Annotated in this window: 204 protein-coding genes, 2 tRNA genes, 3 rRNA genes and 1 pseudogene (2 of these 210 cut by a window edge); 128 read left to right on the top strand and 82 right to left on the bottom strand. The window is 63.7% G+C overall.

Going from position 1 to position 226,848, the window contains the following annotated elements:
- A protein-coding gene (locus LDZ23_RS20835) for an AI-2E family transporter (protein WP_008354253.1) crosses the window boundary here: on the top strand, positions 1 to 454 show its final stretch. Its footprint begins 1,535 nt before the window's first position; 454 of the gene's 1,989 nt are visible here — the last part of the coding sequence; its start codon lies beyond the left edge, outside the window; the stop codon is at positions 452 to 454.
- Here LDZ23_RS20835 and LDZ23_RS20830 read toward each other — a convergent pair.
- The 4 genes from LDZ23_RS20830 to LDZ23_RS20815 form a co-directional block, all read right to left on the bottom strand.
- A complete protein-coding gene (locus LDZ23_RS20830; RefSeq protein WP_008354254.1) occupies positions 451 to 684 on the bottom strand; it encodes a hypothetical protein in 234 nt (77 codons plus the stop codon). The two genes, LDZ23_RS20835 and LDZ23_RS20830, sit on opposite strands and share 4 nt — an antisense overlap.
- Before the next feature lie 44 nt (positions 685 to 728).
- The gene (locus LDZ23_RS20825; RefSeq protein WP_008354255.1) at positions 729 to 2,288 is read right to left on the bottom strand and encodes a methyl-accepting chemotaxis protein; all 1,560 of its coding nucleotides are present in this window, start codon (positions 2,286 to 2,288) and stop codon (positions 729 to 731) included.
- 153 nt (positions 2,289 to 2,441) lie between these two features.
- Complete coding sequence (locus tag LDZ23_RS20820; RefSeq protein ID WP_008354256.1) at positions 2,442 to 3,236, bottom strand: 3-hydroxybutyrate dehydrogenase; 795 nt, start codon at positions 3,234 to 3,236, stop codon at positions 2,442 to 2,444.
- 745 nt (positions 3,237 to 3,981) lie between these two features.
- Positions 3,982 to 5,382 carry a GntP family permease gene (locus LDZ23_RS20815; RefSeq protein WP_008354257.1) on the bottom strand — a complete coding sequence of 467 codons (1,401 nt, stop codon included), beginning with the start codon at positions 5,380 to 5,382 and terminating at the stop codon, positions 3,982 to 3,984.
- 307 nt (positions 5,383 to 5,689) lie between these two features.
- Here LDZ23_RS20815 and LDZ23_RS20810 point away from each other — a divergent pair, with 307 nt between their 5' ends.
- Both LDZ23_RS20810 and LDZ23_RS20805 read left to right on the top strand, forming a co-directional pair.
- Positions 5,690 to 7,144: a sigma-54 interaction domain-containing protein gene (locus tag LDZ23_RS20810; RefSeq protein WP_008354258.1), complete on the top strand. Its 1,455-nt coding sequence runs from the start codon at positions 5,690 to 5,692 to the stop codon at positions 7,142 to 7,144.
- A gap of 93 nt (positions 7,145 to 7,237) precedes the next feature.
- Entirely contained in the window at positions 7,238 to 7,504 is a 267-nt protein-coding gene (locus LDZ23_RS20805) for a hypothetical protein (protein WP_008354259.1), read from the top strand.
- A 4-nt stretch (positions 7,505 to 7,508) separates the two neighbouring features.
- On the opposite strand, the gene LDZ23_RS20800 is transcribed toward LDZ23_RS20805, so the two are convergent.
- Entirely contained in the window at positions 7,509 to 8,078 is a 570-nt protein-coding gene (locus LDZ23_RS20800; RefSeq protein ID WP_008354260.1) for a lipocalin family protein, read from the bottom strand.
- Between the two features lie 648 nt (positions 8,079 to 8,726).
- A complete protein-coding gene (locus LDZ23_RS20795) occupies positions 8,727 to 8,966 on the bottom strand; it encodes a DUF4148 domain-containing protein (RefSeq protein ID WP_008354261.1) in 240 nt (79 codons plus the stop codon).
- A gap of 499 nt (positions 8,967 to 9,465) precedes the next feature.
- Here LDZ23_RS20795 and LDZ23_RS20790 point away from each other — a divergent pair, with 499 nt between their 5' ends.
- The gene (locus LDZ23_RS20790; RefSeq protein ID WP_008354262.1) at positions 9,466 to 10,017 is read left to right on the top strand and encodes an NADPH-dependent FMN reductase; all 552 of its coding nucleotides are present in this window, start codon (positions 9,466 to 9,468) and stop codon (positions 10,015 to 10,017) included.
- A gap of 65 nt (positions 10,018 to 10,082) precedes the next feature.
- Here the strand turns inward: LDZ23_RS20790 and LDZ23_RS20785 are convergent, their stop codons facing one another.
- Together LDZ23_RS20785 and LDZ23_RS20780 are read right to left on the bottom strand one after the other, a co-directional pair.
- Positions 10,083 to 11,456 (bottom strand): hypothetical protein, encoded by a 1,374-nt coding sequence (locus LDZ23_RS20785; protein WP_034472278.1) that lies wholly within the window; start codon positions 11,454 to 11,456, stop codon positions 10,083 to 10,085.
- Between the two features lie 178 nt (positions 11,457 to 11,634).
- Positions 11,635 to 13,893: a hybrid sensor histidine kinase/response regulator family protein gene (locus tag LDZ23_RS20780; protein ID WP_034472255.1), complete on the bottom strand. Its 2,259-nt coding sequence runs from the start codon at positions 13,891 to 13,893 to the stop codon at positions 11,635 to 11,637.
- 785 nt (positions 13,894 to 14,678) lie between these two features.
- On the opposite strand from LDZ23_RS20780, the gene LDZ23_RS20775 reads away from it, so the two are divergent.
- The 8 genes from LDZ23_RS20775 (at position 14,679) to LDZ23_RS20740 (ending at position 22,243) form a co-directional block, all read left to right on the top strand.
- Positions 14,679 to 15,047, top strand: a complete 369-nt coding sequence (locus LDZ23_RS20775) for a response regulator (protein ID WP_008354266.1) — start codon at positions 14,679 to 14,681, stop codon at positions 15,045 to 15,047.
- Complete coding sequence (locus LDZ23_RS20770; protein WP_008354267.1) at positions 15,040 to 15,663, top strand: chemotaxis protein CheC; 624 nt, start codon at positions 15,040 to 15,042, stop codon at positions 15,661 to 15,663. The genes LDZ23_RS20775 and LDZ23_RS20770 overlap by 8 nt, the downstream gene beginning before the upstream one ends.
- Positions 15,664 to 15,666: 3 nt before the next feature.
- Positions 15,667 to 16,608 carry a sensor domain-containing diguanylate cyclase gene (locus tag LDZ23_RS20765; RefSeq protein WP_008354268.1) on the top strand — a complete coding sequence of 314 codons (942 nt, stop codon included), beginning with the start codon at positions 15,667 to 15,669 and terminating at the stop codon, positions 16,606 to 16,608.
- 248 nt (positions 16,609 to 16,856) lie between these two features.
- On the top strand, positions 16,857 to 17,705 hold the full coding sequence (gene hpnD, locus LDZ23_RS20760) for a presqualene diphosphate synthase HpnD (RefSeq protein WP_008354269.1): 849 nt from the start codon (positions 16,857 to 16,859) through the stop codon (positions 17,703 to 17,705).
- Entirely contained in the window at positions 17,705 to 18,979 is a 1,275-nt protein-coding gene (hpnE, locus tag LDZ23_RS20755) for a hydroxysqualene dehydroxylase HpnE (RefSeq protein WP_008354270.1), read from the top strand. The genes hpnD and hpnE overlap by 1 nt, the downstream gene beginning before the upstream one ends.
- Entirely contained in the window at positions 18,979 to 20,958 is a 1,980-nt protein-coding gene (shc, locus tag LDZ23_RS20750; protein WP_008354271.1) for a squalene--hopene cyclase, read from the top strand. The genes hpnE and shc overlap by 1 nt, the downstream gene beginning before the upstream one ends.
- Positions 20,959 to 20,984: 26 nt before the next feature.
- Positions 20,985 to 21,641: a phosphorylase gene (locus LDZ23_RS20745; protein WP_051079095.1), complete on the top strand. Its 657-nt coding sequence runs from the start codon at positions 20,985 to 20,987 to the stop codon at positions 21,639 to 21,641.
- A gap of 128 nt (positions 21,642 to 21,769) precedes the next feature.
- Positions 21,770 to 22,243 (top strand): acyl-CoA thioesterase, encoded by a 474-nt coding sequence (locus LDZ23_RS20740; protein ID WP_008354273.1) that lies wholly within the window; start codon positions 21,770 to 21,772, stop codon positions 22,241 to 22,243.
- Between the two features lie 44 nt (positions 22,244 to 22,287).
- Here LDZ23_RS20740 and LDZ23_RS20735 read toward each other — a convergent pair whose 3' ends face one another.
- Together LDZ23_RS20735 and hpnN are read right to left on the bottom strand one after the other, a co-directional pair.
- Complete coding sequence (locus LDZ23_RS20735; protein ID WP_008354274.1) at positions 22,288 to 23,262, bottom strand: MlaA family lipoprotein; 975 nt, start codon at positions 23,260 to 23,262, stop codon at positions 22,288 to 22,290.
- Entirely contained in the window at positions 23,259 to 25,919 is a 2,661-nt protein-coding gene (gene hpnN / locus LDZ23_RS20730; RefSeq protein ID WP_008354275.1) for a hopanoid transporter HpnN, read from the bottom strand. The genes LDZ23_RS20735 and hpnN overlap by 4 nt, the downstream gene beginning before the upstream one ends.
- 213 nt (positions 25,920 to 26,132) lie before the next feature.
- Here hpnN and LDZ23_RS20725 point away from each other — a divergent pair, with 213 nt between their 5' ends.
- Positions 26,133 to 26,750, top strand: a complete 618-nt coding sequence (locus LDZ23_RS20725) for an MlaC/ttg2D family ABC transporter substrate-binding protein (RefSeq protein WP_244808171.1) — start codon at positions 26,133 to 26,135, stop codon at positions 26,748 to 26,750.
- 27 nt (positions 26,751 to 26,777) lie between these two features.
- On the opposite strand, the gene LDZ23_RS20720 is transcribed toward LDZ23_RS20725, so the two are convergent.
- Both LDZ23_RS20720 and LDZ23_RS20715 read right to left on the bottom strand, forming a co-directional pair.
- A complete protein-coding gene (locus LDZ23_RS20720; RefSeq protein WP_008354278.1) occupies positions 26,778 to 27,416 on the bottom strand; it encodes a response regulator in 639 nt (212 codons plus the stop codon).
- The gene (locus LDZ23_RS20715; RefSeq protein ID WP_008354279.1) at positions 27,406 to 28,833 is read right to left on the bottom strand and encodes a cache domain-containing protein; all 1,428 of its coding nucleotides are present in this window, start codon (positions 28,831 to 28,833) and stop codon (positions 27,406 to 27,408) included. The genes LDZ23_RS20720 and LDZ23_RS20715 overlap by 11 nt, the downstream gene beginning before the upstream one ends.
- Positions 28,834 to 29,028: 195 nt before the next feature.
- Here LDZ23_RS20715 and LDZ23_RS20710 point away from each other — a divergent pair, with 195 nt between their 5' ends.
- The 3 genes and pseudogenes from LDZ23_RS20710 to LDZ23_RS20700 form a co-directional block, all read left to right on the top strand.
- Positions 29,029 to 31,113, top strand: coding sequence for a carbon starvation CstA family protein (locus LDZ23_RS20710; RefSeq protein ID WP_008354280.1), 2,085 nt, complete (start codon positions 29,029 to 29,031; stop codon positions 31,111 to 31,113).
- 11 nt (positions 31,114 to 31,124) lie between these two features.
- Positions 31,125 to 31,319, top strand: a complete 195-nt coding sequence (locus LDZ23_RS20705; protein ID WP_008354281.1) for a YbdD/YjiX family protein — start codon at positions 31,125 to 31,127, stop codon at positions 31,317 to 31,319.
- A 79-nt stretch (positions 31,320 to 31,398) separates the two neighbouring features.
- Positions 31,399 to 31,506 (top strand): annotated as a pseudogene (locus LDZ23_RS20700) (PIN domain-containing protein); the annotation flags it as partial.
- A gap of 66 nt (positions 31,507 to 31,572) precedes the next feature.
- Here LDZ23_RS20700 and hpnH read toward each other — a convergent pair.
- The 3 genes from hpnH to LDZ23_RS20685 all read right to left on the bottom strand — a co-directional run bounded on the left by hpnH (position 31,573) and on the right by LDZ23_RS20685 (position 34,118).
- Positions 31,573 to 32,727, bottom strand: a complete 1,155-nt coding sequence (gene hpnH, locus LDZ23_RS20695) for an adenosyl-hopene transferase HpnH (RefSeq protein ID WP_008354282.1) — start codon at positions 32,725 to 32,727, stop codon at positions 31,573 to 31,575.
- 13 nt (positions 32,728 to 32,740) lie between these two features.
- A complete protein-coding gene (ispH, locus tag LDZ23_RS20690) occupies positions 32,741 to 33,703 on the bottom strand; it encodes a 4-hydroxy-3-methylbut-2-enyl diphosphate reductase (protein ID WP_008354283.1) in 963 nt (320 codons plus the stop codon).
- 94 nt (positions 33,704 to 33,797) lie between these two features.
- Positions 33,798 to 34,118 (bottom strand): hypothetical protein, encoded by a 321-nt coding sequence (locus LDZ23_RS20685; RefSeq protein WP_152563215.1) that lies wholly within the window; start codon positions 34,116 to 34,118, stop codon positions 33,798 to 33,800.
- Positions 34,119 to 34,133: 15 nt separating this feature from the next.
- On the opposite strand from LDZ23_RS20685, the gene LDZ23_RS20680 reads away from it, so the two are divergent.
- Positions 34,134 to 35,336, top strand: coding sequence for a glycosyltransferase (locus tag LDZ23_RS20680; RefSeq protein ID WP_008354285.1), 1,203 nt, complete (start codon positions 34,134 to 34,136; stop codon positions 35,334 to 35,336).
- A 10-nt stretch (positions 35,337 to 35,346) separates the two neighbouring features.
- Here LDZ23_RS20680 and LDZ23_RS20675 read toward each other — a convergent pair whose 3' ends face one another.
- From LDZ23_RS20675 to hpnA, 4 genes are all read right to left on the bottom strand, one after another.
- Positions 35,347 to 35,865 (bottom strand): hypothetical protein, encoded by a 519-nt coding sequence (locus tag LDZ23_RS20675; protein WP_008354286.1) that lies wholly within the window; start codon positions 35,863 to 35,865, stop codon positions 35,347 to 35,349.
- A 104-nt stretch (positions 35,866 to 35,969) separates the two neighbouring features.
- Entirely contained in the window at positions 35,970 to 37,481 is a 1,512-nt protein-coding gene (locus LDZ23_RS20670; protein WP_008354287.1) for a tetratricopeptide repeat-containing glycosyltransferase family protein, read from the bottom strand.
- Between the two features lie 150 nt (positions 37,482 to 37,631).
- Positions 37,632 to 39,878 carry an NADP-dependent isocitrate dehydrogenase gene (locus LDZ23_RS20665; RefSeq protein WP_008354288.1) on the bottom strand — a complete coding sequence of 749 codons (2,247 nt, stop codon included), beginning with the start codon at positions 39,876 to 39,878 and terminating at the stop codon, positions 37,632 to 37,634.
- A gap of 244 nt (positions 39,879 to 40,122) precedes the next feature.
- Entirely contained in the window at positions 40,123 to 41,133 is a 1,011-nt protein-coding gene (hpnA, locus tag LDZ23_RS20660; RefSeq protein WP_008354289.1) for a hopanoid-associated sugar epimerase, read from the bottom strand.
- A 161-nt stretch (positions 41,134 to 41,294) separates the two neighbouring features.
- Between hpnA and LDZ23_RS20655 the strand changes: the two genes are divergently transcribed.
- Genes LDZ23_RS20655 through LDZ23_RS20635 form a run of 5 tightly spaced genes read left to right on the top strand, consistent with a single transcriptional unit; the run spans position 41,295 to position 47,389 of the window.
- Positions 41,295 to 44,441 (top strand): response regulator, encoded by a 3,147-nt coding sequence (locus tag LDZ23_RS20655; protein WP_244808170.1) that lies wholly within the window; start codon positions 41,295 to 41,297, stop codon positions 44,439 to 44,441.
- Positions 44,438 to 45,283, top strand: a complete 846-nt coding sequence (locus LDZ23_RS20650) for a CheR family methyltransferase (protein ID WP_244808169.1) — start codon at positions 44,438 to 44,440, stop codon at positions 45,281 to 45,283. The genes LDZ23_RS20655 and LDZ23_RS20650 overlap by 4 nt, the downstream gene beginning before the upstream one ends.
- A gap of 2 nt (positions 45,284 to 45,285) precedes the next feature.
- The gene (locus tag LDZ23_RS20645) at positions 45,286 to 45,882 is read left to right on the top strand and encodes a chemotaxis protein CheB (RefSeq protein WP_008354293.1); all 597 of its coding nucleotides are present in this window, start codon (positions 45,286 to 45,288) and stop codon (positions 45,880 to 45,882) included.
- Positions 45,883 to 45,904: 22 nt separating this feature from the next.
- Positions 45,905 to 47,044: a hybrid sensor histidine kinase/response regulator gene (locus LDZ23_RS20640; protein WP_008354294.1), complete on the top strand. Its 1,140-nt coding sequence runs from the start codon at positions 45,905 to 45,907 to the stop codon at positions 47,042 to 47,044.
- Positions 47,045 to 47,092: 48 nt separating this feature from the next.
- A complete protein-coding gene (locus LDZ23_RS20635; RefSeq protein WP_008354295.1) occupies positions 47,093 to 47,389 on the top strand; it encodes an acylphosphatase in 297 nt (98 codons plus the stop codon).
- Here the strand turns inward: LDZ23_RS20635 and egtD are convergent.
- Positions 47,386 to 48,354, bottom strand: a complete 969-nt coding sequence (gene egtD, locus LDZ23_RS20630) for an L-histidine N(alpha)-methyltransferase (protein WP_033535963.1) — start codon at positions 48,352 to 48,354, stop codon at positions 47,386 to 47,388. The genes LDZ23_RS20635 and egtD overlap by 4 nt on opposite strands.
- Before the next feature lie 374 nt (positions 48,355 to 48,728).
- Between egtD and rarD the strand changes: the two genes are divergently transcribed.
- Positions 48,729 to 49,706 carry an EamA family transporter RarD gene (rarD, locus tag LDZ23_RS20625; protein ID WP_008354297.1) on the top strand — a complete coding sequence of 326 codons (978 nt, stop codon included), beginning with the start codon at positions 48,729 to 48,731 and terminating at the stop codon, positions 49,704 to 49,706.
- 205 nt (positions 49,707 to 49,911) lie between these two features.
- Here the strand turns inward: rarD and LDZ23_RS20620 are convergent, their stop codons facing one another.
- Positions 49,912 to 50,619, bottom strand: coding sequence for a hypothetical protein (locus tag LDZ23_RS20620; RefSeq protein ID WP_235366177.1), 708 nt, complete (start codon positions 50,617 to 50,619; stop codon positions 49,912 to 49,914).
- Between the two features lie 151 nt (positions 50,620 to 50,770).
- On the opposite strand from LDZ23_RS20620, the gene LDZ23_RS20615 reads away from it, so the two are divergent.
- Both LDZ23_RS20615 and LDZ23_RS20610 read left to right on the top strand, forming a co-directional pair.
- Entirely contained in the window at positions 50,771 to 51,088 is a 318-nt protein-coding gene (locus LDZ23_RS20615) for a hypothetical protein (RefSeq protein WP_033535970.1), read from the top strand.
- A gap of 111 nt (positions 51,089 to 51,199) precedes the next feature.
- Positions 51,200 to 51,550: a hypothetical protein gene (locus LDZ23_RS20610; RefSeq protein WP_008354301.1), complete on the top strand. Its 351-nt coding sequence runs from the start codon at positions 51,200 to 51,202 to the stop codon at positions 51,548 to 51,550.
- A 91-nt stretch (positions 51,551 to 51,641) separates the two neighbouring features.
- Here LDZ23_RS20610 and LDZ23_RS20605 read toward each other — a convergent pair whose 3' ends face one another.
- The 3 genes from LDZ23_RS20605 to LDZ23_RS20595 form a co-directional block, all read right to left on the bottom strand.
- Positions 51,642 to 52,217: a transglycosylase SLT domain-containing protein gene (locus LDZ23_RS20605; RefSeq protein ID WP_008354302.1), complete on the bottom strand. Its 576-nt coding sequence runs from the start codon at positions 52,215 to 52,217 to the stop codon at positions 51,642 to 51,644.
- A gap of 105 nt (positions 52,218 to 52,322) precedes the next feature.
- Positions 52,323 to 53,732, bottom strand: coding sequence for a DHA2 family efflux MFS transporter permease subunit (locus tag LDZ23_RS20600; RefSeq protein WP_033535971.1), 1,410 nt, complete (start codon positions 53,730 to 53,732; stop codon positions 52,323 to 52,325).
- 117 nt (positions 53,733 to 53,849) lie between these two features.
- A complete protein-coding gene (locus LDZ23_RS20595) occupies positions 53,850 to 54,398 on the bottom strand; it encodes a phosphonate degradation HD-domain oxygenase (protein WP_008354304.1) in 549 nt (182 codons plus the stop codon).
- A gap of 104 nt (positions 54,399 to 54,502) precedes the next feature.
- On the opposite strand from LDZ23_RS20595, the gene LDZ23_RS20590 reads away from it, so the two are divergent.
- Positions 54,503 to 54,823, top strand: coding sequence for a hypothetical protein (locus LDZ23_RS20590; RefSeq protein WP_174447733.1), 321 nt, complete (start codon positions 54,503 to 54,505; stop codon positions 54,821 to 54,823).
- 88 nt (positions 54,824 to 54,911) lie between these two features.
- Positions 54,912 to 55,505 carry a J domain-containing protein gene (locus tag LDZ23_RS20585; protein ID WP_008354306.1) on the top strand — a complete coding sequence of 198 codons (594 nt, stop codon included), beginning with the start codon at positions 54,912 to 54,914 and terminating at the stop codon, positions 55,503 to 55,505.
- 6 nt (positions 55,506 to 55,511) lie between these two features.
- Here LDZ23_RS20585 and LDZ23_RS20580 read toward each other — a convergent pair whose 3' ends face one another.
- The 3 genes from LDZ23_RS20580 to LDZ23_RS20570 all read right to left on the bottom strand — a co-directional run bounded on the left by LDZ23_RS20580 (position 55,512) and on the right by LDZ23_RS20570 (position 56,808).
- Positions 55,512 to 55,760, bottom strand: a complete 249-nt coding sequence (locus tag LDZ23_RS20580; RefSeq protein WP_008354307.1) for a hypothetical protein — start codon at positions 55,758 to 55,760, stop codon at positions 55,512 to 55,514.
- A gap of 341 nt (positions 55,761 to 56,101) precedes the next feature.
- Positions 56,102 to 56,473 carry a VOC family protein gene (locus LDZ23_RS20575; RefSeq protein WP_033535972.1) on the bottom strand — a complete coding sequence of 124 codons (372 nt, stop codon included), beginning with the start codon at positions 56,471 to 56,473 and terminating at the stop codon, positions 56,102 to 56,104.
- Positions 56,474 to 56,484: 11 nt separating this feature from the next.
- Positions 56,485 to 56,808 carry a hypothetical protein gene (locus tag LDZ23_RS20570; RefSeq protein WP_008354310.1) on the bottom strand — a complete coding sequence of 108 codons (324 nt, stop codon included), beginning with the start codon at positions 56,806 to 56,808 and terminating at the stop codon, positions 56,485 to 56,487.
- A gap of 245 nt (positions 56,809 to 57,053) precedes the next feature.
- Here LDZ23_RS20570 and LDZ23_RS20565 point away from each other — a divergent pair, with 245 nt between their 5' ends.
- The 3 genes from LDZ23_RS20565 (at position 57,054) to LDZ23_RS20555 (ending at position 61,073) form a co-directional block, all read left to right on the top strand.
- The gene (locus LDZ23_RS20565; RefSeq protein WP_008354311.1) at positions 57,054 to 59,249 is read left to right on the top strand and encodes a SulP family inorganic anion transporter; all 2,196 of its coding nucleotides are present in this window, start codon (positions 57,054 to 57,056) and stop codon (positions 59,247 to 59,249) included.
- A 53-nt stretch (positions 59,250 to 59,302) separates the two neighbouring features.
- Positions 59,303 to 59,830 (top strand): DUF3280 domain-containing protein, encoded by a 528-nt coding sequence (locus LDZ23_RS20560; protein ID WP_235366178.1) that lies wholly within the window; start codon positions 59,303 to 59,305, stop codon positions 59,828 to 59,830.
- Between the two features lie 172 nt (positions 59,831 to 60,002).
- Positions 60,003 to 61,073, top strand: coding sequence for a beta-propeller fold lactonase family protein (locus tag LDZ23_RS20555; protein ID WP_033535973.1), 1,071 nt, complete (start codon positions 60,003 to 60,005; stop codon positions 61,071 to 61,073).
- A 236-nt stretch (positions 61,074 to 61,309) separates the two neighbouring features.
- On the opposite strand, the gene LDZ23_RS20550 is transcribed toward LDZ23_RS20555, so the two are convergent.
- Positions 61,310 to 63,613, bottom strand: coding sequence for a TonB-dependent receptor (locus tag LDZ23_RS20550; RefSeq protein ID WP_244808206.1), 2,304 nt, complete (start codon positions 63,611 to 63,613; stop codon positions 61,310 to 61,312).
- Positions 63,614 to 63,789: 176 nt separating this feature from the next.
- Here LDZ23_RS20550 and LDZ23_RS20545 point away from each other — a divergent pair, with 176 nt between their 5' ends.
- Positions 63,790 to 64,794, top strand: coding sequence for an ATP-binding protein (locus LDZ23_RS20545; protein ID WP_244808168.1), 1,005 nt, complete (start codon positions 63,790 to 63,792; stop codon positions 64,792 to 64,794).
- Here the strand turns inward: LDZ23_RS20545 and LDZ23_RS20540 are convergent.
- Genes LDZ23_RS20540 through LDZ23_RS20495 form a run of 10 tightly spaced genes read right to left on the bottom strand, consistent with a single transcriptional unit; the run spans position 64,740 to position 73,938 of the window.
- Entirely contained in the window at positions 64,740 to 65,414 is a 675-nt protein-coding gene (locus tag LDZ23_RS20540) for a response regulator (protein WP_244808167.1), read from the bottom strand. The genes LDZ23_RS20545 and LDZ23_RS20540 overlap by 55 nt on opposite strands.
- Positions 65,411 to 66,607 carry a pyrroloquinoline quinone biosynthesis protein PqqE gene (gene pqqE / locus LDZ23_RS20535; protein ID WP_008354318.1) on the bottom strand — a complete coding sequence of 399 codons (1,197 nt, stop codon included), beginning with the start codon at positions 66,605 to 66,607 and terminating at the stop codon, positions 65,411 to 65,413. Before pqqE ends, LDZ23_RS20540 begins: the two co-directional genes overlap by 4 nt.
- A 4-nt stretch (positions 66,608 to 66,611) precedes the next feature.
- Entirely contained in the window at positions 66,612 to 66,920 is a 309-nt protein-coding gene (gene pqqD / locus LDZ23_RS20530) for a pyrroloquinoline quinone biosynthesis peptide chaperone PqqD (protein ID WP_008354319.1), read from the bottom strand.
- Positions 66,917 to 67,663 carry a pyrroloquinoline-quinone synthase PqqC gene (gene pqqC, locus LDZ23_RS20525; protein WP_008354320.1) on the bottom strand — a complete coding sequence of 249 codons (747 nt, stop codon included), beginning with the start codon at positions 67,661 to 67,663 and terminating at the stop codon, positions 66,917 to 66,919. The genes pqqD and pqqC overlap by 4 nt, the downstream gene beginning before the upstream one ends.
- A 22-nt stretch (positions 67,664 to 67,685) precedes the next feature.
- Positions 67,686 to 68,606 carry a pyrroloquinoline quinone biosynthesis protein PqqB gene (gene pqqB / locus LDZ23_RS20520; protein ID WP_008354321.1) on the bottom strand — a complete coding sequence of 307 codons (921 nt, stop codon included), beginning with the start codon at positions 68,604 to 68,606 and terminating at the stop codon, positions 67,686 to 67,688.
- Entirely contained in the window at positions 68,603 to 69,175 is a 573-nt protein-coding gene (locus LDZ23_RS20515; protein ID WP_008354322.1) for a cytochrome b, read from the bottom strand. Before LDZ23_RS20515 ends, pqqB begins: the two co-directional genes overlap by 4 nt.
- A gap of 46 nt (positions 69,176 to 69,221) precedes the next feature.
- A complete protein-coding gene (locus tag LDZ23_RS20510; RefSeq protein ID WP_008354323.1) occupies positions 69,222 to 70,043 on the bottom strand; it encodes a formylmethanofuran dehydrogenase subunit C in 822 nt (273 codons plus the stop codon).
- On the bottom strand, positions 70,040 to 70,981 hold the full coding sequence (gene fhcD, locus LDZ23_RS20505) for a formylmethanofuran--tetrahydromethanopterin N-formyltransferase (RefSeq protein ID WP_008354324.1): 942 nt from the start codon (positions 70,979 to 70,981) through the stop codon (positions 70,040 to 70,042). The genes LDZ23_RS20510 and fhcD overlap by 4 nt, the downstream gene beginning before the upstream one ends.
- A 3-nt stretch (positions 70,982 to 70,984) precedes the next feature.
- Positions 70,985 to 72,679: a formylmethanofuran dehydrogenase subunit A gene (locus LDZ23_RS20500; protein WP_008354326.1), complete on the bottom strand. Its 1,695-nt coding sequence runs from the start codon at positions 72,677 to 72,679 to the stop codon at positions 70,985 to 70,987.
- Entirely contained in the window at positions 72,676 to 73,938 is a 1,263-nt protein-coding gene (locus LDZ23_RS20495) for a molybdopterin-binding domain-containing protein (protein WP_008354327.1), read from the bottom strand. Before LDZ23_RS20495 ends, LDZ23_RS20500 begins: the two co-directional genes overlap by 4 nt.
- On the opposite strand from LDZ23_RS20495, the gene LDZ23_RS20490 reads away from it, so the two are divergent.
- Positions 73,937 to 74,161, top strand: coding sequence for a hypothetical protein (locus tag LDZ23_RS20490; RefSeq protein ID WP_075583515.1), 225 nt, complete (start codon positions 73,937 to 73,939; stop codon positions 74,159 to 74,161). The genes LDZ23_RS20495 and LDZ23_RS20490 overlap by 2 nt on opposite strands.
- A 726-nt stretch (positions 74,162 to 74,887) precedes the next feature.
- Here LDZ23_RS20490 and LDZ23_RS20485 read toward each other — a convergent pair.
- Positions 74,888 to 75,619, bottom strand: coding sequence for a HisA/HisF-related TIM barrel protein (locus LDZ23_RS20485; RefSeq protein ID WP_008354328.1), 732 nt, complete (start codon positions 75,617 to 75,619; stop codon positions 74,888 to 74,890).
- Between the two features lie 13 nt (positions 75,620 to 75,632).
- Between LDZ23_RS20485 and LDZ23_RS20480 the strand changes: the two genes are divergently transcribed.
- From LDZ23_RS20480 to LDZ23_RS20470, 3 genes are all read left to right on the top strand, one after another.
- On the top strand, positions 75,633 to 76,673 hold the full coding sequence (locus LDZ23_RS20480) for an ATP-grasp domain-containing protein (protein WP_244808166.1): 1,041 nt from the start codon (positions 75,633 to 75,635) through the stop codon (positions 76,671 to 76,673).
- Positions 76,670 to 77,800, top strand: a complete 1,131-nt coding sequence (locus tag LDZ23_RS20475) for a hydantoinase/oxoprolinase family protein (RefSeq protein ID WP_008354330.1) — start codon at positions 76,670 to 76,672, stop codon at positions 77,798 to 77,800. The genes LDZ23_RS20480 and LDZ23_RS20475 overlap by 4 nt, the downstream gene beginning before the upstream one ends.
- A gap of 68 nt (positions 77,801 to 77,868) precedes the next feature.
- Positions 77,869 to 78,456, top strand: a complete 588-nt coding sequence (locus tag LDZ23_RS20470; protein WP_008354331.1) for an amino acid kinase family protein — start codon at positions 77,869 to 77,871, stop codon at positions 78,454 to 78,456.
- A gap of 699 nt (positions 78,457 to 79,155) precedes the next feature.
- Here LDZ23_RS20470 and LDZ23_RS20465 read toward each other — a convergent pair.
- From LDZ23_RS20465 to pqqA, 3 genes are all read right to left on the bottom strand, one after another.
- On the bottom strand, positions 79,156 to 79,845 hold the full coding sequence (locus tag LDZ23_RS20465; protein ID WP_033536730.1) for a (5-formylfuran-3-yl)methyl phosphate synthase: 690 nt from the start codon (positions 79,843 to 79,845) through the stop codon (positions 79,156 to 79,158).
- Positions 79,846 to 79,881: 36 nt separating this feature from the next.
- The gene (locus LDZ23_RS20460; protein ID WP_008354334.1) at positions 79,882 to 80,448 is read right to left on the bottom strand and encodes a DUF447 domain-containing protein; all 567 of its coding nucleotides are present in this window, start codon (positions 80,446 to 80,448) and stop codon (positions 79,882 to 79,884) included.
- An 80-nt stretch (positions 80,449 to 80,528) separates the two neighbouring features.
- Positions 80,529 to 80,603, bottom strand: a complete 75-nt coding sequence (pqqA, locus tag LDZ23_RS20455; protein ID WP_008354335.1) for a pyrroloquinoline quinone precursor peptide PqqA — start codon at positions 80,601 to 80,603, stop codon at positions 80,529 to 80,531.
- Positions 80,604 to 80,995: 392 nt separating this feature from the next.
- Between pqqA and LDZ23_RS20450 the strand changes: the two genes are divergently transcribed.
- The 7 genes from LDZ23_RS20450 to fba all read left to right on the top strand — a co-directional run bounded on the left by LDZ23_RS20450 (position 80,996) and on the right by fba (position 89,705).
- Complete coding sequence (locus LDZ23_RS20450; RefSeq protein WP_008354336.1) at positions 80,996 to 82,489, top strand: form I ribulose bisphosphate carboxylase large subunit; 1,494 nt, start codon at positions 80,996 to 80,998, stop codon at positions 82,487 to 82,489.
- A gap of 686 nt (positions 82,490 to 83,175) precedes the next feature.
- Positions 83,176 to 83,592, top strand: a complete 417-nt coding sequence (locus LDZ23_RS20445; protein WP_008354337.1) for a ribulose bisphosphate carboxylase small subunit — start codon at positions 83,176 to 83,178, stop codon at positions 83,590 to 83,592.
- A gap of 15 nt (positions 83,593 to 83,607) precedes the next feature.
- Positions 83,608 to 84,528, top strand: a complete 921-nt coding sequence (gene cbbX, locus LDZ23_RS20440; RefSeq protein ID WP_008354338.1) for a CbbX protein — start codon at positions 83,608 to 83,610, stop codon at positions 84,526 to 84,528.
- A gap of 16 nt (positions 84,529 to 84,544) precedes the next feature.
- The gene (locus LDZ23_RS20435) at positions 84,545 to 85,639 is read left to right on the top strand and encodes a class 1 fructose-bisphosphatase (RefSeq protein WP_008354339.1); all 1,095 of its coding nucleotides are present in this window, start codon (positions 84,545 to 84,547) and stop codon (positions 85,637 to 85,639) included.
- Positions 85,640 to 85,688: 49 nt separating this feature from the next.
- The gene (locus LDZ23_RS20430; protein ID WP_008354340.1) at positions 85,689 to 86,561 is read left to right on the top strand and encodes a phosphoribulokinase; all 873 of its coding nucleotides are present in this window, start codon (positions 85,689 to 85,691) and stop codon (positions 86,559 to 86,561) included.
- Between the two features lie 35 nt (positions 86,562 to 86,596).
- Entirely contained in the window at positions 86,597 to 88,639 is a 2,043-nt protein-coding gene (tkt, locus tag LDZ23_RS20425; RefSeq protein WP_008354341.1) for a transketolase, read from the top strand.
- 28 nt (positions 88,640 to 88,667) lie between these two features.
- A complete protein-coding gene (fba, locus tag LDZ23_RS20420; RefSeq protein ID WP_008354342.1) occupies positions 88,668 to 89,705 on the top strand; it encodes a class II fructose-bisphosphate aldolase in 1,038 nt (345 codons plus the stop codon).
- Positions 89,706 to 89,869: 164 nt separating this feature from the next.
- Here fba and LDZ23_RS20415 read toward each other — a convergent pair whose 3' ends face one another.
- The gene (locus LDZ23_RS20415) at positions 89,870 to 91,246 is read right to left on the bottom strand and encodes a glycosyltransferase family protein (RefSeq protein ID WP_008354343.1); all 1,377 of its coding nucleotides are present in this window, start codon (positions 91,244 to 91,246) and stop codon (positions 89,870 to 89,872) included.
- A gap of 192 nt (positions 91,247 to 91,438) precedes the next feature.
- Here LDZ23_RS20415 and LDZ23_RS20410 point away from each other — a divergent pair, with 192 nt between their 5' ends.
- Positions 91,439 to 91,987 (top strand): thioredoxin family protein, encoded by a 549-nt coding sequence (locus LDZ23_RS20410; protein ID WP_008354344.1) that lies wholly within the window; start codon positions 91,439 to 91,441, stop codon positions 91,985 to 91,987.
- On the opposite strand, the gene LDZ23_RS20405 is transcribed toward LDZ23_RS20410, so the two are convergent.
- Genes LDZ23_RS20405 through LDZ23_RS20395 form a run of 3 tightly spaced genes read right to left on the bottom strand, consistent with a single transcriptional unit; the run spans position 91,984 to position 96,016 of the window.
- Positions 91,984 to 93,384 (bottom strand): DUF6513 domain-containing protein, encoded by a 1,401-nt coding sequence (locus tag LDZ23_RS20405; RefSeq protein ID WP_008354345.1) that lies wholly within the window; start codon positions 93,382 to 93,384, stop codon positions 91,984 to 91,986. The two genes, LDZ23_RS20410 and LDZ23_RS20405, sit on opposite strands and share 4 nt — an antisense overlap.
- Complete coding sequence (locus tag LDZ23_RS20400) at positions 93,363 to 93,962, bottom strand: flavoprotein (protein ID WP_008354346.1); 600 nt, start codon at positions 93,960 to 93,962, stop codon at positions 93,363 to 93,365. Before LDZ23_RS20400 ends, LDZ23_RS20405 begins: the two co-directional genes overlap by 22 nt.
- Positions 93,959 to 96,016 carry a sigma-54-dependent Fis family transcriptional regulator gene (locus tag LDZ23_RS20395; protein ID WP_008354347.1) on the bottom strand — a complete coding sequence of 686 codons (2,058 nt, stop codon included), beginning with the start codon at positions 96,014 to 96,016 and terminating at the stop codon, positions 93,959 to 93,961. Before LDZ23_RS20395 ends, LDZ23_RS20400 begins: the two co-directional genes overlap by 4 nt.
- Positions 96,017 to 96,343: 327 nt before the next feature.
- Here LDZ23_RS20395 and LDZ23_RS20390 point away from each other — a divergent pair, with 327 nt between their 5' ends.
- Positions 96,344 to 96,835 carry a dihydroneopterin aldolase gene (locus LDZ23_RS20390; protein WP_075583615.1) on the top strand — a complete coding sequence of 164 codons (492 nt, stop codon included), beginning with the start codon at positions 96,344 to 96,346 and terminating at the stop codon, positions 96,833 to 96,835.
- Positions 96,836 to 96,935: 100 nt separating this feature from the next.
- Here LDZ23_RS20390 and LDZ23_RS20385 read toward each other — a convergent pair whose 3' ends face one another.
- The 9 genes from LDZ23_RS20385 to LDZ23_RS20345 form a co-directional block, all read right to left on the bottom strand.
- Positions 96,936 to 97,337: a hypothetical protein gene (locus LDZ23_RS20385; RefSeq protein WP_008354350.1), complete on the bottom strand. Its 402-nt coding sequence runs from the start codon at positions 97,335 to 97,337 to the stop codon at positions 96,936 to 96,938.
- Positions 97,338 to 97,422: 85 nt separating this feature from the next.
- Positions 97,423 to 97,932 (bottom strand): formaldehyde-activating enzyme, encoded by a 510-nt coding sequence (gene fae / locus LDZ23_RS20380; protein WP_008354351.1) that lies wholly within the window; start codon positions 97,930 to 97,932, stop codon positions 97,423 to 97,425.
- 172 nt (positions 97,933 to 98,104) lie between these two features.
- The gene (locus LDZ23_RS20375) at positions 98,105 to 98,962 is read right to left on the bottom strand and encodes a triphosphoribosyl-dephospho-CoA synthase (RefSeq protein ID WP_033536662.1); all 858 of its coding nucleotides are present in this window, start codon (positions 98,960 to 98,962) and stop codon (positions 98,105 to 98,107) included.
- Entirely contained in the window at positions 98,949 to 99,878 is a 930-nt protein-coding gene (locus LDZ23_RS20370; protein ID WP_008354353.1) for an ATP-grasp domain-containing protein, read from the bottom strand. Before LDZ23_RS20370 ends, LDZ23_RS20375 begins: the two co-directional genes overlap by 14 nt.
- Positions 99,875 to 100,873 carry a methenyltetrahydromethanopterin cyclohydrolase gene (mch, locus tag LDZ23_RS20365; RefSeq protein ID WP_008354354.1) on the bottom strand — a complete coding sequence of 333 codons (999 nt, stop codon included), beginning with the start codon at positions 100,871 to 100,873 and terminating at the stop codon, positions 99,875 to 99,877. The genes LDZ23_RS20370 and mch overlap by 4 nt, the downstream gene beginning before the upstream one ends.
- Positions 100,870 to 102,045 carry an ATP-grasp domain-containing protein gene (locus tag LDZ23_RS20360; RefSeq protein WP_244808165.1) on the bottom strand — a complete coding sequence of 392 codons (1,176 nt, stop codon included), beginning with the start codon at positions 102,043 to 102,045 and terminating at the stop codon, positions 100,870 to 100,872. Before LDZ23_RS20360 ends, mch begins: the two co-directional genes overlap by 4 nt.
- The gene (locus LDZ23_RS20355; RefSeq protein ID WP_008354357.1) at positions 102,042 to 102,971 is read right to left on the bottom strand and encodes an NAD(P)-dependent methylenetetrahydromethanopterin dehydrogenase; all 930 of its coding nucleotides are present in this window, start codon (positions 102,969 to 102,971) and stop codon (positions 102,042 to 102,044) included. Before LDZ23_RS20355 ends, LDZ23_RS20360 begins: the two co-directional genes overlap by 4 nt.
- Before the next feature lie 49 nt (positions 102,972 to 103,020).
- Positions 103,021 to 104,073, bottom strand: coding sequence for a beta-ribofuranosylaminobenzene 5'-phosphate synthase family protein (locus LDZ23_RS20350; protein WP_008354358.1), 1,053 nt, complete (start codon positions 104,071 to 104,073; stop codon positions 103,021 to 103,023).
- Between the two features lie 921 nt (positions 104,074 to 104,994).
- Positions 104,995 to 105,375: a 4a-hydroxytetrahydrobiopterin dehydratase gene (locus LDZ23_RS20345; RefSeq protein ID WP_008354359.1), complete on the bottom strand. Its 381-nt coding sequence runs from the start codon at positions 105,373 to 105,375 to the stop codon at positions 104,995 to 104,997.
- Between the two features lie 345 nt (positions 105,376 to 105,720).
- On the opposite strand from LDZ23_RS20345, the gene LDZ23_RS20340 reads away from it, so the two are divergent.
- From LDZ23_RS20340 to LDZ23_RS20290, 11 genes are all read left to right on the top strand, one after another.
- Positions 105,721 to 107,532, top strand: a complete 1,812-nt coding sequence (locus tag LDZ23_RS20340) for a methanol/ethanol family PQQ-dependent dehydrogenase (RefSeq protein ID WP_008354360.1) — start codon at positions 105,721 to 105,723, stop codon at positions 107,530 to 107,532.
- Between the two features lie 112 nt (positions 107,533 to 107,644).
- Positions 107,645 to 108,067: a c-type cytochrome gene (locus LDZ23_RS20335; RefSeq protein ID WP_008354361.1), complete on the top strand. Its 423-nt coding sequence runs from the start codon at positions 107,645 to 107,647 to the stop codon at positions 108,065 to 108,067.
- A gap of 62 nt (positions 108,068 to 108,129) precedes the next feature.
- Complete coding sequence (locus LDZ23_RS20330) at positions 108,130 to 109,041, top strand: substrate-binding domain-containing protein (protein WP_008354362.1); 912 nt, start codon at positions 108,130 to 108,132, stop codon at positions 109,039 to 109,041.
- Positions 109,038 to 109,787 carry a hypothetical protein gene (locus tag LDZ23_RS20325; RefSeq protein WP_008354364.1) on the top strand — a complete coding sequence of 250 codons (750 nt, stop codon included), beginning with the start codon at positions 109,038 to 109,040 and terminating at the stop codon, positions 109,785 to 109,787. Before LDZ23_RS20330 ends, LDZ23_RS20325 begins: the two co-directional genes overlap by 4 nt.
- A gap of 684 nt (positions 109,788 to 110,471) precedes the next feature.
- On the top strand, positions 110,472 to 111,446 hold the full coding sequence (locus LDZ23_RS20320; protein ID WP_033536897.1) for a LysR family transcriptional regulator: 975 nt from the start codon (positions 110,472 to 110,474) through the stop codon (positions 111,444 to 111,446).
- Positions 111,443 to 112,375 (top strand): quinoprotein relay system zinc metallohydrolase 2, encoded by a 933-nt coding sequence (locus tag LDZ23_RS20315; RefSeq protein ID WP_034473493.1) that lies wholly within the window; start codon positions 111,443 to 111,445, stop codon positions 112,373 to 112,375. The genes LDZ23_RS20320 and LDZ23_RS20315 overlap by 4 nt, the downstream gene beginning before the upstream one ends.
- Positions 112,376 to 112,395: 20 nt before the next feature.
- The gene (locus tag LDZ23_RS20310) at positions 112,396 to 113,262 is read left to right on the top strand and encodes a quinoprotein dehydrogenase-associated SoxYZ-like carrier (protein WP_244808164.1); all 867 of its coding nucleotides are present in this window, start codon (positions 112,396 to 112,398) and stop codon (positions 113,260 to 113,262) included.
- Complete coding sequence (locus tag LDZ23_RS20305) at positions 113,259 to 114,191, top strand: MBL fold metallo-hydrolase (protein ID WP_008354368.1); 933 nt, start codon at positions 113,259 to 113,261, stop codon at positions 114,189 to 114,191. The genes LDZ23_RS20310 and LDZ23_RS20305 overlap by 4 nt, the downstream gene beginning before the upstream one ends.
- A gap of 53 nt (positions 114,192 to 114,244) precedes the next feature.
- Positions 114,245 to 114,553, top strand: coding sequence for an EthD family reductase (locus tag LDZ23_RS20300; protein ID WP_008354369.1), 309 nt, complete (start codon positions 114,245 to 114,247; stop codon positions 114,551 to 114,553).
- Between the two features lie 186 nt (positions 114,554 to 114,739).
- Positions 114,740 to 115,354 (top strand): TetR/AcrR family transcriptional regulator, encoded by a 615-nt coding sequence (locus LDZ23_RS20295; RefSeq protein WP_008354370.1) that lies wholly within the window; start codon positions 114,740 to 114,742, stop codon positions 115,352 to 115,354.
- A gap of 69 nt (positions 115,355 to 115,423) precedes the next feature.
- Positions 115,424 to 116,647 (top strand): YbfB/YjiJ family MFS transporter, encoded by a 1,224-nt coding sequence (locus LDZ23_RS20290; RefSeq protein WP_008354371.1) that lies wholly within the window; start codon positions 115,424 to 115,426, stop codon positions 116,645 to 116,647.
- Here the strand turns inward: LDZ23_RS20290 and LDZ23_RS20285 are convergent.
- Both LDZ23_RS20285 and LDZ23_RS20280 read right to left on the bottom strand, forming a co-directional pair.
- A complete protein-coding gene (locus LDZ23_RS20285) occupies positions 116,644 to 117,387 on the bottom strand; it encodes a Pr6Pr family membrane protein (RefSeq protein ID WP_033536899.1) in 744 nt (247 codons plus the stop codon). The genes LDZ23_RS20290 and LDZ23_RS20285 overlap by 4 nt on opposite strands.
- A 278-nt stretch (positions 117,388 to 117,665) precedes the next feature.
- Entirely contained in the window at positions 117,666 to 119,054 is a 1,389-nt protein-coding gene (locus LDZ23_RS20280) for a dihydrolipoyl dehydrogenase (protein WP_008354374.1), read from the bottom strand.
- A 228-nt stretch (positions 119,055 to 119,282) separates the two neighbouring features.
- Here LDZ23_RS20280 and phnC point away from each other — a divergent pair, with 228 nt between their 5' ends.
- The 3 genes from phnC (at position 119,283) to phnE (ending at position 121,897) form a co-directional block, all read left to right on the top strand.
- Positions 119,283 to 120,119 (top strand): phosphonate ABC transporter ATP-binding protein, encoded by an 837-nt coding sequence (phnC, locus tag LDZ23_RS20275; protein ID WP_008354375.1) that lies wholly within the window; start codon positions 119,283 to 119,285, stop codon positions 120,117 to 120,119.
- Entirely contained in the window at positions 120,116 to 121,078 is a 963-nt protein-coding gene (gene phnD, locus LDZ23_RS20270) for a phosphonate ABC transporter substrate-binding protein (protein WP_008354376.1), read from the top strand. Before phnC ends, phnD begins: the two co-directional genes overlap by 4 nt.
- Positions 121,079 to 121,162: 84 nt before the next feature.
- The gene (phnE, locus tag LDZ23_RS20265) at positions 121,163 to 121,897 is read left to right on the top strand and encodes a phosphonate ABC transporter, permease protein PhnE (RefSeq protein WP_235366313.1); all 735 of its coding nucleotides are present in this window, start codon (positions 121,163 to 121,165) and stop codon (positions 121,895 to 121,897) included.
- A gap of 52 nt (positions 121,898 to 121,949) precedes the next feature.
- Here the strand turns inward: phnE and phnN are convergent, their stop codons facing one another.
- Genes phnN through phnF form a run of 3 tightly spaced genes read right to left on the bottom strand, consistent with a single transcriptional unit; the run spans position 121,950 to position 123,954 of the window.
- Positions 121,950 to 122,510: a phosphonate metabolism protein/1,5-bisphosphokinase (PRPP-forming) PhnN gene (gene phnN, locus LDZ23_RS20260; RefSeq protein WP_008354378.1), complete on the bottom strand. Its 561-nt coding sequence runs from the start codon at positions 122,508 to 122,510 to the stop codon at positions 121,950 to 121,952.
- Positions 122,507 to 123,199: a DUF1045 domain-containing protein gene (locus tag LDZ23_RS20255; RefSeq protein WP_008354379.1), complete on the bottom strand. Its 693-nt coding sequence runs from the start codon at positions 123,197 to 123,199 to the stop codon at positions 122,507 to 122,509. The genes phnN and LDZ23_RS20255 overlap by 4 nt, the downstream gene beginning before the upstream one ends.
- Positions 123,196 to 123,954, bottom strand: coding sequence for a phosphonate metabolism transcriptional regulator PhnF (phnF, locus tag LDZ23_RS20250; RefSeq protein ID WP_034473492.1), 759 nt, complete (start codon positions 123,952 to 123,954; stop codon positions 123,196 to 123,198). The genes LDZ23_RS20255 and phnF overlap by 4 nt, the downstream gene beginning before the upstream one ends.
- Positions 123,955 to 124,117: 163 nt before the next feature.
- Here phnF and phnG point away from each other — a divergent pair, with 163 nt between their 5' ends.
- The 10 genes from phnG to LDZ23_RS20195 all read left to right on the top strand — a co-directional run bounded on the left by phnG (position 124,118) and on the right by LDZ23_RS20195 (position 133,688).
- Positions 124,118 to 124,600, top strand: coding sequence for a phosphonate C-P lyase system protein PhnG (gene phnG, locus LDZ23_RS20245; RefSeq protein WP_034473491.1), 483 nt, complete (start codon positions 124,118 to 124,120; stop codon positions 124,598 to 124,600).
- On the top strand, positions 124,597 to 125,220 hold the full coding sequence (phnH, locus tag LDZ23_RS20240) for a phosphonate C-P lyase system protein PhnH (RefSeq protein WP_244808163.1): 624 nt from the start codon (positions 124,597 to 124,599) through the stop codon (positions 125,218 to 125,220). Before phnG ends, phnH begins: the two co-directional genes overlap by 4 nt.
- Positions 125,220 to 126,320, top strand: coding sequence for a carbon-phosphorus lyase complex subunit (locus tag LDZ23_RS20235; RefSeq protein ID WP_008354383.1), 1,101 nt, complete (start codon positions 125,220 to 125,222; stop codon positions 126,318 to 126,320). Before phnH ends, LDZ23_RS20235 begins: the two co-directional genes overlap by 1 nt.
- Positions 126,317 to 127,171, top strand: a complete 855-nt coding sequence (locus LDZ23_RS20230) for an alpha-D-ribose 1-methylphosphonate 5-phosphate C-P-lyase PhnJ (RefSeq protein ID WP_008354384.1) — start codon at positions 126,317 to 126,319, stop codon at positions 127,169 to 127,171. Before LDZ23_RS20235 ends, LDZ23_RS20230 begins: the two co-directional genes overlap by 4 nt.
- Positions 127,168 to 127,938 carry a phosphonate C-P lyase system protein PhnK gene (phnK, locus tag LDZ23_RS20225; protein WP_008354386.1) on the top strand — a complete coding sequence of 257 codons (771 nt, stop codon included), beginning with the start codon at positions 127,168 to 127,170 and terminating at the stop codon, positions 127,936 to 127,938. Before LDZ23_RS20230 ends, phnK begins: the two co-directional genes overlap by 4 nt.
- 10 nt (positions 127,939 to 127,948) lie before the next feature.
- On the top strand, positions 127,949 to 128,716 hold the full coding sequence (gene phnL, locus LDZ23_RS20220) for a phosphonate C-P lyase system protein PhnL (RefSeq protein ID WP_008354388.1): 768 nt from the start codon (positions 127,949 to 127,951) through the stop codon (positions 128,714 to 128,716).
- Positions 128,710 to 129,843, top strand: a complete 1,134-nt coding sequence (locus LDZ23_RS20215) for an alpha-D-ribose 1-methylphosphonate 5-triphosphate diphosphatase (RefSeq protein WP_008354389.1) — start codon at positions 128,710 to 128,712, stop codon at positions 129,841 to 129,843. Before phnL ends, LDZ23_RS20215 begins: the two co-directional genes overlap by 7 nt.
- A 275-nt stretch (positions 129,844 to 130,118) precedes the next feature.
- Positions 130,119 to 131,483, top strand: a complete 1,365-nt coding sequence (locus LDZ23_RS20210) for an MFS transporter (RefSeq protein WP_008354390.1) — start codon at positions 130,119 to 130,121, stop codon at positions 131,481 to 131,483.
- A 226-nt stretch (positions 131,484 to 131,709) separates the two neighbouring features.
- Positions 131,710 to 133,248: a methyl-accepting chemotaxis protein gene (locus tag LDZ23_RS34860; protein ID WP_008354391.1), complete on the top strand. Its 1,539-nt coding sequence runs from the start codon at positions 131,710 to 131,712 to the stop codon at positions 133,246 to 133,248.
- 155 nt (positions 133,249 to 133,403) lie between these two features.
- Positions 133,404 to 133,688 (top strand): hypothetical protein, encoded by a 285-nt coding sequence (locus tag LDZ23_RS20195; RefSeq protein ID WP_008354392.1) that lies wholly within the window; start codon positions 133,404 to 133,406, stop codon positions 133,686 to 133,688.
- Between the two features lie 45 nt (positions 133,689 to 133,733).
- Here LDZ23_RS20195 and LDZ23_RS20190 read toward each other — a convergent pair whose 3' ends face one another.
- On the bottom strand, positions 133,734 to 134,168 hold the full coding sequence (locus LDZ23_RS20190; RefSeq protein WP_008354393.1) for a VOC family protein: 435 nt from the start codon (positions 134,166 to 134,168) through the stop codon (positions 133,734 to 133,736).
- 117 nt (positions 134,169 to 134,285) lie between these two features.
- Between LDZ23_RS20190 and LDZ23_RS20185 the strand changes: the two genes are divergently transcribed.
- On the top strand, positions 134,286 to 135,212 hold the full coding sequence (locus LDZ23_RS20185; RefSeq protein WP_008354394.1) for a LysR family transcriptional regulator: 927 nt from the start codon (positions 134,286 to 134,288) through the stop codon (positions 135,210 to 135,212).
- 35 nt (positions 135,213 to 135,247) lie between these two features.
- Entirely contained in the window at positions 135,248 to 136,378 is a 1,131-nt protein-coding gene (locus tag LDZ23_RS20180) for an FUSC family protein (protein WP_008354395.1), read from the top strand.
- Between the two features lie 6 nt (positions 136,379 to 136,384).
- On the opposite strand, the gene LDZ23_RS20175 is transcribed toward LDZ23_RS20180, so the two are convergent.
- Positions 136,385 to 138,268: a PAS domain-containing hybrid sensor histidine kinase/response regulator gene (locus tag LDZ23_RS20175; RefSeq protein WP_008354396.1), complete on the bottom strand. Its 1,884-nt coding sequence runs from the start codon at positions 138,266 to 138,268 to the stop codon at positions 136,385 to 136,387.
- A 357-nt stretch (positions 138,269 to 138,625) separates the two neighbouring features.
- On the opposite strand from LDZ23_RS20175, the gene LDZ23_RS20170 reads away from it, so the two are divergent.
- Entirely contained in the window at positions 138,626 to 138,853 is a 228-nt protein-coding gene (locus LDZ23_RS20170) for a hypothetical protein (RefSeq protein ID WP_008354398.1), read from the top strand.
- 55 nt (positions 138,854 to 138,908) lie between these two features.
- Here LDZ23_RS20170 and LDZ23_RS20165 read toward each other — a convergent pair whose 3' ends face one another.
- On the bottom strand, positions 138,909 to 140,426 hold the full coding sequence (locus LDZ23_RS20165) for an MDR family MFS transporter (RefSeq protein WP_008354399.1): 1,518 nt from the start codon (positions 140,424 to 140,426) through the stop codon (positions 138,909 to 138,911).
- Positions 140,427 to 140,881: 455 nt separating this feature from the next.
- Between LDZ23_RS20165 and LDZ23_RS20160 the strand changes: the two genes are divergently transcribed.
- The gene (locus LDZ23_RS20160) at positions 140,882 to 142,231 is read left to right on the top strand and encodes a sensor histidine kinase (RefSeq protein ID WP_008354400.1); all 1,350 of its coding nucleotides are present in this window, start codon (positions 140,882 to 140,884) and stop codon (positions 142,229 to 142,231) included.
- A 177-nt stretch (positions 142,232 to 142,408) separates the two neighbouring features.
- Complete coding sequence (locus tag LDZ23_RS20155) at positions 142,409 to 143,092, top strand: response regulator transcription factor (RefSeq protein ID WP_033536934.1); 684 nt, start codon at positions 142,409 to 142,411, stop codon at positions 143,090 to 143,092.
- A 24-nt stretch (positions 143,093 to 143,116) separates the two neighbouring features.
- On the opposite strand, the gene LDZ23_RS20150 is transcribed toward LDZ23_RS20155, so the two are convergent.
- Positions 143,117 to 143,311 carry a DUF3563 family protein gene (locus LDZ23_RS20150; protein ID WP_008354402.1) on the bottom strand — a complete coding sequence of 65 codons (195 nt, stop codon included), beginning with the start codon at positions 143,309 to 143,311 and terminating at the stop codon, positions 143,117 to 143,119.
- Positions 143,312 to 143,590: 279 nt separating this feature from the next.
- Between LDZ23_RS20150 and LDZ23_RS20145 the strand changes: the two genes are divergently transcribed.
- The 6 genes from LDZ23_RS20145 to LDZ23_RS20120 all read left to right on the top strand — a co-directional run bounded on the left by LDZ23_RS20145 (position 143,591) and on the right by LDZ23_RS20120 (position 149,078).
- Positions 143,591 to 143,956, top strand: coding sequence for a hypothetical protein (locus LDZ23_RS20145; protein WP_008354403.1), 366 nt, complete (start codon positions 143,591 to 143,593; stop codon positions 143,954 to 143,956).
- Between the two features lie 82 nt (positions 143,957 to 144,038).
- Positions 144,039 to 145,217: a DNA polymerase IV gene (dinB, locus tag LDZ23_RS20140; protein WP_008354404.1), complete on the top strand. Its 1,179-nt coding sequence runs from the start codon at positions 144,039 to 144,041 to the stop codon at positions 145,215 to 145,217.
- A 113-nt stretch (positions 145,218 to 145,330) separates the two neighbouring features.
- Positions 145,331 to 146,227 carry a TauD/TfdA dioxygenase family protein gene (locus tag LDZ23_RS20135; RefSeq protein WP_008354406.1) on the top strand — a complete coding sequence of 299 codons (897 nt, stop codon included), beginning with the start codon at positions 145,331 to 145,333 and terminating at the stop codon, positions 146,225 to 146,227.
- Positions 146,228 to 146,256: 29 nt separating this feature from the next.
- A complete protein-coding gene (locus tag LDZ23_RS20130; RefSeq protein ID WP_008354407.1) occupies positions 146,257 to 147,279 on the top strand; it encodes an ABC transporter substrate-binding protein in 1,023 nt (340 codons plus the stop codon).
- Between the two features lie 99 nt (positions 147,280 to 147,378).
- Positions 147,379 to 148,203 (top strand): ABC transporter ATP-binding protein, encoded by an 825-nt coding sequence (locus LDZ23_RS20125; RefSeq protein WP_244808162.1) that lies wholly within the window; start codon positions 147,379 to 147,381, stop codon positions 148,201 to 148,203.
- Positions 148,200 to 149,078: an ABC transporter permease gene (locus LDZ23_RS20120; RefSeq protein WP_008354409.1), complete on the top strand. Its 879-nt coding sequence runs from the start codon at positions 148,200 to 148,202 to the stop codon at positions 149,076 to 149,078. Before LDZ23_RS20125 ends, LDZ23_RS20120 begins: the two co-directional genes overlap by 4 nt.
- 6 nt (positions 149,079 to 149,084) lie before the next feature.
- On the opposite strand, the gene LDZ23_RS20115 is transcribed toward LDZ23_RS20120, so the two are convergent.
- Complete coding sequence (locus tag LDZ23_RS20115; RefSeq protein WP_008354410.1) at positions 149,085 to 149,978, bottom strand: LysR family transcriptional regulator; 894 nt, start codon at positions 149,976 to 149,978, stop codon at positions 149,085 to 149,087.
- A 108-nt stretch (positions 149,979 to 150,086) separates the two neighbouring features.
- On the opposite strand from LDZ23_RS20115, the gene LDZ23_RS20110 reads away from it, so the two are divergent.
- Together LDZ23_RS20110 and LDZ23_RS20105 are read left to right on the top strand one after the other, a co-directional pair.
- Complete coding sequence (locus LDZ23_RS20110) at positions 150,087 to 151,091, top strand: aldo/keto reductase (protein WP_008354411.1); 1,005 nt, start codon at positions 150,087 to 150,089, stop codon at positions 151,089 to 151,091.
- Between the two features lie 68 nt (positions 151,092 to 151,159).
- A complete protein-coding gene (locus LDZ23_RS20105; RefSeq protein ID WP_033536902.1) occupies positions 151,160 to 151,972 on the top strand; it encodes an exodeoxyribonuclease III in 813 nt (270 codons plus the stop codon).
- Here the strand turns inward: LDZ23_RS20105 and LDZ23_RS20100 are convergent.
- Both LDZ23_RS20100 and LDZ23_RS20095 read right to left on the bottom strand, forming a co-directional pair.
- Positions 151,969 to 152,793, bottom strand: a complete 825-nt coding sequence (locus LDZ23_RS20100; RefSeq protein WP_008354414.1) for an alpha/beta hydrolase — start codon at positions 152,791 to 152,793, stop codon at positions 151,969 to 151,971. The genes LDZ23_RS20105 and LDZ23_RS20100 overlap by 4 nt on opposite strands.
- Positions 152,794 to 153,331: 538 nt before the next feature.
- Positions 153,332 to 154,702, bottom strand: a complete 1,371-nt coding sequence (locus LDZ23_RS20095; protein ID WP_008354415.1) for a nucleobase:cation symporter-2 family protein — start codon at positions 154,700 to 154,702, stop codon at positions 153,332 to 153,334.
- A 383-nt stretch (positions 154,703 to 155,085) separates the two neighbouring features.
- On the opposite strand from LDZ23_RS20095, the gene LDZ23_RS20090 reads away from it, so the two are divergent.
- From LDZ23_RS20090 to LDZ23_RS20010, 17 genes are all read left to right on the top strand, one after another.
- A complete protein-coding gene (locus LDZ23_RS20090; protein ID WP_008354416.1) occupies positions 155,086 to 156,003 on the top strand; it encodes an STAS domain-containing protein in 918 nt (305 codons plus the stop codon).
- A gap of 62 nt (positions 156,004 to 156,065) precedes the next feature.
- Complete coding sequence (locus LDZ23_RS20085; protein ID WP_008354417.1) at positions 156,066 to 156,425, top strand: STAS domain-containing protein; 360 nt, start codon at positions 156,066 to 156,068, stop codon at positions 156,423 to 156,425.
- 21 nt (positions 156,426 to 156,446) lie between these two features.
- Positions 156,447 to 156,887: an anti-sigma regulatory factor gene (locus tag LDZ23_RS20080; protein WP_008354418.1), complete on the top strand. Its 441-nt coding sequence runs from the start codon at positions 156,447 to 156,449 to the stop codon at positions 156,885 to 156,887.
- Positions 156,872 to 157,939, top strand: coding sequence for an ATP-binding SpoIIE family protein phosphatase (locus LDZ23_RS20075; protein WP_008354419.1), 1,068 nt, complete (start codon positions 156,872 to 156,874; stop codon positions 157,937 to 157,939). The genes LDZ23_RS20080 and LDZ23_RS20075 overlap by 16 nt, the downstream gene beginning before the upstream one ends.
- On the top strand, positions 157,936 to 159,660 hold the full coding sequence (locus LDZ23_RS20070) for an ATP-binding response regulator (RefSeq protein ID WP_008354420.1): 1,725 nt from the start codon (positions 157,936 to 157,938) through the stop codon (positions 159,658 to 159,660). Before LDZ23_RS20075 ends, LDZ23_RS20070 begins: the two co-directional genes overlap by 4 nt.
- Positions 159,657 to 161,576, top strand: a complete 1,920-nt coding sequence (locus tag LDZ23_RS20065) for a hybrid sensor histidine kinase/response regulator (RefSeq protein WP_008354421.1) — start codon at positions 159,657 to 159,659, stop codon at positions 161,574 to 161,576. Before LDZ23_RS20070 ends, LDZ23_RS20065 begins: the two co-directional genes overlap by 4 nt.
- A gap of 101 nt (positions 161,577 to 161,677) precedes the next feature.
- Complete coding sequence (locus LDZ23_RS20060; RefSeq protein ID WP_008354422.1) at positions 161,678 to 162,694, top strand: glycosyltransferase family 2 protein; 1,017 nt, start codon at positions 161,678 to 161,680, stop codon at positions 162,692 to 162,694.
- Positions 162,695 to 162,892: 198 nt separating this feature from the next.
- Positions 162,893 to 163,546 carry a GntR family transcriptional regulator gene (locus LDZ23_RS20055; RefSeq protein WP_008354423.1) on the top strand — a complete coding sequence of 218 codons (654 nt, stop codon included), beginning with the start codon at positions 162,893 to 162,895 and terminating at the stop codon, positions 163,544 to 163,546.
- A gap of 26 nt (positions 163,547 to 163,572) precedes the next feature.
- Positions 163,573 to 164,379, top strand: coding sequence for an SDR family oxidoreductase (locus LDZ23_RS20050; RefSeq protein WP_008354424.1), 807 nt, complete (start codon positions 163,573 to 163,575; stop codon positions 164,377 to 164,379).
- Between the two features lie 15 nt (positions 164,380 to 164,394).
- Positions 164,395 to 165,327, top strand: coding sequence for a 3,5-dioxohexanoate:acetyl-CoA acetone transferase (kce, locus tag LDZ23_RS20045; protein ID WP_008354425.1), 933 nt, complete (start codon positions 164,395 to 164,397; stop codon positions 165,325 to 165,327).
- A 14-nt stretch (positions 165,328 to 165,341) separates the two neighbouring features.
- Positions 165,342 to 166,115, top strand: a complete 774-nt coding sequence (locus tag LDZ23_RS20040; RefSeq protein ID WP_008354426.1) for an N-acyl homoserine lactonase family protein — start codon at positions 165,342 to 165,344, stop codon at positions 166,113 to 166,115.
- A 40-nt stretch (positions 166,116 to 166,155) separates the two neighbouring features.
- Positions 166,156 to 167,283 carry a sugar ABC transporter substrate-binding protein gene (locus tag LDZ23_RS20035; protein WP_008354427.1) on the top strand — a complete coding sequence of 376 codons (1,128 nt, stop codon included), beginning with the start codon at positions 166,156 to 166,158 and terminating at the stop codon, positions 167,281 to 167,283.
- A 9-nt stretch (positions 167,284 to 167,292) separates the two neighbouring features.
- Positions 167,293 to 168,804, top strand: coding sequence for a sugar ABC transporter ATP-binding protein (locus LDZ23_RS20030; RefSeq protein WP_008354429.1), 1,512 nt, complete (start codon positions 167,293 to 167,295; stop codon positions 168,802 to 168,804).
- Positions 168,805 to 168,814: 10 nt separating this feature from the next.
- Positions 168,815 to 170,914 (top strand): ABC transporter permease subunit, encoded by a 2,100-nt coding sequence (locus LDZ23_RS20025; protein WP_008354431.1) that lies wholly within the window; start codon positions 168,815 to 168,817, stop codon positions 170,912 to 170,914.
- A gap of 27 nt (positions 170,915 to 170,941) precedes the next feature.
- Positions 170,942 to 171,886 (top strand): 3-hydroxyacyl-CoA dehydrogenase, encoded by a 945-nt coding sequence (locus tag LDZ23_RS20020; RefSeq protein WP_033536935.1) that lies wholly within the window; start codon positions 170,942 to 170,944, stop codon positions 171,884 to 171,886.
- A gap of 15 nt (positions 171,887 to 171,901) precedes the next feature.
- Entirely contained in the window at positions 171,902 to 172,804 is a 903-nt protein-coding gene (locus tag LDZ23_RS20015) for an SMP-30/gluconolactonase/LRE family protein (RefSeq protein ID WP_008354435.1), read from the top strand.
- A 52-nt stretch (positions 172,805 to 172,856) separates the two neighbouring features.
- Positions 172,857 to 174,386, top strand: a complete 1,530-nt coding sequence (locus LDZ23_RS20010; protein ID WP_008354437.1) for a class I adenylate-forming enzyme family protein — start codon at positions 172,857 to 172,859, stop codon at positions 174,384 to 174,386.
- Here LDZ23_RS20010 and LDZ23_RS20005 read toward each other — a convergent pair.
- From LDZ23_RS20005 to LDZ23_RS19990, 4 genes are read right to left on the bottom strand one after another with little or no spacing between them, the layout of a single operon-like run.
- Positions 174,379 to 175,818, bottom strand: coding sequence for an efflux transporter outer membrane subunit (locus LDZ23_RS20005; RefSeq protein ID WP_008354439.1), 1,440 nt, complete (start codon positions 175,816 to 175,818; stop codon positions 174,379 to 174,381). The genes LDZ23_RS20010 and LDZ23_RS20005 overlap by 8 nt on opposite strands.
- Before the next feature lie 10 nt (positions 175,819 to 175,828).
- On the bottom strand, positions 175,829 to 176,989 hold the full coding sequence (locus tag LDZ23_RS20000) for an ABC transporter permease (protein WP_008354441.1): 1,161 nt from the start codon (positions 176,987 to 176,989) through the stop codon (positions 175,829 to 175,831).
- Positions 176,986 to 177,924: an ABC transporter ATP-binding protein gene (locus LDZ23_RS19995; RefSeq protein ID WP_008354443.1), complete on the bottom strand. Its 939-nt coding sequence runs from the start codon at positions 177,922 to 177,924 to the stop codon at positions 176,986 to 176,988. Before LDZ23_RS19995 ends, LDZ23_RS20000 begins: the two co-directional genes overlap by 4 nt.
- A gap of 11 nt (positions 177,925 to 177,935) precedes the next feature.
- Complete coding sequence (locus tag LDZ23_RS19990) at positions 177,936 to 178,892, bottom strand: HlyD family secretion protein (protein ID WP_008354444.1); 957 nt, start codon at positions 178,890 to 178,892, stop codon at positions 177,936 to 177,938.
- Positions 178,893 to 179,140: 248 nt separating this feature from the next.
- Between LDZ23_RS19990 and LDZ23_RS19985 the strand changes: the two genes are divergently transcribed.
- The 12 genes from LDZ23_RS19985 (at position 179,141) to xylB (ending at position 192,782) form a co-directional block, all read left to right on the top strand.
- Positions 179,141 to 179,311 (top strand): hypothetical protein, encoded by a 171-nt coding sequence (locus LDZ23_RS19985; RefSeq protein WP_008354446.1) that lies wholly within the window; start codon positions 179,141 to 179,143, stop codon positions 179,309 to 179,311.
- Between the two features lie 169 nt (positions 179,312 to 179,480).
- Entirely contained in the window at positions 179,481 to 181,904 is a 2,424-nt protein-coding gene (locus LDZ23_RS19980; protein ID WP_008354448.1) for a penicillin acylase family protein, read from the top strand.
- Positions 181,905 to 182,213: 309 nt separating this feature from the next.
- Positions 182,214 to 182,594 (top strand): DUF4148 domain-containing protein, encoded by a 381-nt coding sequence (locus tag LDZ23_RS19975; RefSeq protein ID WP_051996662.1) that lies wholly within the window; start codon positions 182,214 to 182,216, stop codon positions 182,592 to 182,594.
- Positions 182,595 to 183,009: 415 nt separating this feature from the next.
- A 16S ribosomal RNA gene (locus tag LDZ23_RS19970) occupies positions 183,010 to 184,541 on the top strand.
- A gap of 63 nt (positions 184,542 to 184,604) precedes the next feature.
- A tRNA-Ile gene (locus tag LDZ23_RS19965) sits at positions 184,605 to 184,681 on the top strand.
- A gap of 47 nt (positions 184,682 to 184,728) precedes the next feature.
- Positions 184,729 to 184,804, top strand: a tRNA-Ala gene (locus LDZ23_RS19960).
- Positions 184,805 to 185,089: 285 nt separating this feature from the next.
- Positions 185,090 to 187,972: ribosomal RNA gene (locus tag LDZ23_RS19955) — 23S ribosomal RNA — on the top strand.
- 156 nt (positions 187,973 to 188,128) lie between these two features.
- Positions 188,129 to 188,241: ribosomal RNA gene (gene rrf, locus LDZ23_RS19950) — 5S ribosomal RNA — on the top strand.
- The 16S, 23S and 5S rRNA genes sit together here with 2 tRNA genes alongside, the layout of an rRNA operon.
- A gap of 175 nt (positions 188,242 to 188,416) precedes the next feature.
- A complete protein-coding gene (locus LDZ23_RS19945) occupies positions 188,417 to 189,061 on the top strand; it encodes an SEN1982 family lipoprotein (RefSeq protein ID WP_008352775.1) in 645 nt (214 codons plus the stop codon).
- 13 nt (positions 189,062 to 189,074) lie between these two features.
- On the top strand, positions 189,075 to 190,115 hold the full coding sequence (locus LDZ23_RS19940; protein WP_008352776.1) for a LacI family DNA-binding transcriptional regulator: 1,041 nt from the start codon (positions 189,075 to 189,077) through the stop codon (positions 190,113 to 190,115).
- A 104-nt stretch (positions 190,116 to 190,219) separates the two neighbouring features.
- Positions 190,220 to 192,004 carry an IlvD/Edd family dehydratase gene (locus LDZ23_RS19935; RefSeq protein WP_244808161.1) on the top strand — a complete coding sequence of 595 codons (1,785 nt, stop codon included), beginning with the start codon at positions 190,220 to 190,222 and terminating at the stop codon, positions 192,002 to 192,004.
- 10 nt (positions 192,005 to 192,014) lie between these two features.
- Complete coding sequence (xylB, locus tag LDZ23_RS19930; protein ID WP_008352779.1) at positions 192,015 to 192,782, top strand: D-xylose 1-dehydrogenase; 768 nt, start codon at positions 192,015 to 192,017, stop codon at positions 192,780 to 192,782.
- Positions 192,783 to 192,809: 27 nt separating this feature from the next.
- On the opposite strand, the gene LDZ23_RS19925 is transcribed toward xylB, so the two are convergent.
- On the bottom strand, positions 192,810 to 193,079 hold the full coding sequence (locus LDZ23_RS19925) for a hypothetical protein (protein ID WP_008352782.1): 270 nt from the start codon (positions 193,077 to 193,079) through the stop codon (positions 192,810 to 192,812).
- 330 nt (positions 193,080 to 193,409) lie between these two features.
- Between LDZ23_RS19925 and LDZ23_RS19920 the strand changes: the two genes are divergently transcribed.
- From LDZ23_RS19920 to LDZ23_RS19885, 8 genes are all read left to right on the top strand, one after another.
- Complete coding sequence (locus LDZ23_RS19920) at positions 193,410 to 194,585, top strand: MBL fold metallo-hydrolase (RefSeq protein ID WP_241484923.1); 1,176 nt, start codon at positions 193,410 to 193,412, stop codon at positions 194,583 to 194,585.
- 170 nt (positions 194,586 to 194,755) lie between these two features.
- The gene (locus LDZ23_RS19915) at positions 194,756 to 196,321 is read left to right on the top strand and encodes a methyl-accepting chemotaxis protein (protein ID WP_249798694.1); all 1,566 of its coding nucleotides are present in this window, start codon (positions 194,756 to 194,758) and stop codon (positions 196,319 to 196,321) included.
- Positions 196,322 to 196,333: 12 nt separating this feature from the next.
- Positions 196,334 to 196,804 (top strand): chemotaxis protein CheW, encoded by a 471-nt coding sequence (locus tag LDZ23_RS19910; protein ID WP_008352785.1) that lies wholly within the window; start codon positions 196,334 to 196,336, stop codon positions 196,802 to 196,804.
- A complete protein-coding gene (locus LDZ23_RS19905; protein ID WP_008352788.1) occupies positions 196,801 to 198,093 on the top strand; it encodes a CheR family methyltransferase in 1,293 nt (430 codons plus the stop codon). Before LDZ23_RS19910 ends, LDZ23_RS19905 begins: the two co-directional genes overlap by 4 nt.
- On the top strand, positions 198,090 to 198,785 hold the full coding sequence (locus tag LDZ23_RS19900) for a chemotaxis protein CheW (protein WP_008352789.1): 696 nt from the start codon (positions 198,090 to 198,092) through the stop codon (positions 198,783 to 198,785). The genes LDZ23_RS19905 and LDZ23_RS19900 overlap by 4 nt, the downstream gene beginning before the upstream one ends.
- Entirely contained in the window at positions 198,782 to 201,007 is a 2,226-nt protein-coding gene (locus LDZ23_RS19895; RefSeq protein WP_034474163.1) for a hybrid sensor histidine kinase/response regulator, read from the top strand. Before LDZ23_RS19900 ends, LDZ23_RS19895 begins: the two co-directional genes overlap by 4 nt.
- The gene (gene cheB, locus LDZ23_RS19890; RefSeq protein WP_008352791.1) at positions 201,004 to 201,987 is read left to right on the top strand and encodes a chemotaxis response regulator protein-glutamate methylesterase; all 984 of its coding nucleotides are present in this window, start codon (positions 201,004 to 201,006) and stop codon (positions 201,985 to 201,987) included. The genes LDZ23_RS19895 and cheB overlap by 4 nt, the downstream gene beginning before the upstream one ends.
- A 36-nt stretch (positions 201,988 to 202,023) precedes the next feature.
- Positions 202,024 to 203,142 carry a diguanylate cyclase gene (locus LDZ23_RS19885; RefSeq protein WP_008352792.1) on the top strand — a complete coding sequence of 373 codons (1,119 nt, stop codon included), beginning with the start codon at positions 202,024 to 202,026 and terminating at the stop codon, positions 203,140 to 203,142.
- Positions 203,143 to 203,210: 68 nt separating this feature from the next.
- Here the strand turns inward: LDZ23_RS19885 and LDZ23_RS19880 are convergent, their stop codons facing one another.
- The 5 genes from LDZ23_RS19880 to clcA form a co-directional block, all read right to left on the bottom strand.
- The gene (locus tag LDZ23_RS19880; protein ID WP_008352793.1) at positions 203,211 to 203,372 is read right to left on the bottom strand and encodes a DUF1328 family protein; all 162 of its coding nucleotides are present in this window, start codon (positions 203,370 to 203,372) and stop codon (positions 203,211 to 203,213) included.
- 220 nt (positions 203,373 to 203,592) lie between these two features.
- Complete coding sequence (locus LDZ23_RS19875) at positions 203,593 to 203,760, bottom strand: hypothetical protein (RefSeq protein ID WP_160172929.1); 168 nt, start codon at positions 203,758 to 203,760, stop codon at positions 203,593 to 203,595.
- A 284-nt stretch (positions 203,761 to 204,044) separates the two neighbouring features.
- Positions 204,045 to 204,659: a LysE family translocator gene (locus LDZ23_RS19870; protein ID WP_033536710.1), complete on the bottom strand. Its 615-nt coding sequence runs from the start codon at positions 204,657 to 204,659 to the stop codon at positions 204,045 to 204,047.
- A gap of 134 nt (positions 204,660 to 204,793) precedes the next feature.
- Positions 204,794 to 205,822, bottom strand: coding sequence for an aldo/keto reductase (locus LDZ23_RS19865; RefSeq protein ID WP_008352795.1), 1,029 nt, complete (start codon positions 205,820 to 205,822; stop codon positions 204,794 to 204,796).
- A 68-nt stretch (positions 205,823 to 205,890) separates the two neighbouring features.
- On the bottom strand, positions 205,891 to 207,216 hold the full coding sequence (gene clcA / locus LDZ23_RS19860) for a H(+)/Cl(-) exchange transporter ClcA (protein WP_008352796.1): 1,326 nt from the start codon (positions 207,214 to 207,216) through the stop codon (positions 205,891 to 205,893).
- A gap of 134 nt (positions 207,217 to 207,350) precedes the next feature.
- Here clcA and LDZ23_RS19855 point away from each other — a divergent pair, with 134 nt between their 5' ends.
- The 3 genes from LDZ23_RS19855 (at position 207,351) to LDZ23_RS19845 (ending at position 211,060) form a co-directional block, all read left to right on the top strand.
- A complete protein-coding gene (locus tag LDZ23_RS19855; RefSeq protein WP_244808160.1) occupies positions 207,351 to 209,636 on the top strand; it encodes a VTT domain-containing protein in 2,286 nt (761 codons plus the stop codon).
- Positions 209,633 to 210,400 carry an endonuclease/exonuclease/phosphatase family protein gene (locus LDZ23_RS19850; RefSeq protein WP_008352800.1) on the top strand — a complete coding sequence of 256 codons (768 nt, stop codon included), beginning with the start codon at positions 209,633 to 209,635 and terminating at the stop codon, positions 210,398 to 210,400. Before LDZ23_RS19855 ends, LDZ23_RS19850 begins: the two co-directional genes overlap by 4 nt.
- Positions 210,401 to 210,598: 198 nt before the next feature.
- Complete coding sequence (locus LDZ23_RS19845) at positions 210,599 to 211,060, top strand: HU family DNA-binding protein (protein WP_008352802.1); 462 nt, start codon at positions 210,599 to 210,601, stop codon at positions 211,058 to 211,060.
- A gap of 141 nt (positions 211,061 to 211,201) precedes the next feature.
- On the opposite strand, the gene LDZ23_RS19840 is transcribed toward LDZ23_RS19845, so the two are convergent.
- A complete protein-coding gene (locus LDZ23_RS19840; protein WP_033536698.1) occupies positions 211,202 to 212,104 on the bottom strand; it encodes a LysR family transcriptional regulator in 903 nt (300 codons plus the stop codon).
- 121 nt (positions 212,105 to 212,225) lie between these two features.
- Between LDZ23_RS19840 and LDZ23_RS19835 the strand changes: the two genes are divergently transcribed.
- Complete coding sequence (locus LDZ23_RS19835) at positions 212,226 to 212,969, top strand: SDR family oxidoreductase (RefSeq protein ID WP_008352806.1); 744 nt, start codon at positions 212,226 to 212,228, stop codon at positions 212,967 to 212,969.
- Here LDZ23_RS19835 and LDZ23_RS19830 read toward each other — a convergent pair.
- A complete protein-coding gene (locus LDZ23_RS19830) occupies positions 212,966 to 214,540 on the bottom strand; it encodes a 3'-5' exonuclease family protein (RefSeq protein WP_033536711.1) in 1,575 nt (524 codons plus the stop codon). The two genes, LDZ23_RS19835 and LDZ23_RS19830, sit on opposite strands and share 4 nt — an antisense overlap.
- Positions 214,541 to 214,679: 139 nt before the next feature.
- Between LDZ23_RS19830 and LDZ23_RS19825 the strand changes: the two genes are divergently transcribed.
- From LDZ23_RS19825 to LDZ23_RS19810, 4 genes are all read left to right on the top strand, one after another.
- A complete protein-coding gene (locus LDZ23_RS19825) occupies positions 214,680 to 216,086 on the top strand; it encodes a circularly permuted type 2 ATP-grasp protein (protein WP_033536712.1) in 1,407 nt (468 codons plus the stop codon).
- Between the two features lies 1 nt (position 216,087).
- Positions 216,088 to 217,041 carry an alpha-E domain-containing protein gene (locus LDZ23_RS19820; protein ID WP_008352812.1) on the top strand — a complete coding sequence of 318 codons (954 nt, stop codon included), beginning with the start codon at positions 216,088 to 216,090 and terminating at the stop codon, positions 217,039 to 217,041.
- Positions 217,042 to 217,044: 3 nt separating this feature from the next.
- Positions 217,045 to 217,824, top strand: a complete 780-nt coding sequence (locus LDZ23_RS19815; RefSeq protein WP_008352814.1) for a transglutaminase family protein — start codon at positions 217,045 to 217,047, stop codon at positions 217,822 to 217,824.
- Between the two features lie 67 nt (positions 217,825 to 217,891).
- Positions 217,892 to 218,758, top strand: a complete 867-nt coding sequence (locus LDZ23_RS19810; protein ID WP_008352816.1) for a proteasome-type protease — start codon at positions 217,892 to 217,894, stop codon at positions 218,756 to 218,758.
- A 6-nt stretch (positions 218,759 to 218,764) separates the two neighbouring features.
- Here LDZ23_RS19810 and LDZ23_RS19805 read toward each other — a convergent pair whose 3' ends face one another.
- The 3 genes from LDZ23_RS19805 to LDZ23_RS19795 all read right to left on the bottom strand — a co-directional run bounded on the left by LDZ23_RS19805 (position 218,765) and on the right by LDZ23_RS19795 (position 222,761).
- Positions 218,765 to 219,697 (bottom strand): glycerophosphodiester phosphodiesterase family protein, encoded by a 933-nt coding sequence (locus LDZ23_RS19805; RefSeq protein WP_008352817.1) that lies wholly within the window; start codon positions 219,695 to 219,697, stop codon positions 218,765 to 218,767.
- A gap of 240 nt (positions 219,698 to 219,937) precedes the next feature.
- Positions 219,938 to 221,101, bottom strand: a complete 1,164-nt coding sequence (locus LDZ23_RS19800) for a porin (RefSeq protein ID WP_008352819.1) — start codon at positions 221,099 to 221,101, stop codon at positions 219,938 to 219,940.
- Positions 221,102 to 221,426: 325 nt separating this feature from the next.
- Complete coding sequence (locus tag LDZ23_RS19795; RefSeq protein ID WP_008352820.1) at positions 221,427 to 222,761, bottom strand: YihY/virulence factor BrkB family protein; 1,335 nt, start codon at positions 222,759 to 222,761, stop codon at positions 221,427 to 221,429.
- Between the two features lie 354 nt (positions 222,762 to 223,115).
- Here LDZ23_RS19795 and fdnG point away from each other — a divergent pair, with 354 nt between their 5' ends.
- A complete protein-coding gene (fdnG, locus tag LDZ23_RS19790) occupies positions 223,116 to 226,184 on the top strand; it encodes a formate dehydrogenase-N subunit alpha (RefSeq protein ID WP_144403755.1) in 3,069 nt (1,022 codons plus the stop codon).
- Between the two features lie 10 nt (positions 226,185 to 226,194).
- Positions 226,195 to 226,848, top strand: partial view of a formate dehydrogenase subunit beta gene (fdxH, locus tag LDZ23_RS19785; protein ID WP_008352823.1) — the 5' portion only. Its footprint extends 291 nt past the window's final position; only the first 654 of its 945 coding nucleotides appear in the window; it begins with the start codon at positions 226,195 to 226,197; its stop codon lies off the right edge, out of view.

Raw genomic sequence — 226,848 nt, 5'->3', positions numbered from 1 at the left:
GCTCTGCATCGCGGGGAGAAGCGAGCTCGACGATCTCGCGGCGACCATCGCCGTGCAGCTGTTTCGCAAGCACGGCCTGTACGCGGACCTCGCGGGCTACGAGCGCTTTTCGCGCGGACGCTTCGGCGAGGTCGATCTCGCCGGCGTGACGATCATCTGCGTCGTGTCGTTCGATGCCGCCGAGTCGCCGCCGTATCTGCGCAACCTGCTGCGGCGTCTGCATCAGCGCGCGCCGTCGGCGGAACTGATCGTCGGCTTGATCTTCCCCGAAAGTTCGCTGCAAGGCGAAGTGCTCGTGCGTACGAGTTCGGCGGCGGTGTCGTTCAGGGAGCTGGTCGAAGCGTGCGTGGCCGCCGCGCGCCGCCAGTCCGCCGACGGCGTGCCGTGGGCGGGCCTCAACGACGCCGGCGATGAAACCGCGCTGAACGGCCCGCGCGAGAACGTGGCGATTTAGCGGTTGCCGTCGAACAGATCGTTGAGCATGGTGTCGAAGGCGGCTTGCGCGTCTTCGAGTTCCTGAAGCGCGGCGTCGAAGGTCTGCAGCGCCATCTGCGAAGGCCGGCCGTCGCCTTCGGGCGGAAACTGCTTTTGCAGCGCCAGGAAAGCGGACTGAACCTGGCGCGTCGCGTTGACGATACGTTCCATCGCTCGCGCTTCTTCCGTGCGATTGTTCTCAGCGGTCATCGGAGACACTCCTCGTGGGCAATGTCCGATAGTACCAAGCGATCCTAAGCCTTCGCCACGGTAAAGAGGCGCACGGCTTCGTCGAGCACGACCGCGCGTTCCGCGAGGCGCTGCGCGGTGGCCGCCGCCTGCTCGACGAGCGCGGCGTTCTGCTGGGTCGAATCGTCGAGATGCGCGACCGCCTGATTCACCTGCGCGATGCCCTCGGCCTGCTCGCCGCTCGCCTTCGCGACTTCCATGATGATCGCCGATACGCGGTTCACCGCTTCGTCGATGGCGCGCATCTGGCTCGTCGTGCGCGCGACGAGGCTCGTGCCTTCCGCGATCTGCGCGACGCTCGTCGCGACGACGCCTTCGATTTCCTTCGCCGATGCCGCGCAGCGCTGCGCCAGATTGCGCACTTCGGTCGCGACGACCGCGAACGAGCGGCCCGCTTCGCCCGCGCGCGCCGCCTCGACGGCCGCGTTGAGCGCGAGGATGTTGGTCTGGAACGCGATGCCGTCGATGACATCGGTGATGTCCGCGATGCGCCGCGACGCCGCCGTGATGCCCGCCATCGTCTGCTCGACCTGGCTCGCGATGCGCCCGCCGTCGTCCGCCGCGGCCTGCGCTTCCTTGACGACTTCCAGCGCGCGCACGGTGGCGTCGGCGTTGCCTTGCACGGTCGTCGTGAGCTGATCCATCGTCGCGGCCGTCTGTTCGAGCGATGCCGCCTGCATCTCCGTGCGGCGCGACAAGTCCGTGTTGCCGCTCGAAATCTCGTTGGCGGCCTCGAGCATGCCGCCGATCTGGCCGCGCACGTCGAAGACGATCGCCGCGAGATTCGCCTTCAACTGCCCGAGCGCGCGCTGCACGTCGCCGAGATCGTCGTGACGCGCATCGGGCATGTCGGCGGTCAGATCGCCCGCGGCCATGCGCGCCGCGAAACCGGACATCGTGCGGACGGGCGCATCGACCTGACGCGAAAGCGCGAGCCAGCCCACGAAGCTCGCAACGGAACTCACGCCGAGCGCGATCCAGAAGGGCAGCGGCGGCACGCCGCGCCATCCTGCCAGCGCCGCGACCAGCATGCTGACGGGCACGGCGGCGAAAGCCGTGGCGAGACGCGAACTCACCGGCAGGTTCGCGAGCGCCGCGAGCTTGCCCGCGATGCCGTTCTTCACGAGCGCGCCGCGCACGAGGCGTCGCGACGCGTTGCCGGCCTTGATCTGCGCGTAGAGCGCGGTGGCGTCGCGGATTTCATCGCGCGTCGGCTTCACGCGCACGGAGAGATAGCCGACGACCTTGCCGTGGTCCATCACCGGCGTGACGTTCGCGCGCACCCAGTAGTGATCGCCGTTCTTGCGGCGATTCTTGACGAGCGCGGTCCACGAGCGGCCGGCGCGCACGGTCGACCAGAGATCGGCGAACGCTTCGCGCGGCATGTCGGGATGCCGGATGAGGTTGTGCGGCTGGCCGATCAGCTCGTCGCGCGAGAAGCCCGACACCGACACGAAAGCCGGATTGCAGTACTGGATGTTGCCGGAAAGGTCGGTGGCGGAGACGAGCATCGCCGAGGCGGGGAATTCGAACTCTTGCTGGGTTACGGGCTGATTATTGCGCATGGTGTCCTTGATTCTTCTTCGCGTCGCGCGCCGATTTTCGAAGGCGGCGCGCGTCTTATTACAAGGACATAACGGCGATTGGCCCCACAATCTTTAGGGGAATCCGACTGAAACGCTCAAGTGTGGCGATTTGTCGCCGATAGGGCGCGTTAGTTACTGCGCGCTCCATCCGCCGTCGATTTGCAGCGCCGAGCCGCGCATTTCGCTGGCGGCATCGGAGCAGAGGAACACGGCCATATCGCCGATCTGCTGCGCCGTCACGAATTGCGCGGACGGCTGTTTGTCGCCGAGCAGCTTGGCGCGGGCCGCGTCCGGCGTGAGCGAGTCGCGGGCGGCGAGATCGTCGATCTGTTTCTGCACGAGCGGCGTGAGCACGAAGCCTGGGCAGATTGCGTTGACGGTCACGCCGGTGCGGGCGTTTTCGAGCGCGGCGACTTTGGTCAGGCCGAGAATGCCGTGTTTCGCGGCGACGTACGCCGATTTGCCCGCCGAGCCGACGAGCCCGTGCACCGACGCGATATTGATGACGCGGCCCCAGTTGCGCGCGCGCATTTGCGGCAGCGCGACGCGCATCGTGTGGAACGCCGAGCTCAGATTGATCGCGATGATCGCGTCCCAGCGATCGACCGGGAATTCGTCGATGGTCGCGACGTGCTGGATGCCGGCGTTGTTGACGAGGACATCGACGGCGCCGAATTGCTCGTTTGCGAAGGCGATCATCGCTTCGATTTCTTCGGGCTTCGTCATGTCGGCGGGATGGTGGACCGCTTTCACGCCGGTGGCTTCGATCTGCTTCAGCGCGCCTTCGATATCGCCGAAACCGTTGAGCACGAGATTCGCGCCTGCCTGTGCGAGTGCCGTCGCGATGCCGAGGCCGATGCCGCTCGTCGAGCCGGTGACCAATGCCGTCTTGCCGGCGAGCGCTTTGTTCAATGCGGTTTGGGTCATATGCGGGTTTTTTCCTTCTTTCCGGAGTTTTGATCGGGTTCTGCGGAGTTTGGTGTGTTGGCTTGCTGTGCGTAAATTAGGGTTTTTTCTTTTTTTTCGCCGGATCCCGTGATCGTGTCGGTCTATTAGCACTGCCCCTGTGCGGGGCGGCACTCACTTTCTTTGCTGCTGCAAAGAAAGTAAGCAAAGAAAGCAGCTACTGATACGCCCGCGGTCACACGCAATTTGGGTAGTCCTCTCGTCCATCGTGGGCTGCCTAAAGAGTGCCCTCAAACACCTAATCGGGCTTGGCTCGCGCACGGTCTGTAACATCGCACCACATAACAAACTGGTTCAGCACGAAATAGCTCCAGCCCGCTTCGCGGCCGACCGGTCAAGCGGGGATGCATGCGCTTCTTCACTAACGCCTCCATCTCACTGCACTTGCCTCACGTTGGTTTCCCTTGCGGACCCGGCGGCAGCGCGTAGCGCTGTGCCGAAGCCATTTCGTGCTGAACCAGCGTTCTCAACGGTTTCGGGCGGCAGACCGTGCGCGAGCCAAGCCCGGTTAGTCCTTCGAGGGCACTCTTTAGGCGAGTGCCGCCTAGGACGAGAGGACTACCCAAATTGCGTGTGACCGCGGGCTTGAAAAGCTGCTTTCTTTGCCTACTTTCTTTGCAGCAGCAAAGAAAGTAGGTGCCGCCCCGCACAGGGGCAACGCTAATAGACCACTAAGAAAACGGGATCCGGCGTAAACCGAAAAAAATCAAACAATTCCGGTCGCGTAATAAACTGCGATAACAAAGAACACAGCCAAAGTCTTGATGATGGTCACAGCGAAAATATCGCGATAAGACTCGCGATGCGTGAGCCCGGTCACGGCCAGAAGAGTAATAACAGCACCGTTATGCGGCAGCGTATCCATACCACCGGAGGCCATAGCCACAACGCGATGCAGCACTTCCAAAGGAATATGTGCAGCTTGAGCGCCAGCGATAAACGTATCCGACATGGCAGCAAGCGCGATACTCATCCCGCCGGAAGCAGACCCCGTAATCCCCGCGAGTGACGAAACGGAGATAGCCGCATTGACGAGCGGATTGGGAATGCTCTTGAGCGCATCGCTGACCACGAGAAACCCTGGCAAAGCCGCGATCACACCACCGAAGCCATATTCGGAAGCCGTGTTCATCGCCGCGAGGAGCGCCCCCGCAACGGCCGCCCGCGTCCCCACCGCGAACCGCTCCTTCACGCGCGAAAACGCGGTCAGCAGAACGAGCACGATGCCAAGCAGCAACGCACCTTCCACCGCCCAGATCGCGACGACGGTTTTGACAGCCGTCGTGACAGGCGCATGCACGCCCGGCAGCACTTCCGGCGGCACGGTATAGCTCGCGCCATACCACGTCGGAATCCACTTCGTCAGCGCGAAGTTGGCAACGCCGACGAGAATCAGCGGCGCGATCGCGAGCATCGGATTCGGCAGCGACGTCGATTCCACACGCTCCGGCTCATTCACGAGCGACGTGCCGTAGCCTTCGCCCTTGGCCATCGCCGAGCGCCGGCGCCATTCGAGAAACGCCAGGCCGACGACGATAATGAACAGCGAACCGATCACGCCCAGCCACGGCGCGGCCCAGCCAGTCGTCTTGAAGAACGTCGTCGGGATGATGTTCTGAATCTGCGGCGTGCCCGGCAGCGAATCCATCGTGAACGAGAACGCGCCCAGCGCAATCGCGCCCGGCATCAGACGCTTCGGAATATTGCTCTGCCGATACATCTCAGCCGCGAACGGATACACCGCGAACACGACGACGAACAGCGACACGCCGCCATAGGTGAGCAACGCGCACACCGCGACGATCACCGCATTCACGCGCGACTTGCCGATGTATCGAATGGCTGCGGCGACGATCGACTCCGAGAATCCCGACAGCTCGATGACCTTGCCGAACACCGCGCCGAGCAGAAACACAGGAAAGTAGAGCTTCACGAAGCCGACCATCTTCTCCATGAAGATGCCGGAGAAAACGGGCGCGACGGCAGCGGGATCGGTGAGGAGGACGGCCGCGAGCGCGGCGATCGGCGCAAAAAGAATGACGCTGTAGCCGCGATAGGCGGCGAGCATCAGGAACGCCAGGGCGGCGAGCACGATGATGAACGACATTGAGTCTCCGTGATGGTTGTTCTTTGAAACTGTCAGCGCGCCTCTTCTGGAAGCGCTGCCGGCGCATGGATAACGCACCGCGCGTGCAAAATGCACTTTCCGTGCCAGTGTGCTGAAACTCAGGCGCGACAGGCATCGGGGGAAGATGACATCGCAAGGTTTCAGGAAAATGTCTCCGAACGGAGACATCCTCGTCTATCGAAACAGCTGCATACAGCATTGAGAACTAGTGCAGATGCGGATAGCGGGCGCGTCTCCGGATTGAGATAGTCGTCTCGATATGGAGAAAACGGAGACTTTGGGCGCCATGCGCAACGACTGGATCAACGTGCCGGCGGACTACAGCGACGTGATGCGCCGCGCGATGGAGTCGCTTTTCAAGACCTTCGAGAATCTGAGCGAAGGCACCTTCATCGTCGACGCGGACGCGCGCGTCGTGTGGATCAACAAGCGCTACGCGGCGCGCTTCGGCTTCGACGATCCGCTCGACGCGATCGGACTCGACTGCGAAGCGGTGATTCCGAACAGCCTGATGCGCGAGGTCGTCGCGACCGGCAAGCCGATTCTGCTCGACGTGCTGGAAACGGATCGCGAGCCGCTCGTCGTCACGCGTCTGCCGCTAAAGGACGACTCCGGCGCGACGGTCGGCGCGATCGGCTTCGCGCTCTTCGACGAGATGAAGGCGCTCACGCCGCTGTTCGCGCATTACTCGCGCGTGCAGCAGGAACTGATCGCGACGCGCCAGTCGCTCGCGCAGGCGCGGCGCGCGAAGTATACGTTTTCGAGCTTCGTCGGCACGAGCCCGGTCAGTCTCGAAGTGAAACGTCAGGCGCGGCGCGCGGCGCTCGTCGATTCGCCCGTGCTTCTGCTCGGCGAAACCGGCACCGGCAAGGAACTGCTCGCGCATTCGATCCACGGCGCGTCGACGCGCGCGGGTAAGCCGCTCGTGACCGTCAACGTCGCGGCGATCCCCGACACGCTGCTCGAAGTCGAGTTCTTCGGCGCGGCGGCGGGCGCGTACACGGGCGCGGAGCGGAAAGGGCGCGTCGGCAAGTTCGAACTCGCCGATGGCGGCACGCTTTTCCTCGACGAAATCGGCGATATGCCGCTGCCGCTTCAGGGCAAGCTGCTGCGCGTGCTGCAGGACAAGGAGTTCGAGCCGCTCGGCTCGAATCGCATCGTGCGCGCGGATGTCCGCATCATCGCGGCGACCTCCGCCGATCTGCCCGCGCTCGTCGCGGCGGGACGCTTTCGCGCGGACCTGTTCTATCGGCTGAACGTGCTGACGATCCACGCGCCGCCGTTGCGCGACCGGCTCGCCGATATCGAAGCGCTCGCTTACGCGATCCTCGAAGACCTGTCCGCCGATACGCGGCCGGGGCACGTCGGCCATTTCGTGCTGCATAAAGATGGCCTGCAACTGCTCGAGGCGTATTCCTGGCCCGGCAATGTCCGCGAACTGCGCAACACGCTCGAACGCGCGTTGATGCTGTCCGAAACCGAGCACATCGACGCCCGCGCGCTCTCCGCGTTCATCGATGCGGGGCGAGTGGCGATCGCGGCGCAGGCCGAACCCGTCGCCCAGGAAGGCGACGAGCCGCCGAACGTGTCGTACGCCGACGCGATGGCCGATTTCGAGCGGCGCTTTCTCTCGGATGCGTTGCGCGCGAGCGGCGGTCGGGTCGCGGATGCGGCGGAGAAAATCGGCATCGGACGGGCGACGTTGTACAAGAAGATCGCGGCGCTCGGCATCGCCGTCTGACGCACTTTTGCGAACAGGCGAATTGTCGCGAAAGCTTCGCGTGGCATACTCCCGAAATCGAAAAATAACGACCAAGAATCAAAGGGGTAGCGGATGAAAAGCGCGACGGAACTCGGCAGAAAACTCGGCCTTTCGATCATGCTGGCGGGCAGCGCGTGGGCCCTCGCCGGATGCAGCAGCGCGCCGCCGCTTTTCTCCGCCGACGGACGTCCGACGCAACAGATTCAATGCCCCGCCTACGGCGGATGGCGCAATTGCACGGACAACGCGAAGGCGCTCTGTCCGAACGGCTACGACGTGCTTGGCCAGTCGACCGAGAACAATCAGAACTCGCTGCTCGTCGCTTGCAAGGCAAGCTGAGAAGTCAGCCTTGCTGCGTTTCGCGCAGCATCGTGACGTCGTAACCGAGCGCGCGCGTGCGCTCGATCAGCGTGCGACGCAACTCCGCCGAAGGCTTCGCCTCGCGCGTCAAAATCCACAGATAACGCCCGGTCGGTTCGCCGACGATGGACCACGTGTAATCGTCGGCGTGATCGAGAATCCAGTAGTCGCCGACATAGAACGGACCGAAGAACGACACCTTCAGCTTCGTCCCATTCGATCCGGGGACGATCTTCGCGCGTCCTTCCGCCGACCGGTACGGACCGCTCAGCCCGCCTTGCCTGCACGCGTTGACGACGGATACGAGCCCGTCCTCGCGACGCGCGTAGTTCGCCGTGACGGCTTCGCAATTGCGCTCGAAGCGATTTTCGTAACGCGCGAACTCGTGCCAGTGACCGAGATAGCGATCGATGTCGACGGCCTTCGACGGTTCGGGCACGTTGTCGTTGCCGCTTGGGCGCGCCCCGTTCGACGCGCATGCAGCCAGCGTCGCGACGCCGCCGATCAGAGCCAGCGCCGCAGCGCCGTATGCCCAAGGTCTTTTGATGGTCATGTTGCCGGGGTGGGTGAGAAGTACGAGGGCTGACAGAGCAGCAAGTGCCGTTCCGTCCGCCGAGTGGCTCCCGAATTTCCTCACCTCAAGGCGTATCCATGACGCGGGTAAATAACCGCGGGAAGCGCAAGTAGCTGTGCCGACTGGGTTTTATTCCTGGGCCGCGGCCTGGCGACAAGGCCTTTTCCTGACTCCCGAATCTGCTCACCTTTAGCGGAGCGCGTCGCGTAGCCGAAGCCGGCGCGTTTCGAAACGATGACCGGGCGGCTCGAAGTACATGCCGCGCCGCATCGTGGTCAAGCAAGTCGAATGCGTTAAAGAACAACGGCTTGGGTGGTCCACTTAAGAATGTGACTGAGCTGCCGAAATTGCTTCGCGATCCCGATGATCCGGCTATAAGTGAGGCGCGGCTGTATCGGCTGGCTCACCGTGGGGAGGCTCCCGAAACGTCTCACCTTTTTCCCTCGGAGCTCACCATCATGCTGCCGGTCTTCGGTCTCAGCATCGCGGGCTACGCGTACTGAACGCGGCTTTGCTCTGACCGCGAAAAAAAGCCCGGCGCGGGGGCACCGGGCGAACCACCTTCATTCCGACGGTGGAGGAGGGCCAGTTCAGACTGCTTCCTCTGATTATCGAAATCGCTGCTGTTCAGTGCGCGCTGGAACCGTCGCGCACGCCGGCCTGAAGCTGTGCGTGCCGTTCCTGATAAGGACGCAATTGCGGATAGCTCAGCGCGTTGACCGCATCCAGATCGCCCGCGCGACGCGCGCTCTGTAGCTCCGCTTTCACTTCGGCGCGGGTCTTGCCCACAGGCGTCGATTGCGCAAAAGCGGGCGCGGTGGCGAGAAGCGCCGACAAAACGAGACCGCCGATCAATGAGCTTTTCATTTGAATCTCCTGGATGCGTGTGCGTCGGGGCCGACGCTTGAGAGGCAGTCTAGGAGGATTCCTATTGGACAAAAATACTGATTGAGCCAACACATTGTTGTTCAGAGTGGATGAATGCGGGCCCGCGATGGCAAGTAATCGCTCACTTAATGCGGAGATTTTTACGCGATCAGCAAGGATGCGTTCCGATTCGTACGACCTTTTTGCGCGACTTGGGGCGCTTTGTTTCGTGGTTGAATCAGAAAATTATCGGAATGAAAGTTACTCTCGACTTATCCACAGAAACTGTGGATAACCATGGGGATAGCTCATTGTGAACCGCGTAGTGGCGCGGCGCGAGGTACATTGCTCGATTCATCGCAAAAATAGTCCCGATTGACTGCGCGCATGAAGACGGCCGACCCGCGATGCGCCTATCATGTGCACGCGCGCCGTCGCGAGGACGGCGTTGTCTGGAACGCTTCATCCGCCTTTTCATACCTTTGACGGGGAAGATCTCATGGCCTTAAAGATCGCGGTGGTCGTCGGCAGTCTGCGACAGGGTTCGTTCAACAAGCAGCTCGCGCATGCGCTCGTGTCGCTCGCGCCGGGCGATTTCTCGTTCGAGTTTCTCGACATCGGCAGCCTGCCGCTGTACAGCCAGGACTACGACAGCGACTTTCCCGAAGCCGCGCGCACGTTCAAGCAGAAGATCGCCGAAGCAAACGGCCTCTTGATCGTCACGCCGGAATACAACCGCTCGATTCCCGGTGTGCTGAAGAACGCGCTCGACTGGGGCTCGCGTCCGTGGGGACAAAGCGCGTGGGGCGGCAAGCCGGGCGCGATCATCGGGACGTCGGTCGGGGCGATCGGCACGGCGATCGCGCAGTCGCATCTGCGCGGCGTGTGCGCGTACCTCGACATCGTGCTGATGAATCAGCCGGAGATGTACATCAAGCACGACGAAAAGCGCATCGACGAAAACGGCAATATCGTGAGCGAAGACACGCGCAAATATCTGCAGACGTTCATGGACAAGTACGTCGCATGGGTGCGGGATCGGGCGGCCTGAGCGCTCACCGTTCACACGAAAAGACGGCCCGCGCAAGCGGGCCGTTGTCGTGAGCGGCTCGGAACTCAGACGTGATGATGTCCCGTCACACGATCCCAGCCGTGACGAATCGCCGCCTTGAAGCGTTCCCACGTATCGCCTTCGGGGTGCTTGCTCTCCCAGTCGCGGCGCGTTTCGTATTCCATCTGATCGTCCCAGGTGCGGCTGCGGAATCGATCGTCGTTGCCGAGCGTCGCGCCGTAGCGATACGCGCCCTGATAGTCCTCGTAAGGCTCGCCCGTCGCCGAATACTTCGATGCGTAATCGGCGCGGAAGTCGTCTTCGTACTCCATGAATTCATTGGGCACGTTTTGCGGATTTCCGATGGGTCCGACCGGACCGCCCGCCTGCGTTCCCGCCGAAGCGACAACCGGATCGGGCGACGATCCCGCCGCGCGCGCCGCGCCCGCCTGAGACGGCGTCGCGGGTTCGTCGAGCGGGCTCAACGGTTCGACGGAGCGCCATTCGGACGCCGTGTCGGTACGCACGCCGGGCAACGGAGCGCGCTCGGGCGGCACCGCGCCGGTCGTGCGCAGCGGATCGCGGCCCGCGATGGCGTCGCGCTCCGATAGCGAATCGCCCGCGAGTTCGGTGCGCGCCGCGAGCGGATCGGCGGGCGTCCCGGCGAGCGGATCGGCGAGCGGATCGGCGAGCGGATCGGCGCCGGTCGTCGCGTACGGATCCCGGCCCGTGACCGGGTCGCGACCGGCGAGCGGATCGCGGGCGGTGCGTTCGGCGTCGCTCGTCATCGACTGGGATTGGGACTGCGATTGCGACATGCCGCCGCGCGGCATCAGCGGATCGTCGGCGGGATCGCTGACGTAATCGCGCGGCGTCAGCGCGGCCGGATCGCCGACATCAGCGTGCGGATAAGCCCGCGCACGCGACGGCGTCTGGTCGGGATCGTTCACCGGCTCGCGTCCCGGCACCGCGCTGCCGCGTCCGAGGCCCAGTTCGTCGAGCACCGAATGATCGCGGTCATCGGCGGCCGCCGCGGACGTGCCGTGTTCGAGCGTCGTCCAGCTTGCCGCGCGTTCATCGATATCGATCGCGCCCTGATCGGACAGCGTCGCGCGCGCGATGTCGGCCTGCTCCACGCTCGGCGTTTCGACGGCGACGAGGATCGCACCGCGCCGCACGGCCTCGGAATAGTGCGCGACTTCCGGCGGCTGATCGCGTCCGCCGAAGAGCATGCTGAAGAAGCGCTCGATGTTGGCGAGCACGCCCGGCTCCTGATGCGTGACGGCATCGGGCATGTCGGACGGCGCGGCTGCATCGTCGCGCTTGGGATTGGCCTGCAGTTCGATATCCGCGCGCAGGAAGCCGGCGGCGATCAGGGCCGAGCGCGCGTCCTCGGCCTGCGCATAGGTGTCGAAAACTCCGATGACGGTGTGTCGCATGTACGCCTCCTGCGGATGGGCGAATTCCGAAAATCGGCGACGTCGGTCGCCGCGCATGTCGGCATTCACGCAACTCGCGTGCCGGATGCGCGTGAACCGGCGCGAGCGGCACGGCGCGGGCAAAGAAGCCGGCGCTTTTACAAACGCGCGTGCAAAAGTCGATTGCAGCGCGGGCGGTTCAGCGATCGACCGAACGCGCCGCGCGCAGATCGGAAGGCGTCGCGCCGTCGCGGATCGCGCGCAGGAGCGCGTCGAGCAGCGCGATGTCGAACGGCTTGGACAGCACGCGCGCGCCGACCTGCCGCGCGCGGTCGAGCTCTTCCGCGTAACCCGTGACGAGGATCACCGGAATGCGCGGGTGAAAGCGCTGCATCATTTCGGCGAGATCGATGCCGTTCATCTGCCCCGGCATGTGAATGTCGGAGAGCACGACATCGAACGGAAAACCGGCCGATGCGTCGGCGCGCGCGGCTTCGAGCATCGTCGCGGCGGCATCGGCGTTGAAGAGGTAGGTGACGTGGTGGCCCATCATCGTGAGCAGCGCTTCGGTGCCGGCGGCGACTTCCTCGTTGTCCTCGACGAGCAGCACGCGCAAGCCGTCCGCTTCCTGCGACGCCGCCTGTTCGTGCTTCGCGGCCGCGCCGGGCGCCGCCGCCGTCGCGCGCGGCAGGTACAGACGCACGGCGGTGCCCGCGCCGATCGCGCTGTCGATGGTCGCGAGCCCGCCCGCGCGCTCGCAGAACGCGAACACCTGCGGCAGGCCGAGGCCCGTGCCCATGCCTTTCGGCTTGGTCGTGAAAAGCGGTTCGAACGCGCGCCCGAGCACTTCGGCGCTCATGCCGAAGCCGTTGTCTTCGAGCGTGATCTGCACGAATTCGCCGGTGATCGGAAAGCCGTCCTCGTGGCGAAAGCGCACGTTGCCGGCGCGCACGGTGAAGGTGCCGCCGTTGGGCATCGCGTCGCGCGCGTTCACCGCGACGTTGATGAGCGCGAGCTCCAGTTCCGCCGGATCGACGCGGATCGCCCACACCTCCGGCGCGACTTCGACGCTGAGCGCCACCTTCGCGCCGAGCGATGCGCGCAGCAACTCGCGCCCCGCCGGCACCCATTTGCCGATCGCGATGATCTCGCTGCGCAACGGCTGCTTGCGCGCGACGCCGAGCAGTTGCCGCGTGAGCGACTGGCCGCTTTTCAGCGCGCGTTCCATCGCCGTGAGTTCGCGATCGAGGCCGGGCGCGCCGCGCCGCCGCGCGATCTGCACGTTGGTCGAGACGATCATCAGCAGATTGTTGAAGTCGTGCGCGACGCTGCCGACGAGATTGCCGAGCGCCTCCATCTTGCGCGCCTGCCGATACGCCGATTCGATCGAGCGGCGCATCGACGCTTCGGCCTGCCAGCGCTCCCACGCTTCCTCTTCGGTCGCGAGGCGCCGCAACGACTGCGCGATTACGCCCCACAGCACGACGCACGGCGCGAAGATCGAGAGCGCGAGCACGCTCAGATGCTTCCACCATGCCGACCAGATCGTCGCGATCGGATAGCCGCTCGATACATAGGCCGGATACCCGCCGACGCGCCGGAACGCGACGATCTTCAGCTGATCGTCCAGCCCCGAAACCATCCTGACGACGCCGCTTCGGCCGCCCGCGCGGTACGCCTCGCGCAGCGGCGAGCTGGCCGCGAGCGCCATGCGATCGGCCGGGCGCGGCGGATACCACGCGAGCACTTCGCCGTCCGCGCGCGTCAGACCGAGCGACACGCTCGGGTTATCGCCGATCAGCTCGCGATAGAACGCGCTGAAATACGATGGGCGCAGCGCGATCGTCACCATGCCGTCGAACGCGCCCGCCGGCGTGCGCCGCGCGATCGCCGTGTTGAACACCTGCTCGCCGGCGACGCGGCCGACCATCACGCGCGAAATCCGCTGGCTCTGGCCGGCGCGCAGGCCGCCGAAATCGTCGCGCTCGGCAACGGAGATGTCGGGCGTCGGCCAGATGCGGCTCGTCGCGAGCAGCTTGCCGTCGGCGCCGAACACGGATGCCGCCGCAACTTGCTGATAGGAGCCGCTGATCGCCTTGAGGCGCTGATGGATCGTGGCGCTTTCGCGGCGGATCGCGCCGGCGTCGAGGCCGTCGAGCAGATCGACGATGCGCTCGTTGAGCGTCACGTTCAGATCGAAGACTTTCAGCGCGTGTTCTTCCGCGACGCGGGCGTTGCGCGCGACCAGATCGGAGGCGTCGGCGACGCGCGCGTGGTAATCGGTGTATGCGGTGATGGCGACGTACACGCACGGCAGCACGACCGCCGCGACCAGCAACGCATAGAGCGTCAGGCGCTGCGCGGCGAAGTTGCGCTCGGGCACCACCGGAAAAGGCGGTTCCTCCTGCCACGACTGCGCGGCGGGAACGGCGTCGGACTCCTCACGTTGCAGCGTCATTTTTGGCAGCGAATTGGAAAACTTACTCATGGCCCGTACCTTTCGTACGCGGTAGCGGGCGTGGACGGTGCAACCGCAACTAGGACGCACGAAGCATGCCGGATCGGCGCGACTCAGCCTTCCCGGCCGTCGAACGAAGCTTGCACGCGGCGCGCAGTTAGCGAGATTCTTGGAAGCGCAAACGTACACAAAAGCATGGACTGACAGCGCATCGGAACACATCGAGCAGAATTCACCCGTATCGAACCTTATTTCATCATATTAATTCTCGCTTGGCGCCTCATCGAGTTGCTTTGACATTCTGATAATCAGACAATGCAATCCTCCGATCCGAAACGCCGCTGAGAGCGTCGGCCGGGGAATACAAGCAGCCTCCCGGCGCGCGTCGGGGCGAAGTACCGCTTGCCCGGCAGATGCGGGCAGGCAGCGCGACCGAGCGAGGAGAAAAAGGCCAAGGTCCGGAATCTCCGGATCACGCACGGGGCAGGCAACATGACGCCGATCGAGAGCCAGCATCCATCGCGCACTGGGCGCGCGCTGATTACACAGCGCCCGCCCGCCGCGTGGCGCGCCGACGTCGACAGGCGACGCGCCTGGCTCATCGCCGCCGACCTGCATCTCCGACAGCGCCCGCATTCCCGCCGGGCCCAAGGGCTCACGCCGGTTCTTCCGTGAACATCGCTATAAAGATCGCTGCGCGGATGCCGTAATCCATACGAGAGCCCGCCGTGTCCGTCGACACGACCGTTCTCCGCCCGAAAACAGCCTAAAAGATCCTGCCGACCATGCCGTTGCCGATTGTCATTGCCGATGATTCACTGCTCGCGCGCAAGGTGCTGACGCGCGCGCTGCCCCCGGACTGGGACGTCGAGATCTCCTACGCGACCAACGGGCGCGAGGCGCTCGAGCACTATCGGGCCGGCCGCGCCTCGGTGATGTTCCTCGATCTGACGATGCCCGACATGACGGGCTATCAGGTTCTCGACGCCTTGCAGCACGAAGATCTGAATACGTTCGTGATCGTCGTATCCGCCGATGTGCAGCCGATGGCCCAGGAACGCGTACGCGCGCTCGGCGCGATCGCCTTCCTGCCGAAGCCGGTGACGCCCGAAGCGCTGCGCCCCGTATTGAAGGAGTACGGTCTCCATGCTTGAAACCGCCCTCAACGAAGATCAGCGCGACGCGCTGCAGGAAGTGGCCAACATGGCGATGGGCCAGGCCGCGACGCGTCTTTCGAAGCTGCTCGGCACGTTCATCGAGCTGTCGGTGCCGCGCGTGCGCGTCGTGAGCGTGGCGGAGGCATCCGCGGCGCTTTCGGAGATGACCGGCATCACCGATACCGTCACCGCCGTGCGCCAGGGCTTCCGCTCGGACATCAAGGGCGAGGCGATCGTGCTCTGCAAGAGCGGCAGCGTCGATCAGCTGTGCGCGCTCGTCGACGATCCCTACACGAAGTCCACGTACACGACGACGACGCGCACCGAGCTCGTCTTCGATATCGCGACGGTGCTGATGGGCGCGTGCGTGTCGTGCATTCTCGACCGCCTTGGCCGTTCGCCGATTTTTTCGCCGCCCGGCATGCTCGGCTCGGACATCGGGCTCGACGAGGTCTTTCAGCCCGCGATGCTCGCGTGGAAGACGGCGCTCCTGCTCGAAGTGAATTTCGCGCTCGAAGACCACAGTTTTCGCGCGCATCTCGTGATGCTGATGGCCGAGGACGCGATCGCGCATCTGAGCGAAGCGCTCGATGCGCTGCTGTCGAGCCTCTGACGAATGGAAGACCTGCGCCATCTGCTGAGCGAGCTGGTGATCGAGCGTGTCGGATTCGGCATCTTCGTGCTCGATCGCGACCTCAACGTGCTGATGTGGAACCGCTTCATGCAGGACCACAGCGGCAAGACGGCCGAGCAAGTGATCGGCAAATCGATTTTCGCAAGCTTTCCGGAACTGCCGCGCGTGTGGTTCACGCGCAAGGTCGAAAGCGTGTTCCAGCTCGGCAGCTTCGCGTTCAGTTCGTGGGAGCAGCGCCCGTATCTCTTCAAGTTCGACCACGACCGGCCGATCACCGGCGGCGTCGATTACATGCAGCAGGACTGCACGTTCATGCCGCTCACGCTGGAGGGCGACGTGCGCGCCGTCTGCGTGACGATTTCCGACGTGACGCACGCGAGCATGATGCAGCGCGCCCGCGACGAAGCCGTCGCGAAACTGCAGGAATTCGCGGACCGCGACGGCTTGACCGGCATCGCGAACCGGCGCTATTTCGAGCTGCGATTGCGCGACGAATTCCAGCGCTGGCATCGCTACGGCGGCGAACTGTCGATGCTGCTCTTCGATCTCGACCATTTCAAACGCATCAACGACGATCGCGGCCACCTCGTCGGCGATACGGTCCTGCGCGTGATGGCCGAGCGCGTCGCCAAGGCCGTGCGCGTGCAGGACGTGTTCGGGCGTTTTGGCGGCGAGGAATTCGCGCTGCTCTTGCCCTGCACGAATTTCGACGACGCGATGATCGTCGCGGAGAAAGTGCGGAGGGAGATCGGCGAGACGCCCGTCGACGTGCAGAACGCGCGCGTGCCCGTGACGGCGAGCGTCGGCGTGGCGCGTGCGCGTACCGGCGTGACGTCGTCGTACGAAGCGCTCATCAACGAGGCGGATGCGGCGCTTTACACGGCCAAGCGCGAAGGGCGCAATCGCTCGGTGGGATTTGCCTGAAAACGCGCCTGAAACCGCCCCTGAAATTGCGCCCGATGCGCCGCGCCATGTCCCGCGCGGCTCCGGCGCAATCGGGCAAAGTATTGATATACTCTTTGCCGCTTCCGGCGCAGTCGCAGCCGGCTCGCGCCGGCTTTCTTCCTTGATCGTCCCGCTCAGCGCCAGGTGGTTCCGCGCGCGCCGGGCCGCGTCGGGTCCGGCGCCCGATCTCTTAATTTGCCCGTGGGGGCGCCACAGCGGAGTTCGTCTTGGCCGTTTCCAACATCATCGCTGACGATCCTGCCCCCGACGCCGCGAAAACGTCGTCGGGAAGCTCGTTTTATCTCGCGATGCGTATCCTTCCGGCTGCGCAGCGCGACGCGATGTACCAGATTTACGCGTTCTGCCGCGCGGTCGACGACATCGCCGACGAAGGCACGCTGCCGCGCCGCGAGCGCGCGCTCGCGCTCGACCAGTGGCGCGAGGACATCGATGCGTGCTACGCCGGCGCGCCGAAGAAATCGCTCGAAGCGCTCACGCAGCACATCCAGGCTTTCCGGCTTTCCCGCGACGACTTCCACGCCGTGATCGACGGCATGGCGATGGACGCCGCCGGCGATATCGTCGCACCCGACGAAGCCACGCTCGACCTCTATTGCGACCGCGTGGCGAGCGCCGTCGGCCGGCTGTCGGTGAGGATCTTCGGGATGCACGAGGACGCCGGCCGGCGGCTCGCGCATCATCTCGGGCGCGCGCTGCAACTCACCAACATCCTGCGCGACATCGACGAAGACGCCGAAATCGGCCGCGTGTATCTGCCGCGCGAGTTGCTCGCGCGCGAAGGCATTTCGACGAGCGATCCGGCGAGCATCGTCGGCGACGCACGCCTGCCGCGCGTGTGCGCCGTGCTGGCCGAGCGCGCGAGGGGCCACTACGCGCAGTCCGACGCGATCATGGCGGCTTCGCCGCGATCGCAGGTGCGCGCGCCGCGCATCATGTCGGCGGCGTATCGCACCGTGCTCGACGCCAATCTCAAACGCGGTTTCGACCTGCCGCGCACGCGCGTGCGGACGCCGCGCTCGCGCCTGCTGTGGATCGTGGCGCGCAATCTGATCTGATGTCCCGGCGGGTTTTCGTCGTCGGAGCGGGCATCGCCGGTCTTGCCGCCGCGGTCGAGGCGCAACGGCGCGGCGCGCGCGTCGTGCTGCTCGACGCCGCGCCTCACGCGGGCGGACGCTGCCGCTCTTTCTTCGATACGAAGCTCGGCGTCACGCTCGACAACGGCAATCATCTGCTGCTTTCGGGCTACCAATCGACGATGGCGTACCTGCGCGCGATCGGCGCAACCGATACGCTGATCGGCCCGACGCAGCCCGACTATCCTTTTTTCGATGTCGCGAGCGGCGACGCGTGGACGATCCGCATGTCGTCCGGACGCCTGCCGCGCTGGATCTTCGATGCCGACGCGCGCGTGCCCGGCACGCAGCCGGCCGACTACCTGCCGTTTCTGCCGCTCCTGTGGGCGAAACCGGGCCGCACGGTCGAAGAATGCGTGCGGCGCAAGGATCGCGTATGGAACCTGCTCGCGCGCCCGCTCTTGCGCGCGATGCTCAACGCCGATCCGTCCGAGGCGAGCGCGGAACTCGCGGCCGGCCTGCTGCGCGAAACCGTCGCGCAAGGCGGCCAGGCGTGCCGTCCGCTCATCGCGAGAAGCGGGTTGTCGCACGCGTTCGTCGAGCCCGCGCTGCGGCTCTTGCAGTACGGCGGCGCGGAGATCCGGCTCGGCTCGCGCGTCGCGGCCGTCGGGGTATCCGGCACGGATTCGACGGAGCGTGTAAGCTCGCTCGCTTTCGACGGCGCAGACCCGCTGACGCTCGCGCCCGGCGACGGCGTGGTGCTCGCCGTGCCGCCCGATGCGGCCCGGCGCCTCGTGCCGGGGTTGAGCGCGCCGGACGCATCGCGCGCGATCGTCACCGTGCATTTTGCCGTCGATGCACCCGTGGGCTTCGAGCCGCTGACGTGTCTCGTCAACGGCATGTCGGACCGGCTTTTCGCGGCCGACGGACGGCTCTCGGTCACGCTGTCGAGCGCCGGCCAATGGCTCGCGACGCCGCACGAAGAGCTCGCGCAGGCGGTCTGGCGCGAAGCGGCGAAGGCCGTGCGGATGCCCGCCGTGCCGACGCCGCCCTGGCAAGTCGTCGTCGATGAACATGCGACGTTTGCCGCCGTGCCGGCGCAGGAAGGCTTGCGGGCCGCCACGCGCACCCGCTGGCGCAATTTCACGCTCGCGGGCGACTGGACGGCGACCGGCCTGCCCGCGACGATCGAAGGCGCGATCCGCTCCGGCCAGAAGGCCGCGGATGCGCTGTTGAATCAATCGATGGAACGCTGATGAACGATTTATCCCTTTCGGCCGTGGGCGCGCAGGTTTCGGGCGCGCCGCTCGACGCCGCCGTCAACCACGCCACCGATGCGCTGCTCGCGGCGCAACATCCGGAAGGCTACTGGCTCTACGAACTCGAAGCGGACGCAACGATTCCCGCCGAATACGTGCTGCTCGTCCACTATCTCGGCGAGACCGCCGACGAAAAGCTCGAAGCGAAGATCGGCCGCTATCTGCGCCGCATTCAGCGCGAGGACGGCGGCTGGCCGCTTTTCACCGACGGCGCGATGGATGTCTCCGCGACCGTGAAGGCGTATTTCGCGCTGAAGATGATCGGCGATTCGCCCGACGCACCGCACATGGAGCGCGCCCGCGCAGCAATCCTCGCCGCGGGCGGCGCGGAGAAAGTGAACGTGTTCACGCGTATCCTGCTCGCGCTGTTCGGCGTCGTGTCGTGGCGCGCGGTGCCGATGATGCCCGTCGAGATCATGCGTCTGCCGATGTGGTTCCCGTTCCATCTGTCGAAGGTGTCGTACTGGGCGCGCACGGTGATCGTGCCGATGCTCGTGCTCAACGCCAAGCGCCCGCGCGCCCGCAATCCGCGCGGCGTGCGTATCGACGAAGTGTTCACGAACCCGCCGGTCAATACCGGGATGCCGTCGCGCGCCGGGCACCAGAGCCGCGGCTGGTTCGCCTTTTTCCGCGTGGTCGATTCGATTCTGCGCGTCGCCGATCCGCTTCTGCCGAAAGCCGGCCGCGAACGCGCGATCGATGAAGCCGTGCGTTTCGTCGACGAGCGGCTGAACGGCGAGGACGGCCTCGGCGCGATTTTCCCGGCGATGGCCAACTCGGTGATGATGTACGACGTGCTCGGCTATCCGCCCGAGCATCCGAACCGCGCGATCGCGCGCAAGTCGCTCGACAAGCTGCTCGTCATCGACCCGGCCGACGACGGCGAAGCGTATTGCCAGCCGTGTCTGTCGCCGGTGTGGGACACGTCGCTCGCGGCGCACGCGCTGCTCGAAACCGGCGTGCCGAAGGCGCGCGCGGCGGTCCGGCGCGGCCTCGACTGGCTGGTGCCGCTGCAGATTCTCGACGTGCGCGGCGACTGGGTTTCGCGCCGCCCGGACGTGCGGCCCGGCGGCTGGGCGTTCCAGTTCGCGAACCCGCACTATCCGGATGTCGACGACACCGCCGTCGTCGCGATGGCGATGGAACGCGCCGATCGCGAAAACGGCACGGCGCTGTACGGCGAGTCGATTGCGCGCGCGCGTGAATGGGTCGTCGGCATGCAGAGCAGCGACGGCGGCTGGGGCGCGTTCGAGCCCGAAAACACGCAGTTTTACCTGAACAACATCCCGTTCTCGGATCACGGCGCGCTGCTCGATCCGCCGACCGTCGACGTTTCCGCGCGCTGCCTGTCGATGCTCGCGCAACTCGGCGAGACGTCGTTGAACAGCGAGCCGGCGCGTCGCGCGTTCGAGTACATCGTGCGAGATCAGGAGCGCGACGGAAGCTGGTACGGGCGCTGGGGCATGAATTTCATCTACGGCACCTGGTCGGCGATGTCCGCGCTGAACGCGGCGGGCGTCGCGCCGACGGACACGCGCATGAAGCGCGCGGCGGACTGGCTCATCGGCATCCAGAACGACGACGGCGGCTGGGGCGAGGACGGCGACAGCTACAAGCTCGACTATCGCGGTTATGAGCAGGCGCCGAGCACCGCGTCGCAGACGGCGTGGGCGCTGCTCGGGCTGATGGCGGCCGGTCTCGTCGAGCATCCAGCGGTCGCGCGCGGCGTCGGCTATCTGCTGAAGACGCAGCAAAAGCACGGCCTGTGGGATGAAACGCGCTTCACCGCGACCGGTTTTCCGCGCGTGTTCTATCTGCGATACCACGGCTATCGCAAGTTCTTCCCGCTGTGGGCGCTCGCGCGCTATCGCAATCTGACGCGCGACGGGCTCACGCGCGTGACGGCGGCGATGTGAACGCGCCCGTCGTCGCCGTGACCGGCATGGCGTTCGAGGCGAAGATCGTGCGCGGACGCGGCGTCGATGTCGTATTCGCGGCGCGCGCCGATCTGCTCGAGCGCGCGCTGTCCGATGCGCTCACGCGCGGCTGTTCGGGAATCGTCAGCTTCGGCACGGCGGGCGGGCTCGCACCGGATCTGAAGCCGGGCGCGCTGATCGTCGCCGACAGCGTGTGCGGTCCTTTCGGCGAGCTGCATACCGATGCGGCGTGGTCGGCGCGCATCGTCGATGCGTTCGCGGGCACGCCCGTCGAGCGCGTCACGCGGCGCGGCAAGACGGCTGGCGTCACGGCGCCCGTCAAGACCGAGGCGGAAAAGCGCTCGCTGCATTCGTCGACGGGCGCGCTGGCCGTCGATATGGAATCGCATATCGCCGGGGCCATCGCGACGGCGCGCGGCTTGCCGTTCGCAGTGTGCCGCGCCGTGGTCGATCCCGCGTGGCGAACGTTGCCGACCGCCGCGACGGCCGGTTTGCGCGATGACGGCACGACGGCGATCGGTCCGATTTTGCGCGAATTGGTCCGCGATCCGGCGCAGTTGGGCGCGCTTCTGCGCCTTGCATCCGATGCCCGCGCCGCCCGCGCGACGCTCGTGCAGGCGCGGCACGCGATGGAATCGGCGCGGGCGTTGGCGGTGGCATAACGCTTCGGTCTCATCCCTTGCTTTCTGCGGGTTAACCCTCATCTCGGTATAATCAGGGAAAACCCTGATCGAGCGCGCGTCTACAGGAACTCCGCGACGCGCGCAGCAATGAAAGCGAGGTACCGCAAATGAATTTCCACACCCGTAAATGGGTCAAGCCCGAAGACCTGAACCCGAACGGCACGCTCTTCGGCGGCAGCCTGTTGCGCTGGATCGACGAAGAAGCCGCGATCTACGCCATCTCGCAGCTGGGCAATCAGCGCGTCGTGACCAAGTTCATGTCGGAAATCAACTTCGTGAGCTCGGCGCGGCAGGGCGACATCATCGAACTCGGCATCACCGCGACGCAATTCGGCCGCACGTCGATCACACTGCGCGCCGAAGTGCGCAACAAGATCACGCGAAAAAGCATTCTGACCGTCGAGAAGATGGTGTTCGTCAATCTGAACGAACAGGGCGAGCCCTCGCCGCACGGCCGGACGCAAATTCGCTACGCGGATGAATTGTTCGAAGCCTATCGCCGCGATCAGGGCGTCGTCGAAGCGCCGAAAGTGTCGGGCGACGACTTGCTCGAAGAAGTCGCGGAAGAAGCCGCACATTAAAGAGAAAACGGGCGCCGAAGCGCCCGTTTCGTTTTACGAGCTCGTCACTTCGCAGGCTGCGCTGCGGGATCGTCGTACTGCGGCAATCCCTGCGCCTTGCTCGAACTCGCCGACGGCTGAGTCTTCGGCGCATTCTCTCCCGGCGCAGGCGATTTCCCGCCGACGCCACCGGCCGGCGATGCCGCCGCGCCCGGATCCACATACGTCGGCAAGCCTTGCTCCGTGCTGCCGCCGCCGGTTTCGCCCGGCGCGCTCGCGCCTTCGGGCGCCGATGCGCCTTCGTCGCCGTAGTCGGGCAGCGAGCTCGCGCCGCCGCCCGTCAGCAGATACTGACGCCGCTGCGTATACGCGTCGCGCACGAACGCGTATTTGTCGAGGGCGGCAGCGGAAAGCAGATCGGTCGCGCCGATCAGGTCGGCCCGCGCGCTCACGAAGTTCAGGCCGAAGAGCGGCCAGCGAATCTCCGCATCGGAATAGCTCAACGGATTCACGCGCCAGTCGACGAGCCACGTCGTCGAGTCGCGGAACGAGCTCGGGCCGAGCAGCGGCAGCACCAAATACGGTCCCGATGGCATGCCGTAGTGCCCGAGCGTCAGCCCGAAATCCTGATGATGCTTCGGCAGACCCGCCGGCGATGCGATATCGATCAGACCGCCGATGCCGAATACCGAGTTCATCGCGATACGCATCAGATCTTGCGTCGCATCGGTGATCTTCAACTGCAGCAGGTTGTTCGCGAAGTTGGAGAAATCGCCGAGATTCGAGAAGAAGTTGCTGACGGCCGTGCGGAACGGGCTCGGCGTGTAATCGACGTAGAACTGCGCGACCGGCTTGGCGACATAGGTATCGAGCGTGTCGTTGAACGTGAAGATCTTGCGGTTCATCGGTTCGAGCGGATCCTTCGGATTGCGATCCGGGCCGGTCGCGCATCCCGTCGTCGCGAGCGCGCCCACAATCGCGAGACTCAAGCCCAATTTACGCACAGCACGAGCGGTCAAAGCCGTCGATCCCGACTTCATTCTTCAATTCCTCTTAGGTTGTCATGTCGTTGCGCCGCCCTGAGCTTCGCGCGCGCCGCCGCGCGCACCTTGCGCGGCTTGCCCATCAATACCGGCTGAAAGACCACCGCACCGATCAGCGTGCAAAAGAGCGACAGCGCCAGCAGCCGTCCCATGCTGGACGTGCCCGGATGATGGGAAAACCACAGGCTGCCGAATGCGGTCGCGGTCGTGGCCGCACTGAACATAACGGCATGCGTGAGACTGGACTGAAGCAGCCGGGTCTGGCCGGAACGCCACGCCATCACGAAATAGATCTTGAAGGCGACGCCGACGCCCAGCATGAGCGGCAACGCGATGATGTTCGCGAAGTTGAGCGGCATCCTGAAGACGACGCACAATTCCAGCGTGACGATCGCGGAAACGAGCAACGGTACCAAAGTTCTCAGAACGTCGCCAAAACGGCGCAGCGCGATCCACAGCAGCACCGCGATCGCGATCAGCGAATAGAGCGCCGCCTGCTCGAACGCCTTGATGATCGTTTCCGCCGAATGACGCACGGAGATCGGCCCGCCGATCGCGTTCGGCTCGGCTTTCTGCACGGCATCGGCGAAGTGCGCGAGCAGCGCGTCGTCGTTGGGATCGACGCCAGGCGGAATCTTCGGCGCGACATCGACGAGCGCCTGGCCGTTCGGCGTCACGAACGACGCGACCATGTGCGGCGGCAGCGTTTCGCGCGTGATCTCCGCCGGCGTGAGCAGCGCGCGCAATTGCGCGAGCGCGATACGCAGCGGCTCGGCCATCGCATGCTCGGCGCGATCGCGCGTCGCGGCGTCGGCTTGCGCCAGCTTCGCGAGCGTTTCGGACAGATGCTTCGCTTCCTTATCGCCCGGACCGGGATGCTCGTCGGCGGCGAGCGAGAGCTGGCTCGATACGCGCTTCAACGCCGCCACGCGCACGGCGTCCGTCACGGGCGAGGCCGTCTGCTGATCGAGCGCGGGCAAAAGCTGATCGGCGGCGGCCTCGATCAGTTCGAGCTTCTTCGGCTGATCGCCGGGAATGAGCGACGAGAGCGTCGTGGCGCTGCCGACTTCCGGCAGCTTCTTCAGCTTCGCGGCGATGGCATCCGCATCGGCGAGCGAGGGCGCGAGCACGGCGACGTCGTTCACCGCGCCTTCCGGCGAGTCCTGCAGCGAGATGAGCGTCGCCATCGACTCGGTGTGCGGATCCTTCAGATGCAGCGGATTGAAGTCGAATCGCAGATTGAAGAGCAGCGGCAGCGCGCCGATCACGATGACGAGCGTGCCGATCAGCACCGGCTTGCGATGCCTGTCGAGGAACTCGTCGACGGGCGCAAGAACCGGAAAGCCCGGCGATTGCGCTTCGCCCGGCGGCGCGAACACCTTGATGAGCGCGGGCAGCAGCGTCATGTTGGTGGCATACGCGACGAACATGCCGACGCCCGCGATCAGCCCCAGCTCCGACACGCCGCGATACGCGGTCGGCAGAAACGAGAAGAAGCTCGCGGCGGTCGCGGCGGCGGCGAGCGTGAGCGGCACCGCGACATGGCGCGCGGTTTCCGCGAGCGACACATCGAGCCGCTTGTGCTTGTAGCGCTCTTCGCGATACTTCACGCCGAACTGGATGCCGAAGTCCACGCCGAGTCCGACGAAGAGCACCATGAACGCGACCGAGATCATGTTGAGCGCGTGGACCATCATGAGTCCGAGCGCCGCCGTGATCGCGAGCCCGACGAAAAGCGTGATGAACACCGCGAGGATCATGCGCTTGGAACGCAGCGCGACCCAGAGGATCATCAGCACGACGAGGAAGGTCAGCACGCCGTTGAGCACGGCGCCGTCCTGCACGGACGCGAACTCTTCGTCGGCGAGCGGCTGCGCGCCCGTCAGATGCAGCGTCGCGCCGTACTTCTTGTCGATGCCGAGTTCCGCCGCCTTCGCGCGAATCTCTTCCGAGGTGCCCGCCGCCGCCTTCAGCGCGTTGAAGTTCAACTCCGGCAACACGGTGACAAACGCGCGCCCGGGCGCATCGTTCGGCGATGAATCCGCGAGGCCGCGCCATGAGAACGCCGCCGGCTGATTCGCCAGCACGCGATCGAGCACGGTCGCGCTCTTGCCGAGCAAGCCGGCCATCTGGCCGAGATTGACCTGTCCGAGCGTCAGCGGCAGGTTGAGCGTGGTGTTGAGCGTCTGCGCGAGGCCGGTGAGCGTCGGGTCGTGCGCGAGCGTATTGATGAGCGGACGCGCCTGCACGAGCTGTTTCGTGACCTGCTCGACCTTCTCCGTCGGGAGATAAAGCAGTCCGTTGTGCTCGAAGAACTCGCCGCCCGCCGGTTGCGACACCGACCTGAAGCGCTCCGGCTCTTTCGCGAGCGCGGCGGCGAGCGCGCTTGCGGCGGCATCGGCGAATTCCTGCGCGGGCGCCTGAACGACGATCAGCAATGCCGCGCCGCGCTGCGGAAACGCTTCCTCGATGGCCTTGCTGCGCGCGGCCCACTCCGGCTCCGTCTCGATCAGCTGGCTGACGTCGGTGCTGATCTTGAAGTGATGGACGACATAAATCGTGGACAGCACGCCGAGCAGCAGCGAAACGGCGATAATCCACGCCGGCCGGCGAATGGCGAGGGTGACGAAGCGAGTAATGTTGGACGTCAGCATGAAGACGTTACCTGGAGTGCCTGTTATTTTTGCGCGCGCGAGCGCGTGAATCGCATGATGCCGCGCAAGTATACCGGGCGCACTGAACGGTCCGTCCTTGAACTGTTACGCTGGCAAGGTGTCGATATACTGACTCGCAGCCGCCTGGCCGCTCCTGCAACGTCCGAAGGCCGCACTACCCGCGCCACCAAACCTGATTAGAGAACGGGTGCCATGAAACGCTATCTGTCTATTTGCTTCGCTTTCCTCCTTGCCTCGATGTCTTTCACAGGCGAGGCATTCGCACAAACGAGTCCCGATGCCGTCGTCAAGAATGCCGTCGAAGGCACGGTCAAGGCCATGAAGGCCGACCCGCAGGCGCGCGGCGGCGACATGGCGAAGATCACGCAACTCGTCGAGACGCGTTTCCTGCCCGCCACCGACTTCCAGCGCACGACGCGCATCGCGGTCGGCAAGGCGTGGGCGACCGCCACGCCCGAGCAGCAGAAGCAGCTTTACGACCAGTTCCAGACGCTGCTGGTCCGCACCTACGCGGCATCGCTCGCGCAGCTCCGCGATCAGGACGTGACCTTCAGGTTCGACGCGCCCAACGTCGACGCCAACGCGAAGGACACCGTCGTCGAATCACATGTCATTTCCACGGGCGGCGACAATCCGGTGCGCTATCGCCTGCAGAAGACCCCGCAGGGCTGGAAAATCTATGACATCGACATGATGGGCGCATGGCTCATCCAGGTCTATCAGCAACAATTCGCCGGTCAGCTGCAAAAGGGCGGCGTCGACGGTCTCATCAAGTTCCTTTCCGAGCATAACGCCCGTTCCGCGGGCTGATCGCCCTCTGTCAGGGCGGGCCGGGCTTCAGGTGCGGCGGTGCTCCACCGCGAATTTGATGAGTTCGGCCTGTCCGTCGATATCCAGTTTGCGCTTCATGTTCTGTCGATGCGTTTCCACCGTCCGCACCGACAGCCCATGCTGCTGCGCAATCTGCTTGCTCGATAAGCCTTCGGCGAGCGCATCCAGAATGTCGAGTTCGCGCGGCGTCAGGCGTTCGAGCGGCGTCTGCATCGACTGTGCCTGGATCATGCGCGCGGCCAGCCCGGCACTGAAAAACGTCTTGCCGGCGAGCACCGCGCCGATCGCCTGAATGATCTCGGCGGCGGGCGAATCCTTCAGCACGTAGCCGCTCGCGCCCGCGCGCACCGCCTGCTTCACGTATTCCACGTTGTCGTGCATCGACAGCATCAGCACGCGGATACCCGGATGCCGCTCGTGGAACAGCGCCGCGAGTTCGATTCCGCTCATGCCGGCCATGCCGACGTCCATTAGCGCGAGATCGGGCGGATTCGCTTCGTCGGCGGCGAGCGCGAGCGCTTCCTTCGCGTTGCCGGCCTCGCCGATCACGCGCAGATGCGGCACGGAGTCGAGCCGCGCGCGCAAGCCGTCGCGCACGAGCGGATGGTCGTCGACCAGAATGATGCGGGCGATTTCAGCGCTCATCGGTATGTCCTTGAAGATTCGGTGCGGCGAGCGGCAGCGGTACGCGCGCCACGATCGACGTGCGGCCCGGCTGCGAGTCGATCGCGAGCGTGCCGCCGAGCGTGTCGAGCCGCTCGCGCATGTTGCGCAGGCCGATGCCGCTCGCCGGATCGGAAAACGCGTCGTGCGCGTCGAAGCCGCGGCCGTTGTCGGTGATGTCGAGCGTGACGGCGTGCGTCGCGATATCGAGCGTGACCGCCGCGCGCGAAGCCTGCGCGTGCCGCGCGACGTTGGTCAGCGCTTCCTGCGCGATGCGGAAGAGCACGGTATTGACGGGATCGGGCAGCGTCGCGCGTTGCGGTGCACAAGGCTTGCCCTCGGCGGTCGCTTCGAAGCGCACTTCGGGGCCGTCCTGTCCGTCGAATTCGCGCGCGAGCTGTTCGAGCGCGGCGGCGAGGCCGAGATCGTCGAGCATCGCGGGACGCAGCGCGTGCGAGATGCGGCGCACTTCGCGCAGCGTGCCGGAAAGGCGTCCGAGGCTCGTCGCGAGCGCGGCTTCGGCGGTCGGTTCGCGCGCCGCGCTCCGTTCGAAACGCGCCAGCGCCGATTCGAGGAGCAGCTTCACGGAGACGAGCATCTGGCTGATGCCGTCGTGCAATTCGCGCGATAGCCGCGCGCGTTCCTGTTCCTGCGAATCGACGACTTGCCGCGCGAGGCGCTTCAACTTCGCGTCCGCGCTGCGGTGCTCGCTGATGTTGAGCACCGCGCCGCACACCGCGATGATCGCGAGCCCGAAAAGCGCGATCGCGCCGATCCACATGAGCGTGCGGCGGATATTCCCGGCTGCCTGCGAATCGATGCGCGCGAGCGTCGTCTCGACATCTTCCAGATAGATGCCCGTGCCCATCATCCAGCCCCAGCGTTCGAGCGGCACGACATAGCCGAGCTTCGGCGCGATCAGTCCGGTCGACGGACGCCGCCACACGTAGCGCACATAGCCGCCGCCTTTCGACGCCTGTTGAATCAGCTCCTGGATGGTCAGCGCGCCGTTCGGATCGCGCATGAGCCAGAGATCGCGTCCGACGAGATCCGGCTGGCGCGGATGCATCAGCGACGTGCCGCGCATCGTGTAGACGAAAAAGTAGCCGTCCTGCCCGAAGTCGAGACGTTGAAGCGCATCGAGCGCGAGGCGGCGGCGTTCGTCGTTGCTGCGCGGATCGTCGGCGGGTGCGTCGTAATAAGGCGCGATCGCGCTCGTCGCAATCTCGACGTAATGGCGCAGTTCGATCTCCTTGCTCGACAGGTACGCGGCCTGCGTCGTGTCGTGCTGCGCTGCTGCGAGCGCTTGCGCCTGCTGGCGCACGCCGTAGGTGATGCCGCCGATCGCAAGCGCGAACGGCACGATCGCGAGCAGGAAAATCTTTGCCTTGAGATTCATCGATACAGGGTGTTCACATTCGAAGCCGCGGCGCGCCGCTTGCTGGAAACACAGGGTTTTCCGCTACGTGAAGCCACGTAGCGCGCATAAGTAGTTATGCGCTTGTAAGCGCCCGGGCGAAAGCGAATACTACCGCCCAATGCGCTATCACGGCGCAATCATCGGCCCGGAAGGGTCAATAACTAAGGAGACGCCATGAATCGGGCTTCCGGATTCCTGGTCTGGATCGCGCTCGCGCTACTGGGCGCGTTCGCATTCGGCACCATCGCGCTCGCGCACGGCGAGCGGATCAGCGCACTATGGATCGTCATTGCGGCGGTCTGCGTCTATCTCATCGCTTACCGCTTCTACTCACGCTTCATCGCGACGAAAGTGCTGCAGCTCGACGGCCTGCGCATGACGCCGGCCGTTCGTCACAACGACGGTCTCGACTACGTGCCGACCAACAAGTACGTGCTGTTCGGCCATCACTTCGCGGCGATCGCGGGCGCGGGTCCGCTCGTCGGCCCGGTGCTGGCGGCGCAGATGGGCTACACGCCCGGCATGCTGTGGATTCTCGCGGGCGTGGTGTTCGCGGGCGCGGTGCAGGACTTCGTCGTCCTGTTCATCTCGACGCGCCGCGATGGCCGCTCGCTCGGCGATCTCATCAAGATGGAACTCGGCACCGTGCCCGGCGTGATCGCGCTGTTCGGCGCGTTCCTCATCATGGTGATCATTCTCGCGGTGCTCGCGCTGATCGTCGTGAAGGCGCTGACGAATTCGCCGTGGGGCACGTTCACGGTTGCCGCGACGATTCCGATCGCGCTCTTCATGGGTGTCTATACGCGCTACATTCGCCCGGGACGCATCGGCGAGGTTTCCATCATCGGCTTCGTCGGTCTGATGCTCGCGATCGTGTACGGCGGACAAGTCGCCGAATCCGCGACGCTCGCGCCGTACTTCACGTTCACCGGCGTGCAGCTCGTGTGGATTCTGATCGGCTACGGTTTCGTGGCGTCGGTGCTGCCGGTATGGCTGCTGCTCGCGCCGCGCGATTATCTGTCGACGTTCCTCAAGATCGGCACGATCCTCGGCCTCGCGATCGGGATTCTCATCGTCGCGCCCGAACTGAAGATGCCGGCCTTCACGAAGTTCGTCGATGGCACGGGTCCCGTGTGGTCGGGCAATCTGTTCCCGTTCCTCTTCATCACGATCGCATGCGGCGCGGTGTCGGGCTTCCACGCGCTGATCTCGTCGGGCACGACGCCCAAGATGATCGACAACGAAGTCAACATGCGCTTCATCGGCTACGGCGCGATGCTGATGGAATCGTTCGTCGCGATCATGGCGCTCGTCGCCGCGTGCGTGATCGAACCGGGCGTCTACTTCGCGATGAACAGCCCGGCCGCGCTGCTCGGCTCGACGCCCGAAGCGGTCGCGCAGACCGTCTCGGGCTGGGGCTTCGTGCTGACGCCCGACATGCTGACGTCGACGGCGAAGGCGGTCGGCGAGACGACCATCGTCGCGCGTGCCGGCGGCGCGCCGACGCTCGCGGTCGGCATGGCGCACATTCTTCATCAGGTGATCGGCGGCCCGGCGATGATGGCGTTCTGGTATCACTTCGCCATTCTGTTCGAGGCGCTGTTCATCCTCACCGCCGTCGATGCGGGCACGCGCGCCGGCCGCTTCATGCTGCAAGACTTGCTCGGCACGTTCCATCCGGCGCTGCGCCGCACGGAATCGCTGCCGGCCAACCTCGTCGCGACGGGCCTGTGCGTCGCCGCGTGGGGCTACTTCCTGTATCAGGGCGTGGTCGATCCGTTCGGCGGCATCAACACGCTGTGGCCGCTCTTCGGCATCTCGAATCAGATGCTCGCGGGCATCGCGCTGATGCTCGGCACCGTGGTGCTGTTCAAGATGAAGCGCGAACGCTATGCGTGGGTCACGCTCGTGCCGACTGCGTGGCTGCTCATCTGCACGTTGACGGCCGGCTGGCAGAAGATTTTCGATGCGAATCCGAAGGTCGGCTTCCTCGCGCACGCCGGCAAGCTGAAGGACGCCTACGACGCGGGCAAGGTGATGGCGCCGGCGAAGTCGCTCGCGGAGATGCAGCGCATCATCTTCAACGATTACGTCGATGCGGCGCTTGCCGGCCTGTTCATCTTCGTGGTGTTGAGCATCGCGGTATATGGCGTGCTGGCCGTGCTGCGGGCGCGTCGCGAAGCGAAGCCGACCGTGCGCGAAACGCCGTTCGAAGCGATGCCTTCCGGCGCTTCCACCGCGGTGCGCGCGGGCCACTAAGGAGTCGAGCGATGTTCAGCGATCTTCGGCAGGCAGGACGGTATCTCGGCCAGACGATGCGTCTGATGGTCGGGATGCCCGATTACGACGCATATGTCACGCACATGCAGACGACGCATCCCGACAAGCCGGTGATGAGCTACGCGGAGTTCTTCCGCGAGCGGCAGGAGGCGAGGTACGGGTCGGGAGCGGGGAAGTGCTGCTGAGTTGATGCTGCTGGGTGGTGATTGAAGATAACGCGACGGTGAGAGCCGTCGCGTTTTTTTTGGGCGCTGCGCGAGGTGCGATCCAGCCGACCGCATGATAGTCGCGACGGCGCGTTCGCTATCCGCTCCGCTGGTGACCAAGGACCGGCAGATTCGAAGCTACGAACACGTCACGACGATTCGGTAGCAGAGAAAACAAAAAGGGCGAATGACCCAAGCCATTCGCCCTTTCCACGCTCCGTTCAACCGAAGCTCAATTCACCGCCGCCGCCGTCTTGGCGCCCTTGTTCTTCTGCGCGCGGCCGATCTCTTCCAGCTTGATCTCGACGTGCTTCGAGAACACGTACTCGGCCGGACGCTGCTTGTCGATCGGCAGATCCTTCGCGAACGCGCCCGTCGTGCGCGGGCCCGACAGCGCGATCTTCGCGGCCTTCAGCGGATGCGCCACCGTGTCCATCACGGCGGTCGCCTCGAAGCCGCAGTGGACCATGCAGTCCGCGCACTTCTCGTACTTGCCCGTGCCGTACTTGTCCCAGTCGGTGGTTTCCATCAGTTCCTTGAAGGTCTTCACGTAACCTTCGCCGACCAGATAGCACGGCTTCTGCCAGCCGAACACCGTGCGCGCCGGGTTGCCCCACGGCGTGCATTGATACGTCTGGTTGCCCGCGAGGAAATCGAGGAACAGCGTCGACTGGCTGAACGACCAGTTCTTGCCGTTGTTGCCGCGCTTGAAGATTTCGCGGAACAGGTTCTTCGTCTTTTCGCGATTCAGGAAGTGCTGCTGATCCGGAGCGCGCTCGTAGGCATAGCCCGGCGAAACCGTGATGCCGTCCACGCCGATCGGACCGAGCGTGTCGAAGAACTTCGCGACGCGTTCCGGCTCCGCATCGTTGAACAGCGTGCAGTTGATGTTCACGCGGAACCCGCGGCGCTTCGCTTCCTTGATGGCCGCGACAGCCTTGTCGTACGTGCCCGGCTGCGAAACCGAGTGATCGTGCGCCTCGCGATCGCCGTCGAGATGCACGGACCAGACGAAGTACGGGCTCGGCTCGTAATCGTCCATCTTCTTTTCCATCAGGAGCGCGTTCGTGCAGAGATACACGAACTTCTTGCGCGCCATGATGCCCTTCACGATCTGCGGCATTTCCTTGTGCAGCAGCGGCTCGCCGCCCGCGATCGACACGACCGGCGCGCCGCATTCGTCGACGGCTTCGAGGCATTCCTGCAGCGACAGACGCTGGTTCAGGATCGGATCCGGATAGTCGATCTTGCCGCAGCCGTTACAGGCGAGATTGCAGCGGAACAGCGGTTCCAGCATCAGCGCGAGCGGGTAACGCTTGGTGCCCGTCAGGTGTTGCTTGAAGATATAGGCGCCAACGCGGGCCTTCTGGAGCATCGGGATAGACAATTGTGTCCTCTCCTTATTCTTCGCGAACCGCGGCTGCCGCAACGGCGGCGACCGGCTGAGTGAGCTTCGCGGGGAGTTTGAATTCGACCTTTTCCTCGCGGCCGTTCATCGTCGTGACTTCGACGTGTCCGAACGCGCGCAGGGCATCGATCACATGTTTGACCATTTCCTCGGGCGCCGAAGCGCCCGCGGTGATGCCGACCGTTTGCACGTCGGCAAACCATTCCGGCTTGATCTCCGAACCGTCCGCGACGAGATAGCTCGGAACGCCGCTCTCGGCGCCGATTTCCCGCAGGCGGTTCGAATTGGAACTGTTGGTGGCGCCGACCACGAGCAGCACATCGACTTGCGTGCTCAGCTCGCGCACGGCGGCCTGGCGATTCTGAGTCGCGTAGCAGATGTCGCGCGTGTCCGGGCCGACGATATCCGTGAAGCGGCGCTGCAAGGCATCGATGATGCCGCGCGTGTCGTCCACGGAAAGCGTCGTCTGCGTGACATAGGCGACGGGCGTATCGGGCGCGAGCGTCATTGTCGCGACTTCGGCTTCACTCTGCACCAGCACGACGACGCCGGGAATCTGCCCGATCGTGCCTTCGACTTCCGGATGACCCGCATGGCCGATCAGAATGAGCGTGCGCCCCTGCGATACATACTGGCGGCCCTGCACATGAACCTTGGTGACGAGCGGGCAGGTCGCGTCGAGCACGTCGAGCCCGCGCGTCCGCGCATCTTTCTCGACGCTCTGCGCGACGCCGTGCGCGCTGAAAATCGCGACCGCGCCGTGCGGCACTTCATCGAGTTCTTCGACGAACTTTGCGCCCTTGCTGCGCAGGTTGTCGACCACATGACGGTTATGAACGATCTCGTGACGCACATAAACCGGTGCGCCATGCCGTTCGAGGGCCCGATCGACGATTTCGATCGCACGGACCACGCCCGCACAAAAGCCGCGGGGTTGAGCAAGGATGATACGCATATTCGAACGAACTCCGACTGGCGCGGGTCTCGGGTTAGCCGGCGCGAAGCTCGCACTTTCCCGAAGACCTGGCCACGAACGACGCTCGGAAGCGTCAGGAAGGCCGGGGAAAGCAGACCGGAAAAAAAGACACGGTGGGATCGGTCTGCGCGCCGAAGTTGACCGCGTATTCTAACGCGTTCCCTTTTTGGGTGCTCAATGCCCGCTTCACTTCGCGACGCGCTTCGGCACACGCAAATACGGCGATTTTGAGAACCCAGTAAACTGTCGGACGCTTCGGACCGCATGGCGTCGAGATCCGCGCCACGCGCCCTTGCCGCGCGGCCTCGCGGAGCGGCTCGCCGCGCTGTTTCCCTGGTGTATTTTTCGCGCAACGCCGGGTCGATCGCGCCATCGGCTGCGCCACTGTTTTCAAGCTAATCGTTTACTCATGCTATTGATCGCCTGGCTGTCTTTCTTGATCTGGATCGTGCTGCTGTTCGCCCGCGGCGGATTCTGGCGCGCGCAACCCGCGCCGGCGCTATCCGATACGACGATCCACGCCGTCGGCAACGCCGAGATCGCGCGCCGCGGCGCATGGCCCGCGCTCGTCGCCGTCGTGCCTGCGCGCAACGAAGCCGACGTCATCGGCCGCGCGGTCGGCTCGCTGCTCAAGCAGGACTATGCGGGCGCGTTCCATGTGATCGTCGTCGATGACCACAGCACCGACGGCACCGCGAACGTCGCGCTCGCCGCCGCCCGCGATCTCGGCCTCGAAGACCGTCTGACGATCCTGACCGCGCAGCCGCTGCCGCCGGGCTGGTCGGGCAAGGTGTGGGCGCAGTCGCAGGGCATCGGCGCGATCGACAAGCTCGGCCTGCCCGCGGAATTCCTGCTGCTCACGGACGCGGACATCCACCATCCGGCCGATGCCGCCACGCAACTCGTCGCGCGCACGATTCTCGAAGACCGCGATCTGGTCTCGCTGATGGTCCGTCTGCGCTGCGATTCCCTTTGGGAAAAGGCGCTGATTCCGGCGTTCGTCTTCTTCTTCGCGAAGCTTTATCCGTTCGAATGGGTCAACGACGCGAAGAAGGCGACCGCCGGCGCGGCAGGCGGCTGCATGCTGGTGCGCCGTTCGGCGCTCGTGGAGGCGGGCGGGATCGAATCGATCCGGCAGGAACTGATCGACGATTGCAGTCTCGCCGCGCGCATCAAGCATCGCGCGGGCCGCAACGACGCGCGCCCGATCCGCCTCGATCTCGCCGAGCACAGCGTGTCGCTGCGTCCGTACGATAGCTGGCGGGACATCTGGAACATGATCGCGCGCACGGCGTTCACGCAATTGCGCTATTCGCCTCTGCTGCTTGCCGGCACCGTGCTCGGCATGGCGGTGATCTATCTCGCGCCGCCGGTGCTCGCGCTGGCATACGGCGCGAGCGCGTGGCCCGCATGCGCCGCGTGGGCGCTGATGTGCATCGCCTATGGTCCGATGCTGCGCTACTACCGCAGATCGCTGTTGTGGGCGCCGCTCCTGCCGCTCGTCGCGTTGTTCTACGTCAGCGCGACGATCGGCTCGGCCGTGCGGTACTGGAGCGGGAAGGGCGGGCAATGGAAGGCGCGCGTGCAGGCGCCGACGCAGGAAGGTTCGTAAACGCGGCTTCTCACTTCTTCGTCAACATGGCATACAGCTCGATGACCATGTTCGGCGAGAACGTGAACGGCACCCAGCCGTGCCCGGCGTGGCGCAAGACCAGCAGGCGGTCGCCGTTCGCGTATTTCTGCGTCGCCATGACGGGATTCTTCGTGGCGGCGAAGCGCCATCCCGGTGCAATGCCCGCAGGCTGATCCGGCGACATCGACGCGCGCACGTTCGACAATTCCTCGATCAGTTCCGACACACCTTCCGGGCTCAGCTTCACCGTCTTGCCCGCGATCGTCATTTCGACCGCATCGCGCTCCGGGCGCGACACGACGAGCGTCGGGGGCTCGTTCAGCGCGGGCGGTTCGGCGGGCGCGTCGGCATCGACCGGTTCGCGCACATCGCGCAAAGCGGGCGGTTCGTCCGATACGGCGGGCGGAGCGGCAGGCGAGCCGGCGGATGAGCGCGCAGATGCGGCAGCGGTCTGAAGGAGCGTATCGAGGCTCGACTCCAGCGCGCCGAGCTGGTCTTGTAGATTCATGCGAGTGTGTCTGTAACGTGCGTGCTAGCAGTGAGGCCCCGATTCTACCCGCTGGACTTCTCCGATACCGCCACACCTTGTAACGAAATGCACGCAACCGTGTGTCAGACGACGCGCTCGCCGAGGTTTTCGAGTTCGGTGCGCACGCGCGTCAGCACGTCGGTCCAGTCGCCGCGCTTCGTCTGCGTGAAGAGGCGCATGTCCGGATACCACGGCGTGTCGTCGCGATCGCGCAGCCACCGCCAGCAGCCCGCGAAGCGATTCAGCAGCCAGACGCGCTTGCCCATCGCGGCGGCGAGATGCGCGACCGACGTATCGACCGCGATCACGAGATCGAGTCCGTCGATGAGCGCGGCCGTGTCCGCGAAGTCGCCGACGCGGTCCATCCAGTCGGCGATCTGGCCGGCGAACGCGGGCGGCAGTTGCTTGTCGGCGTGCTCGGCCTTTTGCAGGCTGATCCATCGCACGCCGCGATACGAGAGCAGCGGCGCGAGCGTTTCCGGCGCGATGCTGCGCCGTTTGTCGCCGCGCGAATGCGTGTGGCCGCCCGCCCAGACGAGACCGACCGCCGGCATCGAGCGCTCGCCGATTCGTTCCGCCCAGAAACGCGCGCGTTGCGAATTGGCGCGCAGATAGGGCGTCGGCGCGGGAATATTGCCGATGCGCGTGCCGAAACACATCGGCAAGGACATCAGCGGGCAATGGTGCGTCCACATGGACAGATCGACGGCGTCTCCGTCGACGAGAACGATGTTCGGCCAGCGCGCGCACAGCGATTCTTCGAAGAGCCGCCGCAGCGGCGCCGGACAGACATAGCCGACGCGCGCGAAGCGTTCCAGCGCCATCGGCAGGTAGCGGCAGAATTGCAGCGCATCGCCGAAGCCTTGTTCGTGCAGCACGAGCAGGCTCGCGCCGGCGGGAAGCGGGCCGCCGCGCCAGAGCGGAATCGGCAACTCGGGCGCGCGTGCGCCGAGCGTCTGACCGCCCGTCTGAAAGCTTGCCCAACGGTGCTCGAAATGCGGCCATGCTTCGTCGTAGCGTCCCGCCGCGAGCAGCGCATGGCCGAGATTGCTGTGCGCTTCGAGGTTGTCCGGATCGAGCGCGATGGCGGCTTTCGTATGCTCGATTGCCGAGTCGAGATCGCCCAGACGGTTGAGTACCGCGCCCAGATTGTTATGCGATGCCGCGTGATCCGGCCGATGCCCGAGCGCTCGCCGATAACTCTGCGCCGCCGCTTCCATCTGCTCGTCGAGTTGCAGCGCAAGTCCGAGGTTGAACCAAAGCAGGGCGATGTCGCCGTAATCCGGAAAGCGCTCATCGGCGATGCGCAGTCCGAGGCGCGCGCTTTGCGCCGCGGCCGGGAAATCGCGCAGGTGCATCTGCGTCACGCAAAGCGAGTTGCAAAAGCCCGGATGCGCGGAAAGTTCGATGGCGCGTGCGAGCCACGTTCGCGCGTCTTCCGGCTTGCGCAGCGCCAGCGCGATCAGGCCGCGCAGATGAAGCGCATCGGCGTTGCGCGGATTCTCGGCGATGGCTTCATCGGCCAATTCGACGGCGATGCCAAACGCGTGCTCCGCATAAGCTCGACTGGCGCGCTGGATGAGATCGTTCTGCATGAGGTTTCCTGTCGGGGCGGACAGTGTATGCAGAGGCGAACCGGCGTCTGTAAAGATCGTTGGATGCGGCGCGCGCAAAAAAAAACCGGCATGCCCGAAGGCGATGCCGGTTTCATCACCGAAGCGCGAAAGAACGCGCTCCAGCCCAACTTACTTCGCGCGCACCTGTTCGAGCGCGGCATTGAACGTCTTGCTCGGACGCATCACGGCTTCGAGCTTCTTCTCGTCCGGCTTGTAGTAGCCGCCGATATCCACCGCATTGCCCTGCACGGCGGCGAGTTCATCGACGATCTTCTGCTCGTTCTCGGCCAGCGTCTTTGCGAGCGGCGCGAACTGCTCGGCGAGCGCCTTGTCTTCCGACTGCGACGCGAGTTCCTGCGCCCAGTACATCGCGAGATAGAACTGGCTGCCGCGATTGTCGAGCTGGCCGGTCTTCGGCGACGGGCTCTTGTTGTTGTCGAGCAGCTTGCCGGTGGCCGAATCGAGCGCCTTCGCGACGAGCTTCGCACGCGCGTTGTCGTTCTTGATGCCGAGCTCTTCCAGCGACACCGCCAGCGCGAGGAATTCGCCGAGCGAGTCCCAGCGCAGATGGTTTTCCTGCACGAGCTGCTGAACATGCTTCGGCGCCGAGCCGCCCGCGCCCGTTTCGTACAGGCCGCCGCCCGCCATCAGCGGAACGATGGAAAGCATCTTCGCGCTCGTGCCGAGTTCCATGATCGGGAACAGGTCGGTGAGGTAGTCGCGCAGGATGTTGCCCGTGACCGAGATCGTGTCCATGCCGCGGATCACGCGTTCGAGCGTGTAACGCATCGCGCGCACTTGCGACATGATCTGGATGTCGAGGCCGGTCGTGTCGTAATCCTTCAGGTACGTCTCGACCTTCTTGATGAGTTCGGCTTCGTGCGGACGATACGGGTCGAGCCAGAACACGGCCGGCGTGCCCGAGTTCTTCACGCGCGTGACGGCGAGCTTCACCCAGTCGCGGATCGGCGCGTCCTTCACGAGGCACATGCGCCAGATGTCGCCCTTCTCGACTTCCTGCGTCAGCCCTTCGAGGACTTCGCCCGTCGCGTTGTCGACGATGCGCGCCGTGCCGTCTTCCGCGATCTCGAACGTCTTGTCGTGCGAGCCGTACTCTTCCGCCTTTTGCGCCATCAGGCCGACGTTCGGCACCGTGCCCATCGTCTTCGGATCGAACGCGCCGTTGGTCTTGCAGAAGTTGATGATTTCCTGATAGATGCGCGCGAACGTGCTTTCCGGAATCAGGCACTTCGTGTCTTGCGGACGGCCGTCGGCGCCCCACATCTTGCCGCCCGCGCGGATCATCGCGGGCATGGATGCGTCGACGATCACGTCGTTCGGCGCGTGCAGGTTCGAGATGCCCTTGGCCGAATCGACCATGGCGAGCGCCGGGCGCTTCTCGTGGCACGCGTGCATGTCGCGGATGACTTCATCGCGTTGCGATTCCGGCAGTGCTTCGATCTTCGTGTACAGATCGACGAGACCGTTGTTCACGTTGATGCCGAGCTCTTCGAAGAGCTTGCCGTGCTTGGCGAACGCGTCCTTGTAGAACACCTTCACGGCGTGGCCGAAGACGATCGGGTGCGAGACCTTCATCATGGTCGCCTTGACGTGCAGCGACAGCATGACGCCCGTGTCGAACGCATCCTGCATCTGGTCTTCGTAGAACTCGACGAGCGCCTTCTTGCTCATGAACATGCTGTCGACGATCTCGCCTTCCTGCAGCTTGACCTTCGGCTTCAGCACGATGGTTTCGCCGCGCTTCGTCACGAGTTCCATGCGCACTTCGCGGGCTTTATCGTTCGTGATGGACTTTTCGCCGTGATAGAAGTCGCCGTGTTTCATGTGCGCGACGTGCGTGCGCGACGCCATGCTCCACTCGCCCATGCTGTGCGGATGCTTCTTCGCGTAGTTCTTCACGGCGAGCGGCGCGCGGCGGTCCGAGTTGCCTTCGCGCAACACCGGGTTCACGGCCGAGCCGAGGCACTTGCCATAGCGCGCGCGGATGGCCTTTTCTTCGTCGTTTTTCGGCTCTTCGGGATAGTCGGGCAGCTTGTAGCCCTTGCTTTGCAGTTCCTTGATCGCGCTCGTCAGCTGATGCAGCGACGCGCTGATGTTCGGCAGCTTGATGATGTTGGTGTCGGCGTCCTGCGTGAGTTCGCCGAGCTTCGCGAGGTTGTCGGGGACCTTTTGCTCGTCGGTCAGGAATTCGGGGAATTCGCCGAGGATGCGGGCCGCGACGGAGATGTCGCTCGTCTCGACGTTGACGCCCGCCGGCGCGGTGAAGGCACGGATGATCGGCAGAAAGGCGCTGGTCGCGAGCAGCGGAGCTTCGTCGGTCAGGGTGTAGATGATGGTGGGTTGCTGATTACTCATCGCTTGTCTCGACATCCGAAAACAGGTTGGAAAAAACCGCCGGCCTCGTCACCCCTCCGGCAACAAACCGCTATTCTGCCTGATTTTGCAGGGCGCGCGTGTGAATTTCGGCTTGCGAAATTGGCCAAAACGGGCGTTTTTCTTGCGAATTCAATGACTTAATTTTTTTCGAGTCTTATACAAGAGTTGCTGTCTTCCGGCCGCGTCGCGATGGCCGGAACGTTTCACGAAATGATTTGGCGCTTCATCCAGCGAGATACCCGTTCTCCCGGAACCAGTCCAGCGCGTCCTTCAGACCTTGCGCGTACGGCCGCGCGGCGTAGCCCAGCTCGCGTTCCGCCTTCGCCGACGTGAAGTACATCTTGTTCTTCGACATGCGCAGCGCGTCGACGGTCACGAACGGCTCCTTTCCGCTCACTTTCGCGAACAGCTCCGCGCCGATCGCGAGCGGATAAAGCGGCCCGCGCGGCAGCTTGATGGTCGGCGGCTTGCGCCCGACGAATCCGGCGATGTCCGCCAACATCTGCTGCAAGGGCAGATTCTCGCCGCCCAGGATATATCGCTCGCCGATCTTGCCGCGTTCGAGCGCGAGAAAGTGCCCGTTCGCGACATCGTCGACGTGCACGAGATTGAGGCCCGTATCGACGAACGCGGGGATCTTGCCGGTCGCCGCTTCGACGATGATGCGCCCGGTCGGTGTCGGGCGCACGTCGCGCGGGCCGATCGGCGTCGACGGATTCACGATCACCGCCGGCAGCGCGTTCTGCGCGACCATGCGCTCGACCGCGCGCTCCGCGAGCACCTTGCTGCGCTTGTATGCGCCGATGGTGCTCTGCGCATCCGACGGCTTCGTCTCGTCGACGATCGCGCCCGAGCTCGTCACCTTGAGCGTCGCGACGCTGCTGGTATAAACGATGCGCTCGACACCTTCGGACAGCGCCGCGCGCATCGTCGCTTCGGTGCCTTCGAGATTCGCGCGTTCGATTTCGGCCGGATCCGGCGCCCAGATGCGGTAATCGGCGGCGACGTGAAACAGGAAGCGGCAGCCCCTGAGCGCGGCGCGCATGGACGCTTCGTCGCGCATGTCGCCGACGACGATCTCCGCGTCCAGCGATTCGACGTTCCTGCGCGGGCTGGTCTTGCGCACGAGCACGCGCACGTCGAAACCGCGTTCGATGGCGAGCCGCGCGACCGCGGAACCGACGAACCCCGAAGCACCCGTGACGAGCACGCGAGAGCCGGAAAAATCAGTCATTCTTACCTCGTTGAAAACGTCCGCGCGGCCTCGATTGTAACGATTGCCGCGCCGAAAAAAGGCTGCAAAGCCCGATGTGACAAGGGCTTGCGGCTCATGCTATGGTCCTCGCCTGCCGCGGCCGCGAGGACCGCGCAAAACATGGACACAACCGGTAAGCGATGCCTCAAGACACTCGAAACCTAAGCGCCTGGATTTACCTCGCAATCGCAATCACGCTCGCCGTGGTGTTCTGCATCGACGTGCTCACGCCGATCCGCATCGCGATCTGGGTGTTCTACGTGCTGCCCGTCGTGCTCTGCGTCTGGGCCGACCGCCCCGCCGTGCCGATCGTCACGGCGGGCGTCTCGACCGTGCTGACGCTCGCAGGATACGCACTCGCCGCCACCGATCCGAACACGAGCCGCGACGTGCTGCAGATCAACCGCGCAATGGGCATCGTCGTCATGCTCGCGCTCGCAGCGGTGGCGCATCTGTATATCAAATCGCGGCTCGCCGTACAACGCACGACCTGGCTGCAACAGGGCATCGTGCAACTCGCGCAGAAATTGCGCGGCGAGCAGTCTCCGGCTTCGATCGGCGTGAGCATCCTGCGTTCGATCATTCCGTACGTGAATGCAAAAGTCGGCGTCGTCTACGCGCTTGAAGGCGATGCGCTCGTGCGGGTCGCGTCGTGGGCGCTGCCGGACGATGCCAGCGCGCCAGCGAGGATACCGCGCGGCCAGGGACTCGTCGGACAGGCAGTCGAAGAGGCGCGCGTGCTCGAATTGCGCGACGCGTCCGCGCACTATCTGAAGGCCGGTTCGGCGCTGGGATCGGCGGCGGCTTCGCGCGTCGTGATCGCGCCGCTTCTCGCCGATGGCGACGTCGTGGGCGCGATCGAACTCGGCTTCGTCGGCAACGAAGGCCGTTTCGACGATACCCGCGCGCTGCTCGACATGGCCTCGGAACCGATCGGCATGGCGCTGCGTTCGTCGCGGTATCGCGCGCGTCTCGTCGAACTGCTCGAAGAAACGCAGCGCCAGAGCGAGGAATTGCAGGTCCAGCAGGAAGAGTTGCGCGTGTCGAACGAGGAACTGGAGGAGCGCGGCCGCGCGCTGCAGGATTCGCAGGCGCGTCTCGAACAGCAGCAGGCCGAGCTCGAACAGACCAACGTGCAGCTCGAAGAGCACACGCAACATCTGGAGCGGCAAAAGTCCGAGCTGATGCAGGCGCAGCAGGAACTGACCGCGAACGCGCTGGAAATGGAGCGCGCGAGCCAGTACAAGTCGGAGTTTCTCGCGAACATGTCGCACGAACTGCGCACGCCGCTCAACAGTTCGCTGATCCTCGCGAAACTCTTGCAGGACAACAAGCAAGGCAACCTGACCGAGGAACAGGTGCGCTTCGCCGCGACGATCCATTCGTCGAACAGCGATCTGCTTTCACTCATCAACGACATTCTTGATTTGTCCAAGGTCGAGGCCGGACAGATGGACGTGCAGTTCGCGCACACATCCGTCGATGCGATCCTGCAGACGTTGCAGCAATCGTTCGCGCCCATCGCGGCGAACAAGGGCGTCGAATTCGTCACCGCGCACGGCGAGAACGTGCCGCAATACTTCGTCACCGACAGCCAGCGGCTCTTGCAGGTGCTGCGCAATCTGCTGTCGAACGCATTCAAGTTCACCGAGCGCGGCCGCGTGACGGTCGCGGTCGAGCGCGCCGGCGACAACGCGCTGCGTTTCGATGTGCGCGACACGGGCATCGGCATCGCGCGCGACAAGCAAGAGATGATCTTCCAGGCGTTCCAGCAAGCCGACGGCACCACGAGCCGCAAATACGGCGGCAGCGGCCTCGGATTGTCGATTTCGCGCGAGTTTTCGCGACTGCTCGGCGGATCGGTGTCCGTGTCGAGCGAACTTGGGCAGGGCAGCGTGTTTTCGGTGACGCTGCCGATCGCGGCGCACGAAGGCACCGTCACCGCGAAGCTCGATACGATCGGTCACATGCGGGAAGCGCAGCCCATGGCCGCGCCCGCGCCCGCACCTGCGCCTGCACCTGCGCCTGCGCCGGTACAGCCGATGCCGGCGCCCATGGTCAGTCCGGAGCCGCTCGGCATCGCCGACGACCGCGCCGACCGCAAGCGTCCGGATCGCGTGATTCTCGTCATCGAGGACGATCAGCCGTTCGCGCGCATCCTCTACGATCTCGCGCACGAACTCGATTTCGACTGCGTGCACGCGGCGACCGCCACGCAAGGCGTCGAGCTCGCGCGTTCGCTGCAGCCGAACGGCATTCTGCTCGATATCGGCCTGCCGGATCAGTCGGGCCTCACCGTGCTCGAATGGCTCAAGCACGATCCGCTCACGCGTCACATTCCGATTCACATCGTCTCCGCGACCGATCACGCCGATGTCGCGCTGCATCTCGGCGCGATCGGCTACACGCTGAAGCCGAGCGCGCGCGAAGAACTGGCGCACGCGATCCGCAAGCTCGAAGCGCGCTCGTCGCAGGGCATGCGCCGCGTGCTCGTCGTCGAGGACGATCCGGCGTTGCGTCAGAGCATTCACGCGCTGCTCGCGAGCGACACGGTGGGCATCGTCGAGGCAGGATCGATCGCGGAGGCCATCGAGGAGATGCAGCGCGTGCCGTTCGATTGCGTCGTGATGGATCTCGCGCTGCCCGACGGCTCCGGTTACGAACTGCTCGAACGCGTGTCGACGAGCGGCGGGCACGCGTCGCCGCCGGTCATCGTCTATACGGGACGCCTGCTGTCGCAGGAAGAAGAGCAGCGCCTGCGCCGCTATTCGAAATCGATCATCATCAAGGGAGCGAAATCGCCGGAGCGTCTGCTCGACGAAGTGACGCTGTTCCTGCATAGCGTGGAAAGCGCGCTGCCGCCGGAGCAGCAGCGCATGCTGAGCGCGGCGCGTCAGCGCGACGACGTGTTCGAAGGCCGCACGATCCTGCTCGCCGAGGACGACGTGCGCAACATCTTCGCGCTGTCGCGCGTGATCGAGCCGCTCGGCGCCACGCTCGAAATCGCGCGCAACGGGCGCGAAGCGCTCGAAGCGCTCGCGCGCCGCAGCGATATCGACCTCGTGCTGATGGACATCATGATGCCCGAAATGGACGGCCTGACCGCGATGACCGAAATCCGCAAGCGCACGGAGCACGCGCGTCTGCCGATCATCGCGCTGACGGCGAAAGCGATGCCGAGCGATCGCGAGAAATGTCTCGAGGCAGGTGCGGACGATTACATATCGAAACCCATCGACGTGGATAAGCTCGTGTCTTTATGTCGGGTTTGGTTGCGGCAGCGATGAACATGGCGAACGACGGCAGTCACGACGAAGAAGCGACGTTCGACATCGAACTGAAGCTGATTCTGGAAGCGATCTACCTGCGCTATCAGCACGACTTCCGGCATTACTCGATGAGTTCGCTGAGAAGACGCCTCGCGCAAGCCGTGAACGATTTCGGCCTGCCGACGCTCTCGCATTTGCAGGAGCGCATTCTGCGCGATCCGGCGCTGTTCGCGCGGCTGTTCCAGTACCTCACGGTGCAGGTGAGCGAGATGTTCCGCGATCCGCACTACTTTCGCGCGATTCGCGAGCAGGTCGTGCCGATTCTGCAGACGTATCCGTCGATCAAGGTCTGGGTCGCGGGATGCAGCACCGGCGAGGAGCTGTGGTCGCTCGCCGTGCTCTTCGCCGAAGAGAAGATCGCGGATCGCACCGTGTTCTACGCGACCGACATCAACGCCGAAGCGCTGCGTCAGGCCGAGAGCGGCATCTATCCGCTGGAACGCATGGCGAGCTTCAGTCAGAACTATCTGGCGGCGGGCGGCAAGCGTTCGCTGTCGGACTACTATCACGCCGCGTACGGCGCGGCGAAGTTCTCGCAGACGCTCAAGTCGCGCGTCGTGTTCGCGGATCACAGTCTCGCGACCGACAGCGTGTTTCTCGAAGCGCATCTCGTGTCGTGCCGCAATGTGCTGATCTATTTCGATCGCGCGTTGCAGGATCGCGCGCTCGGTTTGTTCAGCGATTCGCTCGTGCGGCGCGGATTTCTCGGGCTCGGCAGCAAGGAAAGCCTGCGCTTTTCCACCTATGCAGACCGCTTCGCGGATTTCAATGCGCGCGAGCGGCTTTACCAGAAGGTGTGACGATGTTCGACGCGCATCGCATCGGAGCAGTCGTGATCGGCGCATCGGCGGGCGGCGTCGAGGCGCTCAATCATCTGTTGCCCGCGCTGCCGAAGACGTTCGTGCTGCCCGTGCTGATCGTCGTGCATGTGCGGCAAGGACAGCCGAGCCTCTTGCCGGGATTGTTCGCGTCGCGCTGCGAACTGGCCGTCGAAGAGCCGTTCGACAAGGACGAGATCGCGCCCGGCACCGTGTATTTCGCGCCGCCGGGATATCACATGCTCGTCGAGGCGGAAGGCGGCGCGGCGCCGGCGATCGCGCTGTCGGTCGATCCGCCGGTGCGCTTCTCGCGGCCATCGGTGGACGTGCTGTTCGAATCGGCGGCGCATGCGTATGGCGAACGTCTGCTCGGCATCGTGCTCTCCGGCGCGAACGACGACGGCGCCCGCGGCGCGCGCGCGATCCGCGAGGCGGGCGGCGCGTGCTGGGCGCAGAACCCGGAGACGGCCTCGGCCCCGGCGATGCCGCTCGCGGCGATCGCTGAGGACGCGGTGAATGAAGTACTGACGCTCGATGAAATGGCGTTGCGGCTGTCGCAATGCATCGGCCGGCAGCCATGAAAAGAAGGCAAGGAGTCACCAGATGACGCAACCCATCCACGTGCTGATCGTCGATGACATTCGCAACAACATCACCGCGCTCGAAGCGTCGCTCGCGCGGCCGGATCTGTCGGTGCTGAAGGCCGAGTCGGGCCCCGCCGCGCTGGAGCTGCTGCTCAGGCACGAAGTCGCGCTCGCGATCCTCGACGTCAACATGCCGGGCATGGACGGCTTCGAGCTCGCCGAACTGATGCGCGGCAGCCCGCGCACCGCGCACGTGCCGATCATCTTTCTCACGGCGACGGCGCAGGACGCGAGCCGCACGTTTCGCGGCTATGAAGCGGGCGCGGTGGATTTTCTCTACAAGCCCTTCGATTCGCGCATCCTCAATTCGAAGGTCGATGTCTTCATTCAGATGGAGCGTCAGAAGCAGCAACTCGCGACGCAGCTCGCGACCGTGCAGCAACTGCTCGATGCGAACGAAATGCTGATGGCCGTGCTCGGTCACGATCTGCGCACGCCGCTTTCCGCGGTCATCGCGTCGGCGGAATATCTCGCGCGTTTCGTGCAGGACGAGAACGTGGCGAACATCGGCACGCGCATCAAGTCGAGCGGCATGCGCATGGTGCGGATGGTCGATCAGTTGCTGAACCTTGCGCGTCTGCGTGGCGGGCGCGTGACGCTGCAGCCGCGCGCCGTCGAGTTGATGACGCTCGCGAAGAATATCGTCGATGAATACGAGGCGCGCGTCGGCAAGGGGCGCATCTTCGTGCTGCGTCAGGGCGACACGCTGTTGCAGGGCGACGGCGATCTGCTGTCGCAGGTGTTCTCGAATCTCATCGGCAACGCGCTGCAGCACGGCCACGAAGGCTCGGCGATTCAAGTGCGCCTCGACGGCAACGCCGAGGACATCACCATCGCGGTGCAAAACGCCGGCGAGATTCCCGCGGACGTTCTGCCGACGATCTTTGCGCCGTATCGATCGGGCCGGCGTCAGAACGAGTCGAGCGGCCTCGGGCTGGGGCTTTACATCACGCGTGAAATCGCGCAGATGCATGGCGGCGACGTATCCGTGCGCTCGACGTCCGAAACGGGCACGGTGTTCGAAGTGAGGCTGCCGCGCGTGCCGCATCCGCGCTCGGGCGAACACGCCGACATGGCGCAGCCCTTTCGCCTGAGTTGAAGCGCGTGTCTACAATGCGCCTATGAACACTGGAAAGGAGTAAGCGCGATGCCGGGCCCGGATCTGGATACGAGAATCGAAACCTATTACGTGCGTGTGCGCGGCGTCGTGCAGGGCGTCGGTTTCAGGCATCACACGGTGCGCAAGGCGCACGCGCTGGGCGTGCGCGGCTGGGTCGCCAATCTTGATGACGGCTCCGTCGAAGCGGTCGTGCAGGGCGCGGCCAATCAGGTCGATCTGATGCTCGAATGGCTGCGACGCGGGCCGCCGCATGCCCGCGTCACCGAGTTTCACAGCGAGGAGCGCCACATCGAGAAACGCTACGAGCGCTTCGAGCAGCACTAACGCGCGACCAGCAGGCTCTCCGCGAACTGCCATTCCTCGTCGCGCCACTGATGCGTGCATTCGAAGCCCGCATCGGCGGCGATGGGCGCGACTTCATCGGCCGCATATTTGTGGCTGCTTTCCGTCCAGATCGTTTCGCCTTCGCGGAAGTCCACGCGCAGATCCGCGCCGCGCACGCGTACGGAAAGCGCGCGCTTCGCACGCAAATGCATCTCGACGCTGCGCGCATCCGGATTGAAGCGCGCGACGTGCTCGAAGGCGTCGATCGGAAAGTCGCCGCCCAGTTCGCGATTGATGCGCGCGAGCATGTTCAGGTTGAACGCGGCCGTCACGCCGATCGGATCGTCGTACGCGGCGATCAACACCGGCAGCGGCTTGATGAGATCGGTGCCGAGCAGAAGCGCGTCGCCAGGTTGCAGCATGCCGCGAATCGAGCACAGGAACTTCGTCGCCGCAAGCCGCGCGAAATTGCCGATGGTGCTGCCGAGAAACAGCACGAGCAGTCTTTCGCCGTCCTTGCGCTTGGCGCTGACTTCGGAGAGTCCGGCGAGGTAGTCGCGTTCATGTCCGACAATCGACACGCGCTCGATATCGCTCAGTTCGCGCCGGCACAACTGCAATGCGGTGCGCGAAATTTCAATCGGATGATAGGCGGTCGGCTGCTTCTTACACAGCGCTTCCAGGATGCGGCGCGTCTTGCGGCCGCTGCCGCTGCCGAGTTCCGCGACCTGAATGTCGCCGGGCATCGCCGCGACGATGTCCGTCGCGTGGTCCTTCAGCACGCGCTCTTCGGCGCGCGTCACGCCGTACTCGGGCAGCGCGGTGATCACTTCGAAGAGGGCCGAACCCACTTCGTCATACAGATACATCGACGGCAGTTCTTTCTGCGGACGCTTGCTGAGTCCTGTGTGCACAGCCTCTGCGAAGGCATTGTTGAAGCGGGGGGAAAGGGCAGCTTGAGTCATGACGTCTCCATCGATGCGGCGTTTTCTTCGCGTGCCACCGGGAAACGATGGCACGGCGCGTTGTTGCAGCGGATGCTTCGACGTGAGCGGCGGATGATCGCGCGGTGTGCCGCTCGGACTGAGGGACAGGCCGGCTGAACGCGCCGGACCGACAAGGGTCGCCGATCAACATGACCGGCAAAAGACAACCGCAAGAGACAATGTTCACGCGGCAGAGTTCATGCCGAATGCGAAGCATGAAGGAAGCAAAAAGCGGGCGCGCGCGGCAGTTTTCTTTGAAGCGCGTTCCGAAAACAAAGCGCTCGCGGCGTTTAGAATGCGCAGTTCACGTTGTGTCCGGCTTGCATTCACCTTCAACGCGCAGCGACTTCCCGATGAATCAGCATGACCTCGCGCGCGGCATCGCGCTGTCCGTCGCGGCTTCCGCGCTCTTCGCGCTCATGTCGGGCTACACGAAATGGCTCGCGCCGCTCGACGGCCTCGACATCTTCGCGTGGCGTATCGTGTGGACATTGCCGGGCGCGCTCGCGCTGGTCGCGGTGAGAAAGCGCTGGCCGCAATTATGCGCGCTCGTCGCGAGGCTCGCCAAAACGCCGCGACTGCTGCTGATGTTCGCGATCACGGCCGCGCTGCTCGGCCTGCAGTTGTGGATCTTTCTCTGGGCGCCGCTGCACGGGCGCGCGCTCGAAGTATCGCTCGGCTATTTCCTGCTTCCCCTCGCGATGGTGCTGCTCGGACGCTTTCACTACGGCGAGCGGCTCGATGGATTCCAGTGGGCAGGCGTCGCGGTGGCGGCCGTCGGCGTTGCGCATGAGCTCATCGCCACGCATGCGTTCGCATGGCCGACGCTCGTCGTGATGCTCGGTTATCCGCCGTACTTCATGTTGCGTCGACGGCTCAACGCGGACCCGCTCGTGTCGTTCGCGGTGGAGATCATGCTGATGTCGCCCGTCGCCGCGCTCATGCTGTTCGCGCGCGGCGCGTTCACGGAGGTCGCGGGCGCGCCGCATCTGTGGCTCGTGCTGCTTCCCGGACTCGGCGCATTGAGCACGATCGCGCTCGCGTCGTATCTGCGCGCGAGCCGTCATCTGCCGCTCGCGCTATTCGGCATTCTTGGCTATGTGGAACCGGTGCTGCTCGTCGGCGTGGCGGTGCTGCTGCTCGGCGAGCCGTTTTCAGCGCACCAGCTCGGGACTTATGTGCCGATCTGGATCGCTGTCGTGCTGACGGGCGTGCATAGCGCGCGTCTTCTGATGCGCTCGCGCAAAAAGGCATCGCCGATGCCGATGAGCGAGCATCACGCGAGCGTCGAGCATGAAACCGTCGCGGATGAAATCGAGCGCGTGGATTGATCAGCGCGCCCCGTGCGTTTCGATGGGGGCGTCGTGCGGATCGCGCATGAGGTCGAGCCCGAACACGACGCCATCGAAACGCGTGCCGCGCTGATCCGAGAACATAGGCAAGTAAAAAGGCGAGCCCGAAGGCTCGCCTGAATCGAACGCACCGGTTTGTTGATATGCAATGCCCGATGCGCAATGCGAGGGACGCTCGCCTCCCTTACTTCTTCGCCGCGTCGACCTTCGCATCGGCGGCCGACTTGTTCGCGTCGTTTTGTGCTTCGACTTTTTCCTTGTCGGCCTTCGCTTGTGCCACGTTGGCATCCTTCGCTGCGTCCTGCTTTTTCTTGTCGGCCTTGCTTTGTGCAGCGTGCTTTTTCTTGTCGGCTTTCGCCTGTGCCTTGGCGGCATCACCGCGAGCGTCGGAAGCCTGTTCCGGCGTGGTCGCCTGCGCTACCTTCGCGGCTTCCTTGTTGGCGTCGGCTTGCGCCGATGCCTTGTCCTCGTTCTCCGATGCCTGCGCCTTCGCGGCGTCGTGCTGTGCTTCGGCCTTCTTCTTGTTGGCGCTCGCCTGCGCCTCGGCCTTTTCGTTGTTCGCCTTCAGTTGCGCTTTGCCGGCGTCGGTGGCGGCGGTTTGCGCGAATACGGTGGAGACCAGCATGGCGGATGCGAGAGCAGCGACGATCTTCTTCATGGTTTGAAACTCCCTTGATCTTTTATTCGAGGACGCGTGGCGCGCAGTGCGCCGCGCTGACGATGAAAACGCCGGGTGCTTCGATCCAGTTGACGTTCTTCTGGTGACAAACAGTAACCAGTGGCGAGCAAATGAAACGGCATGCGGTAAAAGCGGCGGGATTGCTTGGGCGCGAGCATCTGCATTACCGAACCGGCTGAAAAAGCTGTTACGTCGTAGCGAATTCGCTTCCATTTGTAACTGTGGTTTTAACGATTGGGAATCCGAACGAATCAGCCTATTTGTAATCGTTGAAATGCGCGGTTACCAAGTAATGCAGTTATTTCTTAGCTGTCTGCTTAAGATGACTTCCACGAACCCGGCTAAACGGGAAATGGAGAAGCTCATGAAACGCACAGCACTTGTCTTGTTGATGATCGGTAGTCTGACGATGGCGGGCCAAGCCTCGGCGCACGGACACGGCGGTGGCCGCGGCCACGGCGGCGATGGCGGTGCGATCGTCGGCGCGCTGATCGGCGGAGCGGTGCTCGGTGCGCTGGTCACATCGGTCGCCAATGCTCAACCGGCTTACGCGCAACCCGTCTATCAGCAACCCGCGTATGCGGAGCCCGCCTACGCACAGCCCGTTTATGCGCAGCCGGCGCAGCCGCCTGGCTACTGCTACGACAACTATCGCAATGCGTACGTGCCGTGCGGCTACTGATCCACTGATCGTCTGACGCGATGAGACTCGCGGCACGTCCCTTGCGCTAATGCGGACACGGTCGTTGCACGACATACGCGACGACCGATACGCAAACTCGGGAGACTTGCAATGAACGCGACTACGAAGAAGTTGGTGATTTCCGCGCTGGTACTCGGCTTGTCGGGCGGCGTCTATGCGCAAGCGGGCGGCGGCGGTTCGATGGGCGCAGGCGGCAACGGTTCGGCCGGCGCCGGTTCGGCTGCGGGCGGCAAGGGCGGCGGCGTCGGTATGGGCGGAACGGGAATGGGCGGCTCGGCGGATGGCACGACCGGCACCGGCGCGAAGAGCGGCATGGGCAACGACGCGACCAACGGCATGAGCCAGGATCAGGGCACGGTGCAACGCAGTGCGCCGAACAACGGCAACATGAATTCGGGCGGCACGAAGTCCGACGGCAGTGGCACCAAGAAGGCTTATTGAAGCGAGGCCGGCGCGCAGTCGGGTGCGATCGCCGCGACGTCCTCGGGACGTGTTGCGGCATCCGCCCGGCGGCGGCGCGCGAGATTAAAGCTTATTGAGCGCTCGCCGACGCCGCATCGACGGATGCGGCCGGTTCGAACGCCTTTGCGCGCACGCTGACCTTCTCGGCGTAGGCGCGCGAACCGCCGTAGCTTTTCAGCGCGGCATCGACATCGCCCTGAGCGGACTTCACATAGCCGTGCAGGATGGCAGAGCCCGTCTCGATGTTGTCTTCCGGATCCGTCAGATCGACGTTGCGCACCAGTTTCTTGTGCGCCGACGGCACCACTTGCATGAGGCCCGTTGCATTGTTCGGCCCTCGGGCGGTTTCCTTGAAGCGCGATTCGATCGAGATGATGGCGAGCAAAAGCGCCGGAGGCAGCGAATATTTCGACGCGGACGACATGACCGCCGTAGCGATGGTTTCCGCCTTTTGGCGCGCCACGCCGAATTTGCGCGTGAGCATTTCCGAAATCTTGTGACTTGCCTGCTCGGCCTTCGGGTCTTGCGCGACGGCGGACTGCGCGACCGGATTGCTGGCGGCGAGCGGATTGTCCTGTGCGTGGGCGGCAGGCGCGCCGTTCAGCGAGAGGGCAAGGGCGGCAAAGATGACAAGTACACGACGCATCGGATGGCCAGATCAAAGCGGAATCGCATTATAGCCACATAAAAAAGCCTTGTGGATCATGTACTTGTCTTAAATCTGATGTTTTGTTTCGCGGATCGGAAGGAATTACGTGCGTTCGGCACGCTTGGAAGCCGGCGCCGATATGCCTTCGCCCGCATCGTCCGAGAGACGCGCGAACATCGGGAGCGAGGCCAGGACGACCAGCGCCGTCACGATGAAACCGCACGCCAGTTGCCAGCGCTCGGTATGCGCGCTGCCGGAAACGAGCATCGTCGCCTGAATCGTGCCGGCGGCGACCGTCACGCCGACCGCCTTCATCAACTGTTGCGCGGTGCCCTGGAACGAGGTCGCGGCGGCGAGGCGCGGCTTGGGCACATCGGCGAAGGCGAGCGCGCCCATCGTCGCGAAACTCAGCGACCGGCCGAGTCCGCCGAGCAGCAGGAGCAGGAAGATCGCGGCGGCGGGCCAGGCCTGCGACATCGTCGAGCAGACGAGCAGCACGGCCGCGAACACGACGCTGCCCGCGCATAAAACGGTCCGCACGGAGAAGCGCCGCAGCGCGAGCGCCGTCATCGGGCGCATGCAGAACGAGCCGAGCGCGCTCGCGAACGTGACGAGGCCGCTCGCCGTCGCGCTGTAGCCGAAGCCCGTCTGTAGCGTCAGCGGCACGAGAAAGGGCAGCGCGCCCGCGCCGGCGCGAAACAGGCTGCCCGCGACCGTCGCGGCGTGGAACGTGGGGATCGAAAGCAACGAAAAGTCGATGGCCGGATTCGGCGCGCGCCGGCAATGCAGCACGGTCGCGCGAAAGAGCAGCAGGCCGACGGCGACGCAAATCCACGGCACGCCGGCCGGCAGCACGCCGCGCCCCGCGCTCTCGATGCCGATCATGAACAGACTCAGCGACGCGCCCGACATCAGCATGCCGCGCAGATCGGGCGGCGTGCGTTCTTCGGGCGGCGAAGGCGGCAATAACTTCCAGGTGAGAAAGAGACCGGCGACGCCGACCGGCACGTTGACCCAGAAGATGCTGCGCCACGAGAGCGCGTCGGTGAGAAAGCCGCCGAGCGGCGGGCCGAGCAACGGACCGACGAGCGCGGGCATCGTGAGCCATGTCGTCGCTTGCAGCAGTTCCTCGCGTTTGACGCCGCGAAACAGGATCAGACGGCCGACAGGCACCATCATCGCGCCGCCGAGGCCTTGCACAACGCGCGCGGCGAGCAGTTGCGGCAGGTTCATCGCCGCGGCGCACGCAACGGACGCGAGCGTGAACGTCGCGATCGCCCACATGAACACGCGGCGCGCGCCGAAACGGTCGGCGACCCAGCCGCTCGCGGGAATGAAGACGGTCAGCGCAACGAGATAGGCGGTGATCGCGCTGGACAGATGAACGGCGTCGACGTTCAGATCGCGGGCCATCGCCGGGATGGCGGTCGCGACGATCGTGCCGTCCATGTTTTGCATGAAGAGCGCCGAAGCGACGACGGCGGCGGTGATGCGGAAGTTGCCGCCTTTCACGATGCGGCGCTCGTATGCGCGCTGAAGGCTTGTTGCAAGGCGCTTTCGAATGGGAATGGACGCATGGCGCACAGTCTAGCGCGATACGCGAACGTGCGTTCTTCGATGCAGCGACGCCTAACTCAGCGCGACGCTCGCCACGATTTCCATGAAATGCGGCAGCGCGGGCGTAACGCGCCGCGCGTCCTTCGCTTCATCGTCCCATCGGCGCAGCGCGATGGCATCGCGCGCGTAGGGCTTCGCGAGAAAGGCTTGCACGGTTTCATCGTCGAATATGCCGCCTTGCAATTGGAGGCTGCGCACCGAATCCGCCGACAGCCGCGCGTGATACGACGCATCGATCGCACAAAGGCAGCGTTTTGCATCGACGTGCAGGCGAATCGGTTCGAGCACGGCGTCGGAAAACAGCGGACGCAGAAACGGCAGCGCGAAGTACTGATGCAGATCGTCGATGCCGCGTTCGCTCGGTGTCTCGCCTTGCAGATTCAGCAGGTGCCCGAGATCGTGCAGCAAGGCCGCGACGATCAGCTCGCGGCTCGCGCCCGCCTGCTCGGCGAGCGTCGCGCTTTGCAACGCGTGCTGCAATTGCGTGACCGGCTCGCCGCTATAGGCGATTGAACCGTGTTCATCGAAGAGATGACGGATGTCGTCGAGTGAAAGCGCCATCGTAAGGAAAGGGTCGGGCGGGTATGCTTGGAGCGAAATGACGCGCGATTCTCGCAAGGCTTTATGACGCGATGATGGCGCACGCAAAGCGTGCGTTGAACCTCATGCCTTTCTCTTTCCGCCGACGCCCCGAACTCGCAGGCCTCGATCGCGCTTCACGACGCGATGTGCGCCGCATCGCGTGGCATTTCGCGCAGCGTCATTGGACGCTGCATGCGCCGGCGTTCGTGTGGATCGTGTTCGTGCTGCTGCATACGCGTTATCACCTCCTACCGGAGCGGCGCGACTATCTGCTCATCACGCTTCTTATTTTCGTGGCGGGCGTGGTGAACATACGGCTGCATATCGCACGCTATCTGAAGCCCGCGCGCGCCATCTTCGATTCGTTAGGCGCCGTGGCCGCACGCGCGATCACGGGTCGCTAGCCGTTCGTGTTGCAATGCCGCATCGCGCGAAAAGACCCCGTTTTTCGCGTGTTAGGATGCTCGACGACCCGCACCCACCGAACGCAAGATGGCAACGTTATACGAAACGCTCGGCGTGGACGAGCACGCCACCGAAGAAGAAATCAAACGCGCGTATCGCAAGGCCGCGATGCGTTGCCACCCGGATCGCAACGTGGGCAACGAAGACGTCGCCCGCGCGAAGTTCCTCGAGATCAAGGAAGCCTACGCGATTCTCTCCGACCCCGCGCAACGCGAGGTCTACGACCGCATCTACACGGAAGAGATGCGCCGCTGGGAAGAGCGCGTGCGGCAGGAAGAAGCCGAACGCGAAGCGCGCGAAACGAAGGAGCGTGAAGCCCGCGAGGCGCTCTATGCGCAGCGCGTATCGCTCGCGATGCGCTTTGCATCGCAAGGCCATAATCGTGACGTCGTGTTCGGCGTGCTGCTCGGCGCGCAATGCGACGAGTCGACCGCGCGTCAGATCGCGGATAGCGCGATCGCGCTGCACGAATCGCGTCAGGAGAGGGAAGAATCGAAAGAGAAAGAGCGCGAAGAAGAACCGGTCGCGGCGAAGAAAGAAGAGAAGGAACCGGCGGCTGCCGACGCGTCGAATCCGCTCGGCGCGATGTGGTTCCAGTTCCTCAACAACCTGCGTTTCTGAACCGCCTCAGGCCGCGAGTCTTTCGCCGCGCATGTTGCTTTGCTTCGGTGCGGGCGGATACACGCACCAGTGCCCGTCATCGTGGCGGAAGAAGAACAGCGCTCGCGACACCGCGCCGTGCAACGCCTCGACGCATACATAGCGCCGCCTGTCGGCACGCGTGCGGCTGAACTGCCTCACATGCACCGGCATGCTGCCCGGCGCGAGCCATTTTTCTACCTGATAACGAAGGGACTGCTCGTTCGCGCATTTCATTTCAGTCTCCAGCACGCGGCTTTCATGTTAGGGATAACGGCCGAACACGCCGATGATTGAAGCCCTATCAGTGAAACCCCTGCCGCGACGCATCACATTCTTGACAAAGCACTTGAACTCTACGCTTCAAATCCTGAGCCGTGCCCGTTTTGGCGAAATAGCAACAGCGAGCTTGAACGCGTCTTTCGCCGTGCCCGTTGATGAAAGATGCGTAGCGCTGTTGAACTCATCGTCTTGCAACGCGATGCGAGGGTATGTGCGCGATCGGTCATATGAAATGGCCGATTCGTACGTTACCCGTCACTGGTTTCAAAGCGAACGTCGTGCCTGAGTCGTGCGAATCAGAGCGGGCGCGCGAAGCTGAGTTCGTGGCCGTCCGGATCGGTGAGATGGAAATAGCGCTCGTTCCAGGGCGCATCGCGTGGCGCGAATTGCGGCTCGAGGCCGTGTGCCACTGCTTTCCGATAGAACGCGTCCACATCGGACACATGGATGATGACGCGGCCCCAGAAACGAATCGGGTCGTGCGTCTCGCTGGTCAGATTGAGAAACGAACTGCCGAGCGCGAACGAAGTAAAGGCCTCGTTCGCGCCGCCGTGGACGATGCGAAAACCGAGCGCCTCATAGAAGCGCACGGCGCGCGGCATGTCGTTCGTCGCGAGCGTAATCGCGCTCACGCTTTCGACGCGTGCCTCGTCGCTTGATTCTTCCATGCTGTCGTTCGTCATCCCGGATGATGCTGATGCGACACGAGCGGCAGCACCGAGAGATCCGGATGCGTGCCATCGACGATGCTCTTGCCGATATGCCGCGCATCGTCCACGGCGTCCTGCGCGCGCTTGTAGGCGTCGTCGCCGTCGGCATGGAAGTGCACCGCTTCGCCCGGCGTGTTCGCGTTCGCGCCGGGCCTGCACACATATCCGACATACACGTAGCGCTCCATCATGCTCGGCGGCGCATGTTCGGGCGTGGGCTTCAGTTGCGGCTGCACATGGATCTCGAAACCTTCGTAGTCGAAAACGTGCCATTGAGCGGGATCGTCAGGCATGACCGCCTCCTTGGTGTAGTGTTCGCTCGCGATTCAACGTTACTCCTGTTGGCGCGATGAAGCCACCGCGAAGCGCATTCGCGTCAGAAGAAATGCGTATGTGTGGCGCGGGAAATTGACAGCGTCTTCGCGCGCGGCGGATACTTTCCGGCGCACTTGCTTGAAGCGGATACGTCTGCCGTTGTCCCGATCCGGGAGGCGCGGTGAAGCCAGCCACGACACATCGTACTGTCCTTGCCCGCGCGATGCCGCGCATGACCGCGCTCGTCGGCGACATCACCGCGGGCACCGTGTCCACGCTGATGATGCTGTGCTACGCGATGAGCCTCGGCACGCTCATCTTCAGCGCCGATCTCGCGCGCTATGCCGAACTTGGCGTGCCCACCGCGCTCGTGAGCTGCATCGTGACTGCGTTCGTCATCGCGGTGACGAGCTCGATGCGTATGAACATAGGCGGGCCGGACAGCAACGCGACGGCGTTTCTCGTCGGCGTCGCGGCGGGCGTCGCGAGCAGCGTGCGCGCGAACGGCGGCACGCCCACGGTCATCCTGCTGACGGTGCTCGTCGCCATCGCGCTGTGCTCGCTCGTGACGGGCCTCATTCTCTTCGCGATCGGTTCATCGAAACGCAGCCGTTCGCTGCAATTCCTTCCCTATCCGGTGATGGGCGGGTTTCTCGCGGGCACCGGCTATCTTCTGATCGCGGGCGCGTTTCGCGTGCTGACCGGCGTCACGCTCGATTGGCACACGTTGCCTAAGCTCGCGCAACTGCACTGGCTTGCATGGGCGCCCGCGCTTTTCGTCGGCGCACTCGCGACGATTCTCGCGCGCACCTGGCGTCACGCGGCCGCATTGCCGATCACGCTCGCTATCGGCATCGCGCTCTTCTACGTGCTGTTGCGCGTCGCCGGCATCTCGCCCGACGATGCGCGCTACTTGGGCCTCCTGCTTCAGCATGTGCCGGCGCATGCGCTGCACATTCCCGAGTTGCATCTGCCGTCGTCGCTCGCGCGCGGCGAGATCGACTGGCACGCGATCGTCGCGCACTTGCCCGAGACGCTCATCGTCACGTCGGTGTCGGCGATCACGATCATCATGAATTCGACGGCGCTAGGCGCGGCCACCGGCCAGGACATCGACCTCAATCGCGAGATGCGCGCGGCCGGTCTCGCGAATATCGCGAGCGGTCTTTTCGGCGGCATGGTCGGCTATCAGTCGTATAACCGCTCGATGCTCAACGCGCGCGCCGGCGCGACGAGCCGCGCGGCGGGCGTGTTCGCCGCGCTCGCGTGCCTCTTCCTGCTGATCGCATCGCCCGATCTCGTGTCGCTCTTTCCGGTGCCCGTGCTCGTCGGCATGCAGATCTACATGGGCTTGCGTCTGATGATGGACTGGCTCGTCGGCGCATATCGCAAGCTGACGTGGCACGAGTATCTGCTCGTGCCGCTGATCCTCGCGGTGATCGCGTTCTATGGCGTGATCGCGGGCGTCGTCGCGGGCGTGGTCGCGGCGTGCGTGACCTTCGCGCTGCTCTATGGTCGAGCGGGATGCGTTCGCATGGAGTTCGACGGCCGCACGCGCACATCGAATGTCGAGCGCAGCATCGAGGAAACGCGCTTGCTGATCGATCGCGGCGATCAGATCTGCGGCGTCTGCCTGCAAGGGTTCCTTTTCTTCGGCTCGGCGAATTCGATGTTGCAGCGCATCCGCGAGCGCATTCGCTCGCATGGTCCGCGTCCGGTGCGCTATGTCGTGCTCGATTTCGCGTGGACCAACGGCATGGACGCGTCCGTGTCGCTCGCATTCGTGAAGCTGCGTCAGGCGTGCGCGGCGATCGGCGCGGATCTCGTGCTGACCGCTCTGCCGCGCAACTCGCGCGCGCTGCTAGGGCGCACGGGCGCGCTTTCGCTCGGCATCCACGAGTTCGACACGCTCGACGCCGGCCTCGAATGGATCGAAGCGCAGCAGCTCGCCACGACGACGCGCACGCTCGAACCGCGCGCGCCGGCCGGCGATTTCCGCGCGATGCTCGCGCCGCATTTCAGCGAGCGCGCGCTGCAGGGACTGGCCGCGTTCCTAGACGTATGCGATATCGGCGCGGGCGAGGCGCTCTTTCGTCGAGGCGATGCGGGCGATGCGCTTTACATCGTCGAAGAAGGGCGCGTGACCGTGTCGCTGCCGCTCGCCGATGGCCGTTCGGTGCGGCTGCGCTCGTTCGGTCCGGGCACGATCATCGGCGAGATGGCCGTGTACACGCATGCGCCACGGAGCGCGGATGTCGTCGCCGACGAACCGGCGCGCCTGCGCCGTCTCACGCTCGCGGCGCTGCGCAAGATCGAGCGGGACGATCCATTGACCGCGCAGGAGTGGCATCGCTTCGTCGTGAAGATGATGGCGTCGCGGCTCGCCATCGCCGATGAAGCGTTGCGCGCGGCGTCGTGATGACAGGCATGCGATCTGCTTTTGCCGGGAAGCACAACGCCGGGGCCTTCAACATGACACACACTGTCCGCGCGATGCTCGCGCTTGCGCCCGCCATCGTCATGACGAGCGCGCTTGCCCAGAGCGCGCCGCAATCGATCGCGATGCTCGACTGCACCCTCATCGACGATAACGCCGCCTACAACGACGCCGAAATCGACCGCATTCAGAGCGCGCGCCTCGCGATGCTGAGCGGCGCGTTTCGCGACGACTTGCGCGAGCGCGCGCTCTTTCGCGTCGCCGACAATGCGAAGGCCAGCGATCTCATCGCGACGCTGAAAAGCACGCAGGACATGAACGCGTGCAACGGCTGCGAACTGCGTGTGGCGAAGGAACTCGGTACATCGCGCGTCGGCGTGTGCTGGGTGCAGAAGATCAGCAATCTCATCCTCAACATGAACCTGCGCGTCGAAGACGCGAACAGCGGCGCGATGCTCTTTCAACGCTCCGTCGACATACGCGGCAACACCGACCTGTCGTGGAAGCGCGGCGCGAAGGCGCTCGTCGATCTCCTTGCAAGCGATCCATCCGCGACGCGCTAGATTGGCGCCACGCGAAAAGTCCAGCGGAATTCGGGAATTTCTCCCGGCCGATGCCGTTGCCTCGGCCGCGCCGATTGGGCTAAGTTGAGGCTGCCGGCACGCGCGCCGTGCCGTGTCGCGCGCGTGCGCTCACGAACTCGAACAATCGGTATCGAAACCGCTGGAGACGACCATGCAAGTCAGATTCAAGGCGGCGCGCATTGCCTGCGCGTCGGCGATCGCGACATCGCTTGCGTTTGCATTGGCGGCGAACGTCGCCCATGCCGCCGCGCCGACCGCCTACGTGACGACCGAAAACGCCGGCGTCGGCGTGATCGATCTCGACACGCTCGCGCTCGCGACGACCTGGGATGTCGGCAAGGACGGCCCGCGCGGGCTGTCGCTCAACAAGGAAGGCACGCGTCTTTACGTGGCGAACAAGGCGACGAGCGATCTCTCGGAGATCGATACGTCGACGGGCAAGGTCACGCGGCGCGCGAAGATCGGCAAGAATCCCGAGTTCGTGCGCGTGTTCGGCGGCTATGCGTATGTGACGTACGAGCCGGGTGAAAGCGGCGGCCCGCCGAAACCGGGCCAGCCGGAGAAGGACGACGACGACGCGAATTCGCCGCCCGCCGAGATCGCCATCGTCGATTTGAAGACCATGAAGATCACGCATACGGTCAAGAGCGGGCACGAGACCGAAGGCGTCGAGTTCTCGCCGGACGGCAAGCTGATCCTCGTGACGAACGAGGGTGACGATACGGTGTCGGTGTATCGCGTCGGGACGGGCAAGCCGGTCCGCACGGTGAACCTCGACAAGGGTTCGCGTCCGCGCGGCATCAAGGTGTCGCCGGATGGCAAGCAGTATGTCGTCACGCTGGAGAACGCGAACAAGTTCGTCGTGCTCGATGGCAAAAGCCTGAAGACCGTGAAGACCGTCGATACGAAGACGGGCCCGTATGGCGTTTCGTTCGATCCTTCCGGCAAGCGCTTGCTGATCGCGGCATCGCGTGACAAGACCTTGCAAGTGTTCGACGGCTCGACCTACGAGCATAGGAAGGATGTGCCTGTCGGTCAGCGTTGCTGGCACTTCAGCTTCACGCCCGACGGCTCGAAGCTGCTGCTGGCCTGCGGACGTTCGAACGCGGTGTACGTGCTCGACGGATCGGACTACAAGGAAGTCAAGCAGATCGGCGATCTGCCGCTGGCGTGGGGCATCGTCACTTATCCGCCGAGCGCGGGGTCGATCGTCGGGCGTTGAGCGGCAAGGAGGCGTTGCCGAGTGTGAAATGGCCGCATTGCGCGGCCACTTCCATTCGTGCGCCGTGGCATTGCGCATATTGCAACGTCGATCACGACGAATGCGCGCGAGGGACAGGACGCATCCGCGCAGCGAGGAAGACAGGCTTCGCTGTCAGGCTGCGCTTTGGCAAGGCATCAACGCGCGCGGCATTCCGTGGAAGTCGTATCGGGATTGAGCCGCGCTATCACGTCATATCACTTCCACGCATACCGCATCCCCACCCACACGCCACGCGGCGCACCGACGCCGAGAAACTGCTCGTTCACCGTCGCGCCGTTGTTGAACGTGTGATTGGGCCCGTCGAAGAAGTTCTCGCCGAGAATCGCGAAGTTCGCATAGCGCTTGTTGAGCAGGTTCTTCACGGTCGCATAGACCTGCAACTGTTTGGTCACGTTGTAGGTCGTGTCGAGATCGATCAGGAAATAGCCCGCGACGCTGCCGTTGACGTCCTGATTGTTTTCGTCGCCACGCGCGAAGATATTGCTGCGATACGTGAGATTCGTGCCGACGTTCCAGTGCGCAAACGGGTTGTAGTCGATGCGCATCTTCACCGTATTCGCCGGAATGCCCGGAATGCGGTCGCCCGAATGCACGGTGATGTTGCCATCGGCGTCCGCGCTCGAATTGCTCGCGCTGCTTTCCGTCCACGTCGATCGATACGTCGCGTTCACATAGCTATAACTCGCCGCGATGCCCACCGGTCCCCATTGCGTGCGGCCCGCGAGTTCGAAACCTTGCCGTCGCGTCTTGCCGACGTTCTGAAAATAGCCGAGCGTGCTGCCCGCGCCTTGCGCGCTGACGAACTGGATGTCGTCGTCGAGCGTCGTGCTGTAGACCGCGGCGCTCCACTGCGTATGACTGCCGAGACGCCCGCGCGCGCCGACTTCGAACGTCTTCGAAATCACCGGCTTAAGATCCGGGTCCGCGATGAAGTCATTGGGCAACGAGCACGGCGCGGCGGGGTCCGCGCACGCGAGTTCGATTGCGGTCGGCGAGCGCATGCCTTCGTTGTACGTCGCGTAGGCGGTGAAGTTCGGCGTCGGATTCCAGTTGAAGCCCACGGCCGGGTTGAAGCGCGAGAACGTGTGATTCCCGTCGAGCAGCGGCTGCACGCCGCTCTCGTCGCCGATGGTCGCCTTCGCCCAGTTGTAGCGTCCGGCGAGCGTCATCGACCATTGTTCGTTGAACGAGAACGTATTCTCGAAGTAGATGCCGAGATTCGAGTTGTGCGTCTTCGCGTCGGTCGTCGGTGCGAACGGACCCGTGGCGATCGTCGCGCGGTTGTCTTCGAATGCGGCTGGCTGCTCGGCCTGCGTGAAATGCGAATTGGCGAAGTCGCCCGCCGCGCCGACGATCAATTGATTGTCGTGATCGAAGAGCCTGTTGAGCAAGGTGAGTTGCAGGCTCGCGCCGTAGCTGTCCGTCACGATCACCGACTGGTCGTTGAAGGCTTGCGTGAGTTCGTCGGCATCGTCGCCGTCCGGATCGAAATCGTCGTTGACGTTCGAACTCACGTTCTTGTTGCGATAGTGGCGATAGTACGCGTTGCCGCTCAACTGCACGTTCGGCGTGATGTAGTGCTCGGCGTTGATCGTCAGATAGCCGACCTGATTCTCGTTCGTGTCGGGAAACGTGTACGCCTGACGGAAGTTGTCCATGAACGAGCGCGGAATCGTCTGCGAGCCGTTCAGCGTGTTGTCCGCGCCGCCCATCGAAACGGAGACCGTCGTGTCGGCGTCGGTATAGCGGATCTTGCCGAACGCCTGGCGCAGCTTGCTCGCGTTGTGATCGGCCCAGCCGTTGTCGTTCGTGACGTTCGCGGTGAAGTAATAGTCGAGATGATCGCCGATCGCGCCGCCTTGCTCGATCTGCGCATACTTGCGTCCGAACGAACCGAAGCCGACATCGACGTTGCCGCCCGGATTGCTGCGCCCGTTCTTCGTCGTTACCGCGACCGCGCCGCCGAGCGTGTTCAGGCCGAACGTCGGATTCGACCCGGGGATGATCTGCATCGTCTGGATCGCGGCCTGCGGAATCAGATCCCAGTTGACGACATCGCCGAACGGCTCGTTGATGCGTACGCCGTCCATGAACACCGACAAGCCCTGCGGCGTGCCGAGCAGCGGCGACGCAGTGAAGCCGCGATAGTTGATGTCGGTCTGCCACGGATTGCCTTGCGCGTCGTTGGTATCGACGCTCGCGACGTTCTTCTCCAGATAGTTCGTGACGGTCGGCGAATGCTGCGCCTGGATCTCGCTGCCCTTGATCGTTTGCACGTTCGCGGGCACTTTCTCCAGCGGCGTGCCGACGCCGACGAGCGGCGTGGTCCCGACGACGATGATCGAAGGCAGTTCGGTTGTCGGCGTCGTATCGGCTGGCGGCGTCTGCGCCCATGCGGCCACAGTGATGCTCGCGAACGCGCCGCCGAAGACGAGCCGCAGCCCCGCTCGGGGTTTGAACGGATGCGCGGGCGCGCGCAGGCGCGGCATGCTCTTCATCATCGTCTCCTCTTTATATTTCGATTCACGCGCCGAGCGTGTTTCTTTCGATGAAAGCGTCGCATAAGACAGCGCGCGTGGACCGGGAGCTTTTCCCGATCGCGCAGGGAAGCGTTCCCAATTGCGTTCCACCCACCGCACGGCGCGATGACGCCGTGCGTAGAATGCATTCCACGATGCCGACCGAATCCTTGCCCTCTTTCGCGAAAGACGCCGACCGCCGCGCGCCGCACTCGCCGGTGTGGCGCGACCTTGCTTGCGTGCTCGCGGCGACGCTGATCGCGGCCGCGCTCTTTGCGCGTTTCGATTTCAGCGAGTACGCGTATCGGCTGACGCGCAGCGCCGAACGCTTTCAAGTCGATGAATTGCCGCCGACGCTCGTCGTGCTCGCGATCGGTTTCGCGTGGTTCGCGTGGCGGCGTTATCGCGAGGCGCAATCGGAAGTGCGCAGACGGCGCGCGCTCGAAGAAGAGGCCGAGCATCTGCTTGCGGAGAATCGTCGCCTTGCGAATCAGGCGCTCGCCGCGCAGGAGACCGAGCGGCGTCATCTCGCGCGCGAGTTGCACGACGAGCTCGGGCAATACCTCAACGCGATATCGCTCGATGCGGGGCGTATCCGCGATTTGTCGGCTACGCGCGAGGCGGAGATTCATCGGCTGTCGCTTGCGCTGATGCAAAGCGCGACGCATGTGTATCGCGAGATCGGCGGGATGATTCGCAAGCTGCGTCCCATCGGCCTCGATGAATTCGGCTTGCCGACGGCGCTCGAACATTGCGTCGATGGCTGGCGCGAGCGCTTGCCCGATGTGACGTTCACGCTCGCTGTCGACGGCGATTTCGACAATTTGAGCGATGCGCTCAACATCACGCTGTATCGGCTCGTGCAGGAAGGGCTGACGAACGTATCGAAGTTCGCACGGACTTCACGCGTGGAGATTTATCTGGCGCGCGCGCCGGAAGAAATTGTCGTGACGATGGCCGATGACGGCCCGGGCGTCGATCTCGCGAAGCCGCGCACGGGACTCGGTTTGATCGGCATGCGCGAGCGCGTCGAAGCGCTCGGCGGCGAGTTTCAGATCGTGAGCGAGCCGGGCGCGGGTTTTCTGTTTTGCGCGCGCGTGCCGGCTCAGGCGGGGCTGCCGTGGCCTGCGACCGCCGACGAAGCGAAATCGACGAAGTGAAGCCCCAGGCGGTTCGCGATCTGTGCCAACTGCACGCCGTTATCCGCGCCGAATTTTTGGCGGATCACCGATTGATGATTCGCAACCGTCTTCTGGCTCAAGCCTAACTTCTCCGCGATGCTCGGCAGCGTATAACCCTGCACGAGCAATCTCAGCACCTCGAATTCGCGCGCGGATAACTGCCGTCCTTCCTGAATGCTCGCGCGCAATGCAAGCGCTTGCGACACATCGGGACTCAGATACGAAACGCGCCGCGCAACCGAACGCACCGCTTCGACGAGCACATCGGGCGCGCTCGCCTTCGTCACATAACCGCGCGCGCCCGCATCCAGCGCGCGTCGCACGAAGATCGCTTCTTCATGCACGCTGAAAATGAGCACATGCGCGTGCGGCTCGCGCGCCAGCATGCGCCGCATCGCCTCGATGCCGCTTGCGCCCGGCAACGCGAGATCCATCACGACGACATCCGGCTGCAGCGCGCAAAACTTCTGATAAGCCTCGGCTGCATCCGCCGCTTCGCCCGCGACGTTCACATCGGGACTCAGTTCGAGCAGACGCTTGTAGCCTTCACGCACGACGGCGTGATCGTCCACCAGCAGCACGGAGATATCGGCAGTCATGGCTTGTCTTCTCCTTCTTTTGAACCACTACCGGAGGCCTCGGCCGCGATGCGCTTCGAGTTCGCATCGTTGCGAAAGACGATGGGTTGCTCTTGCGGTTCCTGCCGTGCCGATGCAGCGCGCACGACTTCGATCACGCGCTCGTGATGCGGGGACTTGTCGCAAACCGGATCGGCATTCGCGGGGTCCTGCGTCAGCAGATACGCCTGACAGCGGCAGCCGCCCATGTCGATGGCCTTCTCGTCGCAACTGCGGCACGGCTCCTTCATCCAGCCGAAGCCGCGAAACCGGTTGAACGCATCGCTCTCGTACCAGATGTCCTTGATCGACATATCGGTGACGTTCGGAAACGTGAGGCCCGGCAATGACCGCGCGGTATGACACGGCAGCGCGGCGCCATCGGGCGCGATGCCGAGAAACACCGAGCCCCAGCCGTTCATGCAGCGCTTCGGTCTGCGCTCGTAGTAATCCGGCACGACGAAGAAGATCTTGCACCGGTCGCCGATCTCGCCGCGATAGCGTTCGACCACCGCTTCGGCTTCGTCGAGCTGCTCTTTGGTCGGCATGAGTTGCGCGCGATTCTTGTGCGCCCAGCCGTAATACTGCGTGTTCGCGAGTTCGAGATACTCCGCGCCCATCGCGAGCGCCATGTCGATGATGCGTCCGATATGCGGCAGGTTATAGCGGTGAAGCACGCAATTGAGCACCATCGGAAAGCCATGCGCCTTGATGAGATTCGCGACGCGCTTCTTGTAGTCGAAGGTCTTCGTGCTGGAAAGGAAGTCGTTCAATTCCTGCGACGAGTCCTGAAACGAAAGCTGTATGTGATCGAGCCCGGCGTCCTGCAACGCACTGATGCGCTTCTCCGTCAGACCGATGCCCGATGTGATGAGGTTCGTATAAAAGCCGAGCTTCCGCGCTTCGCCGACGAGCGTTTCGAGATCGTCGCGCAAGAGCGGCTCGCCGCCGGAGAAGCCGAGTTGCGCGGCGCCCAGCGCGCGTGCCTGACGCAATACGTCGATCCATTGATCGGTGTCCAGCTCGCGCGTGTGATCGGCGTAATTCACCGGGTTGTAGCAGAACACGCAATGCAGCGGACAGCGATACGTGAGCTCGGCAAGCAGCCAGAGCGGCGGCGCGACGGTTGCGTCTTCGTGCTCGGGCTTCGCAATCGGTTCGGACAAGTCGGTCATGACGCTACTCCAGCCAGCCTCGCGCACGCGCGCCGGCGATGAACGCGCGCACGTCGTCGCCGAGGCCGGTCGCATTGAACGCCTGCTCCAGATCGGCGACGAGCGCGGGGATATCGCGCGTGCCGTCGCATCGCAGAAGAATCTCCGATGCGCTCTGATTGAGCTTCACCATGCCTTCCGGATAAAGCAGCACATGCGCGTTCTGCGCAGGTTCCCATTGCAGCCGGAAGAGGCGTTTTAGTTTCGGATGCAACGAATCGTCCGGCGCTTCGACGGCTTCCTGCTTGCGTTGAGTCGGGTTCGTATCGCTCATTGCGGAAAAGCCTTTTCGATGGAATCGAGCATGGTCCAGAGAATATCGAGCTTGAACTGCAGGATATCGAGCGCGCGTTGCTGTTCCTGACGCGTCGTGAAATGCGCGAGCGTCACTTCGAGACCGTGCTCGACATCGCGCTGCGCAAGCGACACGCGCGAGCGGAAATACGAAAGCCCTTCGGGCTCGATCCACTTGTAATGCTCGGGCCATGTCGCGAGCCGGTCCTTGTGAATCTGCGGCGCGAACATCTCCGTAAGCGATGAACACACCGACTCCTGCCACGGCGCACGCCGTGCGAAGTTCACGTAGGCATCGACGGCGAAGCGCACGCCCGGCGTCACCAGCTTGAGCGACCATAGATCGTCGCGCGAGAGGCCGACCGCATCGCCAAGACGCGCCCATGCCTCGATGCCGCCGGGCTGATCGTCGTAGCCATCGTGATCGAGAATGCGCAGCACCCAGCGGCGGCGCGTGTCGCGATCGGGGCAATTCGACATCACCGCCGCATCCTTCAGCGGAATGTTGATCTGATAATAGAAGCGGTTCGCGACCCAGCCGCGTATCTGTTCCTTCGAGCAGCCGCCGCTGTTCATCTTCACGTTGAACGGATGATGAATGTGATACGCCGTGCCCTTCGCGCGCAACTGCGCTTCGAATTCGTCGCGCGTCCACGCGGGGCCTTCGTCTGTCACTTTCGTGAAGATCGGGCCTGTGGTCGGGTTGAGCATCGGGTCGAACATCTAACGGTCTCCAGTGCGAATGTCACAGCTCGAAAGTCATGCCGTCGTGCGCGACCTCGATGCCGTGCTCCGACAACATGCGCCTTTCAGGTCCATCCTCGATGAGGATCGGGTTCGTGTTGTTGATGTGGATCAGCACCTTGCGCACGCCCGCGCGATCGATCGAATCGAGCACGTCGATCATGCCGCCCGCGCCGGTTTGCGCGAGATGGCCCATATCCTTGCCGGTCTTCTTCGTGAGGCCGAGGCGAATCATTTCATCGTCGGTCCAGACGGTGCCATCGACGAGCAGCAAGTCTGCTTCGCGCATCGCATCGAGCACATGCGGCTCCAGCGCGCCGAGCCCCGGCGCATAGAATGCGCGCTTGCCCGAAGCGCGATTCGTGAACATAAGGCCAATGTTGTCGCCTGTTTCCGGCGCATCGCGATGCGGCGAATACGGCGGCGCCTTGCTCGACAGAGGCAATGCGTCGATGCCCACGCGCGGCAGCTCAGGCACGGACAACGATGCGCCATCGAGCGCGATGCGCCTGTGCTCGACGCCACAGTAATGCGAAAGAATCGACGTGATGGGAAAGCCCGTCGAGAGGTCCTGCCACACGGCGTCCGTCGTATAGAGCGGCAAGGGCGTGCCGCGCTCGCGCAGCATCAGCAGACCGGTGACATGATCGATCTGCGCATCCATCGTGATGACGGCAGCGATGCCGGTGTCGCGCACGCGGCGCGCGGGCTGCAATTCCGGGTTTGCGGCGATCTGCGCAAGAATGTCCGGCGATGCGTTGACGACCAGCCAGTCCTCGCCGTTATCGGTAACAGCAATGGACGACTGAGTGCGCGCACGCGCCAGAATGGAGCCGCGCCGCACGCCATCGCAATTGCGGCAGTTGCAGTTCCATTGCGGAAAGCCGCCACCCGCCGATGAACCGAGCACGCGAATCTTCAAGGCAGCATCCTCCGCAAGAGACCGTCGCGATCGATCAACTGATGCTTCATCGCGCCGAGAAAATGCACGATGACGAGCGCGGCCATGATCCACGCCAGATACTCGTGAATGCCGAAGAAGATCTGCCGCATGGATTTGTCGTCCCAGCCCCATTGCGGCAGCGCGATGCCCCAGAACTTCGTGCCGAACTTGTTGAACGACGAGCCGAGATAACCGGTGAGCGGCATCGCCACCATGCCAACGTATAAAAGAGCCTGCGTAATGCTCGCGGCGGCGCGTTGCCACGTTCGCATCGGCGGCAAAGGCGGCCGGCGATAAGCCAGACGTGCCAGGATGCGGAGCAGCACCAGCAGGAAAACGGTGATTCCGAGCGACTTGTGGAAGTTGATGAGGTCCGACTTGAACGGCAACCCGCGCGGCAGGCCGACCATATAGAAGCCGATGCACAGCATCGCGATGATTGCGATCGCAATTATCCAGTGCAACGCGATCATCGGGCCTGCGTAACGCTCGCTTGCGGCATCGATACGGCCGTCGCGCGACGTTGCTGATGTCCGCGCGGTGCTCATGGCGTGTCTCCCCGGAAGTGCCAACGGTCCATTGTTCATCTCCTTGCTACGAATTGGCGATCAGCAATTCCCCCCGTCCATCGACGGCGAGATCGCCCGCGTAGCGTCGCGGCAATATCTTGCCAGCGAACTGCGAAAAGGGTGCGATCTCGCGCGCGAGCATGCGCGTGAACAGCAGCCAGAAGACGTCGAAGCCGCGCCCGCCTTCGGTGAACGTCGGCGGAATGCGGGATGGCGCATTTGCCAGCAACACCGTGCCGCGCCGCATGCCGTAGCCCAAGTGTGCGCCCACTTTCCCGCCGATGCAGACCGAGCCCGCGACGAGCCGCGACGCGGCGAAATCGCCCGCATCGCCCGCGACCAGCACGGTGCCGCGCCGCATGCGATCCGCGAGGCGCGCGCCTGCGCTGCCGTGAATCGCGAGCGTGCCGCCTGTCATGCCTTCCATGTCGCCGGGCAGCGCACTTGCGGCGAACTCGCCGGCGTTGCCGTGAATCGACAGTCGTCCGCCTTGCATCTCGCACGCGGCGAATGCGCCCGCATCGCCTCGTATGTTCAACTCGCCGCCGGACATCTTCATGCCCGCGTAATCGCCTGCAGCGCCGTGCACCGCGAGCGTGCCTTCGGTCATGTTCGCGCCGATGCGATCGAGCCACGGCGCATCGCCTTCTATCGTGAGTGCGGGCGCATCGCTTGGTTCCTGCGCGATGTCGAAAAGATCGCCGAGCGCGCACGTTTCGCCCGCGCCTTGCAGCGTGATGCGCGGCAGTTCTGTCGCCGATATCTCCGCCAGCGTCGCGGGCAGTAATTTCGACCCGTCGACGCGAAAGCCCGGCGCATTTTTTACGCGCAACGTGATGGCGTTCATGCGCGGCTCCCGTCGATATCCTTCGACAGTTCATGCAGCTTGAAATGGTACGGCCCGAGCTTGCCGCCGTAGTTGCCCGCCGAAATGCGCAGCACGCCGCCGGCGCGCCCGATCTTCGTCGCCGCCGCGATGCCCGCGGTCATCGCCGCGCCGACATCGGCATCGGTCAAGCCGTCGATGACGATTTCGAGCACGCACGCGATGTCCGGCGTCAGCTCGCTCTTCTTCGACAAGCCGACGAGCGTCGGGCAGAACGCATCGTTCGTGGACGCCGTCGCGCCCGCATACTTCGATCCGATCTTCGATCCCGAGCGCACGACGCCGCCCGGAAACGGCGTGATGACGTTCGGCAGCCGATGCATCGCGGCGACGGCGGATTCGGCCGCATTGAGCGCGCTGTCGATGTCGCGCGCGAGAAACAGCAGATTGCCGCCGCCGACCGCTTTCACCGTCGCGGTGAATTCCTCGCAGACGAACTCGCCGTCCATCACGGGCACGCGCCAATAGCGTGTGCCGTCGAGCACTTTCGATATTTGATAGCCGTCGCCGAAGAAGCGCAGGCCCGCGCCGAGCGGCGCGTTGTCGGAGAGCGGCGCGCGTGTGTTGGCGGGATCGATGCCGCCATAGACGGCGGTCGTCGGGCACGTCAGCACGCATTGGCCGACGCGCCGCGCGATCTGCTTGGCGAGCTCCTTCGACGATATCGCGAAGATCAGCACCGCGATTCCGGGCCTGCCATCGGGCGTTTCATCGCCGGACAGATCGCGTTCGATGCCGGCCTCGCAGCCGCAATCGATGACGGACGTCGCGAAGCCTGTCAGCGAATTGGCCGCGTGACGCGCCCACGTCGACGAATGCGCGGTGATGACGAGGCGCGTCGCTTTCATCGGGAAGGCTTCGGCGAAGGTGTCGTCGATCTGCGTGTCGTTGATACGCATGCGTCAACTCCCGTTCGAAGCGAAGCATGCGACGGGCAACAGCCGCCCGCCGTTGCAGCATGCGCAGATTTCATCGTCGCCGATCGCGATGTTCTCGAAGCGCGTCGCGAGGTTTGCCTGCGTGAATTCGCGCACGCGCTTTTCGATCGCGCGGTCGTAGTCGGGGCGCACGTAATGGATGCCGCCGGTGGGCGTCGCGAGCAGCGTGCCGTCGCGCGCGATCAGCTCGCCGTCCTTGAACACGTAAGCAGGCGATGTGAACATGCGCTCGCGATCGTCATCGTCGCGATACACGGCAATGTCCGCCGCCGCGCCTGCGCCGAGATGCCCGCGATCCGTGAGGCCGAGCAGTTTCGCGGGACCGGCGCGCGTGATGATCGCAATGTCGTAGAGCGAGAATTCGCGCGTGATTTCGCTCAACGCGCTCGCGGTTTTCGCATCGGCGTGCAGCTTGTCGAGTTGTTCGTCGCGAAAGGACTTGTCCATCAGCAAGCGGATCAGATGCGGATAGCTCGTGAACGGCGCGCCGTTCGGATGATCGGTGGTCATCGACACGCGCCACGGATCGTCGACGAGCAAAAAGATCTCGAGCCCGATGATCCATTGGAGCGCATTCACGAAGCTCTGTTCGCGGTACTTGAACGGCACGATGCCGCAGCCCGCATCGCATTCGATATCGCCGAGCACCCATTTGCGCGGTCGGGCCATCGGCGCGTTCTTGAACTGCATCATCGTGTCGCCGGATGCGGTGACGGTCTGACCGAAGATGATCTGGCCGACATCGATCGTCACGTTGGGCCGCGCGTTCACTGCATCGGCGATCGCGCGCGCGCCCGATGAAAACTTGCGAGGGCCTTCCATGCCGTAGCTATGGAACTGGATATGCGTCAGATGAATGGGCAGGCCATCGGCGGTGTCCATCGTTCTGATCGTCGATTCGATGTTGCCCGGCACGCCGAGATTGCTTGCGTGAACATGCAGCGGATGCGGCACGCGCAGCTCGGTGAGCGCGCGCGTGAGCGTGCTCAACACGTCGCGCGGCGTGATGCCGTAATGCGCGTGCTTTTCATCGACATCCAGCGAACGCTGATTGAACTTGAACGCCGATATGCCGCCCGGATTCACGACCTTCACGCCGAGCGCCTTGCTCGAATCGATGGTCCAGCCGACGTAATCGCGCAGACGTTCGAAGTCTTCCTTCGCGGCGAGCATCTGCAGGAAGAGCTCGTCGTTGCCCATCATCACGTAGGCGCCGTGATCGATGATCGGCGTGTCGCCCATTTCCAGATGCGCGTGGCGCGCGTTCGACGCGATCATCGCCGGCTCGAACGCGGCCGTGTAGCCCATTTCCGCATAGCGATAACCGGTGGCAAGCGTGCCGGGCGCGCACACGCCGCACGATGGCAGACGCATGTATCGGCCTTCGTTCGGACGATCGGGCACGGCACGCGGATCGTCGCGATGATCCTCGGGCAGAAGCAGCCGCGACAGATTCGTCTTGCCGCCGCCGATGTGCGAATGCAGATCGATGCCGCCCGCCATCACGATCATGCCGCTCGCATCGTAATCGCGGTCGATGCTTTCGTTCGCGGCATCGGCGACGATGCGGCCATCGCGCATATGGATGTCGCGCTTCTCGCCATCGACGCCATTCGCCGGATCGTAAAGCGTGCCGCCTTTGAGGCGCGTGACGCTCATGCGGGCCTCCTTGCCTGCGCGAGTTGCGATGCGATCGATGCGACCGTCGGCAAGGCGTAATCGCGCGCGGCGGCGAGCGGCGCGACCACCGATGTATCGACGCGAAACAGATGCCCGCCGCTGTCGATGCCCGGCGTCGCGACGGGGATGAACACGGTCGGCGCGTGGCGCGCGGGGACGGCTGTCGATGGGTGCGCGAGGATGATCGCGGGCACGTTCGCATCGAGCGATGCGGGCAGCGGCTCGGGCGCGAAGCTGGACACCCACAGGAGCGCGTCGATTTCGCCGCGCTGCAGCAGCGTTTCCGAGCGATAGCGATGCGCGTCGTGATCGAGCGGCAAGCCGTATGCGACGCGCGTGCGCAGCGGAAAGCCCGACAGCCATGTGATCGCCTGATTGACGGACGCGGCGCCGTCGTCGCTGGTGAGGGCGAGCGTGCCGGCGCGCGCGGTGCGATTGATCGCCTTGACGATGCGTTGCAGCGCTTCGATCGCGAGCGCGGCGTGTTGCGTCGGCAGCGCCGATGGCTCGTAGATCACCGCCGTGTACTTCGCGGCGTTGATGCGTTCGGTCAGCGCGACGAGTTCGGGCGTTGGAATCGGACGGCCGCCTTCGACGAGCGCGGACCACAGCGCGAGTGTGTCGAAGGGATCGGCGTTGGCGAGGATCGATTCGGCTTGGGCGTTGGCGGCTTTATCGATGTCACATCCGATGAATACAAACTTTGTCTCGCGGCCCTCGCTTGCGATGCGCTCGAAGAAGCGCGGATAGCGTCGCGACGGCTCGCACGCGAACACGACGATGAGATCGGCGCGCGAGCGGACTTCGGAGAGCGTCGTGAAGAACGAGCCGCGATCTTGCAGTGCGCGATTGCTGTCGGCGAGCGTGTCGCCGTGGAGGTGATCGAGGATCGCGCCGCACTGCGCGGCGAGTTCATAGAGCGCGCGTGCGCCGGACACGTCGGTCGCGAGACCGCCGAATAGCGGCCGATGTGCGTTCGACAGGATCGCGGCGGCTCGCGAGAGCGCCGACTTTTCGTCGGTGACTTGCCCGTCGATTTGGGGCTTCTGGCTTGCATCGTTCGGACCGAAGCGGGCAAGGGAGGCGTCCAGACGCGGGCAGGCGGTGTGCGGCGCTGCGAGGCGGTGATCGGCGGTGGGTGCGAGCGTGATGTCGTCGCATAGTAAAGGGCAGAACGGACAGGTCCAAGGTTTTGAGGCCGCGGACGGGGCGCTCGGCGTGGTGGAGGTATCGGGCATGGTCGACCTTTCGAGCAAGGTCTGTGCCGGTTTTGTTGCTTTTGCTTTTGCTTTTGCTTTTCGCTTTTGCTTATCGCTTTTTGATTTCGCCGGATCCCGTATTCGTGTCGGTCTATTAGCATTGCCCCTGTGCGGGGCGGCACTCACTTTCTTTGCTGCTGCAAAGAAAGTAAGCAAAGAAAGCAGCTTCCGATACGCCCGCGGTCACACGCAATTTGGGTAGTCCTCTCGTCCATCGTGGGCTGCCTAAAGAGTGCCCTCATAGGCCCCATCGGGCTTGGCTCGCGCACGGTCCGTCACATCGCACCACACACCAAACGGGTTCAGCACCAAATAGCTCCAGCCCGCTTCGCGGCCGACCGGTCAATCGGGAATGCGCGTGCTTCGCTACTAACATCTTTATCGCACTGCGCGCGCAAACCGATGGTTTCCCTTGCAGACCCAGCGGCAGCGCGTAGCGCTGTGCCGAAGCCATTTCGTGCTGAACCAGCGTTCTCAACGGTTTCGGGCGGCAGACCGTGCGCGAGCCAAGCCCGATTAGGTGTTTGAGGGCACTCTTTAGGCGAGTGCCGCCTGTGACGAGAGGACTACCCAAATTGCGTGTGACCGCGGGCCTGAAGAGCTGCTTTCTTTGCTTACTTTCTTTGCAGCAGCAAAGAAAGTGAGTGCCGCCCCGCACAGGGGCAGTGCTAATAGACCGACGCGAGACCGGGATCCGGCGACTACTGGAAGGAAAGTGACTACCGCCCGCACAGGGGCAATGCTAATAGACCGACGCGAAACCGGGATCCAGCGAAACCCCCGCCGGGAAAGGCGAAAAAAACTGCTCCGCATTGCAACACACTGTCACCCATGAATCACCATATGCAACACCTGCTTCCCAAACGATTACACCTGAAACGCGCCCCGAAAGCCGTTGGCATAAAAATTGAGTTCGATGCCAAGGAAGTCAGAAAGAAGCCCCGCGATGCACATCGCCCTGAGATAAGGAGCCATCGTGAATAGCGGAAGCGACGAGCCAGGCAGAAGCGCCGCTGCGCTCGGCGAGCGCGAGATCATCGGCATGGCGGATTCCACCCGCGCCGATCACCTCCCGCGCCCCGGCGAGCGCCCGCACGTCAGCGAACGTGTCGAGATCGGGCCCGCCACACGCGCCCACATGATCGAGCGTCATCACGATCACGCGCGACGGCCACCATCCGCTCTCGCCATGCGTCGCCCCGAGCGCGCGCCCGCCGCGATAGTCGAGCGAAAGTATCGGCTCGAAGCCGCAAGCCGATGCCTCGGCGATCGCGCCGACATCGACGAGCGTTTCGGTGCCGAACACAGGCAGGATCGCGGCAGGCGCCGCTGAACGCGTCAGCCGCAAGACGCGTTCGACGAAAGCGCGCATCGGCAGAAACGCGGTAAAGCCCGCGTCGAGCCAGATGCGCAGGCCGTCGCCGAGGGCATCGCAAATCGCGGCGAGCGCGGCATCGTGCGCGCCGCGCGAAAGGATCGCGCCCAGATCGGCGACGTACAACGTGCGCGCGCCGGTCGCGGCGACGAGCGCGCGGGCGATCGCAACAGGATCGCTCGTCGCGCACAACGAGGACTGGATCGGCCGATAGCGCGAACGCTCGCCGCGCACCGCGCGCACCGCGTGGCCGTCGAGCAGATCGAGAACGGGTATCACCTGCATGGATGGCTTTCCTTTGACCAAGATCTTTGTATTCGAGTATCTCACCGGCGGCGGCATCGATCCGGACGCGGCAGGCGCAGGCAGCCTCGCCGATCTCTCCGCGCTCATCGTCGAAGGCCGCGTGATGCGCGACGCCATCGCCGCCGATCTGCGCGCGCTGCCCGGCATCGACGTGACCGTCGCAAGCTCGCGCTTCGAGCAACTCGACGGCGCCAGCGGCTACGTGCGCGCGCATCCGGGCGAATCGCTCATCCGCTTCGTGGCCCGCGTGGCGCGCGAGCATGACTATGCCTGCATCGTCGCGCCCGAGTGCGACGGACTGCTGCTCAAGCTCTACGACGCCGTCGGCCAGGCGCGCTGGCTCGGCTGCGCGAAGGAAGCGATCCGCGCGGCATCGAGCAAGAGCGCGACGGCCGCGTGTCTCGCCGCGCGCAGCATCGCCGCGACGCGCGCGCTCGAACCGGAAAACGCGGCCGCCGCAATCGGCCGGCGCTGGGTCGTCAAGCCCGACGACGGTGCGGGCGGCCTCGATACCTACGTCTACGACGACCTCGCCGCCGCGCGCGCCGAATACGCCGCGCGCGCGGAAGCGGGCCGCAATCCCGTGCTGCAGGAATGGGTCGACGGCGAGCCGTTGAGCCTTTCGCTGATCTGCTGCGACCGGCTCTCGCGGCTCGTGAGCATCAACCGGCAGCGCATCGGATTGTCGGATGCGGCGGGATCGGAACGGCGCGAGCGCATCGTTCAGTTCGATGGCGTCGATGTCGACCGCATCGACCGGCATGGGCCGCAAGGACGCGCGCTCGAACGGCTCGCACTGCGCGTCGCCGATGCGTTTCCGGGGCTGCGCGGCTTCGTCGGCATCGATGTCGTGTGGCATCCCGAGCGCGGGCCGGTCGTGATCGAGGTGAATCCGCGTCTCACGGTCGCGTATGCGGAACTGAGCCGGCGCGGCGGCAGGAATCTCGCGGCGGAGCTGCTCGCGGCGCATCGCGTGCCCGGCTTCGACGGCGATGCCGGATTGCTGCGCGCGTGCGCCGGAGCGTCGTCATGACGGCACCGACATTGCACGATGCGCCGGTGTTCGGCTGGGACGTGGGCGGCGCGCACGTCAAGGTGTCGATGGCGACGCGCGCGGGCGTGCTCGCCGACGTCGCGCAATGGGCGTGTCCGCTGTGGCAGGGCATGGCGCACCTGGAACGCGCGATCGACGCGATGTTCGAGCGCTGGCCCGCCGCCGCCGATCCGGCCGCGCGCCACGCCGTCACGATGACGGGCGAAATGGTCGATCTCTTCGCCGACCGCGCCGAGGGCGTGCGTGCGTTGACGCGCGCGCTTGCGCAAAGGCTCGGGCCGCGCACGATGTTTTTCGCCGGCGACGCGGGCTGGCTCGCGCGCTCGGCGTGCGCGGAACACTGGCGCAAGGTCGCATCGGCGAACTGGCTCGCGACCGCGCAATGGGTCGCGGCGTGCCTGCCGGATGCGCTGCTCGTCGATATCGGCAGCACGACGACGGACATCATTCCGATCGTCGGCAGACGCGTCGTGGCGCGCGGCACCAGCGACGCCGAACGGCTCGTGAGCGGTGAGCTCGTGTATCAGGGCGTGGTGCGAACGCCGTTGTGCGGGCTCGCGCATCGCATCGCGTTTCGCGGCGAGCACGCCGGCGTGATGAACGAATGGTTCGCGACGACCGCGGATGTCTATCGTCTGACGGGCGAGTTGTGGCCCGAGCACGACCAGCATCCGAGCGCCGACAACGGGCCGAAGACGCAGGCTGCGAGCCGCGTCCGGATTGCGCGGATGATCGGCCGCGACGCCGCCGATGCGAGCGATGCGGAGTGGCGGCGTTTCGCGCAGGGCTGGCGGCGCGAGCAATTGCGCGCGCTGGAGACGAATCTGGCGCGCGTCGTTGCGCAGGATGCGGCGCTGGCGGCGGCGCCGATCGTGGGCGCGGGTTGCGGGCGCTTTCTGGCGGCGGCGCTGGCGCGGCAGGAGGCGCGCAGCTATGTCGACTTCGCGCGTCTCGCGGGTATCGACGGCGACGATGCGACGCGTGCCGAATGGGTATCGACGTGCGCGCCGAGCGTGGCGGTTGCGCTGCTGGCGTCGATGGCGATGAAGGGCGCGGGAGGCAACGAAGCGCATCTGTCGAACGATGCATCGGCGCGCGCTGCGTGATAGCGTGCGAAACATAGCGAAGGACGCGGGTGCGTGGCCCGCCGGCTTGATCGAACGAGGACAGGAATATGTGGGTGGTGAAGATCGGGGGAAGCCTGAGTCACGACCCGGCGCTGCGCGAGTGGTTGACGCGGCTATGGGAAGTGGGCGGCGGGCGCGTCGTGATCGTGCCGGGCGGCGGCGATTTCGCGGACGCGGTGCGGCAGTATCAGCAGGAGTGGCATTTCGACGATCTCGCGGCTCACAACATGTGTCTGCTCGCGATGGCGCAGTACGCGATTCTGATGCAGGGCGTGGTGCCGGAGCTCGTGCTGGCGTCGAACGAGGATAGGATTCGGCGCGCGTTGCGCGATGGGCGTGTGGCGGTTTGGGTTCCGACCGATCTGATGCGCTCGACGCCCGATTCCATGACGAACTGGGATACCACTTCGGATTCGCTCGCCGCGTGGCTTTCTACTTCGCTTAATGCGGAGCGGTTGATGATCGTGAAGTCTTGCGAGGTCGAGGCGAATGCGCCGCTCGAGGCGCTGGCTTCTAAAGGCATTCTGGATCGGCGGTTTGCGGCTTATGTGCGGGATGCAAATTATGTCGTCGAGGTTTTGAGTAAGTCCGATGTAGGGGTTATGCGGGATCGATTGCTCAACGTGGCGGTTTGAATTTTCTTCGCTTTTGGTTTTGCTTATCGCTTTTGATTTCGCCGGATCCCGTTTTCGTGTCGGTCTATTAGCACTGCCCCTGTGCGGGGCGGCAGTCACTTTCTTTGCTGCTGCAAAGAAAGTAACCAAAGAAAGCAGCTTCCGATACGCCCGCGGTCACACGCAATTTGGGTAGTCCTCTCGTCCATCGTGGGCTGCCTAAAGAGTGCCCTCATCACAATCACCGGGCTTGGCTCGCGCACGGTCTGTCACATCGCACCACACAACAATCTGGTTCAGCACCACATAGCTCCGGCCCGCTTCGCGGCCGACCGGTCAATCGGGACTGCACGTGCTGCTCTACTAACGTCTCCATCTCACTGCAATCGCCGCCCTTTTGGTTTCCCTTGCAGACCCAGCGGCAGCGCGTAGCGCTGTGCCGAAGCCATTTCGTGCTGAACCAGCGCCCTCGAAGTTATTGGTTGGCAGACCGTGTGCGAGCCACGCCCGATTAGGTGTTTGAGGGCACTCTTTAGGCGAGTGCCGCCTGTGACGAGAGGACTACCCAAATTGCGTGTGACCGCGGGCCGTGACGAGCTGCTTTCTTTGCTTACTTTCTTTGCAGCAGCAAAGAAAGTGAGTGCCGCCCCGCACAGGGGCAACGCTAATAGACCGACGCGAAACCGGGGTCCGGCGAAAAAGCCCCCGAATAACAAACGCTCAGCGAGCAAGATGCAAAGCCCGAACCCACTTCTCGACGCGAAGCGGATCAAGCCTCCCAGTACGTCCATCGCGCTCATCGCAAAGAGCCCCACGAAACCCGGCGATATCCGGCGCGAGCAAACGAATCCTGTCGAGATCGTCCCACCTCAAAGATCCGGCGACGGCAATCATCGTCCCCCGCTTGCGCGCATCGCCGATGCAGGAAGCAAGCGCCCCCACATCGACGCAATCGAACAACGTGCGCCCGTCCTTGCTCGCCGTATCGAACACGATGCCCACAAAGCCCAGTTGCGCCGCAAGCGCGGCCAGTTCGCGATCCACGCCATCGTCGGATAACAACACCGGCACGACAGCCGCCGGCAAGCTCGCCAGATGCCGCAAGCACGCAAAAGCGCCCGCCCCGGGCGACACCCCGACCTTCACATAATCGACGCCCGTAGCCGCGACATCGAGCACGCGCGCGGTCATCTCGTCGAGCGCATCGTTGGGCAAATCGCCGATCGTCGCGCTGATCGGCCGCACCGCATACCGCGCACGCAACGCCCCCACGATACGCGCGATATCGCCGATCGCAACAGCGCCCAGCGCGCCCGCGCCCGGCTCCTTCAGGTCGATCAGTTCGGCGCCGGCGTCCGCCGCATCGAAGGCTTCGTCGGCCGAGCGGACGCTCGCGAGCAATGCGGTCATCGTCGAAACTCCAGAGGGATGGCTACGGAAAACGCGTCAGCTCACAGCCTTCGCGCGATGCGCCTCGATCGCCTGCAAAAGCCATTGCCAGGCCTCGCGCTCGGCGTCGCCCGCAGTCTTGTCGATGGCGATCCGCAAATACGCCACCTCGCTATCCACCTTTTCAGGCGGCAACATGAACAGCCGGCTCACGAGAATCGCGCCTTCGACAACCGCCGCCTGCGCGCGATTGAAGCCCGGAAACGGCGCATGCGTCTCGCGATGCACACATTCCATGCGCAACGTCGGGCGCGCTTCGTCATCGAGAAGTTCGGCGAGACGCAGCTCGATATGCGCGAGCGTCGATGCGAGCCGCACGCTTGGCACCGTGCTCGCGGCAACCGTCGGCCAGTCGCGCGCAATGCCCGTCACGCAGCCCGCGAACACGCGCACGTCCGTCGTCAGATTGATGACGGCGCTCTTCGTCGCGATGACGTTATCGAGCGTCGTCGACGGACGGAACGGCGCAAGAATCGCGAGGCCCTCTTCGAAGCGCACGCCCATCGGCGCGATATGCGGCCGGCCATCGCGATCCGCGGTCGTGACGATGGTCTCGTAAATCATGATGGTCGGCGAAAGTATTCGTAGCCGCACGAAAGAGCCGCCATCGCTTCGATGCGGCTTCGTGCGGGTTCGGTCCGCGTTTAGCGGGTGGCGATATACATCGTGATTTCAAAACCAAAACGCATATCGGTGAAGCTCGGCGTAGTCCATTGCATGGGCGTTCCTCCAGATGAGTCGGGTTGATGCCTCGATACCGCTTCGATGATTTGCCGATGCGGACGAATCCGCCAGGCGGCCGGGAGGGGGCCGGCCCTTCGACGATGCAAGCGCCATGCCAATGACATGAAGCGGATGCCGAAGAGCGCGGCTCGCTCATCATGCGCGCCGACTGTGACGAAATCAGAACACAGTGTCCCATTGCTTCGTTCATAAACGCATCAGGGCTATTCCCGACTAAGGCATCGCTTAAGCCCGGGCAAGTAATTCGTGAATTCCTTTCTGTGCGACGCGTGCTTACTCTGCAATGACAGCAGGGCGCGGTTCACAAGCGGCGATCGCTTCGAGCAGCACCGCGACGCCACTCTCATCTCACTGTCGAGGAAACGGAATGAACGACTTCAGCAAGGCCGCCGTCGAGGCGGTGCGCAATCCGTCCGATCCGCGCTCGCGCTATGCGGCCGGCGTCATGAAGTATCGCGAGATGGGCTACTGGCAGCCCGATTACACGCCGAAGGACACCGACGTCATCGCGCTCTTTCGCATCACGCCGCAAGCGGGTGTCGAGCCGGAGGAAGCGGCTGCGGCCGTGGCGGGCGAGTCGTCGACGGCGACATGGACGGTCGTGTGGACCGACCGTCTCACTGCATGCGACATGTACCGCGCGAAGGCGTATCGCGTCGAACCGGTGCCGAATGCGCGCGCCGACGAGCCGCAGTACTTCGCTTACATCGCGTACGAACTCGATCTTTTCGAAGAGGGATCGGTCGCGAACCTGACGGCGTCGATCATCGGCAATGTGTTCGGCTTCAAGCCGTTGAAGGCGCTGCGGCTCGAAGACATGCGTATTCCCGTTGCGTATCTGAAGACGTTTCAGGGACCGCCGACGGGCATCGTCGTCGAACGCGAGCGGCTCGATAAATACGGACGTCCGCTGCTCGGTGCGACCGTGAAGCCGAAGCTCGGCTTGTCGGGAAAGAACTATGGGCGCGTCGTGTACGAAGGCTTGAAAGGCGGGCTCGATTTTCTGAAGGACGACGAGAACATCAATTCGCAGGCGTTCATGCACTGGCGCGATCGTTACCTCTTCGCGATGGAAGCGGTGAGCCGCGCGCAAGCCGAGACCGGCGAAGTGAAGGGTCACTATCTGAACGTGACGGCCGGCACGATGGAAGACATGTACGAGCGCGCGGAATTCGCGAAGGAACTCGGGTCGTGCATCGTGATGATCGATCTCGTGATCGGCTGGACCGCTATTCAGTCGATGTCGAAGTGGGCGCGTCGCAACGACATGATCCTGCATCTGCATCGCGCGGGACATGGGACTTATACGCGGCAGCGCAATCATGGCATCTCGTTTCGCGTGATCGCGAAGTGGCTGCGGATGGCGGGCGTCGATCATGCTCATGCGGGCACTGCCGTCGGCAAGCTGGAAGGCGATCCGTTGTCGGTGCAGGGCTATTACAACGTGTGCCGCGAGGCGCGCAATGAGCCTGATCTGTCGCGAGGGATCTTCTTCGATCAACCGTGGGCGGGGTTGCGCAAGGTGATGCCGGTGGCATCGGGCGGGATTCACGCAGGGCAGATGCATCAGTTGCTCGATCTCTTTGGAGATGACTGCATTCTGCAATTCGGCGGCGGGACGATTGGACATCCGCAAGGGATTCAGGCCGGGGCGACGGCCAATCGCGTCGCGCTCGAAGCCATGGTGAAAGCGCGGAATGAAGGGCGGGATATTGCTCGTGAAGGCCCCGATATTCTTGAAACCGCCGCGCGGAGGTGTACGCCGTTGCAGCAGGCGCTCGATACCTGGCGCGATGTCACTTTCAACTATGCGTCGACGGATACGCCGGATTTTGCTGTTACTGCTACGGCGGGGGTATAAGAGGTTTGTTGTTGTCGCCGGATCCCGTTTTCGTGTCGGTCTATTAGCACTGCCCCTGTGCGGGGCGGCAGTCACTTTCTTTGCTGCTGCAAAGAAAGTAACCAAAGAAAGCAGCTTTTCAGGCCCGCGGTCACACGCACGTTGGGTAGTTCTCTCGTCCCAGGCGGCACTCGCCTAAAGAGTGCCCTCAAACACCTAATCGGGCTTGGATCGCGCACGGTCTGCCGCCCGAAGGTGTTGAGGACACTGGTTCAGCACGAAACTGCTTCGGCACAGCGCTACGCGCTGCCGCCGGGTCCGCAAGGGAAACCAAAGGGCGGCGATTGCAGTGAGATGGAGACGTTAGTAGAGAAGCACGCGCGGACCCGATTGACCGGGTCGGCCGCGAAGCGGGCTGGAGCTATTTCGTGCTGAACCAGTTTGTTATGTGGTGCGATGTTACAGACCGTGCGCGAGCCAAGCCCGATGGGGTGTTTGGGGGCACTCTTTAGGCAGCCCACGATGGACGAGAGGACTACCCAAATTGCGTGTGACCGCGGGCGTATCGGAAGCTGCTTTCTTTGCTTACTTTCTTTGCAGCAGCAAAGAAAGTGAGTGCCGCCCCGCACAGGGGCAACGCTAATAGACCGCCGCGAACACAGGATTTCATAGAAGCAGCATGAACCAATCAACCTAAGGATGCCGAAATGAACATCACCCAAGGAACATTCTCCTTCCTGCCACCATTAACCGACGAAGAAATATCCGCACAAATCAATTACGCGTTAGAGCAAGGCTGGGCCTGCTCGGTAGAATACACCGACGATCCCCATCCAAGGAATACGTATTGGGAAATGTGGGGCCTCCCCATGTTCGACCTCCACGATGCCGCCGGCGTGCTGATGGAAGTGAACGAATGCCGCAAGACGTATCCGAACCACTACATCAAAGTAAACGCCTTCGACTCCGTCCGCGGATTCGAAACGATGCGCCTCTCGTTCATGGTGAATCGCCCAGCGGAAGAACGAGGCTTCCGACTCGAACGCCAGGACGACAGAAGCCGCATCCAGCGCTATGCGATCCGCACCTACGCAACCGATCGCCCGAGCGGCGAGCGTTATTGATGAGGAACACCGACCATGAACGCCGAAGCCACGCTCGAAGAAGCGCCGCAAGCGAAAGCGATGCACGCCGACCTGATGGCGCTCTATCGCGAATCGCGCATCGGCGAAGTACTGGCGGAACTGGACCGCGATCTCATCGGCCTCGCGCCGGTCAAGACGCGCATCCGCGAGATCGCCGCCCATCTGCTCGTGGAGCGCGCCCGCGAGACACTCGGTATCGCATCGGGTGCGCCCACGCTGCACATGTGCTTCTCGGGCAATCCCGGAACCGGCAAGACCACGGTTGCGCTGCGCATGGCGCAAGTGCTGCATCGCCTGGGCTATATCCGCCGCAATCATCTCGTCTCGGTGACACGCGACGATCTCGTCGGCCAGTACATCGGCCATACCGCGCCCAAAACGCGCGAAGTGCTCAAGCGTGCGATGGGCGGCGTGCTCTTCATCGACGAGGCCTATTACCTGTATCGCCCGGAAAACGAACGCGACTACGGACAGGAAGCCATTGAAATCCTGCTGCAAACGATGGAGAACCAGCGCGACGACCTCGTCGTGATCCTCGCGGGATACGAGTCGCGCATGGAGACGTTCTTTCATAGCAACCCGGGCTTTCGTTCGCGCATCGCGCATCACCTCGTATTTCCGGACTACGCGCCCGGCGAGCTTCTGCAAATCGCCGAGCACATGCTGAGCGACATGCACTACCGCTTCGACGACGCCGCGCGATGCGCCTTCGAAGACTATCTCGCGCATCGCATCAGACAGCCGAACTTCGCCAACGCGCGTTCGGTGCGCAATGCGCTGGATCGCGCGCGACTGCGTCAGGCGAACCGGCTGTTCGCCGCGGCCGAAAGCGGCAACGGTGTCGCCGATGCCAACGCGCTGATGCAACTCGACGCCAGCGATATCCGCGCGAGCCGCGTGTTCACCGATTCATAACTCGAAGGAGAACGCGATGCAGGATGGACGCACGACCTTATCGAAGTTCCTGATCGACACGCTCGACCGCAAGCCCGGACCCGAGGCGGCGAGCGGACTCTCCGCGCTGTTGATCGACGTGGCCGCATCGATCAAGACGATCGCGGCCGCATTGACGCGCGGCGCGTTGAGCGGACAGCACGGCTCGGCACAATCGATCAATACGCATGGCGAGGAACAAAAGAAGCTCGACCTTGTGACCAACGATATCTTCCTGCAGCATTGCGAATGGGACGGTCTGCTCGCGGGCATGGTGTCGGAAGAAATGGACGACGTCTACGCGATTCCCGAGCCGTATCCGCGTGGCGAGTATCTGCTCGCGTTCGATCCGCTCGATGGCTCGTCCAACATCGATATCAACGGCGTAGTCGGATCGATCTTCTCGGTGTTGAGGCGCGCGAGCGACGAAAGCGACGCGCCCAACGATGCAGCGTTTCTGCGTCCGGGCCGCGAGCAGGTTGCGGCAGGCTATGCGATCTACGGCCCGTCGACGATGCTCGTGCTCTCCGTCGGCAATGGCACGCACGGCTTCACGCTCGAACGCGATGTCGGCAACTTCGTGCTCACGCACTCCGATATTCGCATTCCCGAGGATTCGTGCGAGTTCGCGATCAACGCATCGAACGAGCGCTTCTGGGAACCCCCCGTGCGCCGCTACGTGCAGGAATGCAAGGACGGCCGCACCGGATGCCGCGCGCAGGACTTCAACATGCGCTGGATCGCATCGATGGTCGCGGAAGTGCATCGCATCCTCATGCGCGGCGGCGTGTTCATGTATCCGCGCGACTTCAAGACGCCAGCGATGGAAGGCCGCCTGCGTCTCCTGTATGAAGCCAGCCCGATGAGCTTTCTCGTCGAGCAGGCGGGCGGGCTGTCGATCACCGGGCGCGAACGCATTCTCGATGTCGAGCCGAAAGCGCTGCATCAACGCGTGCCCGTGATACTCGGCTCACGCAACGAAGTCGACCGCATTCAGCGCTATCACGGCGAATACGATCGCGGCGAGGACAAGCCGTTCACGTCGCCCTTGTTCAAGGAGCGCTCGCTGTTCCTGCCGGAAACGGAAGCCTGATCCCGCATCTGAAACGGCGCTCATCGATTACATTCAGGGAGACAAGCGCATGTCAGTCAAACATCCGATCGTTGCAGTGACCGGTTCGAGCGGCGCCGGCACCACCACCGTCATGAAGAGCTTCACGCATATCTTCAGGCGCGAAAAAATCAACGCGCAGATCGTCGAAGGCGATGCGTTCCATCGATACGATCGCCTCGGCATGCGCGAAGCGATGAAGCAGAGCGAACGCGACGGTCTCGTCAACTTCAGCCACTTCGGGCCGGAAGCGAATCTGCTGCATGAACTCGAAACGCTGTTCGATACCTACGGCGAAACCGGCGGCGGCAAGTTTCGCCACTACGTGCACGATGAAGGCGAAGCCGTGCATTACAAGCAGGAAGCGGGCACCTTCACGCCATGGGAAGACGTCACGCCCGGCACGGACATGATGTTCTACGAAGGCCTGCATGGCGCAGCCGTCACCGACAAGGTCGATATCGCGCGTCATGCGGACTTGCTCGTCGGCGTGGTGCCGATCATCAATCTCGAATGGATTCAGAAGCTGCATCGCGATCAGACGATGCGCGGTTACTCGCATGAAGCCGTCGTCGATACGATCCTGCGCCGCATGCCCGATTACGTGAACTACATCTGCCCGCAATTCTCGCGCACGCATGTGAATTTCCAGCGCGTGCCGACCGTGGATACGTCGAACCCGTTCACGTCGCGCGAGATTCCGCAGCCCGACGAGAGCTTCGTCGTGATCCGCTTCGCGAAGCCGAAGGGCATCGACTTTCCGTATCTGTTGACGATGCTGCACGACTCGTTCATGTCGCGGCCGAATGTGATCGTCGTGCCCGGCGGCAAGATGGGTCTCGCGATGCAGCTCATCTTCACGCCGATGATCCTGCAGCTACGCGACCGGCGCGCGCGCGCATGAAAGGTTTCTCATCATCGCATCCAAGGAGGCATCACATGAATGCCGTCGCTGAAGCATTGCCCCGACTTCATCGCTCACCCGACACGCGGCAGATGGCGAACGCGTTGCGCATGCTAGCCGTCGATGCCGTGAGCCAGGCCAACTCCGGTCATCCCGGCATGCCGATGGGCATGGCGGAGATCGCGGTCGCGTTATGGGGACGTCATCTGAAACATAATCCCGCCCATCCCGACTGGCCCGATCGCGACCGCTTCGTGCTGTCGAACGGGCACGGCTCGATGCTGCTCTATGCGTTGCTGCATCTGAGCGGCTATGACTTGTCCATCGACGAGATCAAGCGCTTCCGGCAGATGGGCAGCAAGACGCCCGGACATCCGGAATTCGGCGTGACGCCCGGCGTCGAAACGACGACCGGACCGCTCGGGCAAGGGCTGACGAACGCAGTCGGCATGGCGCTTGCCGAAGCCTTGCTCGCGCGCGAGTTCAATCGGCCGGGGCATGAGATCGTCGACCATCGCACGTATGTTTTCGCGGGCGACGGCTGTCTGATGGAAGGCGTGTCGCACGAAGCGGCGTCGCTTGCGGGCACGTTGCGGCTGAACAAGCTCACCGTGCTTTACGACGACAACGGCATTTCCATCGATGGCCACGTCGACGGCTGGTTCACCGACGATACGCCGAAGCGCTTCGAATCGTACGGCTGGCATGTCGTGCGCGCGGTGGACGGCCACGATGTCGACGACGTATCGCATGCGTTGCAGCTCGCGCGCGAGTCGGACCGGCCGACGCTGATCTGCTGCAAGACGGTGATCGGCCTCGGCGCGCCGAAGATGGCCGGCACGCACGATGTGCACGGCGCGCCGCTTCCCGCCGACGAAGTGGAAGCGACGCGGCACGCGCTTGGCTGGATGCATCCGCCGTTCGAGATCCCATCGCCGATACGCGCGCTGTGGGACGCGCGCGAGGCGGGCGCGGCGGCACAGGACGACTGGAATCGTCGCTTCGGTGCGTATCGCCGCGTGTTTCCGGGCGAGGCCGCCGAATTCGAGCGGCGCGTGCGCGGCGCGTTGCCCGCGAACTGGCGCGACACGGCGCATACGCTCGTGCGCGATGCGGATCGCGCGCGACAGAGCATCGCGACCCGCAAGGCGTCGCAACTCGCGATCGAAGGACTGGCGCGCGCGTTGCCCGAACTGCTCGGCGGTTCGGCCGACCTGACCGGCTCGAATCTCACGCGCTGGAAGGACGCGGTCGATGTAAGCGCCGCGCCGGAGAAGGGCAACTACATCCACTTCGGCGTGCGCGAGTTCGGCATGAGCGCGGTGCTGAACGGCGTTGCGCTGCATCGCGGGTATCTGCCGTTCGGCGGCACGTTTCTGACGTTCTCCGACTATTCGCGCAATGCGCTGCGCATGGCCGCGCTGATGAAGACGCGAACGGTGTTCGTTTTCACGCACGATTCCATCGGACTCGGCGAGGATGGCCCGACGCATCAGCCGATCGAACACGCCGCGACGCTGCGCATGATTCCGGGCCTCGACGTGTGGCGTCCGTGCGATACGGTCGAGACGATGCAGGCGTGGATCGGCGCGATCGAGCGCGACCGGCCTTCGTGTCTGCTGTTGTCGCGGCAGACTTTGCCGTTCGTGCCGCGCGACGAAGCGCAGATCGACGGCATCGAGCGCGGCGGCTACGTGCTCGCCGACTGGCCTTCGACTTGCGAGCGCGATGCGCGCCGCGTCGTGTTGATCGCGACCGGCTCGGAAGTCGCGCTTGCGCTCGCCGCCGTCGAGCCGCTGAAGAAAGAGGGCATTCTCGCGCGCGTCGTGTCGATGCCTTCGACGACCGTGTTCGATCGCCAGTGCAACGCGTGGCGCGAACGCGTGCTGCCCGAAGGCGTGCCGCGTGTCGCGATCGAAGCGGGCGTCACGGCGTTCTGGCGGCAGTACGTCGGGCTGAATGGCGGCGTGATCGGCATCGATCGCTTCGGTGAATCGGCGCCCGCCAGCGAACTGTTCGCGCACTTCGGCGTGACGACCGATGCGCTCGTCGACGAAGCGCGCCGCGTGGCCGCATGATTTTCGCGTTTTGCATGGAGACATCACGATGGCTTTCATCGCATTGAGGCAGTTGCTGGATCACGCGGCGGAGCACGGTTACGGCGTGCCCGCGTTCAACGTCAACAACATGGAGCAGGTCCACGCGATCATGCAGGCGGCCGAGGCGACGAGAAGCCCGGTCATCCTGCAGGCGTCGGCGGGCGCGCGCAAGTATGCGGGCGAGCCGTATCTGCGGCATCTGGTGTTGGCGGCGGTCGAGGCGCATCCGGATATTCCGGTGGTGCTGCATCAGGATCACGGCGCGAGCCCGTCGGTTTGCCAGCAGGCGATTCGTTCGGGCTTCACCTCCGTGATGATGGACGGCTCGCTCATGCCCGATCAGAAAACGCCCGCGGAATACGACTACAACGTGGACGTGAGCCGGCGCGTCGTCGAGGCGGCGCATTCGGTGGGCGTGTCGGTGGAGGGCGAGCTGGGTTGTCTCGGATCGCTGGAGACGGGGCGCGCCGGCGACGAGGACGGCGTCGGCGCACAAGGCGCGCTGAGTCACGATCGCCTGCTGACCGATCCCGACGAAGCGCGCGCGTTCGTCGAGGCGACGGGCATCGATGCGCTCGCGATCGCCATCGGCACGTCGCACGGCGCTTACAAGTTCAGCCGCCAGCCAACCGGCGATATTCTCGCGATCGATCGCATCGCCGAGATTCACGCGCGCATTCCGGATACGCATCTCGTGATGCACGGTTCGTCGTCAGTGCCGCAGGAATGGCTCGCGATCATCCGCGAGCATGGCGGCGAGATACCGGCGACGTTCGGCGTGCCCGTCGATGAAATTCGGCGCGGCATCGCGAACGGCGTGCGCAAGGTGAACATCGATACGGATATCCGGCTCGCGATGACCGGCGCGATGCGGCGCGCGATGGCGTCGGCGAAGTCGGAGTTCGATCCGAGGCATGCGCTGAAGGCGGCGACGGCGGCGGCGCGGGATTTATGCGTCGAGCGGTTCGAGGCGTTCGGCTGCGCGGGACACGCGGATCGCATCAGGCCGATGGGACTCGAGGCGATGGCGAAGCGGTATCACTGAGAGGAGCGCCGCTCGGTGAGACGGGCGGCTTCAGGCAGATCCTTCTGCGCTTCTTCGACACTGAAAATATACTCATGTCCTCGGATAGTTAAGGAGAACTTCGATGCTATCCGAGTGCAATCGCCCCACCAATATGCCAAACCGCCAATCGAAACAATTGGGACCTATTTCATGCCTACCGAATCACCGACAGCCATCCCCGCATGTTCCATCTCGGCCCTGCGCAATCGAAGATCGTACGACATGAGCAGCGCCCGCATCTGCGGCGACATGCCGTGATAGTGAACGAGAAAGCTCGACGGCACACGAAAGCCCCACGGCGTGTTGATGTCAACGAGGCTGCATATGTCTTCGCTGCCCAACGATGCCTGCTCCGAGACCGCGCAATTGAAATGCCATTGATCCCCGCCGCCCGATACGAGACTTTGCTTGTCATCGACGTTCTCGACGCTTGCGATGACCCGATCGAGTAGCGCGGCATTCGCAGGCGTGCGGCGAAAGCCCATCACGCCTGAATTGAAAATCCAGGTGCCGACATCGCGCGCAAGAACGAGATCGCGGCTGCTGCAGAAAGACTCGAGCGGCCGGTCGAGATCGTTGACGAGCGTGTCGGCGTCGAGCCAGAAAGCCCATTCGTGATGCGGGAGATTTTCGCGCAGCAGGAAAGGCTTGACCCAATTGCCGCGCATCGGCAGGCGTTCGGCGATGCGGCGCGGAACCTCGCGATGCACGTACAAGGTATAGCCATGACGTTCGCAATACTCACGCAGGTTCGCTTCTGCGATGCGTCCGTAGATCGCTGCCTCTGGCGTGTAGACGGTCGTGATCGACACGGGCCGTCCGGGATTGCAGGTGCTCATGGCCGTCATCGTGCTTTCATCGGATGCGCCGTCCTCGAACGCACGCGCATGGTTGTTGCGATGTGCATTGAGATGCTCGATGAGCGCTTCCCGCAGCCGGGGATGCACGCATGTTCGCGAGAGATCGGCGTGCTCTTCGGCGATAGCGAGCGCGAATACGCGAAACCGCGGCCATACGGGCATGAGGGGGCCACTGGCGGCGAGCACCGCGTAGATCGGGTTCCGCGCGTTACCGCAAACGCGAGGAAACGTGCATGCATCGAAGGCATCGAGCAGGTCGGTTTCGATTGGCGGTATAGGCGATCCGAACCGGCAGCGATTCACGACTTTCAGCAGCTCGGCGCGCACCCGAGCCGTGTTGCGCCAGATTTGAACATCGGGTTGAGGCTGCACGTCCTTGATACGGGTGAGCAGCCAGTCGCGTTCGCCGAGCACGAAGTCGAGCGGCACCGGCTCGACGATCGCAGCGTTCTCGCTCAGCAACAAAACGATCTCGCCCTCTTCGGCGCGGTGCATTTCGGAAAGCAGCGACTCGTACTTGAAGAGCCATTGCGCCGGCGCGTTCCGATAGATGTCTGCCGCGTCGATGACGATATGGCGATACCCATGCAAGGCGGCATAGTGTCGATGATTGTCGAGCGCTGCGCGGGAGGGGTGAAGAAAAAGACTGATGACTTGCATGATGGCGGCGCCGCTCCGTTGAAAGGAGAGCTGCGCGAAGGCTTAAAGGCGTGGAGAAATGTTCAACGGCGGATGCGAAGTACAAAAAACTAAGGATTACGCCGTAGTTCATGTTGTTAGCGGAACCGCATTTTAGGCTATTTGCAGTCAACCATTGAATAGTTCGAGCAACCTTTTTGGAGCGATGTCATCATGCCTACCGAATCACCGACTGCCGAACTCGGCGCGATCGCATCCGGTTTCGTGCTCCCCGCGACCGACGGCAGCATGCACACACCGCATTCTCTGAAGGGTGAGAACGGCCTCGTGATTGTCTTCATGTGCAATCACTGTCCCTACGTGAAGGCCGCGATGCCGAACCTGATCCGCGATGCGCGCGCGTTGCATGAAATCGGCGTCAACGTGGCAGGCATCAATTCGAACGATGCGGCCGTCTACACCGACGACGCCTTCGATCGCATGATCGCGGTCGCCGAAGAATGGAACCTGCCGTTTCCGTATCTGCACGACGAAACGCAGGAAATCGCGCGCGCGTATGGCGCGGTCTGCACGCCGGAGTGCTTCGGCTTCGACCGCGAATTGCGCCTGAACTATCGCGGCCGAATCGATGCGTCGTGCAAGCAGGCTTTGCCCGATGCGCGCCGCGATCTCTTCGAAGCGATGCGCGCAGTAGCGATAAACGGCGAAGCGCCCGAAGCGCAATATCCCGCGCTCGGCTGCTCGATCAAATGGAAGCCTTAGCTTGTCTTTTTTGTGCTGCCGGGCGCATGCCACGCCATCAGGTCTTCATCGGGCCGATCGACTTCGCATCCCCAATCGAGTTGCTCATCCTGATCGAAGCGCTTGCCCAGCTGCCACGCGATTTCCGCGCGCGCGAGCTGCACGCCGAGGTAGAACGCGTGCCCGCCATCGTTTTCGATCTTCAGCGCGGGATAGAGCGCGAACGGATCGACGGCGACGTGATGCCCGTCGCGGTTATAGACATGTATGCCGTCCGCCGATACTTGCACGCGAAAATTCGGATCGCGCACGGCGGCGGCGAATGCGGCGATCTCTTCGGCATCGTACGGAAACGGCCGCTTTGCGTGCAGCGCGGACAGATCGGCGGATATGCCTTTGGGCAGCGTCTGCGTTTCGCGCGCGGCGTGCATCACGCGACGCGCGACATCGGCTTCGCGAACGGCGCGGCGCGCGTGCAGGCTGACCGACGTCGTCAGCACGGCGGCGATGCGCAATTCCGCCGCCATGCCGAACAACACTGCGTTGATGCCGCTCGTGTCGGCCTCGGTCAGCTCGGTCACATTGCCGACGCCCATCATGATCGGCACTTCGGGATGACGCTCGCGCAACGACACGTAACGCGCGATGGACGCCGCGAGTCCGAACGGAATCGGATCGAGAATCGGATCGGCGAGAAAGGCGCGGCCGCGCCTCGTCATCGCGTCGATTGCGGCATCGAGCGATGCGACGTCCGCGGGCTCGCGCGGCACGAGTATCGGCGTCGACGCAATTTCATCAGTTATCCATAGCGTATCGACGTTGAGGCTCATCACATAGTCCGCGCCCGCGCGCCCGCCGCGCACGAGTTCCTCTTCACGCATCGAATCGACGCTCACGCGATAGCCTTGCTCTTTAAGCATCGCGACCGCGTCCTCGAGATGAGCAAACGGCGTTTCCGGCAGACAGCCGATATCGATTACATCCGCGCCTTGCCGCTTGTATTCGCGCGCGCGCGCCGCGATGCCGTCGAGATCGAGACGCGGCGCATCGACGATCTCCGCGAATATCTCCGTCTCGTAGCGCGACAGATCGACATGCCGCGCCTCGCGTCCGAAGAATTGCGGCAAGTCCTTCACCTCTTCGGGACCGCGCTCGACCTTCACGCCGTAATGCGCGGTGAGGGCGTCGAGATCGCCGCGGCATCGGCCGGGCACGATCATGCGAGTCGTGCCTTCGCTCAAGGGCGTCGCGACGCGCCGGCGGATCATGTCGGCGGTCATCAGGCCCGCGACCTGAAGGCCGATCTCGCGCACTTCCCATGTGAACGGCGATCCTGCGGCCACAGGCGCGATGCTTTCGAGCACTTGCCGAAGGCTGGGCTCCGCGAGCCGTCCCGTCAGGAAGACGATGTGTTCCATGCGAGCTTCAGGTCCGCCAGGCGTTGATCGAGCGCCGCTTTGAGATCGTCGAGCGAGCGGGCCACCGTGGTATGCGCGAAGCGCGCGAGCCGCTCGACGTTCTCGAACTCGATCGCGCGCGGCCTCACTTCGACCCATTCGTGCGGGGCGTGCGTGATGACGGAGGGCGCGGTATCGCATGCGAACACGATGCCCGGCACGCATTGCTTGCCGGCTTGCGCATAGAGATTGGTGGGCAGGGTATCGGAGATGCCGAACGCGCATTTGGCGACGGTGTTGCTCGTCGCGGGCGCGATCACGACCGTGTGATATTCGCCGTTATAGATCATGCCGACGGGCACGCTGCTCGCGCTGTTGTCGCGCAACACCTTGAAGTGCTCGCGCAGTTTCGCGACAGTCCAGCCATAGAGCGGCAGCACTTCCTCGCCGGCAGACGAGAGGAACAGATCGACGCCCGGAAGCTGCCGTGCGAGCGCGATCGATTCCTCGAGCATATGGCCCGAGCCCGTCACGCACCACGCAAAGCGCGCGTCGGGCTTGAACTCGTCGAGCCGGCGGGCGGGCGTGGGTTGCGTCATGCGTCGGATGCGCCCGGCGTATCGTGCGACAGCCGGATATGCAGACGATGCATCTTGCGATACAGCGTATTGCGGCTGATGCCGAGCACCTTCGCGACATTGCTCACGTTCCAGCGATGCTCGTCGAGCAACTGAAGCACGGTCTCGCGCTCCTTGACCTGGATCGCGTTGAGCGACGACGTATCGGCATCGTCGGCGAGATGCGGCGCTGCGGTTATCGGCGTGCGTGCGGCGGTTTGCGTGACCGGCGTGACGCCGTTCGCGATCTCTGGCGGCAGATGCGCGCAGCGAATCTCGGGGCCGTCGCAGAGTGCGATCGCCATCTGCAGCACATGCCGCAACTGGCGGATATTGCCCGGCCACGGATAGTTCAAGAGCGCCTGCTTCGCTTCGGCGGAAAGCGCGGGCGGCTCTTCGGCTTCGGTCTCGAGAATATGGCCGATGAGCGCGAGCGCATCGGCGCGTTCGCGCAGCGGCGGCAGATTGATCTCGATACCGTTCAGCCGGTAATACAGGTCCTCGCGGAACATGCCCGTTTGCACGAGCTCGACGAGATTGCGGTGGCTCGCGCTGATGAGCTGAAAGTCCACCTTTACCGTCGTTTCCGCGCCGAGCGGCGTCACCTCGTGTTCTTCGAGCACGCGCAGAAGACGCGCTTGCAACGCGAGCGGCATGTCGCCGATTTCATCGAGGAAAAGGGTGCCGCCGTTCGCCTGCACGATCTTGCCGCGACGGCCTTCACGCTGCGCGCCGGTGAACGCACCGGCGCGATATCCGAACAGTTCGCTTTCGATCAGATTCTCCGGCAGCGATGCGCAATTCACCGCGACGAACGCACCGGTTCCGTTGGGGCTGATGCTGTGCAGCGCATTGGCGAAGACTTCCTTGCCGGTGCCTGTCTGGCCGCGCAGGATGATCGGGATCTTCCGCTGGATCACGCGCGCCGCGAGTTGAATCTGCGAGGCCATGCGCGGATCGCCGAACTCCAGATGCGCGAGCTTGTCGAGGCGGCCCGCCGATGCCGGCTCGCGCGCGTCCTTCTTCGACGCTTTGGCGCGCGCGCCGGGCGCGGACAGATCGCGCGATGCCGGATCGTTCATCAGGATGCGCGTTGCGCCCTTCGCGCCTTCGCGCGACGTCTGCGCAGTGAGGAAGAAGCGGCTGTTCGCCTTCGCGCTGTAGACCGTCACCGGATGGAACGAGCCGCGAATGCTGCGCGCGATCATGTCTTCGAGCGACGCATTGAACGCTTCCTCGATGCGCTTGCCGCACAGCTCGGCGGGCGAGCGCAGATCGAGCTGGAAGAGGGCGCTGCGGCTTGCGGCGAGCACGACGCCGTCGTCGCTGACGGCGAGCTTGCCCGCATGCAGAGTGCCGACGAACTCGGGCCGGCTATGAAAGTGGATCATGTTCGCGTGCCGGTAGCGCGCATCGATCAGACGATTTTCGATCATCTGCCGCGACATGCCGACGAGCACGAGCGAATGCTGCTGCAACAGCTTCGAGCGGCTCGTGACATCGAGCACGCCGACGACGGTGCCGCGTTCATCGAAGATCGGCGCGGCGGAGCACGTGAGCGATGTATAGCGTGGATAGAAATGCTCGTGCTGACAAACGGCGATGCAGTCGCGCTCGATGAGGCACGTGCCCATGCCGTTGGTACCGGCTTCGCGCTCGCTCCACATCGCGCCGACGCGCAGGCCGTCGGCGGCGACGGCTTCGCCGAACGGCACCGACGACACCTGATGCACGATGACGCCATCGGCATCGACGAGCACGACGGCGAGTTCAGGATCGGCGAGTTGCTGATAGAGCGTCGTCATTTCGAGCTTCGAGCACGCGATGAGATCGCTCGCGGCTTCGCGACGCTCGTTGAGTTCGTGCTGCGCGAGCACGGGCGGCATGACGAAGCGGCCTGGATCGAGCCTGAATTCCGTGAGGCATCGCAGCCACGATTGCGCGACCGAATCGCTGGCGCGGCGCGCGGCCAGCGGATTATTGACGATGTTCAGCACTTCCCGGACATGCGTGTCTACGTCAGCAAGTGACGACATGGGGGCAAGTCTCCGTTGCGCCGCATTCCGGTGCGCGTTTCGCGCGGCCGTTCGACGCCGAATCTGTTGTGTTTTACGCTGGCGCTGCGGCCAATCGTGCCTGAAGGCGCGCCTCGTGGCCGGATGATCGGGAGATTTCAGGTGCTGTCTGCGGACCCGAACGACCGGTTCTCAAAAACTGTACATCCTTAGGCGCGTAGGTTCAATAAGTAGTCGCATAGAGTGATGCGAACGCGCCCGCTTTTTGCTTGCCATTCGCGGATGGATTCGGCGATTGGCGCCGGGTCTCTTTTCTATAAAGGGCCGCATTCGCGCGGTGATGAACATATGGGCCGATTCGAACCGATCCGCGAAGCTGCGTATGTTGCGCCGCAACCTGATGCGTCCCTATCGCATGCTGCAATGGACATCGTTTATATCGAGGGACTGACGGGGCAGACGGTTATCGGCATCGACAAGAGCGAGCTGCATGATCCGCAGCCGGTGCGGATGAGCCTCGCGATCGGAGTGCCGTCGTTGCGCGCCTGCGTGACGGATCGGATCGAGGACACGGTCAACTATGCGGCAGTGCGGGAGGCGGTTCACGGGCTGCTTGCGTCGCATGGATTGCAGTTGCTGGAGGCGCTGGCGGAGCGCATCGCGCAGATGCTTATCGCGGATTTCGGTGCGCATTGGGTAAGGGTTACGCTGGCCAAGCCAGCCAAGTTCGATGATGTCGATGCTGTGGGTGTTGTGATTGAGCGACGACGTAGCGTCGATGTGCGGGGCGGCGGTTCTGTTAGCCTTGCTTGGATCGGGCGGGGGTATGTGCCGGGGTGATGGGTTTTTGGTTTTTTTTTCGCTTTTGGTTTTTGGCTTTGGTTTTCGCCGGATCCGGCGAAATCAAGAGCGCGAGAGAAAACCGCAAGCAAAAAGAACTTCACTTGGCAGCAGCCTTCTGCTGAATCCCACAAGCCTTATAAGCATCCCTCTGCAATTCCCGATACTTTTTGGTTTGAGCCTTCGCGCGATCCACGCGAAACTCTGCCCCACCTTCCCCACCCAACGTAGCGTACTTAGAAAACGTAGATTGCTCGACGTAATCGTCATAAGTAAGCACCTTGGCGATCTTGTCGATCGCACACGAGCACTTGTACACGTTGGCGAAATCGTGCCCGTTATCGTCCATGCATCCGAGCACGTATTCCACGCGCCCTTCGGTCGGATAATCGTGCGTCTTCGCCGGCGGCGGCCCGCCACCCGCGCCTGTCGCGGCGAACGAAAGCGGCGAGATCAGCGAGAGGCAAAGAAGCACCGACAACGCGCAGCAACGTGGGGTCATGCGAAGAGCCTCGTGGTTATGAAACGAACAACGCCAAGACAGCCGGCACGCAAAAGTCCCACACGCACCGGCCCCAAACAACAAATCAGCTCGGCGAGAACGGATGCGACATCGTTCCCTTCTTCGATACTACATCTTGGGCCGATGGCTCGCCCGCCACCGCGCGCGCAATCGCTTCCTTCGTCGCCTGATAGTTGAAGTCGTGAATCTTCTGGTCGTTGTCCGCTTCCCAGTGAATGAACACGCCGACGCAAATGAACAGGTCGTCGGCTTCGTCGGCGGGAATGACGCCGCCTTCCACGCTGTCGGCGACAGCCATCGCCACCGCGCGCTGCGCCGGGCCGAACATCTGCACGGCCTGCTTCGCGCCCTTGATCGTCACCTTGTTGAAGAGAATCGTGTTCGGCTTGGTCAGCAGATTCGGCGCAACCACGGCGAGCAGCGACGTGAAGCCGTCCTTGTTGTTCGTGAGCGCGTTGCAGAACGCGGTCTCGGCAGCGGAACCTCGCGGTCCGATGATCAAGTCGATGTGTGCCACCTCGTTGCCATCGCCGACGAGCGACTCTCCTACCAGGACGCGGTTGATCTTGGCCATGCTGTTCCTCCAGTGATGTGTGGTTCTAGGGACTAGCGACTTGCTCTCGACTCGCGACGGGCACCTCTTTAGCCGCGCAAGGCTCGCGGTCCCACCGGATTGCCGATGCGACCGCTCAACCGCGAACTTCCTAACATGTTCCGTGCCAATTTCCGGTCCGCGCGGGCAGACTTCATGCATTCGCCGATGACGTCGTCAACGCGACGAAAAGCGCCGCCACCGCGAGGTCCGCGCTCGTGCCGGGATTGATGCCGCGCGCCTTCAGTTCGGCATCCCATCGATCGAGCGCGGGCGACTCCGCGGGACAACCCGTCGCGTGCCAGTTCGCGCGATGCATCGCCGCATCGCGCGTGACACTTTGCGCCATCGCCGCGCCCTGCTTGCGCACAATGTGCGAATCGGGCCAGCCGGAAAGAAACGTCAGGAACGCTTCCAGCATCGCGCGATGCTCCGTCGCCGACGACACGGCGCCCACCGCATCGAGGCCCGCGCCGAAGATATCGGCGAAACCGTTCTCATACTGACGCGCAATGCTGTCGCGATCCGCCGCGAGCGACATCGCCGCGCGCAAGGTCACGGTCGGCGGCGCATGCACGGGCTGCTCGGGCGCGTCGCCGAGGCCGCCCGGATTCGCCAGCGCGATCGCGCGATACGCGAGGCGCGCATCGTCGACGTCCAGTTCCGCGAGCACGCGCTCGGTCGCCGCGCGCCAGCGCGATGCATCGATCGGAGCGTCGCCATCGAAACGTTCGAGCGCGGCGCACAAAGGCGCGGCGAGCAGCACGATGCCCAGATTCGTGTTGCAGCCGACCGCGTCGAAAGTCCGCCGCACGGCGTCGAGAATGCGCGCGCCCACGCGTGCGCGCGGCGTGAAGAGTCCCGCCGCCGCCGTGCCCGCGCTCGCGATGAATTGCGCCGATGTCATGTTGTGCCCCGCGCTCGCGACGCTCACGTTGCCGGGCTTCCTGGTCTCGACATCGAGCCGGCACGCGCGCAGAAACGCGGTGCGCGCGGCGTCAGACGCGCTCATCGCCGCTGGCGAGCGCAAGCGGGCCTTTCGATGCGGCCAGCTTGCGATCGAGAAAATCGTCGACGAGCAGCGCCGCGATATCGCGCGGCGTCACCGATTGCAAACCGCGCCACGCCGCGACGCCGTTCACTTCGAGCACGACCGGCCGTCCGCCTTCCGCCGGAATCAGATCGACGCCCGCGTAGTCGAGACCGAGCGCCTGTGTCGCGCGCACGGAGATGTCTGCGAGCGCGGGCGTGATTTCGGCAGGCTCGCATATCGCGCCGCGCGCGAAGTTGTGGATCCAGTCTTCGCCGCCGACGCGCTTCATCGCCGCGACCGCCTTGCCGCCGATAACGAGCACGCGCCAGTCGAAGCCAGGCGCACCCGCATCGACATAACGCTGCAGATACGCGACCTGACTGAAGGGTTCCAGCGACGGCAGCGTCACGCCGGGCTTCTTCAGCCCTTTGCCCTGCGAACCGAAAAGCGGCTTCATCACGACTTGCCGGCCCGCCGCCGCCTCGCGCATCAGCACGCGCTGCGCATGCGACGGCGATTCGCTTGCCCACGTCGCGGGCGTCGGCACGCCGTATCGGTTGAGCAGAAAGCTCGTCATCGACTTGTCGACGCTGCGCTCGATCGCGCGCGCATCGTTATAGACGGGCACGCCGCTCTCGCGCAGCGCATGCAGGATGCCGAGCCGCAACGTCACCTGCTCGAACGTGCCGCCCGCGATGCCGCGCACGAACACCGCGTCGGGCAGCGTGTGGCCGAAGCCGGGAATCGCGAGACCGTGCGGTTTCCATGTCGTGTCGATGCGGCAATCCGCGAGATCGACGCAACGCGCTTCGACATCGCGCGCGCGGAATGCTTTCTTCAGGCGGCCGGTGTGCCAGCCTGTCTCATCGGTCATGATGGCGACGCGCAAGCTCATGACGCGCTCCATTGCGCGTCGAGCAAAGGCTTGTCGACCTTGCCGCCGTGATACGTCGCGCCGCTTTCGAGACTCGACACCCACGCTTCGGCGGGCGCGAAGAGCGCCGGATCGATCTGATAGAAGTCGTAGTTGAACGACGTGAAGATCTCCGCGAACGGACGCCCGTAATCGCGCGCATTCGACGACGGCAATTCGGCGGCGAGCCGCTTCGCGACCGCGTCGCTTTTGACCGTCAGATGCACGCGGCCGCCGTAGAGGATCGCGTCGTTGGTGCGGCCCATCGCCTGGATGCCGTCGGGCGCGGGCGGCGGAAGCGGCGCGCTGCCGCTGCCTTCGACGATCTCCGCGAGATCGACGCCCAGCACATGCGTCTTGTGCAGCGCGACTTCCACGACACGCGCGACGACCTGCACCGTGCCCGCAACAGACTGTGTCGGCGTCACGGCGATGACGAGCTTGTCCGGCGCGAGGCCGCAATCGTTGAGCACTTTGTCGATGACAACTTGCGGCGGCAGCCGGTCCACTTCCATCACGAGCGCACCGCGATCGTGACGGTCGCGATAGCCCAGTTCGTCGAAGAGCGGTTCCTTGCACGCGAGCGCGCGCGCCGGCCCCGAGCCGAGCGAGAAAAATTTCTTGCCGCCCGTTTGCTCCTTGGTCGCGGAAAGGCTCCAACCCGCGTACTGACTCGCGAGGCACGCGAGCACCGGGTTGCTCGTATGCACTTCGATGAAGCTCGGCCAAAGCGGTGCGTCATCGAACGCGCTGCGCCGCGCGACCCGCCCGAGCCCGCCCATGCAGATGCGCGCGATCAGGATGCCCGCGTCGGCGCTGCCTTTGGCGTCCACGCCCGCATCGACGATGACGGTGCCGCCATCGGTGCGCGTGACGTCGACGTGAAGACGCGCGGCATCGTCGATGAGACGCGCGACGAGCCGCTCGCTCGATGCGTTGACGCTCACCGCCGAATCCGCCTGGAAAGTTGAAGTCATGGTCTCGATAAGAGTTCGATGCGTTGCAAAAGGCGCGCATGCTCGCGATCCAGCGCGTCGCGCAGATCGGAGAACGCGGGCGCGGACGCGGTCATCGTGCAGACCGGCTGGCCCGCTTCGATGCGCGCGCCGACGAGCGGCACGTCGTGACACGCTGGATCGTCGAAACATGCGTCGCTGAACGCGGGCGACGCCGTGAAGCCTTCGTGCGCGAACACGACGCGCTGCCCCGCATGGAGCGGCGGGGTGCGAGCGGCGGTATCCGGCGCGTGCGGCAGCTCGCCGTGCAGACACGCATCCAGATGCGCGCCGATCAAACCGCGCGGCCAGGCGTCGGGCCAGGCGGCTTCATAGAGCGCCATCGTCGATGACGGGCGCGTGTTGATTTCGAGCACGCTGAACGTGTCGCCGTCGAGCAGAAAGTCGATGCTGTTCAGCCCCGTCAGATCCGTTTGCCAGACGATTCGATCGATCGCTTCGACGATGCGCGCCGCGATGCGCGCGGACAATCGCACCGGCCCGAGCGAGCCCGCGTGCACGAAGGGCAGACGTCCCGCCGCGACCGTCAGTTGCTCCGCGAAGCCGATGACCGCCGCCTCGCGATGCGCGGCGACGAAAAGCGCGGACATCGAACGGCCCGGCGCGAGCCGCTGAAAATACGCGCCGGCGGGCGCGCGCCCGACATCATCGGCCCATTCGATATGCGTGCCGCCGCAGCCGTCCGAACGTTTGACGAGCCAGCCGCTGCGATCGGCGGGCGGCGTGTAGCGCACTTCCGGATGCGCGATGTGCGCTTCGTCGAGCAGCGCGAAGAAGCGGCGCGGATCGCGCACCGCCGCCGCCTGCGCGCCGTTGCCGACGAAGCGCGGCATGTGCGGCGCGCGGCTCAGTTCGCCCGCGAGCGGCTCCAGTCCGCTCGTCACGATGAGACCGAGCATGCGCGGCAGGCGCGCGGCGTGTTCGAGCGCATCGAAGAGACGCGCGCGATCGATCGACAGACCCTTGCCGCCAATATCGAACCACATGCCCGCGTGCTCGCGCGTGTCGCGATCGCCGAAGATATCGAGCGCGACGACGTTCAGTCCCGCGCGCGCCGCCGATTGCGCCAGAAGCCGCGCCGACAAACCCGCGACGGCGATGCGCGGTGCGCGGGATAGCTCGCCTGCGATCATGAGCTTTGTCCCGCGACGATCGCGCGGGCTTCGTCGAATGCTTCGGGAAAGCCGAGATAAACGGGCTTGCCGCCGGTGCGCATGCGCAAAAACAGCCGATGCTCCGCCTGATATTTGACGTTGCCGATCGCGAGCGCGCCGATGCCGACCGCGTCCGCGCGCGCGGCGCCCGCGAGCGGCTTGCCGTCGTCCATCACGTTGACGCCGGCGATGCCTTCGGGCGGCACGGCGTTCACATCGGCGGCGATCAGCAGGTTTTTTGCGTGGGCGAGATCGGCGGATGTCATCACCTGTACGCCCGCGACCGCCGTCGCGAACACGACTTCGGCGCGCGCGAGTTCGCGATGCAACTGATCGGGCGAGCCGGTCGCGACGCCCGAAGTCGCGATATCGAAGCGGCGATTGATTTCGTCGCTCACTTGCGTCGCGCGCGACTGGCTCGAATGGCTCGCGACGACGACATCCGCGCCGAGCGATGCGGCCATCGCCGCGGCCACGCGTCCGACCGCGCCGGTGCCGCCGAGAATGAGCACGCGCTTGCCGCCGAGATCGACGGAATGCGCGGCGCGCAGATGCTTTTCCGCGAGCGCGACGAGCGCGGCGGCGGTCGTGTACGCGCCGCTCGGATCGGCGAAGACGGAGACTTCGAACGGCGGGACCATCGCGTTGCGGGCTTTTTCGAGCATGTCGGCGGCGAGCATCACGTCGCGTCCGCCGATGAAGATGCCCGTGCGCGACACGCCTTTTGGCCCGCGCGAGAAGATCGCGTCCTGCGTGAGCTGCACGACGATGTCTTCATCGACATTGCAGTAGGGCACGAGGATCTGATAGCCCGCGTCGGCGGCCATGTTCACATCGAACGGACTCATTTGCGGCGTGCTGGTGAACATGTGCAGGACGTAGGGTCTTTCGGTGGCTTCGGGCATGGCGATGGACTCGTTGGGCGTGGTGGATGGTTCGATGTGCGTTCCGTGCTCAGGCCGCGTCCGCGCCGTGATGACGATGACCCGCCGCACGCCACGTCGCGCCGCGATTGCGTCCGGCGGCGATCGTGAACGCGAGCGGTGCGCCTTGCGAGACGCGCTGCGCGGCGGCGAGCGCGCGTTCGGCGTCCTGCGCGCTCGCGACGAACGCGAAGCCAACCGGCCCCCACGATGTCTGTCCGATGCCCGCTTTCTGCTCCGCGGCGACGGCTTCGAGCGCGCGCGCGACGGCGGGGCTCGCGAACACGCCGCCTTGAACGGGCGCGAAGTATTCGCCGATGGTGTGTTGCAGGTCGCAGATGGCGTCGGCGTAGGTGTCGAAATCGTGTTCCGCGACGGCGGGCAGGACGCGCATCAGCACGAGATGCGAAAGGTGCGCGGCGAGCGATGCGGGGAAGGGTGCGAGCGATGCGAGGCCGCGTTTCTCTTCGTCGCCGTGGAGGCCTTCGCGCGAGGTGTCGTCGATGAGCAGGACGCGCCATGCGTCCGGGAATGGCTGGCGGGCGATGAGCGGCGGCAGTTTCGTCGTGGAGGTGTGGCGGGTATTGCGCGCGTCGCGGCCGCCGTCGACGATCAGGCCGCCGTGATCGAAGCCATGTATGCCGATGCCGGAGCGCGCGCCTCGCGCGAGGATTGTGGCGATATCGGCGGTGGTGGCTTCGTGGCCTCGTACGCGGGCGTAGGCGGTTCCCAGGGCCAAGGCCAGCTGCGTGCCGGAGCCTAAGCCCGTGTGGGCGCGCGGGGTTTCGTGTACCTCGATGTCGATCGTTGGGCCTTTGCCCAGTGCTGCTTCCAGTTGCTCGACGTGGTGTTCGATGCGTTCGCGTTGTGCTTCGGTGGTTGCGCCTTCGATGTGCGCATCGCGTCTGGATGCTGGTGCTTGCCTCGCCGTTATGCGCGTGCCGTGCGCGTCGATCGCAAGACCCACGCTGCCGAAGACGCGGCCCAGCGAGCCATTCGGATCGATGAAGCCAAGATGCAGGCGCGCAGGCGATTCGACTGTGATCGCCGTGGGCGGCGAGATGCGTGCTGGTTGAGTCGGCATCGGGATGGGCTTCCTTTTTCTTGGCGGGATTTTTTTGGGGCTTTGGGGTTAGGCAAATCCTGTACCAGTTTTTTTGTTTCGCCGGATTCCGTGGTCTGTCGGTCTATTAGCGTTGCCCCTGTGCGGGGCGGCACTCGCTTTCCTTGCTGTAGTCGCCGGATCCCGTATTCGTGTCGGTCTATTAGCATTGCCCCTGTGCGGGGCGGCACTCACTTTCTTTGCTGTAGTCGCCGGATCCCGGTTTCGCGTCGGTCTATTAGCGTTGCCCCTGTGCGGGGCGGCACCTACTTTCTTTGCTGCTGCAAAGAAAGTAGGCAAAGAAAGCAGCTTTTCAGGCCCGCGGTCACACGCAATTTGGGTAGTACTCTCGTCCCCGGTGGCACTCGCCTAAAGAGTGCCCTCATCACAATAACGGGGCTTGGCTCGCGCACGGTCCGCCGCCCAATAACTTCGAGGGCGCTGGTTCAGCACGAAATAGCATCGGCACAGCGCTACGCGCTGCCGCTGGGTCTGCAAGGGAAACCATCGGTTTGCGCGCGCAGTGCGATAAAGATGTTAGTAGCGAAGCACGCGCCGACCGGATAGACCGGTCGGCCGCGAAGCGGGCTGGAGCTATTTGGTGCTGAACCAGTTTGTTGTGTGGTGCGATGTGACAGACCGTGCGCGAGCCAAGCCCGATGGGGCCTATGAGGGCACTCTTTAGGCAGCCCACGATGGACGAGAGGACTACCCAAATTGCGTGTGACCGCGGGCGTATCGGAAGCTGCTTTCTTTGCTTACTTTCTTTGCAGCAGCAAAGAAAGTGAGTGCCGCCCCGCACAGGGGCAGTGCTAATAGACCGACACGAATACGGGATCCGGCGAAAGCGAAAGCGAAATCAAAAGCGGAACCGAAAGCAAAAACAAAAACAAAAACAAAACCTCAACCCTCGTCATACTTGATATAGCGGAAGCGCTGATCATCCGAGGGAGTGCCCTCGAGCGGCCCATCCTCCTTCCCGGGCTGCCACTGAATGACCTCTTCGATCTTCGAAGCAAGAGCAAAGTCCTTATCCGTGATGCCTTTAGCGGAATGCGTCTTGAGCTTGACGATGACGAACGCATAAGAAACCGTGAGATCCGGATGATGCCAGGCCGCTTCGGCAAGATGCCCCACCGTATTCACGACCATGAGCGTCCCCTTCCAGCTTTCGGTCTTGAACTTGCGCCTGAGCCACCCATCCTCGACATACCAGTGCTTGAGCACACCGGTCAGACGCTGCTTGATCTCCTCATCGGAATAGACCTTCTCGGCTTGAGCCATGGCGAAGCCTCCGCAAAGTTATCGACGCAAGACCAAGTATGCGCCAAACAAAACATGCTGCATCGCGTCATGTCACACGCGCCGCATGACTGTTCGCGTATTTGACACAGTATGTGTCGCCACCCGACAGAAATTCGTCCACTAACGACAGCATCACCCGTCGAATTCCCGATTTAAAGCAACAGAAGTTAAACCGGCATGGAATATGCAATTGGCCTCTCTACGCAAACGTCCGGCTATGTACTGGACGAAGCGCAACTCGTTACCTGCATTTGAAGGCGCGCACGATGCAACCCGGTAGCGTGGTCATCCCTGGGTCGGAGGCATCACCATTCTGGAGGAGACATGAACTTACGCACCCTGGTTCTTGGACTGGCGGTGGCAGCGACGGCAGGCCTGAATTCTTATGTCGCTCAGGCCGACTCGCAGCTCGACAGCCTGATCAAGAATCCCTCGAACTGGGCGGCGCAAGCGGGCGATTACTCGAATCACCGCTATAGCACGCTCAAGCAAATCAACGAAAACAACGTCGGCAAGCTACAGGTTGCCTGGACCATGTCGACTGGTGTGCTGCGCGGTCATGAAGGCTCGCCGCTCGTCATCGGCGACACGATGTATATCCACTCGCCCTTCCCCAACAAGGTTATCGCCATCAACCTGAAGGATCAGACCTTCATCTGGCAATACCAGCCCAAGCAGGACAATCAGGTCATATCGGTGATGTGCTGCGATACGGTCAACCGTGGCCTTGCATATGGCGACGGCAAGATCTTCCTCCAGCAAGCCGACACCAAGCTCGTCGCGCTCGACGCAAAAACCGGCGACGTCGTATGGACCGCGACCAACGGCGATCCGAAGAAAGGCGAAACCAACACCAACGCGCCGCACGTTTTCGGCGACAAAGTCCTGACCGGCATCTCGGGTGGTGAGTTCGGCGTGCGCGGCCGTATCGTCGCGTACAACATCAAGGACGGCAAGGAAGTCTGGAAGGCCTACAGCACCGGTCCCGACAACGAAATGCTGATGGACCCGCAGGCGACCATGACCTGGACCGACGGCAAGATGACGCCGGTCGGTGCCGACTCGTCGCTCAAGAGCTGGCAGGGCGACCAGTGGAAGTACGGCGGCGGCACGACATGGGGCTGGTACGCATGGGATCCGAAGCTGAATCTCATCTACTACGGCTCGGGCAATCCGGGCACATGGAACCCGACGCAGCGTCCGGGCGACAACAAGTGGTCGATGACGATCTTCGCGCGCGATCTCAACACGGGCCAGGCGAAGTGGGTCTATCAGATGACGCCTCACGACGAGTGGGACTATGACGGCGTCAACGAGATGATCCTCTCGGACCTGAACATCGGCGGCAAGACCGTGCCGGCGATCGTTCACTTCGACCGCAATGGCTTCGGCTATACGCTGAATCGCCAGACGGGCGAACTGCTCGTCGCGCAGAAGTACGACCCGGCGGTGAACTGGGCCGATAGCGTCGATCTGAAGAGCGGCCTGCCGATTCGCAATGCGAGCTACTCGACGCAGAAGGCCGGTCCCGATCACAACGTGAAGAACATCTGCCCCGCAGCGCTCGGCTCGAAGGATCAGCAGCCGGCCGCATTCGATCCTGGCTCCAAGCTCTTCCTCGTGCCGACGAATCACGTCTGCATGGACTACGAGCCGTTCCAGGTCGATTACGTGTCGGGTCAGCCGTTCGTCGGCGCGACGCTCTCGATGTATCCGGGCCCGAACGAGAAAGGCGCGATGGGTAACTTCATCGCGTGGGATGCCTCGAAGGGCAAGATCGTGTGGTCCAAGCCGGAGAAGTTCTCGGTGTGGTCCGGCGCGCTCGCGACCGCAGGCGGCGTCGTGTTCTACGGCACGCTCGAAGGCTACATCAAGGCAGTGCGCATTAAGGACGGCAAGGAGCTGTGGAAGTTCAAGACGCCATCGGGCGTCATCGGCAACGTGTTCACGTACCAGTACCAGGGCAAGCAGTATATCGGCGTGTACTCGGGCATCGGCGGCTGGGCCGGCATCGGCATGGCGGCGGGTCTCGAGAAGTCGACGGAAGGCCTGGGCGCGGTCGGCGGCTACAAGGAGCTCGCGAAGTACACGGCTCTCGGCGGCACGCTCTTCGTGTTCGCGATTCCGGGCGGTTGATGTTTCTTCGATGTGAATCAGTCGATGTGCGATGCGCGGCGGCTGCAACGGCCGCCGCGCCGCAGCAACACGAAGCACCTCATATACAAGACATGTTCAAGGAGTCAGACGTATGAAAGGCCGATCACTCTTGCTGCTGACGATGACGCTCGCTGCTTCGTCCGCTTCCTTTGCACAGACGCCGCCTGCGATGCCTGCGCAAATCAAGCCGGTCGCGTATAAGGTCGTCGATGGCAACAAGGTAGACAGCGACACGCTGCAGGGCTGGAAGACCTGGCGGGCGCTCGCGTGCGAACGCTGTCACGGGGCGAAGCAGGAAGGGATGGTCGGCCCGTCGCTGATCGACGCTTTCAAGACGCTCGACAAGAATGAGTTTCATCGAACCGTATTCGGCGGTCGCGTGGACAAGGGTATGCCCGACTTCAGCGCGAGCCAGATGATGCAGAAGAACTGGGAGAACCTCTATGCGTACCTGAAGGGGCGCTCCGACGGCAAGATCAACCCGGGCGATCTGCAGGCAATCGATGCAAAATGAAGACGTTGCATGGCCGATTGGCGGCTGACGTCTGATGATTGCTCTCATACCCGGAGGTGTCGATGTCTGATCGTAATGCAAGCCGCGCCGCTTCGTTCCGATTCGTAGCCACGTTATGCGCGGCATTCGCGACGTTCTCGGCGCAACAGGCGTTCGCGCAAGGTGCGCTCGCTCCGCCGCCCGATCTACCGAACAACGATGGCGCGGACGGTATCCTGCGCGTGTGCGCCGATCCGAACAACATGCCGCTCTCCAACAAGAAGGGCGAGGGTTACGAGAACAAGATCGCGAGTCAGATGGCGAGCGATTTCGGCTACAAGCTCGAATATACGTATTGGCCGCAACGCATGGGATTCGTGCGCAACACGCTGCGCGAGAAAGTGCCGCAGACGGAGCGCTTCAAATGCGATCTGATCATCGGCGTGCCGAAGGGTTATGAATTGACCGCGACGACGCGTCCGTATCTGCATTCTACTTACGCGATGGTGTTTCCGAACAAGCCCGAATACGCGAGCATCAAGACTCCATCGGATCTGATGAATCTGCCGCCGGATCAGTTGAAGAAAATGAAGCTCGGCGTCTTCGTGAAGAGCCCCGCCGTGGACTGGCTGCTTCGCCATGATCTGATCGCTCAGGCTGTGTCGTATCAGGGGCAAAGCGGCGATCCCGAGGCGTTTCCCGGCGAGATGATCGAACGCGATCTGGCGAAGGGCGACGTCGATGCGGCTTTCGTATGGGGGCCGATCGCGGGCTATTTCGCGAATCGTTCCGATAACAAGGTGCGTCTCGTGCCGTTCCCGGCCGGTCAGCCGATTCGCTTCGACTATGAGATTTCGATGGGCGTGCGTTATGGCGAAAAGGCGTGGCGGGACAAGGTCGATAACTGGATTGCATCGAACCAGCCGAAGATCGATCAGATTCTGACGAGCTATCAGGTTCCATTGTTGCCGTTGCAGCCGGAAAGCGCGCAATGAAGCGGATATACGCGGCTTCTCTTTGCGCGTGGGTTATCGCGCTGGGCAGTGCGATGCCGCGCGTCGCGATGTGTGCGGACGCGCCCGTGGCTTCGGCGCCGACGTCCGTCGATATCAAGCCCGCTGAGCAGTTGCTCTTCATGCAGCCGCATATGACCGGTGTCGAGGCGCAGACCGAGCTCGATTACGCGGTGGATTATTCCGGGCCGCCGTCGAAGGTCAATGACACGTTGCGCGTGCTCGTCGTGAGTCAGGGCAACAGCAAGAACGACGCGAAGGTTTCCGATCGGACGGGGAATGTCAACGTGCCGGGCGGCTTGCCTTGCAATCCGGTGATCATCTATTTTCTGGAGCATGACATCGCGGAGATGGAGCAACTGACGGGCGGTCAGCGGCGCTATTTCCAGCAGCGCGTGAGGATGGCGCTTGCGGCGGGGCCTGCTATCACGCCGGTGTCGAGCGAAGCGCTCGGGCTTGGCAAGCATGCGAAGGCGCAGCAGATCGTCATTCAGCCTTATTTGAACGATCCCAATGCCGAGCGGTTCACCAAGTACCTCGCCAAGCGCTATACGTTCGTCATGGCCGATGACGTGCCCGGGCGATTGCTCATGATTCGCACCGAAGTGCCCGGTGATGGGAACGATTTTGCGCATCCGCTGCAGAAGGAGACGATTGCTTTTCAAGGGACGTTCAGGAATATGGGCGCGCCGGGGAAGCCCTCGAATGCGCCTCGGGCTAGTCGGTGATTTTTTTCTTTTTCGCCGGATCCCGGTTTCGCGGCGGTCTATTAGCGTTGCCCCTGTGCGGGGCGGCACTCACTTTCTTTGCTGCTGCAAAGAAAGTAAGCAAAGAAAGCAGCTCGTCACGGCCCGCGGTCACACGCAATTTGGGTAGTTCTCTCGTTGCAGATGGCACTCGCCTAAAGAGTGCCCTCATAGGCCCCATCGGACTCGGATCGCGCACGGTCTGCCGCCCGAAAGCGCTGAGGACACTGGTTCAGCACGAAAGAGCTTCGGCACAGCGCTACGCGCTGCCGTTGGGTATGCAAGGGAAACCAAAGGGCGGCGATTGCAGTGAGATGGAGACGTTAGTAGAGAAGCACGCGCGGACCCGATTGACCGGTCGGCCGCGAAGCGGGCCGGAGCTATTTGGTGCTGAACCAGTTTGGCGTGTGGTGCGATGACACAGACCGTGCGCGAGCCAAGCCCGATGGGGCCTATGAGGGCACTCTTTAGGCAGCCCACGATGGACGAGAGGACTACCCAAATTGCGTGTGACCGCGGGCGTATCAGTAGCTGCTTTCTTTGCCTACTTTCTTTGCAGCAGCAAAGAAAGTAGGTGCCGCCCCGCACAGGGGCAGTGCCAATAGACCGACACGATCACAGGATTCCAAAGAAGCCGCAGCGAACCAAACCCGCCCAAAACGCCCCGTGAATTTCATCCGCTCCCTAACCCTGCGTCAGCTGCAAATCTTCGTGATAGCAAGCCGCTGTCCAAGCTTCGCCCGCGCAGCGGAGGAACTGCACCTCACCCAACCAGCGGTATCGATGCAAATCCGGCAACTCGAAGAAGCGATCGGCTTACCGCTATTCGAGCGAGTCGCGCGACGCTTATCGCTGACCGAAGCCGGCGAAAGGCTCTCACATCACGCGAGCCGCATACTCGGCGAAATCAAAGACGCCGAAGACGCCATGATGTCGCTCACACAAGCCGATAGCGGCGCGATAGCGGTGAGCATCGTCAGTTCGGCGACGTACTTCGCCCCCAAGCTTCTCGCGCTCTACCGGCAGCAATATCCCAAGGTCGATGTGCGCTTCTCCGTCGGCAACCGAGAAACGCTCTTGCGTCTCTTGCAGGACAATGCAACCGATCTAGCCATCATGGGCCGCCCGCCGCCCGAACTCGGTACGACCGCCGAGCCACTCGCCTATCATCCGCATGTGATCGTCGCGCCGCTGTCGCATCCGCTGCGTCATGCAAAACAATTCGACCTTCAGGAACTTGCGAACGATACGTTCCTGCTACGCGAACCCGGCTCGGGCACGCGCGCCGTCGCCGAGCATGTCTTTCGGCAGAACCTCTTCGTGCCCGCGCATAGCGTCACGCTCGGCAGCAACGAAACCATCAAGCAGGCCGTCATGGCGGGCATGGGCGTGAGTCTCATCTCGCTGCACACGCTCTCGCTCGAACTGCGCACCGGCGAAATCGCCGTGCTCGACGTGAACGGCACGCCCGTCGAACGCACGTGGCAACTCGTGCATTCACGCTCGAAACAACTTTCGCCGACTTGCCTCGCTTTTCGCCGCTTCCTCCTCGAACACGCCGAACCGTTTCTGGAGCGCGAATACGCGCAGTTCGGCCTGCGCAGACCCAGGCGGCTCGCCGAAGCAAGCGACGTCCGATGAACGTCGCATCGGCCTGCCGTCGCATCACGTTCCTCGTACTAATTGCGTGTGCAACTATCGCGCGTGCGCAGACCGCGCTGCAGGTCACGCAGATCGCGCCCGGTAACTACGCGCATCGCGGTCACGACGATGTCGCGACGCACGAGAACGGCGGCGATATAGCGAATGTGGGCTTCATCGTCGGAACACGCTGCGTCGCGGTGATCGACACAGGCGGCACGCTCGCGGAAGGCCGCGCGTTGCGCGCCGCGATACGCGCTGTCACGCCGCTGCCGGTCTGCTATGTCATCAACACGCACATGCATCCGGATCACATCTTCGGGAATGCGGCTTTCAAGGACGATCATCCGCAATTCGTCGGCAGCGTGACGCTCGCGCAAGCCGAAGCCTCGCGCGCGGACAACTACATGCGCGCGCTCAATCGCGAGTTGGGTAGCGCGGCAGCGGGCAGCGAAATCGTTGCGCCGACGAAGACGATCGACGGAACGGGCACGCTCGATATCGGTGGACGCACGCTCACGCTGCGCACATGGAAAACCGCGCATACCAACAACGACTTGACGGTATACGATGAGAAGAGCGGCACGTTGTGGACGGGTGATCTGCTCTTTGTGCACTGCATTCCTGTGATCGATGGCAGCGTTATCGGCTGGCTCGACGACATTGCGCGCATTCGACAGATGAATCCGCGTCATGTCGTGCCGGGGCACGGTCCGCTCGATCCGCCTTGGACGCAATCGCTCGACGCCGAGGAACGCTATCTCGCCGATCTGGCGCGCGATGTGCGTGCTGCGATCAGGAAGGGCGAAACGATCGGGCAGGCAGTCGATAGCATCGGTCTCGGCGAGAAAGACAAGTGGCTTCTCTTCGACATGTATCACCGTCGCAATGTGACGGCCGCTTATGCGGAGCTCGAATGGGAGCAGTAGTGCAGGACTGGAGGGACATCATGAAGACAACATGGTCCGGCGTTCGCGCGATGACGGTCGCGAGCCTCGCCGCCGCGGCGCTCTCGCCGTATGCCGCGCAGGCGGCGCAGCCCGACGACGATCCCGACAAGGTGGCGCGCTGGATCGACTTCAGGGAAGGGACGTTCAAGGGCCGCACGATCGACACGCACGGCGATGCGGTCATCAAGCTCGACGCCCCCGCGCGCGCAGCCGATGCCGCCGTCGTGCCGATCGCGATCAACGCGCAGTTTCCGCAATCGCCCGCGCGTTACATCAAGAAGCTCTATCTCTTCATCGACGAAAATCCCGAGCGGTATGCAGGATCGTTCGAGTTCACGCCGGAATCGGGACTCGCGACGATCGAAACGCGCGTGCGCGTGGAGGACTACACGTTCATGCGCGCGATTGCTGAGACGAACGACGGCAAGCTCTATAGCGCCGTTCGTTTCGTGAAGGCGTCGGGCGGATGTTCCGCACCCGCCGACAAGGACGAAGACGCGGCCGAGCGGACAGCGGGACAGGTCCGTCTTCAGGCCGAAGGTCAGGCCGTGGCGGGCAAGCCCGAACTCGCGCAACTGATGGTGCGTCATCCGAATCGAACCGGCATGGCGATGAACCAGGTCACGCGCAACTACGCGTCGGCCTATTTCATTCGCAAAGTGTCGGTCACCTATGCGAATAAGCCGGTGATGACCGCGAACGTCAACTTCTCGATTAGCGAGAACCCGAATTTCCGCTTCTATTTCGTGCCGAGCGGAAGCGGCGAACTGAAGGCGTTTATCGAGGATACGAAGAACAAGCATTGGGACGGCGCCGTGGCGGTCAAGGCGCAACCGGGCAGCGCGCAAACATCGGCGATGAAATGACGGTGCGCCGCTTGCGAGCGCTGTTCTTCACGCTGCTCTTCGCTGTCAGCACGCTCACGCATGCGGCGATGAGCGGCATGCCCGCACCTGTCGCCATTGCGCCGGGCGTGTACGCGTTCATCGGCGACAACGATGCCGTCGCGCCCGCGAATCACGGCATCGTCGCGAACAACGGCTTCATCGTCGGACAGGACGGCGTGACAGTCATCGACACAGGTTCGTCTTATCGCTATGGCCGCGCGATGATCGAAGCGATCCGCAAGGTCACGCCGTTGCCGGTGAAGCTCGTCATCATCACGCATCAGGCGCCCGAGTTCGTGTTCGGCGCGGCCGCGTTTCGCGACGAGGGCGTGCCGATCCTCGCGCACGCGCGCGCCGCGCAATTGATTCGCGAACGCTGTTCGATTTGTCTCGCCAATCTGCGCAAGACGCTCGGCGAAGATGAAATGGCCGGCTCGCGCGTGACCGTTCCCGATCAGACGGTAAACGGCACGACGGAGATCGAAAGCGGCGGACGCAAGCTGCAACTGCTGCACTTCGGTCCTGCCAGCACGCCCGGCGATCTCGCCGTGCTCGACACGCAAACCGGCGTGCTGTTCGCGGGCGGGCTCGTATCGAATGGACGCATACCCGAGCTGCGCAACGAGCAGATTTCCGGCTGGCTCGCCGCGCTCGAGAACCTGCGCGGGCTCGACCTGAAGACGGTTGTACCCGGCTTCGGCAAGCCCTTGCGCGGCGACGACATCATGCGGACCGGCACGTATCTGCGCGAGCTCGAAGCCGCGGTGAAGCAAGCCTACACGAGCGGCGTCGGACTGACCGAAGCGATGCACACCGTACAGGTGCCCGCGTTCAGGAACGACAAGCTCTATGCGATCGCGCAGCCGCAGAACGTGCAGCGCATCTATCTGCAACTGGAAAAGCAGTAGCGCGTTGACGCAACCTTCCTTCCAACGCCGTACAACTACCAGGAGACACAACGATGGCCCAGCTCGTAGCACTATATAAAAATCCGTCCGACCCGCAGGCATTCGACGACTACTATGCGTCGACTCACGCGCCGCTGGCAAAGACGCTGCCGGGGCTGCGGCGCTATGAGATCAGCGCGGGACCAGTCGTGGCGGCATCGGGAGAATCGCCATATCACCTCGTCGCGCTGCTTCAGTTCGATTCGCTGGAAGCGATCCAAGCCGCGTTCGACTCGCCCGAAGGCCAGAAGACCGCCGGCGATCTCGCGAATTTCGCGCAAGCCGGCGTCGATCTGCTGATGTTCGATTCGAAAGAAGCCTGACCGACCTTCATGCCTTCGGAGATGCAACCGCGTCTCCGAAGCGCGTCTCTTTCCTCAGCTTATTTCCCCGAACGCAAGACCCGCGTCGCCGAATGGGGATGCTGCACGGTTTTATATCCATCGATACAATACGTTTTCTATCGGACGATATAAAACGTCCGTCCTTCAATTCGACGGAGCGGGATGATGGCGCGACCGCGCAATTTCGACGAGGACAGCGTGCTGCATGCCGTTGCCGAAGCGTTCTGGACGCACGGCTACGACGGCACGTCCACACGCGACCTCGTGCAGTACACGGGCCTTACACAGCCGAGCCTCTATAACGCTTTCGGCGACAAGCGCGCGCTCTTTCTGCGCGCGCTCGATCACTATCTCGAACACACCTTGCGCGAGCGCATCAACAGGCTCCAATCCACGATGACGCCCGATCGCGCGATCAGCGCGTTCTTTCGCGAGGTCGTCGAGCGTTCGGTGTCGGACGAGCATCGGCGCGGCTGCATGCTCGTCAATGCGGCGCTCGGCGCATCGCCGGAAGACGAAGCGTTTCGCGAGCTCATCGCGGAGGAGATGTCGCTGATGCGCGCGTTCTTCGAGCGCTGCCTGAAGGCCGGATTCAAGAGCGGCGAAATCGAGCGCGTGATGCCGGCCGATGCCGCCGCCACGAATCTGCTCGCGGTGCTGCTCGGCGTGCGCGTGCTCGCGCGCGTCGATCCGAAGCCCGCGTTGTTGATCGGCGCCGTCGCGCCGACGCTGGCGATGCTGAAGCTGCCGCCGCTCGGGCTCAGCGTCGGCAAGCGTTAAGGCCTTCGTATCCATTCACGTCACGTTGTCCGTCCGCGTGCAAGCGCTGCGGCCGGGGGAGTCGTCATCATGTCGGAACAAACGGTATCGGCCGTCAGCGCCGATCAGCCCACAGCGCTCGATGCCCGCACTTTCTTCGCGATGCTCGCGGGCTTTTGCGCGAGTCTCGTCGCCATCGGCCTTGCGCGCTTCGCCTACACGCCGCTGATTCCGCCGCTGATCGAGGCGCACTGGTTCACGTCTTCCCAAGCGGTGACGCTCGGCGCCGCTAACTTCGCGGGCTATTTCGCGGGCGCGCTCTTCGGCCGCGCGATCGCCCATGCGCTCACGAATCGTCACGCGCTGCGGCTGCTCATGGCGATCGCGACGGTGGCCTTCTTCGCCTGCGCGTTTCCGCTGTCGATTGCCTGGTTCTTCGCGTGGCGGTTCCTTTCGGGCTTGTCGGGCGGCGCGATCATGGTGCTCGTCGCGACGACGATCCTGCCGCATGTTCCGCCCGCGCGTCGCGGCTTCGCGAGCGGGATGATCTTCGTCGGACTGGGCTTCGGCATCGCTGCATCGGGGACGCTGATTCCGAAGCTCCTTCATCACGGATTGCACGATACGTGGATGGGGCTCGGCGTGTTTTCGCTGATATTGACGGCAATTGCGTGGTTCGGATGGCCCGCGTCGAACCCTCCTGCCGTCGCAAAGCAAGATGCGGCAACGCATTCGAACACGCACGGCAATACGCGTTTGCGCCTGCTGTATGGGCAATATGCGGCGAACGCGCTCGGCCTCGTGCCCGTGATGATCCTGCTCGTCGATTGCATCGCGCGCGGCTATGGCCGAGGCGCCGAAGTCGGCGCGAGCTATTGGGTGCTGTATGGCGTCGCGGCGATCTTCGGGCCGCTCGTCTGCGGCAACGCGGGCGATCGCATCGGCTTCGGCATGGCTTACCGTTTTGCGCTGCTGGTGCAGGCGTGTGCGGTGGCGTTGCTGGCTTTATCGGCGAATCCGTATGTGATCGGTGTCGCGACGGTGGCGCTCGGCATCTCGACGACCGGCATCGTGCCCCTCGCGCTCGGGCGCGTGCATGAACTGCTGCCGCACGATCATACCGAGCAGCGTGCGGCATGGAGCAGGGCGACGTCGGCGTTCGCGTTGTGTCAGGCGCTTGCCGGATATGGCTACTCGTTTCTGTTCTCGCATACGCATAACGATTACGCGCTGATTTTTGCGTGCGGAGCGTGTGCGCTGGCCGTTGCGTTCATTGCGGATATCGTCGTGAACCGCAAGCGCGCCGCGAGCTAATCGATGTGGCCGGAAGTCGAATCGTCCGCTTCGACTTCGGGGTCTGCGACGCTCAAGTCCTCGCGTCGATGATTGATGACGAGAAACACGCTCATCAGCGCGAGGAAGGCACCGACCAGCATTGCGGCATTGATGAAGACACGTTCATAGCCGAGCTCGGCGACGTTGATGAACGGATAGGGATAAAAGTCGGAGAGACGTCCGCGCCACAGCGTGATGCAAAGATAAGACAGCGGATAGACGAGCCAGAGCGCGCATCGTTTCAATGAAAGGTGAAAGCGCGGCACGAAGAGATACCAGTACAAGGCCGCGAGCGCGGGCACGATGGTATGCAGCGATTCGTTGACGAGCGCGCGATAGCCCGATGGTGTCCATAGATAGCGCAACAACGCGTTATAAGCGATGCCGACGAACACGATATATACGACGACCGCCGTGACGACGGTCGGTTTGCGGAAGAAGCGCGCCAGGGGGAATCGCGCGCGTGTTGCAACGCAGGTGAAGCAGAACGCGGTCAGCGATACGGTCAGGTTCGTCAGGTAGCTGCTCATGCGCGCGAGGCCGTCGAAGACGGTGAAGCCGCGATGGACGAGACGCGCGATGGTGATGTCCGTCTGCGCCGCGAACGCGAGCCACGCGATCATCGCGATGGCGGCGGCCAGCGCGAGCGATGCGGTGCTGGGCGTGTGAAGCGGCAACTCGGGTTCTTGCCGGAGAGGTTGGCGGGACGTGTTCGACATGACGCCATTTTACGTGCGCGCCAGGCGACTGTACCGACGATCGCGTCAGCCGTCACCGCATGAAGCGTGGAAGGCCAAAGATCCAGCCTGGCGCCCGTTCGAGACACGTCCGATTCTGGTGCACGGCAAACTCGACTTATAAGTATCCGTGCTTCGCCCTCGAGGAAATCCAGACATGATGTGGCGGGGATTTCCCGGATGCGCACAACAACGTTCGTCTCGCTTTGAAGTGCGGCGGGGCGCAATCGATACGCACGGAGTGCCTCGCCGCGACCCGCTCACCCGAGCCTGACAACCGCATCCCTCAACGCCGTCCTCAACCCTTCCTCGACCACCGGGTGATAAAACGGCATCCGCAGCATCTCATCGACCGTGAGCTTCATCTGCAACGCCCACGCCAGCAAATGCGCGATGTGTTCCGCATCCGGCCCAATCCATTCCGCCCCGACGAAGCGGCGGCTCGCGCGATCGACATACACATGCATCAACCCGCGATTTCTGAGCATCACGCGGCTGCGGCCTTGATCCTCGAAACTCACTTCGCCCGTCACGAACGACTCGGGCTTAAGGTCGACATGACGCGAGCCGACCATCGCAATGCCCGGATCGGTGAACGCAATTGCAATCGGCGCGCGACGCTCGACCGCTTCGACATGCGGATAACGCGCGGCATTCGTGCCCGCCGCGCGGCCTTCGTCGGCGGCTTCGTGAAGCAAGGGCAGCACGCCGTTCGCATCGCCGGCGATGAAGACCGGATGAGCGCCCGCCTGCAGCGTGAGCGGATCGTAGACCGGCAAGCCAACGTCATCGAGTGCAAGCGATGTATTGCTCAAAGCCAGCCCGCCGACATTCGGCTTGCGCCCGGCAGCGACGAGCACGTAATCAAAGGTTTCCTCGATCGACTCGCCCGCATCTGACACATAGCGCAAACGCACTTCATCTCCTTCGCGCACGGCGGCCTGCACTTGCGCAAACGGCTCGAAACGAAACGCTTCGCTGAACACACGCCCGGCATACGCTCGCACATCGGGATCGGTGAAAGGCCCGACGCGCCCGCGCGCGCCCAGCAGCGACACACGCACGCCGAGCCGCGCCAGCGCCTGACCGAGTTCGAGGCCGATGACGCCCGCGCCGATCACCGCAACGCGCTTCGGCAAATCGTCCCACGCGAACACATCGTCGTTGATGATGGCGCGATCGCCGAGCGCGCGATACATCGACGGCATAACGGGACTCGACCCCGTCGCGATGACGATGCTCTTCGCCTGCACCTTCGTATCGTCGCCCACTTGCAGCAGGTTATCGTCGATGAAGCGCGCGTAGCCGGTGAGCTTGTCCGCATCGGGCATCGCATCGACGCCCGCGACGACGAAGCTGACGAAACGATCGCGCTCGCGCTTCACGCGCGCCATCACTTCGCGCCCGTCGATGCGCAGCGCGCCATCGATATGCACGCCGAACGCCGCCGCGTGCGCCGCGTGATGCGCGGCATCGGCCGCTGCGATGAGAAGCTTCGACGGCATACAGCCGACGCGCGCACACGTCGTGCCGTGCGCGCCGCCTTCGATGAGAATCGCCGAAGCGCCCGCAGCCTTCGCCGCGCGATACGCCGAAAGTCCCGCGCTGCCCGCGCCGATGATGGCGACATCCGTATGGATCGTGTTCATGATGAAGTCCCGAGTGATTGATGCAGTTGCGGATCATCATGAAGCGCGGCGCGCAAATCGTGAATGCTCGTTCGTATCGCTTTTCTGCTCGATCGTCTCAACTCGCGACGCATCGAAGTGATGTATTCATCTAGACGTCTCATGCGCGTCACTATCTCGTCATGTTCGCTTCCTAGAATCTCCCGAACGTTTCAGCGCGCCATGTGAGCGCGCCCATCGAGGGAAGCTATGGACGCAATTCGCATCGAGCGTCTCACCAAGACGTTCCGGAATGGCCGCAAGGCGCTCGACTCCGTCGATCTGCGCGTGGAAGAGGGCGAGATGGTCGCGCTCATCGGCGCTTCCGGATCGGGCAAGTCGACGCTTCTGCGGCACATCGCAGGCTTCACGGCATCCGACCCCGCGCCGTCGCACGTCACGTTGCTCGGCCGCCCGATCCAGCAGAACGGCAGGATCGTGCGTGAAGTGCGCTCGATACGCCGCGACGTCGCCTTCGTGTTTCAGCAGTTCAATCTCGTCGGACGTCTTTCAGTGCTGACGAACGTGCTGATCGGCGCGTTGTCGCGCGTGTCGTTGTGGCGTCGTATGTCCGGGCGCTTTCCGCGCGACGAACGCTCGCTCGCGATGGATTCGCTCATCGCGATGGGCATCGGCGAACACGCGTTCGAACGCGCGAGCAATCTGTCGGGAGGTCAGCAGCAGCGCGCGGCACTGGCACGCGCGCTCGTGCAGCGTGCGCGCATCGTGCTCGCGGATGAACCGATCGCATCGCTCGATCCCGAATCGGCGCGACGCGTCATGGAACTCATGCAGACGCTCAATCGCGAGCGCAAGCTGACGGTCGTCGTGTCGCTGCATCAGATCGATGTCGCGATGAAGTACTGCCCGCGCACGATCGCGTTGCGCGATGGCCGCGTCGTCTTCGATGGCGCGAGCGAGCGTCTCACGCCCGAGGTGCTGCACAAGCTCTACGGATCGTCCGCCAGCGAACTGCTTGCGCATCACGTAGCGCGGACGCACGCCGCGGAACTTCAACTCAACGTCAACTCCTGGATCGCATCATGAAAAAATTTCTGGCCGGCGCCGCGCTCGCGTCTTGCCTGCTGACGCAATCCGTTCTTGCCGAGACGATCAACTTCGGCATCATCTCGACGGATTCGTCGGCCGCGCTCAAGCAACGCTGGCAACCGCTCATCGACGATCTGAACAAGCAGACGGGTCTCGACGTGAAGGCCTACTTCGCGACCGACTACGCGGGCATCATCGAAGCGATGCGCTTCAACAAGGTGCAGATCGGCTTCTTCGGCAATGCATCGGCGATCGAAGCGGTCGATCGCTCGAACGGCGAAGTCTTCGCGAAGGTGAAGTACAAGAACGGCGAAGCGGGCTATTACTCGCTGCTCATCACGAACGCGAACAGCAAGTGGAAATCGCTCGATCAGGTGCTGAAGAACACGAAGGAAATCAATCTCGGTTTCGGCGATCCGAACTCGACGTCGGGCACGCTCGTGCCGTCGTATTACCTCTTCGCGAAGAACGGCATCAACGCGAAGTCGTCGTTCAAGAGCGTGCTGCCGTCGAGCCATGAGGCGAACATGCTCGCGGTCGTCAACGACAAGATCGATGTCGCGACCAACAACACCGACATGCTCGACACCATCAAGACGCAACATCCCGAGCTGTATCCGAAGGTGCGCGTGTTGTGGAAGTCGCCGCTCATTCCGTCGGACCCGCTCGTATGGCGTCGCGATCTGCCGCAAGCGACGAAGGACAAGCTGCGCAACTTCTTCGATCACTACGCGGAAAAGGACCCGCGCGAACAAGCGGTGATGACTGCGATCTCGGGCTATTCGGGCTTCGCCGATTCGTCGAACGCGCAACTCGTGCCGATTCGTCAGATGGCGCTCTTCCAGAAGAAGCAGCAGGTGCAGAACGACGCGCATCTCGACGACGCCGACAAGAAGGCGCAGATTGCCGCGCTCGATCAGAAGATCGCCGCGCTCGACACGACGGCGGCGAAGTAAATGAAGCCGCTCGACGTAACGACGTTCGAGGCCGGCATCGTGCGGCCCGTGCGGACGAGTGCACCGAAGCGCAGCTGGACATCGATGTTCGGCTGGATCGTCCTGATCGCCGTGCTGGGCCTGTCGTGGCAGAGCGCGGACATGCGCCCGTTCGATCTGCTCGGCGCATCGGGCAACATGAGCCAGTTCGCGCGCGACTTCTTTCCGCCCGACTTCACGGAATGGCGCACGTACGTGCATGAAATGATCGTGACGCTCGCGGTCGCCGTGTGGGGCACGGCGCTCGCGCTCGTCTGCGCCGTGCCATGCGGGCTGCTATCGGCGCAGAACATCGCGTCCGTATGGATCTCGCAACCCGTGCGCCGCCTGATGGACGCGTGCCGCGCGATCAACGAAATGGTCTTCGCGATGTTGTTCATCGTCGCGGTCGGACTCGGGCCTTTCGCCGGCGTGCTCGCGTTGTGGGTTCATACAACAGGCGTGCTCGCGAAGCTCTTCGCCGAAGCGGTCGAAGCCGTCGATGCGCGGCCCGCCGAAGGCGTGCGCGCGACCGGCGCGAGCAGTCTCGATGAAATCGTCTACGGCGTGCTGCCGCAAGTGTTGCCGCTGTGGATTTCGTTCGCGCTGTATCGCTTCGAGTCGAACGTGCGCTCCGCGATGGTCGTCGGCATGGTCGGCGCGGGCGGTATCGGCGTCGTGCTGTATGAAGCGATCCGCTCGTTCAACTATGCGCAGACGTCGGCGGTGATGCTGATCGTCATCGCGATCGTGTCGATGATCGATCTCGCTTCGGGGTGGGTGCGCGAACGCGTGATTTGATTGCGCTTGCAACTATCGATGCCGAGCGCCTCATCAGGCGCTCGCGTCGTTTTCAGGCGTGGTTCGTACGCGCGAGCAGCGCGAGCAATTGCATGCCGGCGTCTGCGAGCATGCCCGAGTTGTCGATCTTCACGACGTGCGCGTGCGACGGCAGTTCGAAGGCCGGACGGCGCGCGAGACGCGCTTCGATCTGCCGGGCGTCTTCGCGTCCACGACGCGCGAGGCGCGCGGCAAGCACGGACGGCGCTGCATCGATATGCACGAAGCGCGCATGCGGATAACGTTCGAGCGCGAGTTCCGCATGCTGGCGCGAGCCGTTCACGACGACTGGCCTGCCGCGCGCGAGCCACGCATCCAGCTCGATGCCGATGCCATACCGCAGCCCGAGGCTTTCCCAATGCATCGCGAAGAGGCCGTATGACAGTCTCGAAGCGAATTCGTCATGCGAAAGGGCGATATGGTTCTCGCCGTCCGCGACCGCGCGCGTGATGTAGCGATGCGCGAACAGCACCTGTGCGCCGATGCGTTCGCGCGCGAAGCCGAGCAGCGAGTCCTTGCCCGCGCCTGACGGTCCCATCACGTAGATCAGTTTCGTGCTATCCACTTCGGTCATGCCACATCCCGTGCGTTGTTGAACGGCAGGCGCTGCCACAGCGTGAACGGCGCGTCCGGCCGCGGCTCGATGAAAAGCGCCGCGCCGTGCACCGGCAGCGGGCCGAGCGTATCGATGCGCGCCTTCCATTCCGACATGATCGACGCGCGCGCGTTCGCATCGTCGAGGGAATCGGAAAGGGTCATATGGAAGCGATATTCGTCGAGGACATACGGATAACCCCATTCGCGCAGCAATTCGATCTGCCGTGCGCTCATGCCATCGACGATGCGCCGCTCGATGCTTTCCCGCGATGGCATCGTACGCAACGCGGAGAGCGCCTTCAGTGCGCTCGCGGCCAATGCTCGAAGGGTTGCGTCGTCGGCGGGCGCGGCGGGCCGTAGCGCGACGAAACGGCCCATTTCCGTGGGGCATACCGGCATCCCGAAGCGCGGCGTCGAACTGGCCCACGCACGCGCACATGCCAGCACGTCCGCGAGCTCGACACCCGGGGCCATATGAAACGGCGCGACGAGCGTCGCGTGCCAGCCGTAACGGCGCGGGGCGTGCGTCACGGCATGCGCGGGCGTCGCGGTTTCGCGGCCGCTCTCGGGATCGCGGCCGAGCCATTCGCAACCTTCGCGCCACCATGCGGAAGCGGCAGGCGGCGCGTAATAGAGCGCCACGCGCGGATGAACGGCGGCGCTCATCGATCGTGCTCGACCATCAATTGCACGCGATCCGCCGCGAAATGCGTGATGCCGTATTTGATCGGCACGCCGTCCTCGTCGACATCGACGTTTTCGACCCACAACACCGGCTGCTGACGATTGATCTGCAAGCGCCGCGCCACGTCCGACGAAGGCAGCACGCTGCCGATGCGGCTCCATTTGCGCATGTAATCCTTTACGCCGAACGTCTCCAGCGCGGCACTGACACCGCCCGCCGCTTCGATGACCGCGGGCAGATCGTTGAAGCGCGCGGCCGGGTACCAGTTGCGCGCATACGTCATCGGAATGCCGTCGGAGTCGTGGCGCGTTTCGATCTGATAGACGAGCGTGCCGGCGCGCACGCCGAGCGCCTTCGATACGGTCGGATCGGCCTTCACGCGCTCCGAACTCAGCACGACGCCAGCCGACGTGTGCTTCTGGCGGCGCAGATTCTCGGTGAAGCGCGTGCGCCGGCCGATCTGATAATCGATCGCGCCCGGCTGCACGAACGTGCCGCGCCCCTGCTCGACGCTCACGAGACCCGTTGCGGCAAGCCGCAGCATCGCGCGGCGAACCGTATGACGGTTCACGTCGAAACGCTTGGCGAGTTCCGCCTCGCTCGGCAGGCGTCCTTCGTCGCCGAAGCTCTTCGCGGCAATCTCGGCGGCGAGTATCTGCTCGATCTGCCGCCAGACCGCGACCCCCGCGCCGCGCTCCACGGCAACGCCAGGCGCCGCATTTTCGTTGGATGTCATTGCGCTGTCATTCCTGTCGGTTTGAATATCGTTCTCCCGGATTGTAGTGCGCAACTCGTGATGGAAATGTGAAAGCCTCACTACACGACCAAACGTCTAGACGACTAGACTAGACAACGAGTAGCATGACGATGATCCGATCCTTCCAGACAAAGGGAATGCGATGAGTACTTCAATGGAGCCGCGCGCAACGCGAGGCCGCCGCGAATGGATGGCGGTGCTTGCCCGCACGCCGCGCGAGGCGCTGCAACATGCGCTCGAAGCGGCGCTCGAAGGCGCGCGGGTGCCCGACTACGAGTGGCTGCGCGCGCCGGATATCGGGCTTGCGATGGTGCGCGGGCGCATCGGCGGCACGGGCGATGCGTTTAACCTCGGCGAAACGACCGTCACGCGCGCCACGCTTCGTCTCATCGCCGATGACGGCAGCGCGCCGGTCGGTGTCGCCGTGCACATGGGGCGCGACAAGGAACGCGCGACGCTCGCCGCGCTCGCGGACGCGCTCCTGCAGATGCCGCGCTTCGCCGACAAGTTGCAGACGCAACTCATCGAGCCGCTGGCTGCGCGCATCGCAGATGAACGACGCCGCAAAGAAGCCGAAGCGGCCGCGACGAAGGTCGAATTCTTCACGATGGTGAGAGGCGAATGATGCGAATCGACATGACCACGCTCGTGCCTGGCTTCAACGACACGGTGCACGACGCGCAACGCGTGTTCCGCGCATTGCTCGATGCGCTGTCGCGGCCCGGCAGCATCGTTGCGATCGATGCCGCGCTGCCGGACAACCATGCGATGCGCGATGGCCTCGCCGGGCGCGTGCCGCTCGCGGCGTTCGCGTCGCTGCTCGCGCTGACGGATTATTCGACGCCGGTTTTCATCGAGCGCGAAGACAACGTGCTTGGCGATGCGCTGCGCTTTCACGCGAGCGCGCGCTTGACGCGCGATCGCCGCGAGGCCGCATTCGTCTATATCGACGATGCGCGCGACATGCCTTCGCTCGATGCTTTCTCGCACGGCGAACCCGAATCTCCCGAGCATGCCGCGACGCTCATTATCCATGTGCCGTCGCTGACCGAAGGTGAGCCGCTCGTGTGGAGCGGTCCAGGCATCGCGCAATCGCGCAGCGTCGCCATTGCGGGCCTGTCACGGAAGTTCTGGCGTCAGCGCGCGGCGCTCACGGCGCTCTTTCCTTGCGGCATCGATTGCTACTTCGTCGCGGGCGGCGCGCTCGTCGGCCTGCCGCGCACGACGCAAGTGGAGGTGAACTGATGTACGTCGCGGTCAAAGGTGGCGAACGCGCCATCGAACGTTCGTGGGACGTGCTCGCGAAGAAGCGTCGCGGCGATGTTTCCGTCCCCGAGTTGTCCGTCGCGCAGATTCGCGAGCAGATGCGTCTTGCCGTCGCGCGCGTGATGACGGAAGGCTCCGTCTACGATGAAGACCTGGCCGCGCTCGCGATCAAGCAGGCAGCCGGCGATCTCGTCGAAGCGATCTTTTTGCTGCGTGCGTATCGCACGACATTGCCGCGTTTCGGCTACACGCTGCCGATCGATACTGAAGCGATGTGTGTCGAGCGCCGCATCTCGGCGGCCTTCAAGGACATTCCCGGCGGACAGATGCTGGGCGGCACGTACGACTACACGCAACGCCTGCTCGATTTCACTTTGCTCGCCGAAGGCCAACAAGTTGCGAATGCAACTATCTCGGCGAAAGAGACGGACGCGAGCGCGATGCCGCGCGTGTTGTCGATGCTGGACAAGGAAGGCCTGATCGAGCAGGAACGCGCGCACGAGAACGCGCCCGAGCCGGGCGATCTTTCGCGCGAACCGCTGTCGTTTCCCGCCGATCGCTCGACGCGCCTGCAGAACCTCGCACGCGGCGACGAAGGCTTTCTGCTCGCGGTCGGCTATGCGACGCAGCGCGGCTACGCGCACAGCCATCCGTTTGCGGGCGAGATCCGTCATGGCGAAGTCGCGGTGGAAATGATGGTCGATGAACTGGGCTTTGCGGTCGAGATCGGCGATATCGACATCACCGAATGTCAGATGATCAATCAGTTCGCGGGCAGCGGCGATGTGCCGCCGACGTTCACGCAAGGCTATGGTCTCGCGTTTGGCCACTCCGAGCGCAAGGCGATGGCGATGGCGCTCGTGGATCGCGCGTTGCGTGCCGAAGAACTCGGCGAATCCGTCGGTTCACCGACGCAGGATCCCGAGTTCGTGCTGTATCACAGCGATAACGTGGAAGCATCCGGTTTCGTGCAGCATCTGAAGTTGCCGCACTACGTCGATTTTCAATCCGAGCTCGAACTGCTGCGCCGTTTGCGCGCCGCGCACGGTTCGGACGACAACGAGGAGGATGCGGCATGAACGCACTCACCGAAGGCTATAACTTCGCGTACCTCGACGAGCAGACCAAGCGCATGATTCGCCGCGCGTTGCTCAAGGCGGTCGCGGTGCCGGGTTATCAGGTGCCGTTCGCATCGCGCGAAATGCCGCTGCCGTATGGATGGGGCACGGGCGGCCTGCAGGTCACGTCCGCGATCATCGGTGCAAGCGATACGCTGAAGGTCATCGATCAAGGCTCCGACGAAACGACGAACGCGGTGAACATTCGCCGCTTCTTCGCGCGCACCGCGGGCGTCGCGACCACCACGCGCACCGCCGATGCGAGCATCGTGCAGACGCGTCACCGCATTCCCGAGACGCCGCTCACGGACAAGCAGATCATCGTGTATCAGGTGCCGATGCCCGAGCCGCTGTTCCGCCTCGAACCGCGCGTGACCGAGTGCAAGAAGCTGCACGCGCTCGCGGACTATGGCCTCATCAACGTCAAATACTATGAGGATATCGTGCAGCACGGCAGCATCGCGACGACCTACGATTACCCGGTGCTCGTGAACGGCCGCTATCTGACGTCGCCTTCGCCGATCCCGAAGTTCGACAATCCGAAGATGCACATGAATCCCGCATTGCAGCTTTTCGGCGCGGGCCGCGAGCGGCGGATCTACGCCATTCCGCCATATACGAAAGTGAAGAGCCTCGATTTCGAGGATCATCCGTTCACCGTGCAGAAGTGGGAGCACGCGTGCGCGCTGTGCGGCTCGCGCGATAGCTTTCTCGACGAGATGATCGTCGACGATCAGGGCACGCGCATGTTCGTCTGCTCCGACAGCGATTACTGCCATAGCCGTCGCGACGACGAAGAGGTGACGCGATGAACGCACTCCTGAAAGCGACGCGCCTCACGAAGCGTTATGAAGGACGCGGCGGGTGCGTCGATGTCGATCTCGATGTTCATCCGGGCGAAGTGCTGTGCATCGTCGGCGAATCGGGATCGGGCAAATCGACGTTGCTGAATGCGCTCGCGTTGCGCAGCGACATCGACGGCGGTGCGCTCACCTACACGACGCGCGAAGGCGAAGCGCTCGATCTGCTGACGCTCGCCGAGCCGCGCAAGCGTCTTTTGTCGCGCACCGAATGGGGCTTCGTGCATCAGAACGCGCGCGACGGATTGCGTCGCAACGTATCGGCGGGCGCGAACATCGGCGAGCCGCTGATGGCGATCGGCGCGCGTCACTATGGCCGTCTGCGCGAGACGGCCGCCGACTGGATGAGCCGTGTCGAACTCGATGCCGCGCGCATCGACGAATTGCCTTCGGCATTTTCGGGCGGCATGCAACAACGTCTGCAGATCGCGCGTAATCTGGTGACGGGACCGCGCCTCGTGTTCATGGACGAACCCACCGCCGGCCTCGACGTATCGGTGCAGGCGCGTCTGCTCGACTTGCTGCGCACGCTCACGAGCAAGCTGCATCTCGCGGCCGTGATCGTCACGCACGATATCGGCGTTGCGCGTCTGCTCGCGCATCGGCTGATGGTGATGAAGGACGGGCGCGTCGTCGAAAGCGGGCTGACGGATCAGGTGCTCGACGATCCGCAACATCCTTATACGCAGACGCTCGTCGCGTCCGTGCTGCCTGTTTGAGGTTCGACCGATGACACACGATTCCTTCATCACCAACGACAAGCTGATGCTGCGCGCAATCGGCATCGAAAAGACTTTCACACTGCATCAGCAGGGCGGCGCGCGTATCGCCGCGCTGTCGGGCGTATCGCTCGATGTGGAACGCGGCGAATGCGTCGTGCTCGCGGGCGCGTCGGGCGCGGGCAAGAGCACGTTCCTGCGCTGCATGTACGGCAACTATCTCGCGACGCGCGGCACGATCGCGATTCGCGACGACAGCAAGCCCTCGCGTCATACGATGCTGACCGACGCCGCGCCGCACGAGATCATCCGGCTGCGCAACACGACGATGGGTTACGTGAGCCAGTTCCTGCGCGCGATTCCGCGTGTGTCGTCGCTCGATCTCGTCGCGGAGCCGCTCGTGTCGCGCGGCGTCGATGAAGACGAAGCACGTAAGCGTGCGAGCGCGTTGCTCGAACGCCTCAACGTGCCGCGCCGTTTGTGGACGCTCGCGCCCGCGACGTTCTCGGGCGGCGAGCAGCAGCGCGTGAACATCGCGCGCGGACTGATCGCGGCGCATCCGCTGCTGTTGCTCGATGAACCCACTGCGTCGCTCGATGCCGAAAACCGCGACGTGGTCGCCAATCTGATCGTCGAGGCGCGCGAGCAGGGCGCGGCGATCGTCGGCATCTTTCACGACGAAGACACGCGCGAGCGCGTCGCGACCCGCATCGTGCGGCTCGCATCGAGCGCGGCCATCGCTCATCAAACCGATTCCGGAGTGTTGCAGACATGCTGATAACAAATGCGCGCATCGTGACGCGCGACGAGGATTTCGTGGGCACCTTGCGCGTCGAGGACGGATGCATCGCCGACATTGCGCCGGGCAATACGGCGGCGCGCGAGGCGCACGACTGGGACGGGGATTATCTGTTGCCCGGCTTCGTCGAGCTGCATACGGACAACATCGAGAAGCATCTCGCGCCGCGCCCCGGCGTGCTGTGGAATCACGAAGCGGCGATCATCGTGCATGACGCGCAAGTGGCGTCGGCGGGCATCACGACCGTGTTCGATGCGCTCGGCGTCGGTTCGCGTCCCGAAGACGGCGTGCGCGGCCGCGAGCTTCAGGTGCAATGCGCGAAGTCGATCGGCAAGTTCGTCGCGCGCGATCTCTTGCGCGCCGATCACTTCCTGCATCTGCGATGCGAAGTCGGCACGACGGATGTCGTCGAAGTGTTCGACCTGCTTTCGTCCGATCCGCTTTTCCGGCTTGCATCCGTGATGGATCACACGCCCGGCCAGCGTCAGTGGCAGGATCACGAGAAGTGGCGCAAGTATCAGGAACGTCATGGCAAATGGAGCGACGAGCACGCGAAGAAAATCCTCGCCGAACTCGCGGATCATCAGGCGCGTTACGCGGCGAAACATCGCGCGGAAATCGTCGCGCGCTGCAAGAGCCTGAACATCTCGCTTGCGAGCCACGACGACACGCTCGTCGAGCATGTCGAGGAAGCGGCGCGCGACGGCATCGCGCTCGCCGAATTCCCGACGACGCTCGAAGCCGCGCGCGCCGCGCGCGAACACGGCATCGCGACGATCATGGGCGCGCCGAACGTCGTGCGCGGCGGCTCGCATTCGGGCAACGTGTCGGCGCTCGAACTGGCGCACGAAGGGCTGCTCGATATCCTGTCGTCGGATTACGTGCCGTCGAGTCTGCTGATCGCGGTGTTCGATCTCGTCGCCAAGGCGGGCTGGTCGCTGCCGCGCGCCGTCGCGACCGTTTCGTGGGCGCCCGCGCACGCGGCGGGTCTCGCGGACCGCGGCGCGATCGCCACGGGCCTGCGCGCGGACTTCGTGCGCGTCGCCTCGGTGGACGGCCTGCAGGTGCCGCGCGAAACGTATCGCGCGGGGCGGCGCGTCTCCTGACTGTCCGCAGATTCGCTGCCTTTTGACAGCCACACGTCAGCGCTTCGTCATACGCGGGAAAGCCCGCGTTGACGAAGCGCAAACTTCTTCAGTACCCTCACTCGCGAGTTCGCTATGTGAATCGGTGTTCGTCTAACGAACTTTTCTCCGATTTCCATGCGGTTTGACCGGGGTTCGCTGCTCGCACGACAACAACAAGAACGGCGGCGGGAAGCGGTTTCAGTTCCGGGACGCGGCCTTGCGAGGCGCGCGCCCATCACCGAAAAGGGAATGAAGTGAGTAGAAGTCCTGCCGTGAACGTACAGACGTTCATCAACGAGCATCCGTTCTCGCCGTTTCAGTGGCTCATCTTCGTGATGTGCTTCGTGATCGTGCTGCTGGACGGTTTCGATACCGCCGCGATCGGCTTTATCGCGCCGTCGCTCGTCGCCGAATGGCATATCAGCCGTCCGGCGCTCGCGCCCGTCTTGAGCGCCGCGCTGTTCGGCCTCGCCGCGGGCGCGCTGTTGTCCGGGCCGCTGTCCGACAAGCTCGGCCGCCGCGCGATGTTGCTTTCGTCGGTGCTGATCTTCGGCGTCGCGTGTCTCGCGTCGGCGTTCTCGGCCGACCTCACGCAATTGACGACGCTGCGCTTCATCACCGGCCTGGGGCTGGGCGCCGCGATGCCGAACGCCGTCACGATGATGAGCGAGTTCTGTCCGGACAGCCGCCGCGCGACGCTCATCAATCTGATGTTCTGCGGCTTTCCGCTCGGCGCGGCGTTCGGCGGCTTTCTCGCCGCGTGGATGATTCCGCAGTTCGGCTGGCGCAGCGTGCTGATGCTCGGCGGCATCGCGCCGCTCGTGCTGTCGGTGCTGTTGATCGTCACGTTGCCGGAATCGGTGCGCTACATGGTGGCGAAGTCGAAGCCCGTCGAGAAGATTCGCGCGACGCTCGCCCGCATTTCGTCCGACGCGATGAACGCCGGCTCGTTCTTCATGACCGAGGCCGCGCCCGCCGCGACGGGACAGAGCGGCATCAGCGTGGTGCTGTCGCGCTCGTATCTCGTCGGCTCGATCATGCTGTGGCTCACGTATTTCATGGGCCTCGTGATCTTCTACGCGTCGATCAACTGGATGCCGATTCTGCTGAAGGAGTCGGGCCTGCCGCCGCAAAAGGCGACGCTCATTTCCGCACTGTTCCCGCTCGGCGGCGTCGGCGCGGTGCTGTGCGGCGTGCTGATGGACAAGTTCAACGCGAACCGCATCATCGCGGCGTGCTACGCGCTGACCGCCGTGAGCGTGTATCTGATCGGCCAGGCGGCGGGCAATGTCGGCATGCTCGTGCTCGTCGTGTTTGTCGCGGGCGTGCTGATGAACACCGCGCAATCGTCGATGCCCGCGCTCGCCGCGGCGTTCTATCCGACGCAAGGGCGCGGAACGGGCGTCGCGTGGATGCTCGGCATCGGGCGCTTCGGCGGCATCGCGGGATCGTTCCTCGTCGCCGAGCTGACGCGTCTGCATTTCACGTTCGGCGGCATCTTCGCGACGATCGCGGTGGCGGGCATCGTTTCGGCGGTCGCGCTGCTCATCAAGCAGGCCGCGCATCCGCAAACGGCGATGGCGAGCGACCTGAAATCGACAGGGCCGGTCGGGCACTGAAGCAGCATGGACCGACGCCCCGCATGACTTCGGTCATGCGGGGCGTTTTGCTTTGTGCGCCGCGTTCCGCGCCTCAAGATTCGACGCGCCTTGCCGTTAAATTGCACGCAGCTTTCGATAACGACGCGGCGTCGCACCCGCTTACGCAAACGTAAAATCGCCCGCGATCGGAAGCCGCAAAGCGAGCGCCTGCCCCGGCGCGTCCATCGGCTATTACAACCAGATCGTGAAAAAACTTTCTTTCAAGACCAAGCTCATGAGCATCGTGGGCTTCGTATGGCTCAGTCTGATTCTTCTGTGCGCGCTCAACGCGATCTCCACGAAACATTCGCTGATGAACAACCGCGAAGGCGCGCTCGCCGAACAGGTTCAGTCGGCGGCGAGCGTCGTCAGGTTCTATGTGAAGCAGGCGCAAAGCGGCGCGCTGCCCGAAGACGAAGCGAAGAAACGCGCGATCGCGAGCGTGCGCGCGATCCGCTACGGCACGAGCGGCTATGTCGGCATCATCGATTCGAAGATGTGGCAGGTGCTCGATCCGCCGCGTCCGCACTCCGAGGGCAAGATCAACGATTTCGTCGATAGCACGGGCAAGCACTTCACCGCTGAGATCGTCAAGCACGGTCTCGACGGCTCGCATATCACGACGTATTCGTATCCGAAACCGGGCGAGCAGGAACCGCTGCCCAAGGTCACGTACGGTGATTACGTGCAGGAATGGGACTGGCACGTCTACACGGGCGCGTGGATCGACGACATCGATCGCGCCTTCCATGCCATCGTGCTCAAGTCGCTCCTGCTGATCGGCGTGATCGGCGTGGCGCTGACGTTCGCGATGACGCTCATCATCCGCGGCGTGCTGAAGAGCATCGGCGGCGACCCGCGCGATGCGGCCGTCGTCTGCCAGCGCATCGCGGCCGGCGATCTCGCGCAGACCGTGCAAGTGCAGCGCGGCGACGATTCGAGCCTCATGCATTCGATGCACACGATGCAATCGCGCCTCACGCAGACGATCGCGCAGATCAAGCTCGTCGCGGACGGCATCACGGCGGCGTCGCGCGAAATCGCGGACGGCCATCACGATCTTTCGTCGCGCACGGAAGAGCAGGCCGCGTCGCTCGCGCAAACGGCGTCGAGCATGGAAGAGCTCACGTCGACCGTGCGTCTGAACTCCGATAACGCCGGCGAAGCGTGCCAGCTCGCGGCGAGCGCATCGTCGACGGTGGAAAGCGGCAGCGGCGTCGTGCTCGGCGTCGTCGCGACGATGGACAAGATCGCGGGCAGCTCGGAGAAGATCGTCGACATCATCGGCGTGATCGAAGGCATCGCGTTTCAGACCAACATCCTCGCGTTGAACGCGGCCGTCGAAGCGGCGCGTGCGGGCGAGCACGGGCGCGGCTTCGCGGTGGTCGCATCGGAAGTGCGGGCGCTCGCGCAGCGCTGCGCGGCGGCCGCGAAGGATGTGAAGACGCTCATCGACGAATCGGTGACGAACGTCACGGCGGGGCAAGACCTCGCGCAGCAATCCGGCGACACGATGAAGCAGATTCTCACGTCCGTTTCGCGCGTGACCGACATCATGAACGAGATCTCGTCGGCGTCGACGCAGCAGACGCAGGGCATCGAGCAGGTCGGCGTCGCGATCGTGCAGATGGACGCGGTCACGCAGCAGAACGCCGCGCTCGTCGAACAGGCGACGGCCGCCGCCGCCGCGCTCGCGACGCAGGCCGAAGAGCTGAAGCGCGCCATCGCGGTCTTCAAAACCTGACACGAAGACGCGAAGACGTTGGCGAATCGTCAGACCGTGGCATGTCGCGTGCTGACTCCTGACGTGCGAACGGCCGCTCGCGTGAAGCGCGGCGGCCAGCAGGCAGAACAAGCCGTGAGCATCGCATTTCGCAACCGCCAACAGGAGTCTTCGATATGAAACGTTTCGCCCTTTCCGCCGCTGCCGGCGCTTTCGCGCTGGTGTGCGCGTCCGCTTTCGCGCAGGACAATCCGCCGAGCTCGAACACGGGCCTGCAGGCCGGCGACAACGCGCAGACCACGACGCAGCCCGCGCAGCCGAACGCGCACGCGCACAAATCGACGCATTCGAAGAAGACGCACAAGAGCACGATGAACTCGGGTCCGTCCACGCAACCGGGCGGCACCGCGACGCCGAGCGGTCCGGGCGCGCCGGTCAGCGCGAGCGGCTCCGGCCAGTAAAGCGCGCTGCAATGACGAACGGGACGCCGCGCGGCGTCCCGTTTTTTATTTCGCGAAGAGCGACGACATATCGGCGAACGCTTTGATCTCGACGGCATTGCCCGACGGATCGAGGAAGAACATCGTCGCCTGTTCGCCGACTTCGCCCTTGAAGCGCACATGCGGCTCGATGATGAAGCGCGTGCCCGCCGCGCGCAGCTTGTCGGCGAGCTCGTTCCACTGCGGTATGGACAGCACCACGCCGAAGTGGCGCACCGGCACGGCGTCGCCATCGACCGCGCTCGTCGTGCGATGTCCGCATTCCTCCGGCGCGAGATGCGCGACGATCTGATGGCCGTAGAAATCGAAATCCACCCATGCGTCGGAGCTGCGGCCTTCCGGGCAGCCGAGCAGTTCGCCGTAGAACTCGCGCGCGGCCGCGAGGCTATGAACGGGAAACGCGAGATGGAACGGCGGCATGGCGTGCTGGGTCGTGCTCATGGAGTTGAGTCCTTCAATCGACGTTCATGGGAACTGGAACCAAAGTTTATTAATAAATATTTGTGTTGAAAAACGATATATTTCTGGAGTCAGCCCAAATATTTTCGATGAATCGACATGCTGCGCGAACTCCGGACTTTCATCGCGGTGGCGCGCCACGGCACTTTCGCGGGCGCAGGCGCGCAGATCGGCCTCACGCAATCGGCCGTGAGCGCGCAGATGCAGCGCCTCGAAGCGCATCTCGGCGCGAAGCTGTTCGACAGGACGGGCCGCTCCGCGACGCTCAACAAGGCCGGCAAGCGCACGCTCGAACTCGCCGATGAACTGATCGCGCTGTACGCGCGCCTCGCTGAGCCGGAAGGCGAGGACGGGCGCGGCGGCTCGCTTTCGGTGGGCGCGATCGCGTCGGCGCATGCGGCGCTTTTGCCCGATGCCATCGGCGCGTTCCGGCGCATGCTGCCGGCGTGGCGCATCCGGCTCGTGCCGGGCGTGTCGCTCAATCTGCTCGCAAGCGTCGATGCAGGCGAGATGGACATGGCCGTGATGATCCGCCCGCCGTTTTCGCTGCCCGCGGAACTGCAATGGCGCACGCTCGCCGTCGAGCCGTTCGTGCTGCTCGTGCCTGCCGCGAAGAAGGGCGCCGACTGGCGCGCGCTGATCGAATCGGAGCCGTTCATCCGATACGACCGGCGCTCGTTCGGCGGCCGGCAAGTCGACATGTTTCTGACGAAGCGCCGCATCGCCGTGCGCGATTCGATCGAGGTCGACGAGCTGCCGGGCATCGCGCAACTGGTGGCGCGCGGGCTGGGCGTGGCGCTCGTGCCGGTATCGGACGGCATCGGCGCGTGGCCGCGCGGCGCGGTCGCGCTCGATCTCGGCGGCGACACGTTTCATCGCGAGATCGGGCTTGTGGAGCGCGCGCGGCGCGTGCGCGCGGACGAGCCGGATGCGGCGGCGCGCCTCGCGGGCTGCATCGTCGAAGCGGCGCAGCGCGGCGGGCCGATTGCGGCCGTCAAACGCGCGCGCAGGCGCAACGCGTCCTAGAATGCGTGGCAGGTGCGTTACCTGTGGGGAAGCCAATGGATGACGAGCAGCCCATCGGCGACGCGAAAGCGCGTCTCGCGGATTCGTCGCTGACGATCGTGCAAGCGCTCGTGCAGCGCGTGCAGGCCGTGCTCGCGTGGCTCGATCGCGTCGATCCGGGCACGCATCGGCGCATCAAGGGATTGCGGCTCGTGACCGCGTACGGGCTGGCGGCGGCGCTCGGCGCGCTGCAGGACGTGACGCAAAGCGTGCCGGCGGGTGTGTCGGTGGGCGCGCTCGCGGGCGGCTTCGCGCTGTGGGCGAGCGTGTCCGAGGCGCGCACGACGCGTTTCGAGTCGAGCCGCGATCTCGTCACTCTGTGCGTCGCGGCTGCGTTCGGCGCGTTCACCTTCACGTTTTTTGCGCCGATGCTTCGTGAAACCGGACGCGGCGGCGCCGAGCTGATTCTCGTGACGGGCGCGTTCCTCGCGGGCTATCTGAAGCGCTTCGGGATGACGGGCGCGGGCGTCGGCTCGCAGCTCTATATCGGCCAGCTCCTCGCTTACGGGATGGATCTGCGCCCCGGCGATTCCTGGGCGATCCTGCTCGCGTTACTGATCGGCATGCTCGCGGCGATCGTGCCGCGCGTGCTGAGCGGACCGGCCGAGCATCCGGTCGTGCTGCCCGCGCTGGCGTCGGAGCCCGCTTACGGCCGGGACGCGATCTCGCCCGCCTTCGCGATGGGTCTGCAGGCGGCGTGCGGCGCGCTCGTCGTCGTGGCGTTGAATCGCCTGTTCGGGCTCGCGGAATCGGCGTGGGCGATCACGGCTTGCGTGTATGTCGTCGCGACGTCGGCGGTCGGGACGGCGGAGCGCGTACGGCGGCGCATCTACGGGACGCTTGTCGGCGTGCCGATCGGCATCGTGTGTCTGCCGCTCGCGGAACATTGGCCGCTCGTCGTGTGGATTCTGTCCGCGTTCGCGATGATCGCCTATGCGATGGCGCTGCCGGAGCGATACGACATCGCGTGCGGCGCGTTCGCGTTCGTGCTCATCGTGACGCTCGCGGCGAGCGGCGTGCATTCGCTCGAACTGCTGACGGCGCGCGCGTGGGAAACGCTGCTCGGCGGCGCGCTGGGGCTGATCGCGTCGCGGGTGATTTTTCCGTTGCGGGTGGTGAGGGCGTGATCGCCCTCACCGCTTCGCCACCTCCTCCAGCAACCGGTCCAGCACGTCGAAATCCACCGGCTTCACCAGATGCGCGTCGAAGCCCGCCTGCGCGGAGCGTTCCTTGTCGCTGTCCTGTCCGAAGCCCGTCATCGCGACCACCGTCGCACGCCCGATGAGCCGCTGCGAGCGCAGCGCGCGCAGCACCGCGTGACCGTCCATGTCGGGCAAGGCGAGATCGAGCAGAATCAGTTGCGGCGGGAAATGGCGGATCACGTCGAGTCCTTCCTTGCCGTGATACGCGGTACGCACGTCGTGGCCTTTCATCTGCAAGAGCAGCGCGAGGCTGTCGGCGGAATCCTGGTTGTCGTCGATCACGACGATGCGCAGGCCGCCGCCCGTGCCTAGCGTCGCAGTCTGCGCGAGCACGCGATGCGGCCGCGGCGCATCGTGGTCGGACGCGTAAGGCAGGCGCACGACGAACGTGCTGCCCTGATTCGGTCCGGCGCTCGCCGCGCTGATCGACCCCCCGTGCATCTCGACGATCGACCGGCACAGCGTCAGCCCGATGCCGAGGCCCGCCTCGCCGGGATTGAGATAGTGATCCTCCTGCACGAACAGATCGAAGATGGACGTGAGACCCTTCTGCGAGATGCCGCGCCCCTTGTCGATCACTTTCAGCAGCAGCGCTGTCGCCTCGCGCTCGACTTCGACGCGGATCGTGCTGGCGCGCGGCGAGAACTTCGACGCGTTGTTCAACAGGTTCTGCACGACCTGCACGAGCCGCGTGATGTCGCCCATCACATGAACGGGCTCGGACGGCAGCTTGGTGACGACGTTCTGCGCGCGTTCGTCGGTGAACGGATGCACGAGCTCGATGCTGCGCGCGACGATCTCGCTCACGTCCACGCGCGTCATGCGCAGATCGATCTTGCCGGTCGTGATGCGGCCCATGTCGAGCAGATCGTCGACGAGCCGGCCGAGATGCGAAGTCTGTCTGTCGATGATGTCGCGGCATGCGGCGATGCGTTCCGGCACGTCGCTTTCCATCTGCATCACGCCGATCGCATTGCGCACCGGCGCGAGCGGATTGCGCAACTCGTGCGCGAGCGTTGCGAGAAACTCGCTGATGCGCCGCGACGACACTTCGAGCTGATCGAGGCGCTTTCTGTCGCTCATGTCGCGCGTGACCTTCGCGAAGCCGCGCAGCACGCGATGCTCGTCGTACACCGCGTTGATCACCACGTTCGCCCAGAAGAGCGAGCCGTCCTTGCGCACGCGCCAGCCTTCGCTCTCCACGCGGCCCGTGCGGATCGCGGTCTGCAGTTCGATCTCGGGGAGGTTGGCTTCGAGATCCTCGGGGCAATAGAACATCGAAAAGTGCTTGCCCAGGATCTCCGACGGCTGATAACCCTTGATTCGCATCGCGCCCGTATTCCAGCTTGCGATATGGCCGGCCGGATCGAGCATGAAGATCGCGTAATCGCTGACGCTTTCCACGAGCAGACGAAAGCGCTCTTCCGAGAGCCGCAGCTTCTCTTCCTCGGCGCGCTTCGCGGTGAGATCGCGCGTGTACTTCGCGTAGCCGATGATCTCGCCCTGCGTATTGCGCGCCGCCGTGATGACGACATTGGCCCAGAACAGCGTGCCGTCCTTGCGCACGCGCCAGCCTTCGTCCTCGAAGCGCCCGGTCGCGTAGGCCTGCTTCAGCTCGTACTCGGGCCAGCCGCGCGCCACCGATTCCGCCGTGTAAAAGCGCGACAGATGCTGTCCGATGATTTCGTGCGCCTCATAGCCCTTGATCTTGCGCGCGCCCTTGTTCCAGCTCGTGATGCGGCCGCTCAGGTCGAGCATGAAGATCGCGCAGTCTTCGATCGCATCGACGAGCGCGTGATACTGCGGCTCGCTCATGGCGGGCTCGGATGGCGCGTGGCGGGCGAGGTCGAGGGGCGAGTCGGCTTTAGGTCTGGTCATGGTTCGGGTGGTCGGCGCAGCGGCGGACGTTTCCTGGACAAAAGGTCCGCCGACGCCACAGTCTACCCGGAGCCCCGGCATCGCTGCCATGCCTTTAGTGAGCGTAGCTATCGGCGTGCCGGGCCGCGAAACGGCGCGCGGCGATCGCACCACCCGCTTTCAGCCGTGCTTCTGGAGGGATTTCAACGCCGATGCGCGCACGTAGACTGCGTTCACATTTCAGAAGGTCGGTGCTGGGCAGGCAGTGCGACGAGGCCGATGAAGTGGATTCGTGAAACCCTCAGGAGCACTACCATGACCGGCAATCTCAAAGGCATCATCTTCGTCGCGGCGCTCGCATGCGCTTCCTACGCGCTCGCAAGCGGATACGGCCCCGCGCCGCACTATTCGCCGATGGAAGGCGCGCCCGTCTCGCAGCAAGGCATGAACATGCAGACGATCGCGCAGGACGCTCAGCCAGGCAACGATGCAGGCGCCGGGAAGGCGAAGCAGGACAGCCCGCTCATTCAGGCGCAGGATTGAGCGCTTTTTGCATGAGACCGCGTTCCGCCGGTCGTCTCGGCGGGACGCGGCGCGTTCAATGAAACGCCTGATTTGCGGCGTTTTTCGCATCGGCCGCGCCGACCGTCTCGACCGTGCCCTTCGCGCGCCCGATGTCGATCTTCGGCATGAACAGCATCGAAATCACGGTGCCTAGCGCGATCACGAACATCGCCGTGAAGGTCAGATGCAGCGAATGGTGCAGCACGAGGCGAATCTCGTTGTTCATCGCGAAGTCGCCGGGCACGGACGACAGCAGTTGCTTCAGCTGATCCGCATGAACGGGCGGCAGGCCGGCCGTGTGCGTGAGGCCGTAGTTCTGCACCGCGCCGAACACGGCTGCACCGAGCGTATTGCCGAGGTTGCGCGAAAAGAGGTTCGATGCCGTCGCGCTGCCGCGTTCCATCGGCTGCACGATTTCCTGTATCAGGATGAGGCAGGACACGCTTGTGATGCCCATGCCAAAGCCCAGCACCGCCGAACCGACGCCCGCCCAGACCGGGCTCGATTGCGGACCGAGCAGCACGAACGGCAACGCGCCCAGCGGAATGAAGACCGGGCCGATCATCAACAGACGCCTCAGGCCGATGCGGCTGAACGCGCGCGACGTGAAAGTGGCGCCGCTCGGCCAGCCGATCATCATCATCGTGAGCGCGAGGCCCGCTTCCACCGGCGTGCGATGCATCACGCCCTGCACGTACATCGGCAGGAAAGTGGTGAGGCCCATCATCGCCATGCCGGCGAGGACCGTCGCGACGTTGCTCGCGGCAATCGGCCGATGCGACCACAGCCTGAACGAGATCATCGGATCGGCGGCGCGGCGCTCCTGAATCACGAAGCACACGATCGCGAGCACGAACACGCCGATCTCCACGCCGACGCGCGCATTGCTCGCGTGGCCGGCGTCGGTGAGCGCCATCATCAGCGCGGCGACGGCGGCGGTGAAGAAGAACGCGCCCGCGAGATCGATCGCCGGACGGTCGTGGCGCTTTTCCTCGTGCAGAAAGAGCGTGAAAAGCAGCGCGGCCAGTATGCCGATCGGCACGTTGATCCAGAAGATCCACGCCCACGAGAACTGGCGAATCAGCAGGCCGCCCACCATCGGCCCGAGCACGGCGGACACGGCCCACACGCTCGCGAGATAGCCCTGCACCTTGCCGCGCTCGCGCGCCGGATAGAGATCGCCGACGACCGTCAGCGCGACCGGCAGGATCGCGCCCGCGCCGACGCCCTGAATCAGCCGGAAGACGATCATCGCGGGCATCGACCACGCGAAGCCCGCGAGCACCGAGCCGATCAGAAAGATCGCGATGCCCGCGAGGATCGCCGGCTTGCGGCCGTAGAGATCGGCGAGCTTGCCGAACACGACCGTGAGCGCCGTCTGCGTGAGCAGGAACGACGAGAACACCCAGCTATACAGATTGAGGCCCCCGAGCTGCGTCGCGATTTGCGGCATCGCGGTGGAGACGATGGTGGCTTCGATCGCGACCATGGCCATCGAGGCCATCACCGCGCCGATGACGAGGGGACGGACGGTTTTGCTGTTCTGTGACATGCGGGCAGGAAGGCATATCGCCCGCCGCGCGTACGAGACAACCATGCGCGCGAACGGGCCATGCTCGAAAAATGAAGATGCGGCGGCGACGCCCCGGCTTGCGGATTCCTTGCAGCCGAAGCAATGTCGCCGATGAGAAAGCGCCGGATGCAATGTTATCCCGCCGCGCGAATCGCTGCTCGATGCGCATTTGCGCGCTCATTCAACGCTAATTCTTCGGGCCTACCTTCTGTACGTGGACGGGCAGCATGCTTCCCCGAGCAATCCGGCGGCCCGTTTCACGTATTCTCCTCAGCCCTTGGCGCCGGCCGTGATTCGGACCGGCGCATTTTTTTCCGCGCTTACGCGCATCTGCCACGCACATGTCGTCTTTCAGACCTAAATCCCCGGGAATGTCGCCTAAAATCGAACGGGCTGCAGCTTTGCCCCGTTCCCTTCCGAAGCGGCGGACTCGCATGATCAAATCACTGAAGAATCAGCTGGTGCTCGCGCTCGGGCTGCTCGTCAGCGTGATCGGCGTCGTGCAGGGCGTGAGTTCGTATCAGTTGAGCAAGACCGGCATGAGCGCGCTGCTCGACATGCGGCTCGAACAAGTGGCGGCGCGTCTGCGCGACGGACTCGCCGACAGCCTGCCGAAAAATCCCGCACGCGGCACCCAGGACGAGCGCGACGTCGTCGCCGTGGTGTGGAAGCCGGGCGAGGCGCTGCCTTTCCGCACGACCGACCCGTCGCTGCACTTTCCGCGCGACGCGCAGCCGGGTTTTTCCGGCGTCGACGTCAACGGCGAGCATTGGCGCATGTTCACGCGCCAGGAGCCGACGATGACGATCCAGGTCGCGCAGCGCTCGTCGATCCGGCGCGAAATCACGCAGGAAGCCGCGACGCAAACGCTCTGGCCGATCGCGGTGCTTTTGCCGCTCGTGTGGATCGCGGTCGCGCTCGTCGTGCGGCGCTCGCTGCGTCAGTTGAACGAGCTGGGCGAGGAAGTCCGCGCCATCGACATGGGTCATCTGCAGCCGCTGCCGACCGTCGGCGTGCCCACGGAAATCGCGCCCTTCATCCATTCGATCAACACGATGATCGAGCGCCTCGCGACATCGATCGAGAAGGAGCGCAAGTTCATCGCCGATGCCGCGCACGAATTGCGCACGCCGCTCACCGCGCTGCAGCTTCAGGCCGACAATCTCGCGCCGCATATCTATCCCGGCAATCAGGAGCGCTTTCAGGAGTTGCGCAAGGGCATCGCGCGCAGCGGCAAGCTGATTACGCAACTCTTGCGGATGGCGCGCGCCGATGCGCCGATGAACGGCGCGCCGCTCGCGCGCGTGAACATCGCGGACGTGGTGACGGCCGCCGTCGCCGACGTGCTGCCGATCGCCTTGTCGCGCGGCATGGATATCGGCGCGGAGGAAATGGTGAACGCGCACGTGCGCGCGGTGGAAACCGACATCGGCATGGCGGTGAAGAATCTCGTGTCGAACGCGGTGCGCTATACGCCCGATGGCGGCACCATCGACCTGCGCACGCGGCGCGATGGCGACATGGTCTGGATCGATGTCGTCGACACGGGGCCGGGCATCGACGAAGCGTTGCTGCCGCGCGTGTTCGACCGCTTTTTCCGCGCGAATCCGGACATCGAGGGCAGCGGGCTGGGGCTGTCGATCGTGAAGGCGATTGCCGCGCGTTACGGCGGCGACGTGACGCTCAAAAATCGCAGCGACGGGCGCTCGGGCATCGTCGCTTCGATCGGTTTTCCGGTCGAGGAGGCGAGCGAAAGCGTGCCATCGCCCGCGTTGAACCTTTAGTGTTTTGCGCGCTGTTTTCCGCCGATTACAATGCATTCGCTGCGTGGCGCGAAGCGATCGTCGCCGGTCAGTAGAACACTCAAAATGACCGGTCGTGCGTTTTCCGTTTTCCCAGATCCTTCGGGCCGCATTCCGGGCGCGTGGCGCGCGCCATTCTCGCGGGACGCGGGGTGGAACATGCGAATTCTTCTGATCGAAGACGACGTGCAGATCGGCACGAGCCTGATGCGTGCGCTCAAGGACGCCGATTACGCCGTCGACTGGGTCCGCGACGGCAACGCGGGCCGCGAGGCGATCAACGCGGCCGAGTACACCGTCGTGCTGCTCGATCTCGGCTTGCCGGGCATGACGGGCATCGAACTCTTGCGGCAGGCGCGCACGTCCGGCAACGCGACGCCGGTGCTGATCCTCACCGCGCGCGACGATCTCGACACACGCGTCCAGGGCCTCGATCTCGGCGCCGACGACTATCTGCTCAAGCCCTTCGACATGCCCGAACTGCTGGCGCGCATCCGCGCGGTGCTGCGCCGCAAGGCGGGCTACGCGGTCTCGCGCCTCGGCGACGATTCGCTCTGCCTCAATCTCGATCAGCGTACGCTTACGTGCGGAGAGACGTCGGGCGTGCTGTCCGCGCGTGAATTCGCGCTGATGCACGCGCTGCTCGAACGTCCCGGCACGATCTTCTCGCGCGATCAACTCGAAGACCGTCTCTACGGCTGGGGCAAGGAAGTGGAGAGCAACGCGGTCGACGTGCTGATCCATTCGGTGCGCAAGAAATTCGGCGCGGGCGTGATCCGCAACGTGCGCGGCCTCGGCTGGACGGTGATGCTCGGCCAGGCCGGCCGCGAGGAAACGAAATAGCGCGCGCGACATCGGCGGCGCGGGTCAATGCTCGTCGTATCGACGGCCGAGCGCGCCGCAAAAATACATGCTGTAGTCGTGATCCTGCGTTTCGATCTGACGCATGCGCCGTTCGAGATCCGCGAGATCGCTCGACGATGCGAGATAGTCGTCGCGGGCTTCCTGCGCGGTGCGGATCGAAAAGAGATGGTCGATGGAGTGAGTGAGACGTTCAAACATGATGTGCTCCCGTCGTTGAATGCAGGCCGATGAGTGGGGCCGACGAAAGCAGGTTATGCGCGCTGAATTAGCAGCGAATGAGAGCGCGAAGCAGCGACTCGCGGCATGCGCGATGCTGCTCTTCGCATGACGAAGCGTTCGCCAACGCACCGTGACGCGGATCACGCTGCGGGAAGGCACTGCCGCGCCGCACCATCCCGTGCTATCTTGTTTTAATAGGGGTTTCATACGGAACTGTGCGCTGTTCGCATTCGTCGATCGTCTCTCGTGAAGGCCGCCATGAACGATGTGTCTCGTACCCTCAGTGCCCGCGACCGCGTCGAGTTGCTGTGCTGGCTCACATGCGGCAGTCTCGGCGCGTATTACCTCAATGGCGACTGGCCGGCGGCCTCGTTTCACGTACAGGCCGCGCACAAGTGGCTCGACCGTCATCAGCGGCTCGCGGACTGGCTGACGGTCGCGAAGCTCGCGGCCATCGCCCGCGACATCGCCACGCAGCATTGCGCGATGCTCGAAGCCGACTGGGCCCGCGACGCCGTCGAGGAAATTCTCGATAGCGAAGACCTCAACTATCAATCGGATGTCGTGCGGCAGGTTTTCGACGATTGCCGCCGCGCACTCGCGGAAAAGCGCACGCCGGAATGAGCCGGCCATCGCGACGGGCGGCCTCTAGCGCGAACACCTGTATGGATGTACAGTAAGCCATTTTTCTGCTCTCGTCGCCGCGATGGACGCGCTGTCCTCCACATCCGCACCGCGCCGCATCGCGCATCTCGACATGGACGCCTTCTTCGCGTCGGTCGAACTTCTGCGTTATCCGGAATTGCGCGGCATGCCCGTCGTGGTCGGCGGCGGGCGCAGCGCCACGCCTGAAACGTTGCCCGACGGCACGCGCCGCTTCAAGCGTCTGCGCGATTACGCGGGTCGCGGCGTCGTCACCACGTCTACCTACGAGGCGCGCAAGTTCGGCGTCTTTTCCGCGATGGGCATGATGAAAGCCGCCCAGCTCGCGCCCGACGCAATTCTTCTGCCGACCGATTTCGAGTCCTATCGCCATTATTCGCGGCTTTTCAAGGCGGCCGTCGCGACGTTCACCACGCAGATCGAGAATCGCGGCATCGACGAAATTTATATCGATGTCAGCGATCTACCCGGCGAATCCGCGGAGATCGGCCAGCGCATGAAGGACGCCGTGCACGACGCGACGGGCCTCACCTGCTCGATCTGCATCGCGCCGAACAAGCTGCTCGCGAAGATCGGCTCCGAGCTCGACAAGCCCGACGGTCTCACCATCCTCACGATGGACGATCTGCCAACGCGCATCTGGCCGCTCGCCGCGCGCAAGGTGAACGGCATCGGACCGAAGGCGAACGAGAAGCTCGCGGCGCTCGGCATCGTGACCGTGGGCGATATCGCCGCCGCCGATCCCGGTTTCCTGCAGACGCATTTCGGCCACACGTACGCCGCGTGGCTCGCGCGCATCGCGCAGGGGCAGGACGAGCGGCCTGTCGTCGTCACTTCGACGCCCAAGTCGATGAGCCGCGAGACGACCTTCGAGCGGGACTTTCATCCGAAGCAGGATCGCGCGACGCTTTCCGCCGAGTTCACGGGGCTGTGCACGCGCGTCGCCGAAGACTTGCAGCGCAAGGGCTACGTCGGGCGCACGGTCGGCATCAAGCTGCGCTTCGACGACTTCCGCACCGTGACGCGCGATCTGACCGTGCCCGTCGCGACCGCCGATCCCGTCGAGATTCGCCGCGCCGCGACCGAATGCCTGAAGCGCATCGTGCTCGATCGCCGCATCCGTCTGCTCGGCGTACGCGTCAGCGCGCTCGCCGGGCGCGACGAAAGCGGCTTCGTCGAGCCGGTGCAGGTCGAATTGCCGTTCGATATCGCCGGCGACTGAAGCGCGCCTTATTTCATAGGCGCATAACGTAATCGCAGATGCTTCGTTGCCGCGCGAATCGCCGCGCGTTAGATTGATCGCTTCCCCAAGCTATCGATTGCCATTAGTCCGACGTGACGATTCTCACTGCCTCCATTGCCGAGCACGCTGCCGCCGATCAATCCATCGAGATTCGCCCGTTCGATGCGCCGCTCGGCGCGGAAGTCATCGGGCTCGATCTGTCGAAGCCATTGTCACAAGCCGATTTCGCGCGCATCCATCGCGCGCATCTGGATCATCACGTTCTCGTGTTTCGCGATCAGCGCATCACGCCCGACGAACAGGTCGCGTTCAGCAAGCGCTTCGGTCCGCTGCAGATTCACGTGCTGCATCAGTTCGGGCTCGGGGGGCATCCGGAAGTGCTGATCGTGTCGAACATCGTCGAGAACGGCAAGCCGATCGGTCTCGGCGATGCGGGTCATTTCTGGCATTCCGATCTTTCGTACAAGGACAAGCCGAGTCTCGGCTCGATGCTGCACGCGCAGGAATTGCCCGCGACCGGCGGCGACACGCTGTTCGCGAATCAGCATCTCGCGTGGGACACGCTGCCCGCGCATCTGCGCGATGCAGTCGAAGGCCGCGTCGCCGAACACACCTATCTCGCCAAATACGGCGAGCTGCAAAAGCGCAGTCCGTGGCGTCCGAATCTGTCGGCGGAGCAGATCGCGCAAGTCAAGCCGGTGACGCATCCGATCGTGCGGACGCATCCGGAAACCAAGCGTCGCGCGCTCTTCGTGAGCGAGCATTTCACGACGCGCATCATCGGTCTGCCGGAAGACGAAAGCCGCGCCTTGCTCGCGGAACTCTTCGCGCATAGCACGCAAAGCGAGTTCGTCTATCGCCATCAATGGCGCGAACGCGACATGGTCTTCTGGGACAACCGCTCGGTGATGCATCTCGCCGCCGGCACGCCCGACGATCAGCGCCGCAAGCTCTATCGCACGACCATCGAAGGCGACGCGCCTTTCTAAAAAGCCACTATTTTTACGGGGTTTCATCGATGCATTCTCGAACCGGGAAGGGCGGCGCACGCGCGCTCGTCGCGGCGCTTTCGCTCGCGATCGGCGTCACGTCGGCGAGCGCGCATGCCGAAGGCACGTTGCGCATCGCCGAGCAATTCGGCGTCGTGTATCTGCTGCTCAATGTCGCGCGCGATCAGAAGTTCATCGAGCAGGAAGGCAAGAAGGAAGGGCTCGATATCAAGGTCGACTGGGCGAAGCTGTCGGGCGGATCGAGCGTCAACGATGCGCTGTTGTCCGGCTCGGTCGATATCGCCGCGGCGGGCGTCGGCCCGTTGCTGACGATCTGGGACCGCACGCACGGACGGCAAAACGTGAAGGGCGTCGCGTCGCTCGGCAACTTCCCGTATTACCTCGTATCGAACGATCCGCGCGTAAAAACCATCGCCGATTTCACCGACAAGGATCGCATCGCGGTGCCGGCAGTCGGCGTGTCGGTGCAATCGCGCGTCCTGCAATACGCGGCGGCGAAGCAATGGGGCGACAAGGAATACAACCGCCTCGACAAGCTCACGCAAGCGGTGCCGCATCCGGACGCAGCCGCGGCGCTCATCGCGGGCGGCACGGAGATCAACGCGCACTTCGGCAATCCGCCGTTCCAGCAGCAGGAACTCGCGGGCAATCCAAAAGCGCATATCGTGCTCAATTCATACGATGTGCTCGGCGGCCCCAGTTCCGCGACGGTGCTCTACGCGACCGAGAAATTCCGCAACGAGAATCCGAAGACGTATCGCGCGTTTGTCGCCGGTCTTGCCGATGCCGCGCGCTATATCACGCAACATCCGGAACAAGCCGCCGATATTTATCTGCGCGTGAACAACGCGAAGATCGACCGCGATTTGCTTATCAAGGTGATCAAGGATCCGTCGGTGCAATTCAAGGTCGCGCCGCAAAACACGTTCGGGCTCGCGCAGTTCATGCATCGCGTCGGCGTCATCAAGAACGAGCCGAAGTCGTGGCAGGATTACTTCTTTACCGATCCCGCGACGAAAGACGGAAGCTGACGCCGCTTATCGGCGATTGCGGATTCGATATGCGCAATGATTGGTTCGCTCGAGCGCAGCGCGCCGGTATCGTGATCGTTTGCAATCGGGCAGATGAACATGGCCGCCAATCCCCAAGCGCTTTATTCGCACGAAGCCGATCGTGAGGCTGCGACGAGCGGCAAGCTTCTCAGCGCGAAGAACGTCACGCTCGAATACCGCACGCCGGAGCGGCTCGTTCGCGCGACGCACGATGTCAGCTTCGATGTCTACGGCGCCGACCGCTTCGTGCTGCTCGGGCCTTCGGGCTGCGGCAAGTCGACCTTGCTCAAGGCCGTTGCGGGCTTCATCGAGCCGGTTGGAGGCAGCATCGAAATCGGCGGTGAACGTGTGCGCGGGCCGGGCGCGGATCGCATCGTCGTGTTTCAGGAGTTCGATCAGTTGCCGCCGTGGAAGACCGTCGTGCAGAACGTCGCCTTTCCGCTGCGCGTCGCGCGCAAGCTCGGCCGCGCCGAAGCTCGCGAACGCGCGCTGCATTATCTCGACAAGGTCGGTCTCGCCAAATTCGCCGATGCGTATCCGCATACGCTGTCGGGCGGCATGAAGCAGCGCGTCGCCATTGCACGCGCCCTCGCGATGCAGCCGCGCGTGCTGCTGATGGACGAGCCCTTCGCCGCACTCGATGCGCTCACGCGACGCCGCATGCAGGAAGAGCTCTTGCGCCTCTGGAGCGACGAGCGATTCACGCTGTTGTTCGTCACGCACTCGATCGAGGAAGCGCTGATCGTCGGCAATCGCATTGTGCTGCTGACGCCGCATCCGGGACGCGTGCGCGCCGAGCTCAACAGTCATCAATACACGCAGGACAGCCTGGGTCGCGGCGAGTTTCAGCAGAGCGTCGCGCGCATTCATCGTCTGTTGTTCGAAGAGGAGCGCGCGCAATGAGCACGCCGCATCCGATCGTGCCGCCCGTGCGGCCCGAGTATGAAATCGCGCCTGCCGCGAGCGTCGCCGTCGAACATGAAGCGCCGTTGCCGCTGTCGAAGCGGCTAGCGGATCGTGCGTGGCTGCGCAAGTCGATCATCGCGCTCGTGCTGATCGCGTTGTGGGAAATCGCCGCACGCGCCGTCGATAACGATCTGCTGTTGCCCACTTTCAGCGCGACCTTCGTCGCATTCGTGCAGGGCATCGCGTCGGGCGAACTCATCGAGAAGATCGGCATTTCGATGTCGGTACTGCTGCGCGGCTATGCGCTCGGCGCGGCGCTCGCGTTCGCGCTGACATCGCTTGCGGTCTCGACGCGCATCGGCCGCGACATCCTTTCGATGCTCACCGCGATGTTCAATCCGCTGCCTTCCATCGCGCTGTTGCCGCTCGCGTTGCTGTGGTTCGGCCTCGGCACCGGAAGCCTGCTTTTCGTGCTCGTGCATTCGGTGTTGTGGCCGCTCGCGCTCAACACGTATGCGGGCTTTCAGGCCGTGCCGACGACCTTGCGCATGACGGGCCGCAACTACGGTCTCAACGGCATGCGCCATGTGATGCTGATTCTGGTGCCCGCCGCGTTGCCTTCGATTCTCGCGGGCTTGCGCGTGGGCTGGGCCTTCGCGTGGCGCACGCTGATCGCGGCGGAGCTCGTGTTCGGCGCGAGCTCGGGCAAGGGCGGGCTCGGCTGGTACATCTTCCAGAACCGCAACGAGCTTTACACGGACCGCGTGTTCGCGGGACTGGCTGCGGTCATCGTGATCGGCCTTGCTGTGGAGCATCTCGTCTTCGATACGATCGAGCGCGTGACCGTGCGCCGCTGGGGCGTGCAGCAATGAGCGCGCTCAATTCCCCGCGCGAATGAAGTCGATGAACGCGCGCAACGGCCCCGGCATGTGCGCGCGGCTCGGATAATAGAGACGCGGCCCGGTGAAACTCTGCCACCACGGTTTGAGCACGGGCACGAGCGCGCCATCGTCGATGGCCGCGCGCACGAACTCGTCGAACGTATAGACGAGGCCCAATCCCGCGATGGCCGCGCTTCGGCTGATCTCGATCGACGACGTGACGAGCGGTCCTTCCGGCGCGATGCGTATCGTTTCCTTGCCGCGCATGAATTCCCACACGGCCAGCACGCCGCTATCGAAACGATGCCCGATGCACGCGTGATTCACGAGTTCGCGCGGATGCTTCGGCTCGCCGTGCGCCGCGAGATAAGCCGGCGACGCCACCGCGACGAAGCGTTGCGTGCGCGGCCCGATCGGCACGGCGATCATGTCGCGCTCGATGCGCTCGTCATAACGGATGCCCGCATCGAAACCGGCGGCGAGCACGTCGATGAAGGTATCGGTTGCGCTGATCTCCAGCTTGATGCCCGGATGCGCCGTCAGAAAACGCGCGACGATTGGCGGCAGGATCTCGCGTGACACGATGCGCGGGACGTTCAGGCGCAACGTGCCGGTCGGGCTGTCGCGAAAGCCGTTGACGGCATCGAGCGCGCCCGCGATTTCCGCGAACGCGGGCCCGAGGCGTTCGATGAGCCGCTCGCCCGCTTCGGTCGGCGTGACGCTGCGCGTCGTGCGATTCAAAAGCCGCACGCCCAGACGCGTTTCGAGCCTGCGTATGGCCTCGCTCAGCGACGACGCCGACACGCCGCGCAACAGCGCCGCCTGCCTGAAGCCACGCGACCGCGCGACGGCCAGAAACGCGTGAAGATCCGACAAATCCGGTTCGCTCATCTCTCACCCATTGTTCGCTGGGGCGCACAGCCCATTCGGATTGAGGCGGATTATCGCACGCGAGGTTTGCTCCCATAATCGTCTCCATTCTTCAAGGAGAGAACGAACATGGAACAACGCAAGCTCGGAAAGAACGGACCGCAATCGTCGGCGATCGGCCTCGGATGCATGGGCATGTCGGGCATGTACGGGCCGTCGGATCGCGCGGAGAGCATCGCGACGATACACGCGGCCCTCGAAGCGGGCGTGACGCTGCTCGACACCGGCGACTTCTACGGCATGGGGCACAACGAAATGCTGATCGGCGAAGCGTTGAGAAGCGCGCCGCCTTCACGCCGCGATGCGGCGATTCTCAGCGTGAAATTCGGCGGCATGCGCGATCCGGCCGGCCGGTTCATCGCGTTCGATGGACGGCCCGTCGCCGTGAAGAATTCGCTCGCGTATACATTGCAGCGGCTCGGCGTCGAACATATCGACATTTATCGGCCCGCGCGCCTCGATGCGAACGTGCCGGTCGAAGACACCGTCGGCGCGATCGCCGAGATGATCGACGCGGGCTATGTGCGCCACGTCGGATTGTCGGAAGTCGGCGCGGACACGATTCGCCGTGCCGCCGCCGTGCATGCGGTGTGCGATCTGCAGATCGAATACTCGCTGATTTCGCGCGGCCTCGAGGAATCGATTCTTCCGGCATGCCGCGAACTCGGCATCGGCATCACGGCGTACGGCGTGCTGTCGCGCGGACTCATCAGCGGACACTGGAGCCGCGACGCCGCGCAATCCGGCGACTGGCGCGCGAACAGTCCGCGCTTTCAGCAAGGCAACGTCGAACGCAATCTCGCGCTCGTCGATGCGTTGCGCAAGATCGCCGATGCAAAGGGCGTGAGCGTCGCGCAGATCGCGATCGCGTGGGTGCTCGCGCAGGGCGATGACATCGTGCCTGTCGTCGGCGCGCGCCGTCGCGACCGGCTGACGGAATCGCTCGGGGCGCTCGATGTCGCGCTCACGAAGGATGACCTCGCCGCGATCGAAGCGGCGGTGCCGAAGGGCGCGGCGGCGGGCGATCGCTACGAGGCCGTGCAGATGGCGCATCTCGACAGCGAGAAGCGCTGAATCTCCCGGCGTGGTTCGCGACGCGGCACGCAAACTGCGACGCGTGTAGCATCGATCCCGATCCACCGATGGAGAGACGCCGAGTGAAAATCGCGACCTTCAACATCAACGGCATCCGTCCGCGGCTCGACGCCTTGCTGACATGGCTCGAACGCGAATCGCCCGATATCGTCTGCCTGCAGGAACTGAAAGCGACCGACGCGCAGTTTCCCGCCGACGCGATCGCGAACGCGGGCTACGGCGCGCTATGGCATGGGCAGCAATCGTGGAACGGCGTGGCGATTCTCGCGAAAGACGCGGAGCCGGTGCTGAGCCGGCGCGGGCTGCCGGGTTACGAAGACGATACGCATAGCCGTTATATCGAGGCGGCCGTGGGCGGCTTGCTGATCGGCTGTCTTTATCTTCCGAACGGCAATCCGCAGCCCGGCCCGAAGTTCGATTACAAGCTCGAATGGTTCGCGCGCTTCAACGCGCATGCGAAGATGTTGCTCGATAGCGGACATCCCGTCGTGCTCGCGGGCGATTACAACGTCGTGCCGACCGATGACGACATCTACAACACGCGCTCGTGGCTGAAGGACGCGCTGTTGCAGCCGGAGAGCCGCGCGGCCTACGCGGATTTGCTCGCGCAAGGCTGGACCGATGCGCTGAAGCAGAAGTTTCCCGATGAGCGCATCTATACGTTCTGGGATTACTTCCGCAATCATTGGCAGACGAATTCCGGCTTGCGCATCGATCACATCCTTCTTAGCAAGGATCTCGCGAAGAAGCTGGAGGCGGCGGGCGTCGACAAATGGGTGCGCGGCGAGCCGCATGCGAGCGATCATGCGCCGGCGTGGGTCACGCTCAAGCTCGGGCGCACGCGCAAGAAATCGGCTTAGGCTTGCAGCGTGTCGCGCGTCGGTTGCAGCGACGCGAGGAATTGCATCGCGTGTTCGCGGCCGCCCATCGTCCAAACGTCGAGATGATCGGCGTCTTCGATGAGCGCGAGACGCTTGTCGCCGCGTGCTGCATCGAAGAGACGCTGGAAGTGTTCGGGCGGAATCACGCCGTCTTTCGTGCCGCCGTAGATCAAGAGCGGCGCATCGATCGATGCGATTTTCGCGAGGCTTTCGTAGCGATCGCGTGCGAGCAGCCGCACGGGAAAGAGCCGGAAGCGTTTCGCGGCGACATCGACGATGCTCGTGAACGGCGCTTCGAGCATCAGCGCATGGATCTTCGCGACGCTTGCAAGCTGCACGGCGACACCCGAGCCGAGCGAATAACCGTGCAGCACGATGTTGCGTGAACGCGCCGCGGCGTAGGCGTAGGCGGCGCGCGCATCGGCGTAAAGGCCGGCTTCGTGCGGCCTGCCGGGATTGCCGCCGTAGCCGCGATATTCGGCGACCAGCACGCCATAGCCCGCTTCGATCATCTCCAATGCAACATGACCGCGCTGGAAAAGGTCTTCGCCATTGCCGTGAAAGAGGATGACCGTGGGCGCGTCGTCGTCGGGCGGCGCTTTGTAGCGCATGGTCAGGTCGAGGCCGTCATCGGTTCTGATGACGACTGCTTCGGTGCGCGCTTCCACATCGGCGTTCTTGAAGGCTTCGATCTGTTCGAGCGGATAGACGAGCCTTCCTTGCAGCCAATACAGGCCCGCGAGCGCGATCGTGTAGACCAGCGCTATGGCGAGCAGGGCGATCCAGAGGACTTCGCGCATCGGTGTCGGCGGCGGGTTGGCGTTCCTCGTATGGTAGTGGAGTTGCGGCGTGTGGATGCGTGCGCTTGCGCCTGCATTTCATGTACGGGCGGTGAATCGTTACCGACAGAAAAATGACCCAGATGAATTCCGCGGGATCCAATCGATCAAATTCGACGCGGACAACTTGTCGGTGTCAAATCGCCATCGAGTTGATCTGGCGCGCACGCTCGTCGACGCTAACAACAGCGTCGCGCGGACTGACATTGTTGTTCTCTATGGCTATTTTGAAAAGGGCGACGAGACGGAACGGCGGTCACAAAAAAGCGCGTTGAATCCGTCGTTAGCTATCTTCGTGCGCTCGGCGTCGAAGAGAGGCGTATCGAGGTCGACTATGAGATTTGGCCTACCGTTCCAAATGTCCCCGATTCGGAGCGCTTCCAGGTTCTGGTCGAATTCATCCCGGCCCAAAGCCCTTGCGGTTAGGTAAGGCGCGGTTGCGCGCGAGCGATTGCAAGCCGCTTGCGTGGCGCCAGCGGCCGGATCTCCGGCAACTCGCTCACTCCCGCACATCCACATCCCCCTGCCGCAAGCTCAAAGGCATCTCCGCAGCGATCTCCTTCTCCACGTCCTCCGCTTCCCGCTCGCGATTGAACAGCGCGTTGAGCAGAATCGCGAACACCGCGGCGAGCGTGATTCCGCTATGCGTCAGCGGTCCCGCCCACGCCGGCATGTGCGCGAAGAACGCCGGCGCGGCAAGCGGAATCACGCCCACGCCGAGACTGATCGCGATGATGAGCAAGTTGTTCTTGCTATCGAAATCGACCTTGCTCAGGATCTTCACGCCGGTCGCCGCGACCATGCCGAACATCGCGATGCCCGCGCCGCCGAGCACGACCACCGGTATCGAAGCAATCAGATTCGAGAGCTTCGGCAGCAGCCCGAGCAGGATCAGGATCACGCCCGACACCGCGACCACCCAGCGGCTTTTGACGCCCGTAATGCCCACGAGCCCGATGTTCTGCGAAAACGACGAATGCGGAAACGTATTGAAGATGCCGCCGATCACCGTGCCGAGACCATCGGTGCGCAGTCCGCGCGTCGCATCGATGCGCGAAACGGGGCGCATCGCGAGATCGCCGAGCGCGAGGAACATACCGAGCGATTCCACCATGATGACGACCATCACGAGACACAGCGAGGCGATCGCCGCGACATCGAAGACCGGCATACCGAACGCGAACGGCCGCACCGGCGCGAACCACGCGGCTTGACCGACGCCCGCGAAATCGACGAAGCCGAGCGGCAACGCGATCACGAAGCCGATCGCCATGCCGAGCAACACCGAAATATTCGCGACGAAGCCCTTCAGATACTTGTTGATGAGCAGAATCGCGAGCAGCACGATGCCCGCGATCATCAGATTGCGCGGCTCGCCGAAATTCGGTGCGCCGCGTCCGCCGCCCGCCCAGTTGATCGCGACGGGAAAGAGCGTCATGCCGATCGTCAGAATGATCGTGCCCGTGACGATCGGCGGAAAGAAGCGCATCAGCCGTCCGAAGAACGGCGCGATCAGGACCGCGAACACGCCCGCCGCGATGGTCGCGCCGAAGATCGCCGGCAGGCCCGCACCGGATGATGCCATCGCGACCATCGGCCCGACCGGCGCGAAGCTCACGCCCATGATGACCGGCAGGCGGATGCCGAATTTCCATACGCCGATGCACTGCACCAGCGTGACGACTCCGCACGCGAAGAGGTCCGAGCTGATCAGAAACGCGACCTGCTCCTTCGGCAGCTTGAGCGCTGCGCCGATGATGAGCGGCACCGCGATCGCGCCCGCGTACATCACGAGTACGTGCTGAATGCCGACCGCGAGCATCTGACCGATGGGCAGCACTTCGTCGACGGGATGAATCGTTTGGGCCATGTGCGCTCCGGCAAGCTCGAATGTCTATGACGTTGAGTGGGTCGCCCGAGTATTGCACCGCGCGACGGCCGAAAAAATATTCGGGCCGCTATACATGGCATCGGACGCGCGCTTGACTTTGTTCAGGATATTTGACCGATATTGTCCATGCGATCGCGCGCACACGGCAGCATTTGCCGATTCGGCGCAGCGCACATCGCGACAAACGGAAGAAATCCTCGAATCGCTTGTGCCGCAAGGCTTGTCGCACTGTCGATTTTTGGGATGGCGTGCTACATTCCGAGCGCTTCGCGTTGCTTTATTTCGATAGCTTTCGCGGCGATGCAACAATCCAGCTTCCAGGGCTTGGCGCCCAATAACATCATTCGCACGGGGATCTCGGCATGGAAATGGTCGGCGGAACGCGGCTTGCCCAACTGTTCACCAGCAACCAGGAGCAATTGCTCGCGGAATGGTTCGCGCAGCAGCACGCCATCGCGGCGCGGCGCGGCCTCGTCGGCGAGGCGGAACTGCGCAATCAGTTCAGCCAGTTCACGTCGCTTCTCGTGACGGCGCTCGGCGCCTCCGAACGCGTCGATTTCAAATCGTCCGCATGGCAGGAAGTGCGCGCGTTTCTCGCGGAAATGTCGGCGCAGCGTGCGCGTCAGGGCTTCACGCCCGTCGAGACCGCGATGTTCGTGTTCTCGCTCAAGCAGCCGCTCTTCGCGCGTTTGCGCGACACGCTCGTCAACGATGCCCCCGCGCTCGCCGATCTCACCTGGACGATCAGCACGCTCTTCGACGAGCTCGGGCTCTTCACGACCGAAGTGTTCCAGGCGAGCCGCGAGCAGGTCATCGTGCGCCAGCAGCAGGAACTGCTCGAACTGTCGACGCCCGTCGTGCAGTTGTGGGACGGCATTCTCGCGCTGCCTCTCATCGGCACGCTCGATTCGGCGCGCACGCAAGTCGTGATGGAAAACCTGCTGCAGAAGATCGTCGAGACGGGCGCGGCCATTTCGATCATCGACATCACCGGCGTGCCGACCGTCGATACGCTCGTCGCGCAGCACTTGCTGAAGACGGTCGCGGCGGCGCGTCTGATGGGCGCGGACTGCATCATCAGCGGTATTCGTCCGCAGATCGCGCAGACCATCGTTCATCTCGGCGTGAATCTCACGAACGTCACGACCAAGGCGACGCTCGCGTCGGCGTTCGTCGTCGCGCTGCAGCGCACGGGCAAGTCGGTGACGGCCGGATCCGCGCAGGACGCCTCGCGCGGCAGCCGCGCAAGCGACGGCTTCGATTCGCTGCAAGCGGAATGACGCAGCCTTTCGCCATTCGAAGCACGCATCGAACGCAACGCGACTGAACGGGGTTTCAAGCGATGGAACGCATTCCGATTCTCACGATGGGCAGGCTCCTGCTCGTCACCATTCAGGTCGACATGCACGACCGGCTCGCGCTCGCGCTGCAGGACGATCTGACGAGCCGCATCGTGAAAGACGGCGCGCGCGGCGTCCTGATCGACATTTCCTCGCTCGACGTGGTCGATTCGTTCATCGGACGCATGATCGGCAACACGGCCGCCATGGCGCGCGTGCTCGATGCCGAGACGGTCGTCGTCGGCATGCAGCCTTCGGTCGCGATCACGCTCGTCGAACTCGGCCTCACGCTTTCGGGCGTACGCACGGCGCTGAACGTGGAGAAGGGCATGGCGCTCCTTTCGAAGGGCGGCACGGCCTGACGGCCGCATGCACACGACTCCATGACGATCTTCAATTCCACAGCCGCGCCGACGTCCTCGTCGCCGCCCGACACGCTGCCGATCCGCAACGACGAGCAGATCGTGCGGCTGCGCCAGTTCGTGCGCGAGAAGGCGGTCTCGCAGGGCCTGTCTCTCATCGACCAGACGAAGTTCGTGACGGCGGCGAGCGAGCTGGCACGCAACACGCTCATCTACGGCGGCGGCGGCGACGTGCATTGCTATCTCGTCGAGCGTAACGGCCGCCGTGGCCTCAAGCTCGAATTCGTCGACAATGGTCCGGGCATTCCGGATATTCCGCGCGCGCTCTCCGACGGATTCACGTCGGGCAGCGGCCTCGGGCTCGGGCTTGGCGGCGCCAAACGTCTGTGCGACGAATTCGACATCCGCTCCGCGCCGGGCGAAGGCACGCACGTCTCGATCACGAAATGGAAACCGTTCTGAAGGAATCGATGGCCGCGCAGCAGCGCTACGAGATCGCCGAGGCGAGCCAGATCGCCTATGCGCGGCGTTCTATCGGCGAACTCGCGCGCGGGCTCGGTTTCAACGAGACGGCCGCGGGCGAGCTCGCGATCGTCGTCACCGAATGCGGCACGAATCTGCTGAAGCATGCACAGCGCGGCGAACTGCTCGTGCGTCCGCTCGTCGACAGGGGCGCCGGCGCGACTTTGCGCTACGGCATCGAAGTGCTGTGCATCGACAACGGGCCGGGCATTTACGATCTGCATCGCTGTTTCGAGGACGGCTACACGACGGCGGGCAGTCCCGGCAACGGCATGGGCGCGATCGAGCGTCTTTCCGACGAACTCGACATCTGGAGCGCGCCGCAACGCGGCACGGTGTTGCGCGCCGTGTTCTGGAACGCGCCGGGCGCGGCGAACACGCGTGCGCCGCAACTGACATACGGCGTCGTGAACCTGCCGCTGCAAACCGAAACCGTATCCGGCGATGCATGGTCCGTCTACGCGCATGACGGCGAATTCACCGTGCTCGTCGCCGATGGCCTCGGTCACGGACCGCTCGCCAATGTCGCGGCGATCGAGGCGGCCAAAGCGCTCGCCGCGAACGGCGACCAGGCGCTCGATCGCATCATGGAGGCCGCCAACGAGGCGCTGCGCCCGACGCGCGGCGCGGCGGTCGGCATCGCGCGCATGCCGGCGTTCGCGTCGATGCCGGGCATGGCGGTGAGCTTCGCGGGCATCGGCAATATTTCGGCGAGCGTGTGGACCGAAGGCACGCACAAGCATCTCGTCTCGCACAGCGGCATCGTCGGGCATGCGGCGCGGCGCGCGCAGATCTTCGACGTGCCGTATCCGCCGAACGCGCTCGTCGTGCTGCATTCGGACGGGCTCACGTCGCGCTGGGATCTCGCGCGCTATCCGGGCCTCGCGATGCGGCACCCGGCGCTCGTCGCGGCGGTGCTGTATCGCGACTTCGCGCGCGGCCGCGACGACATCACCGTGTTCGTGGCCCGCGCGGCCGGGAGCGCAGGATGACGCAACCGCTCTACTCGATGCGGATCGATCACGAGCGCGACATCGTCGCGGTCCGCGTGAAGGCGCGCGATGCGAGCGCGGCGCTCGGCTTCTCGCCGCAGGATCAGACGCGCATTTCCACGTCCGTGCTCGAAGCCGCGCGCACCGTGCTGATCGCGGGGCAGGCGGCGCGCGCGGAATTTCTCGTCGATAACGCCGCGCGCCCGCCGCGCTTCGTCGTGCGTTTTCTGGCGGGCGGCGGTGCGGGCCAGCGTCTGCGCGCCATGCGCCACGACGACTCGCAAGCCGCGCTGGGCCTGCTCGCGGCGCAACGTCTGATGGATCAATGCGCGATCGCCGACGAAGCCGATGGCGACACCTCGATCTCGCTCGCGAAGGCTTTACCCGATGGCGTGCCGTGCGATGCGCAGGCGGTGAAGAACGCACTCGAGCGTCAGCCGAGCGAAGACACGGCCGCGGAATTGCAGCGCCAGAATCGCGAGCTGATCGCCGCGCTCGCGGATCTGCGCGAACGTCAGGAGGAGCTCACGCGTCTTACGCGCGAACTCGAGGACACCAATCGCGGCGTCGTCGCGCTTTATGCGGAGCTGGATGCGCGCGCCGATCATCTGCGCCGCGCGGACGAATCGAAATCGCGCTTTCTGTCGAACATGAGCCACGAGTTCCGCACGCCGCTGTCGTCGATCCGCGCGCTCTCGAAACTCTTGCTCGAACGTATCGACGGCGATCTGACGGAAGAGCAGGAAAAGCAGGTGCGCTTCATCCGCAAGGCAGCGGAGGATTTGTCGGAAACGGTCGACGATCTGCTCGATCTCGCGAAGATCGAAGCGGGCAAGATCGAAGTGCGTCCCGCCGAATTCGAAGTCGATACCCTGTTTTCGGCGCTGCGCGGCATGTTGCGGCCGCTGTCGCCGGGCGGCGCGGTGGAACTCGTGTTCGAATCGTGCGAAGGCCTGCCGCCCATTCATACCGATGAAGCCAAGGTCGCGCAGGTGCTGCGCAACTTCGTATCGAATGCGCTCAAGTTCACCGAGCGCGGCGAAGTGCGCGTCGCGGCGAGCTATGACGACGCGCGCCGGCTCATCACGTTTTCCGTCAGCGATACGGGCATCGGCATCGCGCCGGAGCATCAGCAGGTCGTCTTCGAAGAGTTCGGGCAAGTTGAAAACCGCCTTCAGCAATACGTGAAGGGTACGGGCCTCGGCCTGCCGCTGTGCCGCAAGCTGTGCAAGCTGCTCGGCGGCGATGTGTCGCTCGCGAGCGAACCCGGGCGCGGCTCGACTTTCAGCGCGACGATTCCCGCGCATTACGGCGCGGACGTCGACGCCGCGCATCACGCCGCGAGCGATACGCGGCCCGCCGTGCTGATCGTCGCGAGCAATCCGATCGAGCGGCTCGACTGCGAGGCCGCGCTGCGCGCTTCGCCGTATCGCCCGATGAGCGCCGCGACGCTCGACGAAGCGAGCCGCCTGCTCGCGCGCACGCAGCCCGCCGCGTTGCTGCTCGCCGTGCGGCCCGCGCCGTCGGAAGCGTGGATCTGGCTCGCCGCGTTGCGCGCGCAGGCCGCGACGCGCAGCATTCCGATCGTCGTGCTCGGCGAGGACGAGGATCGCAATGAAGCGCGGGCGCTGGGCGCGACCGCGTTCGTTGAAAAGCCGGCGGGCGGTGGCGAGCTGCCGGGCGTGCTGGATGCGGTGACGGGCGAGGGACGAGCATCATGAGAAGCGACTGGAACGAGGTGCTGATCCTCAACGTCGACGACAACGACGGCGCGCGCTATGCGAAAACGCGCATCCTGTCGCGCGCGGGCTTCAACGTGATCGAAGCGCCGACGGGCACGGCCGCGCTCGAACGGGTGCGCGCCGAAGCGCCCGATCTCGTGCTGCTCGACGTGAAGCTGCCCGACATCAACGGGCTCGAAGTGTGCAGGCAGATCAAGGCATCGCCGGAGACGTCGGGCACGCTCGTGCTGCAGACATCGGCGGCGGCCGTGCATAGCCTCGATCGCATTCGCGGTCTCGAAGGCGGCGCGGATAGCTATTTGACCGAGCCTGTCGAACCCGCGGAACTGATCGCGCATGTGCGCGCGTTGCTGCGCGTGCGGCTCGCGGAAAATGCGCTGCGCGAGAGCGAGGAGCGCTTTCGCCAGCTTGCCGGGAATATCGACGACGTGTTCTGGATGCTCGATCCGGCATCCAACGAACTGCTCTATGTGAGCCCCGCTTACGCGCATCTCTTCGATACCGGCGGCGGCGCGCCCGCGCCCCTGCCTGGCCCCGATCACTGGTCCGGCGACATTCTTCCCCTCGATCGCGATCATGTCGCCGAGGCGTATCGGCAACTGCTCGCGAACGGCACGCCGTATCAGGTCGAATATCGCATCGTGCGCGCGAGCGGCGGGCCGCGCTGGGTCGCGGAGCGCGCGTTTCCGGTTCACGGCGCGGCGGGTCATCCGGCGCGGCCGTATCGCATCGCGGGCATCGTCAACGATATCTCCGAGCGCAAGGCCGCCGAACTGCTGTTGCGCGAAGCGGACCGCCGCAAGGACGAGTTTCTCGCGATGCTCGCGCATGAATTGCGCAATCCGCTCGCGCCGATCCGCAATGCGGTCGATCTGCTCGATCCGGATCGCGAGCCGTCCGTGCAGCACTTCGCGACGGTGCGCGCGATCATCGACAGACAGGTGCGGCATTTGAGCCGGCTCGTCGACGATCTGCTCGACGTTGCGCGCATCACGCAGGGCAAGATCACGCTGCGCCAGGAAACGGTCGATCTCGCGGCGGCGCTCGCGGCGGCCATCGAGACCGTGCAGCCCGCGCTCGAACGAAAGCGGCACGCGTTGACGGTGAAGCTGCCGGATGCGCCGCTCTACATCGTCGGCGACAGCGTGCGGCTCGCGCAGGTGTTCGGCAATCTGCTGTCGAATGCGTCGAAGTACAGCGTCGAGGAAGGCGAGATCGCCATCGAAACGGAACAGTTCGGCGATGAGGTGCGTATCGTCGTGCGCGACAAGGGCATCGGCATCGCGTCCGACATGCTGCCGCACATCTTCGATCTGTTCGTGCAATCGGAGACATCGCTCGAACGATCGGAGGGCGGGCTCGGCATCGGCTTGCCGCTGGCGAAGACGCTCGTCGAGTTGCAGGGCGGACGCATCGAAGCATTCTCGGCGGGGGCGCAGGCGGGCAGCGAGTTCGTCGTGTGGCTGCCGCTCGCGAAGGATGCGCAAGTGGCCACGCAAGGCGCGCCGGCAACGCCCGCGACCGTCAACGCGGGCAAGCGCGTGCTGCTCGTCGATGACAGCGTCGACGCGGCCACCGCGATGGCGCTGCTGCTCGAAGCCGACGGCTTCGACGTTCGCACGGCGCACGATGCAACCGAAGCGCTCGCGGTCTCCGACACCTTCATGCCGCAGATCGTGCTGCTCGATATCGGCTTGCCGGGCATGGACGGATACCGGCTCGCGGCCGAGATGCGCGCGCGTCCCGCAACCGCCGATGCCTTGCTGATCGCCGTGACGGGATACGGGCAGGCGCATGATCGTCAGCGCTCGAAGGAAGCGGGCTTCGATCATCATCTCGTGAAGCCGGTGGCGTTCGCGGAGATTCAAAGGGCGGTGTCGGGAAAGTTCGCCTGAGGGCGGAGCCGAAAAATCTGAATTGCCGATGGAAATGGCGTAATCGCGCGCCGATTGCGGCACACTCCGCCGGGAACAAATCAGAACGGATTCCGGTTCCCATGACATCCTCACCGCTCGTCACCGTCGTCATGCCCGCGTTCAACGCGCAGGCCTTCATCGGCGAAGCAATCGCTTCGATTCGCGCTCAAACGCTCGAAGACTGGGAGCTCATCGTCGTGGACGATGGCTCGATCGATCAGACGTTCGCCGTCGCGCAGCAGGCAGCGGGCGACGACAGCCGCGTGCGCCTCATACGCTTCGGCCGGAACGAGGGCATCAGCGCCGCTTCGAATGCGGGTTTCGACGCGGCGCGCGGCGAGTTCATCGCGCGCATCGACTCGGACGACCGGGCGCTGCCGACGAGGCTCGCCGCGCAAGTCGCCGCTTTCCGCGAGTGCGCGCGCCTTGCCGCTTGCGGCGGCCATGCGCGCTTGTTCGGCGATGGTATTGCGAACGACACTTATGGGCTTTGCACGCTCGGCGACGGCGCTCTGAAGGCCCGGCTTTTCGAAGGCTTCAACACCATCGGCGGCGCAATGCTCATGGTGCGCCGTTCGTTCGTCCGCGAGCATCGCATCCGGTTCGACATGCAGATGGCGAGCGCCGAAGACCTGAACTATCTCGTCGCGATCATGGTGGCCGGCGGCGAGATCGGCAATGTCGATGAAGTCCTCGTCGAGGTCAGGTCGCACCGAACCAGTTTCACCAGAAGCCGGGAAGATCTGGCGGGCCCGGCGATGAAAGGCCTCCGCAAACGTCTTTTGGCGCTCTGGTACCCGAGCCTCGGTCCGCGCGACATCGATCTCATCGTTGGCATGTGGTTCGGCCTGGAAGTCGGCACCGACGAATTGCTCGCCGTCGTGCGCGCGGTCGACAGACTCATTGCTGCCGACGCGAAGGACTTCGGGCAAGACGTGTCCGTGCTTCATGATCTCATCGTCAGGCGCTTGGTCGCGGTGGTCGACTTCTTTCGAGGCGCATTCGATGCGTCCCATTTTCAGGCAATCCGCGTGTTGGCCGCTCCGGCCATCGGCGTCGCGCTCGATGCGGCCCGTCTTTCGCACGAGGCGGTCTGAGGCGTCGCTCCGCGTTTTCACCTAGCAATTCAAGGTTGACTCGCGTGCTCGCGCGTCCGACACTTTAGCCATGCAGGTGTGATCACAGGTCACACCAATCGAAAGCATCGCAGCAGCCGAACGAAAGAACGGAGGCAAAAGTTGGCGACACGCTCGACGACGGACTTACCCGCGCTCGAATTAGTTGCACGCGAAACCATGGCCGGTCGCGTTCATGCGCAATTGAGGCAGGCGATCATGACGGGCCGCTTCGCGCCTGGGCAGTTGCTCAGCTTGCGCAGCGTCGCGGAAGCGGTCGGCTCGTCGACCATGCCCGTGCGCGCCGCGCTCACGCGCTTGCAGGCGGAAGGCGCATTGATCGACGGTCCCGGCCGCGCGCTGATGGTTCCGCCGATGACGCTCGAACTCCTCGATGAGTTGCGGGACGTTCGCATCGCACTGGAAGGCGCGGTCGCCAAACGCGCGGCGTCGCGCATGACACGCGCGCATCTCGACGCGCTGCAGGCCATCTTCGACACGATGGACGCACACGTCGAAGCGGGCGACGTGCCCGCGTATCTGCGCAGCAACTTCGAATTTCATATCGCCATTTACACGCACGGCGCGAGCGATCTCACGCTCGCGACCATCCAGAACCTCTGGATGCGCATCGGCCCGTTCCTGAATCTCGTCGCGCCCGACATTCCGCATATGCGCCGTTCGATGGCGGCGCATCGTCATATCGTCGAAGCGCTCTGGCGCGGCGATGGCGAAGGCGCGCGCGCCGGCATCGAGGAAGACATCGGCGATGCGGCCGCCGATCTGCAAGAGCGTTTGCAAAGCGGCGAACTGAGCAACAAGGCAAGCGCCTGACACGCATAACAACAACGGAGACATGGATGACGGTTCTTCAGATGCTGAAACCGCACGCGGGATTGCGCGTGCTCATCACGGGCGGCGCATCGGGCATCGGGCTCGTGATAGCGCGCGCGTTCATCGATGCAGGCGCGCGCGTGCACGTCTGCGATGCGAGTCCCGAAGCAATCGACGCATTGGCGAAAGCCGAAGCGAGCGCGGAGTGCAATGCGATCACGTCGACGCTCGCGGACGTAGCTGACAAGGAAGCGGTCGAGCGCGTATTCGTCGATGTGGAACGCGAGCTCGGCGGACTCGATGTGCTCGTGAACAACGCGGGCATCGCGGGGCCGACGGGCGGCATCGACGAGCTCGATGCGAACGAATGGGAACAGACCGTCGATGTGAATCTGAACGCGCAGTTCTACTTCGCGCGCCGCGCGGTGCCGCTCTTGCGCAACGCGAATGGCGGCGGGGCGATCATCGCGCTGTCGTCGGTGGCGGGACGGCTCGGCTACGCGTTTCGCACGCCTTATGCCGCGACGAAGTGGGCCGTCGTCGGCATGACGAAGAGCCTGGCTATCGAGCTCGGGCCGTCGAACATTCGCGTCAATGCGATCCAGCCGGGCATCGTGAAAGGGCCGCGCATCGAGCGCGTGATCGCGGCGCGCGCGAAACAACTGAACGTCTCCTATGAAGAGATGGAGAAGCAATATCTCGCGAAGATTTCGCTGCGCCGCATGACGACGCCCGAGGAAGTCGCGGCCACGGCGCTCTTCCTGTGCTCGCCCGCGGGCAGCGGCATCTCGGGACAGGCGATCTCCGTCTGCGGCAACGTCGAAGTCCTTTAATAGAGCGAGGAGCACATGGCAACGAAACGCAAGGTCATCATCACCTGCGCGCCGACGGGCGCGATCCATACGCCTTCGATGTCGCCGTATCTTCCGCTCACGCCGCAGCAGATCGGCGATGCCGCGCTCGCGGCTGCAAAGGAAGGCGCCGCCATTCTGCACCTGCATGCACGCGACCCGAACGATGGTCATCCGACGCAGGATCCCGCCGTGTTTCAGGAGTTTCTGCCGCGCATCAAGGCGGAAACCGATGCGGTCATCAACATCACGACGGGCGGCAGCCCGCACATGACCGTCGCGGAGCGATTGAAGCCCGCGCATCACTTCAAGCCGGAAGTGGCGTCGCTCAACATGGGATCGATGAACTTCGGCCTGTATCCGATGCTCGATCGCTTCAAGGAATTCAAGTACGAGTGGGAGCGCAAGCATCTGGAAAACAGCCGCGATCTCGTGTTCAAGAACACGTTCGCGGATATCGAATACATCCTCACGTCGTGCAGCGATAACGGTACGCGCTTCGAGCATGAGTGCTACGACATCTCGCACCTGTACAACCTCGCGCACTTCGTCGATCGCGGGCTCGTCAAGCCGCCGTTCTTCGTGCAGAGCGTTTTTGGCTTGCTCGGTGGCATCGGGCCGCATCCCGAAGATCTGGCGCATATGAAGCGCACGGCGGATCGTCTCTTCGGCGACGACTATGTATGGTCGATTCTCGGCGCGGGACGTCATCAGATTCCGCTCGGCTCGATGGGCGTCGCGCAGGGATCGAACGTGCGTGTCGGCCTCGAAGACTCGTTGTGGATCGAGCCGGGCAAGCTCGCCGAATCGAGCGCGGCGCAGGTGAAGAAGATTCGCCAGGTGATCGAAGGACTGTCCCTCGATATCGCGACGCCCGCCGAAGCACGCGAGATGCTCAAGCTCAAAGGCGCGAGCGATACCAACTTCTGATAGCGGAGGGCATCGTGAGCACGAAGCTGAAGGTAGTCGCGATGCCGACGGGCTGGCTCACCGTCGATCGCTCATCGCAAGTGTATGGCCGCTACTTCGGCCAGCAGATGAAGGTGCCCGTATGGTCGACGGCGATTGTCGGCGCGCAGAAGAAGATCGTCGTCGATACGGGCATACACGATCCAGGCTGGGTGTCGAACTTCGTGTGCCCATGCGATCAGGCGCCGGAGGAAAAGCTCGAACGCGCGTTGAAGGAGTATGTCGGCTGGAGCGCGGACGAGGTCGATATCGTCATCAACACGCATCTGCATTACGACCATTCCGGCGGCAACACGCTTTTCAAGAATGCGCGCTTCATCGTGCAGGCGGCCGAGTGGGAATACGCGGGTCATCCGCTGCCGACGCAGGCCACGTATTACCAGGAGTTTCTGATCGGCCGCGAGCCGCTCGCGTATTTTCGCTGGCAGTTCGTGAACGGCGTGACCGATATCGTGCCCGGCGTGCGCGTCGTGCCGACGCCGGGTCATACGCCGGGGCATCAGTCCGTCGCGGTCGACACGGAAGAAGGTGTCGTGCTGATCGCCGGCGATTGCGCGAACTGTATGGAGAACATCGTCGATCTCGTTCCAGTGGGCATCGTGCATGAAACGCTGGCGGAGATCGGCTCGTTGTCGCGCATCCGTCAGATCGCCGATTTCGTCATACCCGGACACGACCCGAATGTCGTGCCCGGCAGCGCGGGCATCGCTCTGCCCGCGAGCGCTCGTCTGCCGCACATCCGAAGTTAGAAGCGCCCGCTTCATAACCATACGAATACCGGAGGAAGACATGAAAGCATTGACGCAGTCGATTCGTCATGCGGGACGGGCAGCGCTCGGCCTCGCGTTCGCGGCGGCGCTCGCCGTATCGGGCACGGCGCACGCGGCCGGCAAATACAAGATCTTTTTGTCGATGAGCTATGTCGGCAACGACTGGCAAACCGAAGCCGCGAACATGGTCAAGGCGATGGCCAATACGCCGGGGCTGAAAGACAAGGTCGATCTCGAAGTGCAGGTCGCGGGCACCGATGCGCAGAAGCAGATTCAGCAGATCAACTCGATGGTGCAGGCAGGCGCGAAGGCCATCGTCATCTATCCGATCTCGCCGACGGCGCTCAATCGCGCGATCAAGAACGCGTGCTCGAAGGGCGTCGTCGTCGCGGCGTATGACGGAGAAGTCACCGAGCCGTGCGCGCATAACGTGACGATCGATCAGCATCAGGCGGGCACCGTCACCGCGGAATGGCTCGCGAAGACCATCAACGGCAAGGGCAATGTCGTGATGATCACGGGCGTGCCGGGCACGTCGGTCGATCGCGCACGCACCGAGGCGGCGAAGGCCGTGTTCGCGAAGTATCCGGACATCAAGATCGTCGCGGAAGGAACGGGCATGTGGAGTCAGGCGACCGCGAAGACCGAGCTTTCGAAGATTCTCGCGACGAACAGCTGGGACAAGATCGACGGCCTGTGGATGCAGGTCGGCTGCTTCACGGCGGCGTCGATGCAGCTCGAAGCGGGCATTGCCGACGACAAGATCAAGCCGTGCGCGGGCGAATCGTCTAACGGGCATCGCGTGCAGATGCTGCCGCCGGGCGAAGTGAAGGGACAGGGCGGTTATCGCTCGATCGGCTATCGCTCGATCTCTTACGGCGCGCCTCCGTACTCGGGCGCGATGGCGCTCAAGATGGCCGTGAAGAAGCTCGACGGCGGCGACTTTCCGGCGCGCGTGACGCTCAAGCTGCCGCTCGTGCTGACCTCGGAATCGAAGCTGTGCAAGACGGGCAGCATCGACGAACTGAAGGCGGGCTGCACCGCGTTCCCGCCGGACAAGGTACCGCCGGGCTGGTTCGCGGACATCTACTCTGAAGAGACGAAGGAAGTCGGCTTTAATGCGGCCTTGACGGGCAATCAGGACTGAGGCGGCGCGATGAACGACGCATCATTGGCGATCGATCTGTCGAAGGTGACGAAGCGCTTCGGCGCGACCGTCGCGCTCGATGGCGCGTCGTTCTCGGTGAAGCGCGGCGCGGTGCATGCGCTGCTCGGCGAGAACGGCGCCGGAAAGTCCACCACGGTCAAGCTGCTGTCCGGATTGATGCAGCCGGATGCGGGCAGCATCCGCGTAATGGGCAGCGACGTGACGATGAAGAGCCCGAAGGACGCGCATCGCGCGGGCGTGCAGACGGCGTTTCAGGAGATGACGCTCGTGCGCGATCTCACGGTCGCGCAGAACCTATTGATGTCGTACGAGCCGACGGGTTTTCTCGGGCGCATCAGAAAGCGCGACGCGCAGCGGCAAGCAGCGGAATGGCTCGACAGGCTCGAACTGTCCGATGTGCGTCCCGGCGCTTATATTCGCGATCTTTCGTTGCCGGTGCGGCAGAAGATCGAGATTGCGAAGGCCATCGTGCGCAAGCCGAAAGTGCTGTTGCTCGACGAACCGACGTCCGCGCTGTCGGGACGCGATGTCGCGTGGCTCTCACGGCGCATCGACGAACTGAAGGCGAGCGGCGTGACTTTCGTGTTCATCTCGCATCGCATGCAGGAAGTGCGCGAGTTCTGCGACAGCCTCACGGTGTATCGCAATGGCCGAGATGTGGGCGCGTTCGACGCTGCGGATATATCGGATGACGAAGTAATTAGACTCGTCATCGGGCGTTCGATGGAGGCGAAGTATCCGCCTAAGATCACGACGGTACGAAGCGACGCGACGCCGGCGATCGAGACGCGCAACGTTCGCGTCGATGGCGTCGTCGCCGATTTCGATCTCGCCGTGAAGCCGGGCGAAGTGCACGGCATCGCAGCGCTGCAGGGCATGGGGCAACGCGAGCTGTTCGAGGCGCTGTTCGGTGCCACTTACATCGACGATGGCGAGATTCGCATCGACGGTAAACCGGTGACGCTGACATCGACGGCGGATTCGCTGAAGGCCGGCGTATCGACGAGCTTTCTGCCCGAAGACCGCAAGACCGAAGGCCTGTTCCTGCGCTTGCCCGGCGGCGAGAATGTGTCGCTTCCCGTGATCGGCCGCTATGCGCGCTTCGGCCTCATCGATCGCAAGCGCGAGCAGGCCGCGATTCGTCGCTCGCTTGCGCAGATGGAGGTGAATCCGCGCGCGCTGTACAAGCCGTGTCTGTCGTTCTCCGGCGGCAATCAGCAGAAGATCGCGATGGCCAAGTGGCTGCTCACGCAAAGCCGCGTGTGGCTCATGTTCGATCCGACGCGCGGCATCGACGTCGGCACCAAGCATCAGATCTTCGTGCTGATGCGTGCATTCGCCGCGGCGGGTGGCTCCGTGCTCTTCTATTCGACGGACGTGCCCGAGCTCGTCAACGTGTGCGACCGCGTGTCGGTGATGTATCGCGGACGCAACGCCGGCGAGTTGAGCGGCGACGCGCTGACCGAAGAAAACGTGATGCGCAAGATGCTTTCCAGTTGAGAGGTTGCTCATGAAGATAGCCGTTGCGTCGCCCGAAAGCGAGGTCGTGCGGCCGGGCGCGCGCGTGGGATTTGGCGCGCGCATCGATCATCATCGCGGGCTCATCATCGCGATCAGTGCGTTGCTTGCGATGCTCGCCGGATGGGTTTCGCTGTCCGCGACACCTGTCGGGCTCTACGACATCGGATCGGTAATTTCGAGCGCAACTACACTCGCGCTCGCGGCGATCGGGCAGACCATCGTCGTGCTGTCGGGCGGATTCGATCTGTCGGCCTCGGCGGTCGTGTCGCTCGCGAACGTGCTTGCCGTGCGCTTCGTGCAAGGATCGCCCGTCGAACAATGGGGCGGCGCCGCGCTGATTCTGGCGATCGGCGGCGGCATCGGCCTCGTCAACGGCGCGCTGATCGCATGGTTTCGCTTGCAATCGATCGTCGTCACGCTGGCGACGATGTTCATGGTGCAAGGCTTGACGCTGCTGATTCAGAACAAGCCGGGCGGCAGCGTCGGCGATCAGTTCGGCGCGGTGCTCACCGCCGATCTCATCCCCGACAAGATGCCGATGTCGGCGGGCTTGCTGATTCTTGCGCTGTTGATCTGGTCGTTCATCAAGCGCACGCGTTACGGCGTGGGTCTGTACGCGTTAGGCAGCGATGCCGACGGCGCGTATGCGAACGGCATGCCGGTCACGCGCTACCGCATCGCGACGTATGCGCTCGCTGGCATGTTCTACGCGGCGGCGGGTCTGTATGTATCGGCACAGACGGGCTCGGCCGATCCGCTCGTCGGCCGTCCGCTGCTGCTCTCGATGTTCACGGCCGTCGTGCTCGGCGGCACGTTGCTCGGCGGCGGACGTGGCGGCTGCGTCGGCACCGTGTTCGCAGCAATGACGCTGATGATCACCGTGAACATTCTGCTCGTGCTGAACGTATCGGCGTTCTTCACGACGATAGCCGAGGCGGTGATTCTGATTCTCGCGGTGCTCGGTTCGTCGATCGGCAAGCAATCGGCGGCGCATGAATGCGCGCGTCACGCGGCGCAGTGGCTCAAGGCGGTGCGAACGGGCACGCGCGCACGCGACGACAAGCATGCGCGGCGCGTTGCGTTCGAAGTCGACGATTATCGTCCGGTTGAAAACACGGAGCTGAAGGGACGACCGATCGCCGACTGGATCGAGCGCAATCGCGAATGGGTCAAGTATGTGGTGCCGGCTTATCTGCTGTTCTTCGCGGTGGTCGTCATCACGGGCTTTGTCTATGGGCCGGGCGTGCTCGTCAGCGCGAACTTCTATAGCAGCCTGCTCACGCTGACCTTGTTTCTCGCGATACTCGGCCTCGGCCAGGGCGCGGTGATCCTGACGGGCGGACTCGACTTGTCGATGCCCTGGCTCATCACGCTGTCGGGCGTGTTGCTGACCGGACTCACGCACGGCGTGAACGGCGCGGCCGCGTGGGCGGTGCCGATGGTGCTGCTGGTCGGCCTGCTCGTCGGCGTGTTCAATGGCGTGGGCGTCGTGATGCTCGGCTTGCCGCCGATCGTCGTCACGCTTGCGGCGAACGGTTTGCTGCAAGGCCTCACGCTGATCTATTGCAATGGCTCGCCACAAGGATGGTCGCCGTCGACGATCAGCGAATTCACCAACGGACGCTTCGGTCCGCTGTCGATCGCGGCGTGGAGCGTGCCGGTGTTTCTCGTCATCGCGTTGCTGCTCCTGCATCGCACGCCGTTTGGGCGGCGCGTGTATGCGGTCGGCAATTCGCCGGTCGCGGCGAAGCTGTCGGGCGTGCGCGTGGGCACGACGCTCATCGCCGTGTATTGCCTGTCGGGTCTGTGCTCCGCGATCGTCGGCCTGTTGCTCGCGGGGTTCAGCTCGCAAGCTTTTCTCGGCATGGGCGATCCGTATCTGCTGCCGTCGATTGCAGTGGTTGTCGTCGGCGGCGCATTGATTACCGGTGGACGCGGGCACTATCTCGGCGTGTTCGGCGGCGCGCTGCTGCTTACGGCGCTCGGGACGTTGCTTGCGGGAACCACGGTGCCGCCCGCGGTGCGCGACATCATCAACGGACTCGTCGTGCTGGCGGCTGTCATCACGCTGCGGGACAAGAAGGGCTAAACCAACTCGAACGAGGACCAGATGCAGATGCAAGCGAACAACATTGCGGTGATCGGTTCGGGCCGTATCGGCCGCGCGTGGGCGATCGTCTTTGCGAAGAGCGGCTTCAACGTCACGATCCACGATGCATCGAAGGACATGCTCGGCGGCGCGATTCCCGCGATCCGCGAAAGCGTCGAGGATCTGGCGTCGTTCGATCTGATCGATGAAGCCGTCGATGCGATCGTGGCCCGCATCACCGCATGCGAACATCTCGCCGATGCTGTCGCCGACGCCGATCTCGTGCAGGAGAACATCGCGGAAGTGGTGGAAGCGAAGCGTGCGTTGTTCATCGAACTGGACCGCCTCACGAAGCCTGACGCGATTCTGGCGAGTTCGACATCGGGATTGCCTGCATCGACCTTCACGGAAGGCATGGCAGGCCGCGCACGCTGTCTCGTCGCGCATCCGGTGAATCCGCCGTCGCTGGTGCCGCTCGTCGAGTTGTGCGGCGCGCCGTGGACCTCGCAGGACACGATGGAACGCGCACGCGCCATCTACGAAGGAGCGAAGCAAAAGCCCGTCACCGTGAATCGCGAGATCTCGGGCTTTCTGCTCAATCGTCTGCAAGGCGCGTTGCTCGACGAAGCGTTGAGTCTCTATGAACAAGGTTATGCGAGCGCCGCCGATCTCGACACCGTGATACGCGATGGACTCGCGATGCGCTGGTCGTTCATGGGCCCGTTCGAAACGATCGACCTCAACGCGCCCGGTGGCGTGGCCGATTACGCTGCGCGCTACGGCGGCACATACAAGAGCATCGCTGCGGGACGCAAGCCGTTCGACTGGTCGGCCGAGACGCTCGGCAAGCTCGATGCCGAACGGCGCGCGGTGCTGCCCCGCGAGAAGATCGAAGAACGCAGCCGCTGGCGCGATCGGCGTTTGATGGCGCTGCTCGCGCATCGGCGCGATATCGAGGACGGTGAAGCCTGAACAAAGGAGACGACGATGCCCGAAGTACGCTTGCTGGTCGATGCGAACAATCATCTCGGCGAAGGACCGCTATGGGATGTGAAGGAGGAACGGCTCTACTGGATCGACAGCACGGCCGCGGAAATCTATAGCTGCCGTGCTGACGGCGGCGACGTGAAGCGCTATTTCGTGCCGCGTCACATCGGTTCGATGGCGTTGCGCGAGCAGGGCGGCGCGGTGGTCGCGCTCGCGAACGGCCTGCATTTCTACGACTTCGATGCGCAGACCGTGCAGTTCATCGCCGATCCCGAAAGCGACGATCCCGAGACGCGGTTCAATGACGGAAAGGTGGATCGCCGTGGACGCTTCATCGCGGGCACCATGTCCTACGACTTCGACCGCTACGATGCCGATCGCGGCCAGCGCTCGACGCGCAGCGGCGGGCTGTACCGGCTCGATACGAATGGCCAGGTCACGCGGCTCGACAGCGGCATCAGTTGTTCGAACGGCCCATGCTGGGGCCCCGACAACAAGACCTTCTACTTCACCGACACATACAGCAAGGAGATGTACGCCTACGACTACGACATCGAAACGGGCGCGGCGACGAACAAGCGCCTGTTCGCATCGGCGCACGACATGGCCGGCACGTTCGATGGCGCAACCGTCGATGAAGAAGGCTATGTCTGGTCGGCTCTCGTCTTCGGCGGACGCATTCTGCGCTTCGCTCCCGATGGCAAACTCGATCGCGTCGTGCCGTTTCCCGTGCGCAATCTGACGAGCGTGATGTTCGGCGGACCGAGTCTCGACATCCTCTACGTATCGACGATGGGCCGCCCGATGTGGGGCATTCCGCAGAAAGAGCGCGACAAGGGCGGCCTTTTCGCGGTGACGGGCCTCGGCGTGCGCGGCATTCCCGAGCCGCGTTTCGCGGGATAGAGCATGAGCGTTTATCATTCGGGCCTCAGGGTCTCGAACGATATCGCTCGACATGGATACGAACAAGCTCATTGCGTCGCTGCCCGCGCGCATCGACGCGATCATCTCGCGCGGTGCGAAGGCGCATCCCGATCACATCGCGTTGCATGAGGACGCGCGCACGTTGACTTATGCGCAACTCGACGATGCAATCGATGCGCTGGCCGCGCGTCTCGGTGCGGCGGGCGTGCGCGCCGGCGATCGCGTCATGCTGATCGGCGAGAACAGCGTCCTGCTCGTCGCATCGCTTTTTGCCGTGAGCCGTCTCGATGCGTGGGCGCTGATCGTGAATGCGCGATTGTCCGCAGTCGAGCTCGATGCGATCCGCGCGCATGCGAAGCCACGCATCGCGCTCTATACCGTCGATGTTTCCGACGACGCCGCGCATCACGCGCAACGTGACGGCGCTTCGGTCGAATCGCTCGATGCGACGCCGATCGGCGCGTTTGCGTTAAGCGATATCGATGCCGCGTCTCAGCAGGAGCCGCACGGACTGTCATCGGACAGGCAATGCGCGGCGCTCATCTACACGACGGGAACGACCGGCGCGCCGAAGGGCGTGATGCTGTCGCATCGCAATCTGCTGTTCGTCGCGGCAGTATCCAGCACGCTGCGTCGTGTCGGTACCAGCGATCGCGTCTATGCCGTACTGCCGGTATCGCATGTGTTCGGTCTTGCGTCCATGTGCCTCGGTTCGCTGTATGCGGGCGCGACGTTGCGTCTTGCGGCGCGTTTCGATCCCGCGCGCGCGGGACGCGTTCTCAGCGATGAACGCATGACGATCTTTCAAGGCGTTCCCGCGATGCATGCGAAGCTGATCGATCATTTCACGCCGCGCGGCGGCCTGAATGCGCCATCGTTGCGCTTCGTCTATTGCGGCGGCTCGCCTCTCGACATGACGCTCAAGGCCGCTGCCGAAGCGTTCTACGGTGTGCCCTTGCATAACGGCTATGGCATGACGGAGAGCAGTCCGACCGTATCGAACACGCTGCTCGATGCACCGGCGCCCGATTCGTCCGTCGGGCCGCTGATTCCAGGCGTCGAGGCGCGCATCGTGCCGCTCGCGCATCAAAGCGACGCCGACGATACCGGCGAGCTATGGGTGCGCGGGCCGAACGTGATGCTCGGCTATTACCGCGATGCGGCGCAGACGGCGGCCACGGTGACGGAGGACGGCTGGCTCAAGACGGGCGATCTCGCGCGCTTCGAGAGGGGCAACCTGTATATCGTCGGGCGCAGCAAGGAGTTGATCATCCGCTCGGGTTTCAACGTGTATCCCGCGGAAGTAGAGCAGGCGTTCAACAGTCATCCCGCCGTGCTGCATTCCGCCGTGATCGGACGGAGCGTGCAGGGCAATGAAGACGTGCTTGCGTTCGTCGAATTGAGGCCCGGCTGCACGGCGAGCGAAAGCGAACTCGCGGAGTGGGTCGGCGAGCGGCTCGCGCCCTACAAGCGGCCTTCTTCTATCCGCATACTCGATGCATTGCCCGTGTCCACGAGCGGCAAGGTGCTCAAGCATCGGCTCGGAAAGCTCGCTAATTAGTTGCGGATGCAACCGGTTTGCTCGCTGCATTCGTGTCTTCGCCTGCGCCGCCCAGCGACTGGAAAAGTGCTGCGGTGTCCGAGAGACGATTGGCGTGCGCGAGCGCGTAATCGAGTTGCGTCTGAAGCGCCTGGCGTTGTGTGTCGAGCAGATCGAAGCGGCTCACGCCGCCCGCCGTAAAGCGCGCGCTGGCTGTGTCGAGATTGGCTTGCGCTTCGTTCGCCGCGATCTCGCGCGCGTGCAGGGCATCGGCATCGTTTTGAAGCGCGGTCAGGCTATCGGCGACTTGTTGCAGCGCGTCCAGCACGGTCTGTCGATAGGCTTGCATGGCTGCTTCGTAGGCCGCTTCGGACGATCGCTTCCTCGCGCGCAGCTCGCCGCCATGAAATAGCGGCTGCGTGAGATTCAGGCCGACGTTCCACACGTTGAGGCTATTGAGCATGTCGTGGATGTTCGTGCGCTGGCTTCCCACGCCCGCAGAGAGCGAGAACTTCGGATAGAGGTCGGCAGTCGCCACGCCGACGTTCGCGCTCGCCCGATGCAGCAACGCTTCCGATGCGCGGATGTCGGGTCGTTCGCGTGCGAGCGTCGAGGGCAAGGTCAGCGGAACGTTGCCCGGAACATGAAGCGAGTCGAGCGTGATGGCATCGAAGTCGGCCTTGGATGGCTCGACGCCCAGCAACACTGCAAGCCGGTGATCGGCCTGATCGCGTTGCGTGACGAGCGACGGAAGGTTTGCGCGCGTCTGCTCGACGAGCGTGCGCTGGCTGCGCACGTCGAACGGCGCGACGCCGCCCGCCTTCAGGCGGCCTTCCATGATGGACAGTTGACGCATCTGTGCATCGACGAGACCTTCGGTGAGCGTGATCTGATGCTGCAACGAAGCGCGCCGGATCGCGGTGGCAACGACATTGCCCGCGATCGAAAGCCGCGCCGCATCGAGCTCGAACGACTGATAGTCCACTTGCGCACGCAAGGCTTCGAGTGCGCGCCGCTCGCCGCCGAAGAAGTCGAGCGTGTAAGACACGCTCACCGAGGCATCATAAAGCGTGAACGGACCCGGACTCGGAATCGGCACGCCGAAGGCAGCAGGATCGACCTTTTGACGCGAGCCGGAGAGCGAGGCATCGAAGACGGGAAAGTATGTCGCGCCCGCCTGCGTGCGATAGTCCTCGCGCGCCTGCACGAGCTTCGCCCGCGCCTCGTCGAGCGTGGGACTGTCGCTCAATGCGCGATCGACGAGACGGTTCAGCGTATCGGAGCCGAACTGCGTCCACCAGCGCGGCAGCGCATGATCGGCCGCGGGAAAGTCCTTTACCGCAACCGGCGTTTTGACATAGGTCTGCGTGTCCGGCGGCGCAGGCGCATGAAAATCGGGGCCGACAGTGCAGCCGCACAACATGAGCGCGCAGAGGGGAAGAATCTTTTTCATCGATGTTTCCCTAGTCGAGCGTGCGCCGATAGAAGCGCAACGCAATGCCCATCACGATGACGGTGAAGAGCGCCATCGGCCACACCGAGGGCCACAGGTCCGCCCAGCCGTTGCCCTTGAGAAGAATGCCGCGAATCAGGCGATTGAAGTACGTGAGCGGCAGCAAATTGCCGATGAACTGCGCCCACGCCGGCATGCCCGCGAACGGAAACATGAAGCCGGAGAGAAGGATGTTCGGCAGGAAATAGAACATGGTGAGCTGCATCGCCTGAAGTTGGTTCTGCGCGAGCGACGACAGCGTGATGCCCACTGTCAGATTCGCGGCGATGAAAAGCAGCGCGGCGAGATAGATCGCGAGCGGATTGCCGACGAGCGGCACATGGAAGACGAAACGCGTGGCCGCGAGAATGATCGACGCCTGAATGAGACCGATGAACACGTAAGGCACGATCTTGCCCGTCATCACTTCGACGGGACGCACGGGCGTGGCAAGGAGGTTTTCCATCGTGCCGCGCTCGCGTTCGCGCGTCATCGCGAGGCCGGTCATCATGACGAGCGTCATCGTGAGAATCACGCCCATCAAGCCGGGCACGACGTTGTATTGCGTGATGCCTTCGGGGTTGTAGAGGTTGTGGACCTGCACGTCGAATGGGGCGGGCGTTGCGTTCAAACGAGCAAGCGGGCCGGTGATGTCCTTGTCGGCAACGGACTGCACGAGCATGGTCAGCGCGTTGCTCGCCTTGCTCACCGCATTCGGATCGGTCGCGTCGGCCTCGACGAGCAGCGCGGGCCGCTCGCCGCGCAACAGCTTGCGCGAGAAGTCGACGGGTATGTTCAGCACGAAAAGCACGCGGCCTTGCGCAAGTGCGCGACGGCCAGCTTCGTCGTCGGGCAGCGTCTCGACGATGTCGAAATAACCGGAGTGCTCCATTGCCGCGATGAAGCTGCGCGAAAACGGACTCTGATCGCCTACGATCACGGCCGTCGGCAGATGCTTCGGGTCGGTGTTGATTGCGTAGCCGAAGAGGGCGAGCTGCACGATAGGCAAGCCGACGATCATGCCGAACGTGATGCGGTCGCGCCGCAATTGCAGGAACTCCTTGATGACGATGCTCCACCAGCGCGTCACGGAGAAGCGCGCGAATATCGCGAGCGGGCCGCGTGCCTTCATGACGTCACCTTGAAGTTGTCGGTCGACCGGCTCATCAGATAGATGAAGACATCTTCGAGTCCGGTTTCGATCGGCTCGGCGCGCGTTGCGCCGTCTTTTGTCGCATCGCGCACGGCCGCCTCGAGCGCAGCGTGATCGCTGCCGCTCACATGCAGCGCAGAGCCGAATACGACGGTCTGATCGATGCCGGGCGTCTTGCGCAAGCGTTCGGAAAGTTCGCTCAAATGCTCGCCGTGAATGCTCCATGTCGCGAGGTTTTGCGATGCGATCACTTCGTTCGCGGTGCCTTGCGCAAGCAGCTTGCCATACGCGATATACGCGAGCTTGTGGCATCGCTCGGCTTCATCCATGTAGTGCGTGCTCACCAGCACCGAAATGCCTTTCGCGGCGAGACGATGCAACTCCTCCCAGAAGTCGCGGCGCGCGGTGGGATCCACGCCTGCGGTCGGCTCATCGAGCAGGAGCAGCTTCGGCTCGTGCAGCATGCATGCGGCGAGCGCGAGGCGTTGCTTCCATCCGCCCGAGAGCGAGCCCGTCAGCTGACTCGCGCGGCTCTGCAGACCGAGCGCTTCGAGCGCGCGATCCACGGTTTCGCGGCGATTGCTCATCTGATAGATGCGCGCGACGAAGTCGAGATTCTCGCGAATCGTCAGGTCTTCCCAGTACGAGAAGCGCTGCGTCATATAGCCGACGTTGCGCTTGATCTCTTCGCTTTCGCGCACGATGTCGTAGCCGAGGCACGTACCGCTGCCCGAATCGGGTGTGAGCAGGCCGCACATCAGGCGGATGGATGTTGTCTTGCCGCTGCCGTTCGGGCCGAGAAAGCCGAAGATCTCGCCGCGCGCGACTTGCAGCGATACATCGTTGACGACGTGTTTGTCGCCGAAGTGCTTGTTGAGATTCTGGACGTCGATGACGTATTGCGTGTCCTGCATGCTCGTTACACTCATTGCAACCTCACGCCGACGGGTTGGCCCGGATGAAGCTTCGATGCATCGGCCGGTTGAGGATGCGCTTCGACCATGAACACGAGCTTCGAGCGGTTCTCGTTGCTATAAATGACCGGCGGCGTGTATTCGGCCTGATTCGAGATGTAGGTGATTTTCGCGGGCACGTCTTCCGTGCAGCCGTCGCAATGAATCGATATCGCGCGCCCCGTTGCGAGGCTGCCCACCATGTTTTCCGCAACGAAGAAGCGCACTTTCACGTTCTGCGGCGGCAACATCTGCACGACCGGACTGCCCGCCTGTACCCATTCGCCGACACGATAAAGCGTGTCGTACACGAGCCCGTCCGCGGGCGCCGCAACGCGCTTTTGGTCGACCTTCCATTGCGCCTGAGCGACAAAGGCTTGCGCGGCTGCGACTTGCGCGCGTTGCGCCGCGATCTGTTGAGGACGGCCCGGCAGGCGTGCGATATCGACCTGTTCGGCGAGGTCGCGTACTTGCGCGGCGGCGGCATCCGCATTCGCGCGCGAATCGTCGAGCTGCCCTTTGGCGATGCCGCCCGCGCTGAACTGCGCTTCATCGCGGCTCAGTTGCAGCGCGGCCTTGCGAGCGTTCGCGCGTGCCTGCGCGAGTTGCGCGCGCACCGATGCGACCTCCGGTGCGCGCTTTCCCGTGAGGATGTCCTCGAGTTGCGACTGCGCGGCCGTGAGTTGACGCTGTGCCTGATCGAGGGCGGCGGTTTCATCGGCCGATTCGAGCATGAAGGCGCTCGTTCCCGCCTTCAACGTTTGCCCCCGCGCGACGGACAGCGCTGTGAGCTTGCCCGATTGCGACGAGCCGAGGTAGACGAATTCACCTTCCACGTAGCCCTGATAGATATCGCGGTCCTGATGCGAGCACGCCGCGAGCGCCGTGGCGAAAAGCAAGCAGGTCGGGATGGCGGTGATGCGGCTCATGGCGCGCTCCGTGGAAGTATTCGTTACTTGGTTGGTCTACCAAACAATACGCGAGGCGGCTCGTCGGTGTCAAGCAGAGCGGCGGTGGGTCGCACGCGGGTGTGCCAAATCAAGGATAGACGGCGCGAGTAAAAATTACAGGCGGGGCGGATGCGCCGGCGTAAAACGACGCCACGAGCGAAAGTAAGACGAAAGCGCGAGCAGGCATTACGTGTGCTTCGCTGATAGCGACACGAGGCGACTACGACATGGACAATCTTTTGAAGATCGCGCAGGACTGCGGCTTTTCCGTGGTGCTGGAAGGCCGGATCGGCACGCAGGAATACAACAGCGTGAGTGGTCCGCTGCAGGCGTTGGAGAAGTTCGCGGAAGTCATCCGCGATACGGCTTTGCAGGAGCAGCCGCGGCAGGACGAGTGAGCTCGAGTCGCTGTTCGAGAATGGCGTCATTCGGGTGAAAGCGTTTCGCGAATAGATTCGGCTTCCGAATTAAATAACCGCCGACAACCTTTGCGTGTCTCCTGCATTCGAATTACAGTGCGATATTCGTGTGACTGGAATCGACACTGATAAGAACGGAGACGCCAAGATGAATCGAAGAAAGGGACAACGCCTGATTGCGCTGACGATCGGCGCATCTCTAATCGCACCGCTCGACGCGCGAATCGCATTCGCCGATACACCGGGCGATGAAACGATTGCCGTTGCGGGTCTTTCGCAACCGTCGGACATCCTGATCGACCGTTGGGGCGTACCGCACATCTTCGCCGTCAACGATAGCGACGCCTTCTTCGTGCAAGGCTTCAACGCCGCGCGTGACCGCATGTTTCAGATCGATCTGTGGCGCAGACGCGGCCTCGGCGAGCTTTCGGAGGTCTTCGGTCCCGCTTATGTGGAACAGGACAAGGCCACGCGGCTCTTTCTTTATCGCGGCGACATGGCGACCGAATGGCAGCGCTATGGTCCCGATGCGAAGCCTGCCGCGACACGCTACGCAGCCGGCGTGAATGCGTATATCGACTGGCTTGCCGCGCATCCGGACCGCATGCCTTATGAGTTTCGCAAGATCGGCTATTGGCCGGCGAAATGGAGCGCCGACGATATCGTGCGTATTCGCAGCCACGGTCTCACGCGAAATCTCACGAGCGAAGTCGCGCGTGCACGCGTGACGTGCAAGAGCTCGCTCGACGCGGACACCGTGCGTTTCGGACTGCAGCCGCAGTGGAAAGCGCAGATGCCCGCGGGCCTCGATCCCTGCCTTCCCGATGATGTCCTCAAAGTCTTTACGCTCGCAACACAAGGCGTGCGCGTGACGAAGGAGTCGATGAAGAGCACGGATGCATCGACGACGATGATCGCCGCAGCCGAGAATCCCGAGGAAGTGACCGAAGGCAGCAACAACTGGGTGATCGCGCCATCGAAGTCGGCGACGGGCCGCGCGATCATGGCGAACGATCCGCATCGTGCTTATGCCGCGCCGAGCCTTCGCTACATTCAGCAGATCAGCACGCCGACGCTCAATATCATCGGCGCGGGCGAACCTTCGGCGCCAGGCATTTCGATCGGGCATAACGGCTCGATCGCTTATGGGCTCACGATCTTCAACATCGATCAGGAAGATCTCTATGTATACGAGTTGAATCCCGCGAATTCGCGGCAGTATCGTTATAAGGGCAAGTGGGAGCCGATGCGCGTCGTGCGTGAACAGATCGCCGTGCGTAATGGCGCTCCCGTCACCGCCGATCTGCTTTACACGCGACACGGTCCTGTGATCTATACGGAAGAACGCAAGCATCGCGCCTTCGCCGTGCGCACGGCGTGGCTGTCGCCCGGCATGTCGCCGTATTTCGATTCGATGCGCTATATGCGCGCGAAGAATTACGCGCAGTTCAAGGCATCGCTTGCGACATGGGGCGCGCCGACTGTGAATCAGCTCTATGCGGACAAGGATGGAAACATCGGCTGGGTGCCGAGCGGCCTCGCGCCGAAACGCCCGAATTGGGACGGCCTCATGCCCGTGCCCGGCGATGGCCGCTATGAATGGGCGGGCTTCTGGCCGCGCGATGCAATGCCTTCGGTCTATAACCCGGCGCAAGCTTATTTCACCACGTCGAATGAAATGAATCTGCCCGCGGGTTATCCGTATGCGGAGCGCAAGCTCGGCTTCGAATGGACCAACGGGTCGCGGCATCAGCGTATCGACGAAGTGTTGAAATCGCTGCCGAGGGTGTCGATCGAAGACTCCGAGCGCTTGCAGAACGATGACGTTTCGATTCCGGCGCGCAGGCTCGTCGCATTACTCGCGCCGCTTTCGAGCGATGATGAAGACACACGCGCCGCGCTCGCGATGCTCAAGGACTGGGACGCGCACATGAGCGCGAGTTCGCCGCAGGCCGCGCTCGAAGAAGTATGGTTCTCGCGTCATCTCGGACGCACGTTCAAGGAAGCGGTGTTGCCGAAGGACGCGGCGGCGTCGTTCGGCGCACCCGATACCTCGGTGATGCTCGATTCGCTCGAACATCCCGAGACGCGCTTCGGCGACGAGGCGCCGGCCAAACGCGATGCCGTTCTGCTTTCGAGTCTGCGCGATGCCTATGCGGAGATGCGTCATCTGCAAGGCGCCGATGCAACCCAGTGGCGTTGGGGCAAGCTGCAAACGAACCTCAACGCGCATCCTCTGGCCGATGTCGTCGATGCGGACATGCGTGCGAAGCTGAACGTCGGGCCGATCGGAAAGGGCGGCAGCGCTTACACGCCGAATCAGTCGACCTATCGCGCGAGCGACTTCCGCGAGACGAACGGACCGTCGTTTCGTGTGGTCGTCGATGTCGGCAACTGGGACAACTCGCGTGCGGTGAATCTGCCTGGCGAATCGGGCGATCCGGATAGCCCGCATTATCGGGATCTCGCGCAGATGTGGCTCGACGGGCAGTACTTCCCGTTGCTGTATTCGCGCTCGGCCGTCGAAGCCGCAACGGAGAAACGCGTGCATCTCGTGCCGGACGCGCATTGAGCACGGGCTGCGTGAGCGCCGATGATCTTCACGGCGCTTTGCATCACAATTACGATCGCGGTGGACGGGTGCTGGCTGGCGCCTTGCCGGACTCCTCATCCGGTTCATCCTCCGCGCTTCCTTCTTTTTTCTTCTTATAGAGTCTGCTTCGACGGGGGAATAGATCGCTGCGTACCCGGGTTAACCAATCGAAGCCTCTACGCTTGAAACCTAGGTCGAGTGAGTCGAAGCCGCGCAAGGGCCCTGTGCGTTCGATGAGGTCGTGGATCGCGTGCGATCCGGTCAACCTTTTCTGTCGGAGTGAACATCATGAACGCCATCGCCAAAATCGTCGTGTCCGTCGCCGTGGTCGCTGCACCCACGTTCGTTTTCGCGCAGAGCCAGAACGCCCCTCTGACGCGCGAACAAGTCAAGGCCGAGCTTGTTCAGCTCGAACAGGCGGGGTATTCGCCGGCCACGGGCGAGCAAGCCAACTATCCCTCGGATATTCAGGCGGCGGAAGCGAAGGTCGCCGCGCGGCGGAACACGAACGAAGCGAATGAAGCGTACGGCGGCACCCATGCCGGCGGCGCGGCGTCGGGTTCAGGCGCGATGCGCAAGCCGATGTCGATGAAGCATGGTTCGATGTGGATGTCTACGTCGGATTGCGTCGGGCCCGCGAGTTATTGCACGCTGTTTTTCGGAGGCTGAGTCGTCGGGCTGTTGGTGAGCGCGGGGAGTCGGTCGGGACTTCCCGCGTTTGCATGTCTGGCTATTTGTACGTCCAGCGGCGTTTGGCGGGCGCAGAAAAATAATTTGCGAAAGGGGCTTGCGGAGATGTCATCGGCTCTTCATAATCTCGTTTCTCTGCTGCTGATGCAGCGACGCAAGGCGGAAGTTGAAGTAAGGCTTGTCTTGCGATGTGCTCTTTAAAAACTAACAGCCGATAAGTGTGGGCGCTTGATGGCGAGTGCGGCTGGTTCTTCGGAATCGGCGATAGCAAAAGTATCAAGAGTCTCACACGAAGTATCAGAGGAAGGTTTGTTCATCTTTGGATGGAATAAATCATCGTCAGTACGTTGAGTGAGCGACCTATTCGGAAGAATAGAAAACAGTAACAGGTATTGAACTGAAGAGTTTGATCCTGGCTCAGATTGAACGCTGGCGGCATGCCTTACACATGCAAGTCGAACGGCAGCACGGGGGCAACCCTGGTGGCGAGTGGCGAACGGGTGAGTAATACATCGGAACGTGTCCTGTAGTGGGGGATAGCCCGGCGAAAGCCGGATTAATACCGCATACGACCTAAGGGAGAAAGCGGGGGATCTTCGGACCTCGCGCTATAGGGGCGGCCGATGGCAGATTAGCTAGTTGGTGGGGTAAAGGCCTACCAAGGCGACGATCTGTAGCTGGTCTGAGAGGACGACCAGCCACACTGGGACTGAGACACGGCCCAGACTCCTACGGGAGGCAGCAGTGGGGAATTTTGGACAATGGGGGCAACCCTGATCCAGCAATGCCGCGTGTGTGAAGAAGGCCTTCGGGTTGTAAAGCACTTTTGTCCGGAAAGAAAACTTCGTCCCTAATATGGATGGAGGATGACGGTACCGGAAGAATAAGCACCGGCTAACTACGTGCCAGCAGCCGCGGTAATACGTAGGGTGCGAGCGTTAATCGGAATTACTGGGCGTAAAGCGTGCGCAGGCGGTCTGTTAAGACCGATGTGAAATCCCCGGGCTTAACCTGGGAACTGCATTGGTGACTGGCAGGCTTTGAGTGTGGCAGAGGGAGGTAGAATTCCACGTGTAGCAGTGAAATGCGTAGAGATGTGGAGGAATACCGATGGCGAAGGCAGCCTCCTGGGCCAACACTGACGCTCATGCACGAAAGCGTGGGGAGCAAACAGGATTAGATACCCTGGTAGTCCACGCCCTAAACGATGTCAACTAGTTGTTGGGGATTCATTTCCTTAGTAACGTAGCTAACGCGTGAAGTTGACCGCCTGGGGAGTACGGTCGCAAGATTAAAACTCAAAGGAATTGACGGGGACCCGCACAAGCGGTGGATGATGTGGATTAATTCGATGCAACGCGAAAAACCTTACCTACCCTTGACATGGTCGGAACCCTGCTGAAAGGTGGGGGTGCTCGAAAGAGAACCGGCGCACAGGTGCTGCATGGCTGTCGTCAGCTCGTGTCGTGAGATGTTGGGTTAAGTCCCGCAACGAGCGCAACCCTTGTCCTTAGTTGCTACGCAAGAGCACTCTAAGGAGACTGCCGGTGACAAACCGGAGGAAGGTGGGGATGACGTCAAGTCCTCATGGCCCTTATGGGTAGGGCTTCACACGTCATACAATGGTCGGAACAGAGGGTTGCCAAGCCGCGAGGTGGAGCCAATCCCAGAAAACCGATCGTAGTCCGGATCGCAGTCTGCAACTCGACTGCGTGAAGCTGGAATCGCTAGTAATCGCGGATCAGCATGCCGCGGTGAATACGTTCCCGGGTCTTGTACACACCGCCCGTCACACCATGGGAGTGGGTTTCACCAGAAGTAGGTAGCCTAACCGCAAGGAGGGCGCTTACCACGGTGGGATTCATGACTGGGGTGAAGTCGTAACAAGGTAGCCGTATCGGAAGGTGCGGCTGGATCACCTCCTTTCTCGAGCTTCGCACACGAAGTTAAGCGCTCACGCTTATCGGCTGTTGTTTGAAGACAGGCTTTGGGTCTGTAGCTCAGTCGGTTAGAGCACCGTCTTGATAAGGCGGGGGTCGTTGGTTCGAATCCAACCAGACCCACCACGGTCAAGATGAGTCAGGCAGTCAGTGAGGCTGCAGACGCAAGACGCGGGGGATTAGCTCAGCTGGGAGAGCACCTGCTTTGCAAGCAGGGGGTCGTCGGTTCGATCCCGTCATCCTCCACCAAGTCCTCAATGCGCAGTGTTTCGTGAAGCACTTTGCATTGGCGATTGAAAGCCAGTTGATGTCGCAGGCGAGTGAAGTGAGCTTGTCGGCTAAACGTTCTTTAACAATCTGGAAGAAGTAGTAAAGAGACTATCTAAAAGCACTTAGAGATGGGTGTGAGTCGGGTAGTCAGGGTAGTGATTGTATCAAGTATGAAAAGTGATCTTGATGATGACTTGGAATACGGCACAACGCGAATACTCAGCCTATGGCGAGGGTGGCTCGAGAGAGACACACTTGTTATAGGGTCAAGCGAACAAGTGCATGTGGTGGATGCCTTGGCGATCACAGGCGATGAAGGACGCGGTAGCCTGCGAAAAGTTGTGGGGAGCTGGCAAACGAGCTTTGATCCACAAATGTCCGAATGGGGAAACCCACTCCTAATGGAGTACCCACAACTGAATACATAGGTTGTGTGGAGCGAACGCGGTGAACTGAAACATCTAAGTAACCGCAGGAAAAGAAATCAACCGAGATTCCCAAAGTAGTGGCGAGCGAAATGGGATCAGCCTGTACTCTTTATCTTTGTTGTTAGTCGAACGCTCTGGAAAGTGCGGCCATAGCAGGTGATAGCCCTGTAGACGAAAACAGCGAGGAAGAACTAGGGGTACGACAAGTAGGGCGGGACACGTGAAATCCTGTCTGAAGATGGGGGGACCATCCTCCAAGGCTAAATACTCGTGATCGACCGATAGTGAACCAGTACCGTGAGGGAAAGGCGAAAAGAACCCCGGGAGGGGAGTGAAATAGATCCTGAAACCGCATGCATACAAACAGTCGGAGCCTGGAAACGGGTGACGGCGTACCTTTTGTATAATGGGTCAGCGACTTACGTTCAGTAGCGAGCTTAACTGATTAAGGCAGGCGTAGCGAAAGCGAGTCCGAACAGGGCGATCAGTTGCTGGGCGTAGACCCGAAACCAAGTGATCTATCCATGGCCAGGTTGAAGGTGCGGTAACACGTACTGGAGGACCGAACCCACTAACGTTGAAAAGTTAGGGGATGAGCTGTGGATAGGGGTGAAAGGCTAAACAAACTTGGAAATAGCTGGTTCTCTCCGAAAACTATTTAGGTAGTGCCTCGTGTATCACCTTCGGGGGTAGAGCACTGTCATGGTTGTGGGGTCCATTGCGGATTACTACGCCATAGCAAACTCCGAATACCGAAGAGTGCAATCACGGGAGACAGACATCGGGTGCTAACGTCCGGTGTCAAGAGGGAAACAACCCAGACCGCCAGCTAAGGTCCCAAAGATTGGCTAAGTGGGAAACGAAGTGGGAAGGCTAAAACAGTCAGGAGGTTGGCTTAGAAGCAGCCACCCTTTAAAGAAAGCGTAATAGCTCACTGATCGAGTCGTCCTGCGCGGAAGATGTAACGGGGCTCAAGCCAGTCACCGAAGCTGCGGATGCGTACGCAAGTACGTGTGGTAGGAGAGCGTTCCGTAAGCCTGCGAAGGTGCGTTGAAAAGCGTGCTGGAGGTATCGGAAGTGCGAATGCTGACATGAGTAGCGATAAAGGGGGTGAAAAGCCCCCTCGCCGTAAGCCCAAGGTTTCCTACGCAACGTTCATCGGCGTAGGGTGAGTCGGCCCCTAAGGCGAGGCAGAAATGCGTAGCTGATGGGAAGCAGGTCAATATTCCTGCACCATTGTTAGATGCGATGGGGGGACGGATCGCGGAAGGTTGTCCGGGTGTTGGACGTCCCGGTCGCTGCGTTGGAGAAGGCACTTAGGCAAATCCGGGTGCGTAATTCAAGGGCGTGGCGCGAGCTTCTTCGGAAGCGAAGCAATTGGAAGTGGTTCCAAGAAAAGCCTCTAAGCTTCAGTCTAACGATGACCGTACCGCAAACCGACACAGGTGGGCGAGATGAGTATTCTAAGGCGCTTGAGAGAACTCGGGAGAAGGAACTCGGCAAATTGGTACCGTAACTTCGGGATAAGGTACGCCCTTGTAGCTTGACTGGCCTGCGCCAGGAGGGTGAAAGGGTTGCAATAAACTGGTGGCTGCGACTGTTTAATAAAAACACAGCACTCTGCAAACACGAAAGTGGACGTATAGGGTGTGACGCCTGCCCGGTGCCGGAAGATTAAATGATGGGGTGCAAGCTCTTGATTGAAGTCCCGGTAAACGGCGGCCGTAACTATAACGGTCCTAAGGTAGCGAAATTCCTTGTCGGGTAAGTTCCGACCTGCACGAATGGCGTAACGATGGCCACACTGTCTCCTCCCGAGACTCAGCGAAGTTGAAGTGTTTGTGATGATGCAATCTCCCCGCGGCTAGACGGAAAGACCCCATGAACCTTTACTGTAGCTTTGCATTGGACTTTGAACCGATCTGTGTAGGATAGGTGGGAGGCTATGAAACCGGAACGCCAGTTTCGGTGGAGCCGTCCTTGAAATACCACCCTGGTTTGTTTGAGGTTCTAACCTTGGCCCGTGATCCGGGTCGGGGACAGTGCATGGTAGGCAGTTTGACTGGGGCGGTCTCCTCCCAAAGCGTAACGGAGGAGTACGAAGGTACGCTAGGTACGGTCGGAAATCGTGCTGATAGTGCAATGGCATAAGCGTGCTTAACTGCGAGACCGACAAGTCGAGCAGGTGCGAAAGCAGGTCATAGTGATCCGGTGGTTCTGTATGGAAGGGCCATCGCTCAACGGATAAAAGGTACTCTGGGGATAACAGGCTGATACCGCCCAAGAGTTCATATCGACGGCGGTGTTTGGCACCTCGATGTCGGCTCATCTCATCCTGGGGCTGTAGCCGGTCCCAAGGGTATGGCTGTTCGCCATTTAAAGAGGTACGTGAGCTGGGTTTAAAACGTCGTGAGACAGTTTGGTCCCTATCTGCCGTGGGCGTTGGATATTTGAAGGGGGCTGCTCCTAGTACGAGAGGACCGGAGTGGACGAACCTCTGGTGTACCGGTTGTGACGCCAGTCGCATCGCCGGGTAGCTATGTTCGGAAGAGATAACCGCTGAAAGCATCTAAGCGGGAAACTCGCCTTAAGATGAGATATCCCCGGGGCTTCGAGCCCCTTGAAGGGTCGTTCCAGACCAGGACGTTGATAGGTCAGGTGTGTAAGTGCAGTAATGCATTGAGCTAACTGATACTAATTGCCCGTAAGGCTTGATCCTATAACCAGTGTGTTTCACGTACTGACTTGGCGCCACAGCGCTTGGTCAATACCACCCCTGGTTGAGTAGCGTTGTGCGACACTCACTCCCCAAACACTTCTACTTCTTCCCAGATTGGTTGTCGCGCCCACCCAGGCGAGACAACAACAAGTCATGCCTGATGACCATAGCGAGTCGGTCCCACCCCTTCCCATCCCGAACAGGACCGTGAAACGACTCCACGCCGATGATAGTGCGGATACCCGTGTGAAAGTAGGTAATCGTCAGGCTCCTCATGCTTCAAACAAAAACCCCACCCCAAAAGGTGGGGTTTTTGCGTTTGAAGCGCGGCATTTGCATCAACGAAGTCTGTTCCGGTGCCGTTCCAACTCCGATGCGCTGCTTCAGTCGGTAGAATGGCATCGAAAGGTTGTACCCATCATGCCGACCCATCCCGGAGCGCATATGAGAACGAGCCTGTTGATTGCCGCCGTCAGCGCGACGCTGCTTTTTGCGGCGTGCGGCAAGAAGAACGATGCAAGCGAGTCCAGCCTCGGCGAAGCGATTTCCGCCGACATGAAAACGAATCGCGGCTTGCTATGCCTGAATCGCAGCGGCCGCGGCCCCTACGCGTTCCCATCGGCCTATAGCAATCGGGACCTCAACGAATATTCGGCTGCCGCGCTGCGCGAACAGCTCGCTGCGCTCGAAAAGAGCGGGCTCATCGCGCGAGCGGCCCCGACATCCGCGAACGCCAACGCCAAACAGAACGGCCTCGCGTACAGCCTTACGGGCGAAGGGCAAAAGTACGCGGTCGAAACCAACCGGCCCGCCGGCGATCCGAACGCGACGAGCGATCCGCGCGCCTGGATGCTTTGTTACGCGCACGTCAAGCTGGACAAGGTCGTGAGCTGGACCGAGCCCGATCCCACCGCTCACCGTTCCGACGTTACCTACACCTACAAGCTGGAGAGCGTGGCTCCGTGGGCCGACGATCGCGACATCAAGCGCGCTTTCCCGGAGGTAACCGCCTCAGACCGCGAAGCAGGCGAGACGAAGCTGCATGTCATCCTGGAACAGCGTGAAGACGGCTGGGTCCGCGTCGACTGAGGACCATCGCCGCATGTCCGAGCAAGACTTCGATCCTTCCGCCGGCCCGCCGCGCATGTCCGACGTCGCGCGTCTCGCCGGCGTGTCGAAGATGACCGTATCGCGCGTGCTCGCCGGACATAGCGTTGCGTTGGCGACGCGCGAACGCGTGCAGCAAGCTATCGACGAACTCGGCTACGTCGCCGATGCCGCTGCCGGCGCGTTGTCGTCCGGCCGTTCGGAATTCGTTGCCGTGCTGGTGCCGTCGCTTGCGAGCTCGAATTTCTCCGACACGGTGCGCGGTCTTTCCGCGTCGCTCGAACCGCACGGCCTGCAATTGCTGATCGGCGACACGGACTACCATCTGGATCGCGAGGAACGGCTTGTGCGCTCGATGCTGCGTCATCAGCCGCGCTGCATCGCGTTGACGGGCTCGCGTCACACCGAAGCGACGCGCACGCTGTTGCGCCGCTCGGGCATTCCTGTCGTGGAGATGTGGGATTCGCCTTCCGATCCGATCGATGCCGCCGTCGGTTTTTCCAACGTCAGCGCCGCGCGCGCAATGGTGCGGTATCTGGCGGACGCAGGCTACCAACGCATCGGCTTCCTGGGCGGGGCGAGCGAGCTCGACCGTCGCGGTCTCGATCGTCTGAAAGGCTTTCGTGCGCAGATGAAGGCGCTCGGCCTCGACGATCGACGCATCATCCGTCTCGGCGATTCGCCCATCACGATGAGTCACGGCGGCCCGGCGATGGCCGCACTGCTCGAAGCATGGCCCGACACGCAGGCCGTGATGTGCGTGAGCGACATGTCCGCGTTCGGCGCGATAATGGAATGTCACCGGCGCGGCCTCACCGTACCGGACGATATCGCCGTCGCGGGCTTCGGCAATTTCGAGGTTGCCGCATGCTGCACGCCATCGATCACGACGGTTTCCGTCGACGCATACGGCATCGGCCTGCGCACCGGAGAGACCTTGCTCGCGGCGCTCGAAGCGCGCGATCAGGGCGTTGCTGCACCGCCGGCCAAGCGCGTGCGCGTGGCCTATTCCGTGATAGCGCGCGAAAGCGCTTAAGCCGAAGCAGTAACGCGATTGCGTGCTAACATTGATCGCGATGTTACCGGTAACACCACTATGAACACAGCGTCGAACGACTGTGAATGATGGAGAGACACCTCATGCCCCAACAGAATCCCAAGCGCCTGCGCAGCCAGGAGTGGTTCGACGATCCCTCGCACGCCGACATGACCGCGCTATACGTCGAGCGCTTCATGAATTACGGCCTGACGCGCGAGGAATTGCAATCGGGCCGCCCGATCATCGGCATTGCGCAGACCGGCAGCGATCTCGCGCCTTGCAACCGCCATCACATCGAACTGGCCGCGCGCACGAAGGCGGGCATTCGCGATGCCGGCGGCATCCCGATGGAGTTCCCCGTGCATCCGCTCGCGGAGCAGAGCAGGCGTCCGACCGCCGCGCTGGATCGCAATCTCGCATATCTCGGTCTCGTCGAAATCCTGCACGGCTTTCCGCTCGATGGCGTCGTGCTCACCACCGGATGCGACAAGACCACGCCCGCATGTCTGATGGCGGCCGCCACCGTCGACATGCCCGCGATCGTCCTCTCGGGCGGTCCGATGCTCGATGGCTGGTACGAAGGCAAGCGGGTCGGTTCGGGCACGGTGATCTGGCACGCGCGCAATCTGCTCGCGGCGGGCGAGATCGATTACGAAGGCTTCATGCGCCTGACGACCGCATCGTCGCCGTCGATCGGACATTGCAACACGATGGGCACCGCGCTCTCGATGAACAGTCTCGCCGAAGCACTCGGCATGTCCTTGCCGACGTGCGCGAGCATTCCCGCCGCGTATCGCGAGCGCGGACAGATGGCGTATGCCACGGGCAAGCGCATCGTCGACATGGTGCGTGAAGAGTTGAGGACGTCGAAGATCATGACGCGCGAGGCGTTCATTAACGCGATCGTCGTTGCATCCGCGTTGGGTGCATCGACGAATTGCCCGCCGCATTTGATCGCGATCGCGCGGCACATGGGCATCGAACTGAGTCTCGACGACTGGCAGCGCCACGGCGAGCAAGTGCCGCTCATCGTGAACTGCATGCCCGCGGGTGAGTATCTCGGCGAGAGTTTTCATCGCTCGGGCGGAGTGCCTGCGGTCCTTAGGCAACTCGACGAGGCCGGACTCATCGCGCGCGATTGTCTGACGGTGTCGGGCCGCACGATCGGCGAGATCGCGAGCGATGCGCCCGCCGCCGACAACGAGGTCATCCGCACGGCGGACGATCCGCTGAAACACGGCGCGGGTTTCATGGTCCTGTCGGGCAATTTCTTCGATAGCGCCATCATGAAGATGTCGGTCGTCGGCGATGCGTTCAGAAAGACCTATCTGAGCGAGCCGGGCGCGGAGAACACGTTCGAAGCGCGCGCGATCGTCTTCGACGGTCCCGAGGATTACCACGCGCGCATCAACGATCCGTCGCTCGAGATCGACGAGCACTGCATTCTCGTGATTCGCGGCTGCGGCACCGTTGCGTATCCCGGCAGTGCGGAGGTCGTGAACATGGCGCCGCCCGCCGAGCTCATCAAGCGCGGCATCGATTCGCTGCCCTGCATGGGCGACGGCCGGCAAAGCGGCACGTCCGCGAGTCCGTCGATTCTGAACATGTCGCCGGAAGCGGCAATCGGCGGCGGTCTTGCGATGCTGCGCACGAACGACCGGATTCGCGTCGATCTGAACGCCCGCAGCGTGAACGTGCTGCTCGACGAAGCCGAACTCGAAAGCCGTCGCGCGCAATCGTCGTTCGCCGCGCCGGTTGCGCAGACGCCGTGGCAGGAGTTGTATCGGCAGACGGTCGGACAGTTGTCGACGGGCGGATGCCTCGAACCCGCGACGCTGTATCTGAAGGTCATCGAAACGCGCGGCAATCCGCGTCATTCACATTGAGCGAGCCGCCATGTCCTACGCCATCTATCCGAGTCTTGCGGGCAAGCGTGTTGTCGTGACGGGCGGCGGCAGCGGCATCGGCGCGGCGATCGTCGAGGCGTTCGCGAAGCAGGGCGCGCGCGTGTTTTTCATCGATGTCGCCGAGGCCGATTCGCGTCAACTCGAACAGACGCTCGCGAGCGAGCAGCATGCGCCGAAGTTCCTTCGTTGCGATTTGCGCGATGCCGGCGCGATCGAGCAAGCCTTCGATGCCATTGCGAGCGAAGCCGGTTCCATCGACGTGCTGATCAACAATGCCGCGAGCGACGACCGCCATCATTGGGACGATGTGAGCGCTGCGTACTGGGACGAGCGCATGGCCGTGAATCTGCGGCATCAGTTCTTCTGCGCGCAGGCGGCCGCGAAGCGCATGCGCGCGCAGAAGCAAGGCGCGATCGTGAACATGGGCTCGATCTCATGGCATCTCGCGCTGCCCGATCTCACGCTTTACATGACCGCGAAGGCCGCGATCGAAGGGCTCACGCGCGGCCTTGCGCGCGAACTCGGTGAGCATGGCATTCGCGTGAACACGGTGATTCCCGGCGCGGTGCGTACGCCGCGCCAGATGAAGTTGTGGCAGTCGCCGGAGAGCGAGGCGCAGCTGCTTGCGCAGCAATGTCTGCATGAGCGGATCGACCCGGAACACATCGCGCGCATGGTGCTGTTCCTCGCATCCGACGATGCGGCGCGCTGCACCGCGCGCGACTATTACGTCGATGCCGGATGGTTCGGCACCTGACGCGTCACCCGATGCGTTACCTGATGGTTACGTCACGCGCACGTCGCGACGCCGCACCACTTTCGGCGTTGGCTTGACCGTCGGCATCGTGCCGCTTTCGATGTAGTGCTGCACGGCGTCGGCGGCATCGTGGTAGTCGCGTTCATCGAGCCAATGCCAGACCGCAGCGAGAAAGAGGCCGAGCCCCGCGTTTCCACAATGGGCGATGACTTCAGTAATGCCCTCCGCGAGCGCTTCGTCGCGGCCTTCGGGCCGCATCGCGCTCGCGATGTGCGATGCCGCGCGGGACACCAGCATGGCGTGCATCGTATGCAATTGCGGGTTGAACGTGTTTGTTGCGTTTCTTCTTTGACTGCCACTCATGACGCCCCCGTCTCTGGCACCGGCCTGCTGCGTGCTGGGATGCGATGTCCGCATCGAAAAAGCAGCACGCGCCGCGATTGGATTTCGAAAACGCCTTGTTTCGGCGCTGGGGCAGTTGAACGCAAGAAGCGGGCCGACTCCGGCTTAGAGCGATGAATTATCTAGCCCGGCCTTGCGGGACGAGGCGCAACGCAATTTTCCGATGATCGGACCAGAGCGCGCACAGCGTGCTCTCCATGCATTCCGTACAATCGACTGCCCGCGATGCGCGCACTTCGTCAAAACATGCATCTCTTCTTCGCTTTTTGCTCCGATGTGTTCGCGCGACGTAGTCATGTCGCGTTGTGCGCGCTCGCGTTGCTCGCGGGTTGCGCGTCAGGCACGCCGGCGCGCAGCCAGGAAGCTGCATCGCGCGAGCCGCAGCCGCTGCATCACGCAAAACGCACTTCGTCGGGCTACGAGAACAACTACGGAACCTTGCCGCGCGAATCGTTCCTGAAGTGGCGCTGGGAGCGCTTCAAGCAAGGCTTGCCGAAGCCGCCGGCGAACGGCTATCACTTTCCGATGGCGCATCCCGACATCGCCTGGCTCAAGGCCAACCGCACCGCCGACACGCTCACCTGGATCGGTCATGCAAGCGCGCTCGTGCAGATCGACGGCGTGAACATCCTCACCGATCCGGTGTTCTCGGAACGCGCGTCGCCGTTCTCGTTCATCGGCCCGAAGCGCAAGACGCCGCCCGGCCTTACGCTCGACGAGCTGCCGCATATCGACATCGTACTGATCTCGCACAATCACTACGATCACCTCGACAAGCCGAGCGTCGAAGCGCTCAACCGTCAGGCGGGCGGGCCGCCGCGCTTTCTCGTGCCGCTCGGCATCGAACAGTGGATGAACGATATCGGCATAACGAATGTGGAAGAGCTCGATTGGAGCGACGAAACGCACGCGGCCGGCCTCGATATCTGGTTCGTGCCGAGCCAGCACTGGTCCGCGCGCACGCCATTCGACCGCGCGGAAACGCTGTGGGGCGGCTGGGTGGTGAAAACGCCGGCAGGCGCGGCGCGTCCGTATTCGTTTTACTTCGCGGGCGATACGGGCTACTCGCCGGACTTCCGCGATATCGCCGCGCGTTTCGGCGGCTTCGATCTCGCGCTCATTCCGATCGGCGCGTACGATCCGCGCTGGTTCATGCAGGCGCAGCACGTCGATCCCGAAGAAGCCGTGCGCATCTTCCAGGACGTGCATGCGAAAAAGGCGATCGGCATTCACTGGGGTTCGTTCGAGCTGACCGACGAACCGCTCGACGAGCCGCCGCGCCGTCTGGCCGAAGCCGTGCGCCGCGCCGGCCTGCCCGCGGACGCGTTCACCGTGCTGAAACACGGTGAAATGATTCATCTCGACACACCGGATTCAAGCGCAGCCACAATCGGCCGTTAACACGGTGTGGCAGCGCGTCTTTCACGCGCGGAAATCCATCTGCATCTGCGACGCCTCGCGTTTCTCGCGCGGCGCGCGGTCGTCCTTTTCCAGTTATAGGGCTCAAACGCGTGAAGCAACTGTCCATCCGGCATCGCATTCTGGCGAGCTTCGGCATCATCCTTACCCTGATGCTCGTCATGGCCGCATTGTCATACACGCTGCTCGGCGGAATCGATCGCGAAGCAAAGAGCCTCGAAGACGATTCGATGATCGGCTTCTCGGTCTCCAACGACCTGCGCGCGGCCTGGATCGAGAACTACACGCTGACGCAGCGGCTCGTCTTCATCGACCGCGACGAAGAGCAGATACGCCGCGACACGCAGCATCTCGCCGAAACGCGGGCGAGCATCGACAAGCTGCTGGAAACGTACGCGCCGACCATCTTCGAAGAAGACGACCGTCGCCTCTTCAACGAATTCAAGCGCCAGCGCGACCTCTACCTTCCGGTACAGGATCAGACGCTGCGAGAGCTCGCGGGTTCGAAGGACGCGGCCGTCGCGACTTTCAATACGCGTCTCACGCCGGCGTGGGAAGCGGGTCAGGCCGCGACGCGCGCGCTCGTCGAGCATAACGAAGTCTTCAACGCGAAATCGGTGCAAAGCATTCGCGGCTCGGTGCAGAAATCGGAAACGACGCTCATCGTCATCATGGTCGTGGCGATCGGGGCGGCGGCGGTGCTCGGCTTCATGCTGATGAAGGCGCTGACGGTGCCGATGCTGCGCATGGTCGACGTCGTCGACAAGATGCGTACCGGCGATCTCACGCAGCGCCTCGCGCTCGCGCGCCGCGACGAGTTCGGCACGCTGGAGGCGGGCTTCAACCGCATGACCGATGAACTCACGGGCCTCGTCGGCCAGGCGCAGAAATCGGCCGTGCAGGTGACGACGTCGGTATCGGAGATCGCCGCGACCGCGCGCGAGCAGCAGGCCACGGCGAGCGAAACGGCCGCGACGACGACGGAAATCGGCGCGACGTCGCGGGAGATTTTCGCGACCGCCCGCGATCTCGTCCGCACGATGAACGAAGTCTCGGGCGTGGCGGAGCAATCGGCGGCGCTCGCGGGCACCGGTCAGGCGGGGCTTACGCGCATGGAGGAAACCATGCGCCTCGTGATGGAAGCGGCAGGCTCGGTGAACGGCAAGCTCGCGATCCTCAACGAGAAGGCGGGCAACATCAATCAGGTCGTCGCGACCATCACGAAAGTTGCGGATCAAACCAATCTGCTTTCGTTGAACGCGGCGATCGAAGCGGAAAAGGCGGGCGAGTACGGGCGCGGCTTCGCGGTGGTCGCGACGGAAATCCGCCGCCTCGCCGATCAGACGGCGGTCGCGACGTTCGACATCGAGCAGATGGTGAAGGAGATTCAATCGGCGGTCGCGGCGGGCGTGATGGGCATGGACAAGTTCTCGGAGGAAGTGCGCCGCGGCATGCTCGACGTGCAGCAGGTAGGCGGACAGCTTTCGCAGATCATCCATCAGGTGCAGACGCTCGCGCCGCGCTTCTCGATGATCAACGAAGGCATGCAGACGCAGGCGACCGGCGCGGACCAGATTTCGCAGGCGCTCTCGCAACTCTCCGAGGCCGCGCAACAGACGGCCGAGTCGCTGCGCCAGTCGTCGCAGGCAATCGACGATCTCACGCACGTCGCGAACGGTCTGCGCACGGGTGTGTCGCGCTTCAGAATCGCCGCTTAAAGGCGCGCCGCGATGCTCTTCGTCCAGTTCACGCTCGACGCCGACCGCTATCTTCTCGACAGCGCGCAGGTCGAGCGCATGCTGCCGCTCGCGCCGCTGAAGACGCTGCCGGGCGCGCCCGCATGGGTCGCGGGCGTGCTCGACTGCGAAGGCGCCAACGTGCCCGTCATCGATCTCGCGGCGCTCGCGCTCGCGCGTGCCTCGCACGAGAGAGTGTCGACGCGGCTCGCGCTCGTCGCGTATCCGCGTTGCGGCGACGACGGCGCGATAAAGCATCATCGGCTCGGTCTTCTGCTCGAACAGGCGACGCGCACCGTCACCTTCGATGCCGCTTCGTTCACCGATGCGGGCATCGACACGCCGCACGCGCGCTATCTCGGTCCGCTCGCGCGTGACGAGCGAGGCCTGCTGCAATGGGTTCGCATCGAGCATCTGTTGCCCGATGACGTGCAGACGCTGCTCTTCGCCGGGAGCGAAGCATGAGCGCGCTGCCGAGCGCCTTCGCGGACGAAGCATTCGGCGTCGGCCGCTTCATCGAGCTGTTGCATCGCACGATCGGCCTCGATGCCGAATCGATCGGCGCGAACGCCGTATCGCGCGCGGTGCGCGAACGCTTCCACCTGTGGCACGACGAGCAAGGCGGCACGCTCGACGATTACTACCGCGCGGTGATGCAGGACGGCGCGCGCATGCAGGAGTTGATCGAAGCGGTGGTCGTGCCGGAGACGTGGTTCTTCCGCGATCCCGAAGCGTTCGCCGCCCTCGCGCGACTTGCGCGCGTGCGTCTGCATGAACGGCCCGCGAAGCCGCTGCGCGTGCTGAGCGCGCCGTGCTCGACCGGCGAGGAAGCCTATACCGTCGCGATGGCGCTGATCGAAGCGGGCATCGCTGCCGAGCGCTTCACCATCGACGCGATCGACGTGAGCGAACGCGCGCTCGCTATTGCGCGCCGCGCGCATTACGGGCGCAACGCGTTTCGCGGACGCGCGCTCGGTTTTCGCGACCGTCATTTCCGCGCGACCGATGGCGGCTGGCAGCTCGATCCCGCCGTCGCACAGAGCGTGCGCTTCTCGCAAGCGAATCTGCTGCAACTCGATACGCATGCGTTCGAGCGCTTCGATTTCATTCTGTGCCGCAACGTGCTGATCTATTTCGATCGCGATACGCAGCGCGCCGTTCTGCGCGTGCTCGATGGCTTGCTCGCAGAAGGCGGCACGCTGTTCGTCGGTCCGGCGGAGACGGGTCTTCTGATGCGCGAGGGTATGAGTTCCGCGAACATTCCGCTCGCCTTCGCGTTCAATCGGCCCGAGCGCGAGCGCGCGAACGTGTTCGATGGTGCATGGCCGAGTCCGCAGATCATCGCGAAGCCGATGAAGCCCGCGTTCGTGTTGCCCGCATGGGCGAGTGCGCCGACCGTCGTTCGTGCGATGCCGGTTGCGAAGCCGCCCGCCGAACCCGCGCCGCCGGCAAGTCTTGCGCACGCGCGTCAACTCGCCGATGCCGGCCAGCTCGACACCGCTGCGAATGCCGCGCACGCGTATCTCGACGCGCATCCGTCGAACGCGGATGCGTACTATCTGCTTGGCGTGATCGCCGATGCGCGTGGCGAGCATCAGGCATCGCGCGGGCATTATCGTCGTGCGTTGTATCTCGATCCCGCGCATCGCGAGGCGCTCACGCATCTCGCCGCGTGTCTCTCGCTCGACGGCGATGAAAGCGGCGCGCGTCTGCTGCTCGCGCGTGCGCAACGCGTGACGGAGCGCGCGCGATGAACGCACGCGACATCGGCGTCACGAACGATATCGACGATTGCTGGAACCGCATCGGCGTGCGCGGCGATGCGTCATGCCCGAAGCTCGAACGCTACGTGCATTGCCGCAATTGCCCGGTTCATGATGAAGCCGCAGCGCGCGTGCTGGATCGCGTGGAAGCGCGTACGTCGATCGTCGCTTCGGCGGTCGTCGAACGAGGCGACAAGCAAACCGATACGCTCTCATGTCTCGTGTTTCGCATCGGCGGCGAATGGCTCGGCTTGCCGACGAACCTCTGCGCGCAAGTGGCGCAATTGCGCCCGGTGCACTCGCTGCCGCATCGGCGCAATCGCGCGGTGCTGGGCGTCGTGAACGTGCGCGGCAGATTGATCGTGTGCGCTTCGCTGGCGCGGCTGTTCGGCATCGAAGCGGACGAAAGCGCTGCAAAAAACGTATCGCTCGATGCCCGCGAACTCGGGCGTCTCATCGTCATGCAGTGCGGCAATGGCGATCACGAAGCTCCGATCGCTTTTCCCGTCGATGCCGTCGACGGCGTGCATCGCTTCACGCAGGCGCAGCTTCAGCCGGTGCCCGCGACGCTCGCCCAGCGCCTGTCGTCGAACGCGCATGCGGTGGCCGCGTTCAGGCACGCGACCGTCGGCCTGCTCGACGCCGATCGACTCATCGACAGCCTGAGCCGGAGTCTCACATGACGAGCATCGATGCGGGAGGTTCGTCGCTGCTCGACCTCTTTCAGGAAGAAGCGCGCGGGCAGGCGCAGATTCTTTCCGATGGCCTCATCGCGCTCGAACGTGCGCCGCGCGATCCCGTCACGCTCGAAGCGAGCATGCGCGCCGCGCATTCGCTGAAGGGCGCGGCGCGTGTCGTTGGCGTGCCGGTCGGCGTGACGCTCGCGCATGTGATGGAAGATTGTTTCGTCGCAGCGCAGGAAGGGCGCATCGTGCTCGATGCGGGTTACATCGACATGCTGTTGCGCGGTGTCGATCTGATCGTGCAGATCGGCGAGGCGCGCGATATCGATGCACAGACCGCGCTCGAACGCGAAGTCGATGCGTTCGTGGATGGCCTCAGCGCGCATATGGAAGGCGCAACATCCCAACGCGAACTTACACCGACGAAACCGTCCGAGCCAATTCCGGCACCATCGCGCACGAACGAAGCTCGCATGTTGCGCATGCGCGCGGACACGCTCGATCGTCTGCTGAGTCATTCGGGCGAATCGCTCGTCGAATCGCGCTGGCTGAAGCCGTTTTCGCAATCGATGCTGCGCGTGAAGCGCGTGCAGCACGATGCGAGCCGCGCGCTCGAACGCCTGCACGAATCGCTGACCGATTCGCACGCCGCGCAACTCGATGCACGCACACACGCCGCGCTCGACGAAGCGCGTCGTTTGACGGCGGAAGCGCATCGTCAGTTGAGCGAGCGTCTGGCTGAACTGGAAAACTACGACCGGCGTTCGACGCATCTCGCCCAGCAGATCTACGACGAAGCGCTCGCGTGCCGCATGCGTCCCTTCGTCGATGCAACGGGCGGCTTCGCGCGCATGGTGCGCGATGTCGCGCGCGGACTCGGCCGCGACGTGCGTCTCGTCATCGCGGGCGAATCGACGCAGGTCGATCGCGACATTCTCGATCTGCTCGACGCGCCGCTCGGGCATCTATTGCGCAACGCGGTCGATCACGGCATCGAGCCGCCCTCATTGCGCCGCGCGCTCGGCAAGCCCGAAACCGGCACGATCACGCTCGAAGCGCGCCATAGCGCGGGCTCGCTTTTCATCAGCGTGTCCGACGACGGCGCGGGCGTCGATCTCGATGCGCTTCGCCGCGCGGTCGTGCGCAAGCGTCTCGCGAGCGAAGATACAGCCGCGCGCCTCACCGAAGCGGAACTGCTCGAGTTTCTCTTGCTGCCCGGCTTTTCGATGCGCGATGCCGTCACCGATGTATCCGGCCGCGGCGTCGGCCTCGATGCGGTGCAGGACATCGTGCGGCAAGTGCGCGGCAGCGTGCGCGTGACGCAGGAAACGCATGTAGGCACGCGCATCGCGCTGCAATTGCCGCTGACGTTGTCGGTGATCCGCAGCCTGATCGTCGAAGTGGCGGGCGAGCCCTACGGACTGCCGCTCGCGCATGTCGCGCGCACGCTGGTGCTGCCCGCGAGCGCCATCGACATGCTCGAAGGCCAGCAGCATTTTTCCTTCGACGGCAAGCGCATCGGCCTCGTCACCGCGCATCAGATTCTCGAAACCGCCGCGTTCGAAGCCGCGAGCGAAAGGCTCAACGTCGTCGTCATCGGACAAGGCGCGGCGAGTTACGGCATCGTCGTCGATCGCTTTCTCGGCGAGCGGATGCTCGTGGTGCAACCGCTCGACAAGCGCCTCGGCAAGGTGCGCAACATCGCGGCGGGCGCGCTGATGGAGAACGGCGATCCGCTGCTCATCGCCGATCTCGACGACTGGCTGCGTTCCGTCGAGAAGCTCGTCGGCAGCGGCGAGCTCGGGCGCGTCGGTGCCGGCGCTTCGCGTGCGCGCGTGGCGAGCGCGAAGCGCGTGCTCGTCGTCGACGATTCGCTCACCGTGCGCGAACTCGAACGCAAGCTGCTCGCGTCGCGCGGCTACGACGTGTCCGTCGCGGTCGATGGCATGGACGGCTGGAACGCGGTGCGCGGCGCGGACTTCGATCTCGTCATCACCGATATCGACATGCCGCGGCTCGATGGCATCGAGCTCGTCACGCTCATCAAGCGCGATGCGGAACTCGCCGCCCTGCCGGTGATGATCGTGTCGTACAAGGATCGCGCGGAAGATCGTCAGCGCGGCCTCGACGCGGGCGCGGACTATTACCTCGCGAAAGGCAGCTTTCACGATCAGGCGTTGATCGATGCCGTGCGCGATCTCATCGGCGAGGCGAAGACATGAAGATCGGCATCGTCAACGATGTTGCACTCGCGGTGGAAGCGTTGCGTCGCGCGCTCGCGTCGCGGCCCGACTTGGAGATCGCGTGGATCGCGCACGACGGCCAGCAGGCGATCGACTATTGCGCGGCGCACACGCCCGATGTCGTGCTGATGGATCTCGTGATGCCGAATGTCGATGGCGTGCAGGCGTCGCGGACCATCATGGCGCGTTCGCCGTGCGCGATTCTCGTCGTCACGGTCGATGTCGGCGCGAACGCATGGCGCGTCTATGAAGCGATGGGCGCGGGCGCGCTCGATGCCGTCGATACGCCCGCGCTCGCCGGCGCCGATGCGCGTCGCGGTGCGGCGGCGCTGATCGCGAAGATCGATCAGATCGGCGCGCGGCTCGCATCGTCGAGCGTTTTGCCCGCCATGAAGAGCGGCGATCGTCTCGTCGCGATAGGCGCATCGGCGGGCGGACCGTCCGCGCTCGCGACACTGCTCGGCGCGTTGCCGAAGCATTTCGCGGCGGCGCTCGTCATCGTGCAGCACGTCGATCGCGCGTTCGCCGAAGGCATGGCGCAATGGCTCGATGCGCAATCGGCGCTGCCCGTGCGTATCGCGCGTGAAGGCGACAGGCCCGCGCCCGGCGAAGTGCTGCTCGCCGCGACCAACGATCATCTGCATTTCGCCGACGCCACGCGCCTAGGCTACACCGCGCATCCGGAGCAATTGCCGTATCGCCCGTCCGTCGACGTGTTCTTTCAGAGCGTGACCGAGCGCTGGACCGGACGCGCGGTCGGCGTGCTGCTGACCGGCATGGGCCGCGACGGCGCGATCGGACTGAAGGCGATGCGCGCGAAGGGTTATCACACCATCGCGCAGGACGAGGCGACGAGCGCGGTGTACGGCATGCCGAAGGCGGCGGCCGCGCTCAACGCGGCGGCGTCGATACTGCCGCTGCCGCGCATCGCGGATGCGATCGCCAAGGCGTTCGACTGAGCTCAGCGAAGCACATCAACCAAGGACACGCGTTTCATGAAAACTCCTCATCCCGATCCGCTGGCCGAGCGCGCGAAACGGGCCGCGGCCGCCGCGTCGGCGAGCATCGAGCGCGCGGGCTCGCGTGCAATCGCGGACGAGCGCGCCGTGTCCGATCTGCTCGCCGCCGCATTGAACGCGCCGCCCGCCGCCGAGTTGCCGGTGATGGTGCTGCTCGTCGACGATCAGGCGATCATCGCGGAAGCGTTGCGCCGCGCGCTCGCCGAAGAGCGCAACGTCGATCTGCATTACTGCGCGAATCCGGAAGAGGCGTTGCGCACCGCGCAGGAAACGCGGCCGACGGTGATCCTGCAGGATCTCGTGATGCCCGGCGTCGATGGCCTGACGCTCGTTCGTCAGTATCGCGAGCATCCGGCGACGCGCGATATCCCGATCATCGTGCTCTCGACGAAGGAAGAGCCGCGCATCAAGAGCGCGGCATTCGCGGCGGGCGCGAACGACTATCTCGTGAAGCTGCCCGATACCATCGAGCTCGTCGCGCGCGTGCGCTATCACTCGCGTTCGTATCAGAACCTGCTGCAACGCGACGAAGCGTATCGCGCGCTGCGTCAGTCGCAGCAGAAGCTGCTCGAAACGAATCTGGAATTGCAGCGCCTGACGCATTCGGACGGGCTGACGGGTTTGTCGAATCGCCGCCGTCTCGACGATTATCTGAACGCGGAATGGCGGCGCGCCGCTCGCGAGCATGCGTCCATCGGCTTTCTGATGATCGATGTCGATAACTTCAAGTCGTACAACGACACGTATGGCCACGTCGCCGGCGACGATGTGCTGAAGCTCGTCGCGCATACGATCGAATCGAGTCTCGCCAGTCCGACCGATCTCGCCGCGCGCTTCGGCGGCGAGGAATTCGCGGTCGTGCTGCTCTCGACATCGGCGCCGGGCTTGCGTCTGCTCGGCGAGAAAATACGCATCGCGGTCGAGGCGCTGGACGTGCCGCATGCGGGTTCGTCGAGCGGGCGCGTGACGATCAGCGTCGGCGGCGCGATACAGATGGCGATGCACGACGATGCGTCGAAGCAGCTCGTCGAAGCCGCCGATCTCGCGCTGTATCGCGCGAAGAGAGACGGGAAGAACCGGGTGATCGTCACCTGACGAAAAAACGCGCGGCCTTCGTCGAAGCCCGCGCGTTTTGCTTTACGGCGTGTGCTGCGTGAATGGCGTCATCGCCTGAACACGCCGAGCAGCAAGGTCGCCAGAAAGATCACGATAAAGATGAAGAACAGGATCTTGGCGATTTCCGCCGCGCCCGTTGCGATTCCGCCGAAGCCGAAGACGGCCGCGATGATCGCGATGATGAAGAAGATGACAGCGTAACGGAGCATGTTGCCCTCCTTGGTGGATCGGATGATCGGTTGATCGGTCGATATGCAGGCGGATCGATGCCGCCGCTTTCGCTCATCGGTTTTCCCGCGCATCGTTCAAAGCAACGGACGTGCCCAGCGCATCGCCCGCGTGCCGGAGATGCAAAAACGCCGCAATGAAAGGAACATTGCGGCGTCGCGGATCGCGCTTGCCTTCGCGCGATGTGTCCGGCTGTCGAGGCTAACGGCCTAGTGTGCGATCGGAGTCGGTTTCATCGTCGTCGTCTTCGTCGTCGACGCTGTTGAGCGCATCCGGCAGGTTGTTCTCCAGTTCATCGCGTTCGATCTGATCGGCTAGGTCGAGGGATTTGCGCGTGGCGGGACCGGACGGGCGATTGGCTCCAGACATGGCGTACTCCTTGAACAGATTTCAAAGCCGCGCCGACGATTCGGCGCGAACCAACGGACTAGCAAGGCTTGTACGCGCCGGGCTGAATAGTCCGCCTTAAAGGATCGCTTAAGGATCAGTTGAGGATCGTTCGGGCGGAAAGGTGAACAGACCGTGCTGACGATAAAGAAACGCAGTCCCAATCTTGCAAGCAGGACGGCAGATTTTGCGTGCCGGCGCGTAAGGCCAGTATGCACCGGGACGCGCGTCGAGGCAAAGACGACGCGCGTGTTTCGGATCGCGCATCAAGCGAAAAAATGGGCGACGATCGGATACAGCGACAACACGAGCAAGACGGCCATCGTGATGTTGAACATGCGCAACCGGCGCGGATCCGCGAGAAAGCGGCGCAGCGACGTGCCGAACGCGGCCCACATCGTGATGCACGGCAAGCCGATCACGACGAGCACGACGGCCATCAGCGCGGCGTTCAGCGAAAGACTCGCGTGCAGGTGGATCGTGCTCGCGGCGGTGAGCACCATCATCCACGCTTTGGGATTGATCCACTGGAACGCGATCGCTTCGTGAAAGCGCATCGGGCGCGCCTTGCTGTCGCGCATCTGCACCGACGACGACGTGCCGATCTTCCACGCCAGATACAGCAGATACGCGACGCTCGCCGCTTCCAGCACCGTGTAGAGGATCGGCAGACGCTCGAACGCCTGCGCGAGCCCGAGGCCGACCGCGATCATCAGGATCGCCATGCCCGCGCTGATGCCGAGCATGTGCGGCAGCGTGCGCCTCAACCCGAAATTGACGCCCGAGGCGAGCAGCATCGTGTTGTTGGGACCGGGCGTGATGGTCGTCACCAGCGCGAACAGCGCGGCGGCTGGAAGGGCGTTCAGAAGTTCGGTGGGCATGGCGCGCTCCGCAATGAAGGATTCGATGAGCGCCAAGTGTACGGAAGGTGTCCGGTACAGTACCGGTACAGATTGTCAGGTGACTTCCTGTACGGTGTCCGGACGCGACGGGCCGTCGCGCCCAGCCAACCTCCTTACACGGGGAACGGATTGCGTTCCGCGAATCCCTGTTGATGCCAGTACGGATACGCGGGCCGCACCGCGCTCGCCTCATCGAGCTTCTTCACCTGTTCCGCCGTGAGGTTCCAGCCGACCGCGCCGAGGTTCTGCCGCAGTTGCTCCTCGTTGCGCGCGCCGATCAGCACGGTCGCGACCGTCGGGCGCTGCAGCAGCCAGTTGAGCGCGATCTGCGGCACGGTCTTGCCGGTTTCCTCGGCGATGGCGTCGAGCGCATCGACGACGCGGTACAGATATTCGTCCGGCACCGGCGGCCCCATGTCGGCGGTTTTGTGCAGACGGCTCGTCGCGGGCAGCGGCTGGCCGCGCCGAATCTTGCCGGTGAGGCGTCCCCAGCCGAGCGGGCTCCAGACGATCGCGCCGACGCCCTGATCGATGCCGAGCGGCATCAGCTCCCATTCGTAGTCGCGGCCGATCAGCGAGTAGTAAGTCTGATTCGCGACATAGCGCGGATAACCGTAACGGTCGGCCACATCGAGCGATTTCTGCAAATGCCAGCCCGAGAAATTCGACACGCCCGTATAGCGGATTTTTCCGGCGCGCACGAGATCGTCGAGCGTGGAAAGCGTCTCTTCGACGGGCGTTTTCGCATCGAAGCCATGCAACTGGAACACGTCGATGTAATCCGTTTGCAGGCGTTCCAGTGCCCCGTTCACGGCCTTGATGAGATGAAAGCGCGACGAACCGACGGCGTTCGGGTCGTTGTCGTCGAAGCGGAAGGTCGCCTTGGTCGAGACGATGACCTTGTCGCGCCGGCCCTTGAGCGCCTCGCCGAGTATCGATTCCGACGTGCCGCGCGAGTAGATGTCGGCGGTGTCGAACATCGTCACGCCCGCGTCGAGGCAGATGTCGACGAGCTTGCGCGCTTCGCTCACGTCGGTCTCGCCCCACGCCTGAAAGAGTTCGCCCTTGCCGCCGAAAGTGCCGGTGCCGAAGCTCAGGACGGGAACCTTGAAGCCCGAAGCACCGAGATGTCGATATTCCATTGCGTGTCCTCGTGGATGAAGTCCATCGACGAGACTACCGCAACGGCTCGACGCATGCAGCGTCCGCGTCAGCGATGCCGCGCCGCGCGTTCGCCGAGCGAATCGTAGATCGGCGGCACGCGCAGGAGCATCGGCACGATCATCGCGGTGAAGCAGGCGGTGAGCATCGGCAGAAGCAGCGTGAAGCTCGCCGTCATTTCCGTGACGAGCACGATGCCCGTCACCGGCGCGCGCACCACCGCGACGAAGAACGCCGCCATGCCGACCACCGCGAACGTGGCGGTGTCGCCGGCGGGGCTCGCCATGCCGGGAAACCAGTCGAGACACACGCGGCCGAACACGAGGCCCGTCTGCGCGCCGAGCGCGAGCATCGGCGCGAAAAGGCCGCCTGGCGTGCCCGCCGCATACGACACCGGGCCGAGCACGAAGCGCAACGCGAACATCGCCGTCACGCTCGCGACGGTTCCCGCGCCGAGCAGCGCGCGCTCGGTGAGCGCATCGCCGCCGCCGGCGAGAGCCGGCGCGAACCACGCGAGCAGGCCGACCGCCGCGCCGACCACGGCGGCGCGCGCCGTCGCATGTTTCACCGATGCGGGCGGCGCGATCGAGTCGGCGACATCGAGCGTCCAGAGAATGACGCGGCTGTACAGCGCGCCGAGCAGCCCCAGCAACAGGCCGAGCACGAGATGCGCGCCGGTCATCTCGAAGCCGGGAAACGGCTGCGCGGGCAGATGAAAGTCGGGCAGATCGCCATGCAGCAGACGCGCCATCGCGATCGCGCTCGCCGATGCGCCGAGCGCCGCGACCGCCGTGCGGGTATCGAAACGGCGCATCAGTTCTTCGAGCACGAACACTGCGCCCGCGATCGGCGCATTGAACGCCGTGGCGAGCCCCGCGCCCGCGCCGGCCGCGAGCAGCACACGGCAATCGCCGGCATTGCGCCTGAAAGACGTGCCGATGGCATGTGCGATCGATGCACCCATCTGCACGGTCGGACCTTCGCGGCCGAGCGCGAGCCCCGCGCCGATGGCGAGCACGCCGCCCACGAACTTGATCGGGATGAGCACGAGCGGCGCGGGCGGCACGCTGCCGTGCAGTACCGCTTCGACGTGTGGAATGCCGCTGCCGCTCGCCATCGGCGCGAAACGCGCGACGAGCCATGCGGCGAGCGCGGATGCCGCCGTCGCCGCGAGCACGACGAGCACGATCGCCGCATCGTGGCCCGCGTGCGCCCACGCGACGAACGCGTTGCGCCAGATATCGCCGCGTTCGAGCGCGAAGCGAAAGAGCACGCCGATCGCGCCCGTCGCCGCCCCGACGACCACCGATGCCGCCGCGAGCGGAACGAGTCCTGCGCGCTCATCGTCCTGATTGGTGACTTCGTTATCGTTCATCGCGCATGTCGCTCCGGAATCGGCATGTGCAACGAAGCGTAACATCGCGCGGCGCGGCGGGCATGGGGCTTGCAAAACGAAAGTTATTTCGCCGCGAAGCCCGTCGCGGGGTATGCAGAGGCACACAGAGGCACATGAACCACGCAAACGACGAGCCGTTTTTTCAGCCAGGGCGCAATTGCGCGAGCGTGCGTCACGCAGATCGCTTCAGTCTGCTCATCGATGGCGCCGATTATTTCCGCGTGCTGCGCGAGGCGCTCACGCGCGCGGAGCGCACGGTGTTCATCCTCGGCTGGGATATCGATAGCCGCATGAAGCTCACGCCCGAAGGCGCGGACGACGGCTATCCCGAAGCGCTCGGCGATTTTCTGCACGCGCTCGCGGGCGACAAGCGGCGTCTGCGCATCTACATTCTCGCGTGGGATTTCGCGATGCTCTACGCATTCGAGCGCGAATGGCTGCCCGTCTACAAGATGGGCTGGCGCACGCACCGGCGCATCGCGTTCCAGATGGACGGCAAGCATCCGCTCGGCGGATCGCAGCATCAGAAGATCGTCGTGATCGATGATCGCGTGGCATTCGTCGGCGGACTCGATCTCACGCGCTCGCGCTGGGACACGTCCGCGCACGCGCCCGACGAGCCGCTGCGCCGCGATGCGAACGGCGCGGCATATCAGCCGTTTCACGACGTCCACACGATGTTCGATGGCGACGCCGCGCGCGAAATCGGCCAGCTCGCACGCGAACGATGGGCCCGCGCATGCGGCAAGCGCCTCGCGATTCGCGCGCATCGGGCGACGCTGCAGAACGATCCGTGGCCGCCTTCGCGACGCGTCGATCTCGAAGATGTCGATATCGCCATCTCGCTCACCGAGCCGGATTATCTCGGCCGCGAACCGGTGCAGCAGATTCGCACGCAGTATTTCGACGCCATCGCGCGGGCGCGGCGCAGCATCTATATCGAGAACCAGTACTTCACTTCGGGGACGATCGGCGCGGCGCTCGCGGATTCGCTCGCGCGCGAGGACGGACCCGATCTCACGATCGTCGTGCCGCGCAATCAGAGCGGCTGGCTTCAGGAAGTGACGATGGGCGTGCTGCGCGCGCGCCTGCACAGGCTTCTGAAAAACGCCGACGCGCATGGACGTTATCGGCTGCTGTGCCCGAGCGTGCCGAAGCTCGGCGACGCGATCGTCAACGTGCACAGCAAGCTGATGATCGTCGACGACGAATTGCTGATCGTCGGTTCGGCCAATCTGAACAATCGCTCGATGGTCCTCGACAGCGAATGCAACGTCTCGATCGATGCGGGCGCGGATGCGCGTATCCGCCGCGCGATCGCGACGATGCGCGACACGCTGCTCGCCGAGCATCTCGGTTGCGATATCGCGGATGTGGTGCGCGAACGAGAGGCGCGCAACGGCACGAATGCGGGAATTCAGGCGCTGTTGCGCGACCGCGACGAACATCGCACGATGGTGCCGCTCGATCCGCAAGTGTCGACGGAGCTCGACCAGCTGATTCCGCCCGAGGCGCTGATCGATCCCGAAACGCCGATCGCCGCCGACGACCTCGTCGATCAGTTCGTGCCTGCGGAAAAGACGCGTCCGCTCATCGGCCGCTTCGCGCTGCTCGGCATGTTCGCGCTGATGGTCGTGGTCGTCGCGGGTCTGTGGCACTGGACGCCGCTCGGCGATTACGTGAACCTGAAGTCGCTCACGAACGCGACGCGCCATATCGATTCGCTGCCGCTCGCGCCGGTCTGGATCGTGCTCGGCTATGTCATCGCGGCCGTCATGGCCGTGCCGATCACGTTGCTGATCGCGACGACGGGCATCGTTTTCGGCGCGTCCTGGGGCGCGGCTTATGCGTTCATCGGCACGACGATTGCAGCGGCGATATCGTATTCCCTTGGCAATTGGCTCGGCCGTGACGCGGTGCGCAAGCTCGCGGGCGCGCGCGTCAACCGGCTGTCCGAACGCGTGGCGAAGCGCGGCATCGTCGCGGTCGTCGTGTTGCGGATCTTGCCCGTTGCACCATTTGCGATCGTCAATCTCGTGGCGGGCGCATCGCATATCCGCATGCGCGACTTCATGATCGGCACGATGCTCGGCATGGGCCCCGGCATCTTTCTGACGGTCGCGTTCGCGCATCAGTTCGTCGCGTCGCTGCATCGGCCGACGGTCGGCTCGTTCGCGGTGCTGATCGGCATCGGCGCGGCGCTGATCGGCGCGTCGCTGCTGCTGCAGCGCTTTCTCGGTGGCAAGAATCGTCACGACGCGCACGAAGGCGCACCGAGCGATGCGGACAAATCGCGCGCCAGCGACGAAGCCAAACGCGCGAGCGAACTGCGCGAGAACGGCACGATGCCGCGCGAATCATCGACGAAAAACGAGCGCCCCGACGAGGTCAACTCATGACGCTGATGCACGAGACCGTCATCGAACGCGAATATATGAAGGACGCGCGCGCACGCGAGCTGCGCATCGCCACATACAACTTGCATGGCGCGATAGGCATCGACGGCAAGTTCGCGCCGGAACGCATCGGCGCAGTGCTCGCCGAGATCGATGCGGACATCTTCGCGCTGCAGGAAGTGCCGCTCGGCGGCAGCGGCGCGCCCGATGTGCTCGACGTGCTGCAACGCATGACGAACCTGAACGCGGTCGCGGGCCCGACGCTCGACACGCCCGAACGGCGTTACGGCAACGCAGTGCTCACGCGCTATCCGGTGCGCGCGGTCCGCACGCTCGATCTTTCGTTCAGGAGCCGCGAGCCGCGCGGCGCGCTCGATGCCGACATCGATTGCGGCGGCGAACTCTGGCGTGTGGTCGCGACGCATCTCGGGCTTGCATCGAGCGAAAGGCGCGCGCAAGTGGAGCAAGTGCTGCAAAGCTTCGATACGCCCGCGCTGCCCGTGATCCTGCTCGGCGATCTGAACGAATGGTTCGTCTATGGCCGCACGTTGCGGCGGCTCGTCACGCACTTTCATCGCGCGAGTGCGTTACGCACCTTTCCGACGCGCTATCCGCTCTTCGCGCTCGATCGCATCTGGGTGCATCCGGGCGAACGTCTCATGCGTGTCGATGTGCATCGCACGCCGCTTTCGCGTATCGCATCGGATCACTATCCGCTCATCGCGCATATCGCGCATCGCGCATTTGCATCGTCGATGCAGCGATAAAGCGCGCGACGTATGCGATGTAAACGCGGCTCCATGACTTGCGTGTCAGCGCGACGCCACGAAAAACCCCTATAAAAACGATATAAAAGCGCAAAAGACTCGCACGAACTCGCTTGGCCTATGTAGAATCCGGCGTGATACGAACGCATCGGTGCGAACGTATTCGAATATCACTGACCAAAAACAGGTAGGAGAAACATGCCGACTTCCGCTAAAACCGCTGCCAAGAAAGCCCCGGCCAAGAAGGCCACGGCGAAGACCGCTGCCGCACCGGTGAAGAAAGCAGCAGCACCGAAAGTTGCCGCGAAGAAAGTAGCCGCGAAGAAGACCACGAGCGGCGCTCCCACGCCGATCAAGGACACGTTCACGAAGGCATCGCTCGCAACGCATCTCGCAGATCGCGCCGCTGTCGACGTGAAAGCGGTGAAGGCCGTGCTGGTCGCGCTGGAAGACACCATCCTCGGTTCGATCCACAAGAAGGGCGCTGGCGAATTCACGCTGTCGGGCCTGCTGAAGATCACCGCGCAAGCCGTGGCCGCGAAGAAGAAGCGCTTCGGCAAGGACCCGTTCACGGGCGAGGAGCGCTGGTTCCCGGCCAAGCCGGCAAGCGTTCGCATCAAGGCGCGCGCGCTGAAGAAGCTGAAGGACGCAGCGGCTTAAGTATCTTTCGCCGGCATCACGGCTTCGGTTTCGTTGGCGAAATCGAAGCGCGTCGAACAAGAGGCCAGCTTCCCTTCATTGGGATGCTGGCCTCTTTTGCTTTCTCGTCCCTTGCTTTTGCGTTCCTTGCTTTTGCTTTCCTTATGACGCGCGCGCGTTGAAAGGCGCGAAGATCTCGCTCAACCAATCCGCGAAAACCCGTACGCGCGCGGAGAGCTGCCGGTTATGCGGATACAGCACGGAGATAGGCATCGGTGGTGGCGGAAGGTTGGGAAGCACGAGTCGCAGACGACCATTGTTCAAAGCATCGTCGACGTGATAGCGCGGCACCTGCACGATGCCGAGTCCGGCGAGCGCGGCTTGCGTATAGAGTTCGACGCCCGACACCGAAACCGACGCCTGCAATTCGATGGTCTCGATACGCCCGTCGACGCTGAACTCCAGCGGCAATGCGCGACCCGTCGCGCTCGATACGAAGTTCACCGCGCGATGCGATGCAAGCGCTTCGAGATCATCCGGCGTGCCTTCACGCGCGAGATACGCGGGACTCGCCACGGTGACTTGTTCGAGCAGCGCGACGCGCCGGCCGATCATCGACGAATCCTGCAACATGCCCGCGCGCAGCACGCAATCGACGCCTTCGCGCACGAGATCGACGAGCCTGTCGTCCTCGCCGATATGCAGTTCGATCTGCGCATGACGCTCGAGAAACGCGGGCAGTCCCGGCATGATGAAATGCCGCGCGAGCGTGCCTTGCAAATTCACGCGCAACAAACCCTTCGGCTCCGCGTGCTTGAACGAGCCTTCCGCTTCTTCCAGATCGGCGATGAGACGCACGCAACGCCGATAGTGCTCTTCGCCATCGGGCGTGAGGCGCACCGTGCGCGTCGTGCGTTCGAGCAGGCGCGCGCCGAGCCGCTCTTCCATGCGCTTCATCAGATTAGTGACGGTGGCGCGCGGTATCTGCAGATCGTCGGCCGCTTGCGTGAAGCTGTGCCGCTCCGCGATACGCACGAAGACCTGCATTTCCTGGAATCGATCCATGGCGAATGGGCGGTGAATTGTTAAAGCTACTGGAACGATGATACTAATCCACGCACGATGATCGCGAAAACGGAATGATTCATCATGCTTCTCATCGAACAGCCACTTTGAGGAGCCCATCATGAGTCAGACTCAATCGAAACGCGTGGCGATCGTCACGGGCGCGTCGCGCGGCATCGGCGCCGAGATCGCGCGGCGTCTTGCACGCGACGGCTTCGCGGTCGCGGTGAACTATGCGTCGAGCGCGAAGGAAGCGGATGCGCTCGTCGTGCAATTGCGCGAAGCGGGAAACACGGCGATCGCCGTAAAAGCGGATGTCGCCAAAGCCGACGACGTGCGCGACATGTTCGAGACCGTCGAAGCGCAGCTCGGCAAAGTCGATGCGCTCGTCAACAACGCGGGCGTTCTGAAGACCGCGCCGCTCGCCGACACGAGCGATGCGCTTTACGACCAGACGTTCGATATCAACGTGCGCGGCACGTTCAACACGCTGCGCGAAGCGGCGGCGCGCATGAAGGGCGGCGGGCGCATCGTGAACTTTTCGAGCACGACGCTCGCGCTCAACATGCCGGGCTACGCGATCTACAACGCGACGAAGTCGGCGGTCGAATCGTTCACGCATGTGTTCGCGAAGGAGTTGCGCGGACGCGGCATCACGGTGAATGCGGTCGCGCCCGGACCGGTGGCGACGTCGCTGTTTCTCGAGGGCAAGACCGACGAGCAGATCGCCACGTTCTCGAAGATGCCGCCACTCGAACGTCTCGGTCAGCCGGACGATATCGCCTCGATCGTCGCGTTTCTCGTCGGGCCGGATGCGGGCTGGGTCAACGGGCAGGTGCTGCGCGCGAACGGCGGCATCGCTTAAAGCATCAGCGGGAACTGGTCGTCGGCGGGTGCGCGGCGCTTCGTCGTCGCGCGTTTCGTCTGCTGTGTGACGGCGGCGCGCGCGGGCGCGTCCTGTACGACGAGTTGGAACGCAGGCCGCGCATCGCATGCGATCCATTGCAGTTGTTCCGGCGCGAGGCGCTTCGCGATCAGGCTGTACACATCGGAGTCGAACGGGCGTAGGTCGGGCGAGTCGGCGAGGAGCGGCGCGATGCCGTCGCGTGTCGCGCATGTGCCGATATAGCACCATCGATCGATTACGTGCCACGCTTCGCGACCCGATGCTTCATCGCGCTCGCAGACGGCGATCGGCCCTTCGTGCGGCCATTTCACGAGGCGCGCGCCTTCGAGCGCATCGAGCGCACGCGAGGCGTGATCCGCGAGCGTTTCGATTCCCGCACACGACCCGAGGCAGCGTTTCACCTGATAGCCGAAGCAGCCGCGCCCCGGCGAAAGCGGCGCATTTTCGAGGCCGAGCGTCGCGTGACAGAGATTGTGTTCATCCGCCAGATGGCGCATGAACGCATGCGCTTTCGCGCGCGACGCGAACACGCCGAAGAGATGTTCCTCGCGCGACAGATCGCGTTTGTTCGCCTTCACGAGCGTCGGCGCATGCGCGCCCGGTAGCCACTGCCACGCACACGTTGCCGATGCGCCTTTGAGCAAGCGATTGTGCGTCGGCTTCAGCTCCTTCACGAGCTTCGCTTCGAGCAGCAGCGCGCCGAGCTCTCCGACCGTCTCGCGGCATTCGATGCGACGGATCGCCTGCGAGATCGACAAGTCCTTCTGAAGCCTGTGATCGCCCGAAAAATGCGCCGCAACGCGTTGTTTCAGGTTGATGCTCTTGCCGACATAGAGCGGCACGTCGTCGTCGCCGTGAAAGAGATAGACGCCGGGCGCCGACGGCAACGCATCGAGCGCGCCTTCGGGCAGCGCGGCGGGCAAGCTCGCGCGGCGCACGAGCGTTTTGATGGCTGCGTCGACGAGATCCTGCGAATAGAGCGCGTGAATCTTCTGCCAGAACTGCCAGAGCAGGTCGGCGTCGGCGAGCGCGCGATGGCGTCCTTCGGGCGCGAGATTCAGCCGCGCGATGAGCGCATCGAGACCATGTCTTTCGACCGACGGAAAGAGCGCGCGCGACAGCCGCACCGTGCACAGCGTATCCGCGCGAAACGCGATGCCCGCGCGGCGAAAGGCGTTCTTGAGGAAGCCGTAATCGAAGCGCGCGTTGTGCGCGACGAAGAGCTTGCCGTGCAGCCGCTCGGCGAGCGCGGGCGCGAGCGATTCGAAGGTGGGCTGGCCGCGCAGCATGGCGTCGTCGATGCCGGTCAGGCGCGCGATGAACGGCGGCACCGGCACGCCCGGATCGACGAGCACGCTCCAGCGCTCGATGCCCGCCGTGCTCGCTTCAACGACGCCGATTTCGGTGATGCGGTCCTCGGTCGCGTTCGAGCCGGTGGTTTCCAGATCGACGAAAACGATCGGGCGCACGAGTCCTGCGAGAAGGGCATCGGCGAGGGAATCGGCTTCGTCTTCGAAAGCGTCGGACATGATGAAACGTTGAGCGTTGAGCGGGCAGTCTAGCGCGAAACGGCCGTGCACCATGAACGCGCGCTAAAAAAGTGGCGCACGTCGCGCACTTTCGTCCGATACTGCAAGGAAATGCGGTAAAAAAACGAAGGACGCAATGATGCAGATCTACGATGAAATGCGTCAGGACGACACCGTGCGCAGTCACTACGCGCGGTTTTCACGCTGGCTCGCGCAGCAGCGCCCCGAAACCATCGCGAGAAAGCGCGCCGAAGCGGACGTGCTGTTCCGGCGCGTCGGCATCACGTTCGCGGTGAATGGCGATCTGTCCGGCACCGAGCGGCTCATTCCCTTCGACATGATTCCGCGCATCATTCCCGGCGACGAATGGCGCGTGCTCGAAGCCGGTTTGCGGCAGCGCGTGCAGGCGCTCAATCTCTTTCTGCACGATATCTACCACGACGGCGACATCGTGCTCGCCGGGCGCGTTCCGGCCGAACAGGTCTACACGAACGCGCAATATCGGCCGGAAATGCAGGGCGTCGACGTGCCGCTCGACGTCTACGCGCATATCGCGGGCGTCGATGTGGTGCGCGCGGGCGCGGCGGGCGAGTTCTACGTGCTCGAAGACAATTTGCGCGTGCCGTCGGGCGTGTCGTACATGCTCGAAAACCGCAAGATGATGATGCGGCTCTTTCCCGAACTCTTCGTGCAGAACCGCGTCGCGCCGGTCGCGCATTATCCCGACCTGCTGCTGGAAACATTGCGTTCGATCGCGCCTGAAGGCGTCGACGATCCGGCGGTCGTCGTGCTGACGCCCGGCATGTACAACTCGGCGTACTTCGAGCACACCTTCCTCGCGCAGCAGATGGGCGTGGAACTCGTCGAGGGCAAGGATCTTTTCGTCGACGACAACTATGTCTTCATGCGGACGACGCACGGCCCGCGCCGCGTCGACGTGATCTATCGCCGCGTGGACGACGACTTTCTCGATCCGCTCGCGTTTCGCGCCGATTCGGCGCTCGGCATTCCGGGCTTGCTGACGTCGTATCGCGCGGGGCGCGTGACGCTCGCCAACGCGATGGGCACCGGCATCGCCGACGACAAATCGATCTATCCGTTCGTGCCCGACATGATCGAGTTCTATCTCGGCGAGAAGCCGATCCTGAACAACGTGCCGACGTTTCAGTGCCGCAAGCCCGACGATCTCGCGTACACGCTCGCGCATCTGCCGGAGCTCGTCGTGAAGGAAGTGCACGGCGCGGGCGGCTACGGCATGCTCGTCGGGCCGGCATCGACGCAAGAGGAGATCGAAACCTTTCGCGCGTTGCTGCTCGCGCGGCCCGAAGGCTATATCGCGCAGCCGACGCTCGCGCTCTCCGCGTGCCCGACCTTCGTCGAGGCGGGCATCGCGCCGCGTCATATCGATTTGCGGCCGTTCGTGCTGTCGGGCCGCGAAGTGTCGATGTGCGCGGGCGGCCTCACGCGCGTCGCGCTGCGCGAAGGCTCGCTCGTCGTCAATTCGTCGCAAGGCGGCGGGACCAAAGATACGTGGATGGTCGAATGACATGCTGAGCCGAACCGCCGATCACCTGTTCTGGATGGCGCGTTACATGGAGCGCGCCGAGAACACCGCGCGCATGCTCGACATCAACATGGAAGGCGCGCTCCTGCCGCAAACGCCCGAGCAGGAAGCGCGCGCGCAGCGTTCGGTGCTGAAGATATCCGAGCTGGAAGACATGTTCGACGCGCGTCATCCGGGATCGCGCTCGCGCGAGGACATGCTGCACTTCATGGTCGCCGATGCGCGCAATCCGTCGAGCATCCTCTCGTGCCTGCAGGCGACGCGCGAAAATGCGCGCGCGGTGCGCGGCACGCTCACCACCGACGGCTGGGAAACGATCAACTTCACCTGGCTCGAATTCACTCAGCGCCTCGCGAACATGGAACTGCAAACGAGCCCGGATGCACTGTTCGAATGGGTCAAGTACCGCTCGAATCTGTGCCGCGGCGTGATGCAGGGCACCGCGCTGCGCGACGACGCGTTTTTCTTCATGCAGCTCGGCGCGTATCTCGAACGCGCGGACAACACGGCGCGCATTCTCGATGTCCGTTTCGCCGATGCCACGCCGAACTCGCGCGAAGCCGCGCGGCAGCTCGAAGACTTCTACTACTGGACGTCGATACTGAGTTCCGTGTCGGCGCTGGAGATTTATCGCAAGGTGTATCGCGATGTCGTGACGCCCGCGCGCGTCGTCGAACTGCTGATCCTCAACGAGCAGATGCCGCGTTCGCTGCTGGCATCGCTCGACGGCGTCTGCGACACGCTCGCGAAATTGCGCACGGACGCGTCGAAGGAATGCGAGCGTTTCGCGGGCAAGCTGCGCGCCGATGTGCTGTATGCCGACATCCGCCAGATACTCGAAACGGGCGTGCACGCGTGGCTGACGCAGTTTCTCAAGCGTGTCGACGAACTCGGCCTGCGCGTGATGCACACCTTCCTCATGTTGCCGATCGCGTGAATCATGCTGCTGACCATTCGCCACGACATCCGCTATCGCTACGCCACGCCGGTCACGTATTCGATCCAGCAGTTTCGCGTGAGTCCGGCGAGCGGCGCGTCGCAGATCGTGCGGCACTGGCATGTCGAAGCGCCGGGCAAGCTCGACCTCACGCGCGACGCCTACGGCAACGCGCTGCACACGCTCGTGCTGACGAAGCCGCACAGCGAGATTCATGCGAGCGTGGCGGGCGGGATCGAAACGGAGGCTTTATCCGATGGCCGTCTCTTCGATGAAGCCGGTCCGATTCCGCTCGAACATTTCACCTGTCCCACGCGGCTTACCGCGCCCGATGCCGCGATCCGCGAGCTCGCGCACGGCGTCGACGCGCTCGATACGCCCGCGTCGCTCATCGCGCTGACGGAGCGTATCGGCGAGCGCGTGCGGTATCGCAAGGAGCCGGCGTATGCGGCGGGCACGGCGGCGCAGGCGCTCGCGAGCGGCTTCGGCGATGCGCGCGATCTCGCGCATCTGATGCTCGCGTGCTGCCGCGCGCGGGGCGTGCCGGCGCGCTGCGTGAGCGGCTATCTGGATGCCGACGTGCACGCCTGGACCGACGTGTGGATCGAGCACGGCTGGGTGTCGATCGATGCGACCCGGGCGGCGTTCGCGGGCGAGCGTCATTGCCGCCTTGCCGTCGCGCGCGATTACGAATCGGCGGCGCCGGTGCGCGGCTCGCGCGTCGGCGGGAAGGAGGAAACGCTGACGGTGCATGTGAGCATCGATACACCGCCGGATCAGTGAACGCATCGATGCGACGCGCGGTCGCGCTCAGTACAATGTGGGTTTGCTTGTTTCAGGACGGATCGACATGACTTATTGCGTGGGCATGTGCGTGGACGAGGGACTCGTGTTCCTGTCCGACACGCGCACCAACGCCGGCGTGGACCACGTGAGCGCCGCGCGCAAGATGGCTGTTTTCGAACAGCCGGGAGAGCGCGTACTCGTCCTGCTCGCGGCGGGCAATCTCGCCTTGACGCAGGCGGTGACGCATCTGCTCGTGGAGCCCTCCGATCCGAACGCGCCCACGCTGTATAGCGTCCAGACGATGGCGGAAGCCGCGCGCATCGTCGGCGATGCGGTGCGCGAGGTGCATCGGCGCGACGCGCTGTCGCTCGCTGAATTCAGCGTCGACTTCAATTGCAGCTTCATCCTCGGCGGACAGATCTTCGGCCAGCCGCCGCGACTCTTCATGATCTACGCGGCGGGCAATTTCATCGAATCGACGCGCGTGTCGCCGTATTTCCAGATCGGCGAATCGAAGTACGGCAAGCCGATCATCGATCGCGTCATCACGCCGTCGTCGCCGCTCGACGAAGCCGCCAAATGCGCGCTCATTTCGATGGATTCGACGCTGCGCTCGAATCTCTCGGTCGGTCTGCCGCTCGATCTGCTGGTCTACGAGAAGGACTCGCTGCGCGTCACGCGCTTCGCCACGCTCGACAACAACAGCGCGTACTACCAGATGATCAACAAGACCTGGGGCGAGCGTCTGAGGCAGCTTTTCGGCGAGATTCCGAACCCTTCGTGGACCGAGCTCGACAATGTTCCGCTGCGTCCGCGCGAGACGCGCAGCACGGTGCCGCGGCTCGTCATCGGCGATCTGCCGTGCCCGGGCGCGCCCGCGCAGACGCTCGCGCAAGACGTCGAATCGAACGGCAACGCGCCGCATCAGTGAGCGGCTTCAGGGGCACGGCAGCGGCAGCGCAATGCCCGACCTGACCGCTTGCATCTTTCGCGGCGAATCGGTGAGCACGGCCGTCATGCCGATACAGGCGGCGGCGCGATAATCGTCGGCGTTGTCGATGCCGATCGCGAGGATCGGGGTCTCGCCTCTGGTGCGAAAGCACTGCACCGCTGCGGGCGTCCAGAGTCTCGACGTCACCGCCGAGCGCGCTTCCCCGAGCGTGAACGTTTCGACCAATTCCATCTTTCTCGCATACTCGAACGCGGTCCATCTTCCGGGCGACGGTGCGTCCTTGCACGTGGATTCGAGCGCCACGTAGGCGAGGCGGGCGCGTGTCGCATCGCGCGACTCGAACAGCCGCGAACGTGCCTGCGGATAGGCCGAGAAGGCCCGTTGATAGGCGGCATCGGTCGAATAGATCAGCACGCGTGACCACGCGTTTTCCTCGTCCAGCACGCGCGCGACCGCCGCCGTCTGAGGTCCGGCGGGCAATGCCTTCATGTCGAGCATCACGGGTACGTCGGGCGGAATCACGCGCAACGCCTGCGCGAGCGATGGAATACGCAGCGCGTGATCGCGATACGGATAGCGCGTCACGCCGTTTCCATCGGCGAGGGCGAAGTTCCGTCCGGCGTCGAGATGTTGCAGCGCGCCGAAGTCGTGGTCCGCGACCGTTCCGTTGCCATCCGTGTTGGTCGAGAGATCGGCCGGGCGATAGAGCACCGGCACGCCATCGCGGGTGAGTTGCACTGTGAGCCAGATCGCATCGGCGCGATTGTGCAGCGCGCCCTGGATGGCGATCAGCGTGTTCTCCGGGTAATCGGCTGCGCCGCCGCGATGCGCGATGATCATCGGCAAGGCGGACGCGTGCGCAGTATCGGACCGATGCGCGGCTGTCGTGCAAGCGGTTGCGGCGATGCACGCGGCCATTGCAAGCGGAGCCAGAAGTCTTGAGCGAAGCGGCATTCAGCGAACCCCCGGGGCATTGAGATTCGGCCGATTCTGCCGCCGTTGTCCGGGCGGGATGACGCGCACGCGGTTGATTCAACACTTTGTTGCGCTTGCCGCTTTCGGACGCGAAAAAAAACAGCCATCGGAAAACCGATGGCTGTTCGAGGATGCTGCTGTCCTTCCGGCGCGGCACTCGCGTGCCACGCCAGTCGGTTGTTCTTAGAACTTGTGGCGCAGGCCGATGAGCACCAGTTCCTGGTGGCTGCGGCCGCTTGCGAAACCGAAGTCGCTGATCGAAGCTTGCGCTTCTTGCGTCGAGCCGTCCGCGTTGCGCTGCGTGCCGCTTGCGTGCTGATACGCGCCGACAGCGTAGACGTCCGTGCGCTTCGACAGCGAGTAGTCCGCGCCGATCGAAACCTGGTGGTAGTTCGCCGACGTGTCGCCGCTGCCGTGCGTGTACGTGTAGCCCAGGCCGAGCAGCGTTGCCGGCGTCAGCTGGAAGTTCAGGTACGCGTTGGCGACGTTGAACTTCTCTTGTTCCGTGAACGTCGAGCTGCCGTCGTTCTTGTACTGAGCGAAGCTGTACGAAGCGCCGGCCGTGAACGGACCGAACACGTACTGGCCTGCGCCGCGCGCGATGGCGACTGCGTGGGCCGTCTGGTAGCCGACGTTGATCACCGTGTTGAACAGCGAATCCGACGACGGGCTGTTCCAGCCGGTGGTGCCGGTCGTGCGGCCAGCCGTCGGGTTGTTCACGTACAGGTAGCTGGCGGCCAACGAGAACGGACCGTTGCCGTACGTTGCAGCGGCACCCCAGGTCTGGCCCTGGCCGGTAGCGCCCGCGAGGTTGCTGAAGCCGTAGATGCCTTCGAACTGGAAGCCGGAGAACACCGGCGACACGTACTTGACGGCGTTGCTCACGCGCAGGCTGTTGTCGTAGTTGTCGACGTCGCCCGGCGTTGCGAAGGCAGCGCCCCAGTAGTTGTCGGCCGTGAGGCCCTGAACCATGTCGACCGACGGGTCATACTGACGACCCAACGTGACCGTACCCCACTGGTTGCCGCTCAAACCGACGAACGCTTGACGGCCGAACAGACGACCACCCTGGTTCGACTGACCCGTGCCCGGATCGAAGCCGCTTTCCAACTGGAAGATTGCCTTGAGGCCGCCACCGAGGTCTTCCTGACCCTTCAAGCCCCAACGCGGGCCGGACAGCGTGCCGTTGACCATGCCGAACAGATGGTCGCCGTTTTCGTTGGCGTGGCTCACATATGCGAGACCGGTATCGATCACGCCATAGAGCGTCACGCTCGTTTGTGCTTGCGCCGCGCCTGCTGCGCCGAGCAGCGCCAGCGAGAGGGACGTCAGTGCGATTCGTTTCATCGAATTCTCCACGCGAATGATTAATCGTTGTTGCCGGCGCAGAGAATAACGCAACGTTTCGTAACTTCAGAAACGAAAAAATATTGACTGTCTCGAAAAACACACACTTGGGCGTGAAGCCCGCCTGTCAAGGTTCTCAGGCAGTCGCAAGGGGAATTTTGGCAGACAGGGCTATCGCGGAAAAGTTCCGCGCGCAATCGGACATTTGAATCGGATTTTCCGGACGCCGATATTCGATTACTTGCTTTTCAAATAACAAATCGCTTTCCCGGCGCGCGATCTTTCGGATTCGACGGACAGCCGCGCGACATAGCGCGCAAGCGCCTCAGCCTCGGTCGTTTTCACGCGCGGCATCGCGACGCGAAAGCAATGCGAGCGCCATTCCCGCGCCTGCCGCCACGAGCACCGCGCGCCACGGATGCCGCCGCACCGCAGCATTCGCATGCGATGCCTTGCGGCCAGCGCCGACCATCGCGAGCGCGGTGGCGCGCGTGGCCGTCGATTCGGCGCGCGCGAGCTTGCGCGACAACGCCAGCGCCCGCGCGACGGCGGATACCTTCTTGCGCGCCTGTCCCGTCAGTTGTTGCGCGTGTTGTGCGCGGGCGCCGATCGCGCGGCGCGCGCTCGCCGTGGCGGGGGCATCGTCAGGAGCGCTTGCCGGCGTGAGCGGCGCGGCGGCGGATGCGGCGCCCGCGACCGGCACAGCCGTGCGCGTCGAGGCCGCGAGCAGCGAGCCAATCTTCGCGCGGCTGCCCGGCGGCACGCGGCCATTGTTCTGCTGTCCCCATGCGCCGCGCGGATCGTGCATTCGCGCGCGCGCCGCCGAAAATTCCGCGCCCAGCAGGAGCACGGCGGCGGAGAAGTACAGCCACATCAGCAGCACGGCGAGCGAACCCGCCGCGCCGAACGCGCTCGCGGTGCCCGCGTGGGTCAGATACAAGGCGAACAGCTTCTTGCCCGCCGAGAAAAGCAGCGCGGAGACGAGCCCGCCGACGAGCGCATCGCGCCATTGCACGGGCGCATCGGGGAGGAACTTCATCAATGCGCCGAACGCGGCGGTGAGAATCGCGAGCCCGACCACGAGCTGCACGACATCGCCGACGATCACGAACGGCGAATTTGCCCACAGCCACATGCCGACCGCCTGAATCGCGGTATCGAGCACGAGCGAGACGATCAGCAGAAACGCGACGCCGAGCACGAGCCCGAACGACACGAGCCGCACGCGCACCAGCGTCATGATGCTGGAGCGCTGCTCGCCGCTCATCGGCCAGACGATGTTGAGCGCCGTGTTGAGCGATGAAAACGTCGCCGATGCACCGACCGCGAGCAGCACGAACGAGATGATCGCGGCGATGCCGGTCCCGCTGCTGCGATGCGCGTTCTCGACGATGCTCTGCACGCCCGCCGCGGCCTGATCGCCGATGAGTCCGTTCACTTGATGAAAAAGTTGCCCGCGCGCCGCCTCCGGTCCGAAGATCCAGCCCGCGACGGCGATCACCATGACGAGCGTCGGCGCGAGCGAGAACGCCGAGTAGAACGCGATGCTCGCGGCCATCGCGGCGCAGCGGTCTTCCGAGAACTGCTTCAGCGCGCCGAGCGCCCACGAAGCGTCTTTCTTCACCACCGCTTCGATCTTCTGGGTTGAGACGGAACTCATGGCGACCTCTCGGTTCGATGAATGGAGCGCGAATGTTTCACCCCGTCGAGCACGTTCCATTCCAGAACATGCGTGGCCAGGCGCGGCGCTTGCTAAAGCGACAAGGTTGCGTATGAAGTATTCGTTGCATGCAACGCGCGCAAGACCTGTGATTGGTGCAAATACCGTGTCAACCTGTCTGCGGGATGTAATCGGGCACCATATACTTTAGTAACCCAGTAACCCAGTAACCCAGTAACCCAGTAACCCAGTAACCCAGTAACCCAGTAACCCAGTAACCCAGTAACCCAGTAACCCAGTAACCCAGTAACCCAGTAACCCAGTAACCCACATTACGACGCGCCGAGGGCAATCATGCTCCAAATGTCACGGCGACAGTTCCTCAAGGTCTCTGCGAGCACGCTCGCCGGTTCGAGCCTGGCGGCAATGGGCTTCTCTCCGGCTCCCGCGCTCGCAGAAGTCCGGCAATACAAACTGTCGCGCACCACGGAAACGCGCAACACCTGTCCGTACTGTTCAGTCGGGTGCGGCATCCTCATGTACGGTCTCGGCGACAACGCCAAGAACGCAAAATCGAGCATCATCCACATCGAAGGCGATCCGGATCATCCGGTCAATCGCGGCACGCTCTGCCCGAAAGGCGCATCGCTCATCGACTTCATACATAGCCCGAGCCGGCTGACGTATCCCGAGCATCGCGCGCCGGGGTCGAACGAGTGGAAACGCATCTCGTGGGAAGAGGCGCTCGATCGCATCGCCGAGTTGTTGAAGGAAGATCGCGATGCGAATTTCGTCGAGAAGACGCCCGACGGCAAGACGGTCAATCGATGGCTGACTTCGGGCTTTCTGGCGGCGTCGGCGGGAAGCAACGAAGTTGGCTATCTGACGCACAAGACGGTGCGCAGTTGGGGAATGCTCGCATTCGATAATCAGGCGCGTGTCTGACATGGCCCGACGGTGGCAGGTCTTGCCCCGACGTTTGGCCGTGGAGCGATGACGAACCATTGGGTCGACATCAAGAACACGGACCTGATTCTCGTGATGGGCGGCAATGCAGCCGAGGCGCATCCGTGCGGCTTCAAGTGGGTGACCGAGGCGAAGGCGCATCGGCGCGCGCGTCTCATCGTCGTGGACCCGCGCTTCACGCGCACGGCATCGGTCGCGGATTTCTACGCGCCGATTCGCACCGGCACGGACATCGCGTTCCTCGGCGGCGTCATCAACTATCTGCTCACGAACGACAAGATCCAGCACGAGTACGTGAAGAACTACACGGACATGTCGTTCATCGTGCGCGAGGACTTCGCGTTCAAGGACGGCGTGTTCTCGGGCTATGACGCGGAACATCGCAAGTACGACAAGACGAGCTGGGATTACGAGCGCGGCGACGACGGCTATGTGAAGACCGATCCGACCTTGCAGCATCCGCGCTGCGTCTACAACCTGTTGAAGCAGCACTACGCCGCCTACACGCCGGAAATGGTGACGAAGGTTTGCGGCACGCCGACCGACAAGTTCCTCAAGGTCTGCGAGATGCTCGCGACGACCGCGGCGCCGAATCGCGCCGGCACGATTCTCTATGCGCTCGGCTGGACGCATCACTCAGTCGGCGCGCAGATGATTCGCACGGGCGCGATGGTGCAGCTTCTGCTCGGCAATATCGGCATCGCGGGCGGCGGCATGAATGCGCTGAGGGGGCACTCGAACATTCAAGGCCTGACCGATCTCGGCCTGATGTCGAATCTGCTGCCCGGCTACATGACCTTGCCGATGGAAGGCGAGCAGGAATACGAGGACTACATCAAGAAGCGCGCGTCGCAGCCGCTGCGGCCGAATCAACTGAGCTACTGGAAGAACTATCGGGCGTTTTACGTGAGCTTCATGAAGTCGTGGTGGGGCGATAACGCGACGGCCGACAACAACTTCGGCTATGACATGCTGCCGAAGCTCGACAAGTCCTACGACATGCTGCAGGTCTTCGAGCTGATGGCGCAGGGCAAGATGAACGGCTACATCTGCCAGGGCTTCAATCCGCTTGCGGCGGCGCCGAACAAGGCGAAGATCGGGCTCGGCCTGTCGAAGCTTAAATGGCTCGTCATCATGGATCCGCTCGCGACCGAGACGTCGGAGTTTTGGAAGAATCACGGCGAATTCAACGATGTCGATTCGTCGAAGATTCAGACCGAAGTGTTCCGTCTGCCGACGAGTTGCTTCGCCGAAGAGCGCGGCTCGCTCGTCAGTTCGTCGCGCGTATTGCAATGGCACTGGCAGGGCACGACGCCGCCGGGCGAAGCGCGAAGCGATCTCGAGATCATGTCGGGATTGTGGCTGCGCATGCGCAAGGCATATCAGGAGAAGGGCGGCAAATATCCCGATCCGATCCTGAAGATGACGTGGCCGTACGCGGACCCGGAAAGCCCGACGCCGGAGGAAATCGCGATGGAGTTCAACGGCCGCGCGCTCGCCGACGTCACCGATCCGACCGATCAGACGAAGGTCCTCGCCAAACGCGGCGAGCAACTGGCGAGCTTCGCGCAACTGCGCGACGACGGCTCGACCGCCAGCGGATGCTGGATCTTCTGCGGATCGTGGACGCAGGCGGGCAACCAGATGGGCCGGCGCGACAACTCCGATCCGACGGGCATCGGGCAGACGCTCGGCTGGGCGTGGGCGTGGCCGGCGAATCGGCGTGTGCTGTACAACCGCGCATCGTGCGATGTGAACGGCAAGCCGTTCGATCCGTCGAGAAAGCTCGTCGCGTGGAACGGGCGCGCGTGGGGCGGTCCGGATGTCCCCGACTTCAAGGTCGACGAACCGCCGGACAAGGGCATGAGTCCGTTCATCATGAATCCGGAGGGCGTGGCGCGATTCTTCGCACGCGACGGCATGAACGAAGGCCCGTTCCCCGCGCACTATGAGCCGTTCGAGACACCGCTCGGCCATAACCCGTTCTTCCCCGACAACAAGGCGGTGACGAGCAATCCGGCCGCGCGCGTCTTCCCCGACGATCGCGCCGCGTTCGGCACCGCCGACAAGTTCCCGGACACCGCGACCACGTATCGCCTCACCGAGCACTTCCACTACTGGACCAAGCACGCGCGGCTCAACGCGATCGTGCAGCCGCAGCAGTTCGTGGAGATCGGCGAGGAGCATGCGAAGGAAGTCGGCGTCGTCGCGGGGGATCGCGTGAAGGTGTCGAGCAATCGCGGGCATGTCGTCGCGGTGGCGCTCGTCACGAAGCGCATCAAACCACTGACTGTGGAGGGCAAGAAGGTGCACACCGTCGGCCTGCCGCTGCACTGGGGCTTCAAGGGCCTCACGCAGCCGGGCTATCTCGTCAACACGCTCACGCCTTCCGTGGGCGACGGGAACTCGCAGACACCCGAGTTCAAGTCGTTCCTCGTGAAGGTCGAGAAGGCATAGGGAGGACGAGATGGCTCTGCAATCGCTCGATATCAAGCGTCTCTCCGCGACGACCGTGCCGCAGACGCAAATACGCGAGCCGGTGACGGGCACGGTGGCGAAGCTCATCGACGTGTCGAAGTGCATCGGCTGCAAGGCGTGTCAGACGGCGTGCATGGAGTGGAACGACCTGCGCGACGATATCGGTCACACGACCGGCATCTACGACAATCCGCGCGACCTGACGGAGCATTCGTGGACGGTGATGCGCTTCACCGAATACGAAAATCCGAAGGGCGACCTCGAATGGCTGATCCGCAAGGACGGCTGCATGCATTGCGAGGATCCGGGTTGCCTGAAGGCGTGTCCTTCGCCGGGCGCGATCATTCAGTACACGAACGGCATCGTGGATTTTCACGAGGAGAACTGCATCGGCTGCGGCTATTGCATTACCGGCTGCCCGTTCAATATTCCGCGGCTTTCGAAGGAAGATCATCGCGTGTACAAGTGCACGCTATGTTCGGATCGCGTCGCGGTCGGGCAGGAGCCCGCGTGCGTGAAGACGTGCCCGACCGGCGCGATCATGTTCGGCACCAAGGTCGACATGCAGCAGCAGGCGGCCGATCGCGTCGAGGATCTGAAGGAGCGCGGCTTTGCTAACGCGGGCCTCTACGATCCGGCGGGC

The organism is Caballeronia zhejiangensis (assembly GCF_022879815.1).
In the GTDB taxonomy this organism is placed as follows: domain Bacteria; phylum Pseudomonadota; class Gammaproteobacteria; order Burkholderiales; family Burkholderiaceae; genus Caballeronia; species Caballeronia zhejiangensis.
The sequence above is the reverse complement of the archived record's forward strand: the minus strand, read 5'-3'. Positions and strand labels throughout refer to the sequence as shown.

Excerpts from the sequence above, each read along its gene's own strand:
- LDZ23_RS20830 (WP_008354254.1), bottom strand. The coding sequence starts at position 684 with ATGACCGCTGAGAACAATCGCACGGAAGAAGCGCGAGCGATGGAACGT.
- LDZ23_RS20825 (WP_008354255.1), bottom strand. The coding sequence starts at position 2,288 with ATGCGCAATAATCAGCCCGTAACCCAGCAAGAGTTCGAATTCCCCGCC.
- LDZ23_RS20820 (WP_008354256.1), bottom strand. The coding sequence starts at position 3,236 with ATGACCCAAACCGCATTGAACAAAGCGCTCGCCGGCAAGACGGCATTG.
- LDZ23_RS20815 (WP_008354257.1), bottom strand. The coding sequence starts at position 5,382 with ATGTCGTTCATCATCGTGCTCGCCGCCCTGGCGTTCCTGATGCTCGCC.
- LDZ23_RS20810 (WP_008354258.1), top strand. The coding sequence starts at position 5,690 with ATGCGCAACGACTGGATCAACGTGCCGGCGGACTACAGCGACGTGATG.
- LDZ23_RS20805 (WP_008354259.1), top strand. The coding sequence starts at position 7,238 with ATGAAAAGCGCGACGGAACTCGGCAGAAAACTCGGCCTTTCGATCATG.
- LDZ23_RS20800 (WP_008354260.1), bottom strand. The coding sequence starts at position 8,078 with ATGACCATCAAAAGACCTTGGGCATACGGCGCTGCGGCGCTGGCTCTG.
- LDZ23_RS20795 (WP_008354261.1), bottom strand. The coding sequence starts at position 8,966 with ATGAAAAGCTCATTGATCGGCGGTCTCGTTTTGTCGGCGCTTCTCGCC.
- LDZ23_RS20790 (WP_008354262.1), top strand. The coding sequence starts at position 9,466 with ATGGCCTTAAAGATCGCGGTGGTCGTCGGCAGTCTGCGACAGGGTTCG.
- LDZ23_RS20785 (WP_034472278.1), bottom strand. The coding sequence starts at position 11,456 with ATGCGACACACCGTCATCGGAGTTTTCGACACCTATGCGCAGGCCGAG.
- LDZ23_RS20780 (WP_034472255.1), bottom strand. The coding sequence starts at position 13,893 with ATGACGCTGCAACGTGAGGAGTCCGACGCCGTTCCCGCCGCGCAGTCG.
- LDZ23_RS20775 (WP_008354266.1), top strand. The coding sequence starts at position 14,679 with ATGCCGTTGCCGATTGTCATTGCCGATGATTCACTGCTCGCGCGCAAG.
- LDZ23_RS20770 (WP_008354267.1), top strand. The coding sequence starts at position 15,040 with ATGCTTGAAACCGCCCTCAACGAAGATCAGCGCGACGCGCTGCAGGAA.
- LDZ23_RS20765 (WP_008354268.1), top strand. The coding sequence starts at position 15,667 with ATGGAAGACCTGCGCCATCTGCTGAGCGAGCTGGTGATCGAGCGTGTC.
- hpnE (WP_008354270.1), top strand. The coding sequence starts at position 17,705 with ATGTCCCGGCGGGTTTTCGTCGTCGGAGCGGGCATCGCCGGTCTTGCC.
- shc (WP_008354271.1), top strand. The coding sequence starts at position 18,979 with ATGAACGATTTATCCCTTTCGGCCGTGGGCGCGCAGGTTTCGGGCGCG.
- LDZ23_RS20745 (WP_051079095.1), top strand. The coding sequence starts at position 20,985 with ATGGCGTTCGAGGCGAAGATCGTGCGCGGACGCGGCGTCGATGTCGTA.
- LDZ23_RS20740 (WP_008354273.1), top strand. The coding sequence starts at position 21,770 with ATGAATTTCCACACCCGTAAATGGGTCAAGCCCGAAGACCTGAACCCG.
- LDZ23_RS20735 (WP_008354274.1), bottom strand. The coding sequence starts at position 23,262 with ATGAAGTCGGGATCGACGGCTTTGACCGCTCGTGCTGTGCGTAAATTG.
- hpnN (WP_008354275.1), bottom strand. The coding sequence starts at position 25,919 with ATGCTGACGTCCAACATTACTCGCTTCGTCACCCTCGCCATTCGCCGG.
- LDZ23_RS20725 (WP_244808171.1), top strand. The coding sequence starts at position 26,133 with ATGAAACGCTATCTGTCTATTTGCTTCGCTTTCCTCCTTGCCTCGATG.
- LDZ23_RS20720 (WP_008354278.1), bottom strand. The coding sequence starts at position 27,416 with ATGAGCGCTGAAATCGCCCGCATCATTCTGGTCGACGACCATCCGCTC.
- LDZ23_RS20715 (WP_008354279.1), bottom strand. The coding sequence starts at position 28,833 with ATGAATCTCAAGGCAAAGATTTTCCTGCTCGCGATCGTGCCGTTCGCG.
- LDZ23_RS20710 (WP_008354280.1), top strand. The coding sequence starts at position 29,029 with ATGAATCGGGCTTCCGGATTCCTGGTCTGGATCGCGCTCGCGCTACTG.
- LDZ23_RS20705 (WP_008354281.1), top strand. The coding sequence starts at position 31,125 with ATGTTCAGCGATCTTCGGCAGGCAGGACGGTATCTCGGCCAGACGATG.
- ispH (WP_008354283.1), bottom strand. The coding sequence starts at position 33,703 with ATGCGTATCATCCTTGCTCAACCCCGCGGCTTTTGTGCGGGCGTGGTC.
- LDZ23_RS20680 (WP_008354285.1), top strand. The coding sequence starts at position 34,134 with ATGCTATTGATCGCCTGGCTGTCTTTCTTGATCTGGATCGTGCTGCTG.
- LDZ23_RS20675 (WP_008354286.1), bottom strand. The coding sequence starts at position 35,865 with ATGAATCTACAAGACCAGCTCGGCGCGCTGGAGTCGAGCCTCGATACG.
- LDZ23_RS20670 (WP_008354287.1), bottom strand. The coding sequence starts at position 37,481 with ATGCAGAACGATCTCATCCAGCGCGCCAGTCGAGCTTATGCGGAGCAC.
- LDZ23_RS20665 (WP_008354288.1), bottom strand. The coding sequence starts at position 39,878 with ATGAGTAATCAGCAACCCACCATCATCTACACCCTGACCGACGAAGCT.
- hpnA (WP_008354289.1), bottom strand. The coding sequence starts at position 41,133 with ATGACTGATTTTTCCGGCTCTCGCGTGCTCGTCACGGGTGCTTCGGGG.
- LDZ23_RS20655 (WP_244808170.1), top strand. The coding sequence starts at position 41,295 with ATGCCTCAAGACACTCGAAACCTAAGCGCCTGGATTTACCTCGCAATC.
- LDZ23_RS20650 (WP_244808169.1), top strand. The coding sequence starts at position 44,438 with ATGAACATGGCGAACGACGGCAGTCACGACGAAGAAGCGACGTTCGAC.
- LDZ23_RS20645 (WP_008354293.1), top strand. The coding sequence starts at position 45,286 with ATGTTCGACGCGCATCGCATCGGAGCAGTCGTGATCGGCGCATCGGCG.
- LDZ23_RS20640 (WP_008354294.1), top strand. The coding sequence starts at position 45,905 with ATGACGCAACCCATCCACGTGCTGATCGTCGATGACATTCGCAACAAC.
- LDZ23_RS20635 (WP_008354295.1), top strand. The coding sequence starts at position 47,093 with ATGCCGGGCCCGGATCTGGATACGAGAATCGAAACCTATTACGTGCGT.
- egtD (WP_033535963.1), bottom strand. The coding sequence starts at position 48,354 with ATGACTCAAGCTGCCCTTTCCCCCCGCTTCAACAATGCCTTCGCAGAG.
- rarD (WP_008354297.1), top strand. The coding sequence starts at position 48,729 with ATGAATCAGCATGACCTCGCGCGCGGCATCGCGCTGTCCGTCGCGGCT.
- LDZ23_RS20620 (WP_235366177.1), bottom strand. The coding sequence starts at position 50,619 with ATGGAAGCGAATTCGCTACGACGTAACAGCTTTTTCAGCCGGTTCGGT.
- LDZ23_RS20615 (WP_033535970.1), top strand. The coding sequence starts at position 50,771 with ATGAAACGCACAGCACTTGTCTTGTTGATGATCGGTAGTCTGACGATG.
- LDZ23_RS20610 (WP_008354301.1), top strand. The coding sequence starts at position 51,200 with ATGAACGCGACTACGAAGAAGTTGGTGATTTCCGCGCTGGTACTCGGC.
- LDZ23_RS20605 (WP_008354302.1), bottom strand. The coding sequence starts at position 52,217 with ATGCGTCGTGTACTTGTCATCTTTGCCGCCCTTGCCCTCTCGCTGAAC.
- LDZ23_RS20595 (WP_008354304.1), bottom strand. The coding sequence starts at position 54,398 with ATGGCGCTTTCACTCGACGACATCCGTCATCTCTTCGATGAACACGGT.
- LDZ23_RS20590 (WP_174447733.1), top strand. The coding sequence starts at position 54,503 with ATGCCTTTCTCTTTCCGCCGACGCCCCGAACTCGCAGGCCTCGATCGC.
- LDZ23_RS20585 (WP_008354306.1), top strand. The coding sequence starts at position 54,912 with ATGGCAACGTTATACGAAACGCTCGGCGTGGACGAGCACGCCACCGAA.
- LDZ23_RS20580 (WP_008354307.1), bottom strand. The coding sequence starts at position 55,760 with ATGAAATGCGCGAACGAGCAGTCCCTTCGTTATCAGGTAGAAAAATGG.
- LDZ23_RS20575 (WP_033535972.1), bottom strand. The coding sequence starts at position 56,473 with ATGGAAGAATCAAGCGACGAGGCACGCGTCGAAAGCGTGAGCGCGATT.
- LDZ23_RS20570 (WP_008354310.1), bottom strand. The coding sequence starts at position 56,808 with ATGCCTGACGATCCCGCTCAATGGCACGTTTTCGACTACGAAGGTTTC.
- LDZ23_RS20565 (WP_008354311.1), top strand. The coding sequence starts at position 57,054 with ATGCCGCGCATGACCGCGCTCGTCGGCGACATCACCGCGGGCACCGTG.
- LDZ23_RS20560 (WP_235366178.1), top strand. The coding sequence starts at position 59,303 with ATGACACACACTGTCCGCGCGATGCTCGCGCTTGCGCCCGCCATCGTC.
- LDZ23_RS20555 (WP_033535973.1), top strand. The coding sequence starts at position 60,003 with ATGCAAGTCAGATTCAAGGCGGCGCGCATTGCCTGCGCGTCGGCGATC.
- LDZ23_RS20550 (WP_244808206.1), bottom strand. The coding sequence starts at position 63,613 with ATGAAGAGCATGCCGCGCCTGCGCGCGCCCGCGCATCCGTTCAAACCC.
- LDZ23_RS20545 (WP_244808168.1), top strand. The coding sequence starts at position 63,790 with ATGCCGACCGAATCCTTGCCCTCTTTCGCGAAAGACGCCGACCGCCGC.
- LDZ23_RS20540 (WP_244808167.1), bottom strand. The coding sequence starts at position 65,414 with ATGACTGCCGATATCTCCGTGCTGCTGGTGGACGATCACGCCGTCGTG.
- pqqE (WP_008354318.1), bottom strand. The coding sequence starts at position 66,607 with ATGACCGACTTGTCCGAACCGATTGCGAAGCCCGAGCACGAAGACGCA.
- pqqD (WP_008354319.1), bottom strand. The coding sequence starts at position 66,920 with ATGAGCGATACGAACCCGACTCAACGCAAGCAGGAAGCCGTCGAAGCG.
- pqqC (WP_008354320.1), bottom strand. The coding sequence starts at position 67,663 with ATGTTCGACCCGATGCTCAACCCGACCACAGGCCCGATCTTCACGAAA.
- LDZ23_RS20515 (WP_008354322.1), bottom strand. The coding sequence starts at position 69,175 with ATGAGCACCGCGCGGACATCAGCAACGTCGCGCGACGGCCGTATCGAT.
- LDZ23_RS20510 (WP_008354323.1), bottom strand. The coding sequence starts at position 70,043 with ATGAACGCCATCACGTTGCGCGTAAAAAATGCGCCGGGCTTTCGCGTC.
- fhcD (WP_008354324.1), bottom strand. The coding sequence starts at position 70,981 with ATGCGTATCAACGACACGCAGATCGACGACACCTTCGCCGAAGCCTTC.
- LDZ23_RS20500 (WP_008354326.1), bottom strand. The coding sequence starts at position 72,679 with ATGAGCGTCACGCGCCTCAAAGGCGGCACGCTTTACGATCCGGCGAAT.
- LDZ23_RS20490 (WP_075583515.1), top strand. The coding sequence starts at position 73,937 with ATGGTCGACCTTTCGAGCAAGGTCTGTGCCGGTTTTGTTGCTTTTGCT.
- LDZ23_RS20495 (WP_008354327.1), bottom strand. The coding sequence starts at position 73,938 with ATGCCCGATACCTCCACCACGCCGAGCGCCCCGTCCGCGGCCTCAAAA.
- LDZ23_RS20485 (WP_008354328.1), bottom strand. The coding sequence starts at position 75,619 with ATGCAGGTGATACCCGTTCTCGATCTGCTCGACGGCCACGCGGTGCGC.
- LDZ23_RS20475 (WP_008354330.1), top strand. The coding sequence starts at position 76,670 with ATGACGGCACCGACATTGCACGATGCGCCGGTGTTCGGCTGGGACGTG.
- LDZ23_RS20470 (WP_008354331.1), top strand. The coding sequence starts at position 77,869 with ATGTGGGTGGTGAAGATCGGGGGAAGCCTGAGTCACGACCCGGCGCTG.
- LDZ23_RS20465 (WP_033536730.1), bottom strand. The coding sequence starts at position 79,845 with ATGACCGCATTGCTCGCGAGCGTCCGCTCGGCCGACGAAGCCTTCGAT.
- LDZ23_RS20460 (WP_008354334.1), bottom strand. The coding sequence starts at position 80,448 with ATGATTTACGAGACCATCGTCACGACCGCGGATCGCGATGGCCGGCCG.
- LDZ23_RS20450 (WP_008354336.1), top strand. The coding sequence starts at position 80,996 with ATGAACGACTTCAGCAAGGCCGCCGTCGAGGCGGTGCGCAATCCGTCC.
- LDZ23_RS20445 (WP_008354337.1), top strand. The coding sequence starts at position 83,176 with ATGAACATCACCCAAGGAACATTCTCCTTCCTGCCACCATTAACCGAC.
- cbbX (WP_008354338.1), top strand. The coding sequence starts at position 83,608 with ATGAACGCCGAAGCCACGCTCGAAGAAGCGCCGCAAGCGAAAGCGATG.
- LDZ23_RS20435 (WP_008354339.1), top strand. The coding sequence starts at position 84,545 with ATGCAGGATGGACGCACGACCTTATCGAAGTTCCTGATCGACACGCTC.
- LDZ23_RS20430 (WP_008354340.1), top strand. The coding sequence starts at position 85,689 with ATGTCAGTCAAACATCCGATCGTTGCAGTGACCGGTTCGAGCGGCGCC.
- tkt (WP_008354341.1), top strand. The coding sequence starts at position 86,597 with ATGAATGCCGTCGCTGAAGCATTGCCCCGACTTCATCGCTCACCCGAC.
- fba (WP_008354342.1), top strand. The coding sequence starts at position 88,668 with ATGGCTTTCATCGCATTGAGGCAGTTGCTGGATCACGCGGCGGAGCAC.
- LDZ23_RS20415 (WP_008354343.1), bottom strand. The coding sequence starts at position 91,246 with ATGCAAGTCATCAGTCTTTTTCTTCACCCCTCCCGCGCAGCGCTCGAC.
- LDZ23_RS20410 (WP_008354344.1), top strand. The coding sequence starts at position 91,439 with ATGCCTACCGAATCACCGACTGCCGAACTCGGCGCGATCGCATCCGGT.
- LDZ23_RS20405 (WP_008354345.1), bottom strand. The coding sequence starts at position 93,384 with ATGGAACACATCGTCTTCCTGACGGGACGGCTCGCGGAGCCCAGCCTT.
- LDZ23_RS20400 (WP_008354346.1), bottom strand. The coding sequence starts at position 93,962 with ATGACGCAACCCACGCCCGCCCGCCGGCTCGACGAGTTCAAGCCCGAC.
- LDZ23_RS20395 (WP_008354347.1), bottom strand. The coding sequence starts at position 96,016 with ATGTCGTCACTTGCTGACGTAGACACGCATGTCCGGGAAGTGCTGAAC.
- LDZ23_RS20390 (WP_075583615.1), top strand. The coding sequence starts at position 96,344 with ATGGGCCGATTCGAACCGATCCGCGAAGCTGCGTATGTTGCGCCGCAA.
- LDZ23_RS20385 (WP_008354350.1), bottom strand. The coding sequence starts at position 97,337 with ATGACCCCACGTTGCTGCGCGTTGTCGGTGCTTCTTTGCCTCTCGCTG.
- fae (WP_008354351.1), bottom strand. The coding sequence starts at position 97,932 with ATGGCCAAGATCAACCGCGTCCTGGTAGGAGAGTCGCTCGTCGGCGAT.
- LDZ23_RS20375 (WP_033536662.1), bottom strand. The coding sequence starts at position 98,962 with ATGAGCGCGTCTGACGCCGCGCGCACCGCGTTTCTGCGCGCGTGCCGG.
- LDZ23_RS20370 (WP_008354353.1), bottom strand. The coding sequence starts at position 99,878 with ATGAGCTTGCGCGTCGCCATCATGACCGATGAGACAGGCTGGCACACC.
- mch (WP_008354354.1), bottom strand. The coding sequence starts at position 100,873 with ATGACTTCAACTTTCCAGGCGGATTCGGCGGTGAGCGTCAACGCATCG.
- LDZ23_RS20360 (WP_244808165.1), bottom strand. The coding sequence starts at position 102,045 with ATGATCGCAGGCGAGCTATCCCGCGCACCGCGCATCGCCGTCGCGGGT.
- LDZ23_RS20355 (WP_008354357.1), bottom strand. The coding sequence starts at position 102,971 with ATGCCCGAAGCCACCGAAAGACCCTACGTCCTGCACATGTTCACCAGC.
- LDZ23_RS20350 (WP_008354358.1), bottom strand. The coding sequence starts at position 104,073 with ATGCCGACTCAACCAGCACGCATCTCGCCGCCCACGGCGATCACAGTC.
- LDZ23_RS20345 (WP_008354359.1), bottom strand. The coding sequence starts at position 105,375 with ATGGCTCAAGCCGAGAAGGTCTATTCCGATGAGGAGATCAAGCAGCGT.
- LDZ23_RS20340 (WP_008354360.1), top strand. The coding sequence starts at position 105,721 with ATGAACTTACGCACCCTGGTTCTTGGACTGGCGGTGGCAGCGACGGCA.
- LDZ23_RS20335 (WP_008354361.1), top strand. The coding sequence starts at position 107,645 with ATGAAAGGCCGATCACTCTTGCTGCTGACGATGACGCTCGCTGCTTCG.
- LDZ23_RS20330 (WP_008354362.1), top strand. The coding sequence starts at position 108,130 with ATGTCTGATCGTAATGCAAGCCGCGCCGCTTCGTTCCGATTCGTAGCC.
- LDZ23_RS20325 (WP_008354364.1), top strand. The coding sequence starts at position 109,038 with ATGAAGCGGATATACGCGGCTTCTCTTTGCGCGTGGGTTATCGCGCTG.
- LDZ23_RS20315 (WP_034473493.1), top strand. The coding sequence starts at position 111,443 with ATGAACGTCGCATCGGCCTGCCGTCGCATCACGTTCCTCGTACTAATT.
- LDZ23_RS20310 (WP_244808164.1), top strand. The coding sequence starts at position 112,396 with ATGAAGACAACATGGTCCGGCGTTCGCGCGATGACGGTCGCGAGCCTC.
- LDZ23_RS20305 (WP_008354368.1), top strand. The coding sequence starts at position 113,259 with ATGACGGTGCGCCGCTTGCGAGCGCTGTTCTTCACGCTGCTCTTCGCT.
- LDZ23_RS20300 (WP_008354369.1), top strand. The coding sequence starts at position 114,245 with ATGGCCCAGCTCGTAGCACTATATAAAAATCCGTCCGACCCGCAGGCA.
- LDZ23_RS20295 (WP_008354370.1), top strand. The coding sequence starts at position 114,740 with ATGGCGCGACCGCGCAATTTCGACGAGGACAGCGTGCTGCATGCCGTT.
- LDZ23_RS20290 (WP_008354371.1), top strand. The coding sequence starts at position 115,424 with ATGTCGGAACAAACGGTATCGGCCGTCAGCGCCGATCAGCCCACAGCG.
- LDZ23_RS20285 (WP_033536899.1), bottom strand. The coding sequence starts at position 117,387 with ATGTCGAACACGTCCCGCCAACCTCTCCGGCAAGAACCCGAGTTGCCG.
- LDZ23_RS20280 (WP_008354374.1), bottom strand. The coding sequence starts at position 119,054 with ATGAACACGATCCATACGGATGTCGCCATCATCGGCGCGGGCAGCGCG.
- phnC (WP_008354375.1), top strand. The coding sequence starts at position 119,283 with ATGGACGCAATTCGCATCGAGCGTCTCACCAAGACGTTCCGGAATGGC.
- phnD (WP_008354376.1), top strand. The coding sequence starts at position 120,116 with ATGAAAAAATTTCTGGCCGGCGCCGCGCTCGCGTCTTGCCTGCTGACG.
- phnE (WP_235366313.1), top strand. The coding sequence starts at position 121,163 with ATGTTCGGCTGGATCGTCCTGATCGCCGTGCTGGGCCTGTCGTGGCAG.
- phnN (WP_008354378.1), bottom strand. The coding sequence starts at position 122,510 with ATGACCGAAGTGGATAGCACGAAACTGATCTACGTGATGGGACCGTCA.
- LDZ23_RS20255 (WP_008354379.1), bottom strand. The coding sequence starts at position 123,199 with ATGAGCGCCGCCGTTCATCCGCGCGTGGCGCTCTATTACGCGCCGCCT.
- phnF (WP_034473492.1), bottom strand. The coding sequence starts at position 123,954 with ATGACATCCAACGAAAATGCGGCGCCTGGCGTTGCCGTGGAGCGCGGC.
- phnG (WP_034473491.1), top strand. The coding sequence starts at position 124,118 with ATGAGTACTTCAATGGAGCCGCGCGCAACGCGAGGCCGCCGCGAATGG.
- phnH (WP_244808163.1), top strand. The coding sequence starts at position 124,597 with ATGATGCGAATCGACATGACCACGCTCGTGCCTGGCTTCAACGACACG.
- LDZ23_RS20235 (WP_008354383.1), top strand. The coding sequence starts at position 125,220 with ATGTACGTCGCGGTCAAAGGTGGCGAACGCGCCATCGAACGTTCGTGG.
- LDZ23_RS20230 (WP_008354384.1), top strand. The coding sequence starts at position 126,317 with ATGAACGCACTCACCGAAGGCTATAACTTCGCGTACCTCGACGAGCAG.
- phnK (WP_008354386.1), top strand. The coding sequence starts at position 127,168 with ATGAACGCACTCCTGAAAGCGACGCGCCTCACGAAGCGTTATGAAGGA.
- phnL (WP_008354388.1), top strand. The coding sequence starts at position 127,949 with ATGACACACGATTCCTTCATCACCAACGACAAGCTGATGCTGCGCGCA.
- LDZ23_RS20215 (WP_008354389.1), top strand. The coding sequence starts at position 128,710 with ATGCTGATAACAAATGCGCGCATCGTGACGCGCGACGAGGATTTCGTG.
- LDZ23_RS20195 (WP_008354392.1), top strand. The coding sequence starts at position 133,404 with ATGAAACGTTTCGCCCTTTCCGCCGCTGCCGGCGCTTTCGCGCTGGTG.
- LDZ23_RS20190 (WP_008354393.1), bottom strand. The coding sequence starts at position 134,168 with ATGAGCACGACCCAGCACGCCATGCCGCCGTTCCATCTCGCGTTTCCC.
- LDZ23_RS20185 (WP_008354394.1), top strand. The coding sequence starts at position 134,286 with ATGCTGCGCGAACTCCGGACTTTCATCGCGGTGGCGCGCCACGGCACT.
- LDZ23_RS20180 (WP_008354395.1), top strand. The coding sequence starts at position 135,248 with ATGGATGACGAGCAGCCCATCGGCGACGCGAAAGCGCGTCTCGCGGAT.
- LDZ23_RS20175 (WP_008354396.1), bottom strand. The coding sequence starts at position 138,268 with ATGAGCGAGCCGCAGTATCACGCGCTCGTCGATGCGATCGAAGACTGC.
- LDZ23_RS20170 (WP_008354398.1), top strand. The coding sequence starts at position 138,626 with ATGACCGGCAATCTCAAAGGCATCATCTTCGTCGCGGCGCTCGCATGC.
- LDZ23_RS20165 (WP_008354399.1), bottom strand. The coding sequence starts at position 140,426 with ATGTCACAGAACAGCAAAACCGTCCGTCCCCTCGTCATCGGCGCGGTG.
- LDZ23_RS20160 (WP_008354400.1), top strand. The coding sequence starts at position 140,882 with ATGATCAAATCACTGAAGAATCAGCTGGTGCTCGCGCTCGGGCTGCTC.
- LDZ23_RS20155 (WP_033536934.1), top strand. The coding sequence starts at position 142,409 with ATGCGAATTCTTCTGATCGAAGACGACGTGCAGATCGGCACGAGCCTG.
- LDZ23_RS20150 (WP_008354402.1), bottom strand. The coding sequence starts at position 143,311 with ATGTTTGAACGTCTCACTCACTCCATCGACCATCTCTTTTCGATCCGC.
- LDZ23_RS20145 (WP_008354403.1), top strand. The coding sequence starts at position 143,591 with ATGAACGATGTGTCTCGTACCCTCAGTGCCCGCGACCGCGTCGAGTTG.
- dinB (WP_008354404.1), top strand. The coding sequence starts at position 144,039 with ATGGACGCGCTGTCCTCCACATCCGCACCGCGCCGCATCGCGCATCTC.
- LDZ23_RS20130 (WP_008354407.1), top strand. The coding sequence starts at position 146,257 with ATGCATTCTCGAACCGGGAAGGGCGGCGCACGCGCGCTCGTCGCGGCG.
- LDZ23_RS20125 (WP_244808162.1), top strand. The coding sequence starts at position 147,379 with ATGGCCGCCAATCCCCAAGCGCTTTATTCGCACGAAGCCGATCGTGAG.
- LDZ23_RS20120 (WP_008354409.1), top strand. The coding sequence starts at position 148,200 with ATGAGCACGCCGCATCCGATCGTGCCGCCCGTGCGGCCCGAGTATGAA.
- LDZ23_RS20115 (WP_008354410.1), bottom strand. The coding sequence starts at position 149,978 with ATGAGCGAACCGGATTTGTCGGATCTTCACGCGTTTCTGGCCGTCGCG.
- LDZ23_RS20110 (WP_008354411.1), top strand. The coding sequence starts at position 150,087 with ATGGAACAACGCAAGCTCGGAAAGAACGGACCGCAATCGTCGGCGATC.
- LDZ23_RS20105 (WP_033536902.1), top strand. The coding sequence starts at position 151,160 with ATGGAGAGACGCCGAGTGAAAATCGCGACCTTCAACATCAACGGCATC.
- LDZ23_RS20100 (WP_008354414.1), bottom strand. The coding sequence starts at position 152,793 with ATGCGCGAAGTCCTCTGGATCGCCCTGCTCGCCATAGCGCTGGTCTAC.
- LDZ23_RS20095 (WP_008354415.1), bottom strand. The coding sequence starts at position 154,702 with ATGGCCCAAACGATTCATCCCGTCGACGAAGTGCTGCCCATCGGTCAG.
- LDZ23_RS20090 (WP_008354416.1), top strand. The coding sequence starts at position 155,086 with ATGGAAATGGTCGGCGGAACGCGGCTTGCCCAACTGTTCACCAGCAAC.
- LDZ23_RS20085 (WP_008354417.1), top strand. The coding sequence starts at position 156,066 with ATGGAACGCATTCCGATTCTCACGATGGGCAGGCTCCTGCTCGTCACC.
- LDZ23_RS20080 (WP_008354418.1), top strand. The coding sequence starts at position 156,447 with ATGACGATCTTCAATTCCACAGCCGCGCCGACGTCCTCGTCGCCGCCC.
- LDZ23_RS20075 (WP_008354419.1), top strand. The coding sequence starts at position 156,872 with ATGGAAACCGTTCTGAAGGAATCGATGGCCGCGCAGCAGCGCTACGAG.
- LDZ23_RS20070 (WP_008354420.1), top strand. The coding sequence starts at position 157,936 with ATGACGCAACCGCTCTACTCGATGCGGATCGATCACGAGCGCGACATC.
- LDZ23_RS20065 (WP_008354421.1), top strand. The coding sequence starts at position 159,657 with ATGAGAAGCGACTGGAACGAGGTGCTGATCCTCAACGTCGACGACAAC.
- LDZ23_RS20060 (WP_008354422.1), top strand. The coding sequence starts at position 161,678 with ATGACATCCTCACCGCTCGTCACCGTCGTCATGCCCGCGTTCAACGCG.
- LDZ23_RS20055 (WP_008354423.1), top strand. The coding sequence starts at position 162,893 with ATGGCCGGTCGCGTTCATGCGCAATTGAGGCAGGCGATCATGACGGGC.
- LDZ23_RS20050 (WP_008354424.1), top strand. The coding sequence starts at position 163,573 with ATGACGGTTCTTCAGATGCTGAAACCGCACGCGGGATTGCGCGTGCTC.
- kce (WP_008354425.1), top strand. The coding sequence starts at position 164,395 with ATGGCAACGAAACGCAAGGTCATCATCACCTGCGCGCCGACGGGCGCG.
- LDZ23_RS20035 (WP_008354427.1), top strand. The coding sequence starts at position 166,156 with ATGAAAGCATTGACGCAGTCGATTCGTCATGCGGGACGGGCAGCGCTC.
- LDZ23_RS20030 (WP_008354429.1), top strand. The coding sequence starts at position 167,293 with ATGAACGACGCATCATTGGCGATCGATCTGTCGAAGGTGACGAAGCGC.
- LDZ23_RS20025 (WP_008354431.1), top strand. The coding sequence starts at position 168,815 with ATGAAGATAGCCGTTGCGTCGCCCGAAAGCGAGGTCGTGCGGCCGGGC.
- LDZ23_RS20020 (WP_033536935.1), top strand. The coding sequence starts at position 170,942 with ATGCAAGCGAACAACATTGCGGTGATCGGTTCGGGCCGTATCGGCCGC.
- LDZ23_RS20015 (WP_008354435.1), top strand. The coding sequence starts at position 171,902 with ATGCCCGAAGTACGCTTGCTGGTCGATGCGAACAATCATCTCGGCGAA.
- LDZ23_RS20010 (WP_008354437.1), top strand. The coding sequence starts at position 172,857 with ATGGATACGAACAAGCTCATTGCGTCGCTGCCCGCGCGCATCGACGCG.
- LDZ23_RS20005 (WP_008354439.1), bottom strand. The coding sequence starts at position 175,818 with ATGAAAAAGATTCTTCCCCTCTGCGCGCTCATGTTGTGCGGCTGCACT.
- LDZ23_RS20000 (WP_008354441.1), bottom strand. The coding sequence starts at position 176,989 with ATGAAGGCACGCGGCCCGCTCGCGATATTCGCGCGCTTCTCCGTGACG.
- LDZ23_RS19995 (WP_008354443.1), bottom strand. The coding sequence starts at position 177,924 with ATGCAGGACACGCAATACGTCATCGACGTCCAGAATCTCAACAAGCAC.
- LDZ23_RS19990 (WP_008354444.1), bottom strand. The coding sequence starts at position 178,892 with ATGAGCCGCATCACCGCCATCCCGACCTGCTTGCTTTTCGCCACGGCG.
- LDZ23_RS19985 (WP_008354446.1), top strand. The coding sequence starts at position 179,141 with ATGGACAATCTTTTGAAGATCGCGCAGGACTGCGGCTTTTCCGTGGTG.
- LDZ23_RS19980 (WP_008354448.1), top strand. The coding sequence starts at position 179,481 with ATGAATCGAAGAAAGGGACAACGCCTGATTGCGCTGACGATCGGCGCA.
- LDZ23_RS19975 (WP_051996662.1), top strand. The coding sequence starts at position 182,214 with ATGAACGCCATCGCCAAAATCGTCGTGTCCGTCGCCGTGGTCGCTGCA.
- LDZ23_RS19945 (WP_008352775.1), top strand. The coding sequence starts at position 188,417 with ATGAGAACGAGCCTGTTGATTGCCGCCGTCAGCGCGACGCTGCTTTTT.
- LDZ23_RS19940 (WP_008352776.1), top strand. The coding sequence starts at position 189,075 with ATGTCCGAGCAAGACTTCGATCCTTCCGCCGGCCCGCCGCGCATGTCC.
- LDZ23_RS19935 (WP_244808161.1), top strand. The coding sequence starts at position 190,220 with ATGCCCCAACAGAATCCCAAGCGCCTGCGCAGCCAGGAGTGGTTCGAC.
- xylB (WP_008352779.1), top strand. The coding sequence starts at position 192,015 with ATGTCCTACGCCATCTATCCGAGTCTTGCGGGCAAGCGTGTTGTCGTG.
- LDZ23_RS19925 (WP_008352782.1), bottom strand. The coding sequence starts at position 193,079 with ATGCTGGTGTCCCGCGCGGCATCGCACATCGCGAGCGCGATGCGGCCC.
- LDZ23_RS19920 (WP_241484923.1), top strand. The coding sequence starts at position 193,410 with ATGCGCGCACTTCGTCAAAACATGCATCTCTTCTTCGCTTTTTGCTCC.
- LDZ23_RS19915 (WP_249798694.1), top strand. The coding sequence starts at position 194,756 with ATGCTCGTCATGGCCGCATTGTCATACACGCTGCTCGGCGGAATCGAT.
- LDZ23_RS19910 (WP_008352785.1), top strand. The coding sequence starts at position 196,334 with ATGCTCTTCGTCCAGTTCACGCTCGACGCCGACCGCTATCTTCTCGAC.
- LDZ23_RS19905 (WP_008352788.1), top strand. The coding sequence starts at position 196,801 with ATGAGCGCGCTGCCGAGCGCCTTCGCGGACGAAGCATTCGGCGTCGGC.
- LDZ23_RS19900 (WP_008352789.1), top strand. The coding sequence starts at position 198,090 with ATGAACGCACGCGACATCGGCGTCACGAACGATATCGACGATTGCTGG.
- LDZ23_RS19895 (WP_034474163.1), top strand. The coding sequence starts at position 198,782 with ATGACGAGCATCGATGCGGGAGGTTCGTCGCTGCTCGACCTCTTTCAG.
- cheB (WP_008352791.1), top strand. The coding sequence starts at position 201,004 with ATGAAGATCGGCATCGTCAACGATGTTGCACTCGCGGTGGAAGCGTTG.
- LDZ23_RS19885 (WP_008352792.1), top strand. The coding sequence starts at position 202,024 with ATGAAAACTCCTCATCCCGATCCGCTGGCCGAGCGCGCGAAACGGGCC.
- LDZ23_RS19880 (WP_008352793.1), bottom strand. The coding sequence starts at position 203,372 with ATGCTCCGTTACGCTGTCATCTTCTTCATCATCGCGATCATCGCGGCC.
- LDZ23_RS19875 (WP_160172929.1), bottom strand. The coding sequence starts at position 203,760 with ATGTCTGGAGCCAATCGCCCGTCCGGTCCCGCCACGCGCAAATCCCTC.
- LDZ23_RS19870 (WP_033536710.1), bottom strand. The coding sequence starts at position 204,659 with ATGCCCACCGAACTTCTGAACGCCCTTCCAGCCGCCGCGCTGTTCGCG.
- LDZ23_RS19865 (WP_008352795.1), bottom strand. The coding sequence starts at position 205,822 with ATGGAATATCGACATCTCGGTGCTTCGGGCTTCAAGGTTCCCGTCCTG.
- clcA (WP_008352796.1), bottom strand. The coding sequence starts at position 207,216 with ATGAACGATAACGAAGTCACCAATCAGGACGATGAGCGCGCAGGACTC.
- LDZ23_RS19855 (WP_244808160.1), top strand. The coding sequence starts at position 207,351 with ATGAACCACGCAAACGACGAGCCGTTTTTTCAGCCAGGGCGCAATTGC.
- LDZ23_RS19850 (WP_008352800.1), top strand. The coding sequence starts at position 209,633 with ATGACGCTGATGCACGAGACCGTCATCGAACGCGAATATATGAAGGAC.
- LDZ23_RS19845 (WP_008352802.1), top strand. The coding sequence starts at position 210,599 with ATGCCGACTTCCGCTAAAACCGCTGCCAAGAAAGCCCCGGCCAAGAAG.
- LDZ23_RS19840 (WP_033536698.1), bottom strand. The coding sequence starts at position 212,104 with ATGGATCGATTCCAGGAAATGCAGGTCTTCGTGCGTATCGCGGAGCGG.
- LDZ23_RS19835 (WP_008352806.1), top strand. The coding sequence starts at position 212,226 with ATGAGTCAGACTCAATCGAAACGCGTGGCGATCGTCACGGGCGCGTCG.
- LDZ23_RS19830 (WP_033536711.1), bottom strand. The coding sequence starts at position 214,540 with ATGTCCGACGCTTTCGAAGACGAAGCCGATTCCCTCGCCGATGCCCTT.
- LDZ23_RS19825 (WP_033536712.1), top strand. The coding sequence starts at position 214,680 with ATGCAGATCTACGATGAAATGCGTCAGGACGACACCGTGCGCAGTCAC.
- LDZ23_RS19820 (WP_008352812.1), top strand. The coding sequence starts at position 216,088 with ATGCTGAGCCGAACCGCCGATCACCTGTTCTGGATGGCGCGTTACATG.
- LDZ23_RS19815 (WP_008352814.1), top strand. The coding sequence starts at position 217,045 with ATGCTGCTGACCATTCGCCACGACATCCGCTATCGCTACGCCACGCCG.
- LDZ23_RS19810 (WP_008352816.1), top strand. The coding sequence starts at position 217,892 with ATGACTTATTGCGTGGGCATGTGCGTGGACGAGGGACTCGTGTTCCTG.
- LDZ23_RS19805 (WP_008352817.1), bottom strand. The coding sequence starts at position 219,697 with ATGGCCGCGTGCATCGCCGCAACCGCTTGCACGACAGCCGCGCATCGG.
- LDZ23_RS19800 (WP_008352819.1), bottom strand. The coding sequence starts at position 221,101 with ATGAAACGAATCGCACTGACGTCCCTCTCGCTGGCGCTGCTCGGCGCA.
- LDZ23_RS19795 (WP_008352820.1), bottom strand. The coding sequence starts at position 222,761 with ATGAGTTCCGTCTCAACCCAGAAGATCGAAGCGGTGGTGAAGAAAGAC.